Below are 192,651 nucleotides of genomic sequence, written 5' to 3' on the forward strand. Positions count from 1 at the left end.
GCTTCCCCTGCAAAGGCCGGTGCTTTGTTCTTCAGCTCGGTGACAATCCGCTCGGCTACTTTTTTGCCAACGCCCGGCGCACGCGAAACCATGGCAATGTCTCTCAAAGCAATCGCATTGGCAAGTTCGGAAGGGGTCAGTGTTCCAAGCACAGCAAGCGCCACCTTCGCACCCACGCCCTGCACATTCTGCAACAGACGGAACCATTCGCGCTCAAGCTGCGACCCGAAACCATAAAGGCGGATCATGTCCTCACGTACATAAGTCTCGATCAAGAGAACCGCAGCTTCCCCTACCCCGCCAAGGTTACCAAGCGTGCGCGCCGAACAAAAAGCGACATAGCCAACGCCATGCACGTCGATAACCGCATGATCATCTGCAATTTCATCGATCACACCCTTGAGCTTGCCGATCATTGGATACCTACCCCGCTATAAGCGCATCGCGAAAAATGTAGAACGGTCTTCGCAATAAGATGCGCGTTAACTCAAAAGCGCCTGCATTCTGCGAGCGCTGACAATGCTCTGACGATGATGCGCATGGCAAATGGCAATGGCAAGCGCATCGGCAGCGTCACTCGTATCGAACGTTGCGCGCGGCATCAGAACTTTCACCATCATATGGATTTGCTGCTTTTCGCCATGGCCAACGCCAATGACCGCCTTCTTGACGGCATTGGGCGCATATTCTGCCACCGGCAGTCCCGCCTGCGCAGGGGCCAGAAGTGCAATACCGCGTGCCTGCCCGAGCTTAAGCGTGGCAGTTGCATCCTTATTGACGAATGTATGCTCAACCGCCGCTTCATGCGGGACAAAGTCATGCAGGACTTTGGACAGCCCTTCATGAAGCTGACAAAGCCGTGAAGCGAGATCCAGCTCGGCATTCGACGTCACGGTGCCGGAACCGATAAAATGCAGGGAATTGCCAAGCGATTCGACGACGCCCCAGCCGGTACGGCGAAGCCCCGGATCAATACCAATGATGCGAATCGTTTCTTTCATAAGTGAACCCTATCCTCAGACAGGTTCACTTGACAGCACAAAAGTGAACAAAAGAGAAACATACGCAAGCCAACAGGCCACCTCTCATATCCAAAAAAAATGGACACACTATATTTTGACCAATTTATTGGGCATTACAAATTTAGATTAATATTATAAATTACTTATGCAACTTATCTTTGAAGCTAATAAATATTAGGAGAATAATTATGAATTTCTCTAAATTTTTTAGATTTATATCGGCAAAACAACATCAAGACTCTGTTGATTATATAGATGCAAAAAAAGCAACAAAAGGCGGCGGTGGATTTAGGTCTGAATCACCTCAGCTTTGGGATGATGGATTGAGTCAGTGAATGAATGATTAGGCAGACATGAGTGAGAATTCATGTCTGTCGAATTTTCAAGATAAATCTGGTGATGCGGTGCTCTCTATTTCAAACGACGATGCATTCGTATCGTCTGGTTTTTTTAAATATTTAAAGCATAAAGATTCTTCATCCTCTTGTGAAGAAAATCTATTCCTTTATTCTTTCTCCCCCATATTAAATGAAATGGTTCTTTATGGGCACCGCGGAGAATTCCACATCAAGCCAACCGGAGGAGAAGTTAATGTCGAGAGACCACTCTGGTGCGCGCATGATATATTCTTTTTCTATAATAAAAATCAGTGGCTAATCTCGGATGATATGACCGCGATGTCAGCTATGCAGGCCAAGCTCAAATCGAATCCTGGCTTCATCGCGAACTATCTATCATCAACTGAGTTTGCCACAGATCAAACGCCCTTTACCGGAATAGGCTGTGTTATGCCCGGAACCACAGCCATTCTTCATTCAAACGGGCAAATAACGTATAAACTCATCTGCGGTGAGACGTCTCAACTTGATAGCAATGAAATCCCTGAAACTCTCATTGAGCACATCAACAGCGCTGGCGGGCCAAACAGACCGTTCATTCTGGAACTGTCAGGAGGTCTTGATTCTTCAGGTGTTTTCTACGCTGCCCTGACACAGCCACGAACGGCTGAACAACTATATCCGGTTACCTATTACGACCCCAATATATCGAATTCTTCCGATGTGGTTGCCGCTCAGGCGCTTTGCGGCAAGCATGGCGTTAATCTTCACCTGATACCAATCCGTTCGGACGGCATATTCACCGATCTGTTCACCGGACCTGCTTACAAACCAAAGCGCCCATCTCTATGGCTGCTTCATTCGGCTTCGCAACGAGACCTGATCGATTATGCTCAGTCTTTGCCGACTGACTGCATGATTTTAAACGGGCACGGTGGCGACCACATATTTCTGGCAAATCCTGTGGCAAGTGCCGTCATTGATCATCTTTGGAAGAAACACCCCAATATTACCAAAGCTTTTGAAACGGCGCGCAAACTTACCGTTTTGAACCAAAAATCATGGTTGCGGCTTGCTCGTGAGAGCTTATCAGACTGCCAGGCACGGCTGTATTTCCATATCTACGGCGCGGCCAATATTGGTTCCTCTCAAGATAAAAAAGCAATATTCAATAGCGAACTGTATAGAATTGCGTTTAATGAGCAAAAACGCGTTAACAGCATTTTCCAAAATCAATCCGTATCGAGTGATTGGATACGGCATCGCCGATCACTCATGGCAGCGGTCCATCATGGCGCGGCAGACCGTCTAACAGACATCCGATACCAGACTGTCTATCCATACCTTAATGAAACGCTGATCCGTTGGGCGGAAAACAGGTCGGACAGCTCAACCTTTTCTTATGAACTCAATAGATTGCCGCAAAGAGAAAGCTTCCACCGTCGTTTCGGCGCCACGAGTTTCATGCGTAAGGGAAAAGGAGATATCAGCGGTATTGTCCAGCGTATGATCCGTGCGGAAAGTGAACACATCGTTGAGTTGATACTCAATGGCGAAGCAGCCAAATGTGGCTTTATCAATAAAGCGAATGTGCTTGACGATATTCGCAGATGCCAATTGGGCGGCGAATTCATTTCGCCGTCAACGCTGCTGCTTTTGTCGCTCGAACTTTATTACAAATGCTGGAAAAGCGAAATGTAATGGGCATCACATTCAGGGATTATTACCATCCATGCTTCACAAGAGACGGCGGTGTCATTTTTGACAGTAAGAATGACCAATATATACTGCTCTCGGATGAGGAAACGACAATCATTCAGGCTGCGCTATTGAATCCTGAATTCAATGATGCATTGTCACCCAAACTTGAAACACTGATTGCGCCGTCAGTGACCGGTGAAAGAGAGCCTGTCGCCTCTCAGATAGCCAGAGGCATGAATGATTATTCATGGCGCTACCTGCCAGAAAACCCAACCGCCTATGTCTCGGGACGCGCCAAACCTCGTTTGATTCTATGGGTTTATTTGATCCAGATCCTGATAAAGCGACGCGGAATTGTTGGAGCGGTAAATTTTATCACGCGCCACAGGTGGTTGTTCCGAAAATGGCTTCCTATTCTGGATATAAACGCGTTTTCCGACGACATAATGGTGGCGTCTCGACTTTCGCCATTCCGCTTTGAATGTCTTGAATTTGCAATCGCAGTGCGATGCTATGCACTGGTGCGGTCTATAGCAAATACCCGATTGTATCTTGGCATACAGCGTTTCCCGTTCGTCGCACATGCCTGGGTTGAGCATAACGAAAAACCAATCGGCGACGATCAAAACCTTCGCAATCGCGCCGCTGTCATTTTCCAGATTTAGAGAGACCTTTGTGCGCCCAACACGGTCTCGGCGCTCTCAAGTACGACGCGGAAAGGCGGGTTCCCGCTACGTTTCAAGAACGACATGCGTGAGAACAAGAAGATAGAGCGAGCCTATTGGGCACGATTAAGCGCGGCACGCTCTAAGATGCGCCGAAAGCCGTCTTCAGCAAAACGATTTGATCCGATACGGGATTGCCATGGGGTGCGCTTTGCAATGAAACAACTTCACCGTAAACATTGCGGTCCATGCGGCGCACACGCGCCTGAAGGCGCATTGAGCGTTCGATGAGTTCAATGAAGGCGAACGGCAATTCGTTCCAGCCCGGCGCAATATCACCGGCAGACGGCGTATCAAGACGCACCTTTGCCTTTTCGGCTTCGACCTGTTTGCGGGACATTTCGCCATTGCGCGCGGCACGCTGCAACAAGAGCCACGAAGCCACCTGCATGAGCCGTGTGGTCAGGCGCATCGATTCGGCTGCATAAAGGGTTGCAGCAACGCGCGAAAGACTGCGCGCTTCTTCACGGCCCTCCCCGTCGAGATAGCTCGCGGCTTCCTCAACCATATCCATGCCTTCACTGTAAATCGGCTTAAAGGAATCCGAGAAAACCATGCGCTCGGCGAGGCTGATCATATTACCCGGCATCTGTCCCTGTTCGCTAATCACTGCTCTGCCACCTTACATGAACGCGTTCACGTCCATTTTGTTGCTCGCATACCGCCAAGGTATGCAAATGAATTATTTGAACTGCTGTTCGACCATGGGGAGAGCGAAGACGGAACAGGCAGTTTTCATGAGTCCACGATAAACTGCACCTTCATGCACCGTCGCGCAAGAATATGTTTAACGAAAGGTTAAAAATTTGGGGAGGATTTTCAGGAATGGTAAATGGCTGCGGCTGCAAACTGGCAAAAAGGCATAAAAAAAGAGCCGCAAAGGCGGCTCTCAGGAGTTTAACAGGGAGGCGTCAAACAGAGTGGCTAAACCACTCGGTAAGAATCCAGCCGAACTGGATATGAACTATTTAACGGTATTAAGATTAATGAATGGTTAACATCGTGTGTTTCAGGCCCGACAGACATAAAAGCCGCCCGGAGGCGGCTTTTAAAATCCGTATTTTTAAGCCTGCTGCAATGCGGGCTTGGGGCTTGAAACAACCGGAGCCTTTGCACCCTCGGCAGAAACTGGCTTAAGTGCAGGCTTCTTGCCCCAGCCAATGGTCGGCAGCCATTCAAGATAATAAGCCAAAGCGAACTGCATCACGACACCGGTTGCAATCAGCAACGTGTCATATGGAAAGCCGCCCGGATTAACGAGCTTCATTACCTGTGCAACCATCGCCAAAAGAGTCCCGGCAATAAACACAGGCAGCGAATGCTTGCCCAGAATGGCCAGCGGGTTTTGTGGTGACGTACGCGCAATGCTGTTAAGCGTCGGCACAACCGCGATCAGATAGGCCATCGCCAGCACATGCAAAAGACGGGGCGCCGAAAGGAACGTCTTGTCGAAACCGGTCAGCACCGCAGGCATGCCCATTGAGGCATCAATACCCCAAAGCGGAAGACGAACCCATGCAAGCGACAGCACCAGATAGCCAACAGCAGCTGCAATCAATGCAGGATGTGCCGGAATTTTATCGCCGCGACGCACATACATGACGCCGGCAATACCGATGGCAAACAGAAACTGCCACGATAGTGGATTGAGGAACCAGACACCCGGCGTTGGATAATTCACTGGCGCGACATGATAAAGACCCGACAGCAACCACACCATGCCCGACACACCAAGCATCAGCGACAGGCTGATACGCGCAAGCAGCAGCAGCAGCGGCGTCAGCAGAAGCACGACCGCATACATCGACAAAATGTTGTTATAGCCAAGCTGATGGCCGAGTGTGACAAGGCCAAGAAGCGCCTCGACCGGCTGTTTGACCAGCGGTCCGATATTGATCTGTGTGAGAAGCTCACGATGCTTGAGGAAAATGGCAGCGGAAGCAAAAATACCCACCGTCGCAAGCGTGGTCATAATATGCGCTGTATAAAGAACACAGGCACGGCGCCACATTTTCAGTGTCAGAACCAGACGGTTGCCCGGTGCAAACTTGGAACCATAGGCCAATGCAACGGCCATACCTGAAATCAGAACAAAAGCTTCGGCAGAATCAGAAAAGCCAAGATTCTTATGCGTGAAGTGCTCATAAATCGTACCGGGCACATGATTGATGAAAATGGTAAGCAGAGCCAAAGCACGAAACACATCAATGCGTGTATCGCGGACTTTTGGCACTATTTTCGCCGTTTCATTCGTCATTTCGTCTGCCTGCTGTTTGTTTTCTGTCTGCAATAGCGCAACACTCATTGCCGCCTATATAGCTGTTAATTCGGGCAGAACCCGGTTGGTTCCAATCAACTTTCGTTCCAGTGGATAACATTATGCCAGCACCCGGACAGCGCATGTCGGACAAGGCTGAGTCCGCCTAAAGGGGCTGTTCAACGAACGCCTCTTACTTTATGCCCGAATTCCATCAACATTTTTCGCTAGGTTTGGTTTATGAACGCGCCAACTGCAAAACAAAACAATGAACGCTGCCGCCTTTTGCTGGTTGCACCACCCATGGCCAATGGGGATGCACTGGCGAAACTCCTGACCGCAGCGCTTTCAGGCGGCGATGTGGCAAGTGTGATCCTTGATGGCAGCGATCTTGATGAAGCAACATTTCAGGCATCCGCTGCAAAAGCGGTTCCTGTGATTCAGGCCAAAGCTGCCGCAGCCATCATTCTCAATGATACGCGCATCGCAGGCCGTGTGGGTGCGGACGGCATTCATATTGAAGGCAAGGCGGCGGAACTTGCCGAAGCCATTGAGAAGCACACACCTAAATTCATTATTGGCACTGGCAATCTGCGTGATCGCCATAGCGCCATGGAAATTGGTGAGTTGCAGCCCGATTATGTTTTCTTTGGCAAAATTGGTGCGGATAACAAGCCCGATGCCCATCCCCGCAATCTGTCATTGGCTGAATGGTGGTCGGAGATGGTCGAAATCCCAAGCATCGCCCAGGCAGGCAACACGGTTGAAAGTGTCATCCCCGCATCTAAAACCGGCGCTGATTTTGTTGCCCTTGGCCGTGCTGTCTTTGAGGCGGAAGACCCGGCAGAGGTCGTAGCACATGCCAATCGGCTTCTGGATGAACACGCTCCACGTTTCGATAAATAACGTTCAAGGTTTGCACGCCCCATGAAGAGCAGAATTCTTCTCGCCACGGCTTTGATCTTTGCTGCATCCACTCCAGCCGTCATGGCTGCAAGCGCTGCAGACAAACCCGCAGGCGCGCAAGCAAAACACGACAGCAAAAGCGACAAACCGGCTGAGAAGCCCAAAATGTTGCCGCAACCGTCAACAACAGCACATTTGCCAGCCATCGATCCACGCCGGTTTGGGGACAAGCCGGTTGATGAAGCATTTGGTGCCTATCAGCGCGGCCTCTATCTGACGGCTTTCAATCTTGCCCTGCCACAAGCTGAGGAAGGCGATCCAGCATCCCAAACCCTGGTTGCCGAAATCTATGCCCGTGGTCTTGGCGTGCCAGCCGATCAGACAAAGGCGGCTGAATGGTATGCGAAAGCCGCCGAAAAAGGCGTCAACGAAGCACAGTTTCGCTATGCAGCCCTGCTTTTACAGGGCAGATATATTCACAAAGATACGGCCAAGGCCACCAAGCTGATGCATGAGGCAGCTGAAGGCGGCAATGCAATGGCACAGTTTAATTACGGCCAGCTTGTCATCATGAAGACGCCCGGACCAAAGGGATTGGATGAAGCTTTCCCGTGGTTTGAAAAAGCTGCAACAGCAAAATTGCCGGATGCTGAGTATGCGCTCAGTCAGATCTACGCCAACGGCACTGACAAAATCGCTCATGACGATAAGAAGGCTCGCGACTATCTGTTGCTTTCGGCGCGCAAAGGCTATGACACAGCGCAATATGATCTTGCGCGCTGGCTTATTGAAGGGCGTGGCGGCGATCGCAATTACGAACAAGGCTTTGGCTGGATGCAGATTGCCGCCCAGCGTGGCACAGTGATGGCGCAGGCATGGCTTGCCCGGCTCTATCGCGATGGTATCGGCACAGATGGCGATCTGGTCAAGGCTGCGGCATGGTACATCGTCGCGCAACGGGCCGGTTATCGCTCACCCGACCTCAACGATATGATGGATGGACTCGCCGACGAACAGCTTAAAGAGGCTGTTCAAACAGCAAACAGTCTGCGCGTGCGGTAAATTCCGGGTAGTTTTTTGGGTGTCTGATCCGCTCATTGACGCCGCAGACTTGCACAAAGCGCCAATTTATGGTCTTGGAGAGCCCGATTATCGTGGTTCGAGTTAAAGATGGACGCAATCCCCGAAAAGATGCGGGAGATTGCCTTTCTGTCGTGATGCGCCGGGCCGCAACAGTTTTCACATTTATTCCCGGATTAAACTCATGAAGATCAATGGTAACGAAATCCGCCCCGGCAACGTCATTGAGCATGATGGCGGCCTGTGGGTTGCGGTCAAGACCAATGCGGTCAAGCCAGGCAAAGGCGGCGCATACAATCAGGTCGAACTGAAAAACCTCATCACCGGCACCAAGCTCAACGAACGTTTCCGTGCAGCAGAAACCGTTGAACGGGTTCGTTTGGAACAGAAGGACTTCTCGTTCCTCTACGAACAGGGCGAAGCGCTGATTTTCATGGATACCGAATCCTACGAGCAGCTCGAACTCCTCAAGGATTTCGTCGGCGACCGCGCAGCCTTCCTTCAGGACGGCATGATGGTTACGGTTGAACTTTACGAAGAAAAGCCAATCGGCATTCGTCTTCCGGAACAGGTAACTTTGGCAATCGTCGAAGCTGACCCGGTCGTCAAAGGCCAGACCGCTGCTTCTTCCTATAAGCCAGCAGTGCTTGAAAACGGTATCCGCATCCTCGTTCCGCCATTCATTGAATCGGGCGAACGCGTGATCGTTGACACCAGCGAACTGACCTATATCAGCCGCGCATAACGTCTTTTTTCAAAATTGAGCGGCGCCGGCACATGCCCGGCGCCGCAGTCCCCCCTTCTCAAGGGGATGTGACAGTTCTTTCTCAGCTTGCTCAGTTTTGAGTGTCAGTGGTCTGATCGCGTCAGATCGACACTCACAGGTTTATTAACGCGCATATGTATCGAAAACCGGCTCACAGGTTTCGTTATGCGCTCTCAAAGGATGATCAGATGGCCCGTTCAGCCCTCCTCAATGTTATGGTTCAAACCGCCATGAAAGCCGGTCGCGGCCTTGCGCGCGATTTCGGTGAAGTGCAAAATCTTCAGGTTTCACTGAAGGGCCCCGGCGACTATGTCAGTCAGGCGGACCGCAAAGCGGAAAAAATCATCTACACCGAACTGAGCCGCGCCCGCCCGGATTTTGGCTTCCTGATGGAAGAATCGGGCGAAGTTCCTTCCAAGGACGGACAGCATCGCTGGCTGGTCGATCCATTGGATGGAACCACCAACTTCCTGCATGGTATTCCGGTTTTTGCAGTCTCTATCGCTCTCGAGCGTCAGGGACAGATTGTTGCTGGCGTCATTTACAACCCAGCGATGGATGAGCTTTATACCGCTGAACGCGGCGGTGGCGCGTTCCTCAATGATCGCCGTCTGCGCGTTGCAGCGCGCACAAAGCTGGTCGATTGCGTGATCGGCACCGGCATCCCGCATCTGGGTCGCCCCGGCCACGGCCATTATCTGGTCGAACTGCGCAACGTCATGGGTGAAACCGCCGGTATCCGCCGTATGGGTGCGGTTGCTCTCGATCTCGCTTATGTCGCCGCAGGCCGTCTCGACGGCTTCTGGGAAGACGGTATGCACCCGTGGGATCTCGGCGCTGGCATGCTGATGATCCGTGAAGCTGGTGGCTTTGTATCCGATAAAAAGGGAGGTCAGGACATTTTCGGCACCAAGACCATCGTTGCAGGCAATGAAAGCATTCAGAAAGCCCTGCTCAAGACGATCAACAAACCAATCTGATCAGACGTTTCTTTCAACAAAGCGCCCCGGCATGATTGCCGGGGTGCTTTGTTTTGCGCATATTTTTTTCACGCCGGACGATTCCGCTTCACCAAATTATGCAGTAGGCTCCCCCACGACAGATTATCCCTGCGGATATCCACGGAGCGAAACGCATGAGCGATTTGAGACTTTCTCGGGAACGACTGGACGACACGCGGGATTATGATCCCTACCGCCTGAGCAGTCCGAGAATTGTCATTCTGTCCATGGTGATCTTTCTGATCATCGTCGCCTTTCTGGCGGCTGTGCTGATACGACAGATACATACATTCTTCATCACCAATCCCGTCCTTAACGGCCTGATTTTCGGCGTTCTGCTCGTTGGCATCCTGCTCGCCTTCGGACAGGTTCTGCGATTGCTGCCTGAAATTCGCTGGGTCAATTCCTTCCGCGACGGGGATCGCGACGGCGCCACGCGCCCACCGGTTCTCCTTGCACCGATGCGCGCATTGATTGGCCGCAGACAATCAATGGCACTCACCACCAACTCCACCCGCTCCATTCTCGAATCGATTGCCACGCGCCTTGATGAAAGCCGCGATATTTCGCGTTATCTCATCGGCCTTCTGGTCTTTCTGGGCCTGCTCGGTACATTCTGGGGGCTGCTTGGGACGGTCGGCTCGATCGGCCAGACTATCCAATCCCTTGATCCAAGCTCAGGCAGCACCACAGATGTTCTTGATTCGCTCAAAGCCGGATTACAGGCACCACTTTCGGGCATGGGAACGGCCTTCTCATCCTCGCTGTTCGGTCTTTCGGGATCACTGATTCTCGGCTTCCTTGATCTTCAGGCTGGCCGCGCCCAGAATCGTTTTTACACCGAGCTTGAAAACTGGCTGTCATCCGTGACCGATCTTGGCTCTGATCTTGGCATCGATGAGCATCTCGGCGGTATTCGCAATCTTGCCGAACGCGTGCAGAATTTGCAGGGTGGCGAGGCTTCCAGCCAGCGCACATCAGCAGCCCTTGCCAATCTTGCCGAAGGTATTCAGGGTCTGGTCAAGAGCATGCGCAGCGAACAGCAGATGATGCGCGACTGGGTTGAAAAACAGGCAGAAGAGCAAAAGGCCATCCGCGAAACGCTTGACCGTCTTAACAAGACGATAAATGCCAAAACCCCAAGCGAACGTTCGGAGTAAGCACCATGGCTCTTGCCCGTAACCGTCGCCCGCAGCGCCATATTGATTACTGGCCCGGTTTTGTTGATGCGCTCACAACATTGCTGCTGGCCATCATGTTCCTGCTGACGGTCTTCGTGCTCGGGCAATTTCTGCTCAGCCGCGATGTTGATAGCAAAGACAGCGCTTTGGCGCGCCTGAACAGCCAGATACAGGAACTCACGCAACTCCTATCGCTTGAAAAAAGCAATTCGCAGGACCTGCAAGACACGATTGCCAATCTGCAAGCCTCGCTCTCGGGGGCGGAAAGCGAACGCTCTCGCCTGCAAGCCCTGCTCAATGAAGGCAGTGGTGCAGGAGCTGCCGCAGAAAAGCGCGCAGGTGAATTAAGCCAGAGTCTCGACGCGGAAAAACAGGTCAGTGCACAGGCACTTTCTCAGGTGGAATTGCTCAACCAGCAGATTTCAGCACTCCGCCGCCAGATCGCAGCGCTTGAAGATGCGTTGAATGCTTCCGAATCGCGTGATCGTGAATCGACAGCCAAGATCGCCGATCTCGGTCGCCGTCTTAATGTGGCGCTTGCGCAGCGCGTACAGGAACTTAACCGCTACCGCTCCGACTTCTTTGGCCGCCTGCGTGCGATCCTGTCCGACAAGGAAAACATCCGCATTGTCGGCGACCGTTTCGTGTTCCAGTCAGAGGTGCTTTTCCCAACAGGCTCGGCTGATCTCAACCCTGCCGGTCTAGAAGAGATGAAAAAGCTTGCGGCCGCCGTCATCACACTCAATCAGGAAATCCCGGATGACATCAACTGGGTTCTGCGCGTGGACGGTCATACCGATAATGTACCCCTGACAGGCACTGGCCGCTTCCGCGACAATTGGGAACTGTCTTCCGCGCGCGCAACGGCAGTGGTCAAATATCTGATCGCCAATGGCGTGCCAGCCAACCGCCTGGTTGCAGCAGGTTTTGGCGAATATCAGCCACTCGACAATTCCGATACCGCCGATGCCCGTGCGAGAAACCGCCGCATCGAGCTTAAGCTTACTGAGAGATAATGAGTTAAAGGGGCTTGAAGCCCCCTTATTCATTTACCGAAGACGCCTGCGCCTGCTTCAAATTGCAGCTTGGCGAGGCGGGCATAAATGCCACCCTTCTCAACCAGCGTCTGATGCGTGCCTTCTTCGACGATCTGGCCCTTGTCAAGCACCAGAATACGGTCAGCTTTGAGAACTGTTGCCAGACGATGCGCCACGACAAGCGTCGTGCGGTTGTCCATGAGACTGTCGAGCGCCTTCTGCACCAGCATTTCGCTTTCTGCATCCAGCGCCGAAGTGGCTTCATCCAGCAACAGAATAGGCGCGGCACGCAGAATCGCACGCGCAATCGCAATGCGCTGACGCTGGCCGCCTGAAAGTGTCACGCCGCGTTCACCGACTTGCGTATCATAACCCTTGTCCAGCGCCATAATGAAGTCATGCGCAAGCGCCGCTTTGGCTGCGGCTTCAATGTCCGCATCGCTCGCACCGGGCTTACCAAAACCAATATTTTCGCGAATGCTGGTGGCAAAGATCGCCACATCCTGTGGCACCACCGCAATGCGTTCGCGCACCTTCGCAGGATCAGCTTGAGGCAAAGCAACACCATCCATCATCACCGAGCCGCTCTGCGGATCGTAATAACGCATCACCAGCGAGAAGATCGTGCTTTTACCAGCCCCGGATGGGCCGACAATCGCAACTGTCTCTCCCGGCTTTACAGCGAAGCTTAAGCCATGAAGCGAAGGCGCATGAGGCCGTGTCGGATAGGAAAAAGACACATTGTCAAAGCTGATTTCGCCACGCGGCGGTTCAGGCAAAGCAACGGGATTTGCAGGAGCAGAAATGCCGGGATTTTCATCAAGAATTTCTGCAAGACGTTCTGTGGCACCTGCGGCCTGCGCAAGCTCGCCCCCCACTTCTGAAAGCGCACCAAAGGCGCTGGCCGCAAACACCGCATAAAGGACGAACTGCCCCAGCGTGCCCGCGCTCATTGTGCCAGACAGCACATCACGCGAACCGAACCAGAGCACAGCAACCACACTGGAGAAAATCAGAAAAATCGCAAAACCTGTGAGAATGGCCCGCGCCTTGATCGAAGAGCGCGCTGCCTGATAGGCCTTCTCGACCGCATTTGCAAAATGCCGAACCACCATATTTTCGTTGGTAAAAGCTTGCAGTGTGCGCATGGCACCGATCTGTTCGCTGGCATAGGCATTGGCATGCGCCAGCATATCCTGCGTCATGCGTGAACGGCGGCGCACCGAACGACCAAAGGCAATCAGTGGAATCACGATCAGCGGAATCGCGGCGATCACAAGTGCGGACAGCTTGGGGCTGGTGACAACCATCATAATCAGCGCACCGACACCCAGAATCACATTGCGCAGCGCCACAGACGCCGTAGCCCCCACAACAGATTTGATCTGTGTGGTATCGACAGAGAGGCGCGAGACGATCTCGCCGGATTGCGAGCGATCAAAGAATTCCGGCGAAAGGCTGGTTACATGAGAGAAGACGGCATTGCGCAAATCCGCAACCACGCGCTCGCCCAGCGATATGACGAAGAAATAGCGCAGACCCGATGCCAGCGCCAGAACCAGCGCCAGCGCGACCAGCATACCGAAGTAATTATTGACGAAGACGGCATTGGCGCCGGTGAAGCCATGATCAATCATGCGACGCACGGCAACGGGAACGGCAAGCGTTGTGGCAGCTGCAAGGACCAGCGAAAAAAGCGCGCCGACCACAAGAGTCTTGTAGCGTGCAAGAAAGGGAATCATCCGCTTTAACGGCTTCAGCGAACGACGTTTACGTTCTCCCCGCGCGTCTAAATCTGGATTCATGCGAATTTGACTGTCTCTGCTGGCCATTCTTGAGATTGCGCCCTTGTTATTGCCGTGCGCCTGATGTATAGGCTCGCCAACCCTTTTGGAAGCCGTTGCTGTTGGTAACGGGTCTTCATATCTGTCATTGGGCGAAAGTGCCGCAGTTTTAAAATTAGAGCTGGGCTTTTGCTCCCAGACTTTCAGGATTGAGAAGATGAAAGCTGATATCCATCCCGACTACCACACCATCAAGGTCGTGATGACCGATGGCACCGAATACATGACCCGTTCTACATGGGGCAAGGAAGGCGATACGATGAACCTCGATATCGATCCATCCACGCATCCAGCATGGACCGGTGGCTCGCAGACCCTGCTTGATCGCGGTGGCCGCGTAACCAAGTTCAAGAATCGTTTCGGCAATCTCGGTATCTAATACCGCCGAATATGAACTGACGAAAAACCTCGCTTAGGCGAGGTTTTTTGTTGTCTGCATTTCAAAGAATGACGCCCGATAAAAAACTCCCGGACAAGCCGGGAGTTTTCATATTCGGAACTGATACCAGAACTTAGGCGCTCAGCTTTTCCATCACTTCGTCGCTGACTTCAAAGTTGCTGTAGACGTTCTGAACGTCATCATCATCTTCGAGCACATTGAGAAGCTTGAGCACCGAGCGTGCCTTTTCCTCATCCAGTTCAGTATTGGTCTGCGGCTTCCAAATCGTTTTGATCGATTCGGCTTCGCCAAGTGCTGCTTCCAGCGCCTTTGACACTTCACCAATGTCTTCAAAAGCGCAGAGGATCACGTGCTCTTCTTCGCCGGACTGAACATCATCGGCACCCGCCTCGATCGCGGCTTCCATAATCGTGTCAGCATCACCAGCTGACGACTTATAGATAATTTCTCCAACGCGATCGAACATGAACGCGGCAGAGCCGGTTTCGCCCAGTGCACCACCCGACTTGGTGAAAGCTGCACGCACATTGGATGCGGTGCGGTTGCGGTTGTCGGTCAGCGCTTCAACGATAACCATGACGCCGCCCGGACCACGGCCCTCGTAGCGCACTTCATCATAGTTTTCGCCGTCATTGCCGGCAGCCTTCTTGATGGCACGCTCGATGTTATCTTTCGGCATCGACTGCGCCTTGGCGTTCTGGATTGCCAGACGCAGGCGCGGGTTCATCAACGGGTCAGGCAGACCCTGCTTGGCCGCAACGGTAATTTCGCGTCCGAGCTTGGAAAACATTTTCGACCGCACGGCATCCTGACGCCCTTTGCGGTGCATGATATTCTTAAACTGTGAATGGCCAGCCATGGCACCCCTGTTCTGTTCATATGATGCGCACGGAGAAAGCGTCACATAAGAATGGGTCTGGCCGTAGGCATATCGGCCACCGCGCTTTCCGTGCTGAATGGCCGCGTTATAAGGAATTGAGCCGCATTCGTCCAGCAAAAGCGCCAAATTACAAAATCCTATGTTGATCGCTCACTTATCGGTCGACGCGCATAATCAAAAAATATTATCTATAAAACCATGAATCAGCACACCAGCGACACGCCCGGCGAAACAATCGCCGCCCGTATCAGCCGCATTCTTGCGGACCGGATTATTGCGGGCGAAATCGAACCCGGCACCAAATTGCGGCAAGACCATATCGCCGAGGAGTTCGAAACAAGCCACGTGCCGGTGCGCGAGGCTTTCAGGCGGCTTGAGGCGCAGGGGCTTGCGGTTTCAGAACCACGCCGGGGCGTGCGCGTTGCATCTTTCAGTATCAGCGAAATCCGCGAAGTTGCAGAAATGCGCGCAGCCCTTGAAGTGCTCGCACTCCACCATGCTGCACCCCACATTACACGCGCCACACTGGATGCGGCCGAACAGGCCACCGTTGAAGGCGACAAATCGCGCGATGTAAAAAGCTGGGAGGCAGCCAATCGACGCTTTCACCGCCTGATTCTTGAACCCTGCAACATGCCGCGGCTGCTCGCCGCCATCGACGATCTTCATGCCGCCAGCGCACGATTTCTGTTCGCCACATGGCGTTCGGAATGGGAAACCCGCACAGATCATGATCACCGTGCGATACTCGACGCGCTGCGTCAAAACGATGTCGATACTGCCGCAGGCATCCTAGCGCGTCATGTTCAATGGATCGGTCATCGCCCGGTAAAAACGGCCTCGGGCAAGACGCGTGATTCCTTTGCAATTGTAGGCTAATCCCCCACAACCAGTTTTCAGTTTTCTGCTTTTCATCCCAAAGTTCGACCAAACTTGGGATTGTTTGGTGTGCGCAAACAGCATTTTATCTATTCAATGAATTTCTTACTTGCCAAGCACGCCACTTATCTGGAATTTAAATAGATCGAATCTCTATTTTATCTATAATTTGAGGACGCCATGACAAGCATCACCCAAACCCGCCCTTCCTTCAGCCCGCTTAACCTTGAATCCCGTTCACCGGCCCTGCGTCTTGCAGCCGTTGTTTTCGGCACGTTTGTACTCGCCATCTCATCGCAGATCGAAGTTCCAATGGTGCCGGTTCCCGTCACACTACAGACACTGGTCGTGCCGTTGATCGGCGCACTCTATGGCTGGCGTCTTGGCCTTGCCACGGTTCTTGCATGGCTCGGCGAAGCCATGATCGGCCTGCCGGTTCTGGCTGGTGGTGCTGGCGGCATCGCACATTTCGCAGGCCCGACAGCTGGCTATCTGGTCTCGTTCCCGATTATGGCAGCCCTGACCGGATATCTTGCGGAACGTGGCTGGAACGGCAAAAACGTCATGCTGGCATTTGTATCATTCGGCACTGCCAACCTGCTTGGCCTTGCACTCGGTGCCATGTGGCTTTCGAGCGTGATAGGCATTGAAAAAGCCGTTGCCTTTGGTGTCACGCCGTTCCTCGTTGGCGCGCTGATCAAGTCGGCACTCGGCGCTGCAATTCTCAAAGCAGCAGCACGATAAACGATCAATGACAGTACGCCTGCGCGGTCATCATCTTCTTTGTATGCTGACCTATATCGGCAAGGGCTACAGCCCGGCTTTCGTGGAAAATTACGATGCGATTGCCGGGCGTTTGTCGAACGGGGAAGACATTGAGATCATCGATGGCCCCGACGACATCTGCCAGCCACTGCTCTGCGAGAGTGATTGCCACTGTTTTCAAGCAAGCGTGGCTGTTCGGGACAGGCTGGCTATAAAAGATATAGCGGAGCTGTTTGGCCGAACGATCTTAGCTGGCGCACAACTCTCACCTGATTCCCTACAGCTTGGCCAGATGCGAGCGGCTTTCGCCGATGGCAGCATTCGCAAAGCCTGTACATCTTGCGAATGGTCAGAGCTTTGCACCCGCATCGCCGTCACCGACGATTATGCGGGCGTTCGGATAAAATTATAAAGACCTACCGCCAGAAGGCAGGGATCGTTTCTTCGAGCCTTGCGCCAATGCGCAAAGGGGCAGCCTTTTCCGCAAGGCCGGTGCGATCAGAAATCTCGATGCCGACCCCGCAAACAGTGGCAGGGCCGCTGGCAGCTTCAAAACGACCCTTGGGCACCTTCGACAAGAAGCGGTTGAGCGGCTCTTCCTTATCCATGCCAAGAGACGAATCATAATCGCCACACATACCGGCATCCGACATATAGGCCGTGCCGTTGCGCAGAATCTGGCAATCGGCAGTCGGCACATGGGTATGCGTTCCCACAACCGCGCTGGCCCGACCATCGACAAAATGGCCAAAGCACTGCTTTTCGCTGGTGGCTTCTGCATGGAAATCAAAAAACACAGCATCCGCCTGCTCGCCAAGCGGGCAAGCTTCGAGGATTTTTTCGGCAGCGATAAACGGATCATCCAGATCCGGGTGCATGAACACGCGACCCATCACATTGGATACCAGCACGCGGGCACCATTTTTGGCGATATAAAGCCCCTCGCCCTTACCAGCCGTTCCTTTCGGAAAATTCGCAGGGCGAAGGAAACGGTCTTCACGCTTGGAGAAATCCAGCGCCTCACGCTGATCCCACACGTGATTGCCGGTCGTCACCACATCCGCGCCCGCGCGGATCGTGTCGTGAAAAATCTCTTCGGTAATACCAAAGCCGCCAGCGGCGTTCTCACCGTTGACGATCACGAAATCCAGCTTCAGATCAGAAATCAAGCCCGGCAGCTTTTCATAAACCGCCGTGCGCCCTGACCGGCCCACCATGTCACCAAGAAAAAGTAATCTCATAAATTCGTCTTTATCAGCCCTGATCGAAGGAGCGCAAGCCAGTCTCTGTCAGTATCTGGTGAAGAGCAATATCATGCGGCTCATTGGGCACATGTGGCACTTGCTGACAATCAAAAGCCATGCCGATCAACAGCGGCTCCAGGCCACGCTCCGCAAAACGCGCCAGCGCGCGGTCATAGTGACCGGCACCATAGCCGAGCCTATGGCCGCGTCTGTCAAAACCGGCAAGCGGCATAAGCATAATGGCAGGATCAACCAGCGGCGCATTTTCATCGGGTCCCATCGTCCCAAAGCCGGTTTGAACCAGCTCTGCATCCGGCAAAAATTCACGAAAAGCGATTGTTTCCTTATCCAGAACCACCGGCAGACACAGGCGAGCCCCCTTATCACGCATGAAAGATAAAAGCGGACGCGGATCGATCTCGGAGCGGATCGGCCAATAGCCGGCAATGATGATGCCCTTGCGTGCGGGAATTGCAGTTTCTGCTTTTTTTGCTGCCGTTAGAGAAGCCTCAAAGCGAAACCGCGGATCAAGCGCATCGCGACGCGAAAGCACCGCTCGCCTCAATTGTTGTTTATCGCCGTATCGCGGCTGTCCGTGATCACTCATCCAATGCCTCCACCAATTGCTGATAGTGGAACCGGAATGCGCTTATCCGTCAAGCCGCTGTTGCTAATCTCTCCGAGCGATCGCGAATGACTTTCAGAACAACCCCATGGAAATCATTCAGAAAGACCTGGCCCCACAGGTCGCAGTAGAAATTAATCGGCGTTGCAATCCGGTAGCGTGTGGTGAGTGTGAGCCGTGTATGACCATTGGGCAGCGCTTCAAGGCGATAATCACCATTGGTAAGCTTGAGATAAGAACTATCCACATTGATATGGGCTTCAACAGCCGCCGGTATCGACTCCAGACCAAAATTGAAATCCCAAGCCAGAAGGCGGTTTTCTTCCCAACGCGTCACAATCTCCTGAAATCGGACGCCACGAGTCCATTCAAGCTGGCGTATAGCACCAACACCCTCCCCCTCCAAACGCGCATCAACAGGCTGCGGAACACCAACAATGCCGTGACTGAATGTCCATGACAGTTCATCCGGGCGGACATGGCGGATTTCAGCTGTCTGCGCCCACACGACATCAGGCGAAGCTGCAATATCGATAATTGTCGTGACCGCTCCCTCATGCGGCTCATAGTGTAGCAATGGTTCAAATGGGTAGAACATCAACGGCAATGCAATCACCAGCATTGTGGAGCGTGGCGTGCGAAAGCGGCGGATGAGCGAAAGCGTCAACCATGATCCAATTGCGGAAAAAACAGCGAAAAATGGGGCCGCCATAATCACGCAAATGCCACCTTCCCGGAAGAAGACCATGCTGATGACGACAAGGCCGCCAATAATCATCCAGCTCATTTTTACATGGCGCCAAAGGGTCTTTTGCGCCCGTGGATCGCTGATACTGGATGCAAGGCTGGCAATCCCCATCGGCAACAGCATGAGTCCGGCGATAAAAGGCATCATGTCAGAAACAGGCGTCAGCCAGATCAGGACATAAAGCAACAGCCCATACACCGCAGCAATCGGAACAGCGATGCTGATACGTTCAGAAAAAGGGGGCAGATCGGGCGAAGAAGAAGTCATCAGAAAACGCACATAACTTTGAAGGATAAGGCGTTTTAAAACATATTTGTCTTCAATAACAAAGCGCTTGGCCCCGAACGGCACAAAAGCGAAAGAAAGTGGCGACCACGACGACCGATGGTAGTGTTTGATCCCGGGAACCTACAACGTAGGTGGGCGCCATATGCGAAAGCCCACGGGCCTTCACAGGGACAGCTCCCTTAGAGATCAATAAGGCCCCGGGGATGCTGTTACACCTGTCGGGAAGCGCAGTACGCCAATGCCATATATAGGCTTAGTCAGGCGGGAGCGCCAGTGGCGTAAGCGCCAGATACAGAAATCTTTTTTAAATCACACCGACCCTGGGCGCGGCGCAATTCGTGATGCCACCTGCTCAAGCCGTGTGGCAACATCTGCGAGCACACCAGTGATGGCAGCATCGTTCTGATCAGCATTGGTCAGAGCCTCGTCGCGCGACCGTCTTAACGCCTCGACCTCGCTTTCAAGGCCCTTGATGCGCTTTTGCGTTTCTGCAAGCTCATCCATGACCATAATGCCAGCCATGACCGTCAAGCGAAGATCGCCAATTTCACCGAACGATGATTTGAGATGCGTGACATATTGGTCAAAACGATCAGCCAGCCCGGAAAGATGCTCTTCCTGACCTTCATCGCAGGCCATGCGATACGCTTTGCCATCGATGGTAACGGTTACAGTCGCCATGCTTGTATCCTTTATCGATCCAGAACGGCGCGAATGGTTTCCATAGCTGTCACAAGACGGCGCGAAACTTCGCGGTTCGCAGCTTCAAGCCGTTCAGCGCGCGCCTCAGACTGATCGAGTTCCTGTGCAAGACGGCTACGGTCAGCGTTCATACGCTGCACCTCTTCCTCAGCTTCGGCGAAATCGCCTTCCTTGTCCAGCCGCAGGTCCACCGCTTGTTCAAGCGTGTTGAGTGCCTTTTCCAGCCTTTCAAGAACCTGCCTGAGGGTCGTATCGGGTGCCATCCATTTCCTTTCCAATGCCAGATCACAGACATCGAATCGCGCCTGCCGGACGGGCATCTTTGAAAAGACTGTAATAATCGACCGCCCGATAAGCAACAAATGAGGGGGCCGAGAGGCCATTCATGCACCGTTATCCGCGCAAAAAAGGCTTTTCAGTGATGAACACCCCATAAATTAGCTGGTATAGCACGATGATCGCAGACTGTTTATTGTCGAAAAGCTATCGTTTTGTTGACTCCACAAATGCAGCTGCTATGTGTCCCAAAGCCTTCTGCAGCGCGAGCATCTCAAGCATTTAATCGGTTTAAAGAGATTAAATCGTTTAGTATAAGGAGTTCGTGCTTCAGTTCCGAGGCATCGCCGCAACCCCGTTAAAACCACTATGGAAAGACGGCCGAGACCATGACGAATTCCGATAAACAAAACCAGTTGGCCAACGCAATCCGCTTCCTGTCGATTGATGCGGTTGAAAAAGCCAATTCCGGCCATCCCGGACTCCCGATGGGTGCAGCCGACATCGCGACGACGCTTTATACGCGTTTCCTGTCACACGACCCGCAGAACCCGCATTGGCCAGATCGCGACCGTTTCGTGCTCTCAGCCGGTCACGGCTCGATGCTTCTTTATTCGCTGCTCTATCTTTCGGGCTACGAAGACATCACCATCGATGAAATCAAGAATTTCCGCCAGCTCGGCGCGCGCACCGCAGGCCACCCTGAATATGGCCATGCCGCTGGTATCGAAACCACGACCGGTCCGCTCGGTCAGGGCATCGCCAATGCTGTTGGCATGGCGCTCTCCGAACGCATTCTCAATGCACAGTTTGGCGACAGCCTTGTTGACCACTACACCTATGTGATTGCTGGCGACGGCTGCCTCATGGAAGGCATCAGCCAGGAAGCCATTGCCCTTGCTGGCCATCTGCAGCTCAACAAGCTCATCGTCTTCTGGGATGACAACAACATCTCCATCGACGGCCCGATCTCGCTTTCTGACAACACTGACCAGCCTGCACGCTTCGCCGCTTCCGGCTGGAACACGCTCGCTGTTGACGGCCACGATCAGGACGCGATTGCCAAAGCCATCGAAATGGCCAAGGTTTCGGAAAAGCCAACCTTCATCGCCTGCAAGACCACCATTGGTTTTGGCTCGCCAAACAAGGCTGGCACCAACAAGGTCCACGGCTCGCCACTCGGCGCAGAAGAAATCGCTGCGACCCGCAAGGCACTCGGCTGGACAGCAGAGCCATTCGTCGTACCTGCAGAAGTTCTCGACGCATGGCGCGTTGCCGGTCTGAACGCTGCCAAGAAGCGTCAGGAATGGGAAAAGCGTCTGGCAAATGTCGATGCTGAAACCCGCGCAGAATTCGAACGTCGTATGCGCGGCGACCTGCCGGCAAACTTCGATGACGCGATCAACGAATACAAAAAGAAGCTTTCCGCTGAAAAGCCGAAGGTTGCGACTCGCAAATCTTCGGAAATGGCTCTTGAAGTCATCAACGGCGTTGTGCCTGAAACGCTGGGCGGCTCTGCCGACCTCACCGGTTCCAACAACACCAAGACCAGTCAGACCAAGGCTGTGACGCCGGAAAACTACGGTGGCCGCTACATCCATTACGGCATTCGTGAACACGGCATGGCTGCTGCCATGAACGGCATCACACTGCATGGCGGTCTGATCCCTTATTCGGGCACCTTCATGTGCTTCTCGGATTATTGCCGTCCGGCAATGCGTCTGTCATCGCTGATGGGCATCCGCGTTGTTTACGTCATGACCCATGATTCGATCGGTCTTGGCGAAGACGGCCCGACGCATCAGCCCGTCGAGCATCTCGCAGCTCTGCGCGCCATTCCAAACCACAATGTCTTCCGTCCGGCAGATGCTGTGGAAGTGGCCGAATGCTGGCAGATTGCACTGCATTCGAAGGGTACACCGTCAACACTGGCTCTGACCCGTCAGAACCTGCCGGTCGTGCGCACTGAACATCGCGAAGAAAACCTCTCCGCATTCGGCGCCTACGAACTCGCTGCTGCAAACGGCGATGCAAAGGTTTCGATCTTCGCAACCGGTTCGGAAGTGGAAATCGCCCTCAAAGCCCGCGACCTTCTCGAAGGCAAAGGCATTGCAACCCGCGTTGTTTCCGTTCCTTGCTTTGAACTGTTCGAAGAACAGAGCGATGCCTACAAGCAGGCCACACTCGGCAATGCGCAGGTCAAGGTCGCAATCGAAGCAGGTCTGGCGCTCGGCTGGGAACGCTTCATCGGCGAAAACGGCGTGTTTATCGGCATGAAGGGCTTCGGCGCTTCGGGCGAAATCAACGATCTCTACAAGCATTTCGGCATCACAGCAGAAGCTGCTGCCGAAGCTGCGGAAAAGAAACTCAACGCCGCCGCATAATTATCAAACGCCGGCGTTAGACACGCCGGCGTTTACATTTCCAGCTGAAGCATTTGCAAAAACCTTCAACTGTTTTATCAAGCCACTGCATAGGCAGAACCCTTTTGGGAGATATAGAGAAAATGGCAGTTCGCGTCGCAATCAACGGTTTTGGCCGCATCGGCCGCAATGTCCTTCGCGCTATCGTCGAGTCGGGCCGCACCGACATTCAGGTCGTTGCAATCAATGACCTCGGCCCAGTAGAAACAAATGCACATCTTTTGCGCTATGACAGCGTTCATGGTCGTTTTCCAAAGGACGTGAAAGTCGCTGGCGACACCATCGACGTCGGCTACGGCCCGATCAAAGTTCACGCTGTCCGCAACCCAGCTGAACTTCCGTGGAAGGAAGAAGGCGTCGATATCGCACTGGAATGCACCGGTATCTTCACCGCACGCGACAAGGCAGCCCTTCACCTTGAAGCTGGCGCAAAGCGCGTCATCGTTTCGGCTCCTGCCGACGGCGCTGACCTGACTGTCGTTTACGGTGTCAACCATGACAAGCTGACGAAGGACCATCAGGTCATTTCCAACGCTTCGTGCACCACCAACTGCCTTGCACCTGTGGCTCAGGTTCTCAACGATGTCATCGGCATCGAAAAGGGCTTCATGACCACGATCCACTCCTATACGGGCGACCAGCCGACGCTGGACACCATGCACAAGGATCTCTACCGCGCTCGCGCAGCGGCCCTTTCCATGATCCCGACTTCAACGGGTGCTGCGAAGGCTGTTGGTCTGGTTCTGCCGGAACTTAAAGGCAAGCTCGATGGCGTTGCAATCCGCGTTCCAACGCCCAACGTTTCGGTTGTCGATCTCACCTTCATCGCCAAGCGCGAAACAACCGTTGAAGAAGTCAACAATGCGATCCGTGAAGCCGCCAATGGCCGTCTCAAGGGCATTCTCGGCTACACCGATGAGAAGCTTGTTTCGCACGACTTCAACCATGATTCGCATTCGTCGGTTTTCCACACCGACCAGACCAAGGTCATGGACGGCACCATGGTGCGCATCCTGTCATGGTATGACAATGAATGGGGCTTCTCAAGCCGCATGAGCGACACCGCAGTCGCCTTCGGCAAGCTGATCTAATGACTGAAAACGCCCCTTCAATCATGAAGGGGCGTTTTCACTTACATTTTCAAAACCGAGAGAAGAAAAATGTCCTTTCGCACCCTCGATGATGCCGACGTCAAATCCAAACGCGTTCTGGTCCGTGTAGATCTTAATGTTCCGATGGCGGACGGCGAGGTCACTGACCTCACCCGTATTGAACGTATTGTTCCAACCATTACGGAACTGTCAAAGAAAGGTGCGAAGGTTATCCTGCTCGCCCATTTCGGCCGCCCCAAAGGCGTTGCTTCTGACGAGAACTCGCTCAACCACGTCGTCAAGCCACTCTCAAAAGTGCTGGGGCACGCCGTGCATTTTGCTGAAGACTGCATTGGTGACAAGGCCAAGGCTGCGGTTGACGCGCTGAAAGACGGCGATGTCCTGCTTCTCGAAAATACCCGCTTCCATAAGGGCGAAGAAAAGAACGACCCGGAATTTGTGAGCGCACTCGCAGCCAATGGCGACATCTATGTCAACGATGCCTTCTCGGCTGCACACCGCGCCCACGCTTCGACCGAAGGTCTTGCACATGTGCTGCCGGCCTATGCTGGACGCGCCATGCAGGCAGAGCTCGAAGCACTTGAAAAAGGCCTCGGCCAGCCAGCGCGCCCAGTTGTGGCAATCGTGGGCGGTGCCAAGGTTTCGACCAAGCTCGACCTGCTTTCAAACCTGATTGAAAAGGTCGATGCCTTGGTGATCGGCGGCGGCATGGCCAACACCTTCCTCGCAGCACAGGGCCACGATGTCGGCAAATCGCTTTGCGAACATGATCTTGCCCACACTGCGCGCGAAATTATGGCCAAGGCTGAAAAGACCAAATGCGCCATCATCCTGCCGGTTGATGCGGTTGTGGGCTGGCACTTTACTGCCAACACGCCAAATCAAACCTATGGTGTGGAAGCGATCCCAAGCGACGGCATGATTCTCGACGCGGGCGCGCTTTCGACGGATCTGATTGCCTCAGCCATTGACGATGCGGCAACGCTCGTCTGGAACGGTCCGCTGGGTGCCTTTGAACTGCATCCGTTCGATGCGGCAACCGTCAAGACCGCCAAGCATGTTGCGGAGCGTACCAAAGCTGGCAAGCTGGTATCGGTCGGCGGCGGTGGCGACACAGTTGCAGCCCTTAATCAAGCAGGCGTTGCCGATGACTTCACCTATATCTCAACCGCTGGCGGCGCTTTCCTTGAATGGATGGAAGGCAAGCCGCTTCCCGGCGTTGATGTTCTCAAGAAGTAAAAATCAGGCCCCGGAAATCCGGGGCCTGATTTTTATGGTTTGGGCGTCAGTTTCAACAACCGACCCGGATGAGCATCTTCGATTACCCAGATCGCGCCGTCAGGCCCAACCGCCACATCACGGATTCGATTTTCCATAGCGAACCGATCGACTTCATGCGGCTGACCATCACTGTCGATAGTCACGCGAATAAGTGCCTGGGACGACAGGCCCGCAATCAGCGCAGAGCCGTTCCAGTCACCAAACATCTTGCCCTTGTAAAACGCCAGTCCACCCGGCGAAATCACCGGCGTCCAGTACAACATCGGCGCCTCAAATTCCGGGCGCGTGCTGTGGCGCGGAATCGGCCTGCCGCTGTAATTGTCGCCATTGGAAACAATCGGCCAACCATAGTTCCGACCCGGTTTAATCAGGTTGAATTCATCACCGCCGCGTGGTCCCATCTCGTGTTCCCACAGCTTGCCATCGGGTGCGAAAGCAAGGCCATAGGGATTGCGATGACCGGTCGTCCAGGTCAGCGCCTTGATGCCATCATCTGATGCATTGGGATTATCCTTTGGCGTTGAACCATCCAGATTCATCCGCAAAATCTTGCCCATTGGCGCATTCTCATCCTGCGCAGTAGCAGGGATCATACGATCCCCAACCGACAGAAACAGATGCTTTTTATCGGGTGAAAAGGCGATTTTACCGCCGGGCTGTCCACCCTTTGCCACCGTCGATTGCTTCCAGATCGTCTTAAGATCTTTGAGTTCCGCTTTGCCTTTGCTCTCGGATAAAACAGCGCGATCAAGCACAAGGCTTCCGCCACCATTTTCCGGCATAACATAGGTAAAATAGATCGCGTTGCTTTTCGTAAAGTCAGGCGCAGGAACCACATCCAGCAAACCATTCTGGCCACTGAAAAGCACCTCGGGAACACCTGAGACTTCTGTCTTCTCACCCTTTTGGGTCACGACAAAAATCTTGCCGCCCTTCTCGGTAAGGATCAGTTTGCCGCCCGGCAGAAATGCAAGCGCCCATGGTGTGTCGAATTCCGCCACGGCTGCACCGTTAAACGGCAGCTCAGTGGTGGCTTCCCTGTCTCCCGCATTGATGCTTTCTGCAAACGCGGTGTGAACTGGAAGGCCTATCATCGATGCGGCCAGAATAAATGGCAGGCTTAGTAGGGCACGTCGCATCTCTCCTCCTTGTACTTCATATCCTTTAGATGGGATTATAGGGAGCTATGTCAAAACCCAATTATGGCTAAAATCACCATGGCGGCGGCATTTTGCCAATAAAAAGTCGTTTCAGATCAAAATTTTAGTTTTCAGTAAAATGAAAACCGACCACCAGTGCCATAACGAACAGGGCAAAGGCTGCAATCTTCCAGAAATCGCTGCGCTTTTTCAGACCCGGCAAGCCAAGTGGCTTGATGATGTGCAGTCCCATCAGGACAAGAAGCAGTACAGGCAGGACCTTGCTCACAAAAACACCTTTCATTCCTTTTCGTGGCAAGCGATCAGCATCCTGCAAGCCGCGTCAATTTATGCCTATTCGTGATACACTTATTCGTCTTAAGTTTCATGGACGAAGCTTTAATCCTCGGCGTAAACTAATAGCCGAAGGAGATGAAAAGCGTTTGGAGGAGACAAAGCCAGATGGCATCGAACCAGAGTGGTCTGTCTAACGCTTTCATCCCGCATGGTATCGCGATGCTTTGATGGATCATCTGGTCCGATAAAGCATGTGCTTCTGGGAGGAACAGCATGACATCAAAATATGCAGAAACCTACGCCGGTTGGCAGAATGACCCTGAGGGCTTCTGGGCTGAAGCAGCCGGAGCTATAGACTGGTTCAAGCCATGGGATCAGGTTCTCGCAAGCGATGAAGGTGTGTATGGCCGCTGGTTCAAGGGTGCGGAGTGCAACACCTGTTACAATGCGCTTGATCGTCATGTCGCCAATGGGCGCGGCGATCAGGTCGCTCTGATTTATGAAAGCCCGATCACCGGTACGGCGCGCAAGCTGACATACCGGGAACTGCTTGAGGAAGTCGAAGCCCTTTCTGCCGTCATGATCGATAACGGCGTAACCAAAGGCGACCGCGTGCTCATTTATATGCCAATGGTCCCGGAAGCTGCGGCGGCAATGCTTGCCTGTGCGCGTATCGGCGCAATACATTCCGTTGTCTTTGGCGGCTTTGCCGCAAACGAGCTTGCCACGCGCATTGATGATGCAAAGCCGGTGATGATCATTGCGGGCTCATGCGGCATCGAGCCCAATCGCGTCGTTCCCTATCAGGACATGCTCGATAAGGCGGTGGAAACAGCACATCATAAGGTCAGCCACTGCATCATTCTGCAGCGCGACCAGCATTGGCACACGCCGCTGGAAGGCCGTGACATTGACTACCGCACAGCGGTTGATGCTGCCCGCGGTCGCCATGTTCCCTGCACGCCTGTGGCGGCAACCGATCCTCTTTATATACTTTACACCTCCGGCACCACGGGTGAGCCCAAAGGCGTCGTGCGCGACAATGGCGGCCATATGGTCGCCCTTGCCTGGTCGCTGAAAAATGTATTCGGCATTGAGCCGGGACAGGTATTCTGGGCCGCTTCCGATGTCGGCTGGGTGGTCGGCCATTCCTATATCGTCTATGCGCCGCTCCTTGCAGGTGCCACCAGCATTCTCTTTGAAGGCAAGCCCATTGGAACGCCAGATGCAGGCACCTATTGGCGCATTATTGCCGAGCATGGCGTGGAGGTGATGTTTACAGCACCGACTGCTTTGCGCGCGATCAAAAAGGAAGATGCAGACGGCAACTTTGTACGCCAATACGACCTTTCCAAATTACGTGCGCTTTATCTGGCTGGCGAACGCGCCGACCCAGACACGATCCATTGGGCGGAAAACCTGCTGGGTTGTCCGGTCATTGACCACTGGTGGCAGACGGAAAGCGGCTGGCCGATGGTTGCCAATCCGCTCGGGCTTGGGTTGCTCGAAACCAAATATGGTTCACCCGCAGTCTGCCTGCCCGGCTATGATATTCAGGTGCTTGATGATGCAGGCCATGAGGTCGAACGTGGCCAGCTTGGCAATATCCTCATCAAATTGCCATTGCCGCCCGGCTGCCTTCCAACTTTATGGAATGCCGATGAGCGCTTCCGCAAAGCCTATCTCCATGAGTTTCCCGGCTATTACAAAACGGCCGACGCGGGTTACATGGATGAAGACGGCTATCTCTACATCATGAGCCGCACCGACGACATTATCAATGTCGCCGGCCACCGTCTGTCGACGGGTGCTATGGAGGAAGTGCTCTCCAGTCATCCAGATGTTGCCGAATGTGCAGTGCTTGGCATTTCCGATGCCGTAAAAGGTCAAGTGCCTTGCGGCTTTATCGTTCTCAAATCCAATATCGACCGCGACCCGCGAGAGGTCGAAAAGGAATGCGTGAGCATGATTCGCGATGCCATTGGTCCGGTGGCGGCTTTCCGGCTTGCTCTGACAGTCAAACGTTTGCCCAAAACCCGTTCCGGCAAGATCTTGCGCTCCACGATTCAGAAAATCGCCGATGGCGAACAGTGGAAAATGCCCGCGACCATCGATGATCCGGCGATTCTCGACGAAATCGGTGCCACTTTGCGTGAGCGGCATATTGGTCTGGCCTTTGCCTGACGTTTGTTATCGCACCGCATGGTCTTGACCGGCGAAAATCGCCGGTCCACTCTCCGGCAAAAATCGGAGAATGATCCATGCAATTAGAAGGCAAAGTGGCAATTGTCACCGGTGCTGGCCGCGGTATTGGCTATGCCATTGCCAAGCGTTTCCTTATGGACGGTGCAAGCGTCGTTTTGTCAGATATTGACGGCGCGGCGGCAACGAAAGCCGTCAAAGACTTGGAACAATATGGCCGCATTCTTTCGATTGCCTGCGATGTCGCCGATAAACTTGATATCCATAATCTGCTGACTTATGCCACGGCCAATCTTGGGGAGATCGATATTCTCGTCAACAATGCTGGCATCGTACATCAGGCAGATTTTCTCGATCTGAAAGAAGACGATTTCGACCGCGTTATGCGCGTCAATCTCAAAGGGGCGTTTCTCTGCTCTCAGGCGGTTGCAAAGCGTATGGTTGCACGCGTGGAAGCGGGTGGCGAGGCTGGCAGCATTATCAATATGTCGTCGATCAACGCGATATTCGGCCTGCCCGACCAGCTTGCTTATTCCGTATCCAAAGGTGGCGTGAACCAGCTGACACGCACGATGGCAATAGCGCTCGCAAAATGGGGCATTCGCGTTAATGCAATCGGCCCCGGGTCCATCGAAACCGATATGCTGTCTGCCGTAAACAGCGATACAGGCGCGCGAAACGCGATACTGGAACGCACGCCTTTGGGAAGAATCGGTCAACCATCTGAAATTGCTGCCATTGCTTCATTTCTCGCGTCGAGCGATTCAAGCTTTGTGACCGGCCAGACAATCTATGCAGATGGAGGCCGCTTACCGCTGAGCTATAAAGCAGCACCGCCCTTCAAGGCGTGATAAAATAATCGCTGATCGCGCATGTCAGAAAGACAGGAGTGAAGATCGCTCCTGACAGACAGTTGTCAGGAGGTCTGTGCCATAATGCATTCTCAAAGATGAGGGATCACCATGGCATTCGCAATCGCACCACTGCTCGCAATTCTCAAGGAATACAGGCGCAAGCAGGACGAACGTCGACGCTTCATACGAACACAGCGCGCGCTCGACAATCTCCCAAGCGACCTGCGCAAGGATATGGGTTGGCCAGACCGTTATCTGGAACAGCGCAAAGCAAAACAATGTAACGGAGAATAAGCCAGGAATGCGCCGCGCAGACCGCCTTTTCCAGATTGTTCAGCACTTGCGTGGTGGCAGACTTGTCACCGCGCGCCAGCTTGCCGAACGGCTGGAAGTTTCCGAACGCACCATCTACCGCGACATTGCCGACCTGCAATCAACAGGCGTTCCCATCGATGGTGAGGCCGGTGTCGGCTATATTCTCAGGCAGGGCTTTGAACTGCCGCCGCTGATGTTTACGCGCGACGAAATCGTGGCACTGGTTGCAGGCGCACGTCTGATCCGTGCATGGGGCGGCGTTTCGATGGCACGTGGCGCAGAGGAAGCGCTGGTAAAGATTGAAGCCGTGCTGCCCAAGGAAGAACGCGCCCGCATTACCAGCACACAAATCCATGCACCGTCTGCATCGATCAGTGTGGATGAACGGCGCATCATTGATGCCGTAGAACGGGCTGTCGATGAAGGGAAGGTTCTCAATATCCGCTATCGCGACCTTGAAGCGCGCGAAAGCGAGCGCGACATTCGTCCGCTTGGCCTTTGGTTCTGGGGCAAGGTCTGGACGGTGATTGGCTGGTGCGAATTGCGCAATGCTTTCCGCACATTTCGAACAGACCGCATCATTGCGGCGGGCAATGCCGGGCGCACATTCCGCTCTGAACGCGGAAAAACACTGGCTGACTTCTACCGACTGATGGAAATGAGTGAATACAACGCGTTTAAGGATTAAAAAAACCCGCCGGACAGGCGGGTTTTTTGTTCAATCGAAGAAATCTTATTCTTCGTCTTCGTCGGTGTTCGAGCCCTTCAGCGAAGACAGCTTTGCGAAAACCTTGTCCGCATCCAGCTCTTCTTCCTCAGGCGCTTCATCACGGTAATCGAAGTTTTCCGTGGCCGATGCCGGCAGCAATGTGCTGTCAGTTTCAGCAGCCGGACGGTTGCGCGCTGCGCGATCAACTTCAAGGTCGAGATCGATCTGCGAGCAAAGGCCGAGCGTCACAGGGTCCATGGCCGTCAGATTGGCAGAATTCCAGTGACTGCGGTTGCGAATCTGTTCGATGGTCGACTTGGTTGTGCCGATCAGGCGGGAAATCTGCGCATCTTTCAATTCCGGATGGTTACGCACCAGCCAGAGAATCGCGTTGGGACGATCCTGACGCTTTGAAAGCGGCGTATAGCGTGGTCCCTTGCGCTTGGCTTCCGGCACACGCACCTTAGGGTCGGAAAGCTTCAGACGATGGTATGGGTCCTTCTCACCCTTGGCAATTTCTTCGCGAGAAATCTGGCCGGTGATAACGGGATCAAGCCCCTTGATGCCCTGCGAAGCTTCACCGTCCGCAATTGCCTTCACCTCAAGCGGATGCAGCTTGCAGAAAGCAGCAATCTGGTCAAAAGACAAAGCCGTATTATCGACGAGCCAGACGGCCGTTGCCTTCGGCATAAGAAGCTGGGTGGCCATTAGATATAATCCTTCTGTTCGTCCGCTCCGGTGGCGCGGGACGTGGGAAAAACCACAAATTCCGGGAAATCATGGCCTATATATATTTTTTTTGGTCATAGAGCAAGAAACTGCTGTTAAGCCATCCCATGTTCTCTTCTTGTGAAAAGAAATCAGGCGACATCCAGCACAATTTTACCAACATGCTGACTGCCTTCCATGCGCTCATGTGCCCGCCACGCTTCTTTAAGCGGAAAAACCATATCCATGACAGGCACAACGCGTCGATCGTCCAGCAGCGGCCAGACTTTCGCTTCCAGTTCACGCGCAATACCTGCTTTGAACGCGACAGAACGCGAGCGCAATGTCGAACCGGTATGGGTCAGACGCTTGGTCATCAGAATCGCGAAATTGGCAGTCGCCTTGGCACCATTCAAAAATGCGATCTGCACAATGCGCCCGTCTTCGGCGGCAGCCTTGTAGTTGCGATCGACATAATCGCCACCCACCATATCGAGAATAACATCGGCACCTTTGCCGCCCGTTATCTCTTTAACCACCGTCACAAAATCCTCTTCACGATAATTGATGGCCCGGTCCGCACCCAATTTTGTGCAGGCTTCGCATTTATCTTTTGAGCCTGCCGTAACGATCACCTGCGCACCAAAGGCCTTTGCAAGCTGGATGGCCGTCGTTCCAATGCCTGATGATCCACCATGGATGAGCAAGGTCTCGCCTTTCTTCAATCCACCGCGCTCAAACACATTATGCCAGACTGTGAAAAAGGTTTCTGGGATTGCCGCAGCTTCGCGATAACCATAGCCGGAAGGCAGCGTTAGGGCGTTGGTTTCATGCACCGTTGCATATTCTGCATAACCGCCACCGGCAAGCAGCGCGACAACCTGATCACCAATGCGATAGCGCTCAACGCCTTCACCCAGAGCCACGACATCACCGGCGATCTCAAGCCCCGGTATATCTGATGCGCCGGGTGGCGGAGCGTAGCTGCCCTGGCGCTGCAAAACATCGGGCCGGTTGACACCAGCCGCACGAATTCGAACCAGAATTTCCCCCGCTTGTGGCTGTGGCACAGCCCGTTCGGTAGGGCGCAACACATGCGCTCCACCCGGTTGCGCAATTTCGATTGCAGTCATCTGGGAAGGCAATTGTGTTGTCATGGTCTGACCCCTGTTCGAATTTCTCATCAAAGAGCACTCCACATAGAGTACGCTTCGCATTTGAGAATAATTCATCATCGATTTTTGAAAATATATATGCGAAGATTCAAGGTGTTAAATCTTTTTTGTCTTTATAGACACGCCATAGACTCCGGAGGAAGGCCATGAGCGGTATCGATGAAGATGCAGGACAACCGCGCAAGAGTGTGGTTCTGAGCGATGAGGAACTGTCTGTGTTATCTCTGAGAGAGATTGATCAGCACATCGCTTTGCTGCAATCCGAAATTGAGCGTCTGAAAGTCGAAAGGCTGAAAAAGGGCGACAGCCGGGCAGCCGCCGAGGCGCTTTTTCGCTGATATGTCGTCTCATAACGATCAAACGAGGCCGCTTTCATGCGGCTTCATAAAATCCCGGGAACGTGATCTTGCGTATTTACATTCAGGTTCTGGCGCTGCTCTGCGGCACAGCCTTTCTTTTAATGGCCTCGGGCCTGCATGGCCTGCTTCTGCCACTGCGCGGCGGACTTGAAGGCTTCTCCGTTACCTCTCTTGGTATGCTCGGCACCACATGGGCGGGTGGCTTTGTTGCAGGCTGCCTTTTCGCCCCGCGCCTCGTGCGCCGTGTCGGCCATGTTCGTGCATTCGGATGTTTTGCAGCCTCCGCGGCCATTATCGCACTTTTATCCGGCATCTATATTGATGCAATTTCGTGGATCATTCTGCGCACCTTCACCGGTTTCTCGATGGCAGGCGCATTCATGGTCATCGAAAGCTGGCTCAATGAACGTGCCACCAATGAATCGCGCGGCAAGATTTTCGGCCTCTATATGATGGTCAACTATGGTGCCACGATGAGTGGCCAGATGATGGTGGCAAATGGCGACATTCGTTCCGATCATCTGTTCATGGTGACCGGCATTCTCTTCTGTCTCGCGCTGATCCCGACCGCCATGTCAACGGCGGTCAGTCCAAAGCCGCTTACGGAAGTTCAGCTTGATCTCAAAGCGCTCTACCGAAACTCCCCCGCGGCTTTCGTTGGCTGTATCCTGATCGGCATTGCCAATGGCGCATGGGGCACGCTTGGCGCAGTTTTCGGTGCAAAATCCGGCATTTCCACAACCGAAATCGCGCTCATGGTCAGCGTCACCATTGCTGCCGGCGCGCTTATGCAAATTCCTGTCGGGCGCATTTCAGACCTCATCGACCGACGCTATGTTCTGGCAGGTGTCGCATCCCTCGCTGCCCTTGTCGGGCTGCTGGCATTCATCATCGCTCCATCCAACGGCACCGTGATCATCATCATGACCGGCTGCTACGGCGCTCTGGCCTACGCGCTCTATCCCGTTGCGGTTGCCCATGCAAATGACCATGCGAGCTCGGAAAGCTTTGTCAAAGTATCGAGTGGCTTGTTGCTGCTTTACGGCTTTGGCACCATGCTGGGGCCTCTGCTGGCTGCTGCCGCGATGGACATCTTCTGGCCGTCCGGGCTTTTTGCCATCACCGCGCTCTCGCATATTTCAATTACGGCCTATGCGCTGTTCCGCTCACGCAAGCGGGCATCGGTACCCAAGGACGAAAAAGAACAGTTCAAAAGCATGCCTTCGGTCAAAAGCGCCACCCCTGAAGCCATGAATTTGGACCCGCGTGCCGAAGTGGAAGGCTGACAATAAAAAAGCAGCGAATATTCGCTGCTTTTTACGATGCTTTTGAACAGGATTGCCTTGTCAAAAAGATCTTCTTAAATGGCGATGCGCGGCGGCTGACACGCAGCCGCCAACATCGTTAGACCAGAAGTATGGCAGTATAAACCCTTTTGATCCTCACCAATTGCGGTCCCTACTGCCGTTCAAACAAACCCAAATTAATGACGGGTTACCTGCGTTTTTAGTTTTTCAATCTGCTCCTTGAGAGCCAGCTTTTTGCGCTTAAGAGAAGTAACATGCAGATCATCAGTTGCCGGTGACGCTAAAGCCTCGGAGATTTCCTCTTCCAAAGCGCCGTGCTTCTGTTCGAGCGTGGCAAGATGGGACTCGATAGCCATCATCATTTCTCCTTTGATTGGTTACTCAAAGGACAGAGCCATGTCGCGTTTTGCCAACAAATGGCTCTATCCGCTCTCACCTGCGCAAACGCCCGGCACACCTCCTGCTATCCGGGCCAGTTACGCAGTCCCGGCTGCCATTCAACAGTTCATACAGCAACCGTTATTCATGACAGAACAGTGACACTGTGGCATGAGTTTGGTCTAAAGTCGAATTTGTTTTGGTAGCATTTTCCAATCACAAAAAATGTGATAAAGGCTTTGCTTGAAACGGGTCTGCCCCAATCTGGTGCGGCCCGTAATATCATTCTGGAACAATATGGGGCAAACCGCATGTCCGATCAGGAACAGGCCGAAATCAGATTGGCCGTCGCACGTCTGAAACAGGAGCACGCGGATTTCGATGCAGCCATAAATGCCATGATGCAGGTGGGTTGCGATCAGCTGCGCATTCAGCGCATGAAAAAGAAAAAACTCGCCATCAAGGATAAGCTGCAGGAAATGGAAGATCAGGTCATTCCTGACATCATCGCCTGATCCTTTGATCACAAAAAGTTTATAGCCGGGATTTGCCCGGCTTTGTTTTTCAATAGAAGCAGGAAAGATCAATGAGTGTGAATGCAGACGTCGCCATCATCATGGGCAGCCAATCCGATTGGGAAACCATGCGTCATGCAGCAGACACATTGGAGGCGCTGGGCATTTCTTTTGACACACGCATCGTTTCCGCACACCGCACGCCGGACCGCCTTGTCGCTTTCGCCAAAGGTGCAAAGGCTGAAGGCTTCAAGGTCGTGATCGCTGGTGCAGGCGGTGCGGCGCATCTTCCTGGCATGGCCGCAGCCATGACCCCTCTCCCGGTTTTTGGCGTTCCAGTACAATCAAAAGCGCTTTCCGGCCAGGATTCGCTCCTGTCCATTGTGCAGATGCCAGCCGGTATTCCGGTCGGCACCTTGGCGATTGGTCGCGCCGGTGCCGTCAATGCAGCGCTCCTCGCAGCAGCCGTGCTGGCTCTTTACGACAACGCGCTTGCGGCCCGTCTTGATGAGTGGCGTGCGGCGCAAACCGAAAGCGTTGCTGAACGCCCATCCAACGAGGTTTGATATGGCACATTCCGCATTAAAAGCCGGATCAACGATCGGCATTATCGGCGGTGGCCAGTTGGGCCGTATGCTGGCCATGGCAGCAGCCCGCCTTGGCTATGAGACAATCATTCTGGAGCCACAGGCAGATTGCCCGGCGGCACAGGTGGCGAACCGCCAGATCATTGCAGCCTATGATGATCCGGCAGCTCTTGCTGAGCTTGCAGCAGCCTCCGACGTCATTACCTATGAATTCGAAAACGTGCCTGTATCCGCAGCCGACAAGCTCGCAGAATCGGCTCTTGTTTTCCCACCTCCGGCAGCGCTTGAGATTTCACAAGATCGCTTCACCGAAAAGCAGTTCCTCAATGAAAGCGGCATCCAAACTGCGCCTTGGCGTCTGGTTGACGATGAAGAATCACTCATTGCCGCACTTGGTGCACTGGGTGAGCGCGGTATTCTGAAAACCCGCCGCCTTGGCTATGATGGCAAAGGTCAGGTTCGTCTGACTTCACTTGATGAGAATGAAGCGCGTGCAGCCCTTGAGGCAATCAAACACGCGCCGGCAATTCTTGAAGGCTTCATCGCTTTTGAACGTGAGGTTTCTGTGATCGCAGCCCGTGATCGCGCCGGCAATGTTTCAATCTTTGACATCGCCGAGAACGTTCATAAGGACGGCATTCTCGCAACCTCGACCGTTCCAGCTTCAATCTCGGCTGAGACAGCCGATGCTGCAAGCCAGGCGGCTTCAAAGCTTCTGCATGCACTTGATTATGTCGGCGTGCTTGGTCTCGAATTCTTCGTGCTCGCGGACGGCACGCTCCTTGCCAATGAATTTGCGCCACGCGTGCACAATTCCGGCCACTGGACGGAAGCCGCTTGTGCCATCTCGCAGTTCGAGCAGCACATTCGTGCGGTGACAAGCCTGCCGCTTGGCGATACGGTGCGCCATTCGGATTGCGTCATGGAGAATCTGATTGGCGATGATATTGAGAAGGTTCCGGCGATTCTGACAGAATCGAATGCCGTGCTGCACCTCTACGGCAAAAAAGAAGCCCGTCCGGGCCGCAAGATGGGTCATGTCACCCGCATAAAGCCCCGTGTAAACTAAACTTCACAGAGGAATCGGGCAGATTCCTCTGTGAACAGCCCCTGCGGCAAGATTTTCCGAGTCCAGCTTCGTGAATCTGCGGCGCAGCAGTTGACATTTGGCTGAAATATTGTGTATTTCGGCCAACCCTTCGGGCAGGAATACTGCCTGTAACCAATTGGCGCCTTGGGCGCCTGTTTTTATGCAGCCCGGCGGCATGTCCTGTCGATGGGCCAACCAAGACCGGTGATTGACATGAAGATCAAGAATTCGCTCAAGGCGCTCAAGGCTCGTCATCGTGACTGCCAGCTCGTTCGCCGCAAGGGCCGCGTTTACATCATCAATAAGACTGCTCCGCGCTTTAAGGCACGTCAGGGCTAATCTTATTGCTGATTTTGCATTTGACGTTCCGCCGCGTATAATGAAAGTTATGCGCATGCGGAACGTTTTTGCATATCTGAACACATCTTCGCTCTCGATAGCAATCGCACTTACCGCAATGTTAAGTGCGTCTTTGGCTTATGCCGAAACAAATCCCTCACCGACAGCACCGATAACGCCGGTGCAAATCGGCACAGACGGCGACCAGAAGCCCGCTCCCAAAGAACAAAATCAAGCCGACCAAACGCCGGAAGAGCGCCTCAACAAGCTGTTTGCCGAACTCAAGCGCACATCCGATGAGACCAAAGCCCGTCGCCTCACTGTTCAAATCAATCAGATCTGGCAGCAATCCGGCAGCGCAACGGTCGATCTTTTGCTGCAGTGGGCGAGCAACGCCATGCTCGAAAAGCGCTATACATCAGCCCTTGATTTCCTGAATGAAGCCATCGCGATCAACCCGGACTATGCAGAAGCATGGAACCGGCGTGCGACGGTCTATTACCTGCGCAATGACTATGCGCATGCGATGTATGACATCAATCGCACACTGGAGCTTGAGCCACGCCATTATGGCGCCTTGACCGGCATGGCCGATATTCTGCGCGCTCGCGGCCTCAAGGAGCAGGCTCTAAAGGCCTATGAGAAGGCGCTTGAGGTTAATCCGATGATGCGTGATGCGCAGAAGAATTTCCTCGATCTGACAGAAGAACTTAGCGACACCCGCACCTGATTCTCTGACAATCGACCAAACAAAAACGCGCTCCGAAAGAAGCGCGTTTTTTCGTATCTATAAGGCTCACCCAAAACTGGGTGGGATTCGGGATTATGGTACGGCGAAAATGGTGAGGTTTGAGACCCGGCGCGCAGCGTACTTAAAGTACGTGAGCACCGGAAACGAAAAACCACGCCATTTGCAGGCCACCGGAAACCGAAGGCCGCCGGTTTAATCTGTCGATTGACCGTCAGCGCCAATATAGGCAATGCGCAGGAGATTGGTTGCGCCTGGCGTTCCAAATGGCACGCCTGCGGTGATGATCAAACGATCACCAGCCTTGCCGAACTCTTCCTTGAAAGCGACCTGACACGCGTGATCAACCATATCTTCCAAATCATGCGCATCTTCGGTCACAACGCAATGCAGACCCCAGACGACCGAAAGACGACGCGCAGTGTCAACCACCGGCGAAAGCGCGATAATCGGGGTACGTGGGCGCTCACGCGCGGCACGAAGACCAGTGGTGCCGGAGGCCGTATAGGTGACGATTGCCGATAGATTCAGCGTTTCAGCAATCTGGCGTGCAGCAAGCGAAATCGCATCTGCACCCGTTGGCTCTGGAATTGCACGCTGTGCGTCCAGAATACCCGGATAAGTCGGCTCACGCTCAACCTTTTCCGCGATACGGTTCATCGTCGCCACAGCTTCAACCGGATACTGACCGGAAGCTGATTCTGCCGAAAGCATGACGGCATCCGCACCTTCAAACACAGCCGTTGCAACGTCTGACACTTCGGCACGGGTTGGCACCGGTGCGGTGATCATCGATTCAAGCATCTGCGTTGCAACCACAACCGGCTTACCGGCGCGGCGGGCTTTGCGGATCATCTGCTTCTGAATGCCCGGCACGCTTTCCAGCGGCATTTCAACGCCCAGATCGCCACGGGCAACCATGATAGCGTCAGAAAGCTCAATAATCTCATCAAGACGGGTCACAGCCTGCGGCTTTTCGATCTTCGACATGAGACTGACTTTGCCGCCAGAGAATTTGCGGGCTTCGATCAAATCTTCAGGGCGCTGAATAAACGACAGGGCAACCCAGTCTATTTCTTCCTTGAGAACGGCCTCAAAATCCTTGTAATCCTTCTCGGTCAGCGCGCCGACACCCAGCGTGGTGTCTGGAAGGCTGACGCCCTTACGGTCGGAAATGCTGGTTCCGGCAACCACTTTACAACGAATAGACTTGCCATCACAGGCTTCGGCTATCAGTTCCAGCTTGCCGTCATCGATGAGAAGACGATGGCCCGGCTCCACCGCTTCCAGAATTTCCGGATGCGGGAGATAGACACGGGTTTCATCACCCGGCTCTTGATTGTCATCGAGCGTGAAGGTCTGACCTGCGACAAGCGTGACCTTTGTGTTCTTGAACTTGCCAACGCGCAGCTTTGGCCCCTGCAAATCCGCCAGAATTCCGATAGGACGGCCAAGTTCTTTTTCGACATTTCGAATACGCTTTACGAGTGTGCGCATCGTGTCATGATCGGCATGACTCATATTGATACGAAAGACGTCTGCACCAGCTTCAAAAAGCTGACGGATAACGGCTTCTTCGCCAGACGCCGGGCCGAGTGTGGCGAGAATCTTGACCTTGCGGTTGCGCTTCATGGGTTATTCGTTCCTGTAACTGTAGAGTTTTCTAACGGTGTTTCATCCGTGAGCTGTACCATCCAGCTCGACTGTTCCCCGGTATCGTATTCCTGGAAGCCGTTGCGCTGAAAACCGCGAGCAAAACAATCCTGAACGCCCGTAATGCGGAATTCCTTTTCCGCAACGCACATATTCACTTTGCCTTCCCAGCGACCGCCGCTTTGAGAGTCCTCAGCGTAAAGATAATAATAGCGTGACGACAAAGGCCCTTCGAGCAACGTCTTGCAGGTTGAACCGTCAATATGCCACCAACCCTCAGTCACCCAGCCGGATTTGGCCCGATAGCCAATCGCAACACCCACAAGGTTTTGAGTTGAGTTACACACTCGAAAATCGGCCCGCGCTTCCAGAGAAGTCATACCCAGAGCACCAACAAGCACACTGGAAAATAAACCCAAAAACAATGGAAGTCGCATTCGCCGAACTCCTTCAGCCCGCAATCGCTTTTGTCTCACGCAAGGATATCCTCTTTCGGTCGCTCTCTTTTCGGCAGTTTCGCCTTTGATGTCAACGCAATCCCGGAGAGAACCAACCAGTTACAGCATTTCCAATCAAACTGCATGCGATTTCAGCACGATTTAAACGATTAGATTCGTAGCTTTGCCGCATTCTGAAAACTGCTTCGCTTTTCAATTAAGAATGATCGTTGCAATCGCGACTTTCTCATGACAGAGCTGAAATGACTTGCGATGTATGACAGAAATCCCATTCAAGAAGCCTCTCCCATGTCATGTGATCCGTCCTTCTCACCCTTCCATCAAGTTGACGGCAATCTCAGCCTCGGTCTTCTTCTGACGGCCGACCACGCCCGCCGCGACTTGCCTGTTGAATATGGTAGTCTCGGCCTCGCAAAAAACGAGTTCGAACGCCACATTGCCTATGATATCGGCGTTGAGGAGCTGACACGTCAATTGGCTGCAAGGCTTGATGCACCAGCGGTCATGGGAGGCTTTTCGCGTCTGCTGATCGATCCCAATCGCGGCGAAGACGATCCCACACTCATCATGCAATTGTCGGATGGCGCGGTGATTCCCGGCAATTACCCAATGTCGCCCGAAGAACGCAAAATCCGCCTTGACCGTTTCTATCGTCCCTATCACGATGCCGTTGCATCCATGAGTGCGCGTGTCGCGACTGAGAGCAGCAAAGCGCCCTTCATCGTTTCGATCCATTCTTTTACGCCCAACTGGCGTGGAAAGGATCGCCCATGGCATATAGGACTTTTATGGGATTCTGACCCGCGGGCAGTGATACCGCTTCTTTCCATGCTGCGTGATGAGCCGGGCCTCATCGTCGGCGACAACGAACCCTATGACGGCGCACTCAAGAACGATGCCATGTATCGCCATGCGACGGCGCGTGGCTATGCGCATGTGCTCATTGAGGTGCGGCAGGATTTGATCGCTGATAAAGCTGGAGCCATTGAATGGGCGGATCGGCTTTCGCCAATGCTGGCGAAAATCAACACAATCCCGGAAATCCATGAAATCCGGCATTTCGGCTCCCGATCTGGACAGATTGATTGAGGCTTTGCCCGTTATCCACAGCCGGAAGGCAATAAAACAGGGTTTTATGGCCCCACAGCCCCTTAATTTCGCCTGCGACTCGCAGGAAAACCATGTCCGACTTTCGGCATGTGTTTTGTTGCTGTAACGAAACACTGTTGCCCCTCATTGATCATCGAGCTGAATTGGAGACCCCCGTGAGCGACGATATTACCAGCGAAGCCCAGACGATTGCCGTTGGCCAGTTGCGCGCTTTCATCGAGCGCATTGAGCGCCTTGAAGAAGAAAAAAAGACCATCGCCGACGATATCAAGGAAGTTTACGCGGAATTGAAGGGTTCGGGGTTTGACAGCAAGGTCGTAAGGACCATTATTCGTCTGCGTAAAAAAGAAGACCATGAACGTCAGGAAGAAGAAGCCATGCTCCAGCTTTATATGGATGCACTTGGCATGGGCTGACACTGAGGGCGCAATGCGCCTGACCCGCTCTTCTTCCTGAAATCGAAGCCCTGCGAATTCTTCGGAATTCGTACATACAGGAAGGGGATAGGGTCCATGGAGTTTAGAAAACTCGGACGTACTGAACTCGAGGTTTCGCCGCTTTGTTTTGGCGGCAATGTATTTGGCTGGACGGTCGATGAAGGAACATCCTTTTCGCTTCTCGACCGTTTTGTCGATGCAGGATTTAATTTTATCGACACGGCGGATGTCTATTCCGCATGGGCGCCGGGCAATGCCGGTGGTGAATCCGAAACCATTATCGGCAACTGGCTGAAATCCCGCGGTCTGCGCCACAAGGTTGTGATCGCCACCAAAGTCGGCTCCGAAATGGGGCCGAATGAAAAAGGCCTTTCACCAAACTATATTCGCAAAGCCGTCGATGCCTCCCTCAAACGACTGCAAACAGACTATATCGATCTCTATCAATCGCATTGGGATGACCCCGAAACGCCGTTTGAAGATGTTCTTGGCACCTATCAGGAGCTGATCAAGGCGGGTAAAGTGCGCGCAATCGGTGCGTCCAACCTGACATCGAAACGCCTGACAGAATCGCTTGATGTTGCAAAGCAGCATGGCCTGCCGCGTTATGAAACCCTGCAGCCGCTTTACAATCTCTATGACCGAGCCGTTTTTGAAGATGGTCTTGAAGCGATCTGCCGCGACAATGATCTGGGCGTGATCAATTATTATTCGCTGGCTTCCGGCTTTCTGACGGGCAAATACCGCTCAAAAGATGATCTTGGTCAAAGTGCGCGCGGTCAAACGGTTGAAAAATACCTGACAGATCGCGGGTCGCGGATTATTGCAGCACTTGATCAGGTAGCCCGTGCCAATGACGCCACACCAGCACAAATCGCCATTGCCTGGCTGATTGCACGCCCCTCCGTCACAGCCCCGATTGCCAGCGCCACGCGCCTCACCCAGCTTAATGAGCTGCTCGATGCCGCACAGATCAAGCTGGATGCTGATGCGATTGCCCTGCTCGACAAAGCGAGCGCTTAGAGAGTTTTCGAGGGATAATAATTATCCCTCGATTTCCTCGCGCAACATCTCCAGCTCCAGCCATTCTTCTTCCATGGCTGCGTTTTCGTTGCGCTTCTTTTCAAGAAGATCGGCCGTTTTCGCAAACAGTGTCGGGTCTTTGGCATAAAGATGCGGATCGGCAAGCTTGCCTTCCAGCACACTGATTTCCTTCGCAAGCGCATCCATTTTGCCGGGTAAGGTTTCGAGCGCGAATTTCTGCTTATAGGAAAGCTTACGCTTTTCATCACGCTTGGCCTGCGGCGCTTCACTACCCTTGTTATCAGTGCCAGCGGTCGCCGTTTTGACGTTGCGTCGTGCCAGCGCTTGTTCCTTACGCTGCGCCATCATATCGGCATAGCCACCGGCATATTCGAGCCAGTTGCCATCACCTTCCGGTGCGATTACCGACGTCACCGTGCGATCAAGGAAATCGCGGTCATGGCTGACAAGGATAACGGTCCCCGGAAAACCGGAAACCAGTTCCTGCAACAGATCAAGCGTTTCCATGTCGAGATCGTTGGTCGGCTCGTCGAGGATCAAAAGATTGGCAGGCCGCGCCAGAACGCGCGCCAGCATCAGGCGTGCCCGCTCACCGCCGGACAGTTCGCGGATTGGCGTCCGCGCCTGTTCGGGCTGGAACAGGAAGTCTTTCATATAAGAAACGACATGACGCTGTTCGCCGTTGACCACCAGGTTTTCACCACGCCCATCAGTGAGATAATGCGCGAGCGTATCATCAAGGTTCAGGCTCTCGCGCTTCTGATCAAGCTCAGCCATTTCCAGATTAACGCCAAGACGCAACGTGCCTGAATCGGGTGCGAGTTTGCCGGTCAGCATCGACAAAAGCGTCGTCTTGCCAGCCCCATTGGGTCCGACAAGACCAATACGATCACCGCGCTGCACACGGATCGAGAAATCATGAACGAGAACACGCTCGCCATACGCCTTGTTAAGCTTCTTCGCTTCAATCACCAGCTTGCCCGATTCCTTGGAATCACTGGCCGTCAGAACAGCTGTACCCTGCGCCTTGCGATGATCGCGGAAATCGGCGCGCATGGAATGCAGCTCACCGAGGCGGCGCATATTGCGCTTGCGGCGTGCGGTCACGCCATAGCGCAGCCAATGTTCCTCGCGCGCAATCTGACGCCCAAGCTTGTGATGGTCACGCTCCTCTTCTTCAAGAACCTTGTCCCGCCATTCCTCAAAATGCCCAAAGCCCTGATCGATACGGCGGGTGATGCCGCGATCAAGCCAGACTGTCGAGCGGCTGACATTTTCCAGAAAGCGGCGGTCGTGCGAAATCAGAACAATGGCTGAGCGAATCTGGCGCAGCTCATCTTCGAGCCATTCAATGGTCGTCAGGTCGAGATGGTTGGTCGGCTCGTCAAGCAGCAGCACATCCGGCTGCGGAGCAATCACGCGGGCAAGGGCTGCGCGACGCGCTTCCCCGCCAGAAAGATGATCGGGCTTTTCCTCGCCGGTCAAGCCCAGATGTTCCAGCAGATAGGTCACGCGGTGCGGATCGTCTGTTGGTCCAAGACCTGCTTCCACATAAGCGCGGACATTGGCAAAGCCTTCAAGATCAGGCACCTGCGGTAGATAGCGGATGGTGGCACCCGGATGCTTGTAAATTTCACCGGAGGTTGCTTCGACCATAGAAGCGGCAATTTTAAGCAGGGTGGATTTGCCGGAACCATTGCGTCCGACCAGCGCGATGCGGTCACCGTCACTCACCGAAAGGGCTGCATCTTCCAAAAGCGGCGTGCCGCCAAAGGTAAGCTTGATCTGATCGAGGCGAAGAAGCGGAGGTGCCATGGTTCTCTTTGAAAAATGCCGTTGAAATTTCTGTCCTGCTTGTCGGGGACAAAACGCATTCTGTCAAATGATAAGGCCAAAAAAGCAAACAGGCCGGGTTAACCCGGCCTGCTTTTGAATTCGAAACCGCTAAACGGTCAGCTTAGTTACAAGGTGCTTCGTAAACGCGACCGTAATTGTCGCGGTAACGGCAGTACTGAACACCATTACGGGTCTGTGCTGCACCAAGAAGCGTACCGGCAACGCCACCGATCGCAGCGCCAGCCAGAGCACCACGGCCATTGCCGCCGATAGCACCGCCAGCAAGTGCACCAAGAGCTGCACCACCAACACCATAGCCGGCAGTACGCTGTTCATTCGTCGTGCATGCTGCCGTTGAGAACGCAAGCGCACCGACGATTGCAATCATGGTAAGACGTGACTTCATGAAACAATCTCCTAATAGAGTTACACCAACACCGACTTTGCGTCCCCAATTTCGGCGCAAGGCGGACAATTCCCGCTGAGGCTATTTACAATACGTTTCGCTCGTCAGCGTCAAGCGGTTTCAATTGGTAAGGTTAGCAGCCATAGTAAAGATCAGCCCCCTCATTCAAGTTGGCTACAAGTATCGCAAGTCCTGAACGCACGGAAACGCAAAGAGTTCCACGCACAATATTGGAAACCGTCCATGAAGAACCAAAAGGAAGGGTCACGTTGTCTAACGGCCACTCTGCATTTGTGATTGAAAGTCCTTCGACTTTGCAGAAATTCACGACGCTGAAAGACGTGCCATCGGGAAAATCATAAACATAGTCTCCCCTAACAACCGGCCAGGCTTCCTCGACCCCGCTTGAAAGCAGAATATCCCGCCCCTCTGCGGCCTGCGCCGTTGCCATCGTAAGATGCAGCAAGGTGTGATCCGTGCGCGGGCCACCAAATGCCCCACATAAAATGACCTTCTCAGCGCCGCACGCAAAAGCTTCCGAAAGTGCAAGCTCGCCATCAGTCATATCTTTGGCACGTGGAAAACTCTTCTGCGGAATATGCGCATACTGCTCTTTCAACGCCTCAGAAGCGGAATCAAAGTCCCCCAGCCACAGCTCAGGTTCAACACCCAGCTCCGCTGCATGGCGTATGCCACTGTCGGCGGCAAGAACGCGCGCTCCCGCAATCTGATTTTTCAGACGATCCGTGACAACGAGATCGCCGCCAAGTAAAATGACAAATGTGCTCATAAACCGCTCATAACATGCGGAAATTCTAGCTGAAAGCCCGCATTGCGAACCCTTGCCCTTCCTGAAGCAAACATCTATTGTTGCCGTGCTCTAACGGGGTGCCATTCGTTCTTAGAATGGCTGAGAAGCCGCACACCGGCTAACCCGCTGAACCTGATCCGGTTTGTACCGGCGGAGGGATTAGATGCTGACCGATTTCCCAAGCGGCGCTCAATCTTTTCGAATAAAAGAAAGGAATGCCGTTATGCGGCTTTTATCTCTGCTTACCCTGTCGCTGAGCGCAGCTTTTGCCTTTGCGCCTGTTGCCCACGCCAAAGACAAGCTGACCATCTACACCTATGACAGCTTTGTTTCCGAGTGGGGCCCAGGCCCAAAGGTCAAGGAAAACTTCGAGAAAGAATGCGATTGCACGCTCGAATGGGTTGCATCGGCTGATGGCGTCGCCCTGCTCAATCGCCTCAAGCTTGAGGGCGGCAATACCAAAGCAGACATCGTCCTTGGCCTCGACACGAACCTGACGACCGAAGCGCGCGCCACCGGCTATTTCGCGCCGAGCGGCATTGATCTTTCCAATGTCAAAGTGCCGGGCGATTTCAAGGACGATATTTTCGTGCCTTATGACTACGGCTATTTCGCCGTTGTCTATGATTCCGAGAAGCTGCCCAATCCGCCGAAAAGCCTCAAAGAGCTGGTCGAAGGCGATCCGTCGCAAAAAATCGTCATTCAGGACCCGCGCACATCGACACCGGGCCTTGGCATTCTGCTCTGGATCAAATCGGTCTATGGCGATCAGGCAGCCGAAGCATGGGAAAAGCTGCAGAAGCGCATTCTCACGGTGACGCCGGGCTGGTCGGAAGCCTATGGCCTGTTCACCAAAGGTGAAGCACCAATGGTGCTCTCTTACACCACCTCCCCTGCCTATCACATGATTGCCGAGAAAACCGAGCGCTATAAGGCACTGGCATATCCTGAAGGCAATTACCTTCAGATCGAACTTGCTGCCCAGACAACAACAGGCGCCAAAAACCCGCTTGCACAAAAATTTCTCGCGTTCATGACCGGCCCCGGCTTTCAGGATGTGATTCCCGAAACCAACTGGATGTATCCGGCAGGCAAGACTTCGCAGCCGCTTGCACCGGCTTTCGACACATTGCCGAAGCCTGAAAAGACCCTTCTGATCCCAGCCGACGCGGTTGCGAAGAACCGCAAGGCATGGGTCGATGAATGGCTTGACGCTTCAAGCAAATGATCAAAGCACCGACCAGAACCAGCGCTGCTCACACCATGCCTGCGATAAAACAACTCGCGGGCATGCTGGCGCTTGGCTTTCTTGCGGTGCTGGTCGGTGGTTCGCTTCTTGCGCTGGCATTAGAAGCCAGCGGCTTTGATACGGATGTCTATTTCGACAATTATCTGCTGCGCGTCGCCCGTTTCACACTCACGCAAGCTGCGGCATCGGCTCTGCTGTCAGTGCTGTTTGCCATTCCGGTAGCGCGGGCGCTTTATGCAGAATCAAACTTTCCGGGTCGAAGCCTGATCCTGCGCCTTTTCGCGCTGCCACTCGCCTTGCCTGCCCTTGTGACGGTGCTGGGCATCACCAGCATTTACGGGCGCAACGGCTTTATTGCGCAGCTTTCGCAAGCAAGCAGCTATCCGCTCTCACCCGATATTTACGGCATCACCGGCATTTTGATCGCGCATGTGTTTTTCAATATGCCGCTGGCTGTCAGACTCATTCTCGCGACTTATGACTCAATACCCGCCGATTACTGGAAGCTTTCAGCACAACTTGGCATGGGAAGCCCGTCGCGCTTTCGCCTGATTGAATGGCCCGTCATTCGGCGCAATCTGCCCGGCATGTTCGGTCTGATCTTCATGCTCTGCGTCACAAGCTTCACAACGGTTCTCACCCTTGGCGGAGGACCACGCGCCACAACGCTGGAAGTTGCAATTTACCAAAGCCTGCATTTCGATTTCGATCCGGCGCGCGCGGTTGCTCTCACCTTCGCACAGCTTGCGCTGACACTTTTCATTTTGCTGGCCCTGCGCATGACCGGACGCCCATCGGAAGAAGGCTTTACGCTTACACGTAACGCGAGACGCTATGCGAAGCCCTCCGTGCCAGAACGCTTTTTCAATATCACAGCCATTGCGATTGGCTTCCTCTATGTCGCGCTTCCCGTCATCGGCATCGTCATTTCAGGTCTTGCCGCCGATCTGGTCGGGCTTTTGAGGGAGAAGACCGTCTGGCGAGCAATCAGCACCAGTCTGGCACTTGGATTTTCAGCAGCCCTCCTCTCTGTCATCCTCTCCCTCTCCCTGGTCATCGCACGCGAGGCCACAAAGAGCGTGCGCCTTGCCGGGCTTTTTGACACAGGCGCAAGCCTCATTCTGGTCATGCCGCCCATCGTTCTGGGTGCGGGCTGGTTCATTTTGCTGCGCCATTTCACAGATCCCTTCCTGATGGCTCCGTTGATGGTGATAACAGTCAATGCCGCGATGGCCATGCCGTTTGCCGTGCGCCTGCTGCGACCTTCATGGGACACAGCGGCTGCGCGCCACAACAGGCTCTGTGCACAGCTTGGCATCACAGGCTTCAACCGGCTGAAACTGATCGACTGGCCATCCATTCAAAAACCCTTCGGAATGGCCTTTGCCTTTGCCATGGCGCTTTCGCTGGGCGATCTCGGCACCATCGCACTTTTCGGCAGCGATGCATTGTTAACGCTGCCTTATCTTCTGTTCCAGCGTATGGGCAGCTACCGCACATTCGACGCAGCAGGCCTTGCATTGATCCTCGGAATCTTATGTCTTGGCCTGATGATGATTGCAGATCGTGCTGCCTCGCGAAAGGAAACGCCGCTTCTATGAATGTCAAAGCCGACATCAGGCTTCGCGATCTATATTTCAGCTATGGCGAAACCAAAATGCATTTCGACGCGACCATACCGGGCGGCGTAATTGCGGCCATTGTCGGCCCCAGCGGCTCGGGAAAGTCCACACTGCTCAATCTGATTGCAGGATTTGAAAAACCAGAAATCGGGCAGATTTTGATCGGCGCTCTTGATGTTACCGATCTGCCGCCTGCATCCCGGCCCGTTTCAATGGTCTTTCAGGAGAATAATCTTTTCGCACATCTAAGCGTCGAGCAGAATGTCGGGCTTGGCCGTTCTCCCAATCTGAAGCTGAACCAACAGGATCGGGACGCAATCGCAACTGCATTGGAACGCGTGGGACTTAAAGGCAAAGAGAACCGCAAACCCGAAGCGCTTTCGGGTGGCGAACGTCAGCGGGTGGCTATCGCACGCGCTCTGGTGCGCGCAAGACCGGTATTATTACTGGACGAAGCCTTTGCTTCCCTTGGACCCGCACTACGCCATCAGATGCTTGATCTTGTGCGTGCATTGCATGAAGAAAACAAAATGACGGTGCTGATGGTTACACATACGCCGGAAGACGCACTCTATCTCAATGCTTTGTTGCTGTTTCTCGACAATGGCCGGATTTCCGCACAAGGGCCTGCCCATGAATTACTCTCGCCATCTGGACCCGAAGCTTTGAAGCACTATATCGGTGCACAGACGCCAAAGCTCAAATAGAGTTACGGCAGTGGACATATTTTGTTCGCAATCGGCTTAAAGAACGCTTTGAACACTGATCAGCTTCTTGTAGGCAATTCAGTGAGCGGCTAAATTTATGCCACGACATCGACGTCCATTCATTGCGAGGATAAAATACTGATCCGTCAACAGACCCGTGCCCGGGCCTCCCTGTGCCTTCCAGTCCCCCTGCCAGAACAGACACAGCGCAATTGGCGGAAACCAGCCATTGGTCTTGGCTTGCTGGCGATTGCCTTGATTTCGGGCTGCCAGTCGTTCAATTCGAGCAAGGATCTCGGCCTTCAGCCATCGTCCAATCCGGTCACCGTTGAAAACGTCACGCGCAACGACCGGCTGGCGCAAATCGGCGCGCAGCAGCATCCGCGCATCCTCGCCACTTATGGCGGCGAGTATAAAGACCCGAAGCTGGAGCGCATGGTCGCCAAGATCGTCGGCAATCTCACAACGGTTTCCGACAAGCCGGATCAGACCTATCGCATCACAATCCTCGACAGCCCCAACATCAATGCCTTCGCTTTGCCGGGCGGGTTTCTTTACGTAACACGCGGTTTGCTGGCGCTTGCCAACGACTCATCTGAAGTCGCAGCCGTTATCGCCCATGAAATGGGCCACGTGGTCGCCAATCACGGTATTCTTCGTCAGGAGAAAGAGGCAGAAACAGCAATTGCCGGGCGGGTCGCCACAGAAGTTCTGCACAATGAAAATGCAAGTCGTGAAGCAACCATTCGCGGCAAACTCCGCCTTGCGCAGTTCTCGCGCAATCAGGAACTGCAAGCCGACGCCATCGGCATCAAAATGATCGGTGAAGCGGGGTATGACCCGTTCGCTTCCGCACGCTTCCTGCAATCGATGGAAGCTTACACAGATTTCCGGTCTGTCTCTGGTGCCACCGATGCGAGCCTCGACTTTCTCGCAAGCCACCCTGCAACGCCACAACGCATTCAGCTGGCGCTCGGACACGCGCGCCGCATTGGCGCGCCGGGCGTTGGCACAACGGATCGCGATTCCTTCCTCAACGGCATTGATGGCCTGCTCTATGGCGATTCGCCCAATGAAGGCTATGTGCGCGAACAGACCTTCATCCATCCAAAGCTCGGCGTAACCTTTACCGCGCCGGCCGGCTTCACCATTGACAATTCGGCCAATGCCGTCATGGCCAGTGGACCGGGCGAAGTGGCAATCCGCTTTGACGGCGCATCGCTGCCTGCAGGCTCCAGCCTTACCGATTATATCAAATCGGGCTGGGTGACGGGCCTTGATGAAAGCTCAATCCGCCCCATCACGATCAACGGCCTGCCTGCGGCAACCGCGCGCGCGAGTGCGGATCGCTGGCAATTCGACATTGTGGTGATCGGTGCCAACAACAAGGTCTATCGCTTTCTGACGGCAGCGCCAAAGGGCAGCAATGCACTCATGCCTGCATCGCAAAGCGTGACACAATCCTTCCGCCTGCTTTCGGCAGCCGAGCAACAAGCCATCAAACCTTTGCGCATTCGCGTGGTGACTGTGAAGCCGGGGGATACAATGGCCAGCCTTTCAGCACGCATGCAGGGAACAACCCGCAAGCTTGAACTGTTCCGCCTGCTCAACGCCATGCCTGCGGGCGCAACTGTATCTGTGGGCGATCGCGTCAAAATCATAAGCGAGTAAGTCAATGGAAGTCATGCTTGAATCATTGCTGGCAGGCCAGATCGCCCCACTAGGACCGCGTGCCGCACCGAGCGGGATCGATAAGAAGCCTATATCGGGGCCCGTTCGCTTGCTGCGCGAAGGCCTCGAATGCGACGAGCAAGGCGACAGAAAAGTCCACGGCGGTCCCGAAAAGGCCATTCACCATTATCCGCACGATCATTATGCCCTCTGGCGCGAGGATATTGGCGACCATCCCTGTTTTGATGCGCCCGGCGCTTTTGGAGAGAACATCTCAACCACCGGACTGACCGAGCATAATGTTGCTATCGGCGACCGTTTTCGCTTGGGAACAGCTTTGGTTGAGGTGTCACAGGGCAGGCAGCCCTGCTGGAAACTCAATGCGCGCTTCGATGTACCGGACATGGCAACCCGCGTGCAAAAAACCGGACGCACCGGCTGGTATTATCGGGTTTTGGAAGAAGGTGTTGTCAGCGCTGACGACACGATAACGCGTGTCGAACGCCTTTCCCCAGAATGGACGCTGCACCGGGTTTGGCATCTTCTCTACGTCGATATGCTTAATTATGACGAACTTGCACGGATGGCCAACCTTGCGCACCTTGCCGATGGCTGGAAGCGCTATGCCATCCGCCGTCTGGAAAACCGCAAGGTCGAAGACTGGTCATCGCGCCTTGAAGGCAGCCGCGATTAGCGTATGTCTCCCCAAAGTGGGACCCGGTTTTGGGATAAAGACATCCGTAAAAAGTCTATGCCTGATAGGCTGCCATTTCATGCTGATCAAGCAGCGCCAGCTTAAGCTTTTCCATGGCGCGGCTTTCAATCTGCCGAACACGCTCTTTTGAGATTCCCAATTTTTCGCCGAGTGCTTCAAGTGTCACGCCATCATCGCCCAGACGCCGTTGTCGGATGATGTGCAATTCACGCTCGTTAAGCGCATGAAGCGCGGTGCGCAACCAACCCACACGGCGTTCCATATCAATCGTGCTTTCAACGACCTCATCCTGCAAGGGATGGTCATCGACAAGAAAATCCATACGGGTGGAGGTGCCCGATTCATCATTACCTATTGACGCCGAAAGCGAACTATCAGACCCTGAAAGTCTGCTGTCCATGACTTCGACATCACTCGCTGATACGCCAAGCTGCGTCGAGATCTGGCGGTAAATTTCTGCCTTGCTCATGGTCTCATCTTCCTGCGCAAGCTTCGAACGCAGGCGACGCAGATTGAAGAACAGCGACTTCTGAGCCGAACTCGTCCCACCGCGCACGATAGACCAGTTGCGCAGGATATAATCCTGCATGGACGCCCTTATCCACCATGATGCATAGGTGGAAAAACGAACTTCGCGCTCAGGATCAAAGCGCGCAGCCGCTTCAAGCAATCCAACATAGCCCTCCTGAATCAGATCGCTCATCGGAAGCTTGAACTTACGAAACCGTCCGGCCATCGAAATCACCAGTCGCATATGCGAGGCCGTGATGCGATGAAGTGCTTCCTGATCCTTGTTATCTTTCCAGCGGATGGCGAGGTCGCGTTCTTCTTCTCGTTCAAGATAAGGCGCTGACATCGCATTGCGGATCATCGACTGCGAGGACGCAGCAGGCGCTTGAAGACCGCACGCCGGAATCGGCAAACGAGTTGGCGGAACGATGGAGGAACTGCTCATGGATGACTGCTTCATCTGGCTCTCCTGTTCTGGCTGCGATGTTCCAGAGAAGTCTGAAACCCGAAACGGAAACGATACCAGCCCTAAAAAGGGATTAAGCAAACATTTTTCGTTCGTTCAAAACATCTTTTACAGACCTGCTCTGAGGCCAGATTGCTACGCCACAAAACAAACCCGCTCAGAGCTGGTTTGATAATAACGCAAGAAGAACCCTCCGGTTCCATCCGAAGTGCTATAAATATCTGACATTCTATGAAAATAGAGAGACAAGCCGCTTGGGCAAGTATCCACCCCCCTCTCATCAGTCCGAAAATAAGAATTATTTTTGGAAGACGCGAGGCGCACGGTGCTCTATGCAGAAAAATAAAAAGCCCCACATCAGCGGGGCTCTTTAGAAAAGAATGCAGGCGTTTATTACGCTGCTTCGACTTCATCACCGTCCACTTCACCTTCGGCATCAGCCTTGGTGCGTTTCGGGCTCTTGGCAAGATTTGCTTCGATAAGGCGAACTGCTTCCGTATCGGAAAGCTTGTTCACGGCAGCGATTTCGCGCGCCATGCGATCCAGCGCTGCTTCGTAAAGCTGACGCTCGGAATAGGACTGCTCCGGCTGATTGTCAGCACGATGCAGATCACGAACAACTTCAGAAATCATAATCAGATCGCCGGAATTGATCTTTGCATCATATTCCTGCGCGCGGCGCGACCACATGGTGCGCTTTACGCGTGCACGACCCTGCACGACTTTCAGGGCACGTTCGACATAATCGGTCTCGGACAGCTTGCGCATACCAATGCTGACAGCCTTGGCGACCGGCACCTTGAGGCGCATCTTGTCTTTTTCAAAGTCGATAACAAAAAGCTCAAGCTTATGGCCGGCAACTTCCTGGTCTTCGATCGCTACGATCTGACCAACACCATGAGCCGGGTAAACAATGGACTCGCCGGTCTTAAATCCCTGGCGGGCCGGAGTTTTTTTCTGCTGGGATGTCATACGCTCTAATACTCCCTGTTGTGCCCGGCACTACACGCCGGTTAACACATGATTTCGACCACACCCCCTTGGGAGAGGTGCGGAAGCCATTACGGTCTTGAACTGAAAGCGCTTCCCAGGCACAAATTGATTTACCGGGAAGCTCTGGTGGGGAACGTGTGCTGAAACCGCAATAATCCGTCCCGGTGCCATAAAGCCCAGTAAAAAAATATAGCCCTTTCAGAGATTAACGCATTTGCGCCACGATTTGACGTCCAGTCACCGAAATTATTGGCACAGGTTAACACAATTTTACGCAAGAATCAACAAATGGCCAAAAAAGAGGATTCCGGCCATTTTCGACATGCATAAAATCAGCTTCAACAACTCAGCAATACACGAAACTACGACAGCAAAAGTGCCAATCTGACGGATTGCTCTTGCGCTCAACCAATCCGAAAAAAGCGTCAAGCCTTTCGAACCTGTTTAGAGCGCCATGCACCCTATTGGGCACACAAAGCCGGTCTAATCACCGGAACCCGGCTCAGGCGAAAAGAACTGTTCGAGCTTGCCCGAAACGCCATCCATTTCCTTGGCTTCTGGAAGCTCATCTTTTTTCGCAGTCAGGTTTGGCCATTTCGCTGCATATTCGGCATTCAGCTCAAGCCATTTGTCGAGGCCCGGTTCGGTATCCGGGCTGATGGCTTCCGCCGGACATTCCGGCTCGCAAACGCCGCAATCGATACACTCATCGGGATTGATGACGAGCATATTCTCGCCTTCATAGAAACAGTCGACCGGACAAACCTCGACGCAGTCCGTATATTTGCAGCGAATGCAATTATCGGTCACGACATAAGTCATTGTCCAACTCCTGTTGCCTCTCCCTTGATGAAGAGTAAGCTTATCTATTCAGAACCGGCTGTTTGAACATTCAGATCGGGCACCTGAATGGTTCCGCTCCGTTCACTCCATAGACTATCCCACGGGGTGTTTTGGCGTGTGGCATGCATGCCAGTTCATGTGCTTGCGATTGCCAAGCGTGAGGTAACGATTTTATCGGTCCATGACAAGGGCCGAAACGACGCAATAACAATATGTCACGAACATCGGAAATGACATTCCAATTATGGTGCAAAAGTCGAAAAGAGCTTTTAACGTAAAGCTTTAACGCGCAATTTCTGTCGCACCCGATGGCTATCCTGCGGCATCGCGTCCGGTTTAATTTCCGCGCAGACGATCCGTTTCGCGCCGTTCTTTCTTTGTTGGACGCCCGGCACCGCTCTCACGATGTGGCTGCATCGCTCCAACGCTGTCAGATTGCGGGGCAGGTTTGGGCGTCATGTCCTGATATAGAAGTTGTGCTTCTGGGGCTGGCCCGCGCCTGTGACCGGGTGCAAGCACCTTATAGACGAGAATTTGCCGATCAAGGTTTATGGTCAGAACATCGCCGATCTTCACCGGATAGGCTGCCTGATCAATCTTGTCACGATTGACCCTGACTTTGCCGCCGACGGCGAGTTTCGCCGCCAGCGATCTTGATTTAACCACGCGTGCAAAGAACAGCCACTTGTCAATACGCTGTCTTGCAATCGCCTCAGTCGCCATCTTACTTCTTCAATTGCTCCTTAAGAGCAAGAAGCTTGGCAAAAGGCGAATCAGGATCAACACGCACCGGACGTTCTTGCTCAACGCGCTTGTTGCCCTGATGATTAGCATGATCCCGCTTAGGCTGACGCTGATCGCGGTTGCCACCATCACGCGGTTTGCCCTTGAAGCTTTCGCGTTTGTTCTGGCCACGATCCTGATTTTCACCATCATTATTACGACGGTTCTTGTCAAAACGCTTGCCACCGCCACGGTTTTCACGCGCAGCCGCGGCTTCACCAGCTTCACCACCCTGCTGCGAGCGATTCTGGCGCTGACGATTCTGATCCTGCGTGCGATTACGTCCTTCAAAGCGCCCCTGACGCCAGAGCAGAACAGGCTTGGCCTCTTCTGCTGGCGCGTCGGTTGCTTCTGTTGCGGGCTTTTCCTCCGCTGCGGCCTCAACAGAGGCAACCGGGGCAGGAACCGGCTCGGCTGCCGGAACAACAGGCTTGGCTTCGCTTACGGTGGCAGCAGGTACGGCTGGCTTAAAGACAGTATCTTCGACAACCGCCTCAGCCTGTGCCTGTGCCTTAGCAGCAAAGGCATCAAGCTCGGCAAGCTTTGCGCTCACATCAGCCGCATCAACAGCCTCATGGCGATAACCAAGGCTTTTCAGGATCTCTTCCATATCCTCAACCGTGGCGCCCAGAATAGACATCATGGCAGGGGTAACAATGAAGCGTCCGCCATCATAAGCGCCATCGGGACGTGTGCCCGAACCCGGACGCCAGGCCAGTGCCGGACGAATGAGATCGGCAAGGCGTTCCAGAATATCAATGCGCACGGCACGACGACCGAGCACGCGATACCCACCCAGACGATAGAACATTGGATCGAAAGCCGGATCAACAACCACCGATGTGCGGCCTGCGGCCAGCACATTGACCACATCGCCATAACCGGCGCGTTCGCGGCCATCATTCTTCAATGCCCAAAGCAGCGTGATCAGGCCAGCCGGAGCAGGCTTTAACAGCATGGGCATGAAAACATGATAAGCACCGAAGCGCACGCCCAGACGACGCAGTGCTGCACGCGAATCCTGATCAAGTCCGCGGACTTCCTCAGCAACATCGCGGCGCTGAAGACTGCCAAGGCCTTCAACGATCTGGAAAGCCAGACCGCGTGTCATACCGGTCAGGGCATCGGCAGCGTTAAGATCGGTCAACGGCTTGAGAACCGTTTCGATGTGATGCGCAACAAAACGCTCAATACGGGCCGCAACCTTGTCGCGTGCCGGCCCGGTCAATTGTTCGTCGGCAAAAATGATCGTGCGCGGTTTCAACACATGATCGGCTGCAACCAGCGTTGCGACCGGTGCACCGATCCAGCGCAACACGCCATCCGAACCGAGCGCAAAGTCGCCATTTGGCGCTGCGGAAAACCGCTCGGCACGGCGTTCGAACTCGGCGGCAAGCGCCTTTTGTGCAGCCGTTCTCACAGCCTTCGCGTCCGGCCCCTCGGCCTGAACGTCGGCAGTGAACCGGAATCCTTCTAGTTGCCCAACATTGTGGCCCTCGACAATTACGTCACCGGCCGGGCTGATTTCTGCTTCTAGCATGGCATTCTCTCTCAGGCGCCTCATAAGCACGCTTGTCCTGCGGTCTACAAAGCGTTTCGTCAACCTTTCATGCAGCGCATCGGACAGTCTGTCCTCAATTTCGCGCGTCTTTTCCTGCCAGTGTGTCGGATCGGCAAGCCATCCCGGCCTGTGCGACACAAAAGTCCAGGTACGGATTTGCGCCACGCGATGAGACAGAGTGTCGATTTCCCCCTCTGTATTGTCGGCGCGGCGCACCTGTTCGCTCATATAATCTTCATCAACGCTCCCTCGGCGGACCAGATCCTGATAAATGGTTGCTATGATATCGGCATGTTGTGCCGGCGCAATCTTACGATAATCGGGAAGCGCACAGGTATCCCACAAAAGTTCGATCCGCGCAGGCATCGTTGCAAGCCGCACAATGTCTTCATCTTTCGACAAATTTTCAAGCGCCTGCTGATCAACAGCAGGCAATGCCTTGGTAAGACCTTCAATCGGCGTTGGCGTTTCCAGAGAATGGCGTAAAGCGTTCAGCGATGAAAAATCAAAGCGGCTTGTTCGCCATTGCAACACTTTCACCGGATCGAATGCATGGGCTTCAACCCGCTCCACCAGTTCATCGTCCAGGGGCTGAACCTGCCCGGTGACGCCAAATGTACCATCGCGCAAATGGCGACCCGCACGACCGGCGATCTGGCCAACCTCCGCAGGCGTCAGATCACGAAACTGATAACCGTCAAATTTACGGTTCTGTGCGAAAGCCACATGATCGACATCAAGATTGAGTCCCATGCCGATGGCATCCGTTGCCACCAGAAAATCCACATCACCTGACTGATAAAGCTCGACCTGTGCGTTGCGCGTGCGAGGGCTCAGCGCGCCCATTACAACCGCTGCACCACCACGCTGGCGACGGATCAGCTCGGCAATGGCGTAAACCTCATCCGCCGAAAAGGCGACAATTGCTGAGCGGTTCGGCAGTCGGATAATCTTCTTGGAACCCGCATAAGAAAGCTGAGACAAACGCGGACGCGTCACAACAGTGATGCCCGGCAGAAGCTTTTCCAGAATGGCGCGCATGGTCCCGGCGCCCAAAAGCAGCGTTTCCTGCCGCCCACGCAGATGCAGAATGCGGTCCGTAAAAATATGCCCGCGCTCAAGATCACCGGCAAGCTGCACTTCATCAATCGCCACAAAGGGCATATCCGTGCGGCGCGGCATGGCTTCAACGGTGCACACGGAATAGCGCGAGCCGGGCGGCGTGATTTTTTCCTCGCCGGTGATCAGCGTGACATTGGCAACACCCACGCGCTCAGCCACACGATTGTAAACCTCGCGCGCCAGCAATCGCAGCGGAAGACCAATCATACCACGACCATGCGACAACATCCGTTCGATCGCCAGATGCGTCTTGCCGGTATTGGTCGGCCCCAGCACTGCAGTGACATCGCGGCCACTCACACTCAGCGGCAGATCATGGGCAGGGAGTTGGTTCATGCCAATAATAGAATTCCCGGAACAAAGGCCATACGTTGGACATGCGATAGCACTATATCACTTGAGCCGAAAGCGCTCCTGTTAAGTTTCAATCTGTGTTTTCGGCTCTGTAGTCGTTAATAAATACTCATTTTAACAAATAGAACGACTCTGGAACGAATCGGCGACGAATCGATCACAGGAGCCCATTCACCTTTTGTTCACGACAACATCTAGTGGACTATCTATCGAAAGAACCCAGATGATGAATCACCGGCATTAAGATTTGCGCCGGTGTGGGAACAAACGGCCAATCTTATTAACCTTTGTCCTTCGAGCCGTCCCATAAGGAAAGACTGAAAAGCCGCAGATTCATGAATTATCAATTATTCCTGATAGCTGGTTAAATTTTTACCGCGCAAAAGGCCATTTTCATTAACCTTCGGCTCAAAGCCGGAACGAATCGGCGACGAATCGTTGATTCACAAACTTTCCCTATTTGTTCTCACCACATATAGGGGGATTCGGGCAAAAATACCCATAGAGCGGCACCGTTTTGCCGCTCTATCTTAAGCCGAGCGCGTGTAAACGTTAATTTTTGCGCCTTTTATGGCCGCTCAACACACATGGCGACGCCCATACCGCCACCAATACACAGCGTTGCAAGACCACGTTTCGCATCGCGGCGCTTCATCTCGTAAAGCAGCGTTGTCAGCACTCGTGCACCCGATGCCCCGATGGGATGACCGATAGCAATCGCCCCGCCATTGACGTTGACGATCTCCGGGTTCAGCCCCAGATCACGCACCACAGCGCAGGATTGCGCAGCAAACGCTTCATTGGCTTCAACCAGTTCCAGATCGGCAACCGTCCAGCCTGCCTTTTCAAGCGCTTTGCGGGTTGCTGGTATAGGGCCGGTTCCCATGATCGACGGATCGACCCCGGCTGTTGCCCAGGAAACGATGCGCGCAAGCGGCTCGACACCCCGTTTTTCGGCTTCATCCGCATCCATTAGAACAAGTGCCGCCGCGCCGTCATTGATGCCCGATGCATTGCCAGCCGTGACAGTGCCTTCCTTGTCAAAGGCAGGCTTGAGCTTGCCCAGCGCCTCAATCGTTGTACCGGGACGGATATATTCATCCGCCGACACAATGGTCTCGCCTTTGCGGCTCTTCACGGCAAAGGGCACGATCTCATCATCGAAACGGCCGGCCGTCTGCGCAGCTTCGGCCTTATGCTGGGATGAAAGCGCGAACTGGTCCTGATCGTCGCGGCTAAGCTGCCACTGCTTCGCGATGTTTTCAGCGGTGATTCCCATGGGATAGCCATGGAAGGCATCCGTCAGGCCATCTTTCATCATGGTGTCCACCATTTTGAAATCGCCCATTTTCACGCCAGAACGCAGATGCGCGCAATGGGGTGCCATGGACATGGATTCCTGCCCGCCAGCCACGATAATCTTCGCATCGCCCGCCAGAATTTGCTGCATACCGAGCGCAATCGAACGCAGACCCGAACCACAAAGCTGGTTGATCGAGAAGGCAGTTGTCTCTTTCGGGCATCCGGCTGCCATCGCCGCCTGTCGTGCGGGGTTCTGCCCCTCGCCTGCCGTTAACACCTGTCCAAGAATGACCTCATCCACATCCGCAGCCACCACGCCTGCGCGCTCAAGCGCCGCCTTGATCGCGCTCGCACCCAGTTCGTGTGCGGCCACGTTAGCAAAGGCTCCATTGAAGGCCCCCACCGCAGTACGGGCGGCACTGGCAATAATAACGACTTTTTGGCTATGCGATGCGGTCATTCTTTCCTCCTTTAAAAATTGACCACAGAGAAAAACCAAAACGGCTTCTTTTGCAAGCTCCACCCTTTCTGTTCGTTTCACATCTTTGCTCAAAACGATCAGCAGTTTCTCCAGAACACATGAAAGTTTTTCTTACACGCCATTCGACAGTCGTTAAATTAGACCCACAAAAAATAAAGGAGATATCTATGTCCCAGCTGACTCTCGATAAGGCCAACGCAATCATTGCCGCCGCCTTTGCCAAGGCAGCAGAATTGCATTTAAAGCCCATCGTCGTCTCCGTTCTTGATGCAGGCGGACATCTCAAGGCCTTTCAGCGTCAGGATGGCACTTCGATTCTCCGCTTCGAAATCGCTTCGGGCAAAGCCTTTGGTGCCCTGTCGGTGGGGGCGGGATCACGCTGGCTCCACAATCAGGCGAAAGACCGCCCACATTTCCTTGAGGGGCTGTCAGGCGTGTCAGGCGGGAAAATCATAGCCGTTCCCGGCGGCGTTCTTATCAAAGATGCGCAGAATGAAATTGTCGGCGCTGTCGGCATTTCAGGCGACACATCTGACAATGATGAAGCTGCTGCCGTGGCAGGCATCACGGGCGCAGGTTTTGCGGCGGATGCAGGCTGAGTTCTTTTGCTTGAGATCGCATCCTTCATCGGCTCTCAAGCAAAGTAAGTGATCTTCGGCTCAATTGTCCGAAAATCCCCAAAAGAAAACGCCGCTTCCGGCAACCGGAAACGGCGTTTTTGAAATCCATCTTCAGCTGCAATGCAGCTTAAAGACTATTCCTTAGCTTCGAGGACCTGACGGCCACGATACATACCGCTCTTCAGATCGATATGATGTGGACGACGAAGTTCGCCCGAGTTCTTGTCCTCGACGTAAGTCGGGGCCTTGAGTGCGTCTGCCGAGCGGCGCATGCCGCGCTTCGACGGAGACGTTTTGCGTTTAGGTACTGCCATGGATTCAGCTCCACTGATCGATCAATAAACGTCCGGCACAGCCCCGAGGAGCCTGTCACATCGGACAAAATTCCGGAAAGTCACGTGCCTATACACGCTCTTGTGGCATTTGACCAGCCAGAGTCTTATCTTTTTTCCAAGCGGCGCACTTATTGTACGCAAGTGACGTAAGGCCCTGCTCTGGATGCGCGCCCGGCAATAATGCGTGCGATACGCTGCATGTTGCGCGTGGGTTTCGCTGGATTGCGCAAAGCAGGATTGGGCAACGTTACAGCCAGCAAAGCAGATTGTTGCGCCGTCAAACGTGATGCCGGGCGCTTGAAATAGCGCTGTGCGGCGGCCTCGATTCCATAGATGCCTGGACCCCACTCGGCAATATTGAGATAAATCTCCATAATCCGCCGTTTTGACAGCACGCTATCTGCGACCAGCGCCAAGGGAAACTCTAGTCCTTTGCGAATATAAGATCGACCATTCCACAGGAACAAATTCTTCACAGTCTGCATGGTGATGGTCGATGCGCCACGGCTTGGCCCGCCATCTGTGGCGTCATCCAGAACGAGACTGAGCTGGTGCCAGTCCACGCCACCATGGCTGCAAAATTGCCCGTCTTCGGCCATCATCACGGAATTTATCAAAACGGGTGCCACATCTTCGATACTGACCCATTGCCGATCCACGTCCTCAAACAGAATGTAATCCTTCACCATCAAGGTGGAAACAGGCCGCACGAAAGGAACCGAATAGACGAGGATCAGAAAAAGCGGCAGGATCGCAAGCGCAATCAAAATCTTGAGCATAAGGGCAATTCTGCCACCCCAAACAGGATCAGCCAAGTAATTGCGACCATCTTTGCTCTTGAGAATGATTTTTGCCACTTCCACCGCCCGTTCATTCCGATTTAAGCGACATAAACTATTCCTTAACAATAATGAACCTGATTCCATAATCGATCGCAGCATTTCGAAGGTCGGATTAAGCGTTTTGTGGCTCTTAATCCTCCCTTTGATGACCGCTTGATGAAAAAGCCTGTGCTGATCACTGTGCCCAGTTGACCAAATCAGCGCTTTCGTCCATCCCCTTTAGGCATGGAAAACGTGTCTGTCGATTTTGCTCAATCCCTGAATCTGCGCGCGCTCGAAGTCGAGACAATGCTGGTCGGGCTTCTGGATCTTCGTTTGCGCAGTGGCGAAGTGGCGCGCCCCGAGCGACTGTTAGCCGCCATGCGCCATGGCGTGCTGAATGGCGGCAAACGCCTGCGCCCCTTCCTGGTTATCGAAAGTGCGTCCCTGTTCGGCCAGCATGGCGATGCGGTTCTGCGCGTGGCATCCGCGCTAGAGTGCATTCATTGTTATTCGCTCGTCCACGACGATCTTCCGGCAATGGACAATGACGATATGCGGCGCGGCCAGCCGACCGTGCACAAGGCTTTTGATGAGGCCGCAGCGATTCTCGCAGGTGACAGCCTGCTGACCTATGCTTTTGATATCGTCGCTTCCGACGAAACCAACCTGCCGGCCGGGATACGCATCGAACTGGTCGCAGCGTTAGCGCGCGCGTCAGGCATTGGCGGCATGGCGGGTGGTCAGGCGCTTGATCTGATGGCAGAAAATAGCAAGCCGGATGAGGCAGGCATTATCACATTACAGGCCATGAAAACCGGCGCGCTCATTCGTTTTGCCTGTGAAGCCGGTGCGATTATTGCAGGTGCATCGCGCGAAGACCGTGAACGCATGGCCGAATTTGGCTCAGCCATCGGCCTCGCCTTCCAGCTTGCAGACGATCTTCTCGACGTGACCGCAGACGCAGCCTCCATGGGCAAGGCAACCGGCAAAGATGCGGCGGCAGGCAAAGCCACACTTGTTGCGCTCCATGGCATCGACTGGACACGCAAGCAGCTCTCCGGTCTGGTTGCTCAGGCGGAAAGCCTGCTTGAACCATTTGGTGACGATGCTCTCATTCTCAAACAGGCCGCACGCTTCATCGCAGAACGGCAGAGCTGATCAGCTCGCTTTTCTATTGGCCAGCCCGAAACGGTTTTCGATATAATCGGCAACCATCTTCTGGAAATCAGCAGCAATCTCAGGTCCGCGCAACGTCGTAACCTTCTTGCCATCGACAAAGACCGGTGCGGACGGCGTTTCGCCCGTACCGGGAAGCGAAATGCCAATGTCGGCATGTTTCGATTCGCCCGGGCCATTGACGATGCAGCCCATGACCGCGACCGAAAGCGCTTCCACACCCGGATACTTCTCACGCCAGACAGGCATCGAACGACGAATATCGTCCTGAATGTTCTGCGCCAGTTCCTGAAACACGGTTGACGTCGTGCGACCGCAACCCGGACATGCCGCAACAATCGGAATGAACTGACGAAAGCCCATCGTCTGCAAGAGTTCCTGTGCCACCTGCACTTCACGCGTGCGGTCACCGCCCGGCTCTGGCGTCAGCGAAATGCGGATCGTATCGCCAATACCCTGTTGAAGCAGGATGCCCATGGCAGCCGAAGAAGCGACAACACCCTTGGTTCCCATGCCCGCCTCCGTGAGGCCCAAATGCAGTGCATGATCGGAGCGCTGCGCAAGCATCGTGTAAACGGCGATCAGATCCTGCACCTGACTGACCTTTGCCGACAGAATGATCTTGTCGCGGCTCAAACCGATCTCTTCTGCAAGATTTGCCGAAATCAGCGCCGACTGCACAATGGCTTCGCGCATAACTTCCTGCGCGCTCAATGGTGCACCTTCCGCCTGATTGCGATCCATCAGCGTGGTCAGCAATTCCTGATCGAGCGAACCCCAGTTCACACCGATACGCACAGGCTTGTCATAACGGATCGCCATTTCGACGATATCGGCGAACTGCTTATCTTTCTTGTCCTTGAAACCGACATTGCCCGGATTGATGCGATATTTTGCGAGCGCTTCTGCGCAGGCTGGATGATCGGCAAGCAGCTTATGGCCGATATAATGGAAGTCACCGACCAGCGGCACATTCATGCCAAGGCGTTCAAGGCGCTCACGAATTTTTGGAACAGCAGCAGCCGATTCGTCACGATCAACCGTTATGCGCACAATCTCCGACCCTGCGCGATGCAAAGCTGCAACCTGCGCAACAGTGCCATCAATATCCGCCGTATCGGTATTGGTCATCGACTGCACGACAACAGGTTCGCTGCCGCCAACGATAACACCGCCAACGCTGACACCAACGGAGTGGCGACGGGGAAATGGATGCGAAAAATAGCTGACGGTCTCGGAAGACATTGTGCTCTGTTCTTTTATCCTGCAGCCATTGCAAGGACTGCTTTTTAGTACGGGCCTGCTTTCAGGTGGCGTAGCACGGCGCAATTGTCAACGCCTGACCACCTTGCTTTGTTGTTATATAATCACTTGCAGACGCCTTGTCCCTTTATAATTATAGCACTGCGCGTCAGGAGGAAACGACACATGCCAAATAAGAATGCCCGCAAAACCGCTATCATCACCGGCTCCAATTCCGGCATCGGGCTTGGCATTACTCACGCATTGGCAGGTGCCGGGCACAATGTTGTGATCAATTCCTTCACAGATCGCCAGGAAGACCACGATCTGGCTGCAACAATCGCCAAAGAACATGGCGTAAACGTGATCTATATGAGCGCCGATATGTCAAAGGCGGGTGATTGCCGGACACTGATTGAAAAGAGCGTGGAGGCCTTCGGGAGTGCCGACATCCTCGTCAACAATGCCGGCATCCAGCATGTGGCCCCCGTCGAAGAGTTCCCGACAGAGCAATGGGACCGCATCATTGCGATCAACCTGACCTCGGCATTCCACACATCAGCAGCAGCAATTCCCCATATGAAAAAGTTCGGCTGGGGCCGCATCATCAATATCGCTTCGGCGCATGGACTTGTCGCATCGCCATTCAAATCAGCCTATGTCGCAGCCAAACACGGCATTGTCGGCTTCACAAAAACGCTGGCACTTGAACTTGCGACTGCCAAGATCACTGCCAATTCCATCTGCCCCGGCTATGTGCTGACCCCGCTTGTCGAAGCGCAGATACCCGATCAGATGAAAGCCCATAATATGGATCGGGAAACGGTCATCCGCGAAGTGATGCTCGATAAACAGCCGACGAAGGAGTTCGTCACCACCGCTCAGATCGGCGCGCTTGCGGCCTTCCTTACAACGGACGCCGCAGCACAGATTAACGGCGCCGCCCTGCCAGTCGAAGGCGGCTGGACCGCTGAATGAAATCAGTGCGAACTGTCCGCATATTTTGCCAGCCCTGAGAAGGCAAGCACCACCAGCAACAGCACAGGCAGCGACAGGAACACCACGCTGAAACCGCTATGCTTGGCGACAAAGCCGATCAGCGAAGGTGCAACCAGCATACCGGAATAGCCAAGGGTCGTGGCAATCGACAGGCCCACACTTGGATTGACACCCGGTATGTTGCCACCAATGGAGAAGGCAATCGGTACCATGTTGGAAATGCCGATACCGCAAATGGCAAAACCAAAGATCACCGCATAAGGGTGGCTCGACAGGCCGACAATGACCATGCCGACAATCGCAATCGACGTGCAGAAACGCAGCGTATTAATCGCACCGAAACGGTCACGGACAATATCGCCTGCAAAGCGCATGATCGCCATGGTCATGGAGAAAGCGGCAAAACCAAAACCGGCAACCGTGACTGACGCCCCCAGTTCATCACGCAGATAATATGCACCCCAATCCAGAATTGCGCCTTCCGGGATCATCGAGAACAGAGCGATAATGCCGACCAGCCATGGCAGCGCATTGCGTGGCAGCACCAGCTTTTGCTTTTCGCCGCTTGGGTGATGAAATTTATCCGCAACAATCGAAGGCCATGCGAAGACAAGCAATCCCGCCGCCACAAGGGTTGCAATCAGCGCATGGACCGTTGAACCGACATGGGCGATGAGAAAGCCGCCGGTTGCAGCACCGATCAAACCGCCAAGGCTCCAGAAAGCATGGCAGGACGACATGATGGCGCGGCGCATTTTCTTCTCAACCGCGACCGCATTGGCATTCATCACAACATCCATCGCGCCGATTGTGCCGCCAAAGTAAAGCATGGCAATCACAGCGGTCACGACATTGGGCACAAGCGCGATGATCAGCAGTGTTGGAATGACGCCAATCGCAAACAGCTTCACCACAGCGCCCGATCCGCGATGCGCCGACAATGCGCCAGCCACCGGCATCATCGAAAGAGAGCCAATGCCAAAGACAAGGATCATCAGGCCCATGCCACTGGTATCAAGCCCAAGACGAGCCGCAAATTCGGGAATTTTCGGTGCCCAGCCACCAAAAATATACCCATTCATCAGAAAGAGCAGCGCCACTGCGATGCGCTCTCTGGTCACGATTGGCGCACGCTCATTCAACGCATCGTTTCGTCCGGCAGCCTGTTCCATGATGTCCTCAGTCACGCCCTTCTACAGCGTGTATAACCGTCATGCCCGCAGCCCGATAAGGCGCAAGCACGTCTTCATTTGCATCTTGTTCGACAGCCATAACATTGACCGCCTCAATGGATATGACATCGTGCGCAGCAACAGTGCCAAGCTTGTCGCTGGTGATTGCCAGCACCACCTTGCGGCTACGTCCGGCAATAACCCGCTTGAATTCCGCATCTTCCAGATGCAGCGCTGTGATACCGATCTCTGCCGCTATACCGCAGGCACCAAGCACACAAAGATCAGGCCGCACCAGTTCCGCATCACGCAAAGCGCGCACACCGACCGCCGCACTCACACGGCGATCAATCGGACCGCCAATCATCACCACGTCGATCTTGTCTGACTTGAGGACGATGGCAGCAATGGACGGCGTGTTGGTGACAACCGTAATCACTTCACCCCGATCAGCGAGCAGACGCGCAAGTGCCAAATTGGTTGACGAGGAATCCAGAAACACCGTCATGTTCGGCTCGATCAGAGCGGCCAGCGTGGCAGCAAGGGCCGTCTTGGCTTCCGGTCTTTCTGTATCGCGCTCCGCAAGCGGTGCATAAGACGGCGCCGCCTTTAGCGCACCACCATAAACACGCTTGCAAAGCCCCGCTGCCGCCATTTCGCGAAGGTCACGGCGGATCGTGTCCTCCGAAACCCCAAAAGACTCCGCAAGCTCACTCGCCAATACGCGCCCGGACTGATCAAGCAGTGCGCGAATTTGCGCCTGTCTTTCGTCGAGTAATAGCTCTGTCATCGCTCGTTCCTATCACCGCGCACAAACATGCATAAATCGGTAAAAACGTGCATAACAGATTTTTATGACCGCGCAAGCAAAAGAAAATGCCGCACCCCTTACAGAGCGCGGCATCTCAACATTTACGGAAATGAAGCAGAATTATTCTGCGAAGACGATCAGCAAATCCTTCGCATCGATCTGCTCGCCGGGGCGCACAAGCACTTCGGCAATCGAACCGTCGCGCTCAGCGCGCAGAGCCGTTTCCATCTTCATGGCTTCAATGGAAAGCAGCACATCACCTGCCTTCACATTCTGGCCCTGAGAGACCGCAACCGTTGACACTACACCGGGCATCGGCGCGCCAACATGCTTGTCATTGCCGAGTTCCGCCTTGCGCTTCACACCACCCGATGCACCCTTGGCGCGGTTTGGCACCTTGACGCGGCGCGGCTGACCGTTAAGCTCGAAAAATACAGTGACCATGCCCTTCTCGTCGGTCTCAGACATGGCCTGATTGACGATTACAAGGGTCTTACCCCGTTCGAGATCAACGAAGACTTCTTCTTCCGGCTTCAAGCCGTAGAAATAAACCGGCGTTGGCAGAACACTTGTCGGACCATAGTTTTCCTGCGCCGCCGCATAGTCGGTGAAGACCTTTGGATACATCAGGTAGGAAGCAAATTCCTGATCCGTGATCTCGCGACCAATCGTTTCCTCAATCGACTTGCGTTCGGCATCAAGGTCAGCGGCTGGAAGCAGAGAACCCGGACGCACCGTGAACGGCTTTTCGTCTTTCAGAACTTTCTTCTGGAGCGTTTCAGGCCAACCCGATGGCGGCTGACCAAGATCGCCGCGCATCATCGACACAACGGAGTCCGGGAAGGCAATGTCCTTATCCGGGTTTTCAACATCGGCAACGGTCAGGTCCTGAGAGACCATCATCAGCGCCATATCACCCACCACCTTGGAGGATGGCGTGACTTTGACAATATCACCAAACATCCGGTTCACATCGGCATAGGCCTGTGCCACTTCATGCCAGCGGGTCTCTAAACCCAGCGAACGCGCCTGTTCTTTGAGGTTGGTGAACTGGCCGCCCGGCATTTCGTGAAGATAGACTTCCGAAGCCGGACCCTTAAGGTCGCTTTCAAAGGCCGCGTACTGATTGCGCACGGCTTCCCAATAAAACGAAATGCGGCGGATCGTTTCCGTATCAAGGCCCGGATCGCGTTCCGAACCATGCAGCGCTTCGACAATCGAGCCAAGACATGGCTGCGATGTATTGCCGGAGAAGGCATCCATGGCCGCATCCACCGCATCGACACCGGCATCGACCGCTGCAAGTACCGTTGCTGCCGAAATACCCGACGTATCATGTGTGTGGAAATGGATCGGCAGATCGGTTTCCTCACGCAGCGCCTTGAACAACACGCGTGCTGCCGCAGGCTTCAACAGACCCGCCATATCCTTGAGAGCAATGATATGTGCGCCAGCCTTTTCAACCTGCTTGGCGAGATCGACATAATATTTAAGGTCGTATTTGGCGCGTTCCGGATTGAGAATATCGCCCGTATAGCAGATGGCCGCTTCGCAGAGCTTGTTTTCTTCCAGCACCGCATCCATCGATACGCGCATGTTCTCAACCCAGTTGAGACTGTCGAACACGCGGAACAGGTCCATGCCGCCACGTGCTGCTTCGCGCACGAAATATTTGACCACATTGTCCGGATAGGACTTGTAGCCAACGCCGTTGGCACCGCGCAGCAGCATTTGCAGCAGGATATTCGGCGCACCTTCGCGCACCATTGCCAGACGTTCCCACGGATCTTCCGTGAGGAAGCGCATCGACACATCAAAAGTCGCACCGCCCCAGCATTCCAGTGAGAACAGGTTTGGCAGCGCCTGCGCATAGGCATTGGCCACCCGCGCAATGTCATAGGTACGCACGCGTGTTGCCAGCAATGACTGATGACCGTCACGCATGGTCGTGTCAGTCATCAGAACGCGCTTTTCATTGCGCATCCATTCAGCAAACTTCTGAGGCCCAAGCTTGTCGAGCAACTGCTTGGTGCCATCCGCGACCGGTCGATCACCAAACCATGGCACTATAGGCTTTGCAGCATCACGCTGAGGCTCCGCACGGCCCTTGGTTTCCGGGTGCCCGTTGACGGTCACGTCAGCAACATAGGTCAAAAGCTTGGTCGCACGATCCTGACGCTTCATGTGCGTGAACAACTCAGGCGTCGTATCAATAAAGCGCGTCGTATAATCATTCGACTGGAATTTCGGATGATTGATAATCGCTTCCACGAAAGTGAGGTTCGTTGCAACACCACGAATACGGAATTCGCGAAGCGCACGGTCCATACGGCGGATCGCTTCAATCGGGGTTGCGCCTGATGCCGTCACCTTAACCAGTAGCGGATCATAATAACGCGTGATCACCGCGCCCGAATAGGCCGTGCCGCCATCCAATCGAATGCCGAAACCCGATGCCGAGCGATAGGCCTGAATGCGTCCATAATCGGGAACGAAGTTGTGCTCGGGATCTTCGGTGGTAATGCGGCACTGAAGCGCATGACCGTTGAGGCGAATATCCTTCTGTTCGGGAACGCCGGATTGAGGCGTTCCGATCGCGTAACCTTCCAGAATATGAATCTGTGCTTTGACGATGTCGATACCCGTCACTTCTTCCGTGACCGTGTGCTCAACCTGAATACGCGGGTTCACTTCGATGAAGTAAAACGCGCCGGTATCGGCATCCATCAGGAATTCGACCGTGCCTGCACCGATATAATCGGTGGCATGGGCGATTTTGAGACCATAACCCGCCAGTTCCTGACGCTGCGCGTCATTGAGGTAGGGTGCAGGTGCGCGCTCAACCACTTTCTGATTGCGGCGCTGGATCGAGCAATCGCGCTCATAAAGATGGACCGCATTGCCATGCGTATCACCCAGAATCTGCACTTCGACGTGGCGCGCACGCTCAACAAGTTTTTCGAGATAGACTTCATCCTTGCCGAACGCAGCCTTGGCTTCGCGCTTGGCTTCCGTCACTTCGCGATCAAGGTCTTCCTCAGCACGGATTGCCCGCATACCGCGGCCACCACCACCCCATGATGCCTTCAGCATCAGCGGATAACCGATTTCAGCCGCAAGCCTCTTTACTTCTTCAATATTATCCGGCAGCGGATCGGTTGCAGGCACAACCGGAACGCCAATCTCGATTGCGAGATTACGCGCAGCAACCTTGTTGCCAAGACGGCGCATGGTTTCCGGCTTCGGACCAATGAAGATGATACCGTTCTGCGCACAAGCTTCAGCAAATTCAGGACTTTCCGACAAAAGACCATAGCCCGGATGGATTGCATCGGCACCCGAAAGCTTAGCCACACGAATGACTTCATCAATCGACAGATAGCTTTCAATTGGTCCAAGATCACGCGCCAGATGCGGCCCGCGACCGACCTGATAGCTCTCATCCGCTTTAAAGCGATGCAGTGAGAGTTTATCTTCCTCTGCCCATATAGCCACCGTTTTTATGCCAAGTTCATTGGCTGCACGGAACACGCGGATAGCGATTTCGGAACGGTTGGCAACCAGAATTTTACGGATGGACAAGGCAGAACTCCCACACTGCAATGATCGATATGGCTTTGATTAGCCTGCAATGTAAGCAAGCGCAAACAAACTGTGCAACATGAATAGAAAAACAAAATGCCCGGCTAAAAGCCGGGCATTGTGATGAAATTTCAGTCAATTTATGCTAATATATGAGGCAGACTTACTTCTGGAAGTAATTATACTTGCCATCATCACCCTTGCGCCATTCGAACATGACATAAGGCGACAAGTTCGGATCACCCTTGTCATCATAAGACAAATCACCAAGCACCGTCTTGAAAGGACCTTTACCCTTCAATGCGGCAGCCACTTCCTGCGGATCATTGTTTCCAGCGGCATTGGCAGCATCAACCAGCGACTGAACACCTGCGTAAGCGTAGAAAGTGTAAGCCTCAGGCTCAAAGCCCTTGTCACGGAACGCCTTGATGAGATCGGCATTGGCTGCATCATCACGCGGATCTGGGCCAAAAGTGTTCAGAACACCCGCAACCGCATCGCCTGCAATGGACGCCAATTCGTTGGAGACGATGCCGTCACCCGAAATAAACTGAGCCTTCAAGTCCTGATCAGCCATCTGGCGGATGATGAGTGCCGCTTCCGGGTGCATACCACCCCAATAGACAGCAGTGATTCCAGCAGCTTTCATCTTGGAAATCAGTGCCGAGAAATCCTTGTCGCCCTGATTGACACCTTCATAAAGCGTTTCTTCCTTGCCATTGGCATTGAGCGACTTCTTGGTTTCATCAGCCAGACCCTGACCATAAGGCGTCTTGTCGTGCAGAATGGCGACTTTGCCGTCTTTGTAATTGTCAGCAATGTATTTGCCAGCAACGATGCCCTGCTGATCATCCCGGCGGCAGGTGCGGAATGTGTTCCACAAGTCGCGCTCGGTGAAGGTTGGGTTCGTCGTTCCTGGCGCGATCATCAGCACGCCATTTTCGGCATAAATGTCCGATGTCGGAATGCTGACGCCGGAATTGAAATGGCCGATCACAAACTGCACACCGTCACCAACGAATTTATTGGCGACAGAAATCCCTTGACGCGGATCGGCTGCATCATCGCCGTAAACAATCGTGATCTGCTCGCCATTCATGCCACCCTTGGCATTGGCTTCCGCAACAGCAGCTTCAACGCCGCGCTTGATCTGATCGCCATAGGCTGCCTGACCACCGGTTAACGGTGCTCCAACCCCCAGCAGCACATCGGCAAAAGATGCGCCCCCCATTGCCATCAGTGCAGAAAGGCATACGCCGCAGAATAACGACTTCTTCATTTCAACTACTCCCATTTCAAACGTTCTCCGAACAAAATTGCGGAAACGCCAACTCCACCAGAAGAGATTATTCAAGCGGGGCGACACCCATCGCCCCTCCTCCATGGCTCGAACTGCCCACCGTGTTTTACGCCAAACAATATCGTCAGGTTAGGTAAAATGACTTAAGACAGTCTTGTCTACCCATTATATTACCTAAATATGATGTTTTTTTCGCATGACTTAATGCAGCTACAGATTCCATAAAATAAAAATGCCCGACACATGGCCGGGCATTCTTTGGCTTTGCGCAATATTACTGTAAAAAATTACTGCTGAACGTAAGTATATTTCCCGTCAGCACCCTTTTCCCACTTATACATAACGTAACCTGGAAGCTTCGGATCACCCTTCTCGTCATAAGACAGATCACCAAGCACTGTAGGGAACGGGCCTTTTTCCTTCAGAGCCTTGGCAACTTCCTGTGGGTCATTGCTGCCGGCAGCCTTTGCTGCCCCCGCAAGCGACTGCACCGCCGCATAGGAGTAGAGGGTATAGGCTTCTGGCTCAAAGCCTGCATCGCGGAACTTCTTAACGAGTTCAGCATTTGCCGGGGCATTGCGCGGATCTGGGCCGAACGTGTTCAGCGTGCCTGCAACGGCATCGCCTGCAATCGAAGCGAGCTCGTTGGAGACGATACCATCGCCTGAAATGAACTGGACCTTCAGACCCTGATCGGCGAGCTGACGGATGATGAGACCGGCTTCGGCATGCAGACCACCCCAATAAAGAACGGTGACACCCTGCTGCTTAAGCTTGGCGATCAGCGCTGAGAAATCTTTCTCACCCACATTCACGCCTTCATAGACGGTTTCTTTGACGCCCAGTTCGTTCAGCTTCTTCTTGGTTTCATCGGCAAGGCCCTGACCATAAGGGGTCTTGTCGTGAATGATAGCAATCTTGCCATCCTTGAAGTTGTCGAAGATGTACTGCCCGGCAACAATGCCCTGCTGATCATCACGGCCGCATGTACGGAACGTGTTCCACAGACCGCGCTCCGTATAGACCGGGTTGGTTGCAGCTGGCGAAATTTCGAGAATGCCGTTTTCAGCATAAACATCAGAAGCCGGGATCGAAACGCCCGAGTTGAAGTGACCGATGACATATTTCACACCGTCAGCAGCAAACTTGTTGGCAACCGAAATACCCTGCTTGGGATCCGACACGTCGTCGCCAAGCGTGATCGTGATCTTTTCGCCATTGAGGCCACCGGCATCATTGATTTCTTTGATTGCAGCCTCGGCACCTTTTTGAATCTGCGCGCCATAAACAGCATTCGGACCAGTCAGCGGTGCGCCAATGCCCAACAGCACATCTGCCCAAGCCGAGCCACTAAAAGCCATCACCGCTGCAAGAGCAACGCCTGAAAAAAGCGATTTCTTCATTACTTGAACTCCCGATTATAGTTACCCCTAAACGATGTTTTTACATCGCCTTATTGTCTTGCTGATCACCCAGCAATATCTACGCTGAATTCTATCCGTTCAACGTGATCTTTTAGGGAAGCTCCGCTGCAAGCGCCTTGTTTTAAACACGTCTCCCAAAATCGGTTCCCACGTTTGGAAGACATAGATTTGCAGCGAAGCTTCGAATTATTTTGCCTTCCAGCTCAAAGGCGAAGCTTTTTCGTAGAGCCAGTTATATTGGCGCACCATCTGCTTGGTTCGGGTAAACCGGAATCCGATCGTCCCAATGATGATCAGCACGATCAGGTCAACCAGATAATAATGCAGCGAAAGCAGCGTGCCCTCAAACAAGGCATAGTGAATGAAGCGAACCGCTGCCGCCAATGGGATAAGATAGAGCAGAAGATGCGGATAAGTCCGCCACGTCTGCGCACAGGCCCGTCCTGTCATCCAGGCAGCCCAACCGCCCAAAAGGCACGTGATGAGAAAAAACAGCCAGAACGACGGTTCTTCGTAGAGAATTCCCTGCATGTTTTCCTCCTTAATGCCTTCCGCCTTCAAGATAGGCTGCACGCACTTCCGGGTCAGCCAAGAGTTCGCGACCAGCGCCGCTCATGGTGATTGATCCATTGACCATCACATAACCGCGATCAGCAAGTTTCAGCGCACCAAAAGCATTCTGCTCGACGAGAAAGACCGTCAACCCCTGCGTGCGGTTGAGTTCCTTGATCGCTTCAAAAATCTGCTTGACGATCAATGGTGCAAGGCCAAGGGAAGGCTCATCGAGAAGCAGAAGTTTCGGACGCGCCATCAGCGCGCGCGCAATTGCCAGCATCTGCTGCTCGCCGCCTGAAAGGGTGCCGCCACGCTGCGTGATGCGTTCCTTGAGACGCGGGAACAAATCAAACATCAGCGCAACATCTTCTTCGAAATATTGCTGATTATCGAGACTTGCCCCCATCTGCAGGTTTTCAAGAACCGTCATACGCGGGAAAATGCGACGACCTTCCGGCGACTGTGCAATACGCAGCTTTGCAATCTCATGCGGCGGCAAAGACGTGATGTCCTTGCCCCCAAAGAGAATACGGCCCGTCCGCGCCCGTGGGGAGCCGAAAATCGTCATCATCAGCGTGGACTTGCCAGCACCATTCGCACCGATGAGTGCAACGATCTCCCCCTCATTGACCGTCAGATCAATACCCTTGAGAGCACAGATATTGCCGTAATAGGTCTCAACCTTCTCAACAGCGAGAAGCGGTTGTTTGGTCTGCATGGTTTCAGCCGTCATTATTCGCTTCCCTTCTTAGGCTTCGCCGGAGCTTGAGGCGCTTTGGCAGCTTTTACGGGTGCGCTCTTGTGACTTGTGGGAACATCGCCAGCTTCAACACGCTTTGAAAACTCGGTTGCTTTGCCTGCGGCAAGCTGGGCCGCCTGTCCAACCCAGTCCTCACGCGCAATGCGCCCATCAAATTCGAGATAGGTTTCAACTTCAACGATGTGGCTTTCAGTCCACGCGGCAATCTGATCAAAATGATAGATACCGTGCTCGTTCAGTTTCTTCTCATTGACTTCACCAATACCCTTGATGAACGTGAGATTATCGGGCCGACCATCGCGAGCAGCAGCCAGTCCGCCTGCAAAACGCACGGGCTCCTCGATCTTTTCTTCCTCGATTGCCTCTTCGGCAAGTTGCGTTGCAATGAAATCAGCCGGATCGCCAGTGCCCGGCTTGTCGGCCACTTCGATCAGATCAGCAATTTCATCATCGTCCACACCGAGATAGGCGGCAATAACGCGCGGATCATTCTTGACGTGTTCCGGCGAACCGTCAGAGATCTTGGTGCCATATTCAAGCACAATAACATGGTCGGAAATTTCCATCACCACCGACATGTCATGCTCAATCAGCAAGATCGACGTGCCCGTTTCCTTGCGAATATCAAGCAGCAGCTTGTTCAGCTCTGCCGATTCACGCGGATTAAGACCAGCCGCAGGCTCATCAAGGCAAAGAATTTCCGGCTCGGTGCACATGGCACGCGCAATTTCCAGACGGCGCTGATCGCCATAAGGCAGATCACCAGCCGGATCATCCGCACGATCAATGAGGCTGATCTTCTCAAGCCAGTAGCGCGCTTTCTCAATCGCTTCCTTCGCAGCCTTCCTGTAGGTCGGAAAACCAAGCAGACCAAGGATCGTATAGCCCGACGAGCGCATCAGCGTGTTGTGCTGTGCAACAAGCAGGTTTTCGAGAACCGTCAAGCCCGAGAACAGACGAATATTCTGGAAGGTACGCGCAACACGCGCATCCTGCGTGATCTTGAAATCAGGCAAGCGCTCTAGAAGGAATTTCTCGCCGGTATTCCGGTTCATTGTGAGCATACCGCCGGTCGGCTTGTAAAACCCGGTAATGCAGTTAAAGACCGTGGTCTTGCCAGCACCATTGGGGCCGATGATCGCCGTGATGTCGCCGCGCTTTACATTAAAGCTCAGATCATTGATCGCGACGAGACCACCAAAGCGCATCGACAGATGCTCAACTGTAAGAATGGTATCTTTCGAACCATTGCCAGCCATAATTTTTGTCTCCGCCATCAGCCGTGCCCTTCCTTGGTAAAGGCACCCGACACCATCTTCTTCTCGTTCAGGAATGCACTTGGTTCGCGGCTTCCAACAAATCCGCGCGGCTTCCAGACCATGACAACCACCATGGCAAGACCGAAGATCAGCATACGATAGAGTTCAGGGGTGAAGTTTGGACCGAAAATGGCTTTCAGGAAGCCCATTTCGCGCAGGATTTCTGTACCACCAATCATCGCAATCGCCGCAATGGCAATCCCGACGAGCGATCCCATGCCCCCCAGAACCACGATAGCCAGAATAACGGCCGATTCGAGGAACACAAAGGATTCAGGACTTACAAACCCCTGACGCGCCGCAAAGAACGAACCGGCAAAACCACCAAACATAGCCCCTGTCGCAAAGGCGGTAAGCTTGGTCGTGGTGGTGTTGATGCCGAGCGAGCGGCAGGCGATTTCATCCTCACGCAGCGCTTCCCATGCACGACCAACCGGCATGCGGCGCAGACGGATCGTCACCAGTGCCGTGATGAGCGCCAAAATGAGAATGATATAGTAAAGGAAGAATTTGTAATGAGCTGCCGAGAAGGTCAGGCCATAATAGGCGGCAAAGCCGTCCTTGCCCGCATTGAACTGCAGACCGAAGAACGTCGCCTTGGCAATGCCCGAAATACCGAAGGTCCCTTTGGTAAGGTCCGTCCAGTTTATCAGCACAAGTCGGATGATTTCACCAAATGCCAGCGTCACAATGGCCAGATAATCGCCGCGCAGGCGCAAAACCGGGAAGCCCAGGATAACACCCCAGGTCGCAGCCAACAGTCCCGCGATTGGCAGAAGAACCCAGAACGACCAACCAAAATAGGCAGACAAAATGGCGTATGAGTAAGCGCCAACTGCATAGAAAGCGACATAGCCGAGATCAAGCAGACCTGCGAGACCAACAACGATGTTAAGCCCCCATGCAAGCATCACATAAATGAGGATCTGCACACCGAAATTATCGACCCATTTCAGCGACCCCTGCCAGCCCACAAGAGCAACGATCAGGATCGGATAGGCAAAGAGGAATGCAACACCAAAATGCGAAAAGTGCCTGCGGAAGAAAGATGGCGCTTCCGCTGCAACCGAAGCGCGGCTGGCCTTTTCAAACTTGCGTGCCTGAAGCCAGGGCTGCAGGAATGCGATAAAGGCAAAACGTCCCACAGCCGCGATTGCAACAAGCGTTGCAAGTGCGCCCCAGCGCTCCGTCAGTACCAGCTCATTGCTGATGTTCTGGTCGGTTTTGAAACCGACAATGAGAACGAAAAGCCCAAACGCCAGAATACCGGCAATGAACCCTTCACGAATGGCCCGGACAAAAAGGGAATCCGGGCGTGAACCTGTTTGTACGGCCATGATTACACCTTTTCGACTTCAGGTCGGCCAAGAATGCCGGACGGCATGAAGATGAGGACGATGGCAAGGATCGAAAACGCGGCAACATCCTTGTAATCGATCGAGAAATATGCGGACCAAAGCGCTTCAATGAGACCGATCAGCAGACCGCCAACCACCGCACCCGGCAACGACCCAATCCCGCCCAGAACCGCCGCGGTGAAAGCCTTGACGCCGGGGATAAACCCGTCAGCAAAGGAAATAACGCCGTAGAAGGAGAGATAAAGCGTACCCGCAACAGCCGCCAGCATGGCACCCATGACAAAGGTCAGTGAGATCACCCGGTCAACATTGATGCCAAGCAACGCTGCCATCTTGCGGTCCTGCTCACACGCACGCTGCGCACGCCCCAGAGAGGTCCGATTGACGATATACCAGAAAATCGTCAACAACACCGCGGTCACCACGATAACCACGATCTGCTTGAGCGAGACAGTCACATCGGTTCCAAAGAGGCTGTATGAGCCGTTCAGCAACTGCGGAACCGGCTTGTTGCGCGGCCCTTGTGTCACCTGAACAAAGTTGGACAATGCAATTGACATACCGATCGCTGTGATCAGCGGCGCCAGTCGAAACGACCCACGCAGAGGCCGGTAAGCCGCCCGCTCAATCGTCCAGCTCCAGAGCCCTGTCAGAACCATTGCAACGACCATCATCAAAAGCAACATGAGCGCTATTGGCAGCGCACCTATGAACGTTGTGATGATCAGAAAAACAATCAGCGCCATGAAAGCGCCGAGCATAAACACATCGCCGTGAGCAAAGTTGATCATGCCGATAATGCCGTAGACCATCGTGTAACCGATGGCGATCAGGCCATAAATCGATCCGAGCGCAAGCCCGTTGATCACTTGCTGGAAGAAATATTCCATCGAGAAGCCACCCATTTAACTCTACCCGGTATTATTGCCGCATCATTATTTCGTGCGGCTTCGTTTTATTCCCGGATAATTACACCTAACGGCTGTATTAAGGATTGCAAGCCCCTTTTGTCTCAGACAAAAGACTAATGACTTACTTCCTCCACAAACTAGTTATGTCCCCTATGAAGTACCCTGTATATATATTTTTCTCCTATTAAGAGGCCAGTATTCCACATTTTTCCCGAGACGTCTCAGACAAAAAATAGGGAGTTTCTCCCTATTTTTGCCTGCCGTACCGGTTTTACGCAACCGTGAATCCGTGTGCGAAGGGATCACGATCATCAATGAAGATCGTATTATAGCCTGTCATGCGTGCCCAACCGGCGATTGAAGGGATGATTCCCTGCTTTCCAGCCACCTCCACAGCACGCTCAACTCGCCCATGAAACAGCGATCCGATAATGGATTCGTGCACGAAATCGTCGCCCGGCTTCAGCTTTCCCTTGGCCGCAAGCTGTGCCATGCGCGCGGAAGTGCCTGTACCGCAAGGGGAACGGTCAATGGCCTTCTCCCCGTAGAAAACGGCATTGCGGGCATGGGCTTCCGGCTGAGTCGGCTTGCCTGTCCACAAAATATGGGTCAGACGATTGATGTCGGGCAATTCAGGGTGCTGGAACTTATATTTCTCATTCAGGCGTTCGCGCAGCACCGGGCTCCACGCAATAAGCTGCAACGCGGAATAATCTTTCATGTCGGTATAATTTTCTTGCGCCTCGACAATCGCATAGAAATTTCCACCATAGGCAACATCGACCTTGATCGGCCCAAGGTCCGGACATTCCACTTCAAGACCTTCTGCATAAAGGAAGGCCGGAACATTGGTCAGACGCACACGGTCGACATATTGTCCGTTTTGCTCATATTCGATTGCAACCAGACCTGCCGGTGTTTCAAGATTGAGCTTACCCGGCGTCTTTGGCGTCACCAGCCCCTGCTCAATCGCCATAGTAACCGTGCCAATCGTGCCATGACCACACATCGGCAGGCAGCCCGATGTTTCAATGAAGAGCACCGCGACATCGCAATCGGCGCGTGTTGGCGGGTAAAGGATTGAGCCGGACATCATGTCGTGGCCGCGCGGCTCAAACATGAGGCCCGTGCGGATCCAATCATACTCGCGCAAGAAATGTGCGCGCTTTTCCATCATGTTGGCACCAACGAGGTTGGGGCCGCCGCCCGCAACCAGACGCACTGGATTGCCGCATGTATGTCCGTCGACGCAGAAAAAGGAATGTCTTGCCATGATGGTCAGTTCCGAAAACGTTGTGGCTTGAAAGGTTCTATATCGATTGCTGGCGCAGTGCCGGTGATCAAATCACATATGATACGTCCTGTCGCCGCCGATTGTGTAAGTCCCAAATGTCCGTGGCCAAAGCCATAGTAAATATTCCCGCCTGCTGATGCGCGGCCGATAACCGGCATAGAATCGGGCATGGACGGACGATAGCCCATCCATTGCCGCCCGCCTTCGGTCTTCAAGCCCGGCAAAAACATCGCAGCTTTTTTGAGCATGGCGGCAGAGCGCGCGTAATTGGGCGGCAGATCAAGGCCACCGAACTCGACGGCCCCACCGACCCGTAGCCCCGTTGCCATCGGGCTGATAACAAAACCATGTCCAGGGAAGGTCAGTTGCCGCTTCACATCGAAGCTACCAACCGGCAATGTCGTATTATAGCCGCGCTCCGTATCGAGCGGCACCAGATCGCCAAAACCTTTTGCGAGGTCTTTCGACCATGCACCGGCCATCAGAACGAGATGCGTGGCATCAATCTGCATCGCATTGTCGAGGCGCACAACCGCGCCCCCATTTTCAGCCTGCGCGCTTGCCACAGAAGCTTTGAGAAAACGCGCACCCTTTGTTTCGGCATAGGCCCAGATCGCCTGACCGAAAAGCTTGGGATCACTGACATTCTTCCAGCCCGGAACAAAGGTGCCTGCGACAAAGCGCGGATCAAGCCCCGGCTGCAACGCTTTCAAGCGCTCGCCGCGCACATGCTCATAGGCAATCCCGGCCTTTGCCTTTGCATCCCAGCCCGCCTGGGACGCAGCAAGCTCGCCTTCGCTTTCATAAAGCTCCAGATTGCCAGCTTCCTGCAAACGGTCCCGCAAGCCTGCCCTATCAATCAATCCCAGCATCTCGCTTTGCGCAAGTTGCATCATATTGCCCTGCGCAACGGTCGTTTTTTCCAGCGCCTGCGCGCTGCTCGCCCGCCAGAAGCGATAAAGCCATGGGATCATTTTTGGAAAATAAGACGCGCGGATCGTGAATGGTCCAAGCGGGTCCATCAACCAACCCGGAACCTTGCCCATAACGCCTTTGGAGGCCATCGGCAGAATATCAGAAAAGGCCAGCGCTGCCGCATTGCCGGAACTCGTTTCCTCGCAAATGCCGCTTCGGTCAATCACCAGAACATCGCGACCAGCCTCGGCCAGCAGGGCAGCCGTTGCCACGCCAACAATGCCGCCACCGATGATGACAATATCATACCGCCGCTTCGAATCAGAGTTCATAAATGCACGGCTCCCAACCAGTATTCATCTAAGCTGACACCTGTGATGCATTTTCATAGCGCTCACATGGATCGTCTAACCATTTTTTGGAATGACTCCATGTCAAAAGCTCGCTATCGATGATCATCGCGCAAGCGTGGCGTTCTGCTTAGTGTGCGATGTCACAGCGTCAATTGTTGATATATCAGAGATATATCTATAGGATTAATTTGTGTCAATTCCCATCGGTACAAGGCTTAGATCTGCATGGAACATGCAAGTGTCGGCGAGAAAAACATGAAAAGCAGCACAGCTCTGATCGACAGCTGGGGTAACGAAAGCCTTGCTGAACAGGCTTATCGCGTGCTGGAACGCCTGATCGTTACACTGGAACTGGAGCCCGGCTCGATCGTTAACGAGCGCACGCTGATTGAAATGACGAATATGGGGCGCACTCCGATCCGTGAAGCCATCCAGCGGCTGGCATGGGAGGGACTGGTTGAAGTTCGGCCACGCTCCGGCATCGCGATTGCACAGATTGATCCGAAAGATTTCGGTAAAGTTCTGGATGCGCGCGAAGGCGTCGAGCGGGTGCTGGCACGTGATGCTGCACGCTTTGGCAGCGCACGCGATTATGAGCGGCTGAAAGCTGCCGCCGATGCGATGCGTCAGGCCGTACCATCAGAAGACGTGTCGCTGTTTCTGGATGCTGACAAGGCATTTGATATCGTGCTGGGCAGCGCCGCCGGCAATCATTATGCTGCGCGTGTTGCAGCGCCGCTGCAAACCCATAGCCGCAGGTTCTGGTTCAGACTGCGGCCTTCAACCGGGATAACCGGCTCTGCCAAGGCCCATGCGGAACTGATCGAAGCGATTATTTCCCGCGAACCTGAACGGGCAAGCGATACGGCCAGCAAACTGATGGAATATTTGCGCACACTCGCGCCTTGAGCGTCGTGCAATCGTACTCGCGCATCCCGAAAAGTGTGAAACGGTTTTCGGACAAAAATGCTGGTTAAAGCAAAGCATGAGAGCGTTGATCTGGTCCAATCAGATCGACACGCGCTCTAATGCGCATTGTTCATCGAATCCGACATCTTGCGCATCACGTTGAGCGCAGTGCTCAACTCTTCATCGCTGACGCCTTCGAGCAAATCGGCGCGCACGTCACCAGCAAGCTTGACCACCTCTTCGGCAAGACGCTTGCCTTGTTCCGTCATCACAATCCGCTTCGCCCGACGATCACCATCGACGGCCCGCCGTTCAACAAAGGCCTGCCGCTCCAGCCCATCAATCAGACGAACCATGGTTGCGTTTTCAATCTCAAGAACCTCTGCCAGTTCCTTCTGATAGAGACCTTCCTGTTCTATCAGCGTCAACAACGTGCGTGCGCGTGCCAGTGTAAGGCCGCGTTCCTTTACGCGAGCATCAAACACAGTACGAAGTCTGCGATTAACCTTGGTCATCGCATCAATCATGTCTGCACTGAGATCCGCTCTGTTCATAACGACTACCTTATATTAGCGAGCTAACAATTATTGATGGGATAAATTGGCAACTCAATATTTTCAAGCGGTCTTTTGATTCTCACGCAAGCGTGATGGACATAAAACATGGTCCAGCCAGCCCCATGTATGGGTCGGTAAAAGTATGTTTCAAATAAAAAAAAGCGGGCCAAAACCCGCTCTTTCAAATTCTGTCTTAATGGGAAGCCGTAGCCTGACCTTTTCAGGCCGGAAGCACCTGCCCCTGAAGCGTCATCAGCTGATGCAGAAAAACTTCTGCCTTCGTGCGATGTTCGTTCGTCGCGGCATCTTCGATATGCTTGCGCGCAAGGTCAATACGCTTCTGAATATCAGCAGAATCGATGTCATCAACATGGATTGCCGATTCGGCCAGAACTGTGCAGCCCTGCGGCGTAATGTCGGCAAAGCCGCCAAAAACCACATAAGAATCAGATTTGCCGTCGCTCTGCTTCACCGAAACGACACCCGGCATGATCGTCGTCATCAGCGGCGAATGTCCTGCAAGAGCCGTCAGGTAGCCTTCGCTGCCCGGAATGACGACTTCCGTCACCTCAGCCGAAAGCAGGAGGCGTTCTGGCGACACGAGTTCGAATTGGAAAGCTTGAGCCATGGTTCTCACTTAAATTTCTGGAGCCTGATCCCGAAAAAATCCGTTTCGGTCAATGATCACACTCAAACAAATGAACAGGCATTTTCGGCGGACCAACAAGCCCGCCGAAAACTCAATTCATTAAGCGGCTTCAGCAGCCAGCTTCTTTGCCTTTTCGATCGCTTCTTCAATCGAGCCAACCATGTAGAAGGCTGGTTCTGGAAGATGATCGTATTCACCGGCGCAAAGACCCTTAAAGCCCTTGATGGTGTCTTCGAGCGCAACGAGCTTACCTGGCGAACCGGTGAACACTTCAGCAACGAAGAACGGCTGCGACAGGAAGCGTTCGATCTTACGAGCGCGCGCAACGGTCAGCTTGTCTTCTTCCGACAGTTCGTCCATGCCGAGGATGGCGATGATGTCCTGAAGAGCCTTGTAACGCTGCAGGATTGCCTGAACCTGACGGGCAACTGCATAATGCTCTTCACCAACGATCATTGGATCGAGCATACGCGACGTTGATTCCAGAGGATCCACAGCCGGGTAAATACCCTTTTCAGCGATCGAACGGTTCAGCGTTGTGGTCGCATCCAGGTGGGCGAACGAGGTTGCTGGTGCAGGGTCGGTCAAGTCGTCGGCAGGAACGTAAATAGCCTGAACCGAGGTAATCGAACCCTTGGTCGTCGTGGTGATGCGTTCCTGCATCTGGCCCATGTCGGTTGCCAGCGTTGGCTGATAACCCACAGCGGATGGAATACGGCCCAGAAGTGCCGAAAGTTCCGAACCAGCCTGCGTGAAGCGGAAGATGTTGTCCACGAAGAACAGAACGTCCTGGCCCTTGTCACGGAAGTTTTCAGCAACCGTCAGACCCGACAGAGCAACGCGTGCACGCGCACCCGGAGGCTCGTTCATCTGACCGTAAACGAGTGCGGCCTTGGAGCCTTCACCGCCACCGAGCTTGTTCACGCCCGATTCGATCATTTCGTGGTAAAGGTCGTTACCTTCACGGGTACGTTCACCAACGCCTGCGAATACCGAGTAACCGCCGTGCGCCTTAGCAACGTTGTTGATCAGTTCCATGATGAGAACGGTCTTGCCAACGCCCGCACCGCCGAACAGACCAATCTTACCACCCTTTGCGTAAGGCGCGAGAAGGTCAACAACCTTGATGCCCGTTACGAGGATTTCAGCTTCGGTCGACTGTTCGATATATGCTGGCGCTTCCTGGTGGATCGCACGACGCGCAGTGGTCTTGATCGGACCGGCTTCGTCAACTGGCTCACCGATAACGTTCATGATGCGGCCGAGCGTTTCTTCGCCAACCGGAACCATGATCGGGTTGCCCGTGTCGCGCACTTCATGACCGCGGACCAGACCTTCGGTCGAGTCCATAGCGATGGTGCGAACAGTGTTTTCGCCCAGATGCTGTGCAACTTCAAGAACCAGACGGCTGCCGAGGTTGTCGGTTTCCAGAGCGTTAAGAATCAGCGGGAGCTGACCGTCTTCGAACTGTACGTCGACAACAGCGCCGATAACCTGAGTGATCTTGCCTACTGCGCCGGCCTTTGCAGCCTTTGGAGCTGCTTCAGACTTGGCAGCGGCTGTCTTTGCCGGAGCCTTCTTGGCTGGAGCTTTTGCCGCTGCTGGCTTCGCTTCGGCCGCGGCGGTAGTTTTCGGGGTCGCTGCTTTTGCCATCGATCCTTTACCTTCCGTTAGCATGATCCCGAAAAGTTGCAGACTTTTCGGGGAATATCATGCGATGAACCTTAACTCTAAAGCGCTTCCGCGCCCGAAATGATTTCGATCAGTTCCTTGGTGATCTGAGCCTGACGCTGACGGTTATACGTGATCGACAACTTGTTGATCATGTCACCGGCATTGCGCGTCGCATTATCCATTGCGCTCATCTTCGCGCCCATTTCGCCCGCCACATTTTCCAGCAGAGCGCGGAAAATCTGGACCGAAATATTGCGTGGGATCAGCGTGCTCAGGATCGCCGCAGGATCAGGTTCGTACTCATAAACCGCACCGCCAGCCGTATCCGCCTGCTCAGCACTTCCAGCCGAAGCCGGAATAATCTGCTGCGCGGTCGGAATCTGTGCGATCACCGACTTGAACTCGGAATAGAACAGCGTGCAGACGTCAAACTCGCCCTTTTCAAACAGCTCGATCACTTTCTGGCCGATCTGATCGGCGTGAACGAAAGCGAGTTGCTTGACTTCGCGCAAATTGACATGGTCGATGATCAGCGAGGCGAATTCACGACGCAGAATATCTGCGCCCTTTTTACCAACAGTGATGATCTTAACCGTCTTGCCTTCAGCGAGGAGCTTACGAGCATGATCGCGCGCCAGACGTGCGATCTGCGAGTTGAAACCGCCGCAAAGGCCGCGTTCTGCAGTCGCGACGACGAGCAGATGCACGTCGTCCTTACCCGTACCCGCCATCAGTGCCGGTGCGTCTTCGCCGCTCACGTTCTGCGCGATATTAGCGAGGACGGCACCCATGCGCTGCGAGTAAGGCCGTGCGGCCTCCGCAGCTTCCTGGGCACGGCGCAGCTTCGCCGCGGCGACCATCTGCATCGCCTTGGTGATTTTCTGCGTCGCCTTGACCGAGGCGATACGGTTTCTCAGATCCTTTAGTGAAGGCATCCGTTCATCCCGTCACAAAATTCAAGCAAAAGACTTGGCGAACGCGTCAACCGCTGCCTTGAGATTTGCTTTGATGTTGTCGGTGAGTGCCTTTTCGTCGCGGATCGCATCGAGAACATCTTTGTGCTCGGTGCGCAGCGAAGAAAGAAGACCTGCTTCAAACTTGCCAACCTGGTCAACGGCAATCTTATCGAGATAGCCATTCACACCAGCGTAAATCACGGCAACCTGTTCTTCCGTCTTGAGCGGGGAGAACTGTGGCTGCTTGAGAAGTTCTGTCAGGCGTGCACCGCGGTTAAGCAAACGCTGTGTCGAAGCATCAAGATCCGAACCGAACTGAGCAAACGCTGCCATTTCACGATACTGGGCGAGTTCACCCTTAATCGAACCGGCAACCTGCTTCATGGCCTTGATCTGAGCGGACGAACCAACGCGCGAAACCGACAGACCGACGTTAACAGCCGGACGGATACCCTGATAGAACAGGTTGGTTTCGAGGAAGATCTGGCCGTCGGTGATCGAGATCACGTTGGTCGGAATAAACGCGGAAACGTCGTTACCCTGCGTTTCGATGACTGGCAGAGCCGTCAGCGAACCAGCGCCGTTTTCGTCGTTGAGCTTTGCAGCGCGTTCAAGAAGACGCGAATGCAGATAGAAAACGTCGCCTGGGTAAGCTTCACGGCCCGGAGGACGACGAAGCAGAAGCGACATCTGACGATAAGCAACGGCCTGCTTGGACAGATCGTCATAGCCGATCAGAGCATGCTGGCCATTGTCACGGAAATATTCACCGATCGCGCAGCCTGCGAATGGTGCAAGGTACTGCATCGGAGCCGGATCGGAAGCGGTAGCCGCGATCACGACAGAATATTCAAGAGCGCCGCGTTCTTCGAGAACCTTAACGAACTGAGCAACAGTCGAACGCTTCTGGCCGATAGCAACGTAAACGCAATAAAGCTTTTCTTTGTCAGGGCCGTTGTCGTGGATTGGCTTCTGGTTCAGGAAGGTATCAAGAATGATTGCGGTCTTGCCGGTCTGACGGTCACCAATGACCAGCTCGCGCTGACCACGACCAACAGGGATCAGAGCATCAACAGCCTTGAGACCGGTCGACATTGGCTCATGAACCGACTTGCGCGGGATGATGCCCGGTGCCTTGACGTCGACGCGGCGACGCTCAGTAGCAACAATTGGGCCCTTGCCGTCGATTGGATTGCCGAGAGCATCGACAACGCGGCCGAGCAGGCCCGGACCGACTGGAACGTCAACGATCGCGCCGGTACGCTTGACGACGTCGCCTTCCTTGATGTCACGGTCGGCACCGAAAATAACCACACCGACATTGTCGGTTTCAAGGTTAAGCGCCATGCCGCGAATACCACCGGGGAATTCGACCATTTCGCCAGCCTGAACATTGTCCAGACCGTAAACGCGGGCGATACCGTCGCCGACGGACAGAACCTGACCGACTTCGGAGACCTCAGCCTCCTTGCCGAAGTTCTTGATTTGCTCTTTCAGGATAGCGGAAATTTCCGCGGCGCGGATGTCCATCAGCCGACCTCTTTCAGTGCAAGCTTGAGAGAAGAAAGTTTAGTGCGAAGGGACGTGTCGATCTGACGCGAACCCATTTTGACGATAAGACCGCCGAGGATCGACGGATCGACGGTGACATTGATCGTCACGTCCTTGCCGGCCACGCCCTTCAGCGTTGCCTTCAATTCGTTCTGCTGAGCTGTGGTCAGCTCATGTGCAGAAATAACATCTGCGGAAACTTCACCGCGATGTTCGGCTGCAATCTCACGGAAAGCGGCGATGATGCCCGGCAGCGTAAACAGGCGACGATTGGACGCCACGACGCGCAGGAAATTGCCGACCAGACCCTTGATGCCAGCCTTGTCAGCAATCGCGCCGATGGCGTGAAGCTGGTCTTCAGCATTGAAGACCGGGCTGGAAATCAGACGCTTCAGGTCTTCGCTTCCGCTCAGAAGCGCCTCGAAACGGCCAAGATCTTTTTCCACAGCAGCAACGGAATTCGCATCGAGCGCGAGCTCAAATAACGATCCGGCGTAGCGCTGTGCGACACCTGAAATGAGCGAAGACGTTTCTGCCACGAACAACCTGCTCTCTACGTTGAAACCATCTTTTTGGGAGTTCAGCAGGACCGATTGGCCCAAGCAGATGATTTTATTGAATGTTTCCGGGGAACCCCTGACGCGCGAGCGCGACAACACCGAAATGTGATTGCCGTCTAGCATAGACGAACCGGACTCGCAACACGCGAATCCCGCAGTTTTGTGTAAGTTTTGCCGCAGTTTTAGCTCAGAAAAGCACGAGGCATGCCCGCTCATACAGCGCAGAGCACTTTAGCGCAGCAATCCGACTTCATCTCACAAGGCCGAAAGCATAGAGCAAGGCCCCAGCAGCCAGCGCAAATTCGATGACAGCGGCAATGATATTATAGAAACTGCCGCCTTTATCCGACATCATCGAAATGAAGCGGCCGAACAGCGCAAATCCCCACACGGCCCCCAGCACAACCCATAAAAATGGCTGTGCAAAAATAAGACAACCAAGCCCTATTCCCAGATAGGGGCCCGCCAGAACCGCACGAATGGAGCTATAGGCTTCCGGGCGCGCATTGATCGGCTGAAGCCTGAGCAGCTTCATCGTGATGCCGGGCGCAAACAGCATAACAATGCCTGCCAAAGCCGTGACGACCGCAGCACTCCATGCGAGCCATTCGCCCGTTGTCGCGGGAAGATAGAATTCCATTGCGTTTCAACCTCTTCGTTTCCAGCCCTATAGCGAAAAACCCAACGGGTTTCCATAGCCCCGGTTTTTACAAAAAGCTTTGCGGATCAATATCCACCTGCACGCGGACAGACCCGCGTTCTTTGGGAGCTGCGGCCAGCAATGCCCGAATAAACCCTTGAATATCCGCCCTTTTTGTCCCGTGAACAAGGATGCGGAACCGATGTCTGCCGCGCACCAGTGCAAGCGGCGCTTCCGCCGGTCCAAGCACCGAAACCTCTTGAGAATGCGGTGCTGCACGACGAAGCGCGCGCGCATGATTTTCGGCATCAGGCCGGTTATCGGCAGAAATAATCAGCGCCGCAAGCCTCCCAAAGGGCGGCAGGGCACTGCGTTCACGCTCTTCGATTTCACGCGCATAAAATGCGTCCGAATCACCGCTGACGATAGCGCGCATCACCGGATGATCAGGCTGATAGGTCTGAAGCAGACCAAGACTTTTGCGACCTGTTCGCCCTGCACGGCCTGTCACCTGATTGAGCAACTGGAAAGTGCGTTCGGCTGCACGCGGATCGCCATTGGCAAGGCCAAGATCGGCATCCACCACGCCCACCAGCGTCATATTGGGGAAATTATGCCCCTTGGCCACGAGCTGCGTGCCGATGACGATATCCGCCTCGCCCTTGGCAATCGCATCCAGTTCTAGCCGAAGACGCTTCACACCACCCGCCATATCCGACGAAAGAACAATGATTCGCGCATCCGGGAAGGTTGCAGCCACTTCCTCGGCAATGCGTTCAACACCCGGTCCACATGCAACCAGATGATCCAGCGTGCCGCATTCCGGGCAGGCTTCCGGAACCGGCTCATGATAGCCGCATTGATGGCACATCAACTGTCCGCGAAAGCGGTGCTCGACCAGCCAGCTTGAACATTGCGGACACTGAAAGCGATGACCGCACACCCGGCAAAGCGTCAGCGGTGCATAGCCGCGCCTGTTGAGAAACAGCAGTGCCTGCTCGCCGCGCTCCACCGTTTTCCCCACAGCCTCAGTCAAGGCTGGCGACAAAAACCGTCCCGGCGGCGGCGGAGAGCGCCGCATATCAATGGTCTTGAGTGTCGGAAGTGCCGCTTCCGCATAGCGGCCATAGAGCTTGATTCGCTTATAGCGCCCCTGATCGGCATTCACCTGACTTTCGATAGAAGGTGTCGCCGATGCCAATATCACCGGAAAGCCGCCAATATGGCCACGCACGACAGCCATATCGCGTGCATTATAGAAAACGCGATCTTCCTGCTTGTAAGCCGGATCGTGCTCTTCATCGACCACAATCAGCCCAAGCTCTTTGAACGGCAAAAACAAAGCCGAGCGCGCACCCGCAACAACACGCACCGTCCCTTCAGCAACCTGCCGCCAGACGCGTTCCCGTGTGCGTGGTGCCAGATCGGAATGCCATTCGGCAGGCTTTGAACCAAACCGATCATGGAACCGGTCGAGAAACTGCTGTGTCAGCGCGATTTCCGGCAGCAGAATCAGCACCTGCCTGCCCATCTCCAACGCTTTTGCCACGGCTTCGAAATAGACTTCCGTCTTGCCCGAACCGGTCACACCATCGAGCAGTGAGACCGAAAAAGCGTTTTCTTCAACCGATTCCGCCAGCATTTCTGCAGCAGCCTGTTGGTCCTCTGACAGAGTGGCCCGCGCATAATCAGGATCAGGTGTCGCAACGACCGCAGGCGGCGGAAGCATCACGTCCTCAAACACGCCCTGCATTTTCAAACCGTCCACAACGCTCAGCGAAACACCGGCTGCATGGGCCAGCCCGGAGCGCGTCCATGCCAAGCCATCGCGTGCCAGTTCCATCACCCGGGCACGGGCATCCGTCATGCGTTCCGGCGCATGACCACAATAGCGAACGCCCGGCACTTTGGGCTCTGGATCAAAGGCTGCGGGCGCACGAAGCACCATACGCGCCACCATTCCGGGCGGCGAAAGCGTATAATCCGCAGCCCAGCGCATGAAGCGCAACATATGCGCATCCACGGGTGGGCAATCGAAAACTTCCGAAATTGCACGCAGCTTTTTGGCATCAACCGCATCGGTCGCGCCATCACAAACAATGCCCGCAACCTCACGCGGCCCCAAAGGCACACGCACGATGGAGCCGGGCTGGACCTGCATTCCTTCCGGCACCATATAAGAATATGGACGCTCAGCGGGCATAGGTACGAGTACAGGCACCACGCTTCGGGTGGGCTGTGCAAAAAGGTTTAAAATATCGTGCGAATCTTTCGACATGATTGCGTGACCTTGGCGCGGCTTTGCGCTAAAGAAAAGCCACCTTGCTGGATTTAAATCAATTTAAATCCCCTAACCCGCGCCCATTATGGAGGAATTCTGTTATGAAGTTTTTCGTCGACACTGCGGACGTCAAGGAAATCCGCGAACTCAATGACCTTGGTCTGGTTGATGGTGTGACCACCAATCCTTCGCTGATCCTCAAATCCGGCCGCGACATCATCGAAGTCACCAAGGAAATCTGCTCTTTCGTCAAGGGTCCGGTTTCGGCTGAAGTTGCTGCGACCGAATATGAGCAGATCATGAAGGAAGCTGCCGTCATTGCCAAAATTGCAGACAATATCTGCATCAAGCTGCCATTGACGCTCGACGGCCTCAAGGCTTGTAAGGCACTGACATCCGATGGTCACAAGACCAACGTAACGCTCTGCTTCTCAGCCAATCAGGCTCTGCTCGCAGCAAAAGCTGGCGCGACCTTCGTATCGCCATTCATCGGTCGTCTTGACGACACCGGCATCAACGGCATGGAACTGATTGCTGAAATCCGTACCATCTTCGACAACTACGATTTCCGCACTGAAATTCTCGCTGCTTCGGTTCGCACCGTAAACCACGTCAAGGAAGCAGCCCTTATCGGCGCCGACGTCGTTACCGCGCCTCCGGCAACGCTCAAGGCACTCGTCAAGCACCCACTGACCGACAAGGGCCTTGAAGCTTTCCTCGCCGACTGGGCGAAGACCGGCCAGAAAATCGCTTAATCAGCACGCTGACTAGAATGTAAAAACGGCGGATCATTGATCCGCCGTTTTTGTTTGTCTCAACAAAAAAGCGGCACAGAATGCGCCGCCTTTTCAAACTCGATCAAGCTGAACACCTCAGAGCTTCGACATCTGCATGGCGATCGCCAGATAAATCTGCTCGGCCAGTTCTTCCGCCGCACGCTTGGTCGCATCGCGTTCAGCACGCAGATTGGCGAATTCCTGACGCGGACGGTCAAACGAGGCGCCGACCGTGCGGGTGCCGGATTTCAGCGGTTTGCCATCCTTATCGAACAAAACGAAATTCGAAGTCGCATTGACCGTACCAGCCGAAGGACGGCCCGTGCGGTCCGTTCGATCACCAACATCGACACTCACGAAAGATGTAACCGATTTGCTTAAGCCCAGACGCAGCTTGTAGTTCGGATTGGCAGGCTCACCAGCACCGCCGGAAAGCAGGAAGATCAGCCGATTACGAACCTGAACACCGTAAATGCTGTTTTCAGGATCGACCGAAATCGATGCGAGCTTCGCGCGCATATCCGGCGTCACACTGCCGCCAATCGTACTGCCTGCACTGCCACCGCCCGAATAGAGCGGCTGCACCGTACAGCCAGCAAGAAGAACTACGGCTCCGATGGCCACAATCGCCACACGGAGATTCTGAAAAGCGGAAATCAAGCGATCAGGCAACGACATTGACGATCCTTTGTGGCACCACGATGATCTTCTTCGGCGAGCCCCCTTCGAGCGCGGCCTTGACAAAATCAAGTTCGAGCACCGCCTGCTGGATTGTAGCTTGATCAGCGTCGCGCGCGATTGTCAAATCCCCACGCTTCTTACCGTTGATCTGAACCGGCATAACGATCTCGTTTTCCACGATCAAAGCGGCATCGAACTGCGGCCAAGGTGCACGGGCAACCAGCGTTTCCCGACCAGCAATCTTGCCACCAAGCTCTATGGCGCACTGTTCGGCCAGATGCGGCATCATTGGGGCGAGCATCATGATCAGCATTTCAGTTGCTTCACGCACTGCCGCCTTCAGCTCATCGTCCGCTTTACCGGCTGCAACCTGCTGCAATGGTGCTGCAAGCGCATTGACCAATTCATAAAGACGGGCAACAGCGCGGTTGAAGGCGAGTTTTTCAATGTCGTCACCGACGGCCTGAACGGCCTTGTGAGCAGCCTTGGATACGGCAATTGCATCACCCTGCGTGCCTGCCTTGGGTGCCACATCCTTCAAGCCGACAGCGGCTTCCGAAACCAGACGCCAGACGCGCTGCACAAAACGATGCGCACCTTCGGCACCCGCTTCCGTCCAGATAACGTCGCGTTCCGGCGGACTGTCGGACAGCATGAACCACCGCGCAGTATCGGCACCATAAGACGAGATAATGTCGTCGGGATCGACCACATTCTTCTTCGACTTCGACATTTTTTCGATCGAACCGATTTCAACCGGAGCACCGCTGTCGAGCATGGTGGCCGTGCGTTTACCGTCTGATTCTTCAATACGAATATCGGCCGGTGCAACCCACTGACCATTGGCCTTGTAGGTTTCATGCACAACCATGCCCTGCGTGAACAGACCCTTGAATGGCTCTTCAATGCCAACATGACCCGCCACTTTCATGGCGCGGGTGAAAAAGCGCGAATAAAGCAGATGCAAAATCGCATGCTCAACACCGCCAATATACTGATCAACCGGCAACCAGTGATCGGCAATTGCGCGGTCGGTCGGCTCATTTTCCCAAGGGGCTGTAAAGCGCGTGTAATACCAGGACGAATCAACAAACGTATCCATCGTGTCGGTCTCACGACGGGCTTCGCCACCGCATTTCGGGCACTTCACATGACGCCATGTTGCATGACGATCGAGCGGATTGCCCGGACGATCGAACTCAACATCATCCGGCAGCTTGACCGGCAAATCGGCGCGCGGCACCGGATTAACGCCACAGCTTTCGCAATGGATCATCGGGATCGGGCAACCCCAGTAACGCTGGCGCGAAATACCCCAATCGCGCAGACGGAACTGAACTTTGCGTTCAGCCTGTGGGCGGCCATCGAACTCGGTCTTTTCCAGACGTTCCGCCACTTCGTTAAACGCTGCTTCCGGCGTCATACCGTCGAGGAAGCGTGAATTCACCATCACGCCATCATCGGTATAAGCCGTGTCGCCGATAACAAAACTCGCCGCATCTTCGCCCTTTGGGAGAACGACAGGCGTCACCTTCAAACCATATTTGTTGGCGAAATCCAGATCGCGCTGATCATGGCCGGGGCAGCCGAAAATCGCACCCGTTCCATAGTCCATCAGCACGAAGTTTGCGACGTAAACCGGCAGTTCCCAATTCTCGTCAAACGGGTGCTTAACCTTGATGCCAGTGTCGAAGCCCTTCTTTTCAGCGGTTTCAAGCGCTGCAACAGAGGTGCCCGTGCGTCGGCATTCATCTGCAAACTCAGCCAGATTGGCATTGGTTTCCGCGAGCTTTTTGGCCAGCGGATGATCGGCAGCAATCGCCACAAAGGATGCACCAAACAGCGTATCCGGGCGGGTGGTGTAAACTTCCACTTCCGAGAAACCGGACGGCGCAGTCTTGCTATCCAGCGCGAAGCGAACCTGCAGGCCTTCCGACTTGCCGATCCAGTTCTTCTGCATGACGCGGACTTTTTCCGGCCACTGGTCAAGCGTATCAAGACCAGCCAGCAGATCTTCGCTGAAATCGGTGATCTTGAAGAACCACTGCGTCAGCTCGCGCTGTTCTACCAGCGCACCGGAACGCCAGCCACGACCATCCACAACCTGCTCATTGGCAAGCACGGTGTTGTCAACCGGATCCCAGTTGACCTTGGACGTCTTGCGCGTCACCAGACCTTTTTCAAACAGATCGATGAACAGCATCTGCTGACGATGGTAATATTCGACATCGCAGGTCGCAAATTCACGGGTCCAGTCGAGCGACAGTCCCATGGATTTGAGCTGACGCTTCATGGTTGCGATATTCTGATAGGTCCATTCCTTCGGATGCACCTTGTTCTGCATCGCCGCATTTTCCGCAGGCATGCCAAACGCGTCCCAGCCCATTGGGTGAAGCACGTTGAACCCCTTGGCGCGCTTATAACGCGCGACCACGTCACCCATCGCATAGTTGCGCACATGGCCCATATGAATGCGCCCCGATGGATAAGGGAACATTTCGAGCACGTAGTACTTCTCGCGGGGATCGCTATTGTCGGTTTCGAAAGTCTGGTTTTCTTCCCAGATTTTCTGCCAATGAGCTTCCGCCACGCGCGGATTATAACGTTCGGCTGCCATGAGCGTATTTACTCGTACGAAGATGATGCAATAAGGAGAGTCGTCATTAATGGCGACCTTCACCACGTATTGGCGAAAGCGTCAAGTTTTTGCGGACGAAAAGCCTGAAAGCGAGAGTTTCATGTCAGATATTGGTGCAAACCTGAACAACGTCAAGGCATCCATTGCGCGCGCCGAGGAGGAAGCCCGTCGTGATAAAGGGTCAGTGACGCTCGTGGCTGTGTCGAAAACATTCGATGCAGATGAAATACGTCCGGCGCTTGATCTCGGTCAGCGGGTCTTCGGTGAAAACCGCGTTCAGGAAGCGCAAGGCAAATGGCCAGCACTTCGCGAAGCCTATTCCGGTATTGAGCTGCACCTGATCGGACCACTGCAATCCAACAAAGCAGCCGATGCAGTCAAGCTGTTCGATGTGATTGAAACCGTCGACCGCGAAAAGATTGCGGCAGCCCTTGCCAGTGAGATTAAAAAACAAGGCAAGAGTCCAAAGCTTTACGTGCAGGTCAATACCGGCCTTGAAGAGCAGAAGGCTGGTATCCCGCCAAAAGAGGCTGTCGCTTTTGTTGAACGCTGCCGCAAGGAACATGGCCTTTCAATCGAAGGCCTGATGTGCATCCCGCCTGCAGATGAAAATCCGGGGCCGCATTTTGCGCTTTTGGAAAAACTTGCGCGTGAAGCTCAGGTCGAAAAGCTCTCCATGGGCATGTCAGGCGATTATGAAACCGCCATCGGCTTCGGTGCGACTTCAGTGCGTGTGGGGTCGGCAATCTTTGGCGGACGCAGCTATTCCCCGCCCGCCTGATTGTTTTTTCAATGAAGCAGCATCTCGCCTTTTAAAGGATGCCAATCCGACGGACCAAGCAAACGGTTATGCGCGTAAACGACCGAATGCAACGGTCCGTCGATCTTTTCCTTCCAGAATTCAATAAAGCCGTGAAGCACTGGAAAGTCTGGCGCCAGATCATAGTCTTGCCAGACATAGAGCTGCAAAAGATGCGGATGATCCGGCATATGATAAAAGATTTTTGCCGTCGTCAGACCGTAACCGGCAAGCTGCAATTCAAAGGCAGACTTTGAAGTAAAAGCGGTTGTCGTCATGGCGATTTCCCCTTTTTTAGGGAGCCGATTATAAATATCCCGTGGCTCCGGCAATATTTAGAATAGCAAAATATAGTTTTTAAATAGTAAAAACAATATGTTAGAAACACATCAAGGTGAGTGCTGCCATGTTTTTCAATTTTTTGTGCTGCGTCACTGTGGACCATAGTCGATCCCAATGTCTAATTTACGTTGAGCCAGACAGATTGTAGATGAGTTTGGCGATAGCTTCGCCCTCATGCGGGCTATTGATTTCGGCGGGAGGATCGCTGGACAGTTAAAGCATTTCCAGCAAAAGTGGGAACCGTTTTTGCGTCCGGAAATGCGTAAAGCAAAAATATAGCGCTTCCATAGTTTGTCATCAACGGGAGGCGCTCAAGGAGGAAGATATGTCGGAAAAGCTTTACCCTGTACTGCCGGGGGCAAAGAAGAATACGCTCATCGACAACGAGAAATATCTCGAATGGTACAATGAGAGCGTGACCGACCCGGATGGTTTCTGGGCCAAGCACGGCCGACGGATTGACTGGTTCAAGCCCTTCACCAAAGTCAAGAATACGGATTTCAACGGCGACGTATCGATCAAGTGGTATGAGGATGGCGTCACCAACGTTTCCTACAACTGTATAGACCGCCACCTCAAAAGCCGTGGCGATAAGGTTGCGATCATCTGGGAAGGTGACAATCCGTATATCGACAAGAAAATCACCTATCTTGAACTCTACGAAAATGTCTGCCGTCTCGCCAATGTGCTCAAAAAGCATGGCGTGAAAAAAGGTGACCGTGTCACCATCTATCTGCCGATGATCCCGGAAGCCACCTATGCGATGCTCGCCTGCGCCCGTATTGGTGCGGTGCATTCCGTCGTCTTTGCCGGTTTCTCACCGGAGGCGCTCGCCGGTCGTATCGTCGATTGTGAATCCACGTTCATCATCACGGCAGATGAAGGCGTGCGCGGCGGCAAGCCGGTTCCACTCAAGGAAAACACCGACACCGCCATCGACATTGCCGCCAAGCAATATGTCATGGTCAACAAGGTTCTGACTGTGCGTCGTACCGGCGGCAAGGTCAGCTGGGGACCAGGCCGCGATCTGTGGTATCATCAGGAAGTCGCAAGCGTCGAACCGACCTGCGATCCAGAACCTATGAATGCGGAAGATCCGCTGTTCATCCTCTATACGTCCGGCTCCACCGGCAAGCCAAAGGGTGTCTTGCACACCACCGGCGGCTATCTCGTCTACGCTTCGATGACCCATCAATATGTCTTCGACTATCATGATGGCGATATCTACTGGTGCACAGCGGATGTGGGCTGGGTCACAGGCCATTCCTATATCGTTTATGGGCCGCTTGCGAATGGCGCAACCACGCTGATGTTTGAAGGTGTGCCAAACTTCCCCGATCAGGGACGTTTCTGGGAAGTCATCGACAAGCATCACGTCAACATTTTCTACACCGCACCAACCGCGATCCGTGCGCTGATGGGCGCTGGCGACGAATTCGTCACCCGTTCATCACGTTCAACACTGCGCCTTCTCGGCTCAGTGGGCGAGCCGATCAATCCCGAAGCCTGGGAATGGTATTATAACGTCGTGGGTGACCAGCAATCACCAATCGTTGACACATGGTGGCAGACGGAAACGGGCGGCATCCTCATCACCCCGCTTCCTGGGGCAACCGATCTCAAGCCCGGTTCGGCAACCCGTCCATTCTTTGGCGTCAAGCCGCAGCTTGTGGACAACGAAGGCGCTGTGATTGAAGGCGCAACCGATGGCAATCTCTGCATCATCGATAGCTGGCCGGGCCAGATGCGCACGCTTTATGGTGACCACAAGCGCTTCATCGAGGCTTACTTCTCCACTTATAAGGGCAAGTATTTCACGGGTGATGGCTGCCGCCGCGACGATGACGGCTATTACTGGATCACAGGCCGCGTCGATGACGTACTCAACATTTCCGGCCATCGCCTTGGCACGGCGGAAATCGAATCGGCCCTCGTTTCGCATCACTCGGTTTCGGAAGCTGCCGTTGTCGGCTACCCGCATCCAATCAAAGGACAGGGCATTTATTGCTATGTCACACTGATGAGTGGTGCAGAAACACAAGATGCCGATGCTCTGCGCAAAGAGCTGACGCTACATGTGCGCAAGGAAATCGGTCCGATTGCCACGCCGGACAAGATTCAGTTCTCTCCCGGCCTGCCAAAGACCCGTTCAGGCAAGATCATGCGCCGCATTCTGCGCAAGATCGCCGAAGACGAATTCAGTGCACTGGGGGATACATCGACCCTTGCCGATCCGGGTGTGGTGAACGATCTGATCGAAAACCGCCAGAACAAGAAGTAAAAAAGAAGAGGCCGGGATTTCCCGGCCTTTTTGCTAACACCATCACCTGAAATTCTGACTTGAGCATTGATAAAAAGTGCAAAGCATCTTTGCGTAGAGCAATACGTAACAACAAACCGATCCGGAACTCGTCTCAGCTTTCCTGCTTATCCATGCGTGACTGAAAGCTGCGAAAAGTCGCCTTTCCGCCATTCTTCGCAGCGTAAAGCGCCGCATCTGCATTGCTGAAAACATCCGATGCAGAATAACCCGATATCGGCGCAATCCCAACGGATGCACCAAGCACTAACGAGCGGCCATTGAAATCGACGGGTTCACACAGACGATCAATAATGGCTTGAGCAAAAGTCTCTGTTGCTTGCTGATCATAAGAACCCGATGTGATGATGGCAAACTCATCTCCACCGATCCTGAAAATACGACTGCCGGGATCATTCAAATCCCGAAGGCGATTGCCCATTTCTCTTATACATTCATCGCCTGCAAGATGGCCAAACCTGTCATTTATGTTTTTAAACCCGTCAAGGTCGATCAACATAAGAAAACCGGGTATCTTGTCATTGCTGGCAGCATCCAGCGTCGAAGACAGCTTTACATGAAACTGGCTTTTATTGGCCAGACCAGACATTTGATCATACTCGGCAAGATATATAATCCGATCAAACAACGCCTTCTGATCTGTGATATCTTGTTTCATCCCGAAAATTCGAACGGGCACATCTCCCTGGCATTCAATCGACGCAGTGATGCGTATCCAGCGTTTGTTACCGCGAAAAGTGGTTATCTCAGCTTCGAATGTAAAACCGCTACGCTGCGCGATTGCGTCTGATCGGCGCTTTTGCAGCTCCGCCCTTGACGCTTCCGTATAACACGCCAGCGTATCAGCGCGTGAAAGCACTGCACCGCGAGGCAACTCGAAAATGTCATAGGCATAGTCGGACCAGGTCAATTCTTCATCCGGCAAAGTGCATTCCCAGATACCGATCTGAGCGACAATGGAAGACTGTCCATAAATTTTTTTGAAATGCGCAAGCGTCTGTGCCTGCGCATTGATGAACTGATCTTTGATTTCCAATTCAAGCCGCAGGCGCTGCAGCTCTTCTTGCAACTGGCTCAGCACGGTTTCATCCTTGGTTGGCACTAAAATATCCACCGTTTCAGCAACAACAACGCTCAACTTATCAAATCCCAGAATCTCTGCTTCTTGCCGTGTTGCTTGCGGAGATTGTCGAGATAAACACTATGCTGAACGACAGAGCCGTAGTCCGCAATATTGCGATCCATAGCACTGCACTCCATCACATGTCGTGCTGCATGTTTGTAGCGGCTGGAGCGGGCATATGTGAGTGTAAAATCAATCATTGCACGAAGTGCAAGCGTCGCAGCAAGCGGATATCTATCCGCCAGCTTTTCTGCCGCTTGCGACAAGAGTTCATAATTATTGCCATCCAGCTCGGAAGCACGCTTTACAACAAGCCTGTCTGCTTCGCTCAAAGCGGGATATTGAAGAAAGAAAAGCAGCGCACGATTGGCATCAGGGTAATCTGCAATAAAAGCAAACGCCTTGTCTTCCGCTTCCATATCATCGAAATCAGGCAGACGTCGCAAAAACTCACGTAAAAGCACATCGTTGAGCGTCTGTTCAAAGCATTGCCAGCGAAATTGCTGCGCGTCTTCGCTGTGTCCAAGCGCTTCCAGAACATCGGCACGCGTCGCCTGCCACTCTGGCAAGACGTCCCTGTGACCGTCGAACTCCGCCTTATCAAGCGCCCTCAGGGCTTCTTCAGCGCGCCCTGCCGCAAGCAGTCTTTGAGCGATTTCAGTCGAAATGCGCGGAATGATATGCGTGTGCGCAGGATATTGCGCAATAAAAAGATCCACATCACCGAGCGCATCTGCAATTTGCTGGAGTACAAACTGAGCGGTCATCGACTTGTCGTCCGCATGAAGCCGGTCTTCGTAAATCGGACCAGTGCTGCTCCATCCAATGATCTGCTTATAGTGCACAGATCGTATAGGCTCCGGCTCAGCAGCCCATGCCTCAACGTCCGTCTGCAGCTGTCTTAAGCCCATATCACCAAGCGCAGGACGCATGGAATCAATCAGTCGATCAAACTGACCATAGCCGTTATCCTGAAGCGCATTGAAAACTTTCTCAACCAGACGATCCTTAGGAATACCGGCCAGCATCGCTATATGACCGGCATCATCACTTGCAGCGTGAAAACGCTCGATGAGCGTGCCGCTGCCATCACCCGAGCGTTCGAAAATCGAATCTGCGAGCGAAAGGAACTGCCATATAAGTTCAAACCCCTCTTCAGGATCATGCGGGGCAATTTTTTCAACGATAGTCCTGCGTTGATTTTCAAGGTCCGCACAAAAGGGCTTAACCTTCTTCCAATCTATCCAGCTCTTTGCGCGCGCAATGCTGCCCAGCCGCTTTCGAACCTCCCGAGCAAGCTCGACGCCGCTTGAATGACCCGCCAGTTCCATCCGAAGCCGGCGCTTGTGATTGGCATTGCCAGTGCTGATCTCTATCAGAAGTGCAGCCAGACGCTCCACACCAAGCGCCTGAAGGTGTTTCGCGTTCAGAGTGGTCTTCGAGGACATCCGTCATCCCATTTTTTGAGCCAAAGAATATAGATCAAGCCCAAAGACATAAGATATTTTAGCAATTGGTTAAATATCGAATAACCGGATAGTGTACCATTTATTTGAACATCGAACCGAACAAACATCGGCTGTTGCGATTTTAATGATTCAACTCCATCCAGAAATGCTCTAGATGGTCTTATGCGTGTTCCATCGTCCGACGATCCTATTTATAACCCGCCATTAGAGCCTTATATATCCATCATTCATCGTGATGAGGACATTCTGGTGCTTGATAAACCAAGCGGGCTGTTATCCGTAGCCGGACGACATCCGGCCTTGTCGGACAGTCTTGCCACACGTGTGCAAAAGCAATTTCCGAATGCTCTCATGATCAACCGTCTGGACAAGGATACGTCGGGACTGGTTTTGATGTCGCTCAATCGCAAAGCACATGCAGCTGTTGCAGCGCAGTTTGAAACCCGCACAACCCAGAAATCTTATATCGCAGAAGTATGGGGGCACGTGGAAGGCGATAGCGGCCTGATCGACTTGCCTCTGGCAATCGACCATGAGAACAAGCCGCGTCATCGCGTAGACCATGAGAACGGCAAACCCGCACAAACGCGCTGGCAAGTTTTAGAGCGCGGCAAACACACAACGCGGCTACAATTGTCTCCGTTAACGGGTCGAACGCACCAGCTGCGTGTTCACATGAAGGCGATAGGACACGTCATCCTTGGCGATGCGTTTTATGCTGAGGGCGCCGCATTGAGCGCATCCGCACGTTTAATGCTTCATGCTGAGCAACTGGCCTTCCGGCATCCGGATGGGCATAACGTAAAATTTTCCATCCCCTGCCCATTCTGAGATCAAGCATGACGCAAAAGGCGGAACCATCAGAGCTCATCATTGATTTTGTAGGCGGCGCAGTCGGCCATAGGTTCCGGTCCGGCGAAGGACGCGATCAGGCGCTTGCAAAAGCGGTAGGCTTCTCGCGCGGCGTCACGCCCGATATTGTGGACGCGACAGCTGGCCTTGGCCGTGATGCCTTTCTGCTTGCATCCCTTGGCGCGACTGTAACGCTGATTGAGCGCTCAAAGAAAATGTATGATTTGCTGAGTGACGCTCTCGCCCGTGCGCATTCCGAGGGCGGCAGATATGCGCAGACAATCGCGCGGATGACATTATTGCATGGCGATTCTTGCCTGCTCTTACCCGAATTGAAGCCGAAAGTGGTGCTGGTCGACCCGATGCATCCCCCACGCGGCAATTCGGCACTGGTCAAAAAAGAAATGCGACAAATCCGGGAGATCGTCGGCACGGACCCCGATTCAGAAAAGCTGATGCAAATCGCATTGGAAGTGGCAGAGAATCGCGTCGTTCTGAAATGGCCTTTAAGAGCCGAACCGATGCCGGGCCTACGCAAACCATCGCATCAGATCTTAGGCAAAAGCACGCGCTATGATGTGTTCGTCAAAACGAAAATCGTTGCACAATGAATAAATGACTGAATCTCTGAATTAAACCGGATGAACTGCGCGCAGATCTTGACTATTTAGAGCTTGCGTTTTGGTTGTACAGGGCCCTTAAACAACAAAACCCGCCGCTGATGCGACGGGTTTTTTTGATATTTTGGTTGCGGGGGCACGCAACTACCGATACAGACATTCGCTGCAGGTGGCGGTATAGGAGCGCGCTGATATCATATCACTAATCGTCCCTACCCTTTTTTGCACCTTTAGGCTCGACCCGCACGCACGCAGTCATACGAAGGCTTCTTCGGTAGGCTGAAAACAGAACTGTTTTATCCGCGCGATTGGAAGAGCAGTACGCTTGAGCAGTTTATCAAAGAAGTTGATGGCTACATTCGGTGGTACAACGAGAAGCGGATCAAGATATCACTTAGTGCACGAAGCCCAATAGAATATCGAAACAGTCTTGGCATTGTGACATAAAACCAGTGCAAGTTTTCGTCCGCCCCCCTCCATCACTTCCGGGTGGAAATCAACAGCCTGAGAAATTCTGCCTTTATAAGCGGGTTGCTACTAAACGAACCAATCTATCATAATGCTTCAACTCATACGTTGCGCCGAACTCCGTCTCAAATTTCTGGTTACTACGCTAGATTCCTCTAAGGAAATCGTGAGCACTTGGAAAAGAACTGCCGTCGACCATCCAAAAAGCATCACCCCGTTCATAGCAGTCATCGGTCCCATCAAATGCCAGTGCGCGAGTGGAATGATGTCGCCATAACCAAGTGATGTAAAATTTACAAACGCAAAATAAAAATCATCCGAATCCTGCGAGATAGCGCCGATTATACTATAGGAAAGAGACCAGACTGCAATCTCTAATACCTGCGCGGCCAAGAGAACCGAAGCGGTCAAAGTCATCGCTATTATGAGCTGCAAATACGGTGCTCTAAACTTAATCCGAGTCAAAAAAATCACCAGCTTAATGACAAAAATCGTCGCTAAAGCATGTATAACAATACTAGTTAGTCCGACCGCACTTCCGAGTCCCAACTGTATGATGCTTGATGGCATGTCACCCCCCGCTTTGTATTCTCAATTATAACAAATCCCAAAAGCAGGATCAGCGTTCATCACAATATGTGCGTAAAACGAAAAAATGAACATTTTAAACAACTTGACTCAATGGATACCGGCACCCCCTAAGAATTAGGCTCTCCGACGACCATCAGCTTGAATAAGCGATTAGCATCTTTAAACTGCAGAAGTGGTTCGGTTTGTCTGAACAGTTTCGGGCGTTTTGTTAAGTGGACTTCCGCCTCGCTTATGCCGCCACCATCATTGGTGTCAGCGCGTTAAAGTAGACCTGATCCGGTGTTTGTCGGTCAAGCGATGAATGTGGGCGTCGGCTGTTGTAGAAATTCAGATATCTGCCGATGCCAGTGCGGGCCTCGGACACGGTTTTGTAGGCGTGAAGATAAACCTCTTCGTATTTGATTGATCGCCAGAGCCGCTCGACAAAGACATTGTCCCGCCACGAACCCTTGCCATCCATCGAGATGGCGATCTCTGCCTTTTTCAACACGTTAGTGAAGTCGATGGACGTGAACTGTGATCCTTGATCGGTGTTGAATATTTCCGGCTTTCCATAGCGGTCCAGAGCTTCCTCAACCGCTTCGATGCAGAAGTCCGCCTCCATCGTTATCGACAGTCGCCATGACAGAACCCGGCGGCTGAACCAGTCGACGACAGCGCACAGATAGACAAAACCACGAGCCATCGGAATATACGTTATATCCATTGCCCACACCTGATTGGGTCTGGTGACCGCTAGCTTGCGCAGGAGATAGGGATAGATTTTATGCCCTGGCGTTGGCTTGGAGGTGTTTGGGCGACGGTAAATCGCTTCAAGGCTCATCTTCTTCATCAGTGTTGAGACATGCAGCCGCCCAACCTCAAGCCCTTCTCCTTTCAAAAGCCCCTGCAACATCCGACTTCCCGCGAATGGATATTCCAGATGCAATTCATCGATCCGGCGCATCAGTGCCAAATCGCCATCCGATACAGGGCGCGGTGAATAGTAGACACTGCTACGGCTGAACCCGAGGAGCTTTGCCTGTCGGGCGACCGAAAGCTTGTGAGCGCGGTCGATCATTTCCTTCCGCCCAGCAATCCCGCCTTGCTGAGCGCTCCGGCTAAAAAATCGTTCTCCAGAGTTAGCTCACCGATCTTGGCATGCAGCGTTTTAACGTCGACGGTTGGCTCTGCTGGTTCCGCCTTGGTATCGTGGCCGAAAACACCGATCGCCCCCTCAAGAAGCTGATCTTTCCATTGCTTTATCTGGTTCGCGTGCACGTCAAACTGCTGGGATAATTCCATTAGCGTCTGCTCGCCTCTGATCGCAGCGACCGCAACTTTTGCCTTGAAAGCTGGGCTATGGTTTCGGCGTGGTCGTCTCGTCATGGTATCTCCTGTTCCCGGCATCTAAGCCGAACTCAGGCAGAATTTCCACTTATCCTGGCTGTGCAGATTTCCCGAGCCACTTCTTTCCACACAGCGCATGATCGCAAAGACTCCGGATGATGAAGCGGCGTTGACCGCAGACATCACGACGCTTGCCCTCCAGTACGGCCGTTATGGCTATCGTCGTATAACGACGATGCTGCACCAAGCTGGATGGATCGTGAACGTCAAACGGGTCGAGCGAATCTGGCGACGGGAGGGGCTGAAAGTGCCTCACAAGCAACCGAAACGCAGCCGACTGTGGTTGAACGACAGTTCGTGCATCCGGCTTCGGCCGGAATATCCCAACCATGTCTGGTCCTACGACTTCGTCGAGGATCGCACGCATAACGACAGGAAAATCCGCATGCTCAACGTGATCGATGAGTTCACGCGGGAATGCATCGCTATCAGGGTCGAGAGAAAGCTGAAGGCCGTCGATGTCATCGACGTGCTTTCCGACCTTTTCATCCTACGCGGCGTCCCCACCCATATTCGTTCCGACAATGGGCCGGAGTTCATCGCCAAGGCGCTACGGGAGTGGATCGCAGCAGTCGGTTCCAAGACCGCCTACATCATGCCGGGCAGTCCATGGGAAAACGGCTATTGCGAGAGCTTCAACTCGAAACTCCGTGACGAACTGCTCAACGGCGAAATCTTCTACACGCTCAAGGGTGAGGTGGAAAAGCAATCGATCCGGTGAATCGATTGCCCACCAAACAAGATCATCATCGAAAACTGGCGACAGCATTACAATACAGTGCGGCCCCATTCATCACTGGGCTACAAGCCACCGGCACCCGAAACAGTCGTCTGGCCTAAACAAAATGGCCCAGCGTCAACACCAGCAGTGGCAAGTCGACCCAGCATGCACTAACAATAAACACGGATCACCCGATGGGGCAGACCAGGCCGTTACAATTATCCATCACTAATTCCGACTATACTGTTCAATTCCCGATGGCACTTCTGCTTCACGTCTATTACCATAAGAGAAAAAAAGTGCATTCAGGAAAGCAAAGATCATCACAACACCCATCGTTCGCAATGGATAGTCAACCGTCGAGTGAATAAAAATGACAAAGATGGACAACAATACCAGTCTTGCGAGGGGCTGTTTTCTTACATCGATAAACTTTTTAATTAATAAATAAATATAAATTATAAAGAGCGTGAATGCTGGAATTCCACCCTCTAGTAATATCTCTAGATAATCATTATGGGCATGATTCACGTAATGTGAAAAAACCATCAACGGATCCTCATATAGTGGATAAACCATATCAAAGGTTCCAAATCCGGTACCTAGTATCCAGTTTTGAATAATTGCGTGCCATGTAGTTACAGCAAATTCTAGACGGCCCAAATTGGGATCCAGTGCCCTGGAGCTAATTTGCTCATAAGCTCCATAGCTGACAATCGCTATTGTAGCTAGCAATACCAGTGAAGAAACGACACCCAGGCGTCCACTCCATAGAAGTGATATCACCGATACAATCACAACAGTCAGGCCTATCAAGATCCCGGCGCGAGAACCGGCGGCTAGGAGAATTAACAATATAAAAACAATCGAGAAACTTGGCGCTAATACCCGATTATTCATAAAACCAAAGAATATAATTAAAGGTATGCTTGAAAAGATCAGCGTAGCAAAATGATTTCTGTTAGCAAACATTCCGACCATAACCTCGTAACCGAGAAAATCGCCAAGATTATTATTGCCGCTAAACGAATATTGTAATCCAGCCGCGATCAAATTTGCCCATAATCCTATCATGAAAAATGGAACAACACTGAAAACCTTGCCTTGGGGAAGGCTTACCAATGCTGTAAAGAACATTAACGGCGTCAATGCGAATAGCAATGCTTGGACTGTACGCGTACTACCTACGCTTAGACTTGCAACGTAGATTGGAGATTCTACCGAGATACCCAACGGTAGCAAATCAAATGGACGTGCCCATTCGAGAAAACCAATCGGAAGCGGCACAACCTGTAATATGAAGAGTGCCAAAACGCATAGCATCATAACTAAGCCTAAACGCGCTGCATTGTTCCAGTTTTCTCTGGAAAATAATACGTAGGCTGTGATAGTCACTGTTAGCAACTGCAATGTGAGATCGACACTTAAATATCGGGCGGTCCCTCCACCCACTAGCATGCACAACAATAGACAGAAGCCTAGCATATTCCTTTGTAACAAGATCTTGTTCTTAGATATATTGCCTGCAATAGCCATGTTGATTATTCTTTAATAATGCGAATATAATTGAAGCGAACCTGTCCACTGTAACGGTCGTTCCAACTTTCTACCATTGCAGTTGTTCTCAAAGATAAAGTTTGAACGTGACATCCTTCGGATATATTAAAACTTGCGCGGATTACACGGTCATTGTAGTCACCTTGCGGAACTTCTGATTTTAGAATATTTTTATTTGGATCTGAACACATTAAATTCCAGATCAGTGCTTTCGGCATATCTGCACGGGTTGCCGAAACGCTATACTCAAGTGAAAAACTGCCAGGTGGAAGCTTCAAAGTCTGCTGCAATCCCAATCGAATGATTGGAGTATTGGCAAATTCTATCAACGCACCTTTTTGCTTTGCGGGTATAGTAATTTTAGCTCCGGGCTGCTGCCTTATCTGCCAGCCAAAAATTCGATTCTCGGAAGCAGCTTCGAACTCGGCATCAAAAATATATCCAGACAATCTTCGCTCATCTGGCGGTAACGTGAAAAGAAATGTTTGGTATGCAAGATCGTACGCTTTTTCCTTAAATAGACTGGCTAAGATGGTTCTTGTATCTTCGGTGGTTGGTGGATTGCGACCCGATGCTAGCTCCGTTAGAAGCTGCGCAGTGAATGCCTTATTTGGCGATGTCTCCTCACTCATCACATTTATGAGAGCTCTTCTCCACGGCGGACCAGCACTTAGTTTTTCAGAAAAGATCTCAAAAGCGTCTGGGCTTTGAAAGAGAGTGGGGATAACAGAAGCTAAGCGTTTGATCTCATCCGGCCAACGACGAAACAGCAAATCTAACTTTTTTGATGCGGTATCGAAGTCACTTTCTATAACGGCGCGCTGAATCGACCACAGCAACGCGAACTTTTCAGTAGGCGCTAATGTCAGGGCATGACCAAACATCTGAACTTCGATAGATGACTGACCCTTCCTTCGAGCAATTTCACCTAATAAGCTATAGATTCTCGCATCGCCAGAATTAAAGGGGATCGCAGAGCGTAGAAGCTGTTCCACTTCCTCAAGCTGCGCGTCTGAGTTAGTGCTAGCTATTACTCTGCTACTGTAACTCAGCACTGCCTCGACATTGATTGCCGGTGCTGATAGCAGTAGATTGGTATGCCTCGTCTCAAGATATCGACTTGAAACGCTCAATAAGCTGAGCAAAATAACCGTTAAAACGACGATTAATAAAGGCCAACGTCCATTTTCTGTCGTTACCTGCCGAATTGCCATTGTCGATGCCCAATTTATTTTCTGGTTTCGAAGTCACATCCTCCGACTGATAGTAATTATAGCTAAGGTACTTATAGTCATAATTATAGTCGAACTTTTTAATGGAGAATTTGGTAAATACTGCACCGACCACACTTGAGCCTGCGATACGTAACCGCTTAAGAGCATTGGCTGCAGCCTTGCGAGTAACCTGATCCGAGGAAACAACTAGTAATGTTGCTTCTGATAATCGCCCTAGAATAAGTGCATCTGAAAGCCCAATCACAGGCGGGGAATCTATCAAGATCAGATCATGGCTTCGGCTGAGCTTTTCTAATATTAAACCCATTCTGCTGGATGACAGCAGATCAGCAGGATTTGGAGGAATTGTTCCCGCCGTTATGAGGCTTAAATGCGGTTTGATTTGCTTCACCAACATTTTTTGATCACTTTGGCGTATAGTTCGAGTCAGCAAATTGCTCAGACCCACGGCATTATCTACCTTGAAAAGACGGTGCAGCATTGGACGGCGCATATCGGCATCTATAACTAATACCTTGGCCCCTAAGGCAGCAAAATCTTCCGCGAGCTTAAGTATCGTTGTCGATTTGCCTTCAGACGGCTCTGAACTTGTAACTGCAAGGATTTGTGGCGCGCCTTCTTCACCCGAGAACTGCAACGATGTACGTAGCGATCGATAAGCCTCGGATAAACCCGATTGCGGATCTGAAACTGACCGAGCAAAGTCTGCATCGCTCGTAGACGGAATAATCCCCAATAGAGGTAACTGAAGTTCCTTTTCGATTTGGTCGGGCGTGGCAAATGTATTGTTGAGTAACTCCAATACATAAATCGCTGCAACGCCAATCATAACTGACAATATAAGCCCAATAGCAAGATTTAGACTTAATCGAGGAGAATATGGCCTCTGGGGTGCAACGGCGAGGTCAACAATGGCGGCATTTTCGTTTTTGAGCTCTGAACTAATCGAGACTTCATTTAGTTTTGCGATCAAACTATCATACTGTGACCGATTTGAATCAACTTCACGTTTGAGAATTGTGTATTGAATATTTTTATCTTGATAAGCTGACTGATCCGCTTCAAGTTGACTCAACTTTGACTGTAAGTCAGTTATTTTAGCTTGCGTTTCTTGATATCTAAGTCTGATAGAATCGGTTATTGCGCGCACGCCAAGGTTAATCTGATTTTCAAGCTCTCCAATTTGAGAACGAAGCTGCTGCATCTCAGGAAAACTTGGCTTAAACAAGCTCAGTTTCTGCTGATATTCACCGTTAAGTTCAGCCAGGCGTACACGTAATTTATCCAGACCTTCACTCTTAAGAACCTGTTCCAAGCTTGCACCTTGACCACTATCAATTTGCTGTACAAGCCGCCCATAGCTTAGGTTTTCCTGAACTGCACTACCAAGTGCCTCGTTGATCTTGACAAGGCTTTCTGTGATAAGTGAGTTGTTATCGCCTGTGATCGTTAAACCAACCTTTTTCGCATACTCAACAAGCTCTTCTTCAGATTGCTGCAATCGACCTTTCGCGTGCACTACTTGCTCTTGTATAAATTTGCGTGCCTGCGAAGATGTATCACTAGCCTGGTCAACTCTTTGATCAATAAAACTCTGAGCCACTTGATTTGCGATTTCATAAGTGTACTTAGGCGTTTGATCTGTATAAGTTATTGAGAGCAGGCTTGTGTTAGCTAATAAGCTTATGTTTAGATTTTTTTGAACGCGATCCACGGCCATGCGCACGCGCTCTTCAGGCGAGAAGTCTGACAATTCGCTGCTGCCCGCAGCGCCTCCGAATGCACGTGTAAATATGTTCAAGGGCGAAAAACTTGGCCTTGGAAAAAGAAAGTCAGCGCGTTCACTTAACCCGAGATTGAATACAACTCTTTCTGCGATCGCACGACTGCGGAGCTTCTCACTTGCAGTTTGAAAGGCTCGGATATCACCACTTTCCGTGGTGACTTCAATGTCTTGGAAAACCTTCGCAGATGGAACCAACACCTCTAATTGTGCCGATGCTCGGTATTTGGGAGTGACCATCATTGTAATTGCGAGAGCGGAAAAGATGCCTATTACTGCAAGCGTAAGCAGCATCCAACGATACTTCAAAACGTATAAAAAAAGACGAAATAGGTCTATTTCCTTTTCGTCAGGTGCAACCCCGTAACCGTATCCTAGGTGGGTGTAGGGCTGGGCTTCAAAGGCCACCGAGGTATTCTGAGGTCGTCCTGCCGCGTTAGGTGAACCAATTTTACGGAGATGGTTCGACATTCTAGTCCAATCTTTCAATATCTGATGGCGTAGGCACCATTTGTGAGTTTATGATATACAATAATCACAAAACCACTCGTGTGTTCTTAACTCTAACGTTTGTCAGCTTTTTTACCACCACATAAAAAAGAATGGTGCTCAGGAACAAACGTTCTAATGGCTTGTAATTTAAGGAATGATAACCGCTCGGCTTGCAGTAGCTGCCATCCCCAAAGATTCTTTCAAGTTATTGATAGCCACCCGCTGACGTGAGGTAAATACCATTATGGTGTCTCCGCCGTAAATTCGCGGGTTGGCTAGTCGACCACTACGAATGTCTTCGACGCTATAATTCGCTACTAATTTGCTATTACCAACATCCCTGAAGACAAAAACCTTTTTTTGATCTGCAATATCCCGCAACCCGCCCGATAAAGCGATTGCATCGAGCAACGTTGTCTGAGCTGTCACGGGATATAGGCCCGCTCGTGCTACCTCTCCGTCAACTGTTACCCGTTGGCGAGCAGACTCTTTTAAGAAAACAGTGATATTTGGTGACTGTAAATATGATGCACCGTATAAGCGAATAAGCTCTTGCTCGACCTCTCGCACGCTTTTACCATTGACATTGACAACCCCAACGAGTGGCAAAGATATGCGTCCGCCAGAGTCAACTTGAACCGTGCTGTTTAATGTTGGCACGCCAAAAAAATTAACATCCAGAATATCGTTTGAAGAAATAAGCTGGTCTGCTCCGTCATTCGTACCAGCAGGTGCTGGTAGTGTTTTTACCAACCTCAGGCTGCCATCGTTACTGACTGAAGCCGATGCATTCGACTGCAATGATAATACATCTGTAGGAGAAGCTCCGGTGTTAGCAGTACCTGTGCAACCAGACACGAAGCCCACCAATACAGACAAAACTGCTATTTGATTTATTGACATAAATCACCTGTCTCCAAAGATCCGGCTAATTACTTTAACCATTGCATTGCCAGATGACCGGCTCTTCTCGACATCGGATTTGCGTTTGAACGAAAACTTAATTTCTTGATTGGACACAATTGCCATAGGTCGCTTAACAAAAAGTTCTTCTGCTTCAGATTTTCCGATTTTAGCAGCAATATGATTATAGGCTAATGACAACAAGGGACGTCGATACTTTATTCCATGAGCATCGGTAGCAACAATTCCGGCGCGACCTTCGGCAAGTATGCGCTCAGCTACTTTTTTTGCAAGCGACCCGAAATCGCCCAACAGAGAACCAGCGGTCAATTGTAGTAAGCATCCCATGTCTGACAGTTTGATAAACACCTCATAATGCCTATCACCCCACAACAATCTCTCTGGATGAGTGATAATAGGAACATATCCTGCTAATAAGGCTTTCTCTGCCAAATCTGGCAATCGCGGTGGTAAGACCTCGTGAGGTGGCTCCAGGAGAAAGTAGCGAGAGCCATTTAAGGTTGGGACTTCACCCAACGTAATCCGATCAATCAAATCAATAGACACGTGCGCATCTGCGCCACACATCAACCTAAGAGCGATTTTTTTTTCATTGAGTACAGATTGCAAGGCTTTAATAGCCGGTAAAATAATAGCGGAATTATTTTCATACTTCCCAGGAAATATGTGCGGCGTACAAGCCATATGGGTAATTCCATCAGCAACTGCAATTCGCGCCATTTCAACAGACACTTCGATATCTGAAGCACCATCATCTATGCCGTGTAATATATGTGAATGAAGATCAATCATTAGGTGAAATCAATTTCATGAAAACCTCTGCCGCGTTGTTACTGAACGATGCTATACAAGGTTCGAATTTTTAATTAATCTCGAATGTAAATCTTCATAAAATCACGGCGCCCAACTCGGAGCGCCGCGGGATAACTCATAATCAATTAACGGCTAACGGATCGATCGCGGTTCGCGACACTAATAACTACCGCACTGGCACCGATGGTTGCCGCGATGGTTACAGGGGTCACCAACACAGGACCAACAGATGCACCAGCCACGCCAATTGGTGCACCATAAACTGTAGACGCGCTACTTATATCTGCCACTGAACCACCAGCACTGATGTTGGAAGTCACGCTTAAGCACTGATTGCCATTTTGCAATTTCGAGACGAGGGTCGCATTATCGGCCAAACGCAAAGAGCAACTGGAACCAAAATTAATAGTTGACGCCGATTTTGGGCCAGACACGACAGAGCTATCTGCTGAAACACGCATCGCTTTAATAAGCGGCACAGCCCCGTTCGACTGCGAAACATATACCGCTCCTCGAACGGCCTCAACAACACCTACAGAACCTTCTGGAACTAGACAAGTACATTCATTCGACTGCGCTAACGAACTTGCCGAAGACAGCAAGAGAACCACTGTGGTCCCAGTGAGGCACTTAGCAAAAGCCCGAGCCAATACAGACATGAAATTTCCCTCTAAGATTCCTAATTACTCAGACTTTATAGCCTAATATGAAGTCGAGTCAATGAACGACTTCAGGAGGGTGACACGAACGCTATCTGATGCGCACATTAGAAATAAGGCGCTTGTCTCTTCTTCGCCGAAAAAATGGAAGACAAAGCGCTTATAATTGAAATTATGCCTAAAAGCTGATTAAACGATACATTCTAAGGGAAAGTATCTTTACTGGCCGTCAATGTCCCGATTTCCCAAATTGCAGCAATAAATAGTCAATTGTATATGTAGAAAATCTTCCACTCAGACCGATGGCGCTCTGGATCTATTAAGACTTCCCAAATCCATGAATTGCTAATATTATGATATACAACCAAGCAATGGTATAATTTTCCTGATTAATTAACAGGGACGGTAATAGCCACCAGATTGTGCAGGGAGATCACAAAAAATACCTTCCTCACTTAATATACGTGCGACATCTCGTTTATCGCTCGTAAGGCACTGCACGACAATAACTTCGCCGAAGCGAGTGGCCGAATTTCCATCGCAAGGCGTTCCTCCACCCACCTGTGTGCATTTAACTTCACTGCCTTGAAGGCTTCTGCGGGCTCCAGCAAGCATGAGATCCTCAAATTGTCTGGGTTTGGTGAACGATACACCACATAATGCTATTTTTCGCCCAGACACACGTAAATCGGAAAGTGAATTAATGTTTAACTGACCGGACAAATGGATAGGATCGGTACTCTGAGTATCATTTATATTTGAACGAGCGATTTTTCTTTGTTCGGCCAATAAATATAGAACAAATGAAATGAAGCATAAAAATACCAATAATAATAAAATTGTCTTTTTTATACTCATAGGCACAGCACCTTACTATATCTAAGACGTTCTCTCCATACAACCATACAGCGGTAGTAGGTGAACGTTAATAGGGAGATAAAACAATGCTAAGATACGACGTCTAACAATACTTCTCGCATTTTGTATGCCAACTCCCGTCGATCAAATTGTTGCGCACTTTCTTGGCAATTTTGTGCCAGATTTTCGCGAAGGTCGCTGTTGGTATGCAACTCTATAACTGCCTGCGTCATTTCACCTGCTGATTCCGGTTCAATTAATAACCCAACTTCATGATGGCGAACAATATCAGCAGCTTCCCCCTTTACACCAAATAGAACAGGCACTCCCATTGCCATGCTCTCAAACAGTTTCGAAGGAATGACTGACTTGAAGAGATCGTCATTTTTTAGATGAATTAAAGAAACGTCCAAAAGAGACCAATAACGAGTGACCTCGCTTTTCGGAACAGATTCCAAAAAGAGGACGTTATGTATGCGTTCAGTTTCTACGCGCTTCATCAGGTGTTTTTTCTGAGCCCCGTCCCCGAGCATTAATATGCGGATATCCGTAAGTCCCAACTTACTGATGTTTTTAGCTGTATCAAGAACTGTGTCTAGGCCATGAGCCATGCCCATCGTGCCAATATAGCCCAATATAAAACAGTCCTGTAATTCGTATCGTTTGATTAAATTCTCGTCTTTTGCCATTGGCTTGTAGCGTGAAAGATCTGCACCATTTGTAACAACGTGTATCTTTTCAGCCGGAACAGCCCGCGCAATCAGGTTATCACGAAATGAGTTTGTGACCGAAATCACTGCATCTGCGCGATGATATAAAAATAGTTCTAATCTCTCTAACATGTCGAGTAGCGAAGACTTTTTCATAGCGCCCACTACACGAATTGATTCTGGCCACAGATCACGAAGTTCAAAAACCCAAGGACGACGCTTAAGCAAGCCCGTAAGCCATCCAGCGACGGCGGTGAAAAATTGTGGCGACGTAGCGACAATAAGGTCCACCCTTTTGACGAAAAGGGCAGCTACAGTAGCAGAAATCATAAAGCTTATATAATCGAGGCTGCGTCGAATGAACCCTTCATTTGCTGAGATGTAGCTCCACACTCGAATTACCTGGACGCCCTCAATTTCCTCGCGCTGCCAAAGCCGATTAGTATAACCGGCAAATACACGGCCTTTTGGAAAATTGGGAACGCACGTTATTACTGTGACCTGGTGACCATCCTGAACCCATTCTCGAGCGTGTTCAAATGTACGGGATGCAGGTGCGTTAACTTCTGGTGGGAAATTATCAGTCAGAAACAGTATATGCATTATTTTGCCCAATGGATTTCTATTGCTAACCGACCGTTATTAAGCGGAATAGCTAAACATGTTGTCGTTTCGCTTATCCCGAACTCAGGATGCCATGTAGTCGTCTCCGTATTAAATGTCGCGTCACCAAAGTCCAGCCACAAGACCTTACCATTTTCTAATTTTAACTCAGGAATACCATCACTTACGGTAAATTTGACCTTCGGATGTAGATGTAACCGAGCCACTGAAGACGTGATCGGTGTTGAAGAAACGACCTGATCCTCAACTCGTAACTTCTTATTCATCAACAAAAATCTTCGGCGATGCACAGGTTTCCCGGGTAGATAAGAATAGCCGTCGTGACTAGCGGATGCGATTAAAGAATTACTGGAGGGCAGTACATCAATTTCTGATACACGCGCACGCCTGCCAACTCGAAAACCTCCCCAAACCTCCGAACTATTTTGGCCGTTGAGGACGACCGTATTGTGAGCTGCTGTGCCACGCTGTCGCAAACGCTCTGTACTATTTCCATACTCACCAGTCCCGCTATTGACGAATACACGTTGCCCAAAGCAGGAAAATTCAAAGCTTAAAGTGTCTGCGTGCGCATGACCGGGTAAATAATCTGGACCGATCTCTGCAAAATCGGCAATTACCACCGCTGGCCCTGCAGTTAAACGTACATAGCCAGAAGAGCTAAGATGTTCAACCGGTCCAGGGATGGACGGTGGTCGTATGTCTAGCGCATCCGAATAGAGTCCCAATGAATCATTATCTGGCGCAACGCCGAACGCTGCATCATTAAAGAACGCTATACCGCCATCTGGATGACTGAGCCTGTCAAGCCATTCTCGAGCGCTCACTGCACGACTATCAAGCTTAGACCTGAGTTCTGAAGAGAGCAGTTCAGGAAATGATCGCGCCAAATTGAGTATGTCCAATAGATCTTCAAGCGCCAAAGCATGATACATCGTTGAAAGTTCAAACTGCCCACCATCGCCTAAAAATTGCTCATCCAGTTGCCGCAGTAATATTGTCTGGGCTTTGTGAAGCCATAGTTCAGCTTCTTTCCCTTCGAAAAAGTGGCCCGCAAATAGCAACGCCTTAGCATTTGCAAACAAATGATTACCCAGAAGATGCCATTCTAAACGCTCCGATAAAGCCCGAGTTTGCACCGCCAAAGAGTGCCGTGCCGTAATCGAGAGTTTACCACTGGATAAGTGCCATTTAATCCAGTTAACAATACGTAGCGACAACGGGTAGGGCTCCCAACCAGAGCCGTATCCAGGAGCATTGTCGTTAATCCAACGCTCAATTAAATCACTATGCCAAGCGTGACGGCTCTGCCAATCTTTTGCTTGTAGATCGTTAAAATAATGAAGATTATATCGCCACAGTTTAGGCATTGTTGGGCTATCCCACCCCACGCTTCCTAAATCATGTTCAGAATTAAGGAAGCGGAAACGTTGTGGCCCAAGCTGACCGCACTCTCGCATAGCTGGCTGGGACCATTTTCCAAACTGCCTCCGCATTGGAGGAGCTGGACTCAAGTCAGGTTTAATCTTCTTGAGCCGAAACCATACTCGTCCGTAGATTTGAATGGGCTTAAGGTAACGAACGGTGCGCCACAGACGAGGTATGGCAATCATACATTCGTACTCCCTAGCGTTTGAGCAATCTCAATTGATAGGCGAGCACTTTCAATAATTTCCTCATGTGGAATGGGTGACGCGCTCCCTTCCTTCACTGCACGCAAAAACGCAGCGGTGCAGGCCAACTGCCCCTTATCTTGACGCCACAGGTTCATTTTGCTGAAGCCAGACCAACCCCACCCTTTCAACTTACGGAAATTGTCAAGTTGTAGAACGCGGCCACCGGCAAATACTTCTATTCGCTCCTTAGGAAAACCCTTATGCCCATTCGCAAGATACAGTATTGATCCAATCGATCCGTCCGAGAATGTTAATGTTATGACGGCCTTATCTTCGCGAATTGCCAAGCCAGGATGTGCTCCGAGCGACTGCGCGGTAAATCCAGTTATTGGATGGCCGACTAAATGGCGCAATAGGTCGATGAAATGGCAGGCCTCACCTATAATACGCCCACCGCCGACTGCAGGATCCTGCGTCCAGTGATCGGCAGGAATGTCTCCCGCATTAACAGTTACAATAAAATTCTTGGGCACCGACAAGGGAGCAAGCAGTGATTTCATCTTCACAACATGCGGCGCAAAACGGCGGTTGAAGCCCACCATCAATAGTTGATTCGGCCTTGCGTTAGATTCTTCATTAATCGAGTCCAGTTCGACCTGCGTCAGGCAAAGTGGTTTTTCGCAGAAGACATGTTTCCCTGCCCTAAGGGCCGCCAGCGTTTGACGAGCATGAGCGTCATGCCGTGTGGCAATAACGATAGTATCAATCGCCGTATCCGACAACAGTGTCGTCTCGTCACTCGAGGCTTTCGTGAAACCAAATTTTCGGCCAAAATGAACAGCGCTGACCCCACCAGAACTGACTACACCGTGGAGACTCGCCCCCGCGGCTTTGAACGCCGGGATCAATACCCTCCCGGCATAATTACCCGCACCTAGGAAGCCTACAACACCCTTGCCTTTCGTTACGCTGTTAGAAACGTCAGTGAGCATTACATAGCGTTCAGGCTCGGTAGTTGTTTTGGGGTAATCCAGCAAAATCCCCAACGAGGGCTGTCCAGAAGACAGCAGATCCATCGCCTCTCCTGCGTCTTCTATGGCGAAGCGATGAGTAATGAGTGGCTCAAGATTGAATGCTCCGGCCGCCATCAGGTCAAGCACGGCCTCGAAATTGCGCTGCTCGGTCCAACGTACGAAGCCGATTGGGTAATCTTGTCCCTGCTCCTCGTAAGCTGAATCGTAGCGTCCCGGACCGTATGAACAGGAGACTTGAAAGCTAAGCTCTTTTTCGTAGAACTCGGCTCGACTCAGCTCTAGCCCGACTACACCCACTAGAACGATGCGGCCACGCTTGCGACACATACGCGCGGCTTGCGAAACCGGCTCGTTGCTTTTCGTGGACGCCGTGATGATTACCGCATCCACGCCTCGACCACGCGAAAAGGCTTGCGCCCGCGCGAGCGTATCTTCGCCCGCGCCAGGGTTGACGGTCTCCGCGCCTAAGCGGCGCGCGATCTCCAATCGGGCTGGATCAAAATCGATGCCCAGAACACGACAGCCCTGTGCACGCAACATCTGCACTGTGAGCAGTCCGATCAGACCGAGGCCTGTGACAACTACACATTCGCCAATTGTTGGGTTTGCTAATCGAATTCCCTGAAGTCCTATCGAGGCGAGAACGGTGAAGCTCGCTGTATCATCACTCACATTTTCGGGAATTTTCGCGCAGAGATTTTGCGGGACAGCGACGATTTCGGCATGTTTACCGTTAGAAACAACTCGATCACCCGGCGCAAATCCCGTGGCTTGGCTTTCTATCACTTGACCGACATTACAATATCCCAGCGCCAAAGGCTGATCGAGCTTCGAGCGCACCGCTTCGATGGTGGTTACGAGACCGTCCGTCTTGATTTTTTCCAACACCATTCGCACTTTGTCAGGTTGTGAGCGGGCTTTATTAACTAGGTTCGCTTTTCCAAAATCCACAAGCATCCGCTCTGTTCCGGCAGAGACGAGGCTGATCGAAGTACGGATCAAAACTTGTCCTTTCCCAATGAGTGGCGCGGGAACGTCTGCCACTTCGGTAGATCCGTCCTTAAGCGATTGGAGAAGCTGTTTCATGAGCTGGACTTTCTTATAGAACTGGGAGTGCGGGCGTCGAGTATTACACGCTGCAAAAAAGCAAAAGTTTCGTTTGCGCAGCGTTGCCAGTTGAAGTCGGATGCCAAGTCACGCGTGCGCCTAGAAAGGTTGCCGCGCAGCACGGGATCGTCGATTAGTTGTCGCAAAGCTTCAGCAATTGAGGACGGGTCTTCAGGGTTAAAATAAATACCTCCATCGCGGAGGCACTCCGGCATTGGTCCCCGATCTGAGCACGCCAAAGGTAAGCCGGCTGCCATCTTCTCAAGCAGGATATTGGGCATATTTTCGCAACTTGATGCAAAAACACCGATATCTGCCTTAGCCAAATAATCCTGCACAGTAGCCTGTGGTTGAGGAGGATGAAGATAAGCCCAGCTGCCTTGTGGATCATGTAGCGCTATGGCTGCTTTGATACGTCCTACGCTTGCGGGCACCGAGTGCGGCCCCATCATGTCAAACTGTAATGGCAAACCGGTTTGCCTTCGCAATCCAGCCAAAGCAGCAATGACGTGCCATTGATGCTTGTAAGGACTCGCATGCGAAATATAGACAATGCGCAACGGCGCATCGTCCGTGAATTCTGAGCGCGACCGGAATTGTCGTTGAGGCACAGAGAAATTGTTGCTTACCCCATGTGATATAGTCGCAATCTGCGCCCCGACCGATCCACTGGCCTCCAGCACACTTTGACGGGCGAAGTGAGTTAAGAAGATCAACCCATCAGCACGGCGAAAACTGCGTGCTTGCATCATACGCAACAGTTCGAGCCTGAAACGTTTGATTCCCCATCCATAGCGCGCCACCTCAATGCGATCAAAAGGAAGCATATTGCGGCTCATCGTGACGAAAGGGTGGAAATTACCCGGCACATTGCCACCCGGAGCGAAAAGTAGATCACAACCTGCCGCCAGTGCCTCTTCTGGCAATGTATGACGCTGCCATCGCGCGCGCGCGAACTGGCCTTCCTCCATCACAGGCGGAGAGCGCAGTTCCAGCCATGCACGTTCATTGATACGAGCAACGGTGTTCCTGTTTCCCCAGACGATGACCCGTTTAATACCGTAGTTCTGCGGATGGGCGGCGGATAGCAATTCAACAAGATGGGTGACGCCTCCGCCCTCGCGAAGGTTGGAAGCATCAAGGGCAACACTAAACATGTCTTGTTCTTCCTATTCGAGACAAATCCTTCATAATGGTGAATGTGATCCAAATAACCAAAAAAAGGATAATGAGATTGTGAAGATATACATACCCATAATAAAAAAACCTTTGTGAATACAAAGCAAACGACAGCAAGAACCAAGAGGCGAAAAAACTCCGTGGTGCAGCTACCATCAGCTTTCGCATCAGTACGGACAAAAATAGTCCCATGACTGCAGCTCCGAACACTCCAAAATTCATATATCCTTCACCGAGGATTCCGAAGCCCCCCATCGTTTGGTATGTACTTTCGAACATTCGATAGGGATCGACATACCGCTCCCAAGGTGTCGGAATGAAGGATGGGATGATATTGATGAACTGACCGAAAAACGTCATTCCGTAATATGCGCCCCACCTTTTTGATGCGTCGATTGCAACCACGCCACTGTAGACTGACGAGCCAACTGTAGACACGCTGAGATGGTTTTCCTGAAACATCTGGCCGAACACCGATGCAAACATCGACTCAGACCCACCCGCCCCACCTCTAATGAGACCCACAAAACTAAAAACAACAAAACCGAAAAACAACACCAACAAGGCCACCAAGTTTTTCTGCTTTTCACTATTCAAAGAAAGCGCTGAAATCAAATAAGTAACATTAGAAAATATAACAAAAGTGAGTATCTCTGATCTGTTTCCAGCCATTATCCAATAAAATGCAATAAGATTAGTTGCAAAAAAGAATGCTATATTCGGTTTTCTGTAATTAAGACAAAATGCAGCCATCAGCAACACAAATATAGCAGGGAGGCCGGACCAGTACGAGTTCTGATTACCCGAGTACTGACCGGATAGAACAAAGCCTGTTCTGTTAATAAAAAAGGAAACTAACAAACCTGCTGCCCAAATCGCCCATGTCCGTAGATTGGCTTTGCGATAAAAGAAAACGGATTCAACCTTCTGATTTTCCAAGCAAAATGTCATCAAATAGAGAACCTGTGCTGCGCCAATTAAAGCATCGTCTAGATGACCTGCATTGAACGTCGCCCATCTTGCGGGCGTATACATCACCGGCATTACATTAAGGATCACGCAAGCTATCAGAACAATCATCCATAAAAAATGGAGAACGATGACTAGAGAAATTGCTAGTTTTAAAGGAGTACCTGCACTGAGAGCTTTCATACTGTATAAGGAGAGGCCGACGAATCCCCACAACAGAAAACTCCATTGACCTATCTCATAAAGCATAGAGATGGATATGCATAAGATAAATCTTACCAGCAAGAGCCCGCCCCACGTTAGTCTGATATGCGACTTAGCGAGCCGTATTATCATGTTAAGCCGCTCCCATGCTATGTGAGCGACCAACTAATAAGAGAGCCAGATAAATAGTGTATGCCACCACTACTAAAATCACCATTTGAATAGAGGTCGTAATATGGACAATCATCGGTATTAATACGATGAGGAGCCACCATACCAATGTCGACCAAAACACCGCATGGTAACGTGCTTCAGCTACTAATACGCTCGATATAACCGTAATTGGCGCTGCTACGATTGCTGCCGCCACAAAAAGTGTAAGAGACCACCGGCTGCCTGCGAGCTCTGTTCCATAAAAACCAATTAAAAAAGGCCCCAGCAAGAGAACTCCAACAAGTACCGCAATTGCTCCAAAAGCAGAAAATAATTGGGCTTGCTTTATCGTTTTATGCTGATCATCAATGTCCCGCGTCCAGACATTACGTGCCAACCTTGGCATAACTGTGCGAGAAATAATATTTGATGCCATCTGTGCCAAACCAAACCATTGCATCCCCAAGGCGAATTCGGCAAAGGCTGTACCTCCTCCAACCCCGCCAATCAAAGAACGCCCAGCCAGCCACAGCCCAGTGTTGGTCATCGTCGTAGCCAGAAACATCGGCCCCAGATAAGCCCAGACCACTTTAATATTGGAAGAATTCAGCACTGCGCCTTGTTTAGTGTAGCGCCGGACAATCTGGCCTAGTCCTCCTGGGACTAGGATCAACAACGAAATGCATGTGGCAAGCAGATATATACGCAATGGCCACTGTGATTCGTCGAGAAGAACCGCGATCAACGTTCCTCCAATTAAAATTATGCCCAACACAAAGCTAGAAATGGTTACCCAGCCGAATCGCTCAAAGCCGTTGCTCACCCCTACCAGCAGGTTGTTCAATCCAATTCCTAAAATTAAAGCAGCTAAAACGCCTTTTTTCGCCGGTTCAGACAGCCCTATTATTTCAGCTGGCACGACCAGTACGGTGATCATCGCCATTGCCAGACCTACAACTACTACACCTGCCGCCAAAATCACCTGCGTCAACGCATCGACGGAAGCGTCCACTGTCATTCGCGCGCAGAAACGAGGTAACCCCTTCATCATACCTAACATAGCCATATTCGACAAAGAGGTTGCGGTCAGATGGACAAATGTGAATAAAGCAAACGCTTCAGCTCCAAATGCCCTTGCCACCAACGCGGAAGCTAAAACAACTGCTCCGCGTGAGAACAACATCGCCAGAGTAAGAAATAAAGATCCCTTCAATAAACCAGACATACCTACGGTCACCCTTCATAGTTCGTCGGATGATGACCATGCGCTTTGAAGGGTTGTGCAAAGTATTTACTTGTTCGATCAAGCTCGCGTCTTGGGGCAGCCGGGCTACCTGCAAGTACGACGTATTCCTCTTTATGCTGGCGCGCAACTACGCTGCCCATACCGACAAATGTACCATTGTTCACCAGCGAACCTGGGATAAAACGGCACGCCGCCCCGATATAACACCAGTCTCCGATTTCCACTGAGCGCGTCACAGTAATATTCAATGGGTCAGCACTATGAGTATAAATAATCGTTGATCGCCCGGCAATGATAGTGTTATTTCCTATTCTCACACCGCCTGAAGCCTCGATAAAATGGAACCTGCGGATGGAACTGTTACGCCCTAATCTTAGCCACCCTTTACCAGCTCCCGTGATCCAATTGAGAGATTCAATCTTTGAACCGCTTGCCATTTCGAGTTCTGATAATCGGTGCAAAAGATTAAAATGCCCGATCCTTACATAATCTCCAAGGTGAAGCCTACGTACATTTACAAGCGAACAACCAATGTAGCAACCTCGCCCGATCTTTGCACCACCGGCTCTCAGCAAAACAATCTTGAGAGGGTTGGGGATCACAGCTATTAATAAAGTGATAAGTAGACACAAAGCGCGCTTCATAACCGCAAATCCACGCTGTCAACTGGAAGCACATTTTTAAGATCGTAGACGACATGCTCCTGCTTGCCGTAGGAACGTATAGTTTCAATCCCAAGCTTAGTGAATTCTTTGTGCGCCACCGTCAGAATAATCGCGTCGTAGGCACCACTTTGAACCTCGTCAATAGGCTTCAAGCCATACTCGCGTTCAGCCTCTACTGCATCAATCCATGGGTCACAGACATCAACATGTATACCGTAGTCGTGTAGTTCCGTGATGACGTCGACTACCCGAGTATTACGCAGATCAGGACAGTTCTCCTTGAACGAAAGACCCAGTACCAAGACGCGAGCGCCATTGACTTGTATGCGTCGTTTGAGCATCGCTTTAATGGTCTGGCCAGCTACATATGAACCCATGCCATCATTGATGCGACGACCGGCAAGAATCACCTGCGGATGGTAGCCGAGGCTTTCGGCTTTGTGTGTCAGATAATAGGGATCAACACCGATGCAGTGCCCTCCTACCAACCCTGGACGGAATGGAAGAAAATTCCATTTTGTACCAGCTGCTCTCAATACAGCTTCGGTATCAATTCCCATGCGGTTGAAGATGATGGCCAGTTCGTTGATGAGAGCGATATTGAGATCGCGCTGCGTGTTTTCGATCACCTTTGCAGCCTCCGCCACACGGATGCTTTCAGCCTTGTACGTTCCGGCGGTAACGATAGAGGCATAAAGTTCATTCACCGTATCGGCAATTTGTGGCGTCGAGCCTGAAGTCACTTTGCAGATTGTAGTCAACCGGTGCGCCTTATCACCGGGATTAATGCGTTCAGGCGAATACCCGGCAAAGAAATCAACATTAAACTTCAGTTCCGACATCCGCTCAAGTACCGGAACACAGTCATCTTCCGTTGCACCGGGATAAACAGTGGATTCGTAGATAACGATATCGCCCTTCTTTAGCACCCGCCCAACGGTTTCAGAAGCTCGGAGCAACGGAGTAAGATCAGGTCGCTTATGAGCGTCGATTGGTGTAGGCACTGTGACGATGTAGATATTGGCTTTAGCCAACTCTTTCATTTCCGACGTCAAATCAAGTTGAGCTGCCTCGGCCAATTCCTCCGCCGAAACTTCCTGTGTATGATCTTTGCCTGCGCGTAGTTCCGTGATTCTGTCCTGATTAATATCAAAACCGATTACAGCGTACTTCTTACCGAACTCGACTGCCAAAGGCAGGCCTACATATCCTAAGCCAATTACAGCGATGATCGGTTCTTTTAAAACGCTCATGTTTCCTGCATCACTTTCCATAATATTCGCGAAACCAAGCTACGAATTTCGCGATACCATCGCGGAAGTCGGTTTGCGGGCGGTATCCGGTCAGCCGTTGCAGCAGTTCGGCATTGGCCCATGTTGCAGGTACATCACCCTTCTGCATTCCTAAATAATTACGACTTGCTTTTTTTCCCACGCATTCTTCAATTGAATCAATAAAATCGAGCAATCGCACCTTGTCTGAATTACCTATATTTACAATACGAAAGGGTGCGACTGGTGAAAGACTATCACCAGGGACAATCTCCTCCTTAGTCAGCGGACGTATAGGGGGCGTATCGATCAAAAGACGGATGCCACGCACTAAATCATCAACATAAGTAAAGTCACGATGCATATCGCCGTTATTATATACGTCAATCGGCCGGTCATCGAGGATTGCATCTACGAATTTGTAAAGCGCTAAATCTGGGCGCCCCCAAGTGCCATATACTGTAAAGAACCGAAACATCGTAGTAGGCAAATCCCACAAATGTGCATAGGCGTGCGCCATGCTTTCATTCGCTTTCTTGGTTGCCGCATATATCGTCAGTTGAGTATCGGCCTTCTCTGTTTCAATAAACGGCATCTCGTCATTCGCACCATAAACCGACGACGTTGAAGCCATTAGCAAATGTTCCACAGTCAATCGTCGCGCCGCTTCCATAACATTGAAAGTTCCGATCACATTTGAGTCGAGGTAAGCGCGTGGATTTTCGAGACTATAACGTACCCCTGCCTGAGCTGCGAGATGGACGATAACATCCGGACGAAAATCATCGGCGATGCTATCAAAAAGCGCCTGATCTTCAAGCATGCCTTCAGTTGTGGAGAAATTACCATTCTGCAGGAGCATCTCCTGACGACGACGCTTTAAATTTACGTCGTAATAATCCGTAATACCATCATAGCCATGGACACGGAAACCTTCCGATAAAAGAAGACACGCCAAATGGAACCCGATGAAACCAGCCGTTCCAGTGATTAAAACGCGCTTCATGCCCATATACCCCGTGTATCAACAATGCGGCCGTTGCTTGGGCGTTGATCGGCGAACAAATTGTGGTCCACTAACATGACATGAACGTCACTGTTTTTAGCCACTTCAAGACTAGAGAGTCTGGCGTTCCCCAACCCCTCTGGCAGCCTTTCAATATTTGGCTCTACTATCAGCAACAGGCCGGCGTGTTCTTTGGCCAAATCTCGCGCGATTTCTAGTGCTGGGCTTTCGCGCAAATCATCAATGTTCGGTTTGAATGCTAAGCCGTAAATGGAGAGGCTCACTTCACTAGCACTTTTCGCCCCTCTCTCCATTAAATGCGCACCGACTGCTGCACGGACTTTTTCTATTACCCATTTTGGTTTTGAGTCATTAACATCACGCGCTGCTCGTATTAACTTTGCCTGTTCAGGTGCAGAAGAAATAAGGAACCAAGGATCTACCGCGATGCAATGACCACCGACGCCCGGCCCCGGTTGTAGAACTTTGACCCGAGGATGACGATTTGCTAGTTCAATTAATTCCCAAACGTCGATATGCATGCGATCACAAATCAACGACAATTCATTAGCAAACGCGATATTTACATCTCTAAAGCTATTTTCCGTCAGCTTTGCCATCTCTGCGACACGCGGATTGCTTGCAATAACGCATTCGCCTGTAACAAATGTTTGATAGAGATCTGCTGCCACCTTTGAACAGTAAGAGGTCATCCCTCCAATGACTCGGTCGTTGGATATCAATTCCATCATAACTTTACCTGGAAGCACACGTTCGGGACAATGAGCGATACGAATGTCTGATTCTTCACCATGCGTTTGTGGAAATGTGAGATCAGGACGAGCCTTAGCCAGCCATTCAGCCATTAACTCCGTGGCTCCGACAGGAGAGGTGCTCTCCAAGATTACTAAATTTCCGGTTACTAGTACGGGAGCAATAGCGTTGGCAGCCTTCTCAATATAGCTTAAGTCTGGGTCATGGTTCTCTCCGTTAAACGGAGTTGGTACAGCTATCAAAAACGCTTCGGCAGGCTCCGGCATCAAGGTTGCCCGCAGCAACTTCTGTTGCACAGTTGCTCGAACTACAATGTCCAATTCGGGTTCAATAATATGAACCCCTCCACCATTAATTGTGTCAGCCACGCTCGCATTAACGTCTACCCCGATTACTTCTATCCCGCGCGAAGCAAACAATGCAGCCGTTGGCAATCCTATGTAACCCAAACCGATAACCGAAATCCGGTGGAATATCCTAGTTCTCATGTCTGTTCTAATCTTTTCCAGCTGTTGCAAATTCACGAATAGCAGCGAGAATTCTACCCGCGGCTTTACCATCGCCATATGGATTTTGAACTTTCGACATTGTCTTCGATAATGTGGGATCATCTAAAAGACGTGAGACTTCTTTAACTATGAGCTCAGCATCCGTTCCTACAAGTCTAACTGAACCCGCCTCTACCGCCTCTGGTCGTTCCGTTGTTTGACGCATTACCAGTACCGGCTTGCCTAACGAGGGAGCTTCCTCTTGCACACCCCCGGAGTCGGTCAAGATTATATCTGCACGATCCATTAACCACACAAATGGTAAATATTCCTGCGGTTCTATCAACTGAATATTGGGATGGGCACCTAACCGTTCATTAACCGGCCTACCCACGTTGGGATTAAGATGAACTGGGTATATAATTTGGATGTCGTCTCGCTGAGCCAACAAAGAAAGTGCGTCGCAAATCCTATCAAATCCTGCACCAAAACTCTCTCGTCTATGTCCCGTCACCAATATGAGCCGCTTGTTGTCATTAATATTGAACTTATCTGAATAAACCCTATTTATTTTTTTGTCGGCACGTAGCAGCTTTATTACATCAAATAGGGCATCAATTACCGTGTTACCGGTAACATAAATCGTTTGATCAGAAACATTCTCGGCTAGTAGGTTATAACGTGATGTTTGGGTGGGTGCAAAATGGAGCTGCGCAATTACCGCGGTCAGTCTTCTATTTACCTCTTCCGGCCAAGGTGAATAAATATTGCCTGTCCTCAAACCAGCTTCTACATGCCCAACTGCGATCTGACTATAATATGCCGCTAAAGAAGCACTGAACGCTGTAGTTGTATCACCATGCACAAGCACTAAGTCTGGACTAAAATCATTGATTACAGACTTGACCCCATCTAATACACCAATGGTGATCTCCGTTAACCCTTGCCCTGGCTGCATCAAATTGAGATCATAGTCTGGTACTATGTCAAACAATGAAAGAACTTGGTCTAACATTTCACGATGCTGCGCGGTAATACAAACACGAGATTCAATATCTTCCGCAGAATTAAGCGCACTGATGATTGGCGCCATTTTAATTGCTTCCGGTCGGGTTCCAAAAATCGATAAAACTCGCAGTTTTTTGCTCTTCAGATTCATTATGATATCCATCAATACTTTTGTTCAAGCACACTGTGGTTCACAGAAAATTATCGGACCAAATAGTTGTTACTTCACTCCGTTTAGAAATTCCACGCTATCGCGCTCCATAACCGGTGAGAACAATCCGAATTGTTCTAAGAACTATCACAATATCAAGCCACAACGAGAAATTTTTAATATAATAAAAATCATAGTAAAGCTTCTCATTTACTTCATTTACTGACGCAACGTGCCCCTGTTTTACCTGAGCCCAACCTGTAATACCAGGATGGACAATATGTCGGTAACTATAAAACGGAAGTTCGGATTCATACCATAGCGACAACACATCGGCTTCTGGTCGGGGGCCAATCCAACTCATCTCACCACGAAGCACATTTACTATTTGAGGCAGTTCATCGAGGCGTGATTTACGAAGAAACCGCCCGAGCCTGGTTATGCGAGGGTCGTCATCCAAGGTTATTGCCTTATCTCGTGAGGATCCAGACAGATCATTCTCAACTCTCATGGTTCTAAACTTATAGACCGTGAATACCGCTCCGCGATATCCCATCCGTGTCTGCCTAAACAAAGCTGGACCAGGCGTGTCAAGTCGGATTGCCAAGCCGACTATTATTAGTAAAGGTAGCCCGAGAATTAGGACGATTAGTGCAATAAACCGATCAATTATGCGCTTTATGGGGAGGTATAGCTGACTAGGTGTAAGAGAACCCAGTGTATTTTCGGATAAGTGCTCAATCGTTACTCGACCGGTTAACGATTCTATAACTTGCTTTACATGATAAACTGGCGTGCCGGCCAAAACTGTATCAGTAATAAATCGCTCCCAATCGGGAGAGAAATCTGTTCTCAAATCTGCGACAACGCCGTGTATACTTGATAATTTCTGTTCAGGCTGATCAATTAGCAACCAACGAACTGACTTGATCGTCTTGAGTTGATCTGTTTGACCTCCTGGAATAATTGCAAGATGAAAGGGTTTCATCTTGGCATTAAAAATGTAAACTCCAAAGTACCAAATAGAAGAGATTAAAAAGGATCCTCCCGCCTGCAATCGGCTATACTCAATTCGGAACAAAAGAATACTGACAAAAACTATTCCGTAACCTAATACGAATGCTGGCAATATCGTACTAAATCCTGTTGTACCAGGAAAAGATTCCAGTCTTTTGTAAATGGCATAACCACTCAAGTGTGCTATTATAGCAGCAATAACCGTTACTTGATAATTAACAGTCTCCAATGTATCCCAAGCATAAAGGATGCGGAATATTATTGGCAACCCTATGGCGGTCAGTAGTCCACCGATGAGTTGATATCGCATTCGCGACATAAAATGCCGCCCTGATCGAGACGCAATCATATTGGCATATGCCTTCGAACTATACCTCCAGTCCGCCACGAACGTTCTGGACACCCCACCGAGACAAAGAAGCGAAACCGCCTCTCTTCATCCTAACTTACACTTCCTGAGTGACATTTATATGTTAATATAATAATAACTATAAAATAATTACTGCTTGTGGCAGTCTTATCAGACTGCATCACAGATTTACTATAACCGTTCAAACAGTTCCGTAATACAAGATATATTCTCTTATAAGCTCCCCTCCACCAACAGGTCGCTAGCCTTGTTAATGATTTATCCCCGCTTATATTTCATCAACCATCTTGTCAACAGCCAAATCGACGATTAGGTCTTATCAGAATTCTTGCTTCTGCCAATTTGACGACGGCGAGATAGTTCCGCGGTCTTTATCATAACGGGTGGCGATGCCTCTTAGAGTCTGAATCATAATGAATGTAAGGATATCATTCCCTTGCGATGCGCCGGGTGAGCAGGCGAATGTTTGCGATGTAGATCCATGCTTCAGCAGACGTGACGGTTTTCTCAAAGTCTTTGGCTAATCTGCGGCATCGACCTAACCATGCAAATGTGCGCTCAACGACCTATTTAGTCCCGGCATTTGATGGATTGGATTTAACCTGAAACGTTCTGGTTCTTTTGTCCAGCATTTGCAGATGAATTCGTATGGAGTGAGGCCTTTGAGTGTCTTTAGGCGGCGACCGAAATTGTAAGCGATGACAAAATCGTTGAGGTGTGTTCGTAATTGGGCGTTGCCATCGTAATGGAGGCGCTTGACGGTAGCCTCTTTGTTGTTTCGGTTCATCCGCTCAACTTGATCATTCGTCCAGAGATGCTTAGGTTTGGTCAGCCTATGCTCGATGCCGTGCCGCCAGCAAGTCCGGTCAAACGGATGGCCGCGGAACCGGGCGGTTGGTCCGTTTCTGTTCTTGGGGATATCAGCGAACTAGATGCCGTTGTCGGTCAGAACGGTGTGTATTGCGTTAGGAACAGCGGCCTGCAATGCTTCCACGAAGTCTGATGCTGTTTTTGTGGTGGCACGCTCAACCAGTTGAATGAAGGCGAACTTGGACGTCCTGTCGGTTGCCACATACAGGTAGAGCTTGCCTTCTGCGGTCTAGACCTCGGCCAGGTCGATGTGAAAATAGCCGATAGCATAGGCTTTGAATTTCTTCTTCGACGGCTTGTCACCATCAACATCCGGCAGTCTCGAAACCCCATGGCGTTGCAGGCAACGATGTAATGACGATCGCGTCAGGTGCGGAATTGTCGGTTGAAGAGCATAGAGGCAATCATCCAGCGCCAGCAGGGTGTGTCGCCGGAACGCGATGATGATCGCCTCCTCTTCTTCATTCAGAACAGTTGAACGCGGTTCTCTCGGCCCGGTTTTAAGATCCTCGACCGTCGCCCGCTTGCGCCATTTCAGAACTGTTTTCGCATTGATCCCGTAGATCCGGCTCAGCCGCGCGGCCGAAGTCTGCGATCGCTGTATTGCAGCTCGGACTGCGTGCGTGGTCGTGGCGCTTCCGCGACGAATTTGGCCCATAGTGCTTCCTTCCATGCTGTGGAAAATATCGCACCATCAAACGCTAGGATCAAACACTTGGAGCCTGTTCCAAAAGAGGGTTGAGCGATTTCAGCAGGTTATGATTCAATCGGATTTCTGACATACGATGGAGATCACGATGACCTGGACTGAAACCGCTCGGCGACAGTATGAACGTCGCAATTCGCGTTATGCAAGATGGGGTGGTTGCCGCCCTCCGCGATGGCATCCATATGTGCTATGAAGGTGGTGTTCTAATCCCCTAGCGTAAGGACCGCGACCATGTCTAAGGATATTATGATTGGAGTGGATTTAGCAAAGAATGTTTTCCAACTGCACGCCACATCGATGATGGGTGAGCTGATCTTTCGCAAGAAGCTTTCTCGGCAGAATTTTCCTAAATTTATGGCCAATCAGCCACCTGCTGTGATCGTGATGGAAGCCTGCGGCAGTGCACATCACTGGGCTCGAGAAATGATTGGCTTTGGTCATGAGGTTAAGTTAATCGCACCGCATTATGTGAAGCCTTTCGTTAAGCGCCAGAAAAACGATGCTGCAGATGCCGAAGCTATTGTGATCGCGGCGCAGCGTCCTGAAATGCGCTTCGTTGAGCCGAAGTCTGTTGAGCAACAAAGCAAAATATTTTTGTTTCGTGCAAGAGAGCGCCTTGTTCATCAGCGTACCGAGTTGATCAATGCGCTCAGAGCTGGCCTTTACGAATATGGACATGCCGTACCGCAAGGAGTTCGCCAAATCAGGCGGATCGAAGAGATCCTCAATGACCATAATACCGACATGCCTGATTTGATGCGGGAGGAATGTCTGGAGTTATTCAGACAAATCGCAGAAACGACTGCCCGCATCGATGCCCGTACTGCCAAAATCAAGGCTTTGTCGGCTGACGGTGACACCGCGCGGCGGCTGCAGACGATGCCAGGAGTTGGACCAATGACAGCCCTAGCCGTTGAAGCATTTGCACCTCCCATGGATTGTTTCCGGAACGGTCGCGACTTCGCGGCTTGGCTCGGGCTTGTACCGCGCCAGTTCTCATCCGGCGGTAAGGAGCGGCTCGGCCGCCTGTCAAAGGCAGGACAAGCCGATATCCGTAAGCTGCTGATAATTGGTGCGATGTCGCGTCTTAATTGGATGGGGCGGAAATCTATTCCACCAGGCTCGTGGCGATCACATTAGCCAATAAGATGGCGCGAATGATATGGGCGATGCTAACAAAAAATGAGGAATACCGATATTCGGCACAGGTAGCAGTGGATTAATGGACTCTTAGCGCAAACTACCTGAGGTCGGATAGATGGGTGTGAGAAGGAGATGATACGAATGGGCGAACTGATCGAGATCGAGAAAACCAGTAAATCACTTTGAGCTTACAGCTCGAATGCAAGATTTGGACTTGATCCGCAGATCACCATACCGGCCAGCGGCTTCTGAACATGCCGCATTCACAGGCCTTACAGAAGACCGCACTCGATCACACGCACATCGACTCAAAAACCTCTTGCATTCCGGGCGGCAACCACAGAAGCGATTTAACGGATGTGGAATGGTCGATTATAGAGCCGCTGATGCCCGCGTCCAAGCACCTTGGACGGCCTCGAAAGTCAGATCTACGTGAAGTGTTGAACGCGCTACTTTATATAGCCTCTTCAGGCTGCACCTGGCGGCTCCTGCCAACGGATTTTCCGCCATTTTCAACGGTACAGAAATACTCTCACGGTGGCGAGATGAAGGAACACTGAGCGCGATCAACAACACGCTTGTTATGACGGCACGCGAGGTGGCGGATAAGCAACCCAGCCCCACGGCTGGCGTGATCGATAGCCACTCGGTGAAAACCACGGAAAGTGGCGGCATACGGGGCTTTGATGCGGGAAAGAAGATCAACGGTCGCAAGCGTCATATTGTGGTTGATACACTCGGTTTGATGGTCGGTCTTGTGATCCATTCGGCTGGTATTCAGGACCGAGATCGTGCGCCAGATGTCTTGAAAACCATTCTCAAACGTTGGCCTTGGTTGCGGCATATGTTTGCTGACGGGGGATACGCAGGACCAAAGCTCAAAGGCAGGTTGGAAAAGGTCGGGAAGTTTACATTGGAAATTGTCAAGCGGTCCGATCACACTGAAGGTTTTAAACTACTCCCACGCAGATGGGTTGTCGAGCGCACTTTTGCATGGCTGGGACGGTGTCGCAGACTGGCCAAAGACTTCGAGAAACCCACCGCTTCTTCCGAAGCCTGGGTCTACATCGCAAACATACGCTTCCTCACGCGGCGCATAGCAAGAGCCTGATATCGTTATATTCATTATGATTCAGGCTCTAGGGATTTTATAGTAAAATTTAATTTACTGAAAAGCGTAGTGGAATTCGGGGTTTTTTCGCGGTCACCACGATGTTTATGCTATTAACAAACGATCAACATTTAACTACAGTTTAGCTGCTATGAAATTATGTCTAATTACATATGATAGACCTCATCAGAAGACTACGCAGGTCGCACAAGGACTTTATATTCGAGGCTTTCGAAGCGTGAGCTTTCTTTTGATGCCTTTTATACAAAGATCAACACGCGATATAATTTTTGCTCATCGCCCTAATCAAATTGAAGGTCTTAAACCTCAATATCTTGCGAACAGTTTTAATGGAAATATTTATAACTATGACAACTGGCTATCTATAGTTGATGAATACGATTATTTTCTAGTCTGTGGCTCAAACCTTATCGATCGCGCCTTTGCCCTAACTGGAAAAATCTTAAATGTCCACTCTGGACTCATCCCAATCGTTCGTGGGCTCGATTCTTTTAAGTGGGCTATTCTGAACGATGCTCCATTAGGAAATACGTTACATCAGATCAGCCCAGAAATAGACGCCGGATTAATTATTTGCCATTGGCAAACAAAAGTCTTTCTTAAAGATAGCATCCAAACGTTGGCTAAACGACACTATCAGAACGAGATTTGGATGCTAGTGCACTTTGATAAACTATTCACGGGACCAGTCTCCAGTTATTCCATAAAGGCCGCGACTAAACGCATGTCAATCAAAAATGAATTAATTATGTTGGATTATTTTGATACCTATAAGAGTATTAATGCAGTGGAATGAGCTTTAACCCGTTTTCAATTGTCTACAATGAACGCCACTCAGCTATGACAAACGATATTTCCGATTTATCACGCACTCACGCTCCAAGGACATTCTCCGTATAGGTTTTAAGATTTTCCCGTTTGATGTTTGACGGCATCTCGCAGTCAAGGGTTAAATTGCAAGGCTACCTCAGACAGATATTATCGTCTTCGATGGCGCTTATCCACCTCTTATCATCAGGCAAACCTCACGCAAATCTGACTTGCAAGGGCGGGCAAGATGGTAGGGTATGCACTGAGCCCCAACATTGGACCGCAGGGAATTAGAATTTTCCGGCTCTCATCCCAATGGCTGGCTGATAACGCCACCGGGATTATGCAAGGCAATCGGTACGTTATATCCGATTGCCGAATGAGGACGATCCTCATTGTAGTGTCTAAGCCAATTCTCTACCTTTTCGCGCGCATCTTCAAGCGTTAAGAACCAGTGTGCGTTCAAACATTCCGCACGAAGCTTGCTGTTGAAGGCCTCGAAAATCCGTTGTCCGTCGGCTTCCCGGGCCTGGAGAAGTCCAGCGTCACTTCGTTGGCATAAGCCCACAGATCTAGGTCACGCGAAACAAACTCACTTCCGTAACACCTTCGGAATAACGCCAGTTTTTAGGCTATGGCCAAGCTGCGACGCCTTTCAAATTGCGTGAGCAGGTTGGCCATAGCCGGTCTCAGGTCTCACAGTGGTTTTACAAAGCCACACTGCAAAGGAGACTGGCTATGACCGAGTGCAATATTACAGCGTCTACCCCTGTACTGGTAGCTATTGATATATCGAAAGGACGCCATGAGGTGCTTATCGAAGTGCCGGACAAAAAGCGTCGTCGTCGGGTTAGCGTGCTGAACACTCTTGACGAGTTTGAGCGCCTGATCAATCTGCTGCGTAGTTTTCAGCGTCCCGTCCGCGTCGCAATTGAAGCAACAGGAAACTATCATCGCGCATTGGCGTTTCAGCTGGGCACGGCCGGTTTTAACATCAAGCTGATTTCATCAGTTGCACTGGCGCGGACGAGAGAGGCATTGCATAATTCCTGGGATAAAAATGACCCGAAAGATGCTCAGGTTATTTTGCATATGGTGACAATCGGCGCCGAGCAATTCTATCACGATCCACTGTTGAACGGCACAAATGGCATTCAGGAACTGTCTAAGACACACGACATGATATGAAGGGCAAAGACTGAACTGTGGCATCGTATCCTGACACATTATTTGCCTTTGTATTTCCGGGAAGCCGATCGCTTTCATCGCAGTTCTCGCAGCGACTGGTTTTTCGCGTTCCTTGAACTGTTTCCATCGCCACACTTCATCGCGGCTTTGAGCAAAGAAGCTTTCATCGCAGCGGCCTGGGATGTGGTTGGCCGCAAAGTTGGTAAAGAGCGTTTGTTATCAGATATTTATGCAACTTCTATACGTTCGATTGGCCATCCTGTTACACCGGAATCCGATGCCATCGTGATGTTTCGAATGGTTCTGGCTGAGGGCAGAAGCCTTATAGCCCAACGTAATTTGATCGAAGCACGTGCAGTTGAGATGTTCAAAGACAATCCTGATTACAAACTGCTGACAACTATCCCCGGCATTGGCCCGATCAATGCTTTGACGATCCTGGCAGGAGCGGGTGACCTACGGCGTTTCAATCACCACCGTCAGTTCCTGAGGTTTTGTGGCATGGGTCTGGCAACCATCCAATCAGGCATGTTTCGTGGTCAGACAAAGCTCTCCAAATATGGAAATGCGCGATTGAGGCGGACTTTATGGATGGCAGCTCAGGTTGCCATATTGCAGCGCCCCAATAGCTTTCGCGACAAATTTAAGCGCTACATCACAAAAGAACGACACAACACCCATTTACGCCGCAAGGCGTTGACAGCAATCGCCGCCAAAATGGCTCGAACCGTGAACGCAGTCATCAAAAGCGGCGAAACATATCGTCCCTTTTATGAGGGGGCGATCCACAGCAGAAGGACCTTTCTCGGACAGTGCCGTGGAGGCGCTCATACATGCAGCGACCTCGTACATAATGTTCAGGCCTTCCGCTCGACGGCAAAAGGATCTCGTCTTAAGGACGGTGAGAGCCGCGATAACGCGTACTCTGTGTTTGTTATGGGATAGACCGTTCGTTGACGATCGGCGCGGCCTATATCATAATCCAACGCATCGGTAAAAAGACCGACGCGATAATGACCTGTTGCTAAATCGGGCGTTCATTCCGAATATAGGACGTTATCCACACGAATTGTGCGGGGTTAGGCGCGCCATTCGATGATCTGGTTGAGGCAGCGAATGACACGCTCAGCTGGTAGTGAGAAGTCGACTTCAATGCCGAACCCCTCGCGATTAAAGTCATCGATCACGTTCAGCGTCCGGAACGAGCGACCGTCAGCGAGTTGATCGACCAGGTCGGGTTGGGTTGTTCTGGTACTGCCAGAGGTTCAGGCCGTTCCCGGATTAGACGCTTTCTGAGCTTGATCCTGAGATTGAGCCCGAGCTTGCGGCAAATACGGTAAACTTGGCTGTGGTTCCAGCCAAAGCCCTAGATTTTACCCAGATAAAGGAAGCACAGGCCAAAACCCCATGCATTGTGCGCCGTCGTCAGGCGCAAAAGCCAGTCGGCAATCTCTTCGTTCTCGCTGCCCAGCTTACGTTCATAGCGATAGCACGTCTCGCTGACCCCGAACGTCCGGCACGCTAGCGCGACTTTGACATTATGTTTCTGGACCGCTTGCATGGCCATCTCCTTGCGCTGAGATGGCATCAGCGCTTTTTTCCGAGGCTTCCTTCAGAAGATCGTTTTGCATGCTTAATTCTGCATACATCTTCTTAAGCCGACAGTTCACGATAACAGGCCCTTGCGATACGCCACGTAAGGAAGCGGATATTTGCGATGTAGATCCAGACTTCGGAAGAAGCGATGGTTTTCTCGAAGTCTTCGGCCAGTCTGCGACACCGCACCAGCAATACAAATGTTCGCTCGGCAACCCGTCGACGCGGGATGACTTCAAAACCTTCAGCGTGATCGGACCCCTTGAAGAACTCCAGTGTAAACGTGCCGACTTTTTCAATCTGTCTTTGAGTTTCGGCGCAGCATATCCGCCACCGGCAAAGAGTTTCCTCACCGTGGGGTGGTTTTGGCAGGCGCGCTCGATCAGATCGGGCGCGCCGTCGCGGTCTTGAACATCCGCGCCATGCACGATGCCTTCCAATATGTTGCCGACCATATCGGTTACGATATGGCGCTTGCGCCCTTCGATCTTTTTGCCTGCATCATAGCCGCACGGACCACCAGCTTCTGTCGTCTTCACCGACTGGCTATCGATAATGGCTGCCGTCGGCTCCGCCTTGCGGCCTTCGGACAGCCGTGTCACTGCAACCAGCATTTCATTGATAAGATCTAGCAAGCCGCTGTCGCGCATCCGGTAGAAATGATATTGCTCTGTCGTGAACGGCGGGAATTCCTTCGGTAACTGCGCCCATTGGCAGCCCGTTGTCGCCATATACTGGGTGGCATTCCACAACGTACGTGGGTCATGCTCGCGTGGACGTCCAACCTTACTCATCGGCTGCAAAAGCGGCGCGACGGGCGGTTTCAGTCCAAGCCATATGATCCTCCGTAGTCTTTGGTAAACCTCAGAGAATCATAAACAACTGAAATCGCTCAACTTAATTTTCGGTTCGGCTCTTAGACACACTAATTATATTAACTTTCATTTCCTTACCGGAGTTGATATATTTAATCAAATCTTATGCAATTATAGTGTAAGTATCATTAACAATCTCCAACCTTAAGGACAGGTAAATTGAGCGCTTTCATTAACTCTCCTACTAAGATTTTACAAGAAGAAGGCTACGGCAAGGAGTGTGATTTTGCATTGGAGCCGTCGTTCACAAGACTTGTTGAAGAAGCAAAAAATGCAGGCTGGGATGAACTTCAAATTGCATTATCTTTAATTTCGCATTGTGAATCTCTAATTTATGGGCATAAATCTGTAGTCAAGTCACAGCAGTAAATCGGCGAAGTTAAACTTCGTGCTTTGAAAAGCCAAAGATTTGTCAACGCCTATCTGCCACTATTTAATACTGCAAGTTCCAGATGAGGTGAGAAAATAGGATTTTTCGTTATTTTTGCTTTTTTTAATTGAATTTAACAGGGTTGATTTAATCATTAATTACACAACCTCTCTAAGAAATTGGCCTCGCATAATATTGGACTTCCCCTTCAAAAGTGGAGGGCTTCTGTTAGACAAGACTGACAGGAGACTTAGAATTGAAGCAGCGAGAATTCACAAAAGAATTCAAACGCGAAGCCGTTCGGATTGTAACGACGAGTGGTCGAAGCATTTCATCGGTTGCCGAGGACCTTGGCATTGGCAAATCAACACTTGACCGGTGGCGTCGTAATTTTGCTGAGAACGATTTACTCTCCGGTCCGCATGAAGACATGAGCCAGGAGCTTGCTCGGCTTCGCAAAGAAAACGAGCTTCTACGACAGGAACGAGACTTATTAAAAAACGATCACGGACCTTGGTCCGCCTGTGCGCGGAAGAAACAGACTGTGCTATCTTGTTAATCGGAGGGGAGTTGCCGTTAGCTTATTGGAGGCATTTGACCCCGTTAAAAAACGTGGCACATGGGCTGTTGCGGACTTGAGAGTGGTGACGCCGCTTCGGCGGTGATCCCGGTTAGGAAATTGAATAATTTGCACGGCCCAGCCCCTCCTTGATTCAGAGGAGGAGATGTCATGCCTAAATTTCTATCACCAGATTCTTTGAAGCTGGCCCGCGTAAACCCGAACGCTGCGGCGATCGACATTGGTTCAACGATGCATATGGCAGCCGTCAATCCTGACGCTGATGACATGCCAATCCGCGCTTTCGGGACTTTTACCCATGATCTTAACAATCTTGCTCACTGGTTCAAATCCTGCGGGGTCACCAGTGTCGCCATGGAATCCACAGGCGTCTATTGGATACCGGCTTACGAGATTTTGGAGCAGCATGGGTTTGAGGTAATCCTCGTCAATGCGCGTTATGCAAAGAATGTTCCTGGTCGAAAGGCCGATGTCAGCGATGCGGCATGGCTGCGCCAACTGCACTCCTATGGTCTGCTTCGAGGAAGCTTTCGGCCGAATGCGCAAATTGCCACTCTACGTGCATATTTGCGGCAACGAGAACGAATGGTCGAATACGCGGCCGCTCATATCCAGCATATGCAAAAGGCGTTGATGGAGATGAATCTTCAGCTTCACCATGTCGTGTCAGACATCACCGGCGTCACAGGCATGAGGATCATCCGGGCAATCGTTGCCGGCGAACGAGACCCTGATGTGCTGGCATCCTTGCGCGATATCCGTTGTCACTCCTCGGTCGAAACGATACGCGCATCCCTGGTTGGGAATGATCGGGATGAACACATCTTTGCGCTTTCCCAATCGTTGGACCTATACGACTTTTATCAGCAAAAGATGCTCGAATGCGATCACAAGCTCGAGCAGGCGATCGCCACAATGACGCATAATGTCGAAAAGCCACAATCGCCGTTGCCTAAGATCAGAATAAGGACGAAGCAGCCGAATACCCCATCGTTTGATGTCCGGGCCGCATTATATGGCCTTGTAGGAACGGACTTGACGCAAATTCATGGCTTCGGTGCATCACTTGCTCTGAAGTTGATTGGTGAGTGCGGCACAGATTTGCGGGCATGGCCAACCGCCAAACACTTTACATCGTGGCTTTGCCTGGCTCCGGGCAACAAGATATCTGGCGGCAGACTTCTTTCGTCGAGAACGCGCCGATCATCGAGTCGGGCGGCCGCACTCTTGCGGTTGGCAGCTACCACGATTGGCCGAAGCGACACAGCGCTGGGTGCGTTTTACCGACGTTTGGCAGGGCGTATCGGCAAGCAGAAAGCAGTGACGGCGACTGCACGCAAGATCGCTGTGCTCTTCTTCAACGCTCTTCGCTTCGGTATGGCTTATCGTGATCCTGGTGCAGAGGCATATGATGAGCGACATCGCGGCCGGGTTCTGGCAAGCCTACAACGCCGTGCTCGAGCTTTGGGATATCAGCTTGATCCCATCCCCGATGCAGAGAGTGTTTCTTAGGAAAGCGACGGCCTTCTTCGCTCGGGAGACAAGTCGATGAAATTTGCGTTCATCGACACGGAGAAGGCCCATATGTCTCTATCACGGCTATGTGCTTTCGCAGGCGTCAGCATCAGCGGCTATTATGCATGGAAGCATCGTTTGCCCAGTCGTCGTCAGCTTGATGACATGATTATTCTGGCTCACATTCGTAATCAGTTTGCACTGTCACGTGAAATCTATGGCAGCCCTCGTATGCATGTCGAACTGAGCAAAGAAGGTATTCGGGTAGGACGTCACCGCACGGCGCGACTGATGCGTGAAAACGGCCTTAAAGCCTGGCAGAAAACGCGCTTCAAACGCACGACTGACAGCAATCATGATGAGCCTGTCGCTCCCAATCTTCTGGATCAGGACTTCACTTGCGACGAACCCAATCAGAAATGGGGTGTCGACATCAGTCACATATGGACTGCTGAAGGCTGGCTATATCTGGCAATCGTTGTCGATCTTTATTCTCGTCGCATCATCGGCTGGGAAGCGCGGGATCGGATGAAGAAGGATCTCGCGATCTGTGCTTTGAAGAAGGCTATTGCTATCCGGCAACCAAAGCCCGGGCTGATCCAGCACTCGGACAAGAGGAGCCAATATGCCAGTTATGAGTATCGCAAAATCCTCAAAGCGCGCAGCATGCTTCCATCCATGAGCGGTAAAGGAAATTGTTATGATAATGCCATGGTCGAGACCGTCTTCAAAACGATCAAGTCGGAACTGATCTGGCGAACTGTGTTCTACACACGTCAGGATGCAATCAAAGCCATTGGCGAATACATTGACGGCCTCTATAATCCTGTGCGCAGACATTCTGCACTCGGGTATAAATCACCGATCAAGTTCGAGATGATAAACCGTAAATTAGTGACAGAACCTCTCCACTAAATAAGGGCAAGTCCAATTGAAGCGGAGCAGTCCAACCTGGAAAGGAGCAGGATGAATCGCTCCGCTTTACACTTCATCTAATCAGATACTAGAAGTGGAAGCGAACACCACCACGAACAGTACCGGACTTGATATCTCCGTTAAACTTGTAGCTTCCGCTTACGAAGCCGGACCACTTATCGGACACATCAAAGACATTCACAGTACCGCCGACTTCACCAAAGACACCTTTGAAATTATCTTCAACAGTGAGTGGTACGCCGATGTTCTGAATGTAAGCCGAGTTCGTGTTTTTGAACTCGTCCCACACGCGACCCGTGAAAGAAGCCTCAATACGGTAGCTGTCCGTTTGCACAACCTCACCGCCGAACCGTGCACCCAAGCTTCCGCGGAAGCTTTCGTCATGGCCGAAGCTGATCGCAGCACCCGGAATATCGTTCAGATCACCGATGTGGGTACGGGCATAGGAAAGCGTCGCGACAGGTTCCAGGAACAGATTGTTCGGCAATTCAAAGCGATATCCGGTGTCCATGATGAAACCGTAAGTGTTCGCCTTCGGCTTTTCGCTGACACCGAGCGTCGGTGCATTGTATTCAACCTTCAGCAAGTCTGCCTTGAAAAGGGTGTCGATGAAGAAGCCCTTGTTCAGATAGGTTGCATAGGCACCCACAGTTCCGCCCGAATACTCAAAGCTCGTCGGTGAATGACGGAAGTCGAGTGACGACTTCAGATAACCACCAAGCACACCAAAGATCAGTGTATCATCGTTCGCCAGCACATCGCCCGTGCCAAAATCAATCCCACCGATCAGACCGAACGTGTTCTGCTTGTAGCTCGTATCGAAACTATAAGTGTTATTCGCGATCGAATAGCTTGTTCCGGCATCACGGCTTGTCCAGTTTCCAACAGCTTTAACCCAGACGCCCGGCGTAACGCCGTTTGCAGGAGGAGCTGTGACGGGGCCGTCCTTGGAGACATAGCCTTCCGGCAGTGTTTCAGCCTTACCGAGCTGGCTGCGCAGGTCGCCCTGACGATCCAGCCAGACACCCGATGTTTCGTTCCAGATCGTCTGCGCGCCTGTCGCGAGAACTGGCAATTCAAAGGCTTCATGATCGACCGCTCCGATGAGACGGAACTCCTGCCCACCCGGAGCTGCTAACTGAACAGCCATGCCGCTTCCACTTGGCGCTGGTACATCAACCAGAGCGACGTCATAGAAGAACAGTCCCTTGTCGATGACATGATTGCCGCCACGAACGGCATTTGCACTTGCCGGGTCAATCGTGAAATCTGTGATCGAAGACGCAAGACCAGAGACTTGCACAACCGTGATGCCCTCAGGATTGTATGCGCCAGGCCCCGTGTTCATATCGCGAATATTAAGCAGCGTATGACCGGCGGTGTCGCCTTCGACCCGCAGGACGTCCGAGGTCGAACCGTACTGGCCGAGATAAGCGTCAATCGCCAGTATTGCATTTCCGCTGCCGGTGTAATTACCACCGGTCACCGTAAGGTCACGCGCCGCGTTAAATGCAAGACCTGCAGTCTCGCCCTGCATGGTCAGAATGCTGGTGTTATTGAAGCCATCCAGATTGGCAAACTCGGCATATTCCCCACCATTTCCGGTGAATGATGTCCGGATACTGCCGAGATTGGCCAGGCTGTCAACGCCATCACCGAAATCGCTGATACCAGAAACAAACCAGTAGCCATTATTGATCATCGTATCGTCATTGGCTGACAGATCGACACGACCGACCAGGACGCCGTCATTCTTAACAGCGACCACACCGCCCTTGGCATTCAGCGCAAGTTTACTCTCATCTAAGTCGAGGGCAGTTACGATGCCGTAATTGGTAAAGACAGCGCCGTCACCAGAGAGGATATCGACCACCGCGCTGCCATTTCCACCAGCGCCCACAACGACACCATCCGTGGTAACATTCACATCACCAGCGCCCGCTGCAACAATCGCCGAACCATTAAGTGAAACGGTCAGGCTTTCCTCGCCAGTTTCAACGTCCGTGTCACCATCACCGGAAAGCGCAACAATCGCTTCGTTGTAAGCCAGTATCTCGGACTGCTGACCTGTAATCACGTTCACATTGCCGCCATCAGCCAAATTCGCTGCGATAACGCCGACGCCAGCCGTGATTGTGGACCCGTCGCCAACAATGACATCCACATCGCCCGAGCCGGCCAGCTTGGTGGCCACAATACCAGCAGCTGCTACGATATCGACTTCTTCGTCAAGCTCGACCCGGACATGGCCATCACCAAGCAGGCTGCTTGCGTTGACACCGATAGCACCAGCTGTGAGACGGTCGCCCTTTCCAAGGCGCACCGTTACATCCCCGTCGCCCCCAAGTTTCAGTGCATTGACTGCAATCGTGTCAGAGGTGATCGAGACGTTATCTGCTACAGTAACACCGACCGCGCCCGTGCCTGTCGTTGCAGAGATCGCCAGTACACCGTCACCGCCCGTTGCAGCTCCCGACACACCACCAATATCGTCATTGACGCTGACAGTCACATTACCGGACGATCCAAACTTTGCGGCAGCAATGCCGATACCGTCCGAAAGAACTGCCGCGTTATTTATGACCGCGACATCGCCCGAACCAATATTGAGAGCACCCAGACCAAGCGCACTCGCAGAAACCTGCTCATTGGCTGTGACGGTTGCATCGCCCGAGCCTATAGTAACGGCGGCCGCGCCAATATCAGCACCACTGATAGCTCCATTGATGTCGATGTTCGCAGAACCTATACCACCGCCCAGCGCAAATGCACCAAATAGTCCGCCAGCGGTAACCGTGTCACCGACCTGTATATCGGTGGAACCACCTGTGTTCAGCGCAACGACGCCCGATCCGGCGGCATCAACCGTGCCAATGGTGGTGATTTTGGTCGAGCCACCATTGCCAACAGTTGCAGCGAAAATACCTGTTCCGCTCGTCGCTGTAACGGCACCGTCCGTCGTAATGTCCAGCTCTGTATTGTCGCCAGACAGGGCTGCTGCAATACCGGCCTCACCTGTAATGCTATCCGTCGTGTTAATTGTGACGACGTTACCATCCCCTTCGGAAGCGGCAACGACACCAACGCCCGAAGCAGATGTTACCACACCTTCGGTCGTAATGCTGAGCGTGCTGTTGGCACCACCAATTGCGCCGCTAACACCCGCCAGATCGCCTTCTACGGCGCCCCTGGTGTTAATCGTTACATTGTTACCACCGTTCGCGCCAATAGCAGCAGCCGAAACACCGACGCCCGAGGCCGAGACAACTTCTTTATGCGTCGTTACGTCAACTGCATTACCATCGCCTGTAAGAGCAATCGCAACACCAGCAAGATCGCCCGTCACCTGATCCTCGGTATCAATCGCAACCTTGTTGCCATCGCCATTGAGGACGCCGCCAACGCCGACGCCATGATCGGCGTTCACATCCTCCTTAGTGACAATATTAATGGTATTGTCATCACCTGCACCAGCAATGGTGACGCCGCCAATATCGCCCTGAGCAAGGCCATGCGTGGTTATAGCAACAGCGTTGCCATCGCCCGCGATTGTTGCGTTAACCGCCACGCCATTATTGGACGTGACCTGAGCCTTGGTATTGATGCTAAGCAAATGACGGTCACCAGCCACGATACCGCCGACACCAAGCACATCGCCTGAAACCGCGTGATTGGTATCCACATCAATGATCGCATCCGACCCGGAAGCGCCGCCGAGCACGCCAACACCGCCGGAGTTCACAGCGGCATCAGCCGTAACCGTAACGCTACCGCCTTGCCCGTCCACAAATCCGGCAAGACCCATCACACCGGCATCAACCTGCGCCGCATTGGTAACGGTAACAGTGCTCTCATCGCCGCTGGCAATTCCGAACATGCCAATGCCATCGGATTTAATTGTGCCCGAGCCGGAGACGTTTACTTTGGAATTATCACCAATGGACACCGCGCCGACACCAAAGCCGCCGCTGTTGATCGCAGCACTATTGGTGACATTTACCTGATTGTTGGAACCATCAGCTGCGACAGCCAGTACGCCACCAACGGCAGTGTCGAGCGCGGCCTGATTATCGACATTAAGCTGATGGCCATTACCTGTCACGACACCTGCTACGCCAATACCATCATTGGTAATCTTAGCCTGGTTTGTGATATTGGTAATCTTGCCGTTCGCATCGCCGATATTCACCCCGGCTACACCCAGCAAGCCGCCAGTGATTGAACTTTCGTTCATCACATCGACGGCATTGCCGGTGCCAACTGCAACACCCACAACACCGGCACCATCCGTGGTAATGGCACCAGAATTATTCACATTGACCGAATTGTTGTCACCAACCACAACGCCAGCGATACCAGCCAGCCCGGCATCAACAAATCCTTTGTTCTGAATAGTGACGCCATTGCCATCGCCGACGGCTACGCCTGCGATGCCAACGCCATCCGTGCGGATAACGCCCAAGTTGTTAATACCAACGGTATTTGTGTTCCCCACAGCAACGCCAGCGATGCCCGCAAGGCTGCTGGTGAGCAGGCCTTCATTGCTGATCTGCGTCTTGTTGCCATCGCCGACGGCAACACCAGCAATAGAGACGCCGAAATCGTCGATAATACCTGTATTATCAATAAGTACGTCGGACGCAGCGCCGCTGGCATCGCCAACCTTAATCGCAGCAAGACCGACGAGACCTGTGCCATTCGACGATTTAAGCGCCGAAGTAGAATTGATCTCCGCACGTCCATCACCGACATTGAGTGCGACGACACCGGCAAGATCCGCATCGATACTGCCAGATGTGTTAGCCAGCGCTGTACCGTTACCGAAAGTGCCGGCAAAACCGCCAATCAATGGCGGGTCAATCTCACCGCGAATATTGACGGTCGCATCTCCATCAATGGAAATGGCCGCAACACCTGCAAGTGCACCGTCAGCAGATACTTTGCCGCCATTAGCAAGGGTCGCAGTCGCATCACCCTGATTAGCGATTGCAGCGATGCCCGCAATGCCGCCATTCTGCACGCCGTTCAGTACATTGATATCACCTGTCGCAGTGACAGAAGCGTTGCCATCCGTATTAAAGGCAATTGCACCGGCGTAACCGGCAGTGACATCATCAACCGTCACGTTAACGGTGCCATTCGAGCCAACAGAGCCAGCAAGAACGCCAATGCCATTATTGGCGATGATGGTATCCTTCGCATCGACCGAAACTTCATTATCTGTTCCAAGTCCGACAGCGATGATGCCAATGCCGTTATTCGCCGTCACTGCGCCATTCGTTGTTACATCGACCGTTGCCTTGCCGTCTCCAGCCATGAGGCCTGCGAGATTACCAAGATTCGTCGGATCATTGATGACATCGAGTAATGCGCTCGGATCTCCATCAACACTACCAGAGACGGCAATTATGCCGCTATTGCCAGAAATATCGCCGGAAACATTGACGGTGGTTGTTGCGTCGCCGTTGAGTGAAGCGGAGCCGGCGAGAACACCAGAGAGACCACCAGAAACATCCGCATCACCGACAACAAAGGTTTGTGCACTGCTGGACGAACCTGAGCCAACCGCAGCTGAAATTGCCGATATGCCGCTTCCGGTACCACCCGAAACCGTTCCGCCATCTGCGGTGACATTTGTAACGACATTTGCACCAAGACCGATATTGAGAGTGTTGATACCGTTCTGGGTGCCCCTGACGTCAGCACCGCTCACGATGATTTTTGTCGTGCCGCCCTGACCAAGAATGCCGCTTGAAATGGTTTGAATGCCATCGCCATTTGTTCCAGTGATGGAGCCTCCGGTCACGTTAATCGTCGAATCCAGGCCATTGGCGACAACACCACTATTCCCATTCACAAGAGTGCCTGTCAGCGTTATCGTGTTGTCCGCACCGTTCGTCTCAATACCGCTGCCGTTCAAACCCGTCACGGAGCCGCCGGTTACGCTGATCGTATTGGCAAGCCCCGTCGCCTCCACGCCATTGTCGTCACCGATGACATTCACGTCCTTCAGCGTGACGGAGTTCGTTAATGCAGACCCCAGAGAGCTGCTCGCATTGATGCCGTTGCCGCCCAATCCGGTGATCGAGCCTCCGGTCACATTGATGATGTTGGTGGCACTGTTCGCATTCACGCCATCATCCGCGCCAGTGACATTCGTATTGCCGAGGGTTATAGTATTGCTAACCAAACCATTGGCTTGAATGCCATCTCCAGCATTACCCGTTATGGTGCCGCCAGTGCTATTAACAACAGTACTTAGTCCGTTAAGCACGATGCCATTGTTCGCGCCGGTAACATTGCCTCCCCCCTGATACGTCGCAGTACCAACAGGGCTCGTTATGTCCAAGGCATTTACACCTGAAACGGTACTATTTACTGTGCCATTATTGGTAACAATTGCAGCTCCCAAAAGCCCCGTAGTTCCAAGACCACGACCCGTGACAATAGCACCCGAGCTTACAATAATAGTACCGCCGTTTTCGCGACCATTGACATTGAAGATAGGAACCCTTGCTCCCGATGTGGTGGTGGTTGACCCAGAACAGGTCACCGTCGCCACCCCACTACAGGCAGCAAGAGCATCGCCCGGCATCAGAAACAGCCCGGCCATCATACCGGCCGCCAGCGCCGTTCCGGAAAGCAGATGCATATGCCGCGTCTTCACCTCATCGCCACCTATGCGCGAAGTGCCTGATGCCTGTTTTTTTATCGAAATATTACTCATTTCGACTCCCCCAAATTCGCCGAATAGTTGTTTACCACAATGTAGCGGCAATAGCCTAAATACGATCAGGGTTTGAGTAACATCGGTTCACGTTCGCCCAAATACCTCAATTGGGGTATTCTAACGACGTTTTTGTCATGGATCACAAAATCACAGCCTATCGCGCTTAAATTGCAACAGCATCAAAAGACGGCTTGATGTGACACTTCCTTCTGAGCACACTGTTGTGTTTTTTACCAAATTAGAACGATGGGGTGACGTGCGCTGGCGATTTTTTTGTTCGGTTTGGCAAACTTCAGCTGAGGGTAAGAGCCGTAACAAGTACGACCATCCGATTTGCAGATTTAAGAACCTCGATCAGATGTTAAGCATCAAGCGAAAATCAGAGCTCAGTCCATGCTTTGTAGCTTCCCGATTAAGGCGAGGAGCTCACCCTGGCGTTTGGTGCCTGTTTTTTGCAATAGGGTTTTAATATGGGTACGAACGGTTTCATAGGAGCGTGATGTTTTATCCGCAATTTCCCGAGCGGAAAGCCCATCATAGAGCTGAAGCGCGATTGCGGTTTCCTGAACACTTAAACCATATCGGGCAATTAAAGCGCTACCATCCCGGAGTTTAGGGACAACTTCATAAGAGAGGAGGCAAACACCCACTGCGGCACAAAAAATACTTGGTAAATTGCCACCAAGTCGCTGAATGCGCAATGCAAGAGGTGGCTCGTCTTTCCGTTCAATTCTGATGGGTTCCAGTAATGTATTGAGTTTTAGCAATAACGGCGCGGCTGACTGGCGCATCTGTAATCGTATTTTATTTGTATCCTCCGCCCGTGCTGCGAGCAGATCACCATTCAAAACCTTTAAATCATCCCCCAATAGCGCTTGCGCAGCTTCATTGACATGAATTACCTTATAAAACCTGTCGAAAAACAGTGCAGGCGCCTTCACAACGTCTAACCCTTCGGCAGTGCCGCGTAGCTTACTGGAAGACAAATGATGCATGAAAAAGCCGAGATCTTGAAAACGGCGTCTTATTGCATGCAATAAGTCTTCCTCTTCATTCGTAAATGCATCATCTCCTGCGTGGCGGTGTATCGCCAGAACCAGCCGATCTTCAGCCGACATATGCCATTCGAGGAAAGCGGAATGACCAACGCCATGTTTTCGTGCAAACCGGTGAAACTGATTACGTTCGAATTCGTCGCGCGTTGTATATTGAACGTCGCGAACAACTCCGGTTCGTGATAGGAATGGCAATGCTTTTGCGTGCCAGTCTTTATTGTGCCAGCCATCGTCAAAATACTCCTCAAACCCCTTAGCTAGAGAGGGAGTATAAATCACTGACATATTCGTCGCATCCGTGAAAGGGATGACATTAAGCCCTCTCGCACCAAATGCTGCTGCCAGGTCGATAAGTTTCTTTTCCCACAAAGCCTGATCTAATGGATCCTCAAGAAGGCTATCCATAATTTTACTAATTCTTGTGATATTTATAGACAATGTAGCGCTCCCCCGCCGTATCATCATCAAATTCGACTACTTACTGCAATCATCTGCGAAGTGAGATAGTCGTTAATTCTACCGTTAAAAGCTGAAAAAGATAGAAACTCTACCGAAAACTTGATGCACAATTTGTTTAAGAGCCTTTTTTGCCTGGTTTAGACACCATTTCCAAATTGGCTAATTTCAGATCCGACCTCACAACTTCCTCGTGTTAATATCACGCTTAACTGTCATTTTTTGAATTACAAGCATTTTCAGTACGAACATTCACAGAAAATGGCGAACGAATACTGTGCATTTTGTGAAAATTACTTCGTATTGTTACGCTAAATTGGGTTTCTCAGAATAACGGTAAATCCCTTCAAGACTGCATTCAATATGTTAGGCCATGTGGACGGATCTGATTAAGATGAAAGCAGCAGCTATTGCGACGATGGATCGGAAATTTCTTGCTGTTTTCTCGCAACGTAGTGGCACACGTTTGAACCGTTTGAGCTTCCCTATCATTTGTTCAATACGTGCGCGACCTCGATAAAGCACCGTGGCAAAATGTGTCGGGATATTTCGCCTGTTTGATCTGTAAGGGATCACAGGAATTGCGCAAGCCTTTCGCGCAGTCTCTCTATTAACGTCGCTATCATAGCCTTTGTCAGCAATAATAGCGCGGTGCCTGACTTGAGGACCAGTTTCCATGAGGCTTTCAAACTGTTTACTATCGGAAGCTTCGCCTCCGGTTAGTTCAAACCCAAGGGGCTGACCATTTCGGTCGGTTTTCAGATGGATTTTGGTTCCGAACCCTCCACGAGAACGGCCGAGTGCTTGACCTTTCTGCCACCTTTAGCTCCCGCTGCCTATACATGCACAGGAATGACGGTGCTGTCGAACATAGCAATCAGATGAGCGCTTTCATCAAGCCCAGCCAAAATGGAAAAATAGTCTTCGAAAACACCCGCCTTACCCAAGCTGTCAAAACGCTTCCTTATGCTGTTCCAGTTACCAAATTGCTGAGGCAAAGCCCGCCAGGAGATGTTGTGAAGGGTGAAATAATGCGATGCCTCAAGAAATAGGCGGTCATTTTTTGCTTTCGCGCCAACGGCTGGCAGACAAGTGCAGAAAACCTACAGTGCCAGTTCATAGTCACTCTCTGTAATCTTCTTGCACATTGCCGACCTCATAATTACCTCGGTAATGTGTGAATCATATTGAAAGAAAATCTGGAACCGGAAAACTTATACCTGGGTCAATTCGTCCACACGACCTAGTTTCTGTCCTTCTGCTACTAGGTTCAGGACACATTGATTTGAGAATGAAGAGCTGATTCAGTTTCGTTTGAGGAGACTGAACGATGCGCAATCTTTACTGGCTGAGCGAAGGACAGATGTCATGCCTTCGCCCCTTTTTGCCCATGAGCCATGGACATCCACGCATTGATGACAGACGTGTTTGAGTGGTATTATCTTGATTCATCGCAATGGGTTACGGTGGTGTGATACTCCTCGGAAATACTGGCCTTATAAAACGCTCTATGATCTCTGGGACCGTTGGTGTCACAAGGGGATATTTGCTCAGATATTATAAGGGCTGCCTTCCAAATCGTCGATTGGAAAGACGGTCATGATGGATGCGGCCTATTTGAAAGCTTACTGCACGGCTTCAAGCCCACTGTAAAAAAAGGGCGTGGTGGACGCCTGATCGGCCGGACAAAAGGTGGCATGAATACCAAGTTGCACGCCGTCACCGACACGCAGGGTCGCCCTATCAGGTTACACGTCACGGCGGGACAAATCAGCGACTACACCGGAGCTGCAGCCTTAATTGAGACGTTACCGAAGGTCGACTGGCTTCTTGTTGATAGAGGCTATGATGCTGACTGGTTCGGAAAACGGTTAAAAAACCAAGAGATAAAGCCATGCATCCCGGGTCGCAAAAACCGTAAGAAGCCTATCAAGTATGACAAACGTCGATACAAGCGGCGTAATCGTATCGAAATGATGTTTGGCAGACTGAAAGACTGGCGCAGAATTGCTACCCGTTATGATCGCTGCCCCATTGTGTTCCGAGCAGCATTAGATCTCGCAGCAGCCGTTATATTCTGGCTCGGAAAGCAATGAGATGCTGTAACGGGACCTGCGCCACGCCACTGGCTGACGCATCTTGAAATTGCCTGCAGCAAGCTGTCGTTGTTCCCGTATCGGTCTCAATCGGAGGAGTATGATATGAAGCTGTTCATAGGACTGGATGTATCACTGGCGAAGACTGCGGTCTGTGTAATCAATGAGCGCGGCATGATCGTAAAAAGAAGCGCAGGTTCTCAGTGATCCCCAAGCGATCGTGGATTTTGCAAACACCCTAGAGGGATCGGTTGCGATCATAGGGCTTGAAGCCGGGCCGCTATCCCAGTAGCTGCATCGCGGTTTCGCCGATGCCCGGCTGGAAGTTGTTCTGATGGAAACCCGACAAGTGAAGGGTGCATTGAAGGCAATGCCGATCAAAACGGATCGGCGCGACGCGGAAGGGATTGCCCGACTGCTTCATCTGGGCTGGTTCAGGCCCGTACATTGTAAATCCGTGTCGGCACAGGAAGTTCGTGCACTTCTGTCTGCTCGCAAGGCGATCCAACAAGGCATGATCGCGCTGGAACTATCATTGCGCGGATTGCTGAGAAACTTCGGCCTGAAGGTCGGCGCCATCTCGCGCGGCCAGTTCGACGCCAAGATCAAACAATTGGTGGAAGGCAATTCGATGTTGCAAGCAGCGTCCGGACCAATGTTACGCGCGCGGACCAGCCTTCGCCATGAACTGGCGGGGCTCGAACGTCAGGTCCGTCTGCTTGCGAAGGACGATGCGGTGTGCCGGCTATTGATGACGATGCCTAGCATCGGGGCGGCCGTCGCCTTAACTTTCCGATCCGCGGTCGATGATCCCGCGCGGTTCTCATCGTCCAAGAAGGTGGGTCCATGGGTTGGCCTTAAACCCTCGCGCAACCAGTCCGGTGAGCGCGACGTGTTCGGCGGTATTACGCGAGCTGGTGACGCCAATCTGCGAAGAGCCTTCTGCCAAGCGGCTACCGTTATGATACACTGGGGTCGTTCGACATCGCTGAGAAGCTGGGCCGCACAAGTCGCCAAACGCCGAGCTGCAAAGCGTGCGATGGTGGCTTTGGCAAGGCGCATCGGTACCATCCTTCACCGGGTATGGACGGATAGTACCGAATTCTCCTCAGACCAATTGCTCGCCAAGTCGGCTTGAGCCTTCACATTAGAACCATATCGTTGACGTCTGCCTGACCACAGACCTTCGAGGTCCCAACCGGGACGCGGTTCCGATGATGCTGTGGTCAGGACTGTCGCCGGCCTCTGCCGAGCACGCCAATGAGATGGGCACATCGGAATTACCGCACTGGACCAGCATCATGTTGGCAGCCATCGCGCTGACCACGGACCGAAGCATGAACCCGGGCGGACCTCAAACGAAGGGCGAAGCAAGTCAGGCAGCGGCGAGAGGGGATCTGTCGGGATTATTTACCGCAATGACCCCATTACCGAAGTCCTGAGCCTTCTGTATTTAGCATCTGTTAAACTGCGCCCATCACTGCCCCTGGTCAGGGGCAGTGATGGGGTGGTGCGCGACGTCTGAGCCTTGTGGCTTGACCACGTTCCCTAGCATGTCGGCACCGCCTCTCTTCATCGTCTCGGACAGTTGATTGCGGACATTGAGTACCGCGCACCAGAAAGAAGAGAGCATGGATAATCTATCACACGGCCGCATCATCGGCATAGACGTTAGCCGGGACTGGCTAGATCTTCATTGCCTGCCTGATGGGCTTCAATGCCGAATACCAAATATTCCAGAAGGGCACACTGCTGTCGCGGATCTTGCTCATAATCGTGATGCGGTCGTTTGCTTTGAATCTACCGGTGGACAGGAATGGCAGCTCTGGGCAAAGCTTGAAGCAGAAAGTGACGTCGCACGCCAAGTGCCTCCCGCGCAGGTGAAGGCATTTGCGCAAAGCCGCGGCACACGCGCCAAGACTGACAGGATCGATGCAGAACTCATCGCACGGTTCTTTGCTTTCCGACCCGATGCGGGTCGCAGTCTTCCTGCAGAAAGCTCAGAGTTCTCAGAGCATTGACCTCGAAGCGTACCCAGATGGTGGAGATGCGAAAACGCCTTCTTGCCCAGATCCGTGCGCATCAGAAACTTGACACAGCTGAGATGTTTGACTGCATCGATACCGAACTAAAGGTTAGGCTCGACAGCCTGATCAAAGAGCTTGAGGACAGGATCGTAGCCGCCATATCCAGTGACGATTTGCTGTCCGAGACCGTTAGCGTTCTGCGCTCCATACCCGGAATCGGTCCAGTGGCAAGTGCAATGCTGGTCGCTGAAATGCCAGAGCTTGGCACCATCACCGGCGAACAAGCCGCAGCTCTTGTAGGTCGGCTCCAGTTGCGCATGACAGTGGAACCCTGCGCGGAAAACGGTCTATTGCAGGCGGTCGTCGTGCCTTGAGGCATGTGATGTTCCAAGCCGCTCTGGTCGCTGCGCATCACAACCCGACCATGAAGGTCTTCGCGGATCGTTTGCGAAAAGCCGGGAAACCGCACAAGGTTATCCTCACAGCCGTTGCCCGAAAATTGGTTACCCTTGCTAACGCATTGTGTAAAAAACGTCAAAAATGGTGCTTCCGAAACCATGAGAGATACAGTTGCTAGAAGTGATCAGTCGGTCATTCTCATTGGCAATGAAACGTAAGGTAATTATCTATATTTTTGATGAAAAATACTGAAGCTTTCTTTGAATGAAAACACTCAAAATTAGTCCAAATGCTGAACCAATGAATACACCCTGGATGTCGGCGATCCAGTCGGCAAGATCGCGGGTCCTTCCAAAATGCGGCTGTATTATCTCAATCATTCCGCCGAATAAGATAAACAACGGTATCGCAAACAGCAACCATCGCGGCTGAAGCGTTGCAATAGGAATTATTAATCCAGCAAATGCAAGAAAGTGATATGTCTTATCAGTGAATCCATGGCCTTTTGGGGCAGACATGGGAACAAGCATAAGAAATGTAATCGTTATTAATATAACTGCAGTTATGATTAAAGTTATCTTTTGAATTTTGTTCAATACAGTCGCACCACTTAAATAATGAATGAATTCGCACCAGAATTAAATTTGTATCGTTACGCCTACGGTAACGGCATAGATGGCCTTACATTATTACCTCAATAACTATCGAATAACCAAGAAACCTGAAGCCGATTAAATTCCAACTAACTTAAACATCATCTTATTCAACAGTCACAGACTTCGCGAGATTGCGCGGCTGATCGACGTCTGTACCAATTAGAATAGCGGTGTGATAGGCAAGAATCTGAAGTGGCAAAGCATAAACCAGCGGTGTGATGAATTCCGGCACATCCGGCAGAACGATGGTGGCCATCGTGTCGATGCTAGCAGATGCAGCACCCTTCTTATCGGTGATGAGAATGATACGACCGCCGCGTGCTGCCACTTCCTGCATATTGGAAACGGTCTTCTCATAAAGACGATCCGATGGCGCAATGACAATAACCGGCATGGTTTCATCAATAAGCGCAATAGGGCCGTGCTTCAATTCGCCAGCCGCATAGCCTTCCGCATGGATATAAGAAATTTCCTTGAGCTTTAACGCGCCTTCCATAGCCAGCGGGAACGATGTTCCGCGACCAAGATAAAGCACATGATTGACCTTGGAAAGTTCATGGCAGACTGCTGCAATCTGGTCTTCAAGCTTGAGAACCTGATTGATAAAACGCGGCGCTTCAGAAAGCTGGCGCACCAGCTCCTGCTCACGCTTGTCATCGATGGTGCCGCGTGCTTTCGCAGCAGCAATGACAAGTGATGCCATTGTCGAAAGCTGGCACGTGAAAGCTTTAGTCGAAGCAACACCAATTTCAGGACCAGCAAGGGTTGGGAAAACGGCGTCTGATTCACGGGCAATGGTCGAGCCCGTGACATTGACCACAGAAGCGATTTTCAGTCCCTGCGACTTACAATAACGCAGCGATGCCAGCGTATCCGCCGTTTCACCGGACTGCGAAACAAACATAGCAAGCGAGTCTTTTGAAAGCGGCATTTCCCGATAGCGGAATTCCGATGCAATATCGCTATCGACCGGCAGACGTGCGATCTGCTCAAACCAGTATTTACCCACCGAAGCTGCATAGAAAGCCGTACCGCAAGCAGAGATCGTCAGACGATCAATCTTGCTAAAATCAATACTAATTGCTTCCTGACGCACCGTACCAGTGGTGAAGTCGAGATAATTCGCGAGCGTATGGGAAATCACTTCCGGCTGCTCGAACATCTCTTTCTGCATGAAATGGCGATGATTGCCCTTAGAGACCTGCATGTTGGCTGTCTGCGACTTCTGGATCGCGCGCTCAACCTCTACATTGTTCTCGTCATAGACGGTCACGCCCTTGCGGGTCAGCACGGCCCAGTCGCCATCTTCGAGATAGGCAATCGTATCGGTGAAGGGCGACAGTGCTATAGCGTCTGAGCCGAGGAACATTTCGCCGTCACCGTAGCCAACGGCCAGTGGTGGTCCCTGACGCGCGCCGATCAAGGTTTCTTCGTCGCCCTCAAACAGGAAAGCGAGAGCAAAAGCGCCCTGTAACAAAGGCAGGCAATCGCGCACGGCTTCAACCGGCGACTTGCCCTTATTCAGTTCGCGCGTCACGAGATGCGCGACAGCTTCGGTGTCGGTTTCCGTTTCGAACTTGTAGCCTTCGGCAGAAAGCATAGCCCGCAGTTCAGCAAAGTTTTCGATGATGCCATTATGAACCACAGCCAGACGTGGCGTGATATGCGGATGTGCATTGCGCTCAACTGGCTTGCCATGTGTGGCCCAGCGGGTATGGCCAATGCCAATCACGCCCGGAAGCGGTTCACCTGCCAGGCGCTTTTCCAGATTGACCAATTTACCTTCCGCGCGACGGCGATCAAGCTTTCCACCCAACAGCGTAGCGATACCGGCGGAATCATAGCCGCGATATTCAAGCCGCTTCAGCGCATCAACCAGACGCGGTGCAACTTCGTCATTGCCGATGATGCCGATAATTCCACACATCTTATTTTGCCCCCACATTGCTGATCTTACCTAGTTAATTTTAACCAATTCAGCAAGAAAATAAAACGTCCATTGGATGTTGTTGTAATTATAGCGATCATAGCAAACCGAGATTAGCTGTCTAGTTGCGGACCATCATTGGGGTGAGATAGGTTATTACTAAAAATGTGCGTCATGGAGCCAAACAGCCTGAAATGGCACCCTCGCTGATCCAAAAGATCAAATATTCAACGGGTAATGCCTAACTCTGTAAGAGCCTGAATCATAATGAATGTAACGATATCAGGCTCTTGCGATGCGCCGGGTGAGCAGGCGGATGTTTGCGATGTAGACCCAGGCTTCAGCAGACGCGACGGTTTTTTCGAAATCTTTGGCCAATCTACGGCAACGTCCGAGCCACGCAAACATCCGCTCGACCACCCATCGGCGTGGTAAGAGTTTGAAGCCCTCAGCGTGATCGGATCGTTTGACGATTTCCAGCGTAAATTTTCCGACCTTTTCCAACCTGTCTTTGAGCTTGGGTCCCGCGTATCCACCATCAGCAAAGATATGCCGTAACCACGGCCAGCGTTTGAGGATGGTTTTCAAGACATCAGGTGCACTATCTCTGTCTTGAATACCCGCAGAATGGATCACCAGACCAACCATCAAGCCGAGGGTATCAACCACAATATGACGCTTGCGACCGTTGATCTTTTTTCCCGCGTCAAAGCCCCGTATTCCGCCACTTTCCGTGGTTTTACTGACTGGCTATCGATCACGCCCGCGGTAGGGCTGGGCTGCTTTCCGGTCAACTCGCGTGCTGTCATCACGAGCGCGTTGTTGATCGTGCGCAGCATCCCTTCATCTCGCCATCGATAGAAATACTTTTGCACCGTGGAAAATGGTGGGAAGTCCGTGGGCAAAAGCCGCCATGCGCCACCTGATGAAGCAATATAAAGCAGCGCATTTACCACCTCTCGCAAATCCGTCTTGCGAGGGCGTCCGAGACGGCCCGGTGCAGGCATCATCGGTTCGATGACAGTCCATTCCGCATCCGTTAAATCGCTTGCATAACGAGCGTTGCGTCGTCCATATTGTGGCCGAGCGGTTGCAGTCCAGGCCATCATGATCTCCATCGAATGTAAGCTATCCGATTGAATCATAACCTACTGAAATCGCTCAATCCTTTTTGGAACAGGCTCTAAGCTCGATACATTGGCAATGGGTTTCATGCTCCAACATCAATGTCGCACAATGTGGATACATGACTTGTTGATTTCCAACCAAAAGTAATGGGTGTGGGGGTGCGGACGAAAACTTGGACTATCATGGAGATAGTTCATGTATTCCTACAAAGACCGGATGCGAGCAGTCGCGCTTTACATCAAGCTGGGCAAGCGCCCGAAAGCGACTATTCGCCAGTTGGGCTATCCAAGCAAGAACGCTTTGAAGAGCTGGCACCTGGAATATGAGCACCATCTCGATCTGCGTTTAGGATTTACGCCCCGAGCGCCTAAGTTCACACAGGCGCAGAAGAAAGTGGCTGTTGAGCACTACCGCATGCATGGTGGTTGTGTTTCTGCAACGATGCGCGCCTTGGGCTATCCCGGTCGTGCAACGTTGACAGCATGGGTTCGTGAGGTGTTTCCCGAAACTAGCAAAGCGTGGGTTCTAGTTTGAAGTGCGACTAGCGAATGATAACAATGAGTTATCCAATGCAAGGAACCTGCCATGGACCCTATCTATTGGCATATCGATCTGTATGAATGCCGCAGAATAACACGCTGGCGCGCTGCAAAGCTCTCCGTTGACGTTATTGTGGAGAAGCTTGGAAGGCACCGTTCGACCATATTTCGTGAACTCAAGCGCAATCATTTTCACGATGATGAGATTAAGGATTTAAACGGCTATTACTGCACGATTGCTCAGCAGAAATCCCGCGAGCGGCGTTCGAAGCAACGCAAGCTCATCCGGTATGATGAGCTACGGCAGTCCGTGATCGATCACATCAGCGATGGATGGTCGCCACAACAGATTGCCGGGAGAATGCGGTTGGAACGCCATCCAATCTCTGTCAGTCATGAAACAATCTATCAGTTTGTTTATTCCACCGACGGTCGAAAAGAAGAGCTTTGGAAATATCTGCCGGAACGTCGTGCCAAAAGACGCCCACGTCATGCCCGGCGTCATCATGGACGCCGCTTACCACCAGAACTGAGCATCCTTTATCATCCAGACATGGTTGCCAGGCGCAAGCAGTTCGGACACTGGGAGGGCGACACCATCCAGTTTCGCAAGAAGTTTGGCAACGCCAATGTGACGTCTCTGGTCGAGCGGGTGAGCCGCTTTACGGTTTTGTTGCGAAATAATGATCGTCAATCAAAGCCGGTGATGGAAGGGGTGATTAGGGCACTCCAGCCCCTGACCTAAATCTCCCGCCGATCGATTACGTTTGATCGTGGTACTGAGTTTACAGAGTGGTTCTATCTGCAGAATGGGATAGTCATATAATCGGTACCAGTTCTTTGATGGTTTGACTCAAACACCGAGTGAGCATTCTCTGTGCTGGTGCCGCATGGCTTCCCGGTATGATCTGACCCTCATTCTGATCGACCAACATGTGTCTTTCCGCGGACCTGTCGATCATCCGGGAATGCTCTGCGGTGAGGTTTTGCCCCGAAGGTGCTGCTGTGACCCAAGAAGGGCATGACCATCTGGTCCCATGACTGTCCTGTCCCTGCATCCTTCAGACAAATAATTCTCATGCCGCAGGAGAGGATAATAAGATGGCTGAGCAACGAGCAGAAACTCACGTCATTGGTGGTGTCGATACACACAAGGACTTGCATGTCGCAGCAGTCGTTGATCATCGCGACCGCGTTATCGGTACCGAGAGCTTCCCGACAACTCGACTTGGCTATCGCTTGATGCTGGCTTGGATGCGATCTTTCGGGGACCTTCAACGGGTCGGAATCGAGTGCTCTGGCAGTTACGGCGCGAGGTTGCTGCGCTACATGCAAGCCGCAGGTGTCGAGATTTTGGAGGTAACTGCACCTGACAAACTCGACCGGCGCCGCCGTGGTAAGAATGACGACTTCGATGCAGAAAGTGCTGCCCATGCAGCCTTTGCAAGACGGCATACCGTAACACCACGCAGCAGGGACGGCATGGTAGAAAGTTTACGCGTCCTAAGGGTTTGCCGCAAAACTGCTATTCAGGCGCGCCGCATTGCCCTGCAGCTGATCCAGATGACAATCGTCTGCGCACCGGAGAAGATCCGCGATCCGCTACGCAACATGACGCGGATGCAATTGATCCGTACACTCGCAGCCGCCAGACCTGACCTCACTGCATATCACCAGGTCGAGGAAACCTATCGCATCTCTCTCAAGTCTCTGGCGCGACGTTATCTCGAACTACACGACGAGATCGTCGACCTGGACGACATGATTGAGGCCATCGTCAAGGATCTTGCTCCTGAACTACTTGCTCAAACCGCAATCGGCGTGAACAGTGCTGCGCAGTTGCTGCTCACGGCGGGCGATAACTCGGACCGGTTGAAGTCCGAGGCGAGCTTCGCCGCATTGTGCGGTGTCAGCCCCGTCCCCGCTTCTTCCGGGAAAACGGTTCGGCATAGGTTGAACAGGGGTGGGGACCGCGCGGCAAACAGTGCCATACACATTATCGCTATCGGGAGGCTTCGATTGGAGGCACGCACGCAGGCCTACGTCGCTCGACGGATCGCAGCCGGAAATTCTAAGCTCGAGGCAATTCGCTGCCTCAAACGCTACATCGCCCGCGAAGTCTTCGCCATCCTTATGCGGCGGCATAGGGAAATCAATCAAAGCCAAATCGCGGCTTGACTCTTAGAAGGGCGTCCGAGGAGCACATTATCGCTGGCCGGGTTGGCTATCGAGGATTAGTGATGCGAAGCTGGTACGCTCAATGTCTCGCAAGGCTTGTTCCCCAGATAACGCTGCATGCGAAGGCTTCTTCGGAAGACTGAAAACAGAGTTCTTTTATCCCAGCGATTGGAAGAACACCACACTCGAGCAGTTTATCAAAGAAGTCGATGACTACATTCGATGGTACAACGAGAAACGGATCAAGATATCGCTTGGCGCTCGAAGCCCAATCGAATATCGAAACAGTCTTGGCATTGTGACGTAAAAACAGTCCAAGTTTTTATCCGCACCCCCATCTCGAAGCCCAGATCGCAGCCTTCGTTGAGCATTACAATCATAGCCGATACCATGAAAGCCTCGACAATCTTACCCGGCTGACGTTTACTTCGGACGCGGCCAGACAATTCTCATTGAACGCGAAAGGATTAAACGAGATACCATCAAAAAACGCCGCTTGAACCACCAGGCCAAAGCAGCTTAAATCATACCTCAATCTGAGCCGGAAACTCCAATCTTCAAAAGCAGAAAAAGTCTCAAATCATTCGACGACGGACAATTAAAATGGGCCGACTTTTTGCGGCCTTCAGCGACCAGTCTAAGTCATCAAGATTGTCGCGCTTCCCATCTAAATTGTCGCGCCACACGTATCCATACGCCGTCCATAATCGGCGAGGATAAAGGCATTAATCCCGTGTTCTTGGAGAGTTGACCACAGGCCATGGCGAATTGCCTGATCTGTTTGGCATTGACCTTTGCGACGGGAAACTGTGCTACAAGCAAGGCTTCAACAAAACGTCGTTCATAGCCACCGGTTGGCTCCAGATGCTGCGTTCGATCCCGTCAAAACTGTTCAGAAAAACCAATAATTCAGTAATGCCTGCGGCAGAGTTGGCAAAACTGGTCGATTGCTTATCGGGCACAACGTGAAGAACCAGTGTCGATATCGACAAAACGCGTAGTATAAGTCATGAGGCTGTCTCCCGTATACACGAGCGCGAAGCTCTCTCAACCGTGCGACGATACCTCTAAGGTGCAAAGAGTTATACTGTTTTACGAATGAAGGTTCTGGCCCCGATGGGCTCGACCGCTTTGCACCCGTCATTGCTTTGTATGGTAACAACAATGACAAAGAAGCCGGTGCGTCATAACAAATGCTCCGGCCTCTCAATGTATAAGCCCCGGCGAGAGGGATCAAGCCGAGGCTAGCGCTCGTCCGCATTGGGTGTGGGTTTGCGCAAAAATCTCTTACAGGAGAGAGCCGAAAAAGAAAAGCCCCGACTTACAATAATCCAAAAACATGGCCGTCCCTCCTTAAATGCAACAGGGAAGACCGTCTCTGTTTTTGATGTAGTTTGTAATGGCGGCTCATAGTCAGAGGCTTCCCTTGGACACGCAGCCAATTACAGTAAGAACTATAATACCCACAAGAGCAATCGCTAAGCCGGTCGCCTCAAAACACGTCAGATGATTGTGAACCATTCAAGCCTCGGATACTGATGTCGGGTTTGATGAGTTCACGTTATTTTCTTCGCATATAGGTGAAAGCCTGCGAACCTATACGAAAGAGTATCCTTTCGCTTCGTCGAACAGCGTAGATCGGTTTAAGTTTCAATCTACCTACAAACGGAATCCAAAATTCCATTTTCTCCCACTCCCCAAACAAACAATCCCCGGTTGAGTGTAATCACACTTATGTCTTCTCGTCGATATGGGGGGGCGAAATAACTTTTCAGGCTGATTTAGCGCTCACTAATTGCGCAAATCAAATCGTCACAGCGCCAGAGCAAGTAGGATCGTCATAAATATTGAAATATTAAAGTAAAAAACACGGTAGAGGGTATTTGAAATAAAGCATTGTACAACAAATCAATTATGTCTATTTTCCTAAGTGAGATTAGTGTATTGCAAGATATTTTAGAAAATAAAAGCAACCGCGTTACGCTTAAAGCACGTTTTCGTTTGTTTCTTGCATTCTTGCATTCTTGCATTCTTGCATTCTTGCATTCTTGCATTCTTGCATTGAGAATGATGATCATTTTGCGCATGACAGCAACAAGGGCGGCCTTTCCCGATTTCCTTTGTTGTTTGAGGCGCAGGAAGAATGCATACATAGCCGGGTCGAAGCGGGTGGCTCGCAGGACCGCAACATAAAGTGCATCACACACGGTTTTACTGCCACCAGCAATCATGCGCTTACCACGCATCAGGCCACTATCACGATTGAGCGGAACCACGCCAACCAGTTTTGCAATCTGTATTTTGTCGAGCCTTGCTGAGTTCCGGCAATCCTGCCAGCAAGAATCATGCGGTCAGTTATCCAATCCCTTTGAGTGACACCAGCACATCAGCTTTGCGGGCGAGTTGCAGATCAGCTTCAAAACAAGCCGTCATCGCATCAACCACAGCTTGACGCTGTATGAGCAACATCTGCAGTATCTCGTCAATCCAGTCCCCGATGGTTTCGCATTGCTTTTCTGAGCGGGTCTGCGATCAGCAACTTCAAAAAGTGCCGTCCGCCAGAACGATTGCCCGATTGATGACGACTGCTCATGATCAACTGAGTAAGGCTGACACAATCACCATTGCGACCATAGAGGTCGGCGTTCCCGCCTTGATCCAAGCTCGCAATCTAATTGATCGTTTCCAGACAATGATCCGAATGAAGGCCAAGACAGAACTCGACCCGTGGATCGCTGATGCACGCGACAGTCTGTTTGCCCCCTTCGCCAACGGCATACTGAAAGACAAGGCAGCGGTGTCCGCCACCATCACCGAACCTTGGTCGAACGGCTAGGTCGAAGGACAGATCAACAAGCTGAAGCTCGTTAAAAGGCAAATGTATGGGCGTGCCAAGCTGGATCTTCTTCAGGCACGGTTGATCGGCGTGATCTGAAAAAAATCGGGATCAAAAATGCGTCAGATGGGGTATTCGGCTCTGGCTCAAATTTGATGATTTCGCGGTGGAACCTGATGCGGTTATCAGAAAGGAAACAGCATCATGGCGACCAAGTTTCGTCTGTCGTCCCTGATCCCGGCCGGATTGATTGTTGAGAGTTCCGACGAGGACCACGGGGTTATCATTGTTTCAGCGCGGGCAGCCGCTGATCAACGTTCCTGCCCATTATGCAACCAAATGTCAGATCGTGTTCATAGCCGCTACGTTCGGATAGTTGCTGATTTGCCCTGTGGTGGCCCTAAGGTCGACCTGCGATTATCAGCAAGGCGCTTTATCTGTGAGATGACAGTTTGTCGTCGCCGGATAGACGGCACCACCTTCGAGTGGAGTGCAAACAAACAAGCCTGATCAATTCATGCCCTTTATAGGTCTGTGAAGCAGGTTGCGAGTCCCCGCCGGGGCGGTGGTTGTGGTAAGCTCGTTGTTTCGGCTGTTGGCGGCTCTCGCCGTACAACGCTCCACACGTTGAGGCATCCGACCCGAACATCATCATGAGGCGTTAACCTCGGAAAGGACCATGACCCCGCCAAGGATTTAGCAAATGCTTGACAAGGAGACGCAATTAAAGGGCCGAAACACAGTGGATCGAATTAACCCTTAAAGGAGCAGCAAGCGGTTCCTGCGCTTGCCGCTCTGGTTCATCCATGCTGATAACTTTTGAACATATTCCAAGCGTTTTACCGCTTTAAGGTTGCGTCGAACTCGGAGTCTGAACAGACTCAGAAGGTTGCGCCTTTGGCTCCAATTTGAGCATTTTATGCAAGCCGATTTGATCGAACTGCCTGAAGATATCCGTGCTCCAGCTTTGAACTGCAACCGCCATACCCATTTGCAGCAAGGTGTAGCCGTGACCAAGCTTGGCTTTGGCTTCACGCTCAGGTGCCTCAATAAAATCATCGAGTTCTCGAGCGTTTACCGAATAATCAGCAATGGCACGGGAAAAAGAATTATACTCGATTGTAACCGAACTAACCTTTTCACTGTTTTTACGTATGATCCTTTCCAGAGCTGGATAGAGATCGAGCTTACCCTGCACTTCATTCATGACAATAATAACATGATGATAAGCATTGATCGCTCCATCTCGAAACAGCCAGTTCAGGATATCAATCGCATCAAACTGCGAAACATGGCCCGCGGTAACCGGCACAAAAAGAACCGGACGCATGCGCTCTTCGCTGTCAGCAACACCATCCCAGAAGCTGTCATTGAACCCCATGAGTTGCGTGATGTATTGATAGCTTGCAAGGGCATTGGCGCCGAAGTCCACAATGTGGTTGCCCGCTAGCACTGGATCAATCACACTGCACCACATCTTCATATGCTCGTTCAGATCGTTTTCCGGCTTGTCGAATGGCGTCTGGAAAAACACATCTTTGGTATGGGGGATCGCTCTGCGCAGGGGAGACTGATAGTTTTCTCTTAGTCCCTCTCCCTCAACACAGAATAATCTGTATTGTTCATCGAACCGATCGACATATTGGCAAAGCAACTGACTAAGCATTGTTTTACCAACGCCACCGGCTTTATTCACTGACAACATGCTCCTCATAGAAATTTCCTTTTTGCTTGAGGATTAAACACCACCCAAGGATACAAAGGAAATCGCCTAAGTAAATGATATTATTGCACTTTCTACCCCGCAACCATATACCCGACAAACAGGTTACAATTCGAATTCAAGAATATATACGCGATTATTAAAGTTGATTTTTTTGCTGATTAGCCTGCTGAATTACACCAGATTCACAGAATCTGCGCCACAGCCTGAACGCTTGGCCAAATCTTCAGCTGTCGAGCGATTGATCGCATTCGTTACTGATTGCCGTTGCAAACGTTCCCAAAGTGTGGGTTGAGAGCATAACGCCCAGAGTGAAATGTGGATCGATAAGATTGTGCTGCCAACATACCAGTCGGAGCCCCGATCTGATGCATTCAGAACGCAACAAGCGTGTTTCAGCAATTCGCGGACAGCGACTTTCACAGCGTATCCGCAGAAATCAGAACCTCTTTCAAGAAGAACGGAGCAAAGTAGAAACGCCTCGCATACCGAAGCAAATCGACAAGTCTCATATCGCGTTGCGCAAATCCTCAGGCTCGGGGTTTTACACTGACGCAGTTATTCTCTTCGAAACCGCTATCTGGGCCACTCACTGCTTCGATCAAGCTAGACCTGCGCTAATTGAGACTGCGGTTAAAAGCAGGGTCCCGATCTATCCGTTGCTGGTTGGGAAGGTTGGTAAACGTCTGCAACACAGATGCGATTAAAGCTTGCGCGTCATTTGCGAGCCGCAAATCAATGTCGGACGGCAGAAGACTGGAAAATACTATTGTCTGCTCGCGTGCACGCGATAAAGCCACATTCATTTTCATAAGCGCCTGATCATCATTCAGGCCTGCAACCTCAGTCGGCAGCCTTCCGCTATTCGTAAGAGCTGCACCCAGCGAAACCAGCACCACATCGGCTTCTTTCCCCTGGACTTCTTCCGGTAAACCGAGAAACTCGATCTGAGGATCGCCCACCCAGTGCAAGGCATCCGAAATCGCTTTCACCTGCTTCTTGTTAAATGCGACAATCCCCACAGTTTCGCCCGCACTTCGTGCATAGCTGGCCGCTTTCGCGAGTGCATTAGCTTCCGCCCTTATTGAGCCCGCTTGCTTGCGGCCAAGCGGCACATAACGCAATTCGCTGCGCCGTTTTCCCCTGTTTTTAACAACAAGCGCATTATTGTATGAAAAGATATTGGACCAGGTCATAATATCGCAATTGTTAGCGCGGAAGTTCCGCCGTAGCCTCAGCGCCGCTAAGCCAGAGGTCGCCGCAACCGTAAAGACTGAATTCTCTCTCGCAATCTGAAACATATCACCGATAACGATGATCTGCTTTACACTTTTGAACTGATCCGCGTTGAACGGCACCAAAGTCGCCTCATCAATGATGAGTACATCCGTAACATCGTTCTGAGGGCGGATGAGCTTTGATCTTCTGAGTATCTCCGCGCCAAGCGAGGGATTACGGCACTGTTTGAATGCATCCCGCTCATCAAAGTCGCCAAAGATCAGATAGTCATCCTCGCGGGCCCAGAACATTGGCACTTCAATCTTATAGGTTTTGTCCATAAAATTCCGGCAGCGTGCTTCGATGACATCAAGCGCGCCTCCGCCAGCCAGGACCTTGACCGTCTTGCCATTATTAAGGCACCACGAAATAAAGCCCGGGATCATATGCGTCTTACCAGTACCGGCGGCCCCGGTTAGAATAAACGAGCCGCCGTCATCTAAAATCTGCAAAGCCTTTGCAAACTCATCTGCTTCACGTATCCACAATTCCGGATCGCACGAACGCGAGCTCCGCTGTTCTCCCTTGCTATTTCCGCTTTGTCCATGAAACTGCGAAAGCAAGGGCTCGACAGTTTCCCATTTTTTACTCTCGAGCTTAGGCCTGGTTCGGAATGATTGGCTCTCCTCACCATAATAAACCCGATCACGTATAGCGTATCTCGCATCAACACCCCTACCTCTTAGGGAGATCATTATGCCGTTATACCGGTCCCGCGGATCTATATATGACCGGGTAATTTCCTCGCGGTGTTTTGAAAAAATTCGGGCGTCAAATGCCAATTGAGAATAATCATCCGTCGGACGCGTCCCAGCAGCAAAGAAATGGTAACTGATCGCAGCTACAAGATAGCCTCGTTCAGCGATCTTTCCTACAAGCGCAAAACTCTCTTCAAAGCGAACACCATCGCCGACCAGAGAGGATGTAGACATCACCAGCTTCAATACCCAACCGGCACGTCTGCGAATACCGCTGCTCTCTGCTGCATGAGCGACAACGATTTCGTCAGCATCAAGCGAAACGATATCAATGAGCTCAGACGGCTTTGAATGGTCAAGGCTGACGTTCTTCACAACAATGCTTTTTGTGCCCGCATCATCAATGTGTACCTCGTAAAATGCGTCTGCTTTGCTTTGTGTCTCAACAACTATTTTAGATGGATTGACTTCTAGCCAGGCCCGCCCGCTCGCAATCAAATGCGTACGCTTTTTTAGACCGTTAACAGCATCCTCATGCTCTGAACGCGTCTGTTCAATCCGGTCGAGCAATTTGCCTTTGCGTGCAGCAATCATGCCTCGATAACGCACCGGAGAAATCCGTGTGCCCCAGGGATAGATGTGATCATGTAGCCGTACGGAGAGCCTCGGTGTCACCTGATGCAATGTTTCCCAATCTGCGATCTGCTGCTCAGCAAAAGCGAGTGCGCCTTTTTGAGAGCCGTAGGCAAGTTGAGCCTCAATATGAGCAACAGCCGTTTGCAGGATCTTACCCACCAGCCGCCAATACATCGCATCTATACGCTTTGCATTCTGCGTATGTGAGAGTGTCCGATAGGGTTTGATCGGCTTAGTAAATGCATCTGGCTCGCAATCAAAGATCGACATCAATCACCCATTGAGGCTTAGACGAAACAATCGCCACACGATTTCACAGGGCCTGAAGTTTACCTTAATCAATGATTTTGTATAGAATGAACTTCGCGTTGGCCTCACACGCAAATCCGTCCACCCGTGAAGCACGACAAGTATTCATGAGGCATCGACAACGGGCACATTATGATAGATTGATATGAAACAATTTGTATTAAAATAGTGATTAATCATGTTTCTACAATGATAATCATCTCGCTGTTAAAGCCGACATTTTTGACAACCCCGAGAAATGAAACTATACAAAATAATGAAATCCGTCTACAAATTCAACATTGAAAGTACATATTGATATATATGGCACATATATTTTTGACACTATCAGTGAATGAAATTTATAAATAACAATACTATAATCATAAAGTCATTTAAGTTTTAAACTCGCCAATCCGACTGCATTATTTATAAATGTTGGTTTTACTATGATAAATTCTTCAACCCCCTGCCCCGAAGCGACCTTCCACTCCGTTCATAGCTCGCGAGTTTATGGGCCAGTTAACCAATCGACCTCGCGACCATCATCTGCGAAACATTTTTAAGGCGAAATTCGCCACGATTCCGGGCTTTTTCGCATTTCAGAGGGCTCAATACCTCAAAAGTGGCGCTACCCGCCACTTTTGCTATTTTCGCGTGCATTTATCTCTCTTGGGTTGCAGTCTGAGGCCGACCGAACCAGAGAAATACCGCGCTGCCCAAGGGCAGCACACTGACGTGTGGCGGTATAAAAAACGAATGCACGAAGAGAAGATTTACTTAACTATACTTGACCGCCCAAAAAGCATCAGATGAAATTTAATATCTAGATATCGGGAGCATGTGCCCACAACAGCCGGTGAAATTTCATCGTAGCAAATAGCATACAACACTTTCACGCCCGCCTCAGTCCGTGATGGATTGCAGTGCGGGCAGATGAGATCGTGCATAAGCGTTTACCTTAACCTTGGTACAAACTGCTTGGTAGATACGCACCAGCCTTCATTGATTGTCCGTCATCTGAACGATCGCGATCTTCTGGGTCAATATGAATTCTGATTTAAACGCAGCGTGACGAAATTGTTGCGACGTGTATGTCATAGAAACTCAGTGTACCGCAGCCGCGGCAATCCCACTTGGAAGTGCAATCCTGAAGAAAGCGTCAAACAACGCCGTTCTACGCAATTGCCGATCCCTCATTGAAATACCGAGCATTTTTGTCGGCGATTGTTCCAGCACGCCGAGCCACGTTAACGGCTGCACAAAATTACGCGCAAGATAGAACCCGGCCTCGTGTCGAGGTCCGAGTGGGCCTCTGGCTGGATAAAGATCAACCGGAAGCGCCAACTCAGTAAAATCGCTCAGTGTCATCCAGTCACCTAGCCGATTTGCGATAATCCCAAGCATATGCCTCAAGTCCCAGAACAATGCAGCTGCCTCTGACGATAGATTATCCTGAAGTGGTGCAGCCAGTATCCATTCGGCCAGGACGGCCTGCAACTCACCATGATGACCGAGCATCGATCTTCCACGCTTTGTAAGCACCGCCCTGCCCTTATAGTGGCGGATAATACGAAGATCTTGCAATGCCCAGTGCAAAGTGGAAAGCGGCGGGAAATCTGGCTCGTTGAGAACCTTGTTCACCGAATAAAGCTGCTCGGCTTCATATCCCGGCCACTGGAATTCATTCGCTGCCCATTCAACGCATTTTCGATGAAAGGCACCCAGCGACTGCGTTAATGAAATACCGCTATTCTCCTCACAATAGAACAGAAGCTTCATTCCATTAATAGCAAGAGGACTTGCTGCCAACATCTGCTGGTTGAGCAAAGGAGACAAATACACAAAAGGTGAGAAGCTAGATTGCCGGAACATGAAAACGACCATAGCTGAACTATTTAGCAAAGTCATACTGCCAGATTAATGACCAGAATGGGGCCGGAAGCCGACTGACCGCTGCACGGACATGCCGCGAGAAAGCAGATATCCTAGACCACCTCCGGACGAGGAAATATTCGACAATGCTGCAGAGGGTGTTTAATCTGCTTCCAGCAAAGCAACTATTCTAAATCTCGGCAATGGAATGCAGTCGAGAATGCTTCGAGGAAGGGCGGATCTTGATTAATTTCGAAGACCTGTTGGGAGACGACGAAGTAGCCGTGACCGACCCGCGTGATATTTTTCTCACGCTGGATCGGGCGAAGCGGTTCTCCTTCCCTCGAGATATCCAGACAGAGGTAATGAAAGCTTGGTTCCAAGACCCTAACAATCATGACATCGTTATCAAGCTGAACGTCGGCAGCGGCAAGACCGTTGTCGGCCTACTGCTCCTCCAGAGCTCCTTGAACGACGGCAAGGGGCCCGCCCTTTACATCTGCCCCGACAACCAGTTGGTGTCTCAGGTCATTGAGGAAGCCAGCGCTCTTGGACTCGAGATCGTTGAGGACCCACGCGACCCCGCCTATGCTGCGGGCCAGAGAATCTGCGTTACAACCATCCACAAGCTATTTAACGGCAAATCCGTATTCGGGCTGGAGCAGGTCAAAATATCAATCGGCAGCGTCGTGGTGGACGACGCGCACGCCTGTGTGGCGACCATCGGCGAGCAATTCCGCATCACCCTGCCGAATACTCACCCAGCCTACGGCAAGATCCTCCATGTTGTCGCCAATCAGTTGAAACGCCAGAGCCCGTCCCGATTCCTTGAGCTCGAGGATAGCGATCCGAGGGTAACTATGGAGGTCCCATTTTGGGCATGGAAGGACAATCAAGACGAGATATTGAAGGCTCTGCATGTCCATAGGGAATCCGAACAACTGCTCTTCAGCTACCCCTTGCTGAGGGAAGTGTTGCCATACTGCCGTTGCGTTATAGGCGGTCAAATCCTCGAGATCGAACCCATCTGCCCACCCACTGACCTCATCAGGTCGTTCTTCAAAGCCAAGAGGCGGATTTATCTCACGGCTACTCTTGCCGATGACAGCGTCCTCGTCTCCCATTTTGGTGCAAACCCCAAGGCGCTCAAGGATCCTATCGTACCTGTGTCCTCACAATTCATGGGCGAGCGAATGATCTTGATGCCGCAGGAGCTGAATCCGGAGATAGACATTGCTGAAGTTAGAGCTTTGCTTGTCGATCTGGCCAAGGATCAAAATGTCGTCGTCATCGTTCCATCCAAGCCCGCAGCGGATGCTTGGAAGGATGTCGCGGATCAAATCCTGATTGGCGACAAGGTAGCTCCGGGCGTCGAAAAGCTCCGGAACGGGCATGTAGGTTTGACAGTTCTGGTGAACCGCTACGATGGTATCGACCTTCCCGACGATGCATGTCGGGTACTGGCGCTCTTCGATCTACCGGAGGTCTCCTCACTCCGCGAGGCAGCCGACATGGCAGTCATATCGGACTCGAAGGCCGGCCTTCGCCGTCAGATGCAGCGCATTGAGCAAGGCATGGGAAGAGGAGTACGGTCCAATGACGACCACTGCGTCGTCTTATTGTGTGGCGCCAAGTTGACCAGTCGCATCAAGTCGGTCGAGGGTCGACAGATGCTGGCCGGTGCCACACAGGCACAGTTGGAGCTGTCCACCAACCTCGCCAAGCAACTCGACGGTACCGACATAGATGGCATACGGAAGGTCATACACCAATGCCTCGGCCGCGACGCTGGCTGGGTGAAGGTGAGCAAGAAGGCGCTCCTTCGAGCCAAGCCGGGGAAAGGTCTCGCTCTCGATCCTACGGCCGTCGCCTTGCGTACGGCGTTTGATCTGGCTCGATCAGGTGACCATCCCGGTGCACTTGAGGAGCTCAGATCAGCCGGAAATCGGCTCGACGATGCGGACGAGAAGGCACTGACGTTGGTCAGGCAGGCGGAGGTTGCTCATCATATCGACCCAGCGAACGCACAGAAGATCCTGTTGTCAGCGCACCGGCTCAACAACTACGTTCTGCGTCCAATCGACGGGATCGCGTACCAGAAACTTGCCCCAGTCGCCGGTAAGCAAGCCGCGAAGGTCCAAGAAATCCATAGATCGACCTTTCTCGAAGCGGTCGACAGGATGCTACGGTTCCAGAGCCTAATCGATGACCTGCGGTTCGAGCCCAATACCTCCAACGAGTTCGAGGCTGCGATCCACGAGACGGGCAGGCTGCTCGGCCTTGGCTCGCAGAGGCCGGAGAAGACATCAGAGAAGGGCCCCGACAATCTTTGGGCGTTCTCCGATGGTAGCTTCCTCATTATAGAATGCAAGAACGGCGCCACCACAGAGCAGGGCATCTCGAAGCACGACCTGGGGCAATTAGGCCAGGGCATCGATTGGTTCGAGGAGAAATACACCCAGGTGGCGGAGAAGACGGCGTTGATCGTGCACCCCATGAAAACAACCGGGGCTGGTGCGGCGATGATCGAAGGCGCTCGTGTGATGACAGAAGATCAGCTCAACAAACTGCGAAATGCATTGCTAGACTTCGCCAAGGCATTAGGGGACGCGAATGTCCTGAACGACGTTGAGCGGATCGGTGCTCTCTTAAAGACCCATGCCTTCACTCCTAAGATGTTCATCAATCGGTATTCGGTGCCCCTGAAGAAAACCTGATCGCCGCATGCTAAAGCGCCGCAATGTTGGAGGTGACGCTTATGCATTTTGCCGGGGGCATAGTCAGGGTCCAGATGCCACAGTTGCCTGCCTCCATACTTGTGCTGCAGGCAGGACGTCTTCGGTAATGCAACCGAAAGCGAATAGACAGGGCGTCATCCACCCTTCTCGGTTTCAGCAACAGCCAAAGTAGAAAGGCTGCTATCGGTTTTCGCCAGATCTGCATGGATAACAGCAATAAAGCGCGTTGCCGATCGGTCGGTTGCGACTTCATGTCAGACATTCGGCGCGCTGCCATACCCACCCAAAACCTGCCATCCTTTCCGTTCTACCTAGGGCACGGGCGGGGCCTAAACGCGGCTGGCCGCTTCAATTTGCTAACGTACGAAAAACAACGATCCCCGAGCGGATTACTAACTCAATCCCACGTCGGTCTCCGAGTGTTATGGCTACCGTTTAGGATACTTCTCTCTGAGCGTGTCAAGGTTGAAACGCCACAGACCTTTTTTCCTCCATCGCGCGCATTAGTTCTTCCACAGGCGTTTGAGTTTCGAACAGTGTCATTTCCTTCAAAGACGAGTTGACCATGTTTTGCAGATATAAGCCGATCGGTTGTTGATCCTCAAAGAAACTAGTTCTGAACAGAGACAACCAAGCCATGAGCAAGGCAAGAGGAGTATCGGTGCTGTAGGGCATAATGAAGCCACTTACGTCCAGAGCACCAACCTTATGAAGGAAGGGTAGACCTATTGCTTGTGTGAACGGTGCTTCCTGGTGAGGCGACAAGATCAAGGCGACGTTCTGGTCCAGAAGCAATATGCCGTCGAGAGGGAGGACCCTCTCACTGTCGATATACTCCATCAACTCCAATAGGATCGATTGCCAGGGCGACTTCGTCTCGGTTGCTATGATGAAGTACGGGCGATAGAAAACATAGTAGGAAGCCCAGACGTCGGGGCTAGTGACCTGTACTAGCCGAGACATGTTCTTTGCACGTAATGCACGAAACTTCCGAGCTTTCCTCAATTCGTCCGGCATGACGGAGCGCGACAAACTGGTTTTCACTTCGCCGGCGGCTAGTACCCCTTCGATGGAAAAAAAGTGTCGGAATATCTCGTGCCGTCGGGAACGGTTGCGACTGATTCGAAAACACCAAATCCATCTGGCCCGATCGGGCCCCAGCGCTGTCGTTGTCGCTTTCCGAAGCGATCACTTCGCCCGTACCCACGTTTACGGATCGGGGTAGGTGCTTTTCGAAGAAGTCGCGGGAGGCGATCTCGAGTGCATTACCCCGTAAACCCAGATGTTCAAAACGAGTGCGCGCTACTTCTAGCTCCAGTTCGAGTATCTTTTGCTGATGCGTAAAAAGATCCTTGAAGTCCATTTTCTCTGCCCCTGTTCTGTTCACCGATTAGCAAATGTCCACTGCATTAGAAACTCGTTGGCTTCGGACAACTTGCTCACTATGATCTTTCCAACCTCAGAAGCTTGCCTCGAATGTCTGCATCGGGCAACCGCCGGCCCTCAGCCACAAGTGCCTGTTACGAGTATTGCACAGCGGTTCTTTTGCCAAAGCAAGAAGATCATTCAGCGTGAGGTCAAACAAATGGAGTTGGGCAGCCAATTCCATTTCCGGAATAATGCACGGCGTAGAACAATTCAGCACATTGAAATATTGTGGAAGGCACACTTGCTTCCCTTCAATGACGCAATGTACTTTGCAATCGGGGATGGCGCTGTGACGTCAGTGGGGATTCGTGGAACTAAGTGCGTTAAAGAAGCAGCTTCAGGAACACCTTGGCGATGGCCTGGTTCTGATAGTCGGCTCAGGGCTGTCCTGTGCCGAGGGCGTTCCTGGCATGAGCGCGCTCGGGCATCATCTGGTGACACACATACCAGCCAGCCTGTCCTTGGAAGACACGAAACTCTGGGAAGAGATCCATCCTCTCATCGAAACCAATGGTCTGGAAGCGGCGCTGCTGAAACACGCGCCTACTCCGTCCCTTGAGGCTGCCATCGTACAGAGCACCGGAGACTTCATCGCTGCCTCCGAGGCAAACATCATCGCGGAAGTATTCAACAATACGCGGACACTTCGGCTCACCAAGCTTATCCCGCACTTGTTGAAACCAGGTACCGGCATTCCAATCGTAACGACGAACTATGATCGTCTTGCCGAGCTAGCATGCGAGGAAGCCGGACTGGGCGTGGATACTATGTTTTCCGGCCATTTCGCTGCTCGACTCGATCCGGAGGATAGCTACTGGAGCTTCTGCCGCCACGTGAAGCTCGTCGGCAAGAACGTGCGATACAAGTTTGCGTCAAAGGCCAATGTTTTCAAGCCTCACGGCAGCCTGGACTGGTACCATCGGGAGGGTAATCCGGTCCGCTATGCAGGCACACTGCCGTTGCCGCGCTTAATCATCACGCCCGGACTGAACAAGTTCCGCAGCGGCTACGAGAGTCCATTCGACAAGCACAGAGAAAAAGGGAACGACGCCATCGACAAGGCCCGCCGTTTTCTCATTATAGGCTATGGGTTTAATGATGATCATTTGGAAACCCATCTCACGCCACGCATCAAATCGGGCGTGAAGACCGTAATTTTGACCTATGCGCTTTCCCCCAAGGCGCGAGAGATAGCGATCGAAAACAAAAACGTAGTTGCGGCGGAGTTTCACGAAAACGGTGGAAATGCCGGTGCCCGCATTATCGTCGATGGAGCGGAAGTTTTCTATCCCGGTATCGACTACTGGGACCTCGATGGTTTTGTGAAGGGAGTTCTAGCGGCATGACTAGTCCGGCACTTGAGTTTACGGAGAATGATCAGATCGGGCGCGTGGCCGGTGTTGACACCAGTCGTGTAGCGATAGACGTCACCAATTCCGAAATGCTGACGCGCGTTGGGATCGGGCAACTCATTGCTATTAAAGGCGCGACACAGGCGGAATTTCTTATCGGGATGACCGACCGAGTCACTCGCTCTCTTCGCGAAGAGCTCCCTGATCCAGAAGGCGGTGAATTCGGCGCGCTGACCGTTTCGCCTGCGGATCACATGCAGGCCTTTGTCATCGGTACCTACCGAACCATTGATGGTGACAAGGTAGACACCTTCAAACGCGGCGCGGACAGTTTCCCCCAGATCGACCGCGATTGCTTTGTCATCGAGGGCGGCAACCTACAGCGCTTCATGGGGATCTTGGGCGCCAACGTTTCTGAGGAGGAGCGCTTGAAGCTAGGCACATTTGTCGCCGATCGAAGCGCTGAAGCGATTGCAAGTGGTGATCGCTTCTTCCAGCGTCACGCCGCAATTCTCGGCAGCACCGGCTCTGGTAAGAGCTGGGCCGTCGCCCTCATTCTTGAGAGAGCAGCCAAGCTCAAATACCCCAATCTCGTCGTATTTGATATGCATGGCGAGTACGCTCCCCTTGCTGATAAGACTAAAGGTGGATTCGCGCAGCGCCTCAGGATTGCCGGCCCTGGAGACCTCGCTGCACCGAAAGACGACACTCTCTTTCTACCGTATTGGCTCCTGAACCGCGATGAGATGCTGTCCATGATCTTGGATCGCAGCGATCAAAACGCGCCCAATCAGGCCTCGCGCTTCACCCTCCATGTCCGCGAACTGAAAGGCGCAACGCTTGACATGGCGAAAAAGACTACTGTCAAGGAGACCTTCACCGTCGATTCTCCAATCCCCTACGCCATGTCGGAGTTGGTCGACCGATTGGAGACCGACAATACGGCTAAAGGAATCGGTAAAAACGGTGCCGCCATAAAGGGAGATTGGGAAGATAAGCTGACGCGCTTCATCTCCCGTCTGGAAGCGAAGCTCGATGATCGCCGATATGGGTTTATGTTCTCGCCACCTGTTGAAGCGCTCGACTATGGGTGGCTCGCGAAGCAGATCGTGAAACTGCTGCGGGCCGACTCCGGTAACGGCATTAAGATCATCGACTTCTCGGAGGTTCCCGCCGACGTGCTGCCGGTCGTGACCGGCACGCTTGCCCGCCTGCTCTACGACGTCCAATTCTGGATGAACGCGGAGTCACGCACAGCAATTACACTGCTGTGCGATGAGGCGCATCTCTATCTTCCTGTGAAGGATGATGCCGACGCTGTGCAACGGCAGGCCCTGTGGTCGTTTGAGCGCATTGCTAAGGAAGGTCGAAAATACGGCTTCTCTCTTCTTGTGGTAAGCCAACGCCCATCCGACGTGAGCCGAACAATCCTCTCCCAGTGCAACAACTTCCTTGCCATGCGGCTTACAAATGACAGCGATCAGAACGTCATCAAGCGCTTGATGCCGGATTCTCTCGTCGGTTTGACGGCAATGCTTCCGCTTCTCGACACGGGCGAAGCACTTTTGCTCGGCGATGCGGTCCTACTTCCCACGCGGATTAAGTTGGATCGGCCGCAGGTGAAGCCTGACAGCGCTACGCGAGAATTTTGGAAGGAGTGGGGCACATTGCAACCCGATGAGAAGCTTCTTGAAGCAGCGGTCGAGTGCCTGCGCAGCCAAACCCGGTTGAAATAAAGTCGCTTCGAAGACGAATATCAATAAGGTTCCAGCAACCGTTCTCGCTACTGCGGCGAAACCAATTAACGAATGGCAGGTTGCGGGGTCGCGACGATAAGTCTTACGACAACGTCACAGAAGCTTCGAGCCTCGCGGTTCAAGATGTGTTTGGAGGGGAAATGGCGAAGCGCGATAAATATCCAAGTTGGGATGAGCTAATGCAGAACGCGACCGAGAATGTAGACTATCGCATTTCGGTGCGGCGCATAGAAGGAAGTGCTACGGCGATCCTTGCGCCTCATGGCGGAGGTATCGAATTCCTGACGCTTCCGCTAGCACGCTCAATTGCCGGCGGCGACTACAATTTCTATGCATTCGAGGGCGTCAAGAAAGATGGCAATTGGGACCTGCATATAACCTCGCACCGCTTCAAAGAAGCGCGTGCGCTCACATTGATCGCCGGTTGCGATCGTGTCGTGACCGTCCACGGCTTGGACGGCAACGCTAAGTCGGTAAAAGTTGGTGGTGCCGATGGCGCTTTGGGTAAAGCAATTCATGACGCTCTGATAGCTGCGGGGTTCGATAGCAAGATCGAGACATCAGGAGCGTACGCTGGAACCGAACCGCTCAACATCTGCAATCGAGCCGTTCCAGAAAAGGCGTTCAACTAGAACTCAAGGCTGGGCTTCGTAACGCGTTGAGGGACGACAAACAGGTATACGACGCATTTGTGGCGGCCATCCGCGCAGCGCTTCAGCAGAATGGGCGCACAGATCGAGACGTTGGCATTGAATGAAGTCTGCTGCCAAAGTGGGCTTAACAAGACCTGCCTGTCTCCTCTCCGCCTAATAATGGTCGTTAGTAGCAGAAAAAGCGGAATGACCGCTTTGGAGTGTGTGTGAATTGTACGGTAATGTCTGCAATGAAGCGCAAAGCTGCCACCCGCCTTTTTGGTTAAGAGCAGCACGATCTCAAAGCTTCTTATTCGAAGCAGACGTTAAACTTGAAAAGTCCGTAAATCCCCCCGTAATTCCAATTCTTCAAGACTACGCTGAGTCTGGAACATCCCGTATATTTGTTGCAGTCTCGCCAGCTCATCAGGGCTCAATCAAACTAGCCGATTTGTCCGGTGAAATGGGGAGCACTCCCAAGTGAACGCAAATGAAAAAAGCGAACTGCAGAAATTAACGCAGATAGCTGAGCTTTTATAATTGAGAATTTGCAGCCCGCTTGAACATCCATAATTCATTGTTTTGATCACGTCTTTTTTTATCACCAATCATATTTTGAATCCTTTCGGCTTTTATCTGCTTGCATCTTTCAAATCTTTACGCATAACGTCTTCGTGAGGCAGAACGCATCTGCCTTGGAGCGTCGAAACTCCTACCAGCGGTTGGTGCTGGCCGTTACAGCACCACACTCTTTGACCTTAAGGTCGGGGATCCTGTGGCGTATGCAACAGGCCTCCGGCTAAAGGCCACAGGGCCGTCTGGTACGGTTTCGACCTCCCCGATCACCAAGGGGTCAATGAGCATATGAAGCGGGGGCGTCCCGCGGATGCTCTTGGAAACAGAGCAACAAGCCTATATTGGTTAGTTCAAAGCTGATTTCGCCCCTTTCGTTAAAGCGGGAGGAAGCCGTGAACATTTGCAGCGCATACAAACCATATCAGACGAGATTTTTTCGGGCTGCTGTGATCTGCATGATGCATATTAGATGCGCGTGGCAATTGGGCTGTGCTGAATGCTCATTCTGCGGTCATCGCCTGCTGAAGCATTTCCTCTCGCACTGTTCATCGATAATCTCGGCGTTGCCAACGCAATCCACTATTCAATGCCGTCGGCTAAAACAGATTATCAAGGCTTCGCTTGTCGGCCATCGCGTTTACGCTCGCTTTGGCTGCTCATCTGGTGGGGGCCACCGAAGATGAGACATCAGCGTATTGGCGAGATTTGCTGTTACCTGAAACTGTCACTCCTGGGTGCGCTTTCACCCGGAATGCAACTGGGCATCGCGTGGTATCTGGTGCCTGACGTTGCGCGGCGAAGTATGGGCATTCAAACCGGTTATCTCGATTTGCCGGACCGCTGGCGAGATATTGAGCCGGTCGTTTTTGATACTTTGGCTGACCTTGTGCGCTCTGGCCAGCGCTCACTGCCTGCATTGCACCAATCAGGAATTATCAGTGCCGTTCATGCAACAGACCTGCTTGATTACGAACGCGAGCACTGGCCAGAGCGTTTTGCTTACCGAACACAGTGGTTTAACCGTGTGCTTGCTGATCTTGCTGACTGCGATCTGGTGTTTGCTGATCCGGAAATGGGGCTGATAGAAACAGGAAAGCCACTTCGTGCCGATCATGCAATGCGTATGACAGCAAAGGAGGCACAAACGCTTGCACAAGGCCGTACAGCCATCATCTTACACCGCAATTCGCTTCGTTTGGGCGGACAAGATGCTGAAGTGGATTATTGGCTCAGCCAGTTTGGTGCAAATGCGTTCGCCATACGTGCAAAGGCTTATCACGCGATCACCTTTTTCATGATCAACCCCACCCCAGCGATTAAAATCAGGGCCATTGAGTTTTGCGCACGCTGGCAGGATCTTAATGCTTATCTGCAGTGCGCACCTCCCCTCCCAAACAAGCTGGCAGGACAGTAAAAAGTACGTAGCAATTTAGCTGCCCTGAAACTCCGCTCCAAACACTCCAAACGGTCATCGCAAACAATGATCGACCGATCGCTTTCGTGCGTCCTTTTGAGCGCTAATCAAACAGCTATTTTGAACGAATATTTCTATGAGGTCGTGATGACAATACACAAACAAACAGCTTGCTTCCTTGTCACTTTGGCACTGCTCTTCGGTTCCAATGTAACGCCTGGAGTTACACAAAATTTTGATGGCGTAAAACAGGTGCTGAAAGAGGGTTTTAAGCCGCTGTCATTACCGCTGCAAACGGATTGGGGAACGATCAGCAGCGTCCGCATTCCTCCAATAAAGACACATCTCACGCTCAGGCAGCAAGAGTTCATCAAGCGCAATAAAGTCAAGATAGAGCCACCTGCCGATCCGCTTGATGCGTTTGGGTTTAACAATTACATCATGAGCAAAGACAGCACACAAGCATGCCGGTATCTTGTGGAGCTGATGAAATACACAGGCTGTCCGCCGCTCAAAGCCGCTTTCGTTAATCCGCAAAACATCACTGAATTCATCGTCGTGTCAGAGGAAATTCGTTCGGGCTATATTTCGAACGCACTTGTTGAAAAGACGCTTCTACCAGACGTACTCAAGCAACTGCAGGAAACGGCAAATCAAAAATCGGAAGAAAACGGTGTCGTCACGACTATCGCGCTGATCGAGCCGCCGTATTTCGTGCGGCCGGAAAATGACCCGCTCATTGCCTATACGATGCAAATGGTGTTCGCAAATGGCGTTGAGACAACGCGCTATTATGACCAAAGCGTCTATGTCCTGACCAGAAATGGTTATCTGGGGATCAATATCTTCAATACCAAATTCCTCAATAAAGAGCTTTTATTGCCGTTTATTGACAACTTCATTCGGGTTTCCAAACCCAATAACTATGGCAGTGCGTCGATGTTTGATTTCAATAAATCCGACATAAAAGCTGAAGATTTCCTGATGTTTGAGTGAGCTGGCTTATCACATCACCCGCAAATCAATCACGAGGATGCGGCCGTCTACAGCATCACATAACACGATATTTGGAGCTCATAGCATCCAGCAAGACGCCGCAGGCGAGATTGCTCTGCAAGAGCAGATTTAAAACAAACCAGGAAAGCAGCAGGCATGATCATTACCGAAGACATCAAAGTTGGTAGCGGCATTTATCACTTCATGGCCATCACCGGCAAAATAATTGCGACCGATCAGCGTAGCGACACACATGTGAGCGGACAGACCAATGTCAGCGTCAACAATGGTACCGGCAGTGGCTCCCACTCAATCCATTCATCGGTGAAAGTCGTACGCGACGTCTGGTTCAAACAGGAGAATGATCAGGAGCAACATGTTCGCATTCACCGTGATCTACCGATGCGCCCAGGACATCAGGTGGCTTTGATTGCCGTGGGCGGTCCACGCATCGAGGGAAACCGTGATACAGAATTGGTCTTTTACAATAAGGACGCCAACAACACATCGACGCTGAGTGGTTACACGATTCATAAAAGCGTCAATGTTCTTTACTGGCTTGCTTGTTTTGCGCCAATCGCACTGGCAATCTTTGTTGCGTGGGGTCTATTCGTCGGGACACCCGTTAATAAATTCGGACTGTTTGTCACCTTTTTTGGGGGTGGCTTAATTACGAACCGGGTCTGTGACTATATCCGTCGACGCAGGTTTGCTGCCGTGTTGAAAGCAAGCGAAGCTTTTATCCAAGGCGTTGGCGTCCGAATGGATGCCAACAAACAGTTTCAAAGCCAAAAAGACTGACTAAAATCACTTTCAGAAAAATCGCCACGCCAATCTGAGCCCGCAGATCAAGCTGCACCCTCCCAGCAATCTTCGGCCGGAACCCTCACGGCCGAGTTTTGCGTCGCCCCATGACGGGATTATATTTCACCGTCGACATGTTACCGACCTTATTAGAACATTCGGGTACACGCTGATACAAGCTGCTCTATTACCGAGAACTGGGTGCGCCAACATTTGGACATCATCTGCGCTATATCGCCTTCAGGCACGGTCTGATGGAGACGCACTCATCAAGTTGGACTGTGCTGCCCCGGCGTTTTGGGAAGAGCGTCGGGGCTTCCGTTTTCTATCGTAAGTTATATTATCTCACAGCACTGGGATTTGCGCCTGAATGACCGCTGCATCCAGTCTGGACATCCGTAATTTTATGACGGGCTTTTCTTTTCTAATCAGTGAGTTATATTCAATGCAGATACTGGGCAGTCCCGCCCCATTAGCCGCCCGGTGTCTGTAAAGCTTCGGTTTGGTATCCGCCTCCCGGAGCTTTTTCATTTCAAATTCAAATTTGCGAAAAAGCTGCTATAACGCTCTTTCAAGCAAGGGGATTTTTCACTGATCGGCAGTATCAAGCTGTGGGGGCGGCATAATGTATCATGGGTTTTGTAGTCTTCTGATCGATGACAAGCATGCAGGCGACATCGAATACCGGTTCAACAACACCGAGAAGGGTTTTCTCTGGCTCGAAGAACATCTACACCATTCTGCATTTCAGGCGCGAAGCCTTGCATTGAACATCGACAATGTGATCCGTGAGATAACGATCCGCATTTCGACGCGGGGCGAAGCTACCCCGTTCAGCTTTAAAAGCCTGCCTTCGCGCTGAACAAACATGCTGCGCTCACAATCGTTACGCAAAGATTTCAACGCAGCTTTACAAACACATATGCCGCTATTTCTGTGCGATCAATCCAGACCTCAAAACACCGAAAATCCGAATGCGGTTATTGTGATCGCGGAAGAATGACTTCAAATAACTAATCTGAACGCAACACGCCAATAATCTCATAAAAGAACAAGGACCAGCAATGAGCGTTTCAATTCAAACAGGTTCAGCACATCTGATTTGCAATGATATTAATGAAGGAGCCGTTGAATATAGCATCGCAGTCGCGTCATATGGACTAAGGCATAATATGCGCGGCAGAGTCTGGGGCAACAAGCCAGCCATTGCCAAAGCGCTCGGCGCCTCAACGATAGGACTTCAGCTGATCGACCAGACCCTGATTGCGCTTAAAGTCGAAGAACTTGATCGTGATGGATCAGCGCTCGTTACTGCATACGCCTGAACAATAATTCCGGCTTTGTTTCCCATTTACCGGCAGCAAGACCGCGCCGAATTAATTGCAGATGCAACGTGATTTCACTTTGTCATGCAGTGAGTTGGCGCAACACATTACATAACGGTGATCATTCAGCCGCGTTTTCTGACAAATTCTGTCCGCAAGACCAGTCCTTTGATAGCGTCGTGTTTGCAGTCAATCTCTTCGGGATTGTCGGTAAGGCGGATAGATTTGATCACTGTGCCTTGCTTCAGCGTCTGCCCTGCACCTTTTACCTTAAGATCTTTAGTCAGAGTGACCGAATCTCCGTCTGAAAGCACGTTTCCAGATGCATCTTTGACTTCAGCCTTTTTGGCTTTCTCAGCCGCAAGTTCTGATGCCGGGCGCCAGTCACCGGAAACCTCATCATACACATACTCGTCGTTTTGGTCAGTCATGATAGCACCCTTTCTCTTTTTACCTGTTTGAGTTTCCAAGGCATAGGCTGTCGGTCCGGCTCGTGCAATCAGATTGCGTGAAAGAAAAGCATAAAGAATTGCCTGAGGGCAATGGCGGCCTGAAGACGCTAATTTGTTGCAGAAAAAAGTTAGAAAATGAAAGAGTTTACGAAGAAGCCAAAGCGATTGGCTGGTGGGTATTTTTATAAGAGTATCATTGAATTGATTAGTATTTTTAAGTGTCGATCTGCGATCTCTTAAGAGTTAGATTTCCCGAAAAAAGTGGAAGAGCGCTTTGAAGAGATCATTTAACGCGCAGTTTTTATCAGTTTGAGTGACAGGTTTTACAGCTCCAGCTTTGGCTCGAGCGAGGCTTTCACTCGTTCAAATTATAAGGAGCAAGCATGCGAACAATCGGAGAGTTTGACCTGCGGGGCGACAGCTTTGTGGGTCAGATCCATCTCATTGGCCAGTGCCTTGAGTTGGTATTTTGGCCACGGACGAAGAAAGGAGAATTCAGCCCGGACTTCGACATCTATCATAATAACTATGCCGTCGGTTCTGCCTGGCGCAGAAAGACGCTTGATAGCGGCAAGGATTATTTGTCCGTCAAGCTGGATGATCCGACATTGGTCGCGCCCGTCTATGCGCGACTATTAGACAAGGATGAGCGCGGTAAGTACGCTCTTGTGTGGCAGCGCCCAAAAGCAAAGCCCGCTGAGTAATAAGTACTGTGATCCTTCACATGTATGGAATGCTGACATGTCTGCGAACAGGGGCACTCCCCTTCGAAGGCTCTATGCGCTTTAACGCATATTCATTTTATATTGACCTCTTCGAAATACCCGATTTCATGATTTAACACGCATTTTCTTCGGAAATCGTTTTGCACTTTTCCGATAGGCGTGTGTCAGAACATGTCCTGACAATACCATTGCCATGCGCATCTTTGCGTCTGGCGGTTTGCCTGCAGCGTTCATGCTCTGCGGCATCTTTGAGGCAATAGCCACTCTTTTTTCCTGCGAAACAGGACTTCACTGGCTCAGCCCTTCTCCCCAAACCGACTGATCGCGCATTCTGCCGAAGTTTTGTCAGGAGCCTTACTGCTTCCAGCATGCCTTCGCGCGCGGTTTGTCATCTCACAACCAGATAACAACGAAACTCAGAAAGTTAAAAAGACAATGACATCCGTAAACCAAAATACCCAGCTCACCCTTTCGTTTGAGAACGGCGAGGAAGCAGCATCTGCAAATCTACGCATTGCGCTTGGAGAAACCAATATCGTGATGCCGCTTCCCAAAAGCCTCGCCTTTGAAGGCAACAGTCCACTTCACATCAGTCTTTCTCTTCCAAACGCTTGCCTTCATAATAAGGAAATAACCAATGCCGTCGCATCATCAGAACCAGCACCACAAAATAAAACCCCAGACACGGAAGCCGCAACGACACAAACGCCTAAAAGCCAATTGCTTTTGCCATCTCCCCGTTTACAGAAAGCTACATCGAAATACGCCACTGAGTGGCCACTTGTCGGCGGTAAGGATCTTGTCATCGACACGGATGACATATTGAATTCAAAGGCGTTCAGCCAAGCTTACAGGCCTGGCATCAAACGCGACATTTATATTGCCGGATGCCCCGGTCTGATGGCGCTTAAAAAGCAGCTCGGCATTCCTGTCTTCAAGATCGGTGAATGTGGAGAAGGTCGCATTGCTGATCGCATCCGGCAGCAAAGCAAAGACCAGTACGGATCTCACTATAAGATGGATGGCGACTGGCCCGTGCAAGACAATGGCTATGACAAATACTCAGCGCTTCAGATCTATCTGCCGAAAAGCCACCTCAACGAGAACAGTCCAATCAAGCTTCTCAGCCGCGGATTGACCGTAACCTTACCCGAAGGCATGAGTCGGGCTCAGTTCAGCTATAGGTTCCAGAAGAAACTCGCTTCCTGCAGCTGGATTGAATGGCGCAAAACAGATGAAGCCATTGATCATTTTGAGCGCAATGCCATCGATCAGGATATTACCGATCGCTATACAGATTACGGCACAGCGCAGAACAGTGATCTCACGCAGGCGACCGAGCTCTATTGCATCCGTAACGAGGTGGACGATGATTGCAAGCGTCTGGTGGCCGTCATTGAGAACGTCATCTTAGAACAGATGGGTTTGATCTAATATCAACTCAGGCGGCAGAAACCAGACTGTCGCCTGATACACATAAACAGGAGAATCGGAGAACTGATATGGGAATCGAAGTGAAACAGGTATTCAAAATACCGAAGTAGCCGATAAATTAATATTAATTGAAGTTATAATTCTGTTTCAGCAATCCGGTCGACATGATAAATCAACGTTGCCTACTTAATATGAATATGTCGATATCACATTTACTATCAAATGTCAAGTAATAGCGAATTATTATTACAAAACAGGCATTTACATCGTTGATGAGATTCGCTTTCCTTTAGCCATTATCAACTTTGAAAGAGATATCATGTCAACTGAACGTAGAATTATAGAACTGAGAGAAATACCTGACACTTGCTTTTTTCAGAAGCTCGAAAAGGGATGGGTTCACTTCCGCAGAACTGGAAATGAGCCGGGTGAAGGAGCAGAAAACTATTGCTGGCTCGAGGGTAACTATCTTGATGCAGCTGATTACCAGACAATGCTGCCCTCGGCGCCGGTCATACTGAGCGACGTGCGAGACGCTCCCTTGATAATCACACAAAAAGTGCCGCTGCGCATCTCAGCAGGAAAAGTGCGGGGAAAGAAGAACCCTCACTGCGATCGAATTATCGATCATCTAAGCATATTTCATCGAGAATGGTTCTATATGCTTCAAAACAAAAAAAGAAATGGGACATGGGCTGAAAGTCGAATTGAGTTATTATCGGACCCTGCCCGTTCCTTTCCTTTAAAAAGACCTTTTGGATTTGCGTCACTGAACAAACTCTCACAAGCCAAGGTTCCGGTTTATACTTCATACAAAACGACCGCGGACTTTAATAATGCCTTCCGTGCTATCGGAGCCAAGCTCGATCAGCCATTGGAAGAGAAATCCGACTTAATGGATTGGGAGAAGCCAATCTTCACTTTGATCAATGTGCTTACAGAAGCTTATTTCTGTGCTTATAAATTTAGCCACGGAATAAGCGAAGTCGGCCATGACATACGAGAAAGATTAGCGAATAAGCATAGAGGTAAACGCAAGACGGCCTATCAATTCTCTAGTAAAACCATCACAGAACGAATGGTTGGACTGGAAAGAGAATACAATTTCTCGCTTGACGAAAAAATTATCATCGCTCGTGTGACTGCTGTTAATCCAGCCGATTTCATTCTTTCAGATGAATGCCGCCGCCACTATTACGAACTGCTCATTGCGACATCTGGTACTGCCGACGGAAAACCCGTAAAGCAGATTACTGAAAACGCGGTTCAGCTTCTCATTAACTGGCATGATAACATCCCCACCGATGATGAAGGGGATGATATTAGGTTTCTAACCGAAATTTGGCGTTTGTTAAACCAAAAGCCTTTATCTTATAATATTAGCCCGATGCATATCAGGATTATTGCCGCGCAACTCGGTATACCCGGCCCGTGGCAATATTTAAGGCAACAAACGGCAGTTACAAACTAAAACCTACCACGGAAACCTATGGCAGGCTCCTGCGACAAGCTGCACATTAAAATAAATACTCAAAGTTCCGATCCGATGAAAGCACCGATTTGATTCAGTCATATCTATATGCGCCTCAATTGGATCGGTACTCACTAATTTATTGCATTCATCATACATACTATACTCTTTCACGATTGGGATATTACGCGTGAGATTATGCGACGATCGTAAAACTAAATCAGTTTCGTAGATGCGCCCACGAAGACTTATCCCGTCACGCTGCCCCATCACCAAATTTCTCAATTTCAGCCGCTAGCTTGCCTAGCTTGCTGTGACGCCGGGAACATTGAAAGTATCCAGAAACGTATGGTCCGGCATTGGAACCAGATGCCTTTATAAATGATCAGGCAGAGCATTTTCAATTTTTCAACTTACACAATAAATGCTCAACGCCCTCCGCCATAGCATTTTACTCCAAAACACCGTTTTGATCGTACCGACCCTCGGGCAGATTTTGTCCTCCCGAATATTTTTAAAGTGTCGGAGTATTTCTGCAAACTTTTACATGAAACGACGTGATTATTGAAAGGCCTCCGAAACGCAAGGAGGCCCACATGGCCAAGCAGAAAACAAGAAACGACTCCACACCCTTAACTGACGCAAAAAATTGCGCCAGCAACACGCCTCGAACCATTGCGCGAATGCGGAAGCAACCGCGCATTGTTCTTAAGGTCGAAGCAGACCTCTCCGACAACGCCCGCCTGATTAACAGGGCCAGTTTGCAACTTGCCGAGCTGATTGCTCAGCAAATTGCACGTGATGTTTTGCGCACCCAGTCCACGTCTTCCACCGCCACAAACCACTAACCCAACAGGAGTTTCAGCCCCATGCAACGTTTTCAGAATTCAATCTCACTCACAACCATGAAACCAACGGAGTATCCAATGAAACGCGTCGCAAGTTATGGTCGTTATTCGAGCACACTGCAAAGCCAGTCCTCCATCCAGGACCAACTTAGTCTCATCGCGCACCATGTCGAGAAGCAGCCGGGCTGGCAAATTGTCAATCAATATCAGGATGCAGCAAGCTCTGGTTCGACCTTCATTTCGCGACCCGGCATCAGGCAACTCATGGCTGATGCCGAGAGAGGAAAGTTTGATATCATTATCGCAGAATCCCTTGATCGCTTTACACGCGATCAGGCTGATGCTGCTATTCTTTACAAAAAAATGCGGTTCTTCGGTATTCAAATTATCACTGTTTCCGAAGGCGAAATCACTGAACTGCATATTGGCCTTAAAGGGACGATGAATGCGCTGTATCTCAAGGATCTTTCGGAGAAGACGAAACGCGGCCTTAGGGGTCGCATTGAGGCTGGTTTGTCGGCGGGCGGATGTGGCTATGGTTACAGAGTTCTGAAGAAACTCAATCCGGATGGAACGCCGATGCGAGGCCAGCGCAAAATCAACGAAGTTGAAGCCGTTGTGATACGCCGCATATTTACAGAATTTGCAGCCGGCCGCTCTCCTCGCGCTATAGCGCGCGACCTTAATGCCACGAAGATCAAAGGTCCGAATGGCAAGAAATGGAATGATACGACAATCAGAGGGCATCATAAACGTGGTACTGGTATCATTAATAATGAACTCTATATCGGCAGACTGATCTGGAACCGGTTGCGCTATCAAAAAGACCTGGAAACCGGCAGACGCGTATCAAGACTCAATCCGCCCGAAGAATTGGTCATCAATAATCTGCCCAAATTGCGTATCGTTGATGATGCTCTTTGGGAAGCTGTGCGCAAACGTCAAAAAATCATTTCTGAGATGAGTGCTAACATGACTGCGTCTATTCAGTCCTACCATTCAAACAACAGACTTTCCGGCATGCGTCGACCAGTATCGCTGCTCTCCGGAAAAGTGTTCTGCGCCGAATGCGGAGGCCATTATTCTTTACGTGGTGCAAAACGCTTCGTTTGCTCCAACCATATTGGTCAAGGTACCTGCGCCAACGGACGAACGATCCTACGTGTTACATTGGAGAATATGGCTGTTTCAGGCTGGAAACGACTGCTGGCGAAAGCAGAGTTGATCAGCGTCGCTCAGCGCACATTTGCTGTTGAAAGCCGCAGGCTTCAGGGCGATGCCTTGATCGGTACAGCACATATCAAAAGCCAACTCGCGCAAACAGACAAAGAAATTGCAGCATTGGTGAATGCGATCAAAGCGGGGATGTTTCATGAGAGCATGAAGGCCGAACTTGATCGGCTTGAGCGTCTAAAACTGGAACTCCGTGAACAGGTCAACGCCTGCAACGATATCAAGCCTGTCCCGGCCGAACTCGAACAGCTTTTCAAAGGCAAGCTGTCAGAGCTTACCCAATGTCTTAATCAGCGCGAACACATTCATGTGGCGGGTGATATCATAAGATCGCTTATCGACAAGATTGTCATCCAGCCCCAACCTTTGCGCGGGCATATGGAAATCCAGATATTCGGGCCGATTTGCGAGACACTCAGCTTAAATGACCAAGAGCAAGACGAGGGCCGATCAGAGACACTATAGCGTGATCGTAAGTACCTGTCGGTCCATTGCCAGCCCATACTGAGGGCTGGCAATTTCTCGTAAAGGGCTGCTGATTTTCTTTGCTTTTGGCTGAGCGCACTCATCAGTGACTTCGACCATTATAGCTTTCAAAAAGCTTTCATGTTCCACGGCGATCTAACGCGACCGCTTTTTTCGATAAAGCTTTTGATCCACCCGTAGGATCGCGTCTTTAAAGCTCAATTTTTGTTCGCATCTGGAATATCCAATGGATACGGACAAATGATGATGCGCTTCAGGCTGGCTCTTGCGGAATAATTCTGCAGCGCCAAGATTGATATGAGTAATTACCTCGTGCACATCAGCCGTTTTCGCAAGGTCGACAAATGCGCAAAATTCATCGCCACCGATACGCCCGATCAAGCTATCTTGAGGCAGGACTTGTTGAAGTGCACTCGCAACCGCCATTACAGCATCATCGCCAGCCAAATGCCCGTATTGATCATTGATCGATTTAAGGTAGTCAACATCAGCGAGCAAAAGCCAGCCTTTGACACCGATTTCTAATGCACCTTCAAACTGCGTGACAAATGCCCGGCGATTTAGAATTCCGGTCAATGGATCCGTACTCGCTGATTTCGCAAGTTCATTCGCGTGGCGCACCAAATCGCGGTAGCTTCTTTCAAGCTTTTCCAAACGTGTGAACCAAACCAGCCCGAGTGGAATGGCTATAAGAAACGGCAATACTAGTCTGACAAGAATAGTTATCGTATCAGCTTGAGCACCGACGATAATGCGAATGCCCGTTGATATGGAAATCGAAGTAACTGCCGCAAGCACGGTCACCTTGGCCGTCTGCCTGAGCACATAATTCGAGGGCGTTTTCACGAAAGCACAACAATCAAAACCATGTGAGTCTTAATTTCCCCAGCATTACATCCCATATAATGTATAGAACAAACTCAACATCATAGCCACAACGTGCATCTTGATCTTTGACGTATCATCCGTTGAGCCTTGTTTGATAAAATCCCAGATCAGAGAAAAGGACTGATGTCGCTCTTGCCACATGTAAGAGTTGCAGTGTTTCTCTTCCACATCGCCCCTTGAGTCCAATCAAACGATCAGCCGTATGTTCACGCAGTTCACCCAATTCTATCCGCAAAAGTTTTTGCTTTTACATTTTCTCACCCCTACGGCATGATCTGTTTAACAAGGAGCCTCCGATGAAGCGTATTGCCCTTTACGCGCGCTATTCGTCTGACAATCAGCGCGAGGTCTCAATTGCGGATCAATTCAGAATTTGCGAAGAACGGGTTCAGCGTGAAGGGTGGACTATTGCTACCTCCCATCACGATGCTGCAATTTCCGGTTCAAGCATCGTTTTGCGCCCCGGCATTCAGGCGTTACTTCAGGACGCACAGGTGGGCCGGTTCGACATCGTGATAGCAGAAGCATTGGATCGCATCAGCCGCGATCAGGCAGACGTAGCGACCCTCTTCAAGCAACTGCAGTTTCTCGGCATTACCATCGTCACTCTGGCCGAAGGCGAGATCACTGAACTTCATGTTGGCCTCAAAGGCACGATGAACGCACTGATGCTCAAAGACCTGGCACAAAAGACCCATCGGGGTCTGCGCGGACGCGTTGAACTGGGCAAATCTGGCGGTGGGCTTTGCTTTGGTTATCGCGCCATTCGACATTTAAATGATGACGGCGCCGTGTCTCGCGGAGATCGCGAGATTGTTGAGCATGAAGCGCTCATTATACGCCGCATATTTTCAGAATTTTCGAACGGTATTGGTCCGAGAACGATTGCGCGTCAGTTAAACGCGGAGGCAATTCGAGGCCCCGGCGGCAAACTATGGAATGACACCACCATCCGGGGCCATGTCAAACGCGGTACTGGGGTCATAAACAATGAACTCTATATCGGCCGGCTGATCTGGAACCGGCTTCGTTACATCAAGGACCCATCGACCGGAAAGCGCGTGTCACGCATGAACCCGGAATCGGAATGGATCATCAAGGAGGTGCCTGAACTGCGCATTGTCGATGACGAACTCTGGCAAGCGGTGCGTGTCCGGCAAGACCAGATCGCTGAACAGTTCGCAAACGTCACGGAAGCTATCCGTGACCATCACAAGCAGAACCGCCTCAATGGCACGAGAAGGCCAAAATCATTTCTGTCCGGCCTTGTCACTTGCGGCCGATGCCAAGGACCCTGCTCTCTTCGCGGCACGGATCGCTTTGTCTGCTCAAATCATATCAGCAAAGGCACATGTGCAAATAGTCGAACAATCACACGTAAAGAACTTGAAGCACGCGTGCTTGCTGGGCTCGAGCACCATATGATGACGCCAGAAGTCGTCGCTGACGCCATGCGCAGCTTTGTGGAAGAGAATAACAGGTTAAACAGCAAGCACCGCAACAACACCAAAATCTGGCAAACGGAGCTGGAAACAATCAGTAAGAAGGTTTCACAGATTGTCGAAGCCATTGCCGATGGCATGTATCACCCGCCCATGAAACAGAAGATGGATCAACTGGAAACGCGCAAGAGTGAGCTAACCGCCCTCCTCGCCAATCTACCCGATGACATGCCTGACATCCTTCCAAGCACTTCCGCGATCTACGCGAAGCAAGTGTTGGCACTAACCAAAGCGTTGAACGAGCCCGAACAACGACAGGCCGCCTCGCAGCAACTGCGCTGCTTAATTGAGAAGGTTTCTCTGACGCCCGGTCCAAAACGAGGCCAAGTCGATGCGACATTGCACGGTGAACTAGGGACAATTCTCAACTGGATTGAGCGTCAAGCTGTTGGAAAGTCTACAAAAAACAAAAGTCCCGGAGATGATCTCATGGGAGTGTCTGTATCAGTGGTTGCGGGGGCAGGATTTGAACCTGCGGCCTTCAGGTTATGAGCCTGACGAGCTACCGGGCTGCTCCACCCCGCGCTATTTTTTGAACTATTCGGGTCATGATATTATTTCCGCCGAAGAGGCGG

Annotated in this window: 154 protein-coding genes, 1 tRNA gene, 1 other RNA gene, 23 pseudogenes and 1 riboswitch (1 of these 180 cut by a window edge); of the genes and pseudogenes, 80 read left to right on the forward strand and 99 right to left on the reverse strand. The window is 51.7% G+C overall.

Translation table 11 applies throughout. The features are described 5' to 3' along the window. Together ruvA and ruvC are read right to left on the reverse strand one after the other, a co-directional pair. A protein-coding gene (ruvA, locus tag OPR82_RS10870; RefSeq protein WP_265984803.1) for a Holliday junction branch migration protein RuvA crosses the window boundary here: on the reverse strand, nucleotides 1-416 show its 5' portion. The gene continues 202 nt to the left of window position 1, outside the view; only the first 416 of its 618 coding nucleotides appear in the window; the start codon lies at nucleotides 414-416; its stop codon lies off the left edge, out of view. 66 nt (nucleotides 417-482) lie between these two features. Next, a complete protein-coding gene (gene ruvC / locus OPR82_RS10875) occupies nucleotides 483-1,001 on the reverse strand; it encodes a crossover junction endodeoxyribonuclease RuvC (protein WP_265984804.1) in 519 nt (172 codons plus the stop codon). A gap of 209 nt (nucleotides 1,002-1,210) precedes the next feature. Here ruvC and OPR82_RS10880 point away from each other — a divergent pair, with 209 nt between their 5' ends. From OPR82_RS10880 to OPR82_RS10890, 3 genes are read left to right on the forward strand one after another with little or no spacing between them, the layout of a single operon-like run. Next, a complete protein-coding gene (locus OPR82_RS10880) occupies nucleotides 1,211-1,357 on the forward strand; it encodes a hypothetical protein (protein WP_265984805.1) in 147 nt (48 codons plus the stop codon). A gap of 18 nt (nucleotides 1,358-1,375) precedes the next feature. Beyond that, nucleotides 1,376-3,061, forward strand: a complete 1,686-nt coding sequence (locus tag OPR82_RS10885; RefSeq protein ID WP_265984806.1) for an asparagine synthase-related protein — start codon at nucleotides 1,376-1,378, stop codon at nucleotides 3,059-3,061. Next, a complete protein-coding gene (locus tag OPR82_RS10890) occupies nucleotides 3,061-3,726 on the forward strand; it encodes a lasso peptide biosynthesis B2 protein (RefSeq protein ID WP_265984807.1) in 666 nt (221 codons plus the stop codon). The genes OPR82_RS10885 and OPR82_RS10890 overlap by 1 nt, the downstream gene beginning before the upstream one ends. Before the next feature lie 142 nt (nucleotides 3,727-3,868). On the opposite strand, the gene rcdA is transcribed toward OPR82_RS10890, so the two are convergent. Together rcdA and OPR82_RS10900 are read right to left on the reverse strand one after the other, a co-directional pair. Continuing rightward, nucleotides 3,869-4,375, reverse strand: coding sequence for a protease adaptor protein RcdA (gene rcdA / locus OPR82_RS10895; protein WP_265984954.1), 507 nt, complete (start codon nucleotides 4,373-4,375; stop codon nucleotides 3,869-3,871). A 474-nt stretch (nucleotides 4,376-4,849) separates the two neighbouring features. Beyond that, nucleotides 4,850-6,043 carry an OpgC family protein gene (locus OPR82_RS10900; RefSeq protein WP_265984808.1) on the reverse strand — a complete coding sequence of 398 codons (1,194 nt, stop codon included), beginning with the start codon at nucleotides 6,041-6,043 and terminating at the stop codon, nucleotides 4,850-4,852. Between the two features lie 240 nt (nucleotides 6,044-6,283). Here OPR82_RS10900 and OPR82_RS10905 point away from each other — a divergent pair, with 240 nt between their 5' ends. The 6 genes from OPR82_RS10905 to OPR82_RS10930 all read left to right on the forward strand — a co-directional run bounded on the left by OPR82_RS10905 (nucleotide 6,284) and on the right by OPR82_RS10930 (nucleotide 11,993). Continuing rightward, on the forward strand, nucleotides 6,284-6,949 hold the full coding sequence (locus OPR82_RS10905; protein ID WP_265984809.1) for a thiamine phosphate synthase: 666 nt from the start codon (nucleotides 6,284-6,286) through the stop codon (nucleotides 6,947-6,949). A 21-nt stretch (nucleotides 6,950-6,970) separates the two neighbouring features. Beyond that, nucleotides 6,971-8,011 (forward strand): tetratricopeptide repeat protein, encoded by a 1,041-nt coding sequence (locus OPR82_RS10910; protein ID WP_265984810.1) that lies wholly within the window; start codon nucleotides 6,971-6,973, stop codon nucleotides 8,009-8,011. 202 nt (nucleotides 8,012-8,213) lie between these two features. Next, on the forward strand, nucleotides 8,214-8,774 hold the full coding sequence (gene efp, locus OPR82_RS10915) for an elongation factor P (protein WP_265984811.1): 561 nt from the start codon (nucleotides 8,214-8,216) through the stop codon (nucleotides 8,772-8,774). A gap of 209 nt (nucleotides 8,775-8,983) precedes the next feature. Continuing rightward, nucleotides 8,984-9,775: an inositol monophosphatase family protein gene (locus tag OPR82_RS10920; RefSeq protein WP_265984812.1), complete on the forward strand. Its 792-nt coding sequence runs from the start codon at nucleotides 8,984-8,986 to the stop codon at nucleotides 9,773-9,775. A gap of 155 nt (nucleotides 9,776-9,930) precedes the next feature. Continuing rightward, entirely contained in the window at nucleotides 9,931-10,956 is a 1,026-nt protein-coding gene (locus OPR82_RS10925) for a flagellar motor protein MotA (protein WP_265984813.1), read from the forward strand. Nucleotides 10,957-10,961: 5 nt separating this feature from the next. Beyond that, nucleotides 10,962-11,993 carry a peptidoglycan -binding protein gene (locus OPR82_RS10930; protein ID WP_265984814.1) on the forward strand — a complete coding sequence of 344 codons (1,032 nt, stop codon included), beginning with the start codon at nucleotides 10,962-10,964 and terminating at the stop codon, nucleotides 11,991-11,993. A 29-nt stretch (nucleotides 11,994-12,022) separates the two neighbouring features. Here the strand turns inward: OPR82_RS10930 and OPR82_RS10935 are convergent, their stop codons facing one another. Continuing rightward, a complete protein-coding gene (locus OPR82_RS10935) occupies nucleotides 12,023-13,846 on the reverse strand; it encodes an ABC transporter transmembrane domain-containing protein (protein ID WP_396997393.1) in 1,824 nt (607 codons plus the stop codon). A 169-nt stretch (nucleotides 13,847-14,015) separates the two neighbouring features. On the opposite strand from OPR82_RS10935, the gene rpmE reads away from it, so the two are divergent. Next, the gene (gene rpmE, locus OPR82_RS10940) at nucleotides 14,016-14,237 is read left to right on the forward strand and encodes a 50S ribosomal protein L31 (protein ID WP_265984816.1); all 222 of its coding nucleotides are present in this window, start codon (nucleotides 14,016-14,018) and stop codon (nucleotides 14,235-14,237) included. A gap of 133 nt (nucleotides 14,238-14,370) precedes the next feature. On the opposite strand, the gene OPR82_RS10945 is transcribed toward rpmE, so the two are convergent. Then, nucleotides 14,371-15,117: a YebC/PmpR family DNA-binding transcriptional regulator gene (locus tag OPR82_RS10945; protein ID WP_265984955.1), complete on the reverse strand. Its 747-nt coding sequence runs from the start codon at nucleotides 15,115-15,117 to the stop codon at nucleotides 14,371-14,373. A gap of 219 nt (nucleotides 15,118-15,336) precedes the next feature. On the opposite strand from OPR82_RS10945, the gene OPR82_RS10950 reads away from it, so the two are divergent. From OPR82_RS10950 to OPR82_RS10960, 3 genes are all read left to right on the forward strand, one after another. After that, nucleotides 15,337-16,017, forward strand: coding sequence for a GntR family transcriptional regulator (locus tag OPR82_RS10950; protein ID WP_265984817.1), 681 nt, complete (start codon nucleotides 15,337-15,339; stop codon nucleotides 16,015-16,017). A 180-nt stretch (nucleotides 16,018-16,197) separates the two neighbouring features. Beyond that, nucleotides 16,198-16,761: a biotin transporter BioY gene (locus OPR82_RS10955; protein WP_265984818.1), complete on the forward strand. Its 564-nt coding sequence runs from the start codon at nucleotides 16,198-16,200 to the stop codon at nucleotides 16,759-16,761. 7 nt (nucleotides 16,762-16,768) lie between these two features. Continuing rightward, complete coding sequence (locus OPR82_RS10960; RefSeq protein ID WP_265984819.1) at nucleotides 16,769-17,194, forward strand: DUF1284 domain-containing protein; 426 nt, start codon at nucleotides 16,769-16,771, stop codon at nucleotides 17,192-17,194. A gap of 4 nt (nucleotides 17,195-17,198) precedes the next feature. On the opposite strand, the gene OPR82_RS10965 is transcribed toward OPR82_RS10960, so the two are convergent. The 6 genes from OPR82_RS10965 to OPR82_RS10990 form a co-directional block, all read right to left on the reverse strand. After that, nucleotides 17,199-18,023 carry a TIGR00282 family metallophosphoesterase gene (locus OPR82_RS10965; RefSeq protein ID WP_265984820.1) on the reverse strand — a complete coding sequence of 275 codons (825 nt, stop codon included), beginning with the start codon at nucleotides 18,021-18,023 and terminating at the stop codon, nucleotides 17,199-17,201. A gap of 13 nt (nucleotides 18,024-18,036) precedes the next feature. Further along, nucleotides 18,037-18,633 carry a 5-formyltetrahydrofolate cyclo-ligase gene (locus OPR82_RS10970; RefSeq protein ID WP_265984821.1) on the reverse strand — a complete coding sequence of 199 codons (597 nt, stop codon included), beginning with the start codon at nucleotides 18,631-18,633 and terminating at the stop codon, nucleotides 18,037-18,039. 49 nt (nucleotides 18,634-18,682) lie between these two features. Beyond that, nucleotides 18,683-19,666 carry an SRPBCC family protein gene (locus OPR82_RS10975; protein ID WP_265984822.1) on the reverse strand — a complete coding sequence of 328 codons (984 nt, stop codon included), beginning with the start codon at nucleotides 19,664-19,666 and terminating at the stop codon, nucleotides 18,683-18,685. A 99-nt stretch (nucleotides 19,667-19,765) separates the two neighbouring features. Next, nucleotides 19,766-19,924: non-coding RNA, 6S RNA (gene ssrS / locus OPR82_RS10980), on the reverse strand. Between the two features lie 72 nt (nucleotides 19,925-19,996). Continuing rightward, nucleotides 19,997-20,368: a cell division protein ZapA gene (locus OPR82_RS10985; protein ID WP_265984823.1), complete on the reverse strand. Its 372-nt coding sequence runs from the start codon at nucleotides 20,366-20,368 to the stop codon at nucleotides 19,997-19,999. An 11-nt stretch (nucleotides 20,369-20,379) separates the two neighbouring features. After that, a complete protein-coding gene (locus OPR82_RS10990) occupies nucleotides 20,380-20,652 on the reverse strand; it encodes a DUF4164 domain-containing protein (protein WP_094540354.1) in 273 nt (90 codons plus the stop codon). Between the two features lie 402 nt (nucleotides 20,653-21,054). On the opposite strand from OPR82_RS10990, the gene tkt reads away from it, so the two are divergent. From tkt to OPR82_RS11005, 3 genes are all read left to right on the forward strand, one after another. Beyond that, the gene (gene tkt / locus OPR82_RS10995; RefSeq protein WP_265984824.1) at nucleotides 21,055-23,049 is read left to right on the forward strand and encodes a transketolase; all 1,995 of its coding nucleotides are present in this window, start codon (nucleotides 21,055-21,057) and stop codon (nucleotides 23,047-23,049) included. 122 nt (nucleotides 23,050-23,171) lie between these two features. Beyond that, nucleotides 23,172-24,179, forward strand: a complete 1,008-nt coding sequence (gene gap, locus OPR82_RS11000; RefSeq protein ID WP_265984825.1) for a type I glyceraldehyde-3-phosphate dehydrogenase — start codon at nucleotides 23,172-23,174, stop codon at nucleotides 24,177-24,179. Nucleotides 24,180-24,248: 69 nt separating this feature from the next. Beyond that, nucleotides 24,249-25,439, forward strand: coding sequence for a phosphoglycerate kinase (locus OPR82_RS11005; protein ID WP_265984826.1), 1,191 nt, complete (start codon nucleotides 24,249-24,251; stop codon nucleotides 25,437-25,439). Nucleotides 25,440-25,471: 32 nt separating this feature from the next. Here the strand turns inward: OPR82_RS11005 and OPR82_RS11010 are convergent, their stop codons facing one another. Both OPR82_RS11010 and OPR82_RS11015 read right to left on the reverse strand, forming a co-directional pair. Continuing rightward, the gene (locus tag OPR82_RS11010; protein WP_265984827.1) at nucleotides 25,472-26,620 is read right to left on the reverse strand and encodes a PQQ-dependent sugar dehydrogenase; all 1,149 of its coding nucleotides are present in this window, start codon (nucleotides 26,618-26,620) and stop codon (nucleotides 25,472-25,474) included. Nucleotides 26,621-26,744: 124 nt separating this feature from the next. Continuing rightward, the gene (locus tag OPR82_RS11015; protein WP_265984828.1) at nucleotides 26,745-26,924 is read right to left on the reverse strand and encodes a hypothetical protein; all 180 of its coding nucleotides are present in this window, start codon (nucleotides 26,922-26,924) and stop codon (nucleotides 26,745-26,747) included. A gap of 266 nt (nucleotides 26,925-27,190) precedes the next feature. On the opposite strand from OPR82_RS11015, the gene OPR82_RS11020 reads away from it, so the two are divergent. The 4 genes from OPR82_RS11020 (at nucleotide 27,191) to OPR82_RS11035 (ending at nucleotide 30,976) form a co-directional block, all read left to right on the forward strand. After that, entirely contained in the window at nucleotides 27,191-29,101 is a 1,911-nt protein-coding gene (locus OPR82_RS11020; protein ID WP_265984829.1) for a propionyl-CoA synthetase, read from the forward strand. 77 nt (nucleotides 29,102-29,178) lie between these two features. Continuing rightward, nucleotides 29,179-29,970, forward strand: coding sequence for an SDR family NAD(P)-dependent oxidoreductase (locus OPR82_RS11025; RefSeq protein WP_265984830.1), 792 nt, complete (start codon nucleotides 29,179-29,181; stop codon nucleotides 29,968-29,970). A gap of 111 nt (nucleotides 29,971-30,081) precedes the next feature. Next, nucleotides 30,082-30,267 carry a hypothetical protein gene (locus OPR82_RS11030; RefSeq protein ID WP_265984831.1) on the forward strand — a complete coding sequence of 62 codons (186 nt, stop codon included), beginning with the start codon at nucleotides 30,082-30,084 and terminating at the stop codon, nucleotides 30,265-30,267. Between the two features lie 7 nt (nucleotides 30,268-30,274). Beyond that, the gene (locus OPR82_RS11035) at nucleotides 30,275-30,976 is read left to right on the forward strand and encodes a helix-turn-helix transcriptional regulator (RefSeq protein ID WP_265984832.1); all 702 of its coding nucleotides are present in this window, start codon (nucleotides 30,275-30,277) and stop codon (nucleotides 30,974-30,976) included. Nucleotides 30,977-31,021: 45 nt separating this feature from the next. Here OPR82_RS11035 and OPR82_RS11040 read toward each other — a convergent pair whose 3' ends face one another. Together OPR82_RS11040 and OPR82_RS11045 are read right to left on the reverse strand one after the other, a co-directional pair. Further along, complete coding sequence (locus tag OPR82_RS11040) at nucleotides 31,022-31,705, reverse strand: DUF1013 domain-containing protein (protein WP_265984833.1); 684 nt, start codon at nucleotides 31,703-31,705, stop codon at nucleotides 31,022-31,024. Between the two features lie 152 nt (nucleotides 31,706-31,857). Beyond that, nucleotides 31,858-32,862: an NAD(P)H-quinone oxidoreductase gene (locus tag OPR82_RS11045; RefSeq protein ID WP_265984834.1), complete on the reverse strand. Its 1,005-nt coding sequence runs from the start codon at nucleotides 32,860-32,862 to the stop codon at nucleotides 31,858-31,860. A 164-nt stretch (nucleotides 32,863-33,026) separates the two neighbouring features. Here OPR82_RS11045 and OPR82_RS11050 point away from each other — a divergent pair, with 164 nt between their 5' ends. Next, the gene (locus OPR82_RS11050; protein WP_265984835.1) at nucleotides 33,027-33,218 is read left to right on the forward strand and encodes a DUF1192 domain-containing protein; all 192 of its coding nucleotides are present in this window, start codon (nucleotides 33,027-33,029) and stop codon (nucleotides 33,216-33,218) included. 68 nt (nucleotides 33,219-33,286) lie between these two features. Further along, nucleotides 33,287-34,525, forward strand: coding sequence for an MFS transporter (locus tag OPR82_RS11055; protein WP_265984836.1), 1,239 nt, complete (start codon nucleotides 33,287-33,289; stop codon nucleotides 34,523-34,525). Nucleotides 34,526-34,722: 197 nt separating this feature from the next. Here the strand turns inward: OPR82_RS11055 and OPR82_RS11060 are convergent, their stop codons facing one another. Next, the gene (locus OPR82_RS11060; protein WP_265984956.1) at nucleotides 34,723-34,905 is read right to left on the reverse strand and encodes a YdcH family protein; all 183 of its coding nucleotides are present in this window, start codon (nucleotides 34,903-34,905) and stop codon (nucleotides 34,723-34,725) included. A gap of 330 nt (nucleotides 34,906-35,235) precedes the next feature. Here OPR82_RS11060 and OPR82_RS11065 point away from each other — a divergent pair, with 330 nt between their 5' ends. The 5 genes from OPR82_RS11065 (at nucleotide 35,236) to OPR82_RS11085 (ending at nucleotide 38,185) form a co-directional block, all read left to right on the forward strand. Next, on the forward strand, nucleotides 35,236-35,439 hold the full coding sequence (locus OPR82_RS11065; RefSeq protein ID WP_007876691.1) for a YdcH family protein: 204 nt from the start codon (nucleotides 35,236-35,238) through the stop codon (nucleotides 35,437-35,439). Nucleotides 35,440-35,516: 77 nt separating this feature from the next. Next, entirely contained in the window at nucleotides 35,517-36,005 is a 489-nt protein-coding gene (purE, locus tag OPR82_RS11070; RefSeq protein WP_265984957.1) for a 5-(carboxyamino)imidazole ribonucleotide mutase, read from the forward strand. A gap of 1 nt (nucleotide 36,006) precedes the next feature. Beyond that, nucleotides 36,007-37,095 (forward strand): 5-(carboxyamino)imidazole ribonucleotide synthase, encoded by a 1,089-nt coding sequence (locus OPR82_RS11075; protein ID WP_265984837.1) that lies wholly within the window; start codon nucleotides 36,007-36,009, stop codon nucleotides 37,093-37,095. Nucleotides 37,096-37,329: 234 nt separating this feature from the next. Continuing rightward, nucleotides 37,330-37,455, forward strand: coding sequence for a type B 50S ribosomal protein L36 (gene ykgO, locus OPR82_RS11080; protein WP_002967908.1), 126 nt, complete (start codon nucleotides 37,330-37,332; stop codon nucleotides 37,453-37,455). Between the two features lie 37 nt (nucleotides 37,456-37,492). Then, a complete protein-coding gene (locus tag OPR82_RS11085) occupies nucleotides 37,493-38,185 on the forward strand; it encodes a tetratricopeptide repeat protein (protein WP_265984958.1) in 693 nt (230 codons plus the stop codon). A gap of 213 nt (nucleotides 38,186-38,398) precedes the next feature. Here OPR82_RS11085 and pyk read toward each other — a convergent pair whose 3' ends face one another. Together pyk and OPR82_RS11095 are read right to left on the reverse strand one after the other, a co-directional pair. After that, nucleotides 38,399-39,835 carry a pyruvate kinase gene (gene pyk / locus OPR82_RS11090; protein WP_265984838.1) on the reverse strand — a complete coding sequence of 479 codons (1,437 nt, stop codon included), beginning with the start codon at nucleotides 39,833-39,835 and terminating at the stop codon, nucleotides 38,399-38,401. Then, entirely contained in the window at nucleotides 39,832-40,293 is a 462-nt protein-coding gene (locus tag OPR82_RS11095) for a DUF1036 domain-containing protein (protein ID WP_265984839.1), read from the reverse strand. The genes pyk and OPR82_RS11095 overlap by 4 nt, the downstream gene beginning before the upstream one ends. 309 nt (nucleotides 40,294-40,602) lie before the next feature. On the opposite strand from OPR82_RS11095, the gene OPR82_RS11100 reads away from it, so the two are divergent. The 3 genes from OPR82_RS11100 to OPR82_RS11110 all read left to right on the forward strand — a co-directional run bounded on the left by OPR82_RS11100 (nucleotide 40,603) and on the right by OPR82_RS11110 (nucleotide 42,884). Then, entirely contained in the window at nucleotides 40,603-41,403 is an 801-nt protein-coding gene (locus OPR82_RS11100) for an N-formylglutamate amidohydrolase (RefSeq protein ID WP_265984840.1), read from the forward strand. Nucleotides 41,404-41,579: 176 nt separating this feature from the next. After that, the gene (locus OPR82_RS11105; RefSeq protein WP_061348000.1) at nucleotides 41,580-41,840 is read left to right on the forward strand and encodes a DUF2312 domain-containing protein; all 261 of its coding nucleotides are present in this window, start codon (nucleotides 41,580-41,582) and stop codon (nucleotides 41,838-41,840) included. Nucleotides 41,841-41,936: 96 nt separating this feature from the next. Beyond that, nucleotides 41,937-42,884, forward strand: coding sequence for an aldo/keto reductase (locus OPR82_RS11110; RefSeq protein ID WP_265984841.1), 948 nt, complete (start codon nucleotides 41,937-41,939; stop codon nucleotides 42,882-42,884). 21 nt (nucleotides 42,885-42,905) lie between these two features. Here the strand turns inward: OPR82_RS11110 and OPR82_RS11115 are convergent, their stop codons facing one another. The 3 genes from OPR82_RS11115 to OPR82_RS11125 all read right to left on the reverse strand — a co-directional run bounded on the left by OPR82_RS11115 (nucleotide 42,906) and on the right by OPR82_RS11125 (nucleotide 45,937). After that, on the reverse strand, nucleotides 42,906-44,720 hold the full coding sequence (locus OPR82_RS11115; protein ID WP_265984842.1) for an ABC-F family ATP-binding cassette domain-containing protein: 1,815 nt from the start codon (nucleotides 44,718-44,720) through the stop codon (nucleotides 42,906-42,908). 142 nt (nucleotides 44,721-44,862) lie between these two features. Further along, the gene (locus tag OPR82_RS11120) at nucleotides 44,863-45,147 is read right to left on the reverse strand and encodes a hypothetical protein (RefSeq protein ID WP_265984843.1); all 285 of its coding nucleotides are present in this window, start codon (nucleotides 45,145-45,147) and stop codon (nucleotides 44,863-44,865) included. 133 nt (nucleotides 45,148-45,280) lie between these two features. Then, nucleotides 45,281-45,937, reverse strand: a complete 657-nt coding sequence (locus tag OPR82_RS11125; RefSeq protein ID WP_265984844.1) for a thiamine diphosphokinase — start codon at nucleotides 45,935-45,937, stop codon at nucleotides 45,281-45,283. 84 nt (nucleotides 45,938-46,021) lie between these two features. Continuing rightward, nucleotides 46,022-46,134, forward strand: a riboswitch (TPP riboswitch). A 47-nt stretch (nucleotides 46,135-46,181) separates the two neighbouring features. On the opposite strand from OPR82_RS11125, the gene thiB reads away from it, so the two are divergent. The 5 genes from thiB (at nucleotide 46,182) to OPR82_RS11150 (ending at nucleotide 51,901) form a co-directional block, all read left to right on the forward strand. Continuing rightward, complete coding sequence (gene thiB / locus OPR82_RS11130; RefSeq protein ID WP_265984845.1) at nucleotides 46,182-47,186, forward strand: thiamine ABC transporter substrate binding subunit; 1,005 nt, start codon at nucleotides 46,182-46,184, stop codon at nucleotides 47,184-47,186. Beyond that, nucleotides 47,183-48,808, forward strand: coding sequence for a thiamine/thiamine pyrophosphate ABC transporter permease (gene thiP / locus OPR82_RS11135; protein WP_265984846.1), 1,626 nt, complete (start codon nucleotides 47,183-47,185; stop codon nucleotides 48,806-48,808). The genes thiB and thiP overlap by 4 nt, the downstream gene beginning before the upstream one ends. Continuing rightward, nucleotides 48,805-49,536, forward strand: a complete 732-nt coding sequence (locus OPR82_RS11140; protein ID WP_265984847.1) for a thiamine ABC transporter ATP-binding protein — start codon at nucleotides 48,805-48,807, stop codon at nucleotides 49,534-49,536. Before thiP ends, OPR82_RS11140 begins: the two co-directional genes overlap by 4 nt. A gap of 189 nt (nucleotides 49,537-49,725) precedes the next feature. Then, entirely contained in the window at nucleotides 49,726-51,207 is a 1,482-nt protein-coding gene (gene cdlP, locus OPR82_RS11145) for a cell division protease CdlP (RefSeq protein ID WP_265984959.1), read from the forward strand. A gap of 4 nt (nucleotides 51,208-51,211) precedes the next feature. Then, nucleotides 51,212-51,901: an MOSC domain-containing protein gene (locus OPR82_RS11150; protein WP_265984848.1), complete on the forward strand. Its 690-nt coding sequence runs from the start codon at nucleotides 51,212-51,214 to the stop codon at nucleotides 51,899-51,901. A 55-nt stretch (nucleotides 51,902-51,956) separates the two neighbouring features. Here OPR82_RS11150 and OPR82_RS11155 read toward each other — a convergent pair whose 3' ends face one another. From OPR82_RS11155 to OPR82_RS11180, 6 genes are all read right to left on the reverse strand, one after another. Continuing rightward, nucleotides 51,957-52,892: an RNA polymerase factor sigma-32 gene (locus tag OPR82_RS11155; RefSeq protein ID WP_265984849.1), complete on the reverse strand. Its 936-nt coding sequence runs from the start codon at nucleotides 52,890-52,892 to the stop codon at nucleotides 51,957-51,959. A gap of 399 nt (nucleotides 52,893-53,291) precedes the next feature. Continuing rightward, nucleotides 53,292-53,870 (reverse strand): CarD family transcriptional regulator, encoded by a 579-nt coding sequence (locus OPR82_RS11160; protein ID WP_265984850.1) that lies wholly within the window; start codon nucleotides 53,868-53,870, stop codon nucleotides 53,292-53,294. 504 nt (nucleotides 53,871-54,374) lie between these two features. Then, nucleotides 54,375-54,713 carry a ferredoxin FdxA gene (gene fdxA, locus OPR82_RS11165; protein WP_265984851.1) on the reverse strand — a complete coding sequence of 113 codons (339 nt, stop codon included), beginning with the start codon at nucleotides 54,711-54,713 and terminating at the stop codon, nucleotides 54,375-54,377. A 357-nt stretch (nucleotides 54,714-55,070) separates the two neighbouring features. Then, nucleotides 55,071-55,457 (reverse strand): RNA-binding S4 domain-containing protein, encoded by a 387-nt coding sequence (locus tag OPR82_RS11170; protein ID WP_265984852.1) that lies wholly within the window; start codon nucleotides 55,455-55,457, stop codon nucleotides 55,071-55,073. Nucleotide 55,458: 1 nt separating this feature from the next. Beyond that, complete coding sequence (locus OPR82_RS11175) at nucleotides 55,459-58,536, reverse strand: helicase-related protein (RefSeq protein WP_265984853.1); 3,078 nt, start codon at nucleotides 58,534-58,536, stop codon at nucleotides 55,459-55,461. A 586-nt stretch (nucleotides 58,537-59,122) separates the two neighbouring features. After that, entirely contained in the window at nucleotides 59,123-60,316 is a 1,194-nt protein-coding gene (locus OPR82_RS11180; protein ID WP_265984854.1) for an acetyl-CoA C-acetyltransferase, read from the reverse strand. A 188-nt stretch (nucleotides 60,317-60,504) separates the two neighbouring features. Here OPR82_RS11180 and OPR82_RS11185 point away from each other — a divergent pair, with 188 nt between their 5' ends. Beyond that, nucleotides 60,505-60,936, forward strand: a complete 432-nt coding sequence (locus OPR82_RS11185) for a GlcG/HbpS family heme-binding protein (RefSeq protein WP_265984855.1) — start codon at nucleotides 60,505-60,507, stop codon at nucleotides 60,934-60,936. Nucleotides 60,937-61,091: 155 nt separating this feature from the next. Here the strand turns inward: OPR82_RS11185 and rpmF are convergent, their stop codons facing one another. Both rpmF and mtgA read right to left on the reverse strand, forming a co-directional pair. Continuing rightward, nucleotides 61,092-61,271 carry a 50S ribosomal protein L32 gene (gene rpmF / locus OPR82_RS11190; protein ID WP_006467787.1) on the reverse strand — a complete coding sequence of 60 codons (180 nt, stop codon included), beginning with the start codon at nucleotides 61,269-61,271 and terminating at the stop codon, nucleotides 61,092-61,094. Nucleotides 61,272-61,420: 149 nt separating this feature from the next. Further along, the gene (gene mtgA / locus OPR82_RS11195) at nucleotides 61,421-62,149 is read right to left on the reverse strand and encodes a monofunctional biosynthetic peptidoglycan transglycosylase (protein WP_265984856.1); all 729 of its coding nucleotides are present in this window, start codon (nucleotides 62,147-62,149) and stop codon (nucleotides 61,421-61,423) included. 210 nt (nucleotides 62,150-62,359) lie between these two features. Here mtgA and OPR82_RS11200 point away from each other — a divergent pair, with 210 nt between their 5' ends. Further along, entirely contained in the window at nucleotides 62,360-63,274 is a 915-nt protein-coding gene (locus tag OPR82_RS11200) for a polyprenyl synthetase family protein (protein WP_265984857.1), read from the forward strand. Here the strand turns inward: OPR82_RS11200 and ispG are convergent, their stop codons facing one another. Continuing rightward, on the reverse strand, nucleotides 63,275-64,537 hold the full coding sequence (gene ispG / locus OPR82_RS11205; protein WP_265984858.1) for a flavodoxin-dependent (E)-4-hydroxy-3-methylbut-2-enyl-diphosphate synthase: 1,263 nt from the start codon (nucleotides 64,535-64,537) through the stop codon (nucleotides 63,275-63,277). Nucleotides 64,538-64,720: 183 nt separating this feature from the next. Here ispG and OPR82_RS11210 point away from each other — a divergent pair, with 183 nt between their 5' ends. Beyond that, nucleotides 64,721-65,512, forward strand: a complete 792-nt coding sequence (locus OPR82_RS11210) for a 3-hydroxybutyrate dehydrogenase (RefSeq protein ID WP_265984859.1) — start codon at nucleotides 64,721-64,723, stop codon at nucleotides 65,510-65,512. A gap of 2 nt (nucleotides 65,513-65,514) precedes the next feature. On the opposite strand, the gene OPR82_RS11215 is transcribed toward OPR82_RS11210, so the two are convergent. The 12 genes from OPR82_RS11215 to OPR82_RS11270 all read right to left on the reverse strand — a co-directional run bounded on the left by OPR82_RS11215 (nucleotide 65,515) and on the right by OPR82_RS11270 (nucleotide 81,266). Beyond that, entirely contained in the window at nucleotides 65,515-66,705 is a 1,191-nt protein-coding gene (locus tag OPR82_RS11215; protein ID WP_265984860.1) for an MFS transporter, read from the reverse strand. Nucleotides 66,706-66,712: 7 nt separating this feature from the next. Then, nucleotides 66,713-67,495, reverse strand: a complete 783-nt coding sequence (locus OPR82_RS11220; protein ID WP_265984861.1) for a DeoR/GlpR family DNA-binding transcription regulator — start codon at nucleotides 67,493-67,495, stop codon at nucleotides 66,713-66,715. A gap of 141 nt (nucleotides 67,496-67,636) precedes the next feature. Then, a complete protein-coding gene (gene pyc / locus OPR82_RS11225) occupies nucleotides 67,637-71,098 on the reverse strand; it encodes a pyruvate carboxylase (RefSeq protein WP_265984862.1) in 3,462 nt (1,153 codons plus the stop codon). Nucleotides 71,099-71,261: 163 nt separating this feature from the next. Continuing rightward, a complete protein-coding gene (locus tag OPR82_RS11230) occupies nucleotides 71,262-72,377 on the reverse strand; it encodes a branched-chain amino acid ABC transporter substrate-binding protein (protein ID WP_265984863.1) in 1,116 nt (371 codons plus the stop codon). 308 nt (nucleotides 72,378-72,685) lie between these two features. Continuing rightward, nucleotides 72,686-73,801 carry a branched-chain amino acid ABC transporter substrate-binding protein gene (locus tag OPR82_RS11235; protein WP_265984864.1) on the reverse strand — a complete coding sequence of 372 codons (1,116 nt, stop codon included), beginning with the start codon at nucleotides 73,799-73,801 and terminating at the stop codon, nucleotides 72,686-72,688. 207 nt (nucleotides 73,802-74,008) lie between these two features. Beyond that, the gene (locus tag OPR82_RS11240) at nucleotides 74,009-74,353 is read right to left on the reverse strand and encodes a DUF6867 family protein (protein WP_265984865.1); all 345 of its coding nucleotides are present in this window, start codon (nucleotides 74,351-74,353) and stop codon (nucleotides 74,009-74,011) included. 10 nt (nucleotides 74,354-74,363) lie between these two features. Beyond that, nucleotides 74,364-75,110 carry an ABC transporter ATP-binding protein gene (locus tag OPR82_RS11245; RefSeq protein ID WP_265984866.1) on the reverse strand — a complete coding sequence of 249 codons (747 nt, stop codon included), beginning with the start codon at nucleotides 75,108-75,110 and terminating at the stop codon, nucleotides 74,364-74,366. Next, on the reverse strand, nucleotides 75,110-76,396 hold the full coding sequence (locus OPR82_RS11250; protein ID WP_265984960.1) for an ATP-binding cassette domain-containing protein: 1,287 nt from the start codon (nucleotides 76,394-76,396) through the stop codon (nucleotides 75,110-75,112). The genes OPR82_RS11245 and OPR82_RS11250 overlap by 1 nt, the downstream gene beginning before the upstream one ends. A gap of 17 nt (nucleotides 76,397-76,413) precedes the next feature. After that, complete coding sequence (gene livM / locus OPR82_RS11255) at nucleotides 76,414-77,793, reverse strand: high-affinity branched-chain amino acid ABC transporter permease LivM (protein ID WP_265984867.1); 1,380 nt, start codon at nucleotides 77,791-77,793, stop codon at nucleotides 76,414-76,416. Between the two features lie 2 nt (nucleotides 77,794-77,795). Next, entirely contained in the window at nucleotides 77,796-78,704 is a 909-nt protein-coding gene (locus OPR82_RS11260; RefSeq protein WP_265984961.1) for a branched-chain amino acid ABC transporter permease, read from the reverse strand. A 292-nt stretch (nucleotides 78,705-78,996) separates the two neighbouring features. Next, nucleotides 78,997-79,998: a 4-hydroxyproline epimerase gene (locus OPR82_RS11265; RefSeq protein WP_265984868.1), complete on the reverse strand. Its 1,002-nt coding sequence runs from the start codon at nucleotides 79,996-79,998 to the stop codon at nucleotides 78,997-78,999. A gap of 5 nt (nucleotides 79,999-80,003) precedes the next feature. Continuing rightward, nucleotides 80,004-81,266 carry an NAD(P)/FAD-dependent oxidoreductase gene (locus OPR82_RS11270; RefSeq protein WP_265984869.1) on the reverse strand — a complete coding sequence of 421 codons (1,263 nt, stop codon included), beginning with the start codon at nucleotides 81,264-81,266 and terminating at the stop codon, nucleotides 80,004-80,006. Between the two features lie 246 nt (nucleotides 81,267-81,512). Here OPR82_RS11270 and OPR82_RS11275 point away from each other — a divergent pair, with 246 nt between their 5' ends. Continuing rightward, nucleotides 81,513-82,196 carry a GntR family transcriptional regulator gene (locus OPR82_RS11275; protein ID WP_265984870.1) on the forward strand — a complete coding sequence of 228 codons (684 nt, stop codon included), beginning with the start codon at nucleotides 81,513-81,515 and terminating at the stop codon, nucleotides 82,194-82,196. A 116-nt stretch (nucleotides 82,197-82,312) separates the two neighbouring features. On the opposite strand, the gene OPR82_RS11280 is transcribed toward OPR82_RS11275, so the two are convergent. The 8 genes from OPR82_RS11280 to OPR82_RS11315 all read right to left on the reverse strand — a co-directional run bounded on the left by OPR82_RS11280 (nucleotide 82,313) and on the right by OPR82_RS11315 (nucleotide 91,061). Further along, nucleotides 82,313-82,750, reverse strand: a complete 438-nt coding sequence (locus tag OPR82_RS11280) for a MarR family winged helix-turn-helix transcriptional regulator (RefSeq protein WP_265984871.1) — start codon at nucleotides 82,748-82,750, stop codon at nucleotides 82,313-82,315. Between the two features lie 223 nt (nucleotides 82,751-82,973). Next, nucleotides 82,974-83,381 carry a F0F1 ATP synthase subunit epsilon gene (locus OPR82_RS11285; protein ID WP_265984872.1) on the reverse strand — a complete coding sequence of 136 codons (408 nt, stop codon included), beginning with the start codon at nucleotides 83,379-83,381 and terminating at the stop codon, nucleotides 82,974-82,976. Nucleotides 83,382-83,501: 120 nt separating this feature from the next. Next, on the reverse strand, nucleotides 83,502-85,055 hold the full coding sequence (gene atpD, locus OPR82_RS11290) for a F0F1 ATP synthase subunit beta (protein ID WP_265984873.1): 1,554 nt from the start codon (nucleotides 85,053-85,055) through the stop codon (nucleotides 83,502-83,504). Nucleotides 85,056-85,132: 77 nt separating this feature from the next. After that, nucleotides 85,133-86,011, reverse strand: coding sequence for a F0F1 ATP synthase subunit gamma (locus OPR82_RS11295; protein WP_265984874.1), 879 nt, complete (start codon nucleotides 86,009-86,011; stop codon nucleotides 85,133-85,135). A 21-nt stretch (nucleotides 86,012-86,032) separates the two neighbouring features. Next, entirely contained in the window at nucleotides 86,033-87,562 is a 1,530-nt protein-coding gene (atpA, locus tag OPR82_RS11300) for a F0F1 ATP synthase subunit alpha (RefSeq protein ID WP_265984875.1), read from the reverse strand. Then, the gene (locus OPR82_RS11305; protein ID WP_265984876.1) at nucleotides 87,562-88,122 is read right to left on the reverse strand and encodes a F0F1 ATP synthase subunit delta; all 561 of its coding nucleotides are present in this window, start codon (nucleotides 88,120-88,122) and stop codon (nucleotides 87,562-87,564) included. Before OPR82_RS11305 ends, atpA begins: the two co-directional genes overlap by 1 nt. A 271-nt stretch (nucleotides 88,123-88,393) precedes the next feature. Next, nucleotides 88,394-88,783: an AGROH133_08824 family phage infection protein gene (locus OPR82_RS11310; RefSeq protein WP_265984877.1), complete on the reverse strand. Its 390-nt coding sequence runs from the start codon at nucleotides 88,781-88,783 to the stop codon at nucleotides 88,394-88,396. A gap of 67 nt (nucleotides 88,784-88,850) precedes the next feature. After that, on the reverse strand, nucleotides 88,851-91,061 hold the full coding sequence (locus OPR82_RS11315; protein WP_265984878.1) for a primosomal protein N': 2,211 nt from the start codon (nucleotides 91,059-91,061) through the stop codon (nucleotides 88,851-88,853). 104 nt (nucleotides 91,062-91,165) lie between these two features. On the opposite strand from OPR82_RS11315, the gene fsa reads away from it, so the two are divergent. Then, a complete protein-coding gene (gene fsa, locus OPR82_RS11320) occupies nucleotides 91,166-91,819 on the forward strand; it encodes a fructose-6-phosphate aldolase (protein WP_265984879.1) in 654 nt (217 codons plus the stop codon). Nucleotides 91,820-91,936: 117 nt separating this feature from the next. On the opposite strand, the gene lptE is transcribed toward fsa, so the two are convergent. Together lptE and leuS are read right to left on the reverse strand one after the other, a co-directional pair. Next, nucleotides 91,937-92,518: an LPS assembly lipoprotein LptE gene (lptE, locus tag OPR82_RS11325; protein WP_265984880.1), complete on the reverse strand. Its 582-nt coding sequence runs from the start codon at nucleotides 92,516-92,518 to the stop codon at nucleotides 91,937-91,939. Next, nucleotides 92,505-95,138 carry a leucine--tRNA ligase gene (gene leuS, locus OPR82_RS11330; RefSeq protein ID WP_265984881.1) on the reverse strand — a complete coding sequence of 878 codons (2,634 nt, stop codon included), beginning with the start codon at nucleotides 95,136-95,138 and terminating at the stop codon, nucleotides 92,505-92,507. Before leuS ends, lptE begins: the two co-directional genes overlap by 14 nt. 121 nt (nucleotides 95,139-95,259) lie before the next feature. Between leuS and OPR82_RS11335 the strand changes: the two genes are divergently transcribed. Beyond that, nucleotides 95,260-95,940, forward strand: a complete 681-nt coding sequence (locus OPR82_RS11335; RefSeq protein ID WP_265984962.1) for a YggS family pyridoxal phosphate-dependent enzyme — start codon at nucleotides 95,260-95,262, stop codon at nucleotides 95,938-95,940. Nucleotides 95,941-95,948: 8 nt separating this feature from the next. Here OPR82_RS11335 and OPR82_RS11340 read toward each other — a convergent pair whose 3' ends face one another. Next, nucleotides 95,949-96,236: an usg protein gene (locus OPR82_RS11340; RefSeq protein WP_265984882.1), complete on the reverse strand. Its 288-nt coding sequence runs from the start codon at nucleotides 96,234-96,236 to the stop codon at nucleotides 95,949-95,951. 389 nt (nucleotides 96,237-96,625) lie between these two features. On the opposite strand from OPR82_RS11340, the gene acs reads away from it, so the two are divergent. Then, on the forward strand, nucleotides 96,626-98,581 hold the full coding sequence (gene acs, locus OPR82_RS11345) for an acetate--CoA ligase (protein ID WP_265984883.1): 1,956 nt from the start codon (nucleotides 96,626-96,628) through the stop codon (nucleotides 98,579-98,581). A 133-nt stretch (nucleotides 98,582-98,714) separates the two neighbouring features. On the opposite strand, the gene OPR82_RS11350 is transcribed toward acs, so the two are convergent. Beyond that, nucleotides 98,715-99,758: a GGDEF domain-containing protein gene (locus OPR82_RS11350; protein WP_265984884.1), complete on the reverse strand. Its 1,044-nt coding sequence runs from the start codon at nucleotides 99,756-99,758 to the stop codon at nucleotides 98,715-98,717. Then, nucleotides 99,755-101,191: a DUF6880 family protein gene (locus tag OPR82_RS11355; RefSeq protein WP_265984885.1), complete on the reverse strand. Its 1,437-nt coding sequence runs from the start codon at nucleotides 101,189-101,191 to the stop codon at nucleotides 99,755-99,757. The genes OPR82_RS11350 and OPR82_RS11355 overlap by 4 nt, the downstream gene beginning before the upstream one ends. Nucleotides 101,192-101,374: 183 nt before the next feature. On the opposite strand from OPR82_RS11355, the gene OPR82_RS11360 reads away from it, so the two are divergent. The 3 genes and pseudogenes from OPR82_RS11360 to OPR82_RS11370 all read left to right on the forward strand — a co-directional run. Beyond that, nucleotides 101,375-102,043: a pseudouridine synthase gene (locus OPR82_RS11360; RefSeq protein WP_265984886.1), complete on the forward strand. Its 669-nt coding sequence runs from the start codon at nucleotides 101,375-101,377 to the stop codon at nucleotides 102,041-102,043. A gap of 8 nt (nucleotides 102,044-102,051) precedes the next feature. After that, nucleotides 102,052-102,675, forward strand: a complete 624-nt coding sequence (locus OPR82_RS11365; RefSeq protein WP_265984887.1) for a class I SAM-dependent methyltransferase — start codon at nucleotides 102,052-102,054, stop codon at nucleotides 102,673-102,675. A 270-nt stretch (nucleotides 102,676-102,945) separates the two neighbouring features. Next, nucleotides 102,946-103,131, forward strand: a pseudogene (locus tag OPR82_RS11370) (IS3 family transposase); the annotation flags it as partial. 117 nt (nucleotides 103,132-103,248) lie between these two features. On the opposite strand, the gene OPR82_RS11375 reads toward OPR82_RS11370, so the two are convergent. Next, the gene (locus OPR82_RS11375; protein ID WP_265984889.1) at nucleotides 103,249-103,722 is read right to left on the reverse strand and encodes an ion channel; all 474 of its coding nucleotides are present in this window, start codon (nucleotides 103,720-103,722) and stop codon (nucleotides 103,249-103,251) included. A gap of 250 nt (nucleotides 103,723-103,972) precedes the next feature. After that, nucleotides 103,973-105,111 (reverse strand): IS3 family transposase gene (locus OPR82_RS11380; protein WP_265984890.1). Its coding sequence is split into 2 segments (ribosomal slippage): nucleotides 103,973-104,844 and nucleotides 104,844-105,111, totalling 1,140 coding nucleotides; the frame shifts between segments, so codons are not numbered across the junction. 31 nt (nucleotides 105,112-105,142) lie between these two features. Here OPR82_RS11380 and OPR82_RS11385 point away from each other — a divergent pair. Beyond that, nucleotides 105,143-106,027: pseudogene (locus OPR82_RS11385) on the forward strand (IS3 family transposase); the annotation flags it as partial. Nucleotides 106,028-106,081: 54 nt separating this feature from the next. On the opposite strand, the gene OPR82_RS11390 reads toward OPR82_RS11385, so the two are convergent. The 21 genes and pseudogenes from OPR82_RS11390 to OPR82_RS11490 form a co-directional block, all read right to left on the reverse strand. Beyond that, nucleotides 106,082-107,389, reverse strand: a complete 1,308-nt coding sequence (locus OPR82_RS11390; RefSeq protein ID WP_265984891.1) for an O-antigen ligase family protein — start codon at nucleotides 107,387-107,389, stop codon at nucleotides 106,082-106,084. A gap of 5 nt (nucleotides 107,390-107,394) precedes the next feature. After that, complete coding sequence (locus tag OPR82_RS11395) at nucleotides 107,395-108,624, reverse strand: hypothetical protein (RefSeq protein ID WP_265984968.1); 1,230 nt, start codon at nucleotides 108,622-108,624, stop codon at nucleotides 107,395-107,397. After that, the gene (locus OPR82_RS11400; protein ID WP_265984893.1) at nucleotides 108,518-110,899 is read right to left on the reverse strand and encodes a GumC family protein; all 2,382 of its coding nucleotides are present in this window, start codon (nucleotides 110,897-110,899) and stop codon (nucleotides 108,518-108,520) included. The genes OPR82_RS11395 and OPR82_RS11400 overlap by 107 nt, the downstream gene beginning before the upstream one ends. 168 nt (nucleotides 110,900-111,067) lie before the next feature. Continuing rightward, the gene (locus tag OPR82_RS11405) at nucleotides 111,068-111,823 is read right to left on the reverse strand and encodes a polysaccharide biosynthesis/export family protein (RefSeq protein WP_265984894.1); all 756 of its coding nucleotides are present in this window, start codon (nucleotides 111,821-111,823) and stop codon (nucleotides 111,068-111,070) included. 3 nt (nucleotides 111,824-111,826) lie between these two features. Continuing rightward, nucleotides 111,827-112,636 carry a tyrosine-protein phosphatase gene (locus OPR82_RS11410; protein WP_265984895.1) on the reverse strand — a complete coding sequence of 270 codons (810 nt, stop codon included), beginning with the start codon at nucleotides 112,634-112,636 and terminating at the stop codon, nucleotides 111,827-111,829. A 146-nt stretch (nucleotides 112,637-112,782) separates the two neighbouring features. Continuing rightward, nucleotides 112,783-112,947, reverse strand: a complete 165-nt coding sequence (locus OPR82_RS11415) for a hypothetical protein (RefSeq protein ID WP_265984896.1) — start codon at nucleotides 112,945-112,947, stop codon at nucleotides 112,783-112,785. A 762-nt stretch (nucleotides 112,948-113,709) separates the two neighbouring features. Further along, entirely contained in the window at nucleotides 113,710-114,174 is a 465-nt protein-coding gene (locus tag OPR82_RS11420) for a hypothetical protein (RefSeq protein WP_265984897.1), read from the reverse strand. An 89-nt stretch (nucleotides 114,175-114,263) separates the two neighbouring features. After that, nucleotides 114,264-115,487, reverse strand: a complete 1,224-nt coding sequence (locus OPR82_RS11425; protein WP_265984898.1) for a glycosyltransferase family 4 protein — start codon at nucleotides 115,485-115,487, stop codon at nucleotides 114,264-114,266. Next, nucleotides 115,487-117,121 carry a heparinase II/III family protein gene (locus tag OPR82_RS11430; protein WP_265984900.1) on the reverse strand — a complete coding sequence of 545 codons (1,635 nt, stop codon included), beginning with the start codon at nucleotides 117,119-117,121 and terminating at the stop codon, nucleotides 115,487-115,489. The genes OPR82_RS11425 and OPR82_RS11430 overlap by 1 nt, the downstream gene beginning before the upstream one ends. Then, nucleotides 117,118-119,244: a bi-domain-containing oxidoreductase gene (locus OPR82_RS11435; RefSeq protein WP_265984901.1), complete on the reverse strand. Its 2,127-nt coding sequence runs from the start codon at nucleotides 119,242-119,244 to the stop codon at nucleotides 117,118-117,120. The genes OPR82_RS11430 and OPR82_RS11435 overlap by 4 nt, the downstream gene beginning before the upstream one ends. Beyond that, complete coding sequence (locus OPR82_RS11440) at nucleotides 119,241-120,422, reverse strand: glycosyltransferase (RefSeq protein WP_265984902.1); 1,182 nt, start codon at nucleotides 120,420-120,422, stop codon at nucleotides 119,241-119,243. The genes OPR82_RS11435 and OPR82_RS11440 overlap by 4 nt, the downstream gene beginning before the upstream one ends. Continuing rightward, nucleotides 120,415-121,629: an O-antigen polymerase gene (locus tag OPR82_RS11445; protein ID WP_265984903.1), complete on the reverse strand. Its 1,215-nt coding sequence runs from the start codon at nucleotides 121,627-121,629 to the stop codon at nucleotides 120,415-120,417. The genes OPR82_RS11440 and OPR82_RS11445 overlap by 8 nt, the downstream gene beginning before the upstream one ends. A gap of 121 nt (nucleotides 121,630-121,750) precedes the next feature. After that, nucleotides 121,751-122,995, reverse strand: coding sequence for a lipopolysaccharide biosynthesis protein (locus OPR82_RS11450; protein ID WP_265984905.1), 1,245 nt, complete (start codon nucleotides 122,993-122,995; stop codon nucleotides 121,751-121,753). 8 nt (nucleotides 122,996-123,003) lie between these two features. After that, nucleotides 123,004-123,660, reverse strand: coding sequence for an acyltransferase (locus OPR82_RS11455; RefSeq protein WP_265984907.1), 657 nt, complete (start codon nucleotides 123,658-123,660; stop codon nucleotides 123,004-123,006). Further along, on the reverse strand, nucleotides 123,657-124,955 hold the full coding sequence (gene tviB, locus OPR82_RS11460; protein WP_323054547.1) for a Vi polysaccharide biosynthesis UDP-N-acetylglucosamine C-6 dehydrogenase TviB: 1,299 nt from the start codon (nucleotides 124,953-124,955) through the stop codon (nucleotides 123,657-123,659). The genes OPR82_RS11455 and tviB overlap by 4 nt, the downstream gene beginning before the upstream one ends. Further along, nucleotides 124,945-125,958 carry an NAD-dependent epimerase/dehydratase family protein gene (locus tag OPR82_RS11465; RefSeq protein WP_265984908.1) on the reverse strand — a complete coding sequence of 338 codons (1,014 nt, stop codon included), beginning with the start codon at nucleotides 125,956-125,958 and terminating at the stop codon, nucleotides 124,945-124,947. The genes tviB and OPR82_RS11465 overlap by 11 nt, the downstream gene beginning before the upstream one ends. Continuing rightward, nucleotides 125,955-127,256 (reverse strand): UDP-N-acetyl-D-mannosamine dehydrogenase, encoded by a 1,302-nt coding sequence (gene wecC, locus OPR82_RS11470; RefSeq protein ID WP_323054548.1) that lies wholly within the window; start codon nucleotides 127,254-127,256, stop codon nucleotides 125,955-125,957. Before wecC ends, OPR82_RS11465 begins: the two co-directional genes overlap by 4 nt. Next, on the reverse strand, nucleotides 127,228-128,379 hold the full coding sequence (wecB, locus tag OPR82_RS11475; protein WP_265984909.1) for a non-hydrolyzing UDP-N-acetylglucosamine 2-epimerase: 1,152 nt from the start codon (nucleotides 128,377-128,379) through the stop codon (nucleotides 127,228-127,230). The genes wecC and wecB overlap by 29 nt, the downstream gene beginning before the upstream one ends. A 97-nt stretch (nucleotides 128,380-128,476) precedes the next feature. Then, on the reverse strand, nucleotides 128,477-129,715 hold the full coding sequence (locus tag OPR82_RS11480; protein ID WP_265984910.1) for a sugar transferase: 1,239 nt from the start codon (nucleotides 129,713-129,715) through the stop codon (nucleotides 128,477-128,479). A 479-nt stretch (nucleotides 129,716-130,194) separates the two neighbouring features. Continuing rightward, a pseudogene (locus tag OPR82_RS11485) lies at nucleotides 130,195-130,332 on the reverse strand (IS5/IS1182 family transposase); the annotation flags it as partial. Beyond that, a pseudogene (locus tag OPR82_RS11490) lies at nucleotides 130,305-131,294 on the reverse strand (IS481 family transposase). The pseudogenes OPR82_RS11490 and OPR82_RS11485, both read right to left, overlap by 28 nt. Before the next feature lie 282 nt (nucleotides 131,295-131,576). Between OPR82_RS11490 and OPR82_RS11495 the strand changes: the two are divergent. The 3 genes and pseudogenes from OPR82_RS11495 (at nucleotide 131,577) to OPR82_RS11505 (ending at nucleotide 134,416) form a co-directional block, all read left to right on the forward strand. Further along, a pseudogene (locus tag OPR82_RS11495) lies at nucleotides 131,577-132,568 on the forward strand (IS110 family RNA-guided transposase). Nucleotides 132,569-132,790: 222 nt separating this feature from the next. After that, nucleotides 132,791-133,599, forward strand: a protein-coding gene (locus OPR82_RS11500; protein WP_323054549.1) for an IS5 family transposase whose coding sequence is annotated in 2 segments (ribosomal slippage) — nucleotides 132,791-133,025 and nucleotides 133,025-133,599 — 810 coding nt in all. Because the reading frame shifts where the segments join, the coding sequence is not laid out codon by codon here. A gap of 238 nt (nucleotides 133,600-133,837) precedes the next feature. After that, nucleotides 133,838-134,416 carry a formyltransferase family protein gene (locus OPR82_RS11505; protein ID WP_265984911.1) on the forward strand — a complete coding sequence of 193 codons (579 nt, stop codon included), beginning with the start codon at nucleotides 133,838-133,840 and terminating at the stop codon, nucleotides 134,414-134,416. A 321-nt stretch (nucleotides 134,417-134,737) separates the two neighbouring features. Here the strand turns inward: OPR82_RS11505 and OPR82_RS11510 are convergent. Next, nucleotides 134,738-135,030 (reverse strand): annotated as a pseudogene (locus OPR82_RS11510) (integrase core domain-containing protein); the annotation flags it as partial. 138 nt (nucleotides 135,031-135,168) lie between these two features. Between OPR82_RS11510 and OPR82_RS11515 the strand changes: the two are divergent. Further along, a pseudogene (locus OPR82_RS11515) lies at nucleotides 135,169-136,425 on the forward strand (IS110 family RNA-guided transposase); the annotation flags it as partial. 275 nt (nucleotides 136,426-136,700) lie between these two features. Here OPR82_RS11515 and OPR82_RS11520 read toward each other — a convergent pair. Both OPR82_RS11520 and OPR82_RS11525 read right to left on the reverse strand, forming a co-directional pair. Beyond that, nucleotides 136,701-137,285, reverse strand: a pseudogene (locus tag OPR82_RS11520) (IS3 family transposase); the annotation flags it as partial. Between the two features lie 207 nt (nucleotides 137,286-137,492). Further along, a pseudogene (locus tag OPR82_RS11525) lies at nucleotides 137,493-138,017 on the reverse strand (IS5 family transposase); the annotation flags it as partial. A 231-nt stretch (nucleotides 138,018-138,248) separates the two neighbouring features. Here OPR82_RS11525 and OPR82_RS11530 point away from each other — a divergent pair. The 4 genes and pseudogenes from OPR82_RS11530 to OPR82_RS11545 form a co-directional block, all read left to right on the forward strand. Continuing rightward, nucleotides 138,249-138,458, forward strand: coding sequence for a hypothetical protein (locus OPR82_RS11530; protein ID WP_265984912.1), 210 nt, complete (start codon nucleotides 138,249-138,251; stop codon nucleotides 138,456-138,458). A gap of 239 nt (nucleotides 138,459-138,697) precedes the next feature. Beyond that, a pseudogene (locus OPR82_RS11535) lies at nucleotides 138,698-138,958 on the forward strand (transposase); the annotation flags it as partial. Nucleotides 138,959-139,189: 231 nt separating this feature from the next. Beyond that, a complete protein-coding gene (locus OPR82_RS11540) occupies nucleotides 139,190-140,551 on the forward strand; it encodes an IS110 family RNA-guided transposase (RefSeq protein ID WP_265984913.1) in 1,362 nt (453 codons plus the stop codon). 4 nt (nucleotides 140,552-140,555) lie between these two features. After that, nucleotides 140,556-141,469: pseudogene (locus tag OPR82_RS11545) on the forward strand (IS3 family transposase); the annotation flags it as partial. Between the two features lie 88 nt (nucleotides 141,470-141,557). On the opposite strand, the gene OPR82_RS11550 reads toward OPR82_RS11545, so the two are convergent. The 4 genes and pseudogenes from OPR82_RS11550 to OPR82_RS22790 form a co-directional block, all read right to left on the reverse strand. Next, the gene (locus tag OPR82_RS11550) at nucleotides 141,558-148,217 is read right to left on the reverse strand and encodes an autotransporter outer membrane beta-barrel domain-containing protein (RefSeq protein ID WP_265984914.1); all 6,660 of its coding nucleotides are present in this window, start codon (nucleotides 148,215-148,217) and stop codon (nucleotides 141,558-141,560) included. A gap of 389 nt (nucleotides 148,218-148,606) precedes the next feature. Further along, nucleotides 148,607-149,713 (reverse strand): helix-turn-helix transcriptional regulator, encoded by a 1,107-nt coding sequence (locus tag OPR82_RS11555; RefSeq protein WP_265984915.1) that lies wholly within the window; start codon nucleotides 149,711-149,713, stop codon nucleotides 148,607-148,609. A gap of 384 nt (nucleotides 149,714-150,097) precedes the next feature. Beyond that, nucleotides 150,098-150,529, reverse strand: a pseudogene (locus tag OPR82_RS22785) (IS5 family transposase); the annotation flags it as partial. Between the two features lie 38 nt (nucleotides 150,530-150,567). Beyond that, nucleotides 150,568-150,819, reverse strand: coding sequence for a transposase (locus OPR82_RS22790; protein ID WP_407673252.1), 252 nt, complete (start codon nucleotides 150,817-150,819; stop codon nucleotides 150,568-150,570). A gap of 242 nt (nucleotides 150,820-151,061) precedes the next feature. On the opposite strand from OPR82_RS22790, the pseudogene OPR82_RS11560 reads away from it, so the two are divergent. The 4 genes and pseudogenes from OPR82_RS11560 (at nucleotide 151,062) to OPR82_RS22795 (ending at nucleotide 154,431) form a co-directional block, all read left to right on the forward strand. Then, nucleotides 151,062-151,827: pseudogene (locus OPR82_RS11560) on the forward strand (IS5 family transposase). Between the two features lie 105 nt (nucleotides 151,828-151,932). Next, nucleotides 151,933-152,965, forward strand: a pseudogene (locus OPR82_RS11565) (IS110 family RNA-guided transposase). Between the two features lie 493 nt (nucleotides 152,966-153,458). After that, a complete protein-coding gene (locus OPR82_RS11570) occupies nucleotides 153,459-153,848 on the forward strand; it encodes an IS110 family transposase (RefSeq protein ID WP_265984916.1) in 390 nt (129 codons plus the stop codon). A gap of 257 nt (nucleotides 153,849-154,105) precedes the next feature. Next, nucleotides 154,106-154,431, forward strand: a pseudogene (locus OPR82_RS22795) (transposase). Between the two features lie 49 nt (nucleotides 154,432-154,480). On the opposite strand, the gene OPR82_RS22800 reads toward OPR82_RS22795, so the two are convergent. From OPR82_RS22800 to OPR82_RS11585, 3 genes are all read right to left on the reverse strand, one after another. Then, nucleotides 154,481-154,876 carry a VanZ family protein gene (locus OPR82_RS22800; RefSeq protein ID WP_407673253.1) on the reverse strand — a complete coding sequence of 132 codons (396 nt, stop codon included), beginning with the start codon at nucleotides 154,874-154,876 and terminating at the stop codon, nucleotides 154,481-154,483. Between the two features lie 136 nt (nucleotides 154,877-155,012). After that, nucleotides 155,013-156,836, reverse strand: a complete 1,824-nt coding sequence (glmS, locus tag OPR82_RS11580; RefSeq protein WP_265984918.1) for a glutamine--fructose-6-phosphate transaminase (isomerizing) — start codon at nucleotides 156,834-156,836, stop codon at nucleotides 155,013-155,015. A 282-nt stretch (nucleotides 156,837-157,118) separates the two neighbouring features. Beyond that, nucleotides 157,119-157,942, reverse strand: a protein-coding gene (locus OPR82_RS11585; RefSeq protein WP_407673250.1) for an IS5 family transposase whose coding sequence is annotated in 2 segments (ribosomal slippage) — nucleotides 157,119-157,573 and nucleotides 157,573-157,942 — 825 coding nt in all. Because the reading frame shifts where the segments join, the coding sequence is not laid out codon by codon here. A 217-nt stretch (nucleotides 157,943-158,159) separates the two neighbouring features. On the opposite strand from OPR82_RS11585, the pseudogene OPR82_RS11590 reads away from it, so the two are divergent. The 5 genes and pseudogenes from OPR82_RS11590 to OPR82_RS11610 form a co-directional block, all read left to right on the forward strand. Then, nucleotides 158,160-158,489: pseudogene (locus OPR82_RS11590) on the forward strand (IS3 family transposase); the annotation flags it as partial. A 60-nt stretch (nucleotides 158,490-158,549) separates the two neighbouring features. Next, nucleotides 158,550-159,320, forward strand: a pseudogene (locus tag OPR82_RS11595) (IS30 family transposase); the annotation flags it as partial. A gap of 284 nt (nucleotides 159,321-159,604) precedes the next feature. Continuing rightward, entirely contained in the window at nucleotides 159,605-160,681 is a 1,077-nt protein-coding gene (locus tag OPR82_RS11600) for an IS110 family RNA-guided transposase (protein ID WP_265984919.1), read from the forward strand. Between the two features lie 16 nt (nucleotides 160,682-160,697). Continuing rightward, nucleotides 160,698-160,988: pseudogene (locus OPR82_RS11605) on the forward strand (transposase); the annotation flags it as partial. A gap of 31 nt (nucleotides 160,989-161,019) precedes the next feature. Then, nucleotides 161,020-161,204 (forward strand): annotated as a pseudogene (locus OPR82_RS11610) (IS3 family transposase); the annotation flags it as partial. A 162-nt stretch (nucleotides 161,205-161,366) separates the two neighbouring features. Here OPR82_RS11610 and OPR82_RS22865 read toward each other — a convergent pair. Together OPR82_RS22865 and OPR82_RS22870 are read right to left on the reverse strand one after the other, a co-directional pair. Continuing rightward, nucleotides 161,367-161,692: pseudogene (locus OPR82_RS22865) on the reverse strand (IS110 family transposase); the annotation flags it as partial. A 1,034-nt stretch (nucleotides 161,693-162,726) separates the two neighbouring features. Next, nucleotides 162,727-163,171, reverse strand: a pseudogene (locus OPR82_RS22870) (transposase); the annotation flags it as partial. 55 nt (nucleotides 163,172-163,226) lie between these two features. Here OPR82_RS22870 and OPR82_RS11625 point away from each other — a divergent pair. Together OPR82_RS11625 and OPR82_RS11630 are read left to right on the forward strand one after the other, a co-directional pair. Beyond that, nucleotides 163,227-163,616 (forward strand): annotated as a pseudogene (locus tag OPR82_RS11625) (transposase); the annotation flags it as partial. A 105-nt stretch (nucleotides 163,617-163,721) separates the two neighbouring features. Continuing rightward, a pseudogene (locus tag OPR82_RS11630) lies at nucleotides 163,722-163,985 on the forward strand (transposase family protein); the annotation flags it as partial. A 379-nt stretch (nucleotides 163,986-164,364) separates the two neighbouring features. Here OPR82_RS11630 and OPR82_RS11635 read toward each other — a convergent pair. The 3 genes from OPR82_RS11635 to OPR82_RS11645 form a co-directional block, all read right to left on the reverse strand. Further along, a complete protein-coding gene (locus OPR82_RS11635; RefSeq protein ID WP_265984922.1) occupies nucleotides 164,365-165,213 on the reverse strand; it encodes a hypothetical protein in 849 nt (282 codons plus the stop codon). A gap of 644 nt (nucleotides 165,214-165,857) precedes the next feature. Beyond that, nucleotides 165,858-168,122 (reverse strand): AAA domain-containing protein, encoded by a 2,265-nt coding sequence (locus tag OPR82_RS11640; protein WP_265984924.1) that lies wholly within the window; start codon nucleotides 168,120-168,122, stop codon nucleotides 165,858-165,860. Nucleotides 168,123-169,247: 1,125 nt separating this feature from the next. Next, a complete protein-coding gene (locus OPR82_RS11645; protein WP_265984925.1) occupies nucleotides 169,248-170,051 on the reverse strand; it encodes a hypothetical protein in 804 nt (267 codons plus the stop codon). A gap of 206 nt (nucleotides 170,052-170,257) precedes the next feature. Between OPR82_RS11645 and OPR82_RS11650 the strand changes: the two genes are divergently transcribed. Beyond that, nucleotides 170,258-172,732 carry a DEAD/DEAH box helicase family protein gene (locus tag OPR82_RS11650; protein ID WP_265984926.1) on the forward strand — a complete coding sequence of 825 codons (2,475 nt, stop codon included), beginning with the start codon at nucleotides 170,258-170,260 and terminating at the stop codon, nucleotides 172,730-172,732. A 480-nt stretch (nucleotides 172,733-173,212) separates the two neighbouring features. Here the strand turns inward: OPR82_RS11650 and OPR82_RS11655 are convergent, their stop codons facing one another. Then, the gene (locus tag OPR82_RS11655; protein WP_265984927.1) at nucleotides 173,213-173,593 is read right to left on the reverse strand and encodes a hypothetical protein; all 381 of its coding nucleotides are present in this window, start codon (nucleotides 173,591-173,593) and stop codon (nucleotides 173,213-173,215) included. A 97-nt stretch (nucleotides 173,594-173,690) separates the two neighbouring features. Further along, nucleotides 173,691-174,116, reverse strand: a complete 426-nt coding sequence (locus tag OPR82_RS11660) for a DUF6602 domain-containing protein (RefSeq protein WP_265984929.1) — start codon at nucleotides 174,114-174,116, stop codon at nucleotides 173,691-173,693. A gap of 373 nt (nucleotides 174,117-174,489) precedes the next feature. Between OPR82_RS11660 and OPR82_RS11665 the strand changes: the two genes are divergently transcribed. The 8 genes from OPR82_RS11665 (at nucleotide 174,490) to OPR82_RS11700 (ending at nucleotide 183,037) form a co-directional block, all read left to right on the forward strand. Continuing rightward, nucleotides 174,490-175,527, forward strand: a complete 1,038-nt coding sequence (locus tag OPR82_RS11665; protein ID WP_265984930.1) for an SIR2 family protein — start codon at nucleotides 174,490-174,492, stop codon at nucleotides 175,525-175,527. Continuing rightward, complete coding sequence (locus tag OPR82_RS11670; protein ID WP_265984932.1) at nucleotides 175,524-177,269, forward strand: ATP-binding protein; 1,746 nt, start codon at nucleotides 175,524-175,526, stop codon at nucleotides 177,267-177,269. The genes OPR82_RS11665 and OPR82_RS11670 overlap by 4 nt, the downstream gene beginning before the upstream one ends. 161 nt (nucleotides 177,270-177,430) lie before the next feature. Beyond that, the gene (locus OPR82_RS11675; protein ID WP_265984933.1) at nucleotides 177,431-177,922 is read left to right on the forward strand and encodes a poly-gamma-glutamate hydrolase family protein; all 492 of its coding nucleotides are present in this window, start codon (nucleotides 177,431-177,433) and stop codon (nucleotides 177,920-177,922) included. Nucleotides 177,923-178,994: 1,072 nt separating this feature from the next. Continuing rightward, the gene (locus OPR82_RS11680) at nucleotides 178,995-179,912 is read left to right on the forward strand and encodes a hypothetical protein (protein ID WP_265984934.1); all 918 of its coding nucleotides are present in this window, start codon (nucleotides 178,995-178,997) and stop codon (nucleotides 179,910-179,912) included. A 147-nt stretch (nucleotides 179,913-180,059) separates the two neighbouring features. Further along, complete coding sequence (locus tag OPR82_RS11685) at nucleotides 180,060-180,908, forward strand: hypothetical protein (RefSeq protein WP_265984935.1); 849 nt, start codon at nucleotides 180,060-180,062, stop codon at nucleotides 180,906-180,908. 156 nt (nucleotides 180,909-181,064) lie between these two features. Further along, the gene (locus tag OPR82_RS11690) at nucleotides 181,065-181,709 is read left to right on the forward strand and encodes a hypothetical protein (RefSeq protein ID WP_265984936.1); all 645 of its coding nucleotides are present in this window, start codon (nucleotides 181,065-181,067) and stop codon (nucleotides 181,707-181,709) included. A 628-nt stretch (nucleotides 181,710-182,337) separates the two neighbouring features. Then, nucleotides 182,338-182,574, forward strand: coding sequence for a hypothetical protein (locus tag OPR82_RS11695; RefSeq protein ID WP_265984938.1), 237 nt, complete (start codon nucleotides 182,338-182,340; stop codon nucleotides 182,572-182,574). A 202-nt stretch (nucleotides 182,575-182,776) separates the two neighbouring features. After that, the gene (locus OPR82_RS11700; RefSeq protein ID WP_265984939.1) at nucleotides 182,777-183,037 is read left to right on the forward strand and encodes a hypothetical protein; all 261 of its coding nucleotides are present in this window, start codon (nucleotides 182,777-182,779) and stop codon (nucleotides 183,035-183,037) included. Nucleotides 183,038-183,162: 125 nt separating this feature from the next. Here OPR82_RS11700 and OPR82_RS11705 read toward each other — a convergent pair whose 3' ends face one another. Further along, nucleotides 183,163-183,468: an alkylphosphonate utilization protein gene (locus tag OPR82_RS11705; protein WP_265984941.1), complete on the reverse strand. Its 306-nt coding sequence runs from the start codon at nucleotides 183,466-183,468 to the stop codon at nucleotides 183,163-183,165. A 404-nt stretch (nucleotides 183,469-183,872) separates the two neighbouring features. On the opposite strand from OPR82_RS11705, the gene OPR82_RS11710 reads away from it, so the two are divergent. From OPR82_RS11710 to OPR82_RS11730, 5 genes are all read left to right on the forward strand, one after another. Continuing rightward, nucleotides 183,873-184,193: a DUF736 domain-containing protein gene (locus OPR82_RS11710; RefSeq protein WP_265984943.1), complete on the forward strand. Its 321-nt coding sequence runs from the start codon at nucleotides 183,873-183,875 to the stop codon at nucleotides 184,191-184,193. A gap of 456 nt (nucleotides 184,194-184,649) precedes the next feature. Further along, on the forward strand, nucleotides 184,650-185,648 hold the full coding sequence (locus OPR82_RS11715; protein WP_265984944.1) for a hypothetical protein: 999 nt from the start codon (nucleotides 184,650-184,652) through the stop codon (nucleotides 185,646-185,648). A 319-nt stretch (nucleotides 185,649-185,967) separates the two neighbouring features. Beyond that, complete coding sequence (locus OPR82_RS11720; RefSeq protein ID WP_265984946.1) at nucleotides 185,968-187,119, forward strand: hypothetical protein; 1,152 nt, start codon at nucleotides 185,968-185,970, stop codon at nucleotides 187,117-187,119. A 596-nt stretch (nucleotides 187,120-187,715) separates the two neighbouring features. Further along, the gene (locus OPR82_RS11725; protein ID WP_265984948.1) at nucleotides 187,716-187,967 is read left to right on the forward strand and encodes a hypothetical protein; all 252 of its coding nucleotides are present in this window, start codon (nucleotides 187,716-187,718) and stop codon (nucleotides 187,965-187,967) included. Nucleotides 187,968-188,045: 78 nt separating this feature from the next. Next, nucleotides 188,046-189,665, forward strand: a complete 1,620-nt coding sequence (locus tag OPR82_RS11730; protein ID WP_265984949.1) for a recombinase family protein — start codon at nucleotides 188,046-188,048, stop codon at nucleotides 189,663-189,665. Nucleotides 189,666-189,821: 156 nt separating this feature from the next. On the opposite strand, the gene OPR82_RS11735 is transcribed toward OPR82_RS11730, so the two are convergent. Next, on the reverse strand, nucleotides 189,822-190,532 hold the full coding sequence (locus OPR82_RS11735; RefSeq protein WP_265984951.1) for a GGDEF domain-containing protein: 711 nt from the start codon (nucleotides 190,530-190,532) through the stop codon (nucleotides 189,822-189,824). A 338-nt stretch (nucleotides 190,533-190,870) separates the two neighbouring features. Here OPR82_RS11735 and OPR82_RS11740 point away from each other — a divergent pair, with 338 nt between their 5' ends. Then, a complete protein-coding gene (locus OPR82_RS11740; RefSeq protein WP_265984966.1) occupies nucleotides 190,871-192,568 on the forward strand; it encodes a recombinase family protein in 1,698 nt (565 codons plus the stop codon). Here the strand turns inward: OPR82_RS11740 and OPR82_RS11745 are convergent. Continuing rightward, a tRNA-Met gene (locus tag OPR82_RS11745) sits at nucleotides 192,525-192,601 on the reverse strand. The two genes, OPR82_RS11740 and OPR82_RS11745, sit on opposite strands and share 44 nt — an antisense overlap. Nucleotides 192,602-192,651: the final 50 nt, after the last annotated feature.

Source organism: Ochrobactrum chromiisoli, from assembly GCF_026241335.1.
Classification (GTDB): Bacteria; Pseudomonadota; Alphaproteobacteria; order Rhizobiales; family Rhizobiaceae; genus Brucella; species Brucella chromiisoli.

Excerpts from the sequence above, each read along its gene's own strand:
- ruvC (WP_265984804.1), bottom strand. The coding sequence starts at position 1,001 with ATGAAAGAAACGATTCGCATCATTGGTATTGATCCGGGGCTTCGCCGT.
- OPR82_RS10880 (WP_265984805.1), top strand. The coding sequence starts at position 1,211 with ATGAATTTCTCTAAATTTTTTAGATTTATATCGGCAAAACAACATCAA.
- OPR82_RS10885 (WP_265984806.1), top strand. The coding sequence starts at position 1,376 with ATGAGTGAGAATTCATGTCTGTCGAATTTTCAAGATAAATCTGGTGAT.
- OPR82_RS10890 (WP_265984807.1), top strand. The coding sequence starts at position 3,061 with ATGGGCATCACATTCAGGGATTATTACCATCCATGCTTCACAAGAGAC.
- rcdA (WP_265984954.1), bottom strand. The coding sequence starts at position 4,375 with ATGCCGGGTAATATGATCAGCCTCGCCGAGCGCATGGTTTTCTCGGAT.
- OPR82_RS10900 (WP_265984808.1), bottom strand. The coding sequence starts at position 6,043 with ATGACGAATGAAACGGCGAAAATAGTGCCAAAAGTCCGCGATACACGC.
- OPR82_RS10905 (WP_265984809.1), top strand. The coding sequence starts at position 6,284 with ATGAACGCGCCAACTGCAAAACAAAACAATGAACGCTGCCGCCTTTTG.
- OPR82_RS10910 (WP_265984810.1), top strand. The coding sequence starts at position 6,971 with ATGAAGAGCAGAATTCTTCTCGCCACGGCTTTGATCTTTGCTGCATCC.
- efp (WP_265984811.1), top strand. The coding sequence starts at position 8,214 with ATGAAGATCAATGGTAACGAAATCCGCCCCGGCAACGTCATTGAGCAT.
- OPR82_RS10920 (WP_265984812.1), top strand. The coding sequence starts at position 8,984 with ATGGCCCGTTCAGCCCTCCTCAATGTTATGGTTCAAACCGCCATGAAA.
- OPR82_RS10925 (WP_265984813.1), top strand. The coding sequence starts at position 9,931 with ATGAGCGATTTGAGACTTTCTCGGGAACGACTGGACGACACGCGGGAT.
- OPR82_RS10930 (WP_265984814.1), top strand. The coding sequence starts at position 10,962 with ATGGCTCTTGCCCGTAACCGTCGCCCGCAGCGCCATATTGATTACTGG.
- OPR82_RS10935 (WP_396997393.1), bottom strand. The coding sequence starts at position 13,846 with ATGGCCAGCAGAGACAGTCAAATTCGCATGAATCCAGATTTAGACGCG.
- rpmE (WP_265984816.1), top strand. The coding sequence starts at position 14,016 with ATGAAAGCTGATATCCATCCCGACTACCACACCATCAAGGTCGTGATG.
- OPR82_RS10945 (WP_265984955.1), bottom strand. The coding sequence starts at position 15,117 with ATGGCTGGCCATTCACAGTTTAAGAATATCATGCACCGCAAAGGGCGT.
- OPR82_RS10950 (WP_265984817.1), top strand. The coding sequence starts at position 15,337 with ATGAATCAGCACACCAGCGACACGCCCGGCGAAACAATCGCCGCCCGT.
- OPR82_RS10955 (WP_265984818.1), top strand. The coding sequence starts at position 16,198 with ATGACAAGCATCACCCAAACCCGCCCTTCCTTCAGCCCGCTTAACCTT.
- OPR82_RS10960 (WP_265984819.1), top strand. The coding sequence starts at position 16,769 with ATGACAGTACGCCTGCGCGGTCATCATCTTCTTTGTATGCTGACCTAT.
- OPR82_RS10965 (WP_265984820.1), bottom strand. The coding sequence starts at position 18,023 with ATGAGATTACTTTTTCTTGGTGACATGGTGGGCCGGTCAGGGCGCACG.
- OPR82_RS10970 (WP_265984821.1), bottom strand. The coding sequence starts at position 18,633 with ATGAGTGATCACGGACAGCCGCGATACGGCGATAAACAACAATTGAGG.
- OPR82_RS10975 (WP_265984822.1), bottom strand. The coding sequence starts at position 19,666 with ATGACTTCTTCTTCGCCCGATCTGCCCCCTTTTTCTGAACGTATCAGC.
- OPR82_RS10985 (WP_265984823.1), bottom strand. The coding sequence starts at position 20,368 with ATGGCGACTGTAACCGTTACCATCGATGGCAAAGCGTATCGCATGGCC.
- OPR82_RS10990 (WP_094540354.1), bottom strand. The coding sequence starts at position 20,652 with ATGGCACCCGATACGACCCTCAGGCAGGTTCTTGAAAGGCTGGAAAAG.
- tkt (WP_265984824.1), top strand. The coding sequence starts at position 21,055 with ATGACGAATTCCGATAAACAAAACCAGTTGGCCAACGCAATCCGCTTC.
- gap (WP_265984825.1), top strand. The coding sequence starts at position 23,172 with ATGGCAGTTCGCGTCGCAATCAACGGTTTTGGCCGCATCGGCCGCAAT.
- OPR82_RS11005 (WP_265984826.1), top strand. The coding sequence starts at position 24,249 with ATGTCCTTTCGCACCCTCGATGATGCCGACGTCAAATCCAAACGCGTT.
- OPR82_RS11010 (WP_265984827.1), bottom strand. The coding sequence starts at position 26,620 with ATGCGACGTGCCCTACTAAGCCTGCCATTTATTCTGGCCGCATCGATG.
- OPR82_RS11015 (WP_265984828.1), bottom strand. The coding sequence starts at position 26,924 with ATGAAAGGTGTTTTTGTGAGCAAGGTCCTGCCTGTACTGCTTCTTGTC.
- OPR82_RS11020 (WP_265984829.1), top strand. The coding sequence starts at position 27,191 with ATGACATCAAAATATGCAGAAACCTACGCCGGTTGGCAGAATGACCCT.
- OPR82_RS11025 (WP_265984830.1), top strand. The coding sequence starts at position 29,179 with ATGCAATTAGAAGGCAAAGTGGCAATTGTCACCGGTGCTGGCCGCGGT.
- OPR82_RS11030 (WP_265984831.1), top strand. The coding sequence starts at position 30,082 with ATGGCATTCGCAATCGCACCACTGCTCGCAATTCTCAAGGAATACAGG.
- OPR82_RS11035 (WP_265984832.1), top strand. The coding sequence starts at position 30,275 with ATGCGCCGCGCAGACCGCCTTTTCCAGATTGTTCAGCACTTGCGTGGT.
- OPR82_RS11040 (WP_265984833.1), bottom strand. The coding sequence starts at position 31,705 with ATGGCCACCCAGCTTCTTATGCCGAAGGCAACGGCCGTCTGGCTCGTC.
- OPR82_RS11045 (WP_265984834.1), bottom strand. The coding sequence starts at position 32,862 with ATGACAACACAATTGCCTTCCCAGATGACTGCAATCGAAATTGCGCAA.
- OPR82_RS11050 (WP_265984835.1), top strand. The coding sequence starts at position 33,027 with ATGAGCGGTATCGATGAAGATGCAGGACAACCGCGCAAGAGTGTGGTT.
- OPR82_RS11060 (WP_265984956.1), bottom strand. The coding sequence starts at position 34,905 with ATGATGGCTATCGAGTCCCATCTTGCCACGCTCGAACAGAAGCACGGC.
- OPR82_RS11065 (WP_007876691.1), top strand. The coding sequence starts at position 35,236 with ATGTCCGATCAGGAACAGGCCGAAATCAGATTGGCCGTCGCACGTCTG.
- OPR82_RS11075 (WP_265984837.1), top strand. The coding sequence starts at position 36,007 with ATGGCACATTCCGCATTAAAAGCCGGATCAACGATCGGCATTATCGGC.
- ykgO (WP_002967908.1), top strand. The coding sequence starts at position 37,330 with ATGAAGATCAAGAATTCGCTCAAGGCGCTCAAGGCTCGTCATCGTGAC.
- pyk (WP_265984838.1), bottom strand. The coding sequence starts at position 39,835 with ATGAAGCGCAACCGCAAGGTCAAGATTCTCGCCACACTCGGCCCGGCG.
- OPR82_RS11095 (WP_265984839.1), bottom strand. The coding sequence starts at position 40,293 with ATGCGACTTCCATTGTTTTTGGGTTTATTTTCCAGTGTGCTTGTTGGT.
- OPR82_RS11100 (WP_265984840.1), top strand. The coding sequence starts at position 40,603 with ATGTCATGTGATCCGTCCTTCTCACCCTTCCATCAAGTTGACGGCAAT.
- OPR82_RS11110 (WP_265984841.1), top strand. The coding sequence starts at position 41,937 with ATGGAGTTTAGAAAACTCGGACGTACTGAACTCGAGGTTTCGCCGCTT.
- OPR82_RS11115 (WP_265984842.1), bottom strand. The coding sequence starts at position 44,720 with ATGGCACCTCCGCTTCTTCGCCTCGATCAGATCAAGCTTACCTTTGGC.
- OPR82_RS11120 (WP_265984843.1), bottom strand. The coding sequence starts at position 45,147 with ATGAAGTCACGTCTTACCATGATTGCAATCGTCGGTGCGCTTGCGTTC.
- OPR82_RS11125 (WP_265984844.1), bottom strand. The coding sequence starts at position 45,937 with ATGAGCACATTTGTCATTTTACTTGGCGGCGATCTCGTTGTCACGGAT.
- thiB (WP_265984845.1), top strand. The coding sequence starts at position 46,182 with ATGCGGCTTTTATCTCTGCTTACCCTGTCGCTGAGCGCAGCTTTTGCC.
- thiP (WP_265984846.1), top strand. The coding sequence starts at position 47,183 with ATGATCAAAGCACCGACCAGAACCAGCGCTGCTCACACCATGCCTGCG.
- OPR82_RS11140 (WP_265984847.1), top strand. The coding sequence starts at position 48,805 with ATGAATGTCAAAGCCGACATCAGGCTTCGCGATCTATATTTCAGCTAT.
- OPR82_RS11150 (WP_265984848.1), top strand. The coding sequence starts at position 51,212 with ATGGAAGTCATGCTTGAATCATTGCTGGCAGGCCAGATCGCCCCACTA.
- OPR82_RS11155 (WP_265984849.1), bottom strand. The coding sequence starts at position 52,892 with ATGAAGCAGTCATCCATGAGCAGTTCCTCCATCGTTCCGCCAACTCGT.
- OPR82_RS11160 (WP_265984850.1), bottom strand. The coding sequence starts at position 53,870 with ATGACATCCCAGCAGAAAAAAACTCCGGCCCGCCAGGGATTTAAGACC.
- fdxA (WP_265984851.1), bottom strand. The coding sequence starts at position 54,713 with ATGACTTATGTCGTGACCGATAATTGCATTCGCTGCAAATATACGGAC.
- OPR82_RS11170 (WP_265984852.1), bottom strand. The coding sequence starts at position 55,457 with ATGGCGACTGAGGCGATTGCAAGACAGCGTATTGACAAGTGGCTGTTC.
- OPR82_RS11175 (WP_265984853.1), bottom strand. The coding sequence starts at position 58,536 with ATGAACCAACTCCCTGCCCATGATCTGCCGCTGAGTGTGAGTGGCCGC.
- OPR82_RS11180 (WP_265984854.1), bottom strand. The coding sequence starts at position 60,316 with ATGACCGCATCGCATAGCCAAAAAGTCGTTATTATTGCCAGTGCCGCC.
- OPR82_RS11185 (WP_265984855.1), top strand. The coding sequence starts at position 60,505 with ATGTCCCAGCTGACTCTCGATAAGGCCAACGCAATCATTGCCGCCGCC.
- rpmF (WP_006467787.1), bottom strand. The coding sequence starts at position 61,271 with ATGGCAGTACCTAAACGCAAAACGTCTCCGTCGAAGCGCGGCATGCGC.
- OPR82_RS11200 (WP_265984857.1), top strand. The coding sequence starts at position 62,360 with ATGGAAAACGTGTCTGTCGATTTTGCTCAATCCCTGAATCTGCGCGCG.
- ispG (WP_265984858.1), bottom strand. The coding sequence starts at position 64,537 with ATGTCTTCCGAGACCGTCAGCTATTTTTCGCATCCATTTCCCCGTCGC.
- OPR82_RS11210 (WP_265984859.1), top strand. The coding sequence starts at position 64,721 with ATGCCAAATAAGAATGCCCGCAAAACCGCTATCATCACCGGCTCCAAT.
- OPR82_RS11215 (WP_265984860.1), bottom strand. The coding sequence starts at position 66,705 with ATGGAACAGGCTGCCGGACGAAACGATGCGTTGAATGAGCGTGCGCCA.
- OPR82_RS11220 (WP_265984861.1), bottom strand. The coding sequence starts at position 67,495 with ATGACAGAGCTATTACTCGACGAAAGACAGGCGCAAATTCGCGCACTG.
- OPR82_RS11230 (WP_265984863.1), bottom strand. The coding sequence starts at position 72,377 with ATGAAGAAGTCGTTATTCTGCGGCGTATGCCTTTCTGCACTGATGGCA.
- OPR82_RS11235 (WP_265984864.1), bottom strand. The coding sequence starts at position 73,801 with ATGAAGAAATCGCTTTTTTCAGGCGTTGCTCTTGCAGCGGTGATGGCT.
- OPR82_RS11240 (WP_265984865.1), bottom strand. The coding sequence starts at position 74,353 with ATGCAGGGAATTCTCTACGAAGAACCGTCGTTCTGGCTGTTTTTTCTC.
- OPR82_RS11245 (WP_265984866.1), bottom strand. The coding sequence starts at position 75,110 with ATGACGGCTGAAACCATGCAGACCAAACAACCGCTTCTCGCTGTTGAG.
- OPR82_RS11250 (WP_265984960.1), bottom strand. The coding sequence starts at position 76,396 with ATGGCTGGCAATGGTTCGAAAGATACCATTCTTACAGTTGAGCATCTG.
- livM (WP_265984867.1), bottom strand. The coding sequence starts at position 77,793 with ATGGCCGTACAAACAGGTTCACGCCCGGATTCCCTTTTTGTCCGGGCC.
- OPR82_RS11260 (WP_265984961.1), bottom strand. The coding sequence starts at position 78,704 with ATGGAATATTTCTTCCAGCAAGTGATCAACGGGCTTGCGCTCGGATCG.
- OPR82_RS11265 (WP_265984868.1), bottom strand. The coding sequence starts at position 79,998 with ATGGCAAGACATTCCTTTTTCTGCGTCGACGGACATACATGCGGCAAT.
- OPR82_RS11270 (WP_265984869.1), bottom strand. The coding sequence starts at position 81,266 with ATGAACTCTGATTCGAAGCGGCGGTATGATATTGTCATCATCGGTGGC.
- OPR82_RS11275 (WP_265984870.1), top strand. The coding sequence starts at position 81,513 with ATGGAACATGCAAGTGTCGGCGAGAAAAACATGAAAAGCAGCACAGCT.
- OPR82_RS11280 (WP_265984871.1), bottom strand. The coding sequence starts at position 82,750 with ATGAACAGAGCGGATCTCAGTGCAGACATGATTGATGCGATGACCAAG.
- OPR82_RS11285 (WP_265984872.1), bottom strand. The coding sequence starts at position 83,381 with ATGGCTCAAGCTTTCCAATTCGAACTCGTGTCGCCAGAACGCCTCCTG.
- atpD (WP_265984873.1), bottom strand. The coding sequence starts at position 85,055 with ATGGCAAAAGCAGCGACCCCGAAAACTACCGCCGCGGCCGAAGCGAAG.
- OPR82_RS11295 (WP_265984874.1), bottom strand. The coding sequence starts at position 86,011 with ATGCCTTCACTAAAGGATCTGAGAAACCGTATCGCCTCGGTCAAGGCG.
- atpA (WP_265984875.1), bottom strand. The coding sequence starts at position 87,562 with ATGGACATCCGCGCCGCGGAAATTTCCGCTATCCTGAAAGAGCAAATC.
- OPR82_RS11310 (WP_265984877.1), bottom strand. The coding sequence starts at position 88,783 with ATGGAATTCTATCTTCCCGCGACAACGGGCGAATGGCTCGCATGGAGT.
- OPR82_RS11315 (WP_265984878.1), bottom strand. The coding sequence starts at position 91,061 with ATGTCGAAAGATTCGCACGATATTTTAAACCTTTTTGCACAGCCCACC.
- fsa (WP_265984879.1), top strand. The coding sequence starts at position 91,166 with ATGAAGTTTTTCGTCGACACTGCGGACGTCAAGGAAATCCGCGAACTC.
- lptE (WP_265984880.1), bottom strand. The coding sequence starts at position 92,518 with ATGTCGTTGCCTGATCGCTTGATTTCCGCTTTTCAGAATCTCCGTGTG.
- leuS (WP_265984881.1), bottom strand. The coding sequence starts at position 95,138 with ATGGCAGCCGAACGTTATAATCCGCGCGTGGCGGAAGCTCATTGGCAG.
- OPR82_RS11335 (WP_265984962.1), top strand. The coding sequence starts at position 95,260 with ATGTCAGATATTGGTGCAAACCTGAACAACGTCAAGGCATCCATTGCG.
- OPR82_RS11340 (WP_265984882.1), bottom strand. The coding sequence starts at position 96,236 with ATGACGACAACCGCTTTTACTTCAAAGTCTGCCTTTGAATTGCAGCTT.
- acs (WP_265984883.1), top strand. The coding sequence starts at position 96,626 with ATGTCGGAAAAGCTTTACCCTGTACTGCCGGGGGCAAAGAAGAATACG.
- OPR82_RS11355 (WP_265984885.1), bottom strand. The coding sequence starts at position 101,191 with ATGTCCTCGAAGACCACTCTGAACGCGAAACACCTTCAGGCGCTTGGT.
- OPR82_RS11360 (WP_265984886.1), top strand. The coding sequence starts at position 101,375 with ATGCGTGTTCCATCGTCCGACGATCCTATTTATAACCCGCCATTAGAG.
- OPR82_RS11365 (WP_265984887.1), top strand. The coding sequence starts at position 102,052 with ATGACGCAAAAGGCGGAACCATCAGAGCTCATCATTGATTTTGTAGGC.
- OPR82_RS11375 (WP_265984889.1), bottom strand. The coding sequence starts at position 103,722 with ATGCCATCAAGCATCATACAGTTGGGACTCGGAAGTGCGGTCGGACTA.
- OPR82_RS11390 (WP_265984891.1), bottom strand. The coding sequence starts at position 107,389 with ATGGCTATTGCAGGCAATATATCTAAGAACAAGATCTTGTTACAAAGG.
- OPR82_RS11395 (WP_265984968.1), bottom strand. The coding sequence starts at position 108,624 with ATGGCAATTCGGCAGGTAACGACAGAAAATGGACGTTGGCCTTTATTA.
- OPR82_RS11400 (WP_265984893.1), bottom strand. The coding sequence starts at position 110,899 with ATGTCGAACCATCTCCGTAAAATTGGTTCACCTAACGCGGCAGGACGA.
- OPR82_RS11405 (WP_265984894.1), bottom strand. The coding sequence starts at position 111,823 with ATGTCAATAAATCAAATAGCAGTTTTGTCTGTATTGGTGGGCTTCGTG.
- OPR82_RS11410 (WP_265984895.1), bottom strand. The coding sequence starts at position 112,636 with ATGATTGATCTTCATTCACATATATTACACGGCATAGATGATGGTGCT.
- OPR82_RS11420 (WP_265984897.1), bottom strand. The coding sequence starts at position 114,174 with ATGAGTATAAAAAAGACAATTTTATTATTATTGGTATTTTTATGCTTC.
- OPR82_RS11425 (WP_265984898.1), bottom strand. The coding sequence starts at position 115,487 with ATGCATATACTGTTTCTGACTGATAATTTCCCACCAGAAGTTAACGCA.
- OPR82_RS11430 (WP_265984900.1), bottom strand. The coding sequence starts at position 117,121 with ATGATTGCCATACCTCGTCTGTGGCGCACCGTTCGTTACCTTAAGCCC.
- OPR82_RS11435 (WP_265984901.1), bottom strand. The coding sequence starts at position 119,244 with ATGAAACAGCTTCTCCAATCGCTTAAGGACGGATCTACCGAAGTGGCA.
- OPR82_RS11440 (WP_265984902.1), bottom strand. The coding sequence starts at position 120,422 with ATGTTTAGTGTTGCCCTTGATGCTTCCAACCTTCGCGAGGGCGGAGGC.
- OPR82_RS11450 (WP_265984905.1), bottom strand. The coding sequence starts at position 122,995 with ATGTCTGGTTTATTGAAGGGATCTTTATTTCTTACTCTGGCGATGTTG.
- OPR82_RS11455 (WP_265984907.1), bottom strand. The coding sequence starts at position 123,660 with ATGAAGCGCGCTTTGTGTCTACTTATCACTTTATTAATAGCTGTGATC.
- tviB (WP_323054547.1), bottom strand. The coding sequence starts at position 124,955 with ATGGAAAGTGATGCAGGAAACATGAGCGTTTTAAAAGAACCGATCATC.
- OPR82_RS11465 (WP_265984908.1), bottom strand. The coding sequence starts at position 125,958 with ATGAAGCGCGTTTTAATCACTGGAACGGCTGGTTTCATCGGGTTCCAT.
- wecB (WP_265984909.1), bottom strand. The coding sequence starts at position 128,379 with ATGAATCTGAAGAGCAAAAAACTGCGAGTTTTATCGATTTTTGGAACC.
- OPR82_RS11480 (WP_265984910.1), bottom strand. The coding sequence starts at position 129,715 with ATGTCGCGAATGCGATATCAACTCATCGGTGGACTACTGACCGCCATA.
- OPR82_RS11540 (WP_265984913.1), top strand. The coding sequence starts at position 139,190 with ATGCCTAAATTTCTATCACCAGATTCTTTGAAGCTGGCCCGCGTAAAC.
- OPR82_RS11550 (WP_265984914.1), bottom strand. The coding sequence starts at position 148,217 with ATGAGTAATATTTCGATAAAAAAACAGGCATCAGGCACTTCGCGCATA.
- OPR82_RS11570 (WP_265984916.1), top strand. The coding sequence starts at position 153,459 with ATGGATAATCTATCACACGGCCGCATCATCGGCATAGACGTTAGCCGG.
- glmS (WP_265984918.1), bottom strand. The coding sequence starts at position 156,836 with ATGTGTGGAATTATCGGCATCATCGGCAATGACGAAGTTGCACCGCGT.
- OPR82_RS11600 (WP_265984919.1), top strand. The coding sequence starts at position 159,605 with ATGGCTGAGCAACGAGCAGAAACTCACGTCATTGGTGGTGTCGATACA.
- OPR82_RS11640 (WP_265984924.1), bottom strand. The coding sequence starts at position 168,122 with ATGTCGATCTTTGATTGCGAGCCAGATGCATTTACTAAGCCGATCAAA.
- OPR82_RS11645 (WP_265984925.1), bottom strand. The coding sequence starts at position 170,051 with ATGACTTTGCTAAATAGTTCAGCTATGGTCGTTTTCATGTTCCGGCAA.
- OPR82_RS11655 (WP_265984927.1), bottom strand. The coding sequence starts at position 173,593 with ATGGAGTATATCGACAGTGAGAGGGTCCTCCCTCTCGACGGCATATTG.
- OPR82_RS11660 (WP_265984929.1), bottom strand. The coding sequence starts at position 174,116 with ATGGACTTCAAGGATCTTTTTACGCATCAGCAAAAGATACTCGAACTG.
- OPR82_RS11670 (WP_265984932.1), top strand. The coding sequence starts at position 175,524 with ATGACTAGTCCGGCACTTGAGTTTACGGAGAATGATCAGATCGGGCGC.
- OPR82_RS11675 (WP_265984933.1), top strand. The coding sequence starts at position 177,431 with ATGGCGAAGCGCGATAAATATCCAAGTTGGGATGAGCTAATGCAGAAC.
- OPR82_RS11680 (WP_265984934.1), top strand. The coding sequence starts at position 178,995 with ATGCTCATTCTGCGGTCATCGCCTGCTGAAGCATTTCCTCTCGCACTG.
- OPR82_RS11685 (WP_265984935.1), top strand. The coding sequence starts at position 180,060 with ATGACAATACACAAACAAACAGCTTGCTTCCTTGTCACTTTGGCACTG.
- OPR82_RS11690 (WP_265984936.1), top strand. The coding sequence starts at position 181,065 with ATGATCATTACCGAAGACATCAAAGTTGGTAGCGGCATTTATCACTTC.
- OPR82_RS11695 (WP_265984938.1), top strand. The coding sequence starts at position 182,338 with ATGTATCATGGGTTTTGTAGTCTTCTGATCGATGACAAGCATGCAGGC.
- OPR82_RS11700 (WP_265984939.1), top strand. The coding sequence starts at position 182,777 with ATGAGCGTTTCAATTCAAACAGGTTCAGCACATCTGATTTGCAATGAT.
- OPR82_RS11705 (WP_265984941.1), bottom strand. The coding sequence starts at position 183,468 with ATGACTGACCAAAACGACGAGTATGTGTATGATGAGGTTTCCGGTGAC.
- OPR82_RS11710 (WP_265984943.1), top strand. The coding sequence starts at position 183,873 with ATGCGAACAATCGGAGAGTTTGACCTGCGGGGCGACAGCTTTGTGGGT.
- OPR82_RS11715 (WP_265984944.1), top strand. The coding sequence starts at position 184,650 with ATGACATCCGTAAACCAAAATACCCAGCTCACCCTTTCGTTTGAGAAC.
- OPR82_RS11720 (WP_265984946.1), top strand. The coding sequence starts at position 185,968 with ATGTCAACTGAACGTAGAATTATAGAACTGAGAGAAATACCTGACACT.
- OPR82_RS11725 (WP_265984948.1), top strand. The coding sequence starts at position 187,716 with ATGGCCAAGCAGAAAACAAGAAACGACTCCACACCCTTAACTGACGCA.
- OPR82_RS11730 (WP_265984949.1), top strand. The coding sequence starts at position 188,046 with ATGAAACGCGTCGCAAGTTATGGTCGTTATTCGAGCACACTGCAAAGC.
- OPR82_RS11740 (WP_265984966.1), top strand. The coding sequence starts at position 190,871 with ATGAAGCGTATTGCCCTTTACGCGCGCTATTCGTCTGACAATCAGCGC.